The 230686-nt window shown below is 65.4% G+C and carries 209 protein-coding genes, 3 tRNA genes, 1 other RNA gene, 6 pseudogenes and 1 riboswitch (2 of these 220 cut by a window edge); of the genes and pseudogenes, 109 read left to right on the top strand and 110 right to left on the bottom strand.

Features of this window, described 5'->3' with window-relative positions; translation table 11 throughout:
* Together DB459_RS05590 and DB459_RS05595 are read right to left on the bottom strand one after the other, a co-directional pair.
* Positions 1 to 245, bottom strand: the 5' end (the start) of a protein-coding gene (locus tag DB459_RS05590; RefSeq protein WP_253711930.1) for a 3-oxoacid CoA-transferase subunit B. Its footprint begins 460 nt before the window's first position; 245 of the gene's 705 nt are visible here — the first part of the coding sequence; it begins with the start codon at positions 243 to 245; the stop codon falls past the left edge of the window.
* Complete coding sequence (locus tag DB459_RS05595) at positions 242 to 955, bottom strand: 3-oxoacid CoA-transferase subunit A (protein ID WP_371926958.1); 714 nt, start codon at positions 953 to 955, stop codon at positions 242 to 244. Before DB459_RS05595 ends, DB459_RS05590 begins: the two co-directional genes overlap by 4 nt.
* An 85-nt stretch (positions 956 to 1040) precedes the next feature.
* On the opposite strand from DB459_RS05595, the gene DB459_RS05600 reads away from it, so the two are divergent.
* The 5 genes from DB459_RS05600 (at position 1041) to DB459_RS05620 (ending at position 5840) form a co-directional block, all read left to right on the top strand.
* Positions 1041 to 1181: a hypothetical protein gene (locus tag DB459_RS05600; protein ID WP_253711932.1), complete on the top strand. Its 141-nt coding sequence runs from the start codon at positions 1041 to 1043 to the stop codon at positions 1179 to 1181.
* Between the two features lie 87 nt (positions 1182 to 1268).
* Complete coding sequence (locus DB459_RS05605; RefSeq protein ID WP_253711933.1) at positions 1269 to 1754, top strand: (2Fe-2S)-binding protein; 486 nt, start codon at positions 1269 to 1271, stop codon at positions 1752 to 1754.
* Between the two features lie 119 nt (positions 1755 to 1873).
* The gene (locus DB459_RS05610) at positions 1874 to 4228 is read left to right on the top strand and encodes a xanthine dehydrogenase family protein molybdopterin-binding subunit (protein ID WP_253711934.1); all 2355 of its coding nucleotides are present in this window, start codon (positions 1874 to 1876) and stop codon (positions 4226 to 4228) included.
* 13 nt (positions 4229 to 4241) lie between these two features.
* A complete protein-coding gene (locus tag DB459_RS05615; RefSeq protein WP_253711935.1) occupies positions 4242 to 5042 on the top strand; it encodes a xanthine dehydrogenase family protein subunit M in 801 nt (266 codons plus the stop codon).
* 195 nt (positions 5043 to 5237) lie between these two features.
* Positions 5238 to 5840, top strand: a complete 603-nt coding sequence (locus DB459_RS05620) for a DUF938 domain-containing protein (protein ID WP_253711936.1) — start codon at positions 5238 to 5240, stop codon at positions 5838 to 5840.
* Positions 5841 to 5878: 38 nt separating this feature from the next.
* Here the strand turns inward: DB459_RS05620 and hppD are convergent, their stop codons facing one another.
* Positions 5879 to 7003 carry a 4-hydroxyphenylpyruvate dioxygenase gene (gene hppD, locus DB459_RS05625; protein ID WP_253711937.1) on the bottom strand — a complete coding sequence of 375 codons (1125 nt, stop codon included), beginning with the start codon at positions 7001 to 7003 and terminating at the stop codon, positions 5879 to 5881.
* A 128-nt stretch (positions 7004 to 7131) separates the two neighbouring features.
* Between hppD and DB459_RS05630 the strand changes: the two genes are divergently transcribed.
* The 5 genes from DB459_RS05630 to DB459_RS05650 all read left to right on the top strand — a co-directional run bounded on the left by DB459_RS05630 (position 7132) and on the right by DB459_RS05650 (position 13559).
* Entirely contained in the window at positions 7132 to 7605 is a 474-nt protein-coding gene (locus tag DB459_RS05630; protein ID WP_253711938.1) for an Lrp/AsnC family transcriptional regulator, read from the top strand.
* A 645-nt stretch (positions 7606 to 8250) separates the two neighbouring features.
* Positions 8251 to 8479, top strand: a riboswitch (cobalamin riboswitch).
* Between the two features lie 103 nt (positions 8480 to 8582).
* The gene (locus DB459_RS05635; RefSeq protein WP_253711939.1) at positions 8583 to 10718 is read left to right on the top strand and encodes a TonB-dependent receptor; all 2136 of its coding nucleotides are present in this window, start codon (positions 8583 to 8585) and stop codon (positions 10716 to 10718) included.
* A gap of 182 nt (positions 10719 to 10900) precedes the next feature.
* Positions 10901 to 11914, top strand: coding sequence for an iron ABC transporter permease (locus DB459_RS05640; RefSeq protein ID WP_253711940.1), 1014 nt, complete (start codon positions 10901 to 10903; stop codon positions 11912 to 11914).
* On the top strand, positions 11911 to 12708 hold the full coding sequence (locus tag DB459_RS05645; protein ID WP_253711941.1) for an ABC transporter ATP-binding protein: 798 nt from the start codon (positions 11911 to 11913) through the stop codon (positions 12706 to 12708). The genes DB459_RS05640 and DB459_RS05645 overlap by 4 nt, the downstream gene beginning before the upstream one ends.
* On the top strand, positions 12705 to 13559 hold the full coding sequence (locus tag DB459_RS05650) for an ABC transporter substrate-binding protein (RefSeq protein ID WP_253711942.1): 855 nt from the start codon (positions 12705 to 12707) through the stop codon (positions 13557 to 13559). Before DB459_RS05645 ends, DB459_RS05650 begins: the two co-directional genes overlap by 4 nt.
* Positions 13560 to 13644: 85 nt before the next feature.
* Here the strand turns inward: DB459_RS05650 and cobU are convergent, their stop codons facing one another.
* From cobU to cobS, 3 genes are read right to left on the bottom strand one after another with little or no spacing between them, the layout of a single operon-like run.
* Complete coding sequence (gene cobU / locus DB459_RS05655; protein WP_253711943.1) at positions 13645 to 14166, bottom strand: bifunctional adenosylcobinamide kinase/adenosylcobinamide-phosphate guanylyltransferase; 522 nt, start codon at positions 14164 to 14166, stop codon at positions 13645 to 13647.
* Positions 14163 to 14741: a histidine phosphatase family protein gene (locus DB459_RS05660; RefSeq protein WP_253711944.1), complete on the bottom strand. Its 579-nt coding sequence runs from the start codon at positions 14739 to 14741 to the stop codon at positions 14163 to 14165. Before DB459_RS05660 ends, cobU begins: the two co-directional genes overlap by 4 nt.
* A complete protein-coding gene (gene cobS / locus DB459_RS05665; protein ID WP_253711945.1) occupies positions 14738 to 15484 on the bottom strand; it encodes an adenosylcobinamide-GDP ribazoletransferase in 747 nt (248 codons plus the stop codon). The genes DB459_RS05660 and cobS overlap by 4 nt, the downstream gene beginning before the upstream one ends.
* A gap of 59 nt (positions 15485 to 15543) precedes the next feature.
* Between cobS and cobT the strand changes: the two genes are divergently transcribed.
* Positions 15544 to 16557, top strand: coding sequence for a nicotinate-nucleotide--dimethylbenzimidazole phosphoribosyltransferase (cobT, locus tag DB459_RS05670; protein WP_253711946.1), 1014 nt, complete (start codon positions 15544 to 15546; stop codon positions 16555 to 16557).
* Positions 16558 to 16569: 12 nt separating this feature from the next.
* Here cobT and DB459_RS05675 read toward each other — a convergent pair whose 3' ends face one another.
* From DB459_RS05675 to acsA, 5 genes are read right to left on the bottom strand one after another with little or no spacing between them, the layout of a single operon-like run.
* The gene (locus DB459_RS05675) at positions 16570 to 16821 is read right to left on the bottom strand and encodes an acyl carrier protein (RefSeq protein ID WP_253711947.1); all 252 of its coding nucleotides are present in this window, start codon (positions 16819 to 16821) and stop codon (positions 16570 to 16572) included.
* Entirely contained in the window at positions 16818 to 18005 is a 1188-nt protein-coding gene (locus DB459_RS05680; protein ID WP_253711948.1) for a dihydrolipoamide acetyltransferase family protein, read from the bottom strand. Before DB459_RS05680 ends, DB459_RS05675 begins: the two co-directional genes overlap by 4 nt.
* Before the next feature lie 9 nt (positions 18006 to 18014).
* A complete protein-coding gene (locus DB459_RS05685; RefSeq protein ID WP_253711949.1) occupies positions 18015 to 19019 on the bottom strand; it encodes an alpha-ketoacid dehydrogenase subunit beta in 1005 nt (334 codons plus the stop codon).
* Positions 19020 to 19024: 5 nt separating this feature from the next.
* Complete coding sequence (pdhA, locus tag DB459_RS05690) at positions 19025 to 20029, bottom strand: pyruvate dehydrogenase (acetyl-transferring) E1 component subunit alpha (RefSeq protein WP_253711950.1); 1005 nt, start codon at positions 20027 to 20029, stop codon at positions 19025 to 19027.
* The gene (gene acsA, locus DB459_RS05695) at positions 20026 to 21783 is read right to left on the bottom strand and encodes an acetate--CoA ligase (protein ID WP_253711951.1); all 1758 of its coding nucleotides are present in this window, start codon (positions 21781 to 21783) and stop codon (positions 20026 to 20028) included. Before acsA ends, pdhA begins: the two co-directional genes overlap by 4 nt.
* Before the next feature lie 276 nt (positions 21784 to 22059).
* Here acsA and DB459_RS05700 point away from each other — a divergent pair, with 276 nt between their 5' ends.
* From DB459_RS05700 to DB459_RS05735, 8 genes are all read left to right on the top strand, one after another.
* Complete coding sequence (locus tag DB459_RS05700; RefSeq protein ID WP_253711952.1) at positions 22060 to 23874, top strand: adenosylcobalamin-dependent ribonucleoside-diphosphate reductase; 1815 nt, start codon at positions 22060 to 22062, stop codon at positions 23872 to 23874.
* A gap of 7 nt (positions 23875 to 23881) precedes the next feature.
* Entirely contained in the window at positions 23882 to 24472 is a 591-nt protein-coding gene (locus DB459_RS05705; protein ID WP_253711953.1) for a 2'-5' RNA ligase family protein, read from the top strand.
* 124 nt (positions 24473 to 24596) lie between these two features.
* Complete coding sequence (locus DB459_RS05710) at positions 24597 to 25085, top strand: hypothetical protein (RefSeq protein ID WP_253711954.1); 489 nt, start codon at positions 24597 to 24599, stop codon at positions 25083 to 25085.
* A 139-nt stretch (positions 25086 to 25224) separates the two neighbouring features.
* Positions 25225 to 25662 carry a DUF2267 domain-containing protein gene (locus DB459_RS05715; RefSeq protein WP_253711955.1) on the top strand — a complete coding sequence of 146 codons (438 nt, stop codon included), beginning with the start codon at positions 25225 to 25227 and terminating at the stop codon, positions 25660 to 25662.
* Between the two features lie 159 nt (positions 25663 to 25821).
* Positions 25822 to 26250, top strand: a complete 429-nt coding sequence (locus tag DB459_RS05720; RefSeq protein WP_253711956.1) for a DUF2267 domain-containing protein — start codon at positions 25822 to 25824, stop codon at positions 26248 to 26250.
* 120 nt (positions 26251 to 26370) lie between these two features.
* The gene (locus DB459_RS05725) at positions 26371 to 28053 is read left to right on the top strand and encodes a DNA topoisomerase VI subunit B (RefSeq protein WP_253711957.1); all 1683 of its coding nucleotides are present in this window, start codon (positions 26371 to 26373) and stop codon (positions 28051 to 28053) included.
* Positions 28050 to 29186 carry a DNA topoisomerase IV subunit A gene (locus tag DB459_RS05730; protein ID WP_253711958.1) on the top strand — a complete coding sequence of 379 codons (1137 nt, stop codon included), beginning with the start codon at positions 28050 to 28052 and terminating at the stop codon, positions 29184 to 29186. The genes DB459_RS05725 and DB459_RS05730 overlap by 4 nt, the downstream gene beginning before the upstream one ends.
* 284 nt (positions 29187 to 29470) lie before the next feature.
* Positions 29471 to 29752, top strand: coding sequence for a hypothetical protein (locus DB459_RS05735; protein ID WP_253711959.1), 282 nt, complete (start codon positions 29471 to 29473; stop codon positions 29750 to 29752).
* Between the two features lie 299 nt (positions 29753 to 30051).
* Here DB459_RS05735 and DB459_RS05740 read toward each other — a convergent pair.
* From DB459_RS05740 to DB459_RS05750, 3 genes are all read right to left on the bottom strand, one after another.
* Positions 30052 to 31202, bottom strand: a protein-coding gene (locus DB459_RS05740) for an IS630 family transposase (RefSeq protein ID WP_253706721.1) whose coding sequence is annotated in 2 segments (ribosomal slippage) — positions 30052 to 30752 and positions 30752 to 31202 — 1152 coding nt in all. Because the reading frame shifts where the segments join, the coding sequence is not laid out codon by codon here.
* Positions 31203 to 31370: 168 nt separating this feature from the next.
* Positions 31371 to 33248, bottom strand: coding sequence for an ABC transporter ATP-binding protein/permease (locus DB459_RS05745; protein WP_253711960.1), 1878 nt, complete (start codon positions 33246 to 33248; stop codon positions 31371 to 31373).
* Between the two features lie 279 nt (positions 33249 to 33527).
* Positions 33528 to 34271 (bottom strand): alpha/beta fold hydrolase, encoded by a 744-nt coding sequence (locus DB459_RS05750; RefSeq protein WP_253711961.1) that lies wholly within the window; start codon positions 34269 to 34271, stop codon positions 33528 to 33530.
* Positions 34272 to 34373: 102 nt separating this feature from the next.
* Here DB459_RS05750 and DB459_RS27500 point away from each other — a divergent pair, with 102 nt between their 5' ends.
* Together DB459_RS27500 and DB459_RS27505 are read left to right on the top strand one after the other, a co-directional pair.
* Positions 34374 to 34721: a hypothetical protein gene (locus DB459_RS27500; RefSeq protein WP_371926869.1), complete on the top strand. Its 348-nt coding sequence runs from the start codon at positions 34374 to 34376 to the stop codon at positions 34719 to 34721.
* A 32-nt stretch (positions 34722 to 34753) separates the two neighbouring features.
* On the top strand, positions 34754 to 34876 hold the full coding sequence (locus tag DB459_RS27505) for a hypothetical protein (protein WP_371926870.1): 123 nt from the start codon (positions 34754 to 34756) through the stop codon (positions 34874 to 34876).
* A 58-nt stretch (positions 34877 to 34934) separates the two neighbouring features.
* Here the strand turns inward: DB459_RS27505 and DB459_RS27510 are convergent, their stop codons facing one another.
* On the bottom strand, positions 34935 to 35171 hold the full coding sequence (locus DB459_RS27510) for a hypothetical protein (protein ID WP_371926871.1): 237 nt from the start codon (positions 35169 to 35171) through the stop codon (positions 34935 to 34937).
* 535 nt (positions 35172 to 35706) lie between these two features.
* The gene (locus tag DB459_RS05760; protein WP_253711963.1) at positions 35707 to 36291 is read right to left on the bottom strand and encodes a TetR/AcrR family transcriptional regulator; all 585 of its coding nucleotides are present in this window, start codon (positions 36289 to 36291) and stop codon (positions 35707 to 35709) included.
* 133 nt (positions 36292 to 36424) lie between these two features.
* On the opposite strand from DB459_RS05760, the gene DB459_RS05765 reads away from it, so the two are divergent.
* A complete protein-coding gene (locus DB459_RS05765) occupies positions 36425 to 37156 on the top strand; it encodes an SDR family oxidoreductase (protein ID WP_253711964.1) in 732 nt (243 codons plus the stop codon).
* A 338-nt stretch (positions 37157 to 37494) separates the two neighbouring features.
* Here the strand turns inward: DB459_RS05765 and DB459_RS05770 are convergent.
* Both DB459_RS05770 and DB459_RS05775 read right to left on the bottom strand, forming a co-directional pair.
* Positions 37495 to 37571 (bottom strand) — tRNA-Arg (locus DB459_RS05770).
* Positions 37572 to 37970: 399 nt separating this feature from the next.
* Positions 37971 to 39419: a sensor histidine kinase gene (locus DB459_RS05775; protein ID WP_371926873.1), complete on the bottom strand. Its 1449-nt coding sequence runs from the start codon at positions 39417 to 39419 to the stop codon at positions 37971 to 37973.
* Between the two features lie 500 nt (positions 39420 to 39919).
* Between DB459_RS05775 and rpmH the strand changes: the two genes are divergently transcribed.
* The 12 genes from rpmH to DB459_RS05835 all read left to right on the top strand — a co-directional run bounded on the left by rpmH (position 39920) and on the right by DB459_RS05835 (position 50027).
* Positions 39920 to 40054 (top strand): 50S ribosomal protein L34, encoded by a 135-nt coding sequence (rpmH, locus tag DB459_RS05780; RefSeq protein ID WP_006609582.1) that lies wholly within the window; start codon positions 39920 to 39922, stop codon positions 40052 to 40054.
* A gap of 41 nt (positions 40055 to 40095) precedes the next feature.
* Positions 40096 to 40479, top strand: coding sequence for a ribonuclease P protein component (rnpA, locus tag DB459_RS05785; RefSeq protein ID WP_253711966.1), 384 nt, complete (start codon positions 40096 to 40098; stop codon positions 40477 to 40479).
* Between the two features lie 46 nt (positions 40480 to 40525).
* Entirely contained in the window at positions 40526 to 42382 is a 1857-nt protein-coding gene (yidC, locus tag DB459_RS05790) for a membrane protein insertase YidC (protein ID WP_253711967.1), read from the top strand.
* A 198-nt stretch (positions 42383 to 42580) separates the two neighbouring features.
* Entirely contained in the window at positions 42581 to 43234 is a 654-nt protein-coding gene (gene yihA / locus DB459_RS05795) for a ribosome biogenesis GTP-binding protein YihA/YsxC (protein WP_253711968.1), read from the top strand.
* A 288-nt stretch (positions 43235 to 43522) separates the two neighbouring features.
* Complete coding sequence (locus DB459_RS05800; protein ID WP_253711969.1) at positions 43523 to 43900, top strand: DUF423 domain-containing protein; 378 nt, start codon at positions 43523 to 43525, stop codon at positions 43898 to 43900.
* A gap of 39 nt (positions 43901 to 43939) precedes the next feature.
* A complete protein-coding gene (gene argB / locus DB459_RS05805) occupies positions 43940 to 44836 on the top strand; it encodes an acetylglutamate kinase (protein WP_253711970.1) in 897 nt (298 codons plus the stop codon).
* A gap of 182 nt (positions 44837 to 45018) precedes the next feature.
* Complete coding sequence (locus tag DB459_RS05810) at positions 45019 to 46026, top strand: DUF1036 domain-containing protein (RefSeq protein WP_253711971.1); 1008 nt, start codon at positions 45019 to 45021, stop codon at positions 46024 to 46026.
* Positions 46023 to 46739 carry a pyrimidine 5'-nucleotidase gene (locus DB459_RS05815; RefSeq protein ID WP_253711972.1) on the top strand — a complete coding sequence of 239 codons (717 nt, stop codon included), beginning with the start codon at positions 46023 to 46025 and terminating at the stop codon, positions 46737 to 46739. The genes DB459_RS05810 and DB459_RS05815 overlap by 4 nt, the downstream gene beginning before the upstream one ends.
* Before the next feature lie 99 nt (positions 46740 to 46838).
* Positions 46839 to 47684 carry a 2,3,4,5-tetrahydropyridine-2,6-dicarboxylate N-succinyltransferase gene (gene dapD / locus DB459_RS05820; RefSeq protein ID WP_253711973.1) on the top strand — a complete coding sequence of 282 codons (846 nt, stop codon included), beginning with the start codon at positions 46839 to 46841 and terminating at the stop codon, positions 47682 to 47684.
* 171 nt (positions 47685 to 47855) lie between these two features.
* Positions 47856 to 48296, top strand: a complete 441-nt coding sequence (locus DB459_RS05825) for a DUF805 domain-containing protein (protein WP_253711974.1) — start codon at positions 47856 to 47858, stop codon at positions 48294 to 48296.
* The gene (gene dapE, locus DB459_RS05830) at positions 48296 to 49450 is read left to right on the top strand and encodes a succinyl-diaminopimelate desuccinylase (protein ID WP_253711975.1); all 1155 of its coding nucleotides are present in this window, start codon (positions 48296 to 48298) and stop codon (positions 49448 to 49450) included. The genes DB459_RS05825 and dapE overlap by 1 nt, the downstream gene beginning before the upstream one ends.
* Before the next feature lie 10 nt (positions 49451 to 49460).
* Positions 49461 to 50027, top strand: a complete 567-nt coding sequence (locus DB459_RS05835; protein WP_253711976.1) for a 5'-methylthioadenosine nucleosidase — start codon at positions 49461 to 49463, stop codon at positions 50025 to 50027.
* A gap of 97 nt (positions 50028 to 50124) precedes the next feature.
* Here DB459_RS05835 and truA read toward each other — a convergent pair whose 3' ends face one another.
* The 3 genes from truA to def form a co-directional block, all read right to left on the bottom strand.
* Positions 50125 to 50862 carry a tRNA pseudouridine(38-40) synthase TruA gene (truA, locus tag DB459_RS05840; protein ID WP_253711977.1) on the bottom strand — a complete coding sequence of 246 codons (738 nt, stop codon included), beginning with the start codon at positions 50860 to 50862 and terminating at the stop codon, positions 50125 to 50127.
* Positions 50863 to 50867: 5 nt separating this feature from the next.
* Entirely contained in the window at positions 50868 to 51797 is a 930-nt protein-coding gene (gene fmt, locus DB459_RS05845) for a methionyl-tRNA formyltransferase (RefSeq protein ID WP_253711978.1), read from the bottom strand.
* A gap of 171 nt (positions 51798 to 51968) precedes the next feature.
* Positions 51969 to 52487, bottom strand: a complete 519-nt coding sequence (def, locus tag DB459_RS05850; RefSeq protein ID WP_253711979.1) for a peptide deformylase — start codon at positions 52485 to 52487, stop codon at positions 51969 to 51971.
* Positions 52488 to 52774: 287 nt separating this feature from the next.
* On the opposite strand from def, the gene DB459_RS05855 reads away from it, so the two are divergent.
* Positions 52775 to 53965, top strand: a complete 1191-nt coding sequence (locus DB459_RS05855) for a DNA recombination protein RmuC (protein ID WP_253711980.1) — start codon at positions 52775 to 52777, stop codon at positions 53963 to 53965.
* Between the two features lie 103 nt (positions 53966 to 54068).
* The gene (locus DB459_RS05860) at positions 54069 to 55442 is read left to right on the top strand and encodes an MFS transporter (protein ID WP_253711981.1); all 1374 of its coding nucleotides are present in this window, start codon (positions 54069 to 54071) and stop codon (positions 55440 to 55442) included.
* A 10-nt stretch (positions 55443 to 55452) separates the two neighbouring features.
* On the opposite strand, the gene DB459_RS05865 is transcribed toward DB459_RS05860, so the two are convergent.
* The 5 genes from DB459_RS05865 to ffs all read right to left on the bottom strand — a co-directional run bounded on the left by DB459_RS05865 (position 55453) and on the right by ffs (position 59028).
* Complete coding sequence (locus DB459_RS05865; protein WP_253711982.1) at positions 55453 to 55863, bottom strand: hypothetical protein; 411 nt, start codon at positions 55861 to 55863, stop codon at positions 55453 to 55455.
* 20 nt (positions 55864 to 55883) lie between these two features.
* Positions 55884 to 56489 carry a recombination mediator RecR gene (gene recR, locus DB459_RS05870; RefSeq protein WP_253711983.1) on the bottom strand — a complete coding sequence of 202 codons (606 nt, stop codon included), beginning with the start codon at positions 56487 to 56489 and terminating at the stop codon, positions 55884 to 55886.
* A 34-nt stretch (positions 56490 to 56523) separates the two neighbouring features.
* Positions 56524 to 56844: a YbaB/EbfC family nucleoid-associated protein gene (locus tag DB459_RS05875; protein ID WP_253711984.1), complete on the bottom strand. Its 321-nt coding sequence runs from the start codon at positions 56842 to 56844 to the stop codon at positions 56524 to 56526.
* A gap of 86 nt (positions 56845 to 56930) precedes the next feature.
* Complete coding sequence (locus tag DB459_RS05880; RefSeq protein WP_253711985.1) at positions 56931 to 58802, bottom strand: DNA polymerase III subunit gamma/tau; 1872 nt, start codon at positions 58800 to 58802, stop codon at positions 56931 to 56933.
* Between the two features lie 129 nt (positions 58803 to 58931).
* An RNA gene (ffs, locus tag DB459_RS05885) (signal recognition particle sRNA small type) lies at positions 58932 to 59028 on the bottom strand.
* A gap of 106 nt (positions 59029 to 59134) precedes the next feature.
* Between ffs and DB459_RS05890 the strand changes: the two genes are divergently transcribed.
* The 6 genes from DB459_RS05890 to DB459_RS05910 all read left to right on the top strand — a co-directional run bounded on the left by DB459_RS05890 (position 59135) and on the right by DB459_RS05910 (position 62250).
* Positions 59135 to 59551, top strand: a complete 417-nt coding sequence (locus DB459_RS05890) for an HIT domain-containing protein (RefSeq protein WP_253711986.1) — start codon at positions 59135 to 59137, stop codon at positions 59549 to 59551.
* A gap of 7 nt (positions 59552 to 59558) precedes the next feature.
* The gene (nudC, locus tag DB459_RS05895; protein WP_253711987.1) at positions 59559 to 60500 is read left to right on the top strand and encodes an NAD(+) diphosphatase; all 942 of its coding nucleotides are present in this window, start codon (positions 59559 to 59561) and stop codon (positions 60498 to 60500) included.
* Positions 60497 to 60709: a hypothetical protein gene (locus DB459_RS27515; RefSeq protein ID WP_371926875.1), complete on the top strand. Its 213-nt coding sequence runs from the start codon at positions 60497 to 60499 to the stop codon at positions 60707 to 60709. The genes nudC and DB459_RS27515 overlap by 4 nt, the downstream gene beginning before the upstream one ends.
* A 313-nt stretch (positions 60710 to 61022) precedes the next feature.
* The gene (locus tag DB459_RS27520; protein WP_371926876.1) at positions 61023 to 61214 is read left to right on the top strand and encodes a PfkB family carbohydrate kinase; all 192 of its coding nucleotides are present in this window, start codon (positions 61023 to 61025) and stop codon (positions 61212 to 61214) included.
* A gap of 99 nt (positions 61215 to 61313) precedes the next feature.
* A complete protein-coding gene (locus DB459_RS05905; protein WP_253711988.1) occupies positions 61314 to 61823 on the top strand; it encodes an Lrp/AsnC family transcriptional regulator in 510 nt (169 codons plus the stop codon).
* A 25-nt stretch (positions 61824 to 61848) separates the two neighbouring features.
* Positions 61849 to 62250 carry a DUF2809 domain-containing protein gene (locus DB459_RS05910; protein WP_253711989.1) on the top strand — a complete coding sequence of 134 codons (402 nt, stop codon included), beginning with the start codon at positions 61849 to 61851 and terminating at the stop codon, positions 62248 to 62250.
* A 183-nt stretch (positions 62251 to 62433) separates the two neighbouring features.
* Here DB459_RS05910 and DB459_RS05915 read toward each other — a convergent pair whose 3' ends face one another.
* The 3 genes from DB459_RS05915 to hrpB form a co-directional block, all read right to left on the bottom strand.
* Positions 62434 to 63933, bottom strand: coding sequence for a phosphomannomutase/phosphoglucomutase (locus DB459_RS05915; RefSeq protein WP_253711990.1), 1500 nt, complete (start codon positions 63931 to 63933; stop codon positions 62434 to 62436).
* A gap of 138 nt (positions 63934 to 64071) precedes the next feature.
* Positions 64072 to 64572 carry a TIGR02281 family clan AA aspartic protease gene (locus tag DB459_RS05920; RefSeq protein WP_253711991.1) on the bottom strand — a complete coding sequence of 167 codons (501 nt, stop codon included), beginning with the start codon at positions 64570 to 64572 and terminating at the stop codon, positions 64072 to 64074.
* Positions 64573 to 64799: 227 nt separating this feature from the next.
* A complete protein-coding gene (gene hrpB / locus DB459_RS05925; protein ID WP_253711992.1) occupies positions 64800 to 67274 on the bottom strand; it encodes an ATP-dependent helicase HrpB in 2475 nt (824 codons plus the stop codon).
* A 146-nt stretch (positions 67275 to 67420) separates the two neighbouring features.
* Between hrpB and DB459_RS05930 the strand changes: the two genes are divergently transcribed.
* Complete coding sequence (locus tag DB459_RS05930; RefSeq protein WP_371926959.1) at positions 67421 to 68491, top strand: acyltransferase family protein; 1071 nt, start codon at positions 67421 to 67423, stop codon at positions 68489 to 68491.
* Positions 68492 to 68499: 8 nt separating this feature from the next.
* Here DB459_RS05930 and DB459_RS05935 read toward each other — a convergent pair whose 3' ends face one another.
* Entirely contained in the window at positions 68500 to 69471 is a 972-nt protein-coding gene (locus DB459_RS05935) for a quinone oxidoreductase (RefSeq protein WP_253711994.1), read from the bottom strand.
* Positions 69472 to 69575: 104 nt separating this feature from the next.
* Between DB459_RS05935 and DB459_RS05940 the strand changes: the two genes are divergently transcribed.
* Complete coding sequence (locus tag DB459_RS05940; protein ID WP_253711995.1) at positions 69576 to 70466, top strand: LysR family transcriptional regulator; 891 nt, start codon at positions 69576 to 69578, stop codon at positions 70464 to 70466.
* A 44-nt stretch (positions 70467 to 70510) separates the two neighbouring features.
* On the top strand, positions 70511 to 73528 hold the full coding sequence (polA, locus tag DB459_RS05945) for a DNA polymerase I (RefSeq protein ID WP_253711996.1): 3018 nt from the start codon (positions 70511 to 70513) through the stop codon (positions 73526 to 73528).
* A gap of 238 nt (positions 73529 to 73766) precedes the next feature.
* Here the strand turns inward: polA and DB459_RS05950 are convergent, their stop codons facing one another.
* Entirely contained in the window at positions 73767 to 74714 is a 948-nt protein-coding gene (locus tag DB459_RS05950; RefSeq protein WP_253711186.1) for an IS630 family transposase, read from the bottom strand.
* 238 nt (positions 74715 to 74952) lie between these two features.
* On the bottom strand, positions 74953 to 75615 hold the full coding sequence (locus DB459_RS05955) for an outer membrane protein (RefSeq protein ID WP_253711997.1): 663 nt from the start codon (positions 75613 to 75615) through the stop codon (positions 74953 to 74955).
* A gap of 307 nt (positions 75616 to 75922) precedes the next feature.
* Between DB459_RS05955 and DB459_RS05960 the strand changes: the two genes are divergently transcribed.
* Positions 75923 to 76525 (top strand): TetR/AcrR family transcriptional regulator, encoded by a 603-nt coding sequence (locus tag DB459_RS05960; RefSeq protein ID WP_253711998.1) that lies wholly within the window; start codon positions 75923 to 75925, stop codon positions 76523 to 76525.
* 167 nt (positions 76526 to 76692) lie between these two features.
* Here the strand turns inward: DB459_RS05960 and DB459_RS05965 are convergent, their stop codons facing one another.
* The 4 genes from DB459_RS05965 to DB459_RS05980 form a co-directional block, all read right to left on the bottom strand.
* Complete coding sequence (locus DB459_RS05965; protein WP_253711999.1) at positions 76693 to 77133, bottom strand: hypothetical protein; 441 nt, start codon at positions 77131 to 77133, stop codon at positions 76693 to 76695.
* Positions 77130 to 77450 carry a hypothetical protein gene (locus tag DB459_RS05970; RefSeq protein ID WP_253712000.1) on the bottom strand — a complete coding sequence of 107 codons (321 nt, stop codon included), beginning with the start codon at positions 77448 to 77450 and terminating at the stop codon, positions 77130 to 77132. Before DB459_RS05970 ends, DB459_RS05965 begins: the two co-directional genes overlap by 4 nt.
* A 428-nt stretch (positions 77451 to 77878) precedes the next feature.
* A complete protein-coding gene (locus DB459_RS05975; protein ID WP_253712001.1) occupies positions 77879 to 78160 on the bottom strand; it encodes a hypothetical protein in 282 nt (93 codons plus the stop codon).
* 174 nt (positions 78161 to 78334) lie between these two features.
* Positions 78335 to 79231 carry an FkbM family methyltransferase gene (locus tag DB459_RS05980; RefSeq protein ID WP_253712002.1) on the bottom strand — a complete coding sequence of 299 codons (897 nt, stop codon included), beginning with the start codon at positions 79229 to 79231 and terminating at the stop codon, positions 78335 to 78337.
* Positions 79232 to 79634: 403 nt separating this feature from the next.
* On the opposite strand from DB459_RS05980, the pseudogene DB459_RS05985 reads away from it, so the two are divergent.
* Positions 79635 to 80009: pseudogene (locus DB459_RS05985) on the top strand (transposase); the annotation flags it as partial.
* A gap of 1121 nt (positions 80010 to 81130) precedes the next feature.
* On the opposite strand, the gene DB459_RS05990 reads toward DB459_RS05985, so the two are convergent.
* The 24 genes and pseudogenes from DB459_RS05990 to gspD all read right to left on the bottom strand — a co-directional run bounded on the left by DB459_RS05990 (position 81131) and on the right by gspD (position 108451).
* Positions 81131 to 82201 (bottom strand): IS110 family transposase, encoded by a 1071-nt coding sequence (locus DB459_RS05990; RefSeq protein ID WP_253712003.1) that lies wholly within the window; start codon positions 82199 to 82201, stop codon positions 81131 to 81133.
* Between the two features lie 143 nt (positions 82202 to 82344).
* Positions 82345 to 82884 (bottom strand): Imm21 family immunity protein, encoded by a 540-nt coding sequence (locus DB459_RS05995; RefSeq protein WP_253712004.1) that lies wholly within the window; start codon positions 82882 to 82884, stop codon positions 82345 to 82347.
* A 14-nt stretch (positions 82885 to 82898) separates the two neighbouring features.
* Positions 82899 to 84167, bottom strand: coding sequence for an RHS repeat-associated core domain-containing protein (locus tag DB459_RS06000; protein ID WP_253712005.1), 1269 nt, complete (start codon positions 84165 to 84167; stop codon positions 82899 to 82901).
* Positions 84168 to 85047: 880 nt separating this feature from the next.
* On the bottom strand, positions 85048 to 86118 hold the full coding sequence (locus DB459_RS06005) for an IS110 family transposase (RefSeq protein WP_253712006.1): 1071 nt from the start codon (positions 86116 to 86118) through the stop codon (positions 85048 to 85050).
* A 100-nt stretch (positions 86119 to 86218) separates the two neighbouring features.
* Entirely contained in the window at positions 86219 to 86746 is a 528-nt protein-coding gene (locus DB459_RS06010) for a hypothetical protein (RefSeq protein WP_253712007.1), read from the bottom strand.
* A gap of 4 nt (positions 86747 to 86750) precedes the next feature.
* Entirely contained in the window at positions 86751 to 88622 is a 1872-nt protein-coding gene (locus DB459_RS06015; protein ID WP_253712008.1) for an RHS repeat-associated core domain-containing protein, read from the bottom strand.
* A gap of 478 nt (positions 88623 to 89100) precedes the next feature.
* Positions 89101 to 89703 (bottom strand): annotated as a pseudogene (locus DB459_RS06020) (IS110 family transposase); the annotation flags it as partial.
* Between the two features lie 141 nt (positions 89704 to 89844).
* Positions 89845 to 90249: a hypothetical protein gene (locus tag DB459_RS06025; protein ID WP_253712009.1), complete on the bottom strand. Its 405-nt coding sequence runs from the start codon at positions 90247 to 90249 to the stop codon at positions 89845 to 89847.
* A pseudogene (locus DB459_RS06030) lies at positions 90246 to 90941 on the bottom strand (RHS repeat-associated core domain-containing protein); the annotation flags it as partial. The pseudogene DB459_RS06030 and the gene DB459_RS06025, both read right to left, overlap by 4 nt.
* 48 nt (positions 90942 to 90989) lie before the next feature.
* On the bottom strand, positions 90990 to 92513 hold the full coding sequence (locus tag DB459_RS06035; protein WP_253707052.1) for an IS66 family transposase: 1524 nt from the start codon (positions 92511 to 92513) through the stop codon (positions 90990 to 90992).
* A 77-nt stretch (positions 92514 to 92590) separates the two neighbouring features.
* Complete coding sequence (tnpB, locus tag DB459_RS06040) at positions 92591 to 92947, bottom strand: IS66 family insertion sequence element accessory protein TnpB (RefSeq protein ID WP_253707050.1); 357 nt, start codon at positions 92945 to 92947, stop codon at positions 92591 to 92593.
* Positions 92944 to 93336: a transposase gene (locus tag DB459_RS06045; RefSeq protein ID WP_253707048.1), complete on the bottom strand. Its 393-nt coding sequence runs from the start codon at positions 93334 to 93336 to the stop codon at positions 92944 to 92946. Before DB459_RS06045 ends, tnpB begins: the two co-directional genes overlap by 4 nt.
* Before the next feature lie 96 nt (positions 93337 to 93432).
* Positions 93433 to 93594, bottom strand: a complete 162-nt coding sequence (locus tag DB459_RS06050) for a hypothetical protein (protein WP_253712010.1) — start codon at positions 93592 to 93594, stop codon at positions 93433 to 93435.
* 110 nt (positions 93595 to 93704) lie between these two features.
* Positions 93705 to 94160 (bottom strand): hypothetical protein, encoded by a 456-nt coding sequence (locus DB459_RS06055; protein ID WP_253712011.1) that lies wholly within the window; start codon positions 94158 to 94160, stop codon positions 93705 to 93707.
* Between the two features lie 51 nt (positions 94161 to 94211).
* Positions 94212 to 100034 (bottom strand): RHS repeat-associated core domain-containing protein, encoded by a 5823-nt coding sequence (locus DB459_RS06060; RefSeq protein WP_253712012.1) that lies wholly within the window; start codon positions 100032 to 100034, stop codon positions 94212 to 94214.
* Positions 100035 to 100134: 100 nt separating this feature from the next.
* The gene (locus DB459_RS06065; protein ID WP_253712013.1) at positions 100135 to 100536 is read right to left on the bottom strand and encodes a hypothetical protein; all 402 of its coding nucleotides are present in this window, start codon (positions 100534 to 100536) and stop codon (positions 100135 to 100137) included.
* Between the two features lie 265 nt (positions 100537 to 100801).
* Positions 100802 to 101302, bottom strand: coding sequence for an A24 family peptidase (locus tag DB459_RS06070; RefSeq protein WP_253712014.1), 501 nt, complete (start codon positions 101300 to 101302; stop codon positions 100802 to 100804).
* Positions 101299 to 101943, bottom strand: coding sequence for a prepilin-type N-terminal cleavage/methylation domain-containing protein (locus DB459_RS06075; RefSeq protein ID WP_253712015.1), 645 nt, complete (start codon positions 101941 to 101943; stop codon positions 101299 to 101301). Before DB459_RS06075 ends, DB459_RS06070 begins: the two co-directional genes overlap by 4 nt.
* Positions 101940 to 102365, bottom strand: coding sequence for a prepilin-type N-terminal cleavage/methylation domain-containing protein (locus DB459_RS06080; RefSeq protein WP_253712016.1), 426 nt, complete (start codon positions 102363 to 102365; stop codon positions 101940 to 101942). The genes DB459_RS06075 and DB459_RS06080 overlap by 4 nt, the downstream gene beginning before the upstream one ends.
* On the bottom strand, positions 102362 to 102835 hold the full coding sequence (locus DB459_RS06085) for a GspH/FimT family pseudopilin (protein WP_371926877.1): 474 nt from the start codon (positions 102833 to 102835) through the stop codon (positions 102362 to 102364). Before DB459_RS06085 ends, DB459_RS06080 begins: the two co-directional genes overlap by 4 nt.
* Positions 102832 to 104064 carry a type II secretion system F family protein gene (locus DB459_RS06090; protein WP_256519308.1) on the bottom strand — a complete coding sequence of 411 codons (1233 nt, stop codon included), beginning with the start codon at positions 104062 to 104064 and terminating at the stop codon, positions 102832 to 102834. Before DB459_RS06090 ends, DB459_RS06085 begins: the two co-directional genes overlap by 4 nt.
* Positions 104064 to 105629: a GspE/PulE family protein gene (locus DB459_RS06095; RefSeq protein WP_253712018.1), complete on the bottom strand. Its 1566-nt coding sequence runs from the start codon at positions 105627 to 105629 to the stop codon at positions 104064 to 104066. The genes DB459_RS06090 and DB459_RS06095 overlap by 1 nt, the downstream gene beginning before the upstream one ends.
* A 199-nt stretch (positions 105630 to 105828) precedes the next feature.
* On the bottom strand, positions 105829 to 106293 hold the full coding sequence (gene gspG, locus DB459_RS06100) for a type II secretion system major pseudopilin GspG (protein ID WP_253712019.1): 465 nt from the start codon (positions 106291 to 106293) through the stop codon (positions 105829 to 105831).
* Between the two features lie 139 nt (positions 106294 to 106432).
* Positions 106433 to 108451 (bottom strand): type II secretion system secretin GspD, encoded by a 2019-nt coding sequence (gene gspD, locus DB459_RS06105; RefSeq protein ID WP_253712020.1) that lies wholly within the window; start codon positions 108449 to 108451, stop codon positions 106433 to 106435.
* 538 nt (positions 108452 to 108989) lie between these two features.
* Between gspD and DB459_RS06110 the strand changes: the two are divergent.
* The 11 genes and pseudogenes from DB459_RS06110 to DB459_RS06155 form a co-directional block, all read left to right on the top strand.
* Positions 108990 to 109142: pseudogene (locus DB459_RS06110) on the top strand (IS256 family transposase); the annotation flags it as partial.
* A gap of 252 nt (positions 109143 to 109394) precedes the next feature.
* The gene (locus DB459_RS06115) at positions 109395 to 109616 is read left to right on the top strand and encodes an RHS repeat domain-containing protein (protein ID WP_253712021.1); all 222 of its coding nucleotides are present in this window, start codon (positions 109395 to 109397) and stop codon (positions 109614 to 109616) included.
* Between the two features lie 95 nt (positions 109617 to 109711).
* A complete protein-coding gene (locus DB459_RS06120; protein WP_253712022.1) occupies positions 109712 to 110584 on the top strand; it encodes a general secretion pathway protein GspK in 873 nt (290 codons plus the stop codon).
* 119 nt (positions 110585 to 110703) lie between these two features.
* Positions 110704 to 111876, top strand: a complete 1173-nt coding sequence (locus DB459_RS06125) for a PilN domain-containing protein (protein ID WP_253712023.1) — start codon at positions 110704 to 110706, stop codon at positions 111874 to 111876.
* 333 nt (positions 111877 to 112209) lie between these two features.
* Complete coding sequence (gspM, locus tag DB459_RS06130) at positions 112210 to 112794, top strand: type II secretion system protein GspM (RefSeq protein ID WP_253713437.1); 585 nt, start codon at positions 112210 to 112212, stop codon at positions 112792 to 112794.
* The gene (locus DB459_RS06135) at positions 112778 to 113329 is read left to right on the top strand and encodes a hypothetical protein (protein WP_253712024.1); all 552 of its coding nucleotides are present in this window, start codon (positions 112778 to 112780) and stop codon (positions 113327 to 113329) included. Before gspM ends, DB459_RS06135 begins: the two co-directional genes overlap by 17 nt.
* Positions 113330 to 113726: 397 nt before the next feature.
* Positions 113727 to 113846 (top strand): annotated as a pseudogene (locus tag DB459_RS27525) (TetR/AcrR family transcriptional regulator); the annotation flags it as partial.
* A 151-nt stretch (positions 113847 to 113997) separates the two neighbouring features.
* Positions 113998 to 114258: a hypothetical protein gene (locus tag DB459_RS27530; protein ID WP_371926878.1), complete on the top strand. Its 261-nt coding sequence runs from the start codon at positions 113998 to 114000 to the stop codon at positions 114256 to 114258.
* Positions 114259 to 114508: 250 nt separating this feature from the next.
* Complete coding sequence (locus tag DB459_RS06145) at positions 114509 to 115171, top strand: DUF3313 domain-containing protein (protein ID WP_253712025.1); 663 nt, start codon at positions 114509 to 114511, stop codon at positions 115169 to 115171.
* Between the two features lie 4 nt (positions 115172 to 115175).
* Complete coding sequence (locus DB459_RS06150; RefSeq protein ID WP_253712026.1) at positions 115176 to 115772, top strand: DUF2147 domain-containing protein; 597 nt, start codon at positions 115176 to 115178, stop codon at positions 115770 to 115772.
* A gap of 421 nt (positions 115773 to 116193) precedes the next feature.
* Complete coding sequence (locus DB459_RS06155) at positions 116194 to 116379, top strand: Flp family type IVb pilin (RefSeq protein WP_253712027.1); 186 nt, start codon at positions 116194 to 116196, stop codon at positions 116377 to 116379.
* Positions 116380 to 116454: 75 nt separating this feature from the next.
* On the opposite strand, the gene DB459_RS06160 is transcribed toward DB459_RS06155, so the two are convergent.
* The gene (locus DB459_RS06160) at positions 116455 to 117366 is read right to left on the bottom strand and encodes a LysR family transcriptional regulator (RefSeq protein ID WP_253712028.1); all 912 of its coding nucleotides are present in this window, start codon (positions 117364 to 117366) and stop codon (positions 116455 to 116457) included.
* A gap of 75 nt (positions 117367 to 117441) precedes the next feature.
* Here DB459_RS06160 and DB459_RS06165 point away from each other — a divergent pair, with 75 nt between their 5' ends.
* The 9 genes and pseudogenes from DB459_RS06165 (at position 117442) to DB459_RS06205 (ending at position 133491) form a co-directional block, all read left to right on the top strand.
* Complete coding sequence (locus DB459_RS06165; protein ID WP_253712029.1) at positions 117442 to 118005, top strand: chromate transporter; 564 nt, start codon at positions 117442 to 117444, stop codon at positions 118003 to 118005.
* Positions 118002 to 118529, top strand: coding sequence for a chromate transporter (locus DB459_RS06170; RefSeq protein ID WP_253712030.1), 528 nt, complete (start codon positions 118002 to 118004; stop codon positions 118527 to 118529). Before DB459_RS06165 ends, DB459_RS06170 begins: the two co-directional genes overlap by 4 nt.
* Positions 118530 to 118642: 113 nt before the next feature.
* Positions 118643 to 119206 (top strand): orotate phosphoribosyltransferase, encoded by a 564-nt coding sequence (gene pyrE, locus DB459_RS06175; protein ID WP_253712031.1) that lies wholly within the window; start codon positions 118643 to 118645, stop codon positions 119204 to 119206.
* Between the two features lie 26 nt (positions 119207 to 119232).
* The gene (locus tag DB459_RS06180) at positions 119233 to 120645 is read left to right on the top strand and encodes a sodium:proton antiporter (protein ID WP_253712032.1); all 1413 of its coding nucleotides are present in this window, start codon (positions 119233 to 119235) and stop codon (positions 120643 to 120645) included.
* A gap of 80 nt (positions 120646 to 120725) precedes the next feature.
* On the top strand, positions 120726 to 122060 hold the full coding sequence (locus DB459_RS06185) for an SLC13 family permease (protein WP_253712033.1): 1335 nt from the start codon (positions 120726 to 120728) through the stop codon (positions 122058 to 122060).
* A gap of 104 nt (positions 122061 to 122164) precedes the next feature.
* On the top strand, positions 122165 to 122920 hold the full coding sequence (locus DB459_RS06190; protein WP_253712034.1) for a DUF2865 domain-containing protein: 756 nt from the start codon (positions 122165 to 122167) through the stop codon (positions 122918 to 122920).
* A gap of 332 nt (positions 122921 to 123252) precedes the next feature.
* Positions 123253 to 124010 (top strand): annotated as a pseudogene (locus tag DB459_RS06195) (IS5 family transposase).
* Between the two features lie 192 nt (positions 124011 to 124202).
* Entirely contained in the window at positions 124203 to 126980 is a 2778-nt protein-coding gene (gene ligD / locus DB459_RS06200) for a DNA ligase D (RefSeq protein WP_253712035.1), read from the top strand.
* 622 nt (positions 126981 to 127602) lie between these two features.
* Complete coding sequence (locus DB459_RS06205; protein WP_253712036.1) at positions 127603 to 133491, top strand: PAS domain S-box protein; 5889 nt, start codon at positions 127603 to 127605, stop codon at positions 133489 to 133491.
* Between the two features lie 120 nt (positions 133492 to 133611).
* Here DB459_RS06205 and bla read toward each other — a convergent pair whose 3' ends face one another.
* On the bottom strand, positions 133612 to 134517 hold the full coding sequence (bla, locus tag DB459_RS06210; protein ID WP_371926879.1) for a class A beta-lactamase: 906 nt from the start codon (positions 134515 to 134517) through the stop codon (positions 133612 to 133614).
* A 103-nt stretch (positions 134518 to 134620) separates the two neighbouring features.
* On the opposite strand from bla, the gene DB459_RS06215 reads away from it, so the two are divergent.
* Positions 134621 to 135502, top strand: coding sequence for a LysR family transcriptional regulator (locus DB459_RS06215; protein ID WP_253712038.1), 882 nt, complete (start codon positions 134621 to 134623; stop codon positions 135500 to 135502).
* A 213-nt stretch (positions 135503 to 135715) separates the two neighbouring features.
* Here DB459_RS06215 and DB459_RS06220 read toward each other — a convergent pair whose 3' ends face one another.
* Entirely contained in the window at positions 135716 to 137329 is a 1614-nt protein-coding gene (locus DB459_RS06220; RefSeq protein ID WP_253712039.1) for a phosphoenolpyruvate carboxykinase, read from the bottom strand.
* Between the two features lie 415 nt (positions 137330 to 137744).
* Here DB459_RS06220 and DB459_RS06225 point away from each other — a divergent pair, with 415 nt between their 5' ends.
* From DB459_RS06225 to DB459_RS06235, 3 genes are all read left to right on the top strand, one after another.
* The gene (locus DB459_RS06225; protein WP_253712040.1) at positions 137745 to 137993 is read left to right on the top strand and encodes a hypothetical protein; all 249 of its coding nucleotides are present in this window, start codon (positions 137745 to 137747) and stop codon (positions 137991 to 137993) included.
* A gap of 381 nt (positions 137994 to 138374) precedes the next feature.
* Positions 138375 to 138623, top strand: coding sequence for a hypothetical protein (locus DB459_RS06230; protein WP_253712041.1), 249 nt, complete (start codon positions 138375 to 138377; stop codon positions 138621 to 138623).
* A gap of 281 nt (positions 138624 to 138904) precedes the next feature.
* Complete coding sequence (locus DB459_RS06235) at positions 138905 to 139174, top strand: hypothetical protein (RefSeq protein WP_253712042.1); 270 nt, start codon at positions 138905 to 138907, stop codon at positions 139172 to 139174.
* 529 nt (positions 139175 to 139703) lie between these two features.
* Here the strand turns inward: DB459_RS06235 and DB459_RS06240 are convergent.
* Positions 139704 to 140444 carry a HugZ family protein gene (locus DB459_RS06240; RefSeq protein WP_253712043.1) on the bottom strand — a complete coding sequence of 247 codons (741 nt, stop codon included), beginning with the start codon at positions 140442 to 140444 and terminating at the stop codon, positions 139704 to 139706.
* Positions 140445 to 140695: 251 nt separating this feature from the next.
* Between DB459_RS06240 and DB459_RS06245 the strand changes: the two genes are divergently transcribed.
* The 5 genes from DB459_RS06245 (at position 140696) to DB459_RS06265 (ending at position 144913) form a co-directional block, all read left to right on the top strand.
* Complete coding sequence (locus DB459_RS06245) at positions 140696 to 141397, top strand: response regulator transcription factor (protein WP_253712044.1); 702 nt, start codon at positions 140696 to 140698, stop codon at positions 141395 to 141397.
* Positions 141398 to 141663: 266 nt separating this feature from the next.
* On the top strand, positions 141664 to 143517 hold the full coding sequence (locus tag DB459_RS06250; RefSeq protein WP_371926880.1) for a stimulus-sensing domain-containing protein: 1854 nt from the start codon (positions 141664 to 141666) through the stop codon (positions 143515 to 143517).
* Positions 143517 to 144002 (top strand): HPr kinase/phosphorylase, encoded by a 486-nt coding sequence (locus DB459_RS06255; protein WP_253712045.1) that lies wholly within the window; start codon positions 143517 to 143519, stop codon positions 144000 to 144002. The genes DB459_RS06250 and DB459_RS06255 overlap by 1 nt, the downstream gene beginning before the upstream one ends.
* Positions 144003 to 144191: 189 nt before the next feature.
* Positions 144192 to 144593: a PTS sugar transporter subunit IIA gene (locus DB459_RS06260; RefSeq protein WP_253712046.1), complete on the top strand. Its 402-nt coding sequence runs from the start codon at positions 144192 to 144194 to the stop codon at positions 144591 to 144593.
* Between the two features lie 5 nt (positions 144594 to 144598).
* A complete protein-coding gene (locus DB459_RS06265) occupies positions 144599 to 144913 on the top strand; it encodes an HPr family phosphocarrier protein (RefSeq protein ID WP_253712047.1) in 315 nt (104 codons plus the stop codon).
* Positions 144914 to 144920: 7 nt separating this feature from the next.
* Here DB459_RS06265 and DB459_RS06270 read toward each other — a convergent pair whose 3' ends face one another.
* The gene (locus DB459_RS06270; protein WP_253712048.1) at positions 144921 to 146552 is read right to left on the bottom strand and encodes a glycosyltransferase family 39 protein; all 1632 of its coding nucleotides are present in this window, start codon (positions 146550 to 146552) and stop codon (positions 144921 to 144923) included.
* Between the two features lie 197 nt (positions 146553 to 146749).
* On the opposite strand from DB459_RS06270, the gene lepA reads away from it, so the two are divergent.
* The gene (lepA, locus tag DB459_RS06275; protein ID WP_253712049.1) at positions 146750 to 148555 is read left to right on the top strand and encodes a translation elongation factor 4; all 1806 of its coding nucleotides are present in this window, start codon (positions 146750 to 146752) and stop codon (positions 148553 to 148555) included.
* A gap of 125 nt (positions 148556 to 148680) precedes the next feature.
* Here the strand turns inward: lepA and DB459_RS06280 are convergent, their stop codons facing one another.
* Complete coding sequence (locus DB459_RS06280) at positions 148681 to 150915, bottom strand: bifunctional diguanylate cyclase/phosphodiesterase (protein WP_253712050.1); 2235 nt, start codon at positions 150913 to 150915, stop codon at positions 148681 to 148683.
* A gap of 377 nt (positions 150916 to 151292) precedes the next feature.
* Between DB459_RS06280 and mepA the strand changes: the two genes are divergently transcribed.
* Positions 151293 to 152240, top strand: a complete 948-nt coding sequence (gene mepA / locus DB459_RS06285; RefSeq protein ID WP_253712051.1) for a penicillin-insensitive murein endopeptidase — start codon at positions 151293 to 151295, stop codon at positions 152238 to 152240.
* Here mepA and DB459_RS06290 read toward each other — a convergent pair.
* From DB459_RS06290 to DB459_RS06300, 3 genes are all read right to left on the bottom strand, one after another.
* Positions 152223 to 153914, bottom strand: a complete 1692-nt coding sequence (locus DB459_RS06290) for a methyl-accepting chemotaxis protein (RefSeq protein WP_253712052.1) — start codon at positions 153912 to 153914, stop codon at positions 152223 to 152225. The genes mepA and DB459_RS06290 overlap by 18 nt on opposite strands.
* Positions 153915 to 154030: 116 nt before the next feature.
* Positions 154031 to 156049: a bifunctional diguanylate cyclase/phosphodiesterase gene (locus DB459_RS06295; RefSeq protein ID WP_253712053.1), complete on the bottom strand. Its 2019-nt coding sequence runs from the start codon at positions 156047 to 156049 to the stop codon at positions 154031 to 154033.
* 178 nt (positions 156050 to 156227) lie between these two features.
* Positions 156228 to 156980 carry a GntR family transcriptional regulator gene (locus tag DB459_RS06300; protein WP_253712054.1) on the bottom strand — a complete coding sequence of 251 codons (753 nt, stop codon included), beginning with the start codon at positions 156978 to 156980 and terminating at the stop codon, positions 156228 to 156230.
* Positions 156981 to 157233: 253 nt separating this feature from the next.
* Between DB459_RS06300 and DB459_RS06305 the strand changes: the two genes are divergently transcribed.
* From DB459_RS06305 to DB459_RS06325, 5 genes are read left to right on the top strand one after another with little or no spacing between them, the layout of a single operon-like run.
* A complete protein-coding gene (locus DB459_RS06305) occupies positions 157234 to 158382 on the top strand; it encodes an ABC transporter ATP-binding protein (protein WP_253712055.1) in 1149 nt (382 codons plus the stop codon).
* Positions 158375 to 159325, top strand: coding sequence for a carbohydrate ABC transporter permease (locus DB459_RS06310; RefSeq protein WP_253712056.1), 951 nt, complete (start codon positions 158375 to 158377; stop codon positions 159323 to 159325). The genes DB459_RS06305 and DB459_RS06310 overlap by 8 nt, the downstream gene beginning before the upstream one ends.
* On the top strand, positions 159322 to 160182 hold the full coding sequence (locus DB459_RS06315) for a carbohydrate ABC transporter permease (protein WP_253712057.1): 861 nt from the start codon (positions 159322 to 159324) through the stop codon (positions 160180 to 160182). Before DB459_RS06310 ends, DB459_RS06315 begins: the two co-directional genes overlap by 4 nt.
* Before the next feature lie 37 nt (positions 160183 to 160219).
* Positions 160220 to 161476, top strand: a complete 1257-nt coding sequence (locus DB459_RS06320) for an ABC transporter substrate-binding protein (protein ID WP_253712058.1) — start codon at positions 160220 to 160222, stop codon at positions 161474 to 161476.
* Positions 161477 to 161517: 41 nt separating this feature from the next.
* A complete protein-coding gene (locus tag DB459_RS06325) occupies positions 161518 to 162621 on the top strand; it encodes a TauD/TfdA family dioxygenase (protein ID WP_253712059.1) in 1104 nt (367 codons plus the stop codon).
* A gap of 211 nt (positions 162622 to 162832) precedes the next feature.
* Here the strand turns inward: DB459_RS06325 and DB459_RS06330 are convergent, their stop codons facing one another.
* Positions 162833 to 164275 carry an ATP-binding protein gene (locus tag DB459_RS06330; protein WP_253712060.1) on the bottom strand — a complete coding sequence of 481 codons (1443 nt, stop codon included), beginning with the start codon at positions 164273 to 164275 and terminating at the stop codon, positions 162833 to 162835.
* Positions 164276 to 164401: 126 nt separating this feature from the next.
* Between DB459_RS06330 and DB459_RS06335 the strand changes: the two genes are divergently transcribed.
* Complete coding sequence (locus tag DB459_RS06335; protein WP_253712061.1) at positions 164402 to 165034, top strand: response regulator transcription factor; 633 nt, start codon at positions 164402 to 164404, stop codon at positions 165032 to 165034.
* Between the two features lie 21 nt (positions 165035 to 165055).
* Here DB459_RS06335 and DB459_RS06340 read toward each other — a convergent pair whose 3' ends face one another.
* The 16 genes from DB459_RS06340 to DB459_RS06415 all read right to left on the bottom strand — a co-directional run bounded on the left by DB459_RS06340 (position 165056) and on the right by DB459_RS06415 (position 179312).
* Positions 165056 to 165562: a hypothetical protein gene (locus tag DB459_RS06340; RefSeq protein WP_253712062.1), complete on the bottom strand. Its 507-nt coding sequence runs from the start codon at positions 165560 to 165562 to the stop codon at positions 165056 to 165058.
* Between the two features lie 9 nt (positions 165563 to 165571).
* Positions 165572 to 166096 carry an SRPBCC family protein gene (locus DB459_RS06345; RefSeq protein WP_253712063.1) on the bottom strand — a complete coding sequence of 175 codons (525 nt, stop codon included), beginning with the start codon at positions 166094 to 166096 and terminating at the stop codon, positions 165572 to 165574.
* Positions 166093 to 167091: a vWA domain-containing protein gene (locus tag DB459_RS06350; RefSeq protein ID WP_253712064.1), complete on the bottom strand. Its 999-nt coding sequence runs from the start codon at positions 167089 to 167091 to the stop codon at positions 166093 to 166095. The genes DB459_RS06345 and DB459_RS06350 overlap by 4 nt, the downstream gene beginning before the upstream one ends.
* Positions 167091 to 167684 carry an MxaK protein gene (locus DB459_RS06355; RefSeq protein ID WP_253712065.1) on the bottom strand — a complete coding sequence of 198 codons (594 nt, stop codon included), beginning with the start codon at positions 167682 to 167684 and terminating at the stop codon, positions 167091 to 167093. Before DB459_RS06355 ends, DB459_RS06350 begins: the two co-directional genes overlap by 1 nt.
* A complete protein-coding gene (locus tag DB459_RS06360; RefSeq protein ID WP_253712066.1) occupies positions 167681 to 168682 on the bottom strand; it encodes a vWA domain-containing protein in 1002 nt (333 codons plus the stop codon). The genes DB459_RS06355 and DB459_RS06360 overlap by 4 nt, the downstream gene beginning before the upstream one ends.
* Positions 168679 to 169587 (bottom strand): nonribosomal peptide synthetase MxaA, encoded by a 909-nt coding sequence (locus DB459_RS06365; RefSeq protein WP_253712067.1) that lies wholly within the window; start codon positions 169585 to 169587, stop codon positions 168679 to 168681. The genes DB459_RS06360 and DB459_RS06365 overlap by 4 nt, the downstream gene beginning before the upstream one ends.
* A gap of 8 nt (positions 169588 to 169595) precedes the next feature.
* Positions 169596 to 170441 carry a DUF58 domain-containing protein gene (locus DB459_RS06370; protein WP_253712068.1) on the bottom strand — a complete coding sequence of 282 codons (846 nt, stop codon included), beginning with the start codon at positions 170439 to 170441 and terminating at the stop codon, positions 169596 to 169598.
* Complete coding sequence (locus tag DB459_RS06375; protein ID WP_253712069.1) at positions 170438 to 171469, bottom strand: MoxR family ATPase; 1032 nt, start codon at positions 171467 to 171469, stop codon at positions 170438 to 170440. The genes DB459_RS06370 and DB459_RS06375 overlap by 4 nt, the downstream gene beginning before the upstream one ends.
* A 454-nt stretch (positions 171470 to 171923) precedes the next feature.
* Positions 171924 to 172184 carry a methanol dehydrogenase [cytochrome c] subunit gene (locus tag DB459_RS06380; protein WP_253713439.1) on the bottom strand — a complete coding sequence of 87 codons (261 nt, stop codon included), beginning with the start codon at positions 172182 to 172184 and terminating at the stop codon, positions 171924 to 171926.
* Positions 172185 to 172293: 109 nt separating this feature from the next.
* Positions 172294 to 172875 carry a cytochrome c(L), periplasmic gene (gene moxG / locus DB459_RS06385; protein ID WP_253712070.1) on the bottom strand — a complete coding sequence of 194 codons (582 nt, stop codon included), beginning with the start codon at positions 172873 to 172875 and terminating at the stop codon, positions 172294 to 172296.
* Between the two features lie 15 nt (positions 172876 to 172890).
* Entirely contained in the window at positions 172891 to 173811 is a 921-nt protein-coding gene (moxJ, locus tag DB459_RS06390) for a methanol oxidation system protein MoxJ (RefSeq protein ID WP_253712071.1), read from the bottom strand.
* A gap of 138 nt (positions 173812 to 173949) precedes the next feature.
* Entirely contained in the window at positions 173950 to 175818 is a 1869-nt protein-coding gene (locus DB459_RS06395; RefSeq protein WP_253712072.1) for a methanol/ethanol family PQQ-dependent dehydrogenase, read from the bottom strand.
* 721 nt (positions 175819 to 176539) lie between these two features.
* The gene (locus DB459_RS06400; RefSeq protein ID WP_253712073.1) at positions 176540 to 176857 is read right to left on the bottom strand and encodes a DUF1476 domain-containing protein; all 318 of its coding nucleotides are present in this window, start codon (positions 176855 to 176857) and stop codon (positions 176540 to 176542) included.
* A 33-nt stretch (positions 176858 to 176890) separates the two neighbouring features.
* Positions 176891 to 177310 (bottom strand): F0F1 ATP synthase subunit epsilon, encoded by a 420-nt coding sequence (locus DB459_RS06405; RefSeq protein ID WP_253712074.1) that lies wholly within the window; start codon positions 177308 to 177310, stop codon positions 176891 to 176893.
* 286 nt (positions 177311 to 177596) lie between these two features.
* Entirely contained in the window at positions 177597 to 178730 is a 1134-nt protein-coding gene (locus DB459_RS06410; RefSeq protein ID WP_371926881.1) for a hypothetical protein, read from the bottom strand.
* 264 nt (positions 178731 to 178994) lie between these two features.
* A complete protein-coding gene (locus tag DB459_RS06415) occupies positions 178995 to 179312 on the bottom strand; it encodes a chorismate mutase (RefSeq protein WP_253712075.1) in 318 nt (105 codons plus the stop codon).
* A gap of 999 nt (positions 179313 to 180311) precedes the next feature.
* Here DB459_RS06415 and DB459_RS06420 point away from each other — a divergent pair.
* The 6 genes from DB459_RS06420 (at position 180312) to DB459_RS06445 (ending at position 187861) form a co-directional block, all read left to right on the top strand.
* A complete protein-coding gene (locus tag DB459_RS06420; protein ID WP_253712076.1) occupies positions 180312 to 181277 on the top strand; it encodes a MurR/RpiR family transcriptional regulator in 966 nt (321 codons plus the stop codon).
* Positions 181274 to 183193 carry a dipeptide ABC transporter ATP-binding protein gene (locus tag DB459_RS06425; RefSeq protein WP_253713441.1) on the top strand — a complete coding sequence of 640 codons (1920 nt, stop codon included), beginning with the start codon at positions 181274 to 181276 and terminating at the stop codon, positions 183191 to 183193. Before DB459_RS06420 ends, DB459_RS06425 begins: the two co-directional genes overlap by 4 nt.
* A 25-nt stretch (positions 183194 to 183218) precedes the next feature.
* Complete coding sequence (gene gsiB, locus DB459_RS06430) at positions 183219 to 184754, top strand: glutathione ABC transporter substrate-binding protein GsiB (RefSeq protein ID WP_253712077.1); 1536 nt, start codon at positions 183219 to 183221, stop codon at positions 184752 to 184754.
* Positions 184755 to 184835: 81 nt separating this feature from the next.
* Positions 184836 to 185756, top strand: coding sequence for a glutathione ABC transporter permease GsiC (gene gsiC / locus DB459_RS06435; RefSeq protein WP_253712078.1), 921 nt, complete (start codon positions 184836 to 184838; stop codon positions 185754 to 185756).
* A 7-nt stretch (positions 185757 to 185763) separates the two neighbouring features.
* Positions 185764 to 186675: a glutathione ABC transporter permease GsiD gene (gsiD, locus tag DB459_RS06440; RefSeq protein WP_253712079.1), complete on the top strand. Its 912-nt coding sequence runs from the start codon at positions 185764 to 185766 to the stop codon at positions 186673 to 186675.
* A 142-nt stretch (positions 186676 to 186817) separates the two neighbouring features.
* Positions 186818 to 187861 (top strand): isoaspartyl peptidase/L-asparaginase family protein, encoded by a 1044-nt coding sequence (locus DB459_RS06445; RefSeq protein WP_256519310.1) that lies wholly within the window; start codon positions 186818 to 186820, stop codon positions 187859 to 187861.
* A gap of 63 nt (positions 187862 to 187924) precedes the next feature.
* Here the strand turns inward: DB459_RS06445 and DB459_RS06450 are convergent.
* From DB459_RS06450 to hisD, 6 genes are all read right to left on the bottom strand, one after another.
* Positions 187925 to 188000 (bottom strand) — tRNA-Phe (locus DB459_RS06450).
* A gap of 498 nt (positions 188001 to 188498) precedes the next feature.
* Entirely contained in the window at positions 188499 to 188687 is a 189-nt protein-coding gene (gene yacG, locus DB459_RS06455; protein ID WP_253712080.1) for a DNA gyrase inhibitor YacG, read from the bottom strand.
* A gap of 17 nt (positions 188688 to 188704) precedes the next feature.
* Complete coding sequence (locus tag DB459_RS06460; protein ID WP_253712081.1) at positions 188705 to 189328, bottom strand: Maf-like protein; 624 nt, start codon at positions 189326 to 189328, stop codon at positions 188705 to 188707.
* A gap of 105 nt (positions 189329 to 189433) precedes the next feature.
* Positions 189434 to 189895 (bottom strand): arsenate reductase ArsC, encoded by a 462-nt coding sequence (locus tag DB459_RS06465; RefSeq protein ID WP_253712082.1) that lies wholly within the window; start codon positions 189893 to 189895, stop codon positions 189434 to 189436.
* A gap of 8 nt (positions 189896 to 189903) precedes the next feature.
* Positions 189904 to 190398, bottom strand: coding sequence for a UPF0262 family protein (locus DB459_RS06470; RefSeq protein ID WP_253712083.1), 495 nt, complete (start codon positions 190396 to 190398; stop codon positions 189904 to 189906).
* Positions 190398 to 191693: a histidinol dehydrogenase gene (gene hisD / locus DB459_RS06475; protein ID WP_253712084.1), complete on the bottom strand. Its 1296-nt coding sequence runs from the start codon at positions 191691 to 191693 to the stop codon at positions 190398 to 190400. The genes DB459_RS06470 and hisD overlap by 1 nt, the downstream gene beginning before the upstream one ends.
* A 145-nt stretch (positions 191694 to 191838) precedes the next feature.
* On the opposite strand from hisD, the gene DB459_RS06480 reads away from it, so the two are divergent.
* Complete coding sequence (locus DB459_RS06480) at positions 191839 to 192072, top strand: hypothetical protein (RefSeq protein ID WP_253712085.1); 234 nt, start codon at positions 191839 to 191841, stop codon at positions 192070 to 192072.
* 39 nt (positions 192073 to 192111) lie between these two features.
* Here DB459_RS06480 and DB459_RS06485 read toward each other — a convergent pair whose 3' ends face one another.
* From DB459_RS06485 to DB459_RS06495, 3 genes are all read right to left on the bottom strand, one after another.
* The gene (locus tag DB459_RS06485) at positions 192112 to 192600 is read right to left on the bottom strand and encodes a DUF2948 family protein (protein ID WP_253712086.1); all 489 of its coding nucleotides are present in this window, start codon (positions 192598 to 192600) and stop codon (positions 192112 to 192114) included.
* Between the two features lie 15 nt (positions 192601 to 192615).
* The gene (gene murA, locus DB459_RS06490; protein ID WP_253712087.1) at positions 192616 to 193905 is read right to left on the bottom strand and encodes a UDP-N-acetylglucosamine 1-carboxyvinyltransferase; all 1290 of its coding nucleotides are present in this window, start codon (positions 193903 to 193905) and stop codon (positions 192616 to 192618) included.
* A gap of 253 nt (positions 193906 to 194158) precedes the next feature.
* Complete coding sequence (locus DB459_RS06495; RefSeq protein ID WP_253712088.1) at positions 194159 to 194341, bottom strand: hypothetical protein; 183 nt, start codon at positions 194339 to 194341, stop codon at positions 194159 to 194161.
* Positions 194342 to 194447: 106 nt separating this feature from the next.
* On the opposite strand from DB459_RS06495, the gene DB459_RS06500 reads away from it, so the two are divergent.
* From DB459_RS06500 to queC, 8 genes are all read left to right on the top strand, one after another.
* Positions 194448 to 194891 carry a nuclear transport factor 2 family protein gene (locus DB459_RS06500; RefSeq protein WP_253712089.1) on the top strand — a complete coding sequence of 148 codons (444 nt, stop codon included), beginning with the start codon at positions 194448 to 194450 and terminating at the stop codon, positions 194889 to 194891.
* 160 nt (positions 194892 to 195051) lie between these two features.
* Positions 195052 to 195126, top strand: a tRNA-Thr gene (locus DB459_RS06505).
* 501 nt (positions 195127 to 195627) lie between these two features.
* Positions 195628 to 196275, top strand: a complete 648-nt coding sequence (locus tag DB459_RS06510) for a recombinase family protein (protein ID WP_256519388.1) — start codon at positions 195628 to 195630, stop codon at positions 196273 to 196275.
* Between the two features lie 184 nt (positions 196276 to 196459).
* Entirely contained in the window at positions 196460 to 198523 is a 2064-nt protein-coding gene (locus tag DB459_RS06515; RefSeq protein WP_253712091.1) for an ATP-binding protein, read from the top strand.
* An 87-nt stretch (positions 198524 to 198610) separates the two neighbouring features.
* Positions 198611 to 199756 carry a YaaA family protein gene (locus tag DB459_RS06520; protein ID WP_253712092.1) on the top strand — a complete coding sequence of 382 codons (1146 nt, stop codon included), beginning with the start codon at positions 198611 to 198613 and terminating at the stop codon, positions 199754 to 199756.
* 14 nt (positions 199757 to 199770) lie between these two features.
* Positions 199771 to 201465 (top strand): SIR2 family protein, encoded by a 1695-nt coding sequence (locus tag DB459_RS06525; protein WP_253712093.1) that lies wholly within the window; start codon positions 199771 to 199773, stop codon positions 201463 to 201465.
* Positions 201462 to 201911: a nucleoside 2-deoxyribosyltransferase gene (locus DB459_RS06530; protein ID WP_253712094.1), complete on the top strand. Its 450-nt coding sequence runs from the start codon at positions 201462 to 201464 to the stop codon at positions 201909 to 201911. The genes DB459_RS06525 and DB459_RS06530 overlap by 4 nt, the downstream gene beginning before the upstream one ends.
* A complete protein-coding gene (queC, locus tag DB459_RS06535) occupies positions 201908 to 202606 on the top strand; it encodes a 7-cyano-7-deazaguanine synthase QueC (RefSeq protein ID WP_253712095.1) in 699 nt (232 codons plus the stop codon). Before DB459_RS06530 ends, queC begins: the two co-directional genes overlap by 4 nt.
* Positions 202607 to 202794: 188 nt before the next feature.
* Here queC and DB459_RS06540 read toward each other — a convergent pair whose 3' ends face one another.
* From DB459_RS06540 to DB459_RS06555, 4 genes are all read right to left on the bottom strand, one after another.
* Positions 202795 to 203583: an SDR family NAD(P)-dependent oxidoreductase gene (locus DB459_RS06540; protein ID WP_253712096.1), complete on the bottom strand. Its 789-nt coding sequence runs from the start codon at positions 203581 to 203583 to the stop codon at positions 202795 to 202797.
* 161 nt (positions 203584 to 203744) lie between these two features.
* Entirely contained in the window at positions 203745 to 204500 is a 756-nt protein-coding gene (locus DB459_RS06545; protein ID WP_253712097.1) for a thermonuclease family protein, read from the bottom strand.
* 625 nt (positions 204501 to 205125) lie between these two features.
* Positions 205126 to 205875: a glucose 1-dehydrogenase gene (locus tag DB459_RS06550; RefSeq protein WP_253712098.1), complete on the bottom strand. Its 750-nt coding sequence runs from the start codon at positions 205873 to 205875 to the stop codon at positions 205126 to 205128.
* A gap of 30 nt (positions 205876 to 205905) precedes the next feature.
* Entirely contained in the window at positions 205906 to 207366 is a 1461-nt protein-coding gene (locus tag DB459_RS06555) for an aldehyde dehydrogenase family protein (RefSeq protein WP_253712099.1), read from the bottom strand.
* Positions 207367 to 207717: 351 nt separating this feature from the next.
* Here DB459_RS06555 and DB459_RS06560 point away from each other — a divergent pair, with 351 nt between their 5' ends.
* The 4 genes from DB459_RS06560 (at position 207718) to DB459_RS06575 (ending at position 216307) form a co-directional block, all read left to right on the top strand.
* The gene (locus DB459_RS06560; protein WP_253712100.1) at positions 207718 to 209883 is read left to right on the top strand and encodes a methyl-accepting chemotaxis protein; all 2166 of its coding nucleotides are present in this window, start codon (positions 207718 to 207720) and stop codon (positions 209881 to 209883) included.
* A gap of 143 nt (positions 209884 to 210026) precedes the next feature.
* Complete coding sequence (locus DB459_RS06565) at positions 210027 to 211085, top strand: MBL fold metallo-hydrolase (RefSeq protein WP_253712101.1); 1059 nt, start codon at positions 210027 to 210029, stop codon at positions 211083 to 211085.
* Positions 211086 to 211387: 302 nt separating this feature from the next.
* Positions 211388 to 212617: a 5-aminolevulinate synthase gene (hemA, locus tag DB459_RS06570; RefSeq protein WP_253712102.1), complete on the top strand. Its 1230-nt coding sequence runs from the start codon at positions 211388 to 211390 to the stop codon at positions 212615 to 212617.
* A 177-nt stretch (positions 212618 to 212794) separates the two neighbouring features.
* Positions 212795 to 216307: a hybrid sensor histidine kinase/response regulator gene (locus DB459_RS06575; protein ID WP_253712103.1), complete on the top strand. Its 3513-nt coding sequence runs from the start codon at positions 212795 to 212797 to the stop codon at positions 216305 to 216307.
* Between the two features lie 485 nt (positions 216308 to 216792).
* Here the strand turns inward: DB459_RS06575 and DB459_RS06580 are convergent, their stop codons facing one another.
* Positions 216793 to 217470: a response regulator transcription factor gene (locus tag DB459_RS06580; protein ID WP_253712104.1), complete on the bottom strand. Its 678-nt coding sequence runs from the start codon at positions 217468 to 217470 to the stop codon at positions 216793 to 216795.
* Positions 217471 to 217805: 335 nt separating this feature from the next.
* Here DB459_RS06580 and DB459_RS06585 point away from each other — a divergent pair, with 335 nt between their 5' ends.
* Positions 217806 to 219470, top strand: a complete 1665-nt coding sequence (locus tag DB459_RS06585; protein WP_253712105.1) for an MFS transporter — start codon at positions 217806 to 217808, stop codon at positions 219468 to 219470.
* Positions 219471 to 219554: 84 nt separating this feature from the next.
* On the opposite strand, the gene DB459_RS06590 is transcribed toward DB459_RS06585, so the two are convergent.
* Genes DB459_RS06590 through DB459_RS06600 form a run of 3 tightly spaced genes read right to left on the bottom strand, consistent with a single transcriptional unit; the run spans position 219555 to position 221366 of the window.
* Entirely contained in the window at positions 219555 to 220031 is a 477-nt protein-coding gene (locus DB459_RS06590) for a secondary thiamine-phosphate synthase enzyme YjbQ (protein ID WP_253712106.1), read from the bottom strand.
* 41 nt (positions 220032 to 220072) lie between these two features.
* Positions 220073 to 220735, bottom strand: a complete 663-nt coding sequence (locus tag DB459_RS06595) for a hypothetical protein (protein ID WP_253712107.1) — start codon at positions 220733 to 220735, stop codon at positions 220073 to 220075.
* A gap of 7 nt (positions 220736 to 220742) precedes the next feature.
* Positions 220743 to 221366, bottom strand: a complete 624-nt coding sequence (locus DB459_RS06600) for a 2-hydroxychromene-2-carboxylate isomerase (RefSeq protein WP_253712108.1) — start codon at positions 221364 to 221366, stop codon at positions 220743 to 220745.
* A gap of 277 nt (positions 221367 to 221643) precedes the next feature.
* Here DB459_RS06600 and DB459_RS06605 point away from each other — a divergent pair, with 277 nt between their 5' ends.
* The 5 genes from DB459_RS06605 to DB459_RS06625 all read left to right on the top strand — a co-directional run bounded on the left by DB459_RS06605 (position 221644) and on the right by DB459_RS06625 (position 224330).
* Positions 221644 to 222033 carry an AtpZ/AtpI family protein gene (locus DB459_RS06605; RefSeq protein ID WP_253712109.1) on the top strand — a complete coding sequence of 130 codons (390 nt, stop codon included), beginning with the start codon at positions 221644 to 221646 and terminating at the stop codon, positions 222031 to 222033.
* A gap of 121 nt (positions 222034 to 222154) precedes the next feature.
* Positions 222155 to 222904 carry a F0F1 ATP synthase subunit A gene (locus DB459_RS06610; RefSeq protein ID WP_253712110.1) on the top strand — a complete coding sequence of 250 codons (750 nt, stop codon included), beginning with the start codon at positions 222155 to 222157 and terminating at the stop codon, positions 222902 to 222904.
* A gap of 56 nt (positions 222905 to 222960) precedes the next feature.
* Positions 222961 to 223188 (top strand): F0F1 ATP synthase subunit C, encoded by a 228-nt coding sequence (locus DB459_RS06615; RefSeq protein WP_253712111.1) that lies wholly within the window; start codon positions 222961 to 222963, stop codon positions 223186 to 223188.
* A 68-nt stretch (positions 223189 to 223256) separates the two neighbouring features.
* Positions 223257 to 223841: a F0F1 ATP synthase subunit B' gene (locus DB459_RS06620; protein ID WP_253712112.1), complete on the top strand. Its 585-nt coding sequence runs from the start codon at positions 223257 to 223259 to the stop codon at positions 223839 to 223841.
* A 6-nt stretch (positions 223842 to 223847) separates the two neighbouring features.
* The gene (locus DB459_RS06625; protein ID WP_253712113.1) at positions 223848 to 224330 is read left to right on the top strand and encodes an ATP F0F1 synthase subunit B; all 483 of its coding nucleotides are present in this window, start codon (positions 223848 to 223850) and stop codon (positions 224328 to 224330) included.
* 103 nt (positions 224331 to 224433) lie between these two features.
* Here DB459_RS06625 and DB459_RS06630 read toward each other — a convergent pair whose 3' ends face one another.
* From DB459_RS06630 to DB459_RS06660, 7 genes are all read right to left on the bottom strand, one after another.
* Positions 224434 to 225138, bottom strand: coding sequence for a hypothetical protein (locus tag DB459_RS06630; RefSeq protein ID WP_253712114.1), 705 nt, complete (start codon positions 225136 to 225138; stop codon positions 224434 to 224436).
* Between the two features lie 165 nt (positions 225139 to 225303).
* Complete coding sequence (locus DB459_RS06635) at positions 225304 to 225891, bottom strand: GNAT family N-acetyltransferase (protein WP_253712115.1); 588 nt, start codon at positions 225889 to 225891, stop codon at positions 225304 to 225306.
* A 288-nt stretch (positions 225892 to 226179) separates the two neighbouring features.
* A complete protein-coding gene (locus DB459_RS06640) occupies positions 226180 to 227466 on the bottom strand; it encodes a pitrilysin family protein (RefSeq protein ID WP_253712116.1) in 1287 nt (428 codons plus the stop codon).
* On the bottom strand, positions 227463 to 228881 hold the full coding sequence (thrC, locus tag DB459_RS06645) for a threonine synthase (RefSeq protein ID WP_253712117.1): 1419 nt from the start codon (positions 228879 to 228881) through the stop codon (positions 227463 to 227465). The genes DB459_RS06640 and thrC overlap by 4 nt, the downstream gene beginning before the upstream one ends.
* Positions 228882 to 229067: 186 nt before the next feature.
* Entirely contained in the window at positions 229068 to 229823 is a 756-nt protein-coding gene (locus DB459_RS06650; protein ID WP_253712118.1) for an SURF1 family protein, read from the bottom strand.
* A 1-nt stretch (position 229824) separates the two neighbouring features.
* Positions 229825 to 230202, bottom strand: coding sequence for a DUF983 domain-containing protein (locus tag DB459_RS06655; RefSeq protein ID WP_253712119.1), 378 nt, complete (start codon positions 230200 to 230202; stop codon positions 229825 to 229827).
* Positions 230203 to 230498: 296 nt separating this feature from the next.
* Positions 230499 to 230686: the 3' end of a cytochrome c oxidase subunit 3 gene (locus tag DB459_RS06660; RefSeq protein WP_253712120.1), read on the bottom strand. 670 nt of this gene lie beyond the right edge of the window; the window shows 188 of its 858 coding nt (coding positions 671–858); its start codon lies off the right edge, out of view — the gene reads right to left on this strand; its stop codon occupies positions 230499 to 230501.

Here is a 230686-nt window from a genome sequence, read left to right on the forward strand (position 1 = left end):
CAGCCGCCGGTGACCAGGGTCGTGAGATTCTTGCCGGCATCGATCAGGTATTCGTCCTCCTCGCCGGGGCGGGGCTTGGGGCCGAGGCCGAGCACGCCATTCTCGCTATGGAAGATCACCTCGCGATCGGAAGGGACATAGCTCGCCGTCAGGGTCGGAATGCCGATGCCGAGATTGACATAGGCGCCCTCCTGCAGGTCCTGGGCGGCACGCCAGGCGATCTGGTGACGGGTCAGCGGGATCATGCGGCGGCTCCGGCGAGTTTGGCATACATGGGATGGTTGCGGGGCGGCAGCGGCCCGACCTCGACGAGCCGGTCGACGAAGATTCCCGGCGTCACGATCGCTTCCGGATCGAGGCTGCCGAGCTCGACCATCGCTTCGGTCTCGACGATGGTGACATCGGCGGCCATGGCGCAGACCGGATTGAAGTTGCGCGCCGACTTTCGATAGACGAGGTTGCCCCAGCGATCGGCCCGGGCCGCCTTGACCAGCGCGACGTCGCCGCGCAGCGGCGTTTCGAAGACGTGCAGCCGGCCGTCGATCATCCGGGTTTCCTTGCCCTCGGCAAGCTTCGTCCCGGCCGAGACCGGCGAGAAGAAGCCTCCCAATCCTGCCGCAGCGCAGCGCATGCGCTCGCTGATGGTGCCCTGCGGCACGAGCTCAAGCTCCAGCGTCCTGGCCCGGTACGCATTGAGAAAGGCCTTGTAGTCGCCGGAGCGGGGATAGGAGCAGATCACCTTGCGCACCCGGCCGAGATTGATCAGCCGCGCCAGGCCATGCTCGTCATTGCCGGCGTTGTTGGCGACGATGGTGAGGTCGCGCGCGCCCTGGTCGCACAGCGCTTCGAGCAGGTGATCGGCTATTCCCACCGCGCCGAAACCGGGCACCAGCACCACTGCGCCGTCGCGGATGCCGGCCACCGCCTCCCTGATGTCATCGACTTGTTTATTGATCACGCTGACAAAGCCTCCCGGATGATGACGAGTGCCCCGAGCCGAAGTTCGCCCGATTTTGCCGCACCTTTCAGCGAAGGCGGTCATGTTGCATCGTCATCCCGGCCCGGCAAGTGCGGCGGCCGCGCGGCGGCCTGCGGCGGCGTCATATCTCGCCATGCCTGGCCGCCACGCCGCATTGTGGCCGCAGGTCATGGCCCGCGCCGCCCGCGTGACGCCGCTGTGACCACCCTCGGCAAAATCCTGGTTGCCAAGTCGCTGGCGGCGGGCCTTAATTGGACCAATTCAAAACGAATACTGAGGGAGGATCGGCGTGTCTCAAGTCAAACTGACCGTCAACGGCAAGGCAGTGAGCGCCGAGGTCGAGGACCGCACGCTTCTGGTGCATCTTCTGCGCGACCATCTCGGACTGACCGGCACCCATGTCGGCTGCGATACCAGCCAGTGCGGGGCCTGCGTCGTCCATATCGACGGCCGCTCGGTCAAGTCCTGCACTGTGCTGGCCGCCCAGGCCAGCGGCGCCAACATCACCACCATCGAGGGCCTGTCCCGCGGCGACGAACTGCACCCGATGCAGGCGGCGTTCCGTGACAATCACGGCCTGCAATGCGGCTTCTGCACGCCCGGCATGATCATGACCGCGGTCGACATCGTCAACCGTCACGGCGGCAATCTCGACGAAGAGACGGTGCGCCAGGAGCTCGAAGGCAATATCTGCCGCTGCACCGGCTACCACAACATCGTCAAATCCATTCTCGACGCCGCAACGCGGATGAAGGTGGCTGCCGCGGCCGAATAGGCCGCTGCCGTTGCCGAGCCTGCATCGCGAGGCAGGTCGCGACACCGACCAGCCATTCACCGAATCAAGTGCGAGGCGCGGCCAGCATCGGCCGGACGCCCGCCGACAGGGAGAGCACCATGGGAGTTGACGGAATCGGCGCCAGCGTCGTGCGCAAGGAAGACAGGCGCTTCATCACCGGCAAAGGCCGTTATGTCGACGACATCCGCCTTCACGGCATGACCTATGCGGCCTTCGTCCGCAGTCCCCATGCCCATGCCAAGGTCAAGGGCGTCGACACCTCCGAGGCACTGAAGATGCCCGGCGTGGTCGCGGTGCTGACCGGCCGCGAGCTGGTCGACGACAAGATCGGCAATCTGATCTGCGGCTGGATGATCCATTCGAAGGACGGCTCACCCATGAAGATGGGTGCCTGGCCCGCCATGGCCCCGGAGACCGTGCGCTTTGGCGGTCAGGCGGTGGCGGTGGTGATCGCCGAGACCCGCAACCAGGCCAAGGACGGCGCCGAGGCGGTGCAGGTCACCTACGAGGAACTGCCTGCGGTGGTCGACGTCAAGTCGGCGATCGCCCCGGGCGCGCCGCAGCTTCACCCGGAGGCCCCCGGCAACATCATCTATGACTGGCAGATCGGCGATCAGGCGGCGACCGAGGCAGCGTTCAAGTCGGCGGCGAATATCGTCGGCATGGACCTGATCAACAACCGCCTGGTGCCGAACGCCATGGAGCCCCGGGCGGCGGTCGCCGATTACGACGCGGCGGAGGACCACTACACCCTCTACACCACGTCGCAGAATCCGCATGTGGCGCGTCTCGTGCTCTCGGCCTTCTACAACATCGCACCGGAGCACAAGCTGCGGGTGATCGCACCCGACGTCGGCGGCGGCTTCGGCTCGAAGATCTACATCTATCCCGAGGAGATGGTGGCGCTGTGGGCGTCCAAGAAAGTCGGCAGGCCGGTGAAATGGACCGCTGACCGCACCGAATCTTTCCTCACTGACGCCCATGGCCGCGACCACGTCAGCCATGCGGAAATGGCCTTCGACAAGGATAACAGGATCACCGGCCTGCGGGTGACGACCCACGCCAATCTCGGCGCCTATATGTCGCTGTTCTCGTCCTCGGTGCCGACTTATCTCTATGCGACGCTGCTGTCAGGCCAGTATGTCATCCCGAGCATCTATGCCGAGGTGATCACGGTCTACACCAACACCACCCCGGTGGACGCCTATCGCGGCGCCGGTCGGCCGGAGGCGAGCTTCCTGCTCGAACGGATGATGGAAACGGCGGCGCGCCAGCTCAAGGTCGACCCCGCCGAGCTGCGGCGCAAGAACTTCATCACCCAGTTCCCCTACCAGACGCCAGTGATCATGGCCTATGACACCGGCGACTTTAACGCCTCGCTCGACGCGGCGATGCGGGCGATCGACTACGCCGGCTTCCCCGCGCGCAAGGAGAAGGCGCGCCAGGCAGGCAAGCTGCGCGGCATCGGCATCTCCTGCTACATCGAGGCCTGCGGCATCGCTCCGTCCAAGGCGGTAGGCAGTCTCGGCGCCGGCGTCGGCCTGTGGGAATCCGCCGAGGTGCGCGTCAACCCGGTCGGCACCATCGAGATCCTGACCGGCTCGCACAGCCACGGCCAGGGGCACGAGACCACCTTCGCCCAGGTGGTGGCCGACCGCCTCGGCATCGGCATCGACCAGGTGTCGATCGTCCACGGCGACACCGACAAGGTGCAGTTCGGCATGGGGACCTACGGCTCGCGCTCCGGCGCGGTCGGGCTTTCTGCCATCGTCAAGGCCATGGAAAAGGTCGAGGCCAAGGCCAAGAAGATCGCCGCCCATCAGCTCGAGGCGTCCGAGGGCGACATCGTCATCGAGGGCGGCCAGTTCAAGGTCGCCGGCACCGACAAGGCGCTGGCGCTGCCGATGGTGGCGCTCGCGGCCTACACTGCCCACAACCTGCCGGACGGCATGGAGCCGGGATTGAAGGAGAGCGCCTTCTACGATCCCACCAACTTCACCTTCCCGGCCGGCGCCTATATCTGCGAACTCGAGGTCGATCCTGCGACCGGCCGAACGACGTTCGTCAACTTCGTCGCCGCCGACGACTTCGGCCGCCTGATCAACCCGATGATCGTCGAGGGCCAGGTTCACGGCGGCCTCGCCCAGGGCATCGGCCAGGCGCTGCTCGAAGGCACGGTCTACGACAAGAACGGCCAGCTCATGACCGCGTCGTTCATGGACTACACCATGCCGCGCGCCGACGATCTGCCGTCCTTCAAGCTGTCGCACACCACAACGCTGTGCCCGGGCAACCCGCTCGGCATCAAGGGCTGCGGCGAGGCCGGCGCCATCGGCTCCTCCGCGGCGGTGATCAACGCCATCACCGACGCAATCGGCAACAACCGCCTGGAAATGCCGGCGACCCCAGACCGGGTCTGGCACGCCGCGCATCAGCAGCAAGCCGCAGAGTAAGGGAGCACGCGCCATGTATCAGACGACCTATCACCGCGCGGGAAGCATCGACGAAGCCGCCGGCCTGTTCGCCAAGGGATCGGAGGCCCGCTATCTTGCCGGCGGCCACACCCTGCTCCCCGTCATGAAGCAGCGCCTCGCCGCGCCTTCGGACGTCATCGATATCGCCAGGATCAAGGATCTCGTCGGCATCGAGGTCTCGGCGGACACGCTCACCATCCGGGCAGCGACCACCCATTACGACGTGGCGCAGAGCGCGGACGTGCGCAAGGCGATCCCGGCGCTGGCCGACCTCGCGTCCATGATCGGCGATCCGGCGGTGCGCCATCGCGGCACGATCGGGGGCTCGCTCGCCAACAATGATCCTGCCGCGGACTACCCCGCGGCGGTGCTGGGGCTCGGCGCGACGATCAGGACCAACAAGCGGACGATCGCGGCGGACGACTTCTTCCAGGGGTTGTTCACCACGGCGCTGGACGAAGGCGAGCTGATCACGGCGATCGCCTTCCCGATCCCGGCCAAGGCGGCCTATGCCAAGTTCCGCCACCCGGCGTCGCGCTTCGCCCTCACCGGCGTCTTGGTCGCCAAGACCAGATCGGGCGATGTCCGCGTCGCGGTCACCGGCGCCTCGCAAAGCGGTGTGACGCGCCTGCCCGACATGGAGGCCGCGCTCAAGGCCAACTGGTCGGCGACGGCGCTCGATTCCATCACCGTCTCGCCCGGCGGGCTGATGGGCGACATCCACGGCTCGGCCGATTATCGCGCCAACCTCGTCAAGGTGATGGCACAGCGCGCGGTGACGGCGGCCGGGTGAACCGCACCACCCCGGAGCCCCATGCGGCAAGGGCCGGCGCCTGGCGCCGACCCTTGTGCATCCGACTTATGCGTCATCCCGCGGTGTGCGCCGCCCGACCTGGGGGATCCGAGCCTCGAAGACGCACCTCACCATGGCGGCGGAAGCGGTTATACTTGCGCTCCTACTTGGCCGAAACGCTCCGGAGCTCCGACCATGACCGATGCCCGCCGTTCGGCGCCGGCCGCCCTGCGCAACCGTGGCCCGATCCTCGACGTCCTGCGCGAGGAACTTCCCGCGCGGGGGCTCGTGCTGGAAATCGCAAGCGGCACCGGCGAACACGTCACGCATTTTGCCGCCAACCTGCCGGCCCTCACCTTTCAACCCTCGGACATGGATGCAGGGGCCCGCGCCAGCGTCGCGGCGTGGACGGCCGACCTCGGCCTCGCCAACGTGCGCCCGCCGCTGACGCTCGATGCCGCGGCCGAGAGCTGGCCGATCACAGCTGCCGACGCCATCATCTGCATCAACATGATCCACATCTCGCCGTGGACTTCGACGCAGGGGCTGATGCGGGGCGCCGCACGCATCCTGCCGCAGGGCGCGCCGCTCTGCCTATATGGCCCCTACCGACGTGATGGCGTCGCCACCGCAGCGAGCAACGAGGAATTCGATGCGAGCCTAAAGGCGCGCCACCCGGCCTGGGGCCTTCGCCGCCTGGAGGACGTCGCCGCGCTCGCCGCCACCCATGGCCTTTCCCTCACCCGTGTCGCCGAAATGCCGGCCAACAACCTGACCGTGGTGTTTCGAAAGCGGTGAGCGACAAGGGCAGAGACAGCGGCCGACGGCCCATCGCCTCACGCCGCGCTGCGACCGTCGACGTGAAGAACGCCGCGGCGGATCTGGTCCTCTTCGATCGATTCGAACAGCGCCTTGAAATTGCCTTCGCCGAAGCCCTCGTCACCCTTACGCTGGATGAACTCGAAGAAGATCGGGCCGATGGCGTTGGCCGAGAAAATCTGCAGCAGCACCCTGGTATGGCCGCCGTCGACCACGCCTTCGCCGTCGATCAGGATGCCGTTCTTTTGCAGCCGTGCGAGATCCTCGCCATGGCCGGGCAGCCGGGCGTCGATGCGTTCGAAATAGGTGTCGGGCGGCGAGGGCATGAAGGACAGGCCCTCAGCACGCAGCCGCTCAATGGTGCCATAGATGTCGCCCACGCCGCAGGCGATGTGCTGGATACCTTCGCCGCGATAAAGGCTGAGATATTCCTCGATCTGGCCGGAATCGCCGGCGTCCTCGTTGATCGGAATCCGGATCTTGCCGTCAGGACTGGTCAGCGCCCGGGAGAACAGGCCCGAGGCGCGGCCCTCGATATCGAAGAAGCGGATCTGGCGGAAGTTGAACAGCTTCGCATAGAAATCGGTCCACACATCCATGCGGCCGCGATGGACGTTATGGGTGAGGTGATCGATGTAATAGAGCCCGGCGCCCTCGGGCCGCGGATCCGCCGCGCCGAGCCATTCGAATTCAGCCGCGTAAGGTGACCCCTTGGCGCCGTAACGATCGACGAAATACAACAGGCTGCCGCCGATCCCCTTGATCGCCGGCACGTCCAGCGCCTTCTGGGCCGCGCTCGCCTCCGCCGGCTCGGCGCCGAGCTTGATGGCCCGCTCATAGGCCTTCTGCGCGTCGGCCACGCGGAACGCCATCGACGGCGCGCACGGACCATGCTCGGCGACGAACCGCCCGGCATGGCTGCCCGGCTCGGCATTGACGAGATAATTGACGTCGCCCTGCCGATAAAGCGTGATCGCCTTGCAGCGATGTCTCGCCACCGCGACAAAGCCCATCAGCTTGAACAGCGCATGGAGCTGTGCAGGCTCAGGATGTGCGAACTCGACGAATTCAAAGCCGTCGGCGCCCATGGGATTGGATTCGGAAATCACCGCGGCTGGCGCGTCGTGCGGAAACGGACCCATGGTCTCTCCCTGGGCTGTGGCGATCATTGCAGCAAATGATTGCGCGAGACCGCCGCAATGTTCATGCAAAATGAGGCTCAATATGCCATTCTTATGCACGTTTCGTGCATGAACAGGACCTCGTACGCATGATCCATCTCGACAGCTTCGACCTGAAGATTCTCGCGGCGCTGCAGGCGGAGGGCCGGCTCACCAACCAGGAGCTCGCCGATGTCGCCAGGCTGTCGGCATCGCAATGCTCGCGGCGACGCGCCCGCCTCGAGGAGGAGAAGATCATCCAGGGTTATTACGCCGATCTCTCCGCCGATGCGCTGGGCTTCAACGTCATCGCCCTGGTGCAGATCACCCTCGCCACCCACTCGCCCAACAACGCCAAGCGCTTCCGCGACCTGGTGCGGCGGGTCGATGCGATCCAGGAGGCCTATGCCCTGACCGGCGACGCCGACTATCTGCTCAAGATCGCCCTGCGCGATCTCAAGAGCCTGTCCGACATCGTCAACAACGTGCTGATGCCGCACGAGAGCGTCGCCCATGTGCGCTCCTCGATCGTGCTCGACTGCCTCAAGACGACGCGCCGGCTGCCGATCGGCAAAGCCGGATGAGGACACGCTCGCGCGTTAACCTGTTGTGCGATCGCCGGCCGAGTTGCCGAACCCATTTTGTGTCTCGCGACGGGTGCGGGCACCACATCGAGCATGACTCAACGAACGCGAATCACTTCTCGCCGATTCGTCCCTGCTTCGTTCCTCGACTGTTCGAAAGATTAACGCGACACGGAACATGCGTCGCATTGTGGGACGATGCCGGTAACGCCCATTCATCACAGGCGGACGAGGCACGCGTTAACCACTGATGAGCGCCACGCGATCAGGCGCCGCTGCCATCTTGTGCTTCTCTCTCGGTGTACGCACCACATCGAGCATGCTGCGCGCTGCGCGAATCGCATTTCGCTGATTCGGACCCGCTTCGTTCCACCGGTGTTCGAGAAGTTAACGGCACGACGACCGACGTCCTCCGCTGGCACAGTGGTGTTAACGCGTCTCACAACACAGATCACACGCCTCATCGCCATCTTGTGTCTGTCTCGCACAGGCAGCACCACATGGCGCACGGCTTCGCCTGCGCGAATCGCTGTTCGCCGATTCGGGCCCGGTTCGTTCCACCCGCGTTCTGATCGTTAACGGAGCGAGCACGAACGTCGCATTCCGGCACAACAGGCCGTCGCCTTGACTCCCGTCGTTAACAAACCCTAACGTCGATTCGACGGTTCCCTTCGGGGATCAAAAGGGAATGCGGTGGGGACACCACCAGACAAGCTCGCCGCAGGCGAGGTCAGGGTGTCCGATTCCGCAGCTGCCCCCGCAACTGTCAGCGACGAGCCTGCTGTCCAGCGCCACTGGGAAATTCGGTCCCGGGAAGGCGACATCAGGTGATGACCCGCGAGCCAGGAGACCTGCCGTCGATCGTGGTCACACGCGGCAATGTCGGTCGGGGAGTACAGGCATTGGTTTCATCGACGCATCCTGCGTCATGAACCTCGGTCGCGGTGACGTGCCACCGACGTCAACCGAGGCCATTCATGCCCGCCGTCTTTGTTTCCGCAGGGACTCGCCGCACCCGCTGGCTCGCCACCAGCTGTCTTGTGTCCTGTCTTGCATCCTGCCCTGCAATCCCCGTTCTCATCGCCACCGCGGCCGACGCCCAGCAGGCCACCCCACTGCCGGCGATCACGGTCGCCGCAAGCCGGCTCGACAGCGCCACCAACACCATCGTCGGCGCCTCGAGCACGGTCATCTCCGCCGCCGAGATCGCACGCTCGCCGGCGCAGTCGCTGCAGGACATCATCGCCCAGACCCCCGGCGTGCAGGTGCAGTCCACCTTCGGCATCGCCAACGGCGCCTACACCGCGGTCGACCTGCGTGGCTTCGGCGCCTTCGCCAGCGCCAACACCCTGGTCCTGATCAACGGCCGCCGCGTCAACGACCTCGACCTCATGGGGGTCGACTTCTCGACCATCCCGCGCGATTCCATCGAACGCATCGAGATCACCCGCGGCAATTCCGGCGCGGTGCTCTATGGCGACAACGCCGTCGGCGGCGTCATCAACATCGTCACCAAGACCGCCGTCGATGGTCCGCCGGCGAGCATGAAGGCGGAAGCCGGCACCGGCTCCTTCAACCAGCGCCAGGGCGTGGTCTCCGCCGCCGTCAATCAGGGGCCGTGGTCCTCGTCGGCCTTTGGCAATGTCTTTTCATCGGGCGGCTGGCGCACCAACAACGCCATCAACCAGGTCAACGGCGTCGGCGACCTCCGCTACACGACGCCGGACTTCACCGCCTTCCTGAACCTCGCCGGCGACAACCAGCACATCGGCTTTCCCGGCGGACGCCGGGTCGATCCCACCACCGGAGCCAGCCAGATCGCGACCGATCCGCGCGGCTCCTCGACACCGTTCGACCATGGCGACAAGCAGGGCATCAATGCCACCGCCGGATTCACCACGACCTTGCGGGACGGCGTCGACCTGATCGTCGACGGCGGTGTCCGCGTCAAGAAACAGCAATCCGCCTTCTTCGGCGACGTGCCGCTGTCGAGCTTCAACGCGAGCTTCAGCGACAGTCACCTCAGCACCTGGTCGTTGACACCTCGGCTGTCGATCAAATCGGTCCTGTTCGGCCTGCCCTCCACCGTTCTGACCGGGGTCGACTTCCACGACGCGACCTACCATTCCAGCCGCTCGCAATATCGCAGCTCCGCACCGGTCCACGTCTATGATCTCGGCCAGCAGACCCTCGCGGCCTATTACCAGCAGACCGTGAGTGTTCTGCCGACCACCGACCTGACTTTGGGTGGCCGCATCCAGCGCACCCTGGTGACCGCGCGCGACACGCTCGATCCGACCGCGCCGAATTACTTCGGTGACGCCCAGCAACTGCCGCTCGATCAGGCGCAGACCAACACCGCCGTCCTCGGCGGCCTCGAACATCGCTTCAACGAGGTGTTCACCGGCTTCGCCCGCGCTGCCAGCGCCTTCCGCACGCCCAATGTCGACGAGCGGGTCAGTTCCGGGCCGATGTTCGACGCCTTCTTCAACCCGGTGGCCAACAATTTCGACATCAAGACCCAGACCTCGTATGACGTCGAGACCGGCCTGCGCGTCAACGCCGGTCGCTTCGAGATGCAATCCAGCGTCTACGACATGGAGCTGACCAACGAGATCCATTACAATCCGGTCAGCTTCTACAACTACAACCTCGACCCGACCCGCCGTTACGGCAGCGAGACCAGCGCCAGCTATCGCATCAATGACAGCCTGCAACTACGCGGCGGCTTCACCTATACCCGCGCCGTGTTCCGCGAAGGCCAATATGCCGGCAGCGACGTGCCGCTGGTGTCGCGCTATTCCGGCAGCGCCGGCGTCAGCTGGGACATCTTCGACAAGTATCTGGTGTTCGACGCCACGTTGCGGGCCTGGTCGAGCCGCCGCATGGACAACGATCAGCAGAACCTCCAGCCGAAGATCCCGGCCAATGCCACCGTGGACGTCAAGCTGAGCGGGGCCTATGAGCGCTACTTCTGGTCGGCCGGCATCAACAATCTGTTCAACGTCGCCTATTACGACTACGCCATCGCCAGCGCGACGACCCGGGGCGTGTTCAACGCCTATCCGCTTCCGGGCCGCACCTATATGGTGAAGGCCGGGGCGACATTCTGAAGGAGGCAAGGCAATTTGGCCGAATTCCTGGCTCAGTCTCTGCATCACGCACATCGTCGTGGCCGGGCATGTCCCGGCCATCGACGTCCTGCCTTGATCAATCGCTGCAAAGGCATCGATGCCCGGCATCAGGCCGGACATGACGAAAGTGGTCTAAAGATCACCTTGGCCCCCACCCTCCCATGACCACCCGCCTCTCGCCGCTCACCGCCAGCCTCCTGCTCGCCACGCTCGCGACCACCCTTGCGATCGTCTCGCTTGGCATCGGTCCGGTGCGGCTATCGCCGGAGGCCGTTCTCGCCGGGCTGCTCGGCGACGGCAGCGACATCAAGGCGATCATCGTCCGCGAGATCCGCCTGCCGCGCACCATCCTCGCGCTCGCCATCGGCGGCATGCTCGGCCTCGCCGGCGCGGCGCTGCAGGGCCTGCTGCGCAATCCGCTGGCCTCGCCCTCGCTGTTCGGCGCACCGCAATCGGCGGCTTTCGGCGCCGTGCTGATGATCGCGCTCGGCCTTGCCGACGTGCGCTCCTTCACGCTGCCGCTCGCCGCCATTGCCATGGCCTTCGTCTCGGTCTTCGTGCTGCTGGCGATCGCCGGCCGCAATGCCGGCCTCCTGCTCCTGATCCTTGCCGGGCTGGCGATCTCGAGCTTCGCCGGCGCCCTCACCGCGCTGGTGATGAACCTGTCGCCGAATCCCTTCGCCGCGCTGGAGATCGCCTTCTGGCTGCTCGGCTCGCTCGACGACCGCAGCTTCCAGCATGTCGCCATGGCGCTGCCGTTCATGGTGGCCGGCAGCATCGTGCTGATGCGCCGGCGCCATGCCTATCGGGTGCTGAGCCTCGGCGAGGAGGCGGCGCAGTCGCTCGGCATCGACGTGGCGCGGCTGCGGCTCGAGACGATCATCGGCGTCGCCCTAGGCGTCGGCGGCGCCGTGGCGGTCGCCGGCACCATCGGCTTTGTCGGGCTTGTCGCCCCGCATCTGGTGCGGCCGCTGATCGGCGCAGATCCAGGACGCCTGATGCTGCCTTCGGCGCTCGCCGGCGCCTGCCTGCTCGTCGCCTCCGACATCGCCGTGCGGCTGATTCCCGCGACCAGCGATCTCAAGGTCGGGGTGCTGACCGCGATCATCGGCGTACCGTTCTTCCTCTGGCTGATCGTACGCGAACGCCGCGCCCTGTCCGGGAGCGCCGCATGACCGACGCCTTTCTCGTCGTCGAGCATCTTTGCATCGCGCTCGCCGGCCGGCCGGTGCTCGACGACATCTCCTTCGCACTGCCGCAGCGCGGTCTCGTCGCCCTCGTCGGCCCCAACGGCGCCGGCAAGACGACCCTGCTCCGCGCCCTCGCCCGGCTTCTGACGCCGCGCGACGAGATGCGCGGCGCGATCCGGTTCGACGGCCGCGATCTTGCCGCCATGCCGCTCGCCGAGCGGGCGCTTCGCATCGCCTACCTGCCCCAGGGGCACCAGGTCCACTGGCCGCTGCCGGCGCGCGACGTGGTGGCGCTCGGCCGCACGCCCCACGGCGCCACTGATCCGTCGCGGCTCGTCAAGGCCGATGCCGCAGCGGTGGACCGCGCCATCGCCGCGGCCGAGGTCGCGGCCTTTGCCGACCGGCCGGTGACCGAACTCTCGGGCGGCGAGCGCAGCCGCGTGGCGCTCGCCCGCGTGCTGGCGGCCGAAGCCGGGGTGATCCTCGCCGACGAGCCGATCGCCTCGCTCGACCCGCGCTGGCAGATCGAGGTGATGAGCGTGCTGGCGCGCGTCGCCCGCGTCGATAGTCTCGTGGTGGTGGTGACGCACGATCTCGGCCTTGCCGCGCGCTTCGCCGATCGCGTGCTGGTGCTCGATCACGGCCGGCTCGCCGCCAGCGGCCCGGCCGAAACTGCGCTCAATGACGCGACGCTGCGCCAGGTGTTCAACATCGAGGTGTTTCGTGGCGCGCGCGACGGCGCTGCGGTCATCGTGCCCTGGGCGGGATCGAAGCCGTGAGGACGGCCTGGCGCGCAACCCTTGGCTCCGTCCTTGTGCTGGCCGCGCTCATCGCGCCATCCACTGCGGCGGAGGCGCCTCGCCGCGTCGTCTCGATCAATCTATGCACCGACCAGCTTTTGCTGGCGCTCGCCGATCCGTCCCAGATCGCCGGGCTCGGCCCCTATGCGCGCGATCCCGAACGCTCGTTCTTTGCCGCGCGCGCAATGCCCTTTCCGTCGCTGTCGGGCAAGGCCGAAGACGTGCTGGTGCGGCATCCCGATCTCGTGCTCGCCGGGCGTTTCACCAGGCGCGAGACGCGCGACCTCCTTGCCGCCAAGGGACTGACACTGATGACCCTGGCGCCGGCGCGCTCCATCGCCGAGACCGAGGCGCATATCCGCATGATCGGCGACGCCCTTGGTCATCCCGAGCGGGCGGCGGCCGAGATCGCGCACATCGAGGCGGCGCTGGCCCGCGCCCGCGCTGCCGCGGCCAAGCGGCCATTGCGCGTGCTCGGCGTCTCGCGCCGCGGCTGGATCAGCGGCACCGACAGCCTCAGCGCTTCGCTGCTATCGGCGGTCGGCCTCGCCAACGCGGCGCGCGATCTCGGCATCGGCACCGGCGGTTTCGCTTCGCTGGAGCAGATCGTCGCGGCCGGGCCCGATCTGCTGCTGATGGAGGAACACACCACCGCGGCGGAGGACCAGGGCCAGGCCTTCCTGCTGCATCCGGCCTTGATGCGGCTCTATCCGCCGGACAAGCGCATCCTGCTGCCGGAGCGGCTGATCACCTGCGGCGGCCCGATGCTGGCCGAGGCGATCGACCGGCTGACGACAGAACTGAAGCGGGTGGAAGGGCAGGAGAAATAGGGTCTTTCGTCATCCTGAGGCGCGAGCGAAGCCAGCCTCGAAGGATGGCGCGGGGACAGCTTTCACTGCCGGCCACCACACGCTCCTACATCACCCCGCCCTTCAGCCATAGCGGCAGGCCGGCGGCGATGAAGGCGACGCGGACCGCCACCTCGGCGACGGCCTGGTTGAGCCGGCCCTGGGCGTCGCGGAAGGCGCGCCCGAGCGACGTTTCGGGCACGAGGCCAAGACCGACCTCGTTGGAGACCAGCACGATGTCGCCGGGCGCCTGGCGCAGCACCGCAACCAGCCGCGCCGTCTCGTCGTCGACCTCCCTGCCGGCGTGCATCAGATTCGACAGCCACAGCGTAAGACAATCGACCAGCAGCGCGCTGTCGGCAGCGGCATTGTGTGCGACGGTCTCGCCCAGCGCCAGCGGTGCCTCGATCGTCTGCCAAACGGCTGGGCGCCGCGCCCGATGATGGGCGATGCGTTCCGCCATTTCGGTATCGCCCGCCGTCGCGGTGGCGAGATAGATCCGCCGCGTCGCGGTGCTCTCGGCGATCAGTCTTTCGGCGAAATTCGACTTGCCCGAACGGGCGCCGCCGAGCACGAGCGTAACCGTCATGTTGGCGCTCCCACGCGCTGATTGACCCCACTGATCCGCCAGTTGCCGGCGAGGCGGTCGATGCGCGTCAGTGACAAGGGATCGACGACAAAACGCAGCGCCGCGGCGGGATCGAGATCGAGCGCCACCGCGAGCGCGGCCCGCACGGTGCCCGAATGCACCACCAGCACGACGTCGCCGATCGGCACCGCACCGAGCCCGGCGCGCACCCGGGCGATCTGGCCGACGAAACTTTCGCCGCCGGGCGGCGCATTGGTGGCGGCGGCCGCCCAGAACGCGCGATAGGTTTCGCCGCCCTCCGCCTCCAGATCACGATGGCGTCGCCCGGTCCAGGCGCCGAAATCCTGTTCGCGAAAGGCCGGTTCGGGGATCGCCGCGAGTCCGAGCGCCGCGGCCGTATCGCGGGTGCGCCGGGCCGGGCTGGCGAAGCTCGGCGCGCCGGCCGGCAGCATGGCGGCCAGCGCCGCGAACGCAGCCATGTCACTGACGTCGGCCGGTGCATCCGGCGCGTGGATGATGCCGCGGCCGCCGGCTACCGGAGCATGACGGATCAGCCACAAGCGACTCTCGCTCATGACAGCCTCGCCGCCACGACCAGCAGCACCAGGATCTCCGCCACCTGTTCAGCGCCGCCGAGCACGTCGCCGGTGACGCCGCCGATCTGCCATCTGGCGACGGCGCCCATGACCGCAACGCCGAGGCCCGCGACGATGACGGCCAGCAAGGCTGTGGCGAACGGCAGCATGAGCAGCGCGATGACGACGCCGAACAGCGCGGCGAGCGCGACGCTGCCTTGACCGGGCCGGCCGGCGGTCGCGGCAAGGCCATCCTGGCGTGCCGAAGGCAGCGCCAGGGCGAGGGCCGGAATCGCGGCCCGCCCCAGTGCGTGGGCGGCGACCAGAGCGCCGATCAACGCGCCCGACGGCAGCGCCGCCAGCACCGCTGCCCTGGCGCCGAAACTCGTGAGCAGGGCAAGGCCGCCATAGGTGCCGAGCCGGCTGTCGCGCATGATGGCGAGCTTGGCCTCGCGGTCGCGGCCGCCGCCGAAGCCGTCGCAGACGTCGGCGAAGCCGTCCTCATGCAGGGCACCGGTGAGCAGAGCGGTGGCGCCGAGGGCCAGCACGGCGCTGGCGAGCGGCGGCACCGAGAGCCGCAACAAGGCGAGTTGCACCAGCGCGGCAACAAGGCCGATGGCGGCGCCGACTACAGGCAGCACCCGCATCGCCCTCGCCATGTTGACAGCCTGCGCCGAATGCGGAATGGGCAGACGGGTCGCAAAGGTGATGGCGGTCCAGAGATCGTCGAGCCAGGCGGTCATGCCGAACCATTCGCCCAAATCGGCGCCGCGCGCCAGTCGTGATTTTCAGGATCCTGGACATGGAATTCGACAGCCTCGATGCCATTCGCGCGGTTTGCCGCGACCTGCCGCAGGGTAACGCCAAGGCGCAGGCCGCCGCCGAAATGCGCGAGGGCCAGCTCACCAAGCCGCCGGGCAGTCTCGGCGAACTGGAAGCCCTCGCCGCCTGGCTGGCGCTGTGGCAGGGCCGCGCGGAGCCCCGCCTCGACAACGTCACCATCGCGGTCTTCGCCGGCAATCACGGCGTCGCCGCGCGCGGCGTCTCGGCCTTTCCAGCCGACGTGACCGCGCAGATGGTGCAGAATTTTGCCCATGGCGGCGCCGCCATCAACCAGTTGGCCAAAGCCGCCGGCGCCGAGCTGAAGGTGACGCCGCTGTCGCTCGAGACATCGACCGCGGACTTCACCGCCGAGCCCGCCATGAGCGAGGGCGACTTCCTCTCCTGCGTCAACCAGGGCGCCGCAACCGTCGCGCTCGCCTGCGACCTGCTGGTGGTCGGCGAAATGGGCATCGGCAATACCTGCGTCGCCGCAGCGCTGTGCGCGGCGCTGCTCGGCGGCGGTGCGGCGCACTGGACCGGCCGGGGCACCGGCGTCGACGACGCCGGGCTGGCGCGCAAGCAGACGGCGATCGAGCTGGGCCTGGCCCGCCATCGCGACGTCCTTGCCGATCCCTTGAGCGTCGCCCGCGCCCTCGGCGGCCGCGAGCTCGCCGCCATTTTCGGCGCAGTTCTGGCCGCGCGGCTGCGCCGCGTCCCGGTTCTGCTCGACGGTTTCGTCACCGCCGCGGCGGTGCTGCCGCTGGCGAAGCTGGCGCCGGACGCCCTCGGCCATTGCCGCGCTGGCCATGTCTCAGCCGAAGCCGGCCACCGCCTGCTGCTGCGGGAATTGGGATTGAAGCCGCTGCTCGATCTCGGCCTGCGGCTCGGCGAAGCCTCCGGCGCGGCGCTGGCGATCCCGCTGCTCCGCGGCGCCCTCGCCTGCCACGCCGGCATGGCGACGTTCGCCGAGGCCGGGGTCAGCGACAAGAACTGACACCCGCACTTCCTACTTGGCGACGAGCTTCGCGGCCAGATAGGCGGCGGCGCGATCGAGCGTGACGAGCTTGGGATAGTCGATCTCGGGGATGTCGATGCCGAGGCGACGGGTGAGCGCGGTGACGAAATTGAGAAAATCGATCGAATCGATGTCAAGTGCATCACGCAGGTCGGCACCGGCATCGATCGATGCCGGATCGGCCTCCGGCGCGATCTTGCCGAGCTCTTCGATCACCAGCTTGCGAATTTCAAGGTCGTTCATAATCGCTCCGGCTGTTGCAGCAGCTTGCCGATCTCGCTCAGGAACAGAGCCCCGCCATGGCCGTCGCTCACCCTGTGATCGGCTGACAGGGTGATGGTGACGATCGAGCGCGGTCCGACGGACCCGTCGACGACCCACGGTCGCGCCACAACCTTGCCGAAGCCGATGATGGCGACCTGCGGCGGATAGATGACGCCGTAGAGGACCTCGACGCCGCGTTCGCCGAGGCTCGAGACCGTGATCGTCGGATCGGAAATCTCCGAGCTGCGGATCCGCCCCAGCCGGGTCCGCTGCACGAGGTCACGCATGCGGCTCATCAGCGCATCGACCGGCAATTGGTCGACGTCATGCAGCGCGGGCGCCGCGAGACCGCCGCCGCGAATCGCGATCGCCACGCCGACGTGGATGCTCGGCGACGGTTCGTAACGGCCGTCGCGATAGAACCCGTTGAAGGCGGGGAAGCGCCGCGCGGCGATGGCCGTCGCCTTGAGCGCCAGAGCGCCCAGCAGCAGCCGGCGGTCGGGCGGCAGCGTCGCGTTCTGCTGCGCCAGCCATGCCTCGCAGCCGGTGACGTCGACCTCATGGGCGAGATAGTAATGCGGAATCTCCCGCTTGGACCTCGCCATCGCCGCGGCGATGGCGAGGCGCATGGCGTCGAGATCGATGCCCGGGGCCCGCTTCATCTCCGGAGCTGGACCGACGGCAAGACTCCGCTCGACATCGGCATGGGTGATCGCCCCCTCCGGACCGCTGCCGGCCACGGCGGCGAGATCGAGCCCGTGCTCCGCGGCGAGCTTCCGCGCCGCCGGCGAGGCCCGTACGCGCGCCGCACCGGCAGGGACCATGATCGACGGCGCCGCGACGATTTTTGCCGGTACAACAGGCGGAGCCGCGGCCGGCGGCGCAGGCGGCTGCGGCACGGCCTCCCCGGCGCCGGGCTTGGCCTCGTCCGCAGTCCGGATCCGCGCCAGCACGGTGCCGACGGGCACCTTGGTCTTCACATCGATCAGGATCCGTTCGATCTCGCCCGCCTGGAACGTCTCGATCTCGATGGCGCCCTTCTGGGTTTCGACGATGGCGACAATATCGCCGTGCTTGACCCGGTCGCCCGGCTTGACGAGCCATTCCACCAGTGTGCCCGCTTCCATGTCAGCGCCGAGCGAGGGCATGCGGAAGTCGGCCACGGCGCCCCCCTATTCACGGCCAAGCGCGGCCTTGGCGGCCGCGACAATGCGGGGCACCTGCGGAATTGCCGCCTCCTCGAGATGGCGCGGATAAGGAATCGGTACTTCCGCGCTGCAGACCCGGCGGATCGGCGCGTCGAGCTCCCAGAACGCCTGCTCGACGATCCGCATCCCGATTTCCGCCGACAGGCTGCCGCTCCGCCAACCTTCGTCGACGATGACCGCCCGGCGCGTCTTGGCCACCGAAGCCATGATGGCCGCATCGTCGAGCGGGCGCAGGCTGCGCAGATCGATCACCTCGGCCTCGATCTTGTCGCCGGCAAGCGCGGCCGCGGCCTCGAGCGTCTTCCACAACGAGCCGCCATAGGTGATGAGGGAGATGTCGCGCCCGGCACGCCGCACTGCCGCCTTGTCGATCTCGACCGCTCCGGCATCGGCGGCGAGTCTACCCGTCATGTTGTAGAGCATGACATTTTCGAAGATCAGCACCGGGTCGGGCTGCTCCAGCGCCGTCCACAGCATGCCGCGAGCATCCTCGAGGGTCGCCGGCGCCAGCACCTTGATGCCTGGAATATGCGCGTACCAGCCCTCGAGGCTGTGCGAGTGCTGGGCCGCGACCTGGCGGCCAGCCCCGGTCGCCATGCGAATGACCAGCGGCACACCGAACTGATTGCCCGACATGTGGCGGATCGTTGCCGCGGTGTTGAGGATCTGGTCGAGCGCCAACAGGCTGAAATTCACCGTCATCAATTCGACGATCGGACGCATGCCGGCCATCGCCGCGCCGATGCCGGCGCCGGTGAAGCCGGATTCCGATAGCGGCGTGTCGCGGATCCGGTCGGGACCGAATTCGGCCAAAAGGCCCTTGCTCACCGCATAACAGCCGCCATAGCGCCCGACGTCCTCGCCCATCAAAAATACGGCCGGGTCGCGGTGCAGCGCCTCCCGGATCGCCTCGCGCACGGCATCGCGGTAGGTGGTCTCGACGGTCCCGGGCTGCGAAGGTTGCGACATCGATCTCACCTATTGGCTGTCGCGACCGGCTCGGCATAGGTGAAGCGCGTCAACTGCCCGATCGGCTCCCAGCTTGCAGCCTCGGCGAATGCGACCGCATCGGCAATCTCGGCCGCCACGCCCGCCTCGATGCGGGCAAGCTCATCCGCATGGATCAGGTGGTTGGACTCGAGCCAGGTCGTCAAGCGCAGGATCGGATCTTTCTGCCGCCATGTCTCGACCTCGGCCTTGTCGCGATAGAGCTGGGCGTCGAACATCGAATGCGCGCGCAGCCGGTAGGTGCGGCATTCGAGGAAATAGGGCTTGCCGGTCTCACGAACCTGATGCACCGCGCGGCGGGCGGCCGCCTCGACGGCGACCACATCCATGCCGTCGACCGCTTCGGCGGCGATGCGGTAGCACGCCGCCTTGCGCTGGAGATCGGTCTCCGATTCCGACAGTGCCAGCGCCGTTCCCATGGCGTAGAGATTATTCTCGCAGACGAACAGGACGGGCAGGCCCCACAGCGCGGCCAGATTCAGGCTTTCGTGGAATTCGCCTTCGGCGACGGCGCCGTCGCCGAAGAAGCAGGCGGTGACGATGCCGGCGCCGCGCATGTGGTCGGCAAGGGCAAGGCCGACCGCCAGCGGCAGTCCGCCGCCGACGATGGCATTGCCGCCGTAGAAATTCTTTGCGCGGTCGAACAGGTGCATGGAGCCGCCGCGGCCGTGGCTGCAGCCTTCCTGCTTGCCGAACATCTCGGCCAGCGCCGCGGTCATCGGCACGCCGCGGACCAGCGCCTGGCCGTGCTCGCGATAGGTGGCGACGATCCGGTCGCGGCTTTCCAGCACCGGGATGACCCCGACGGCAACTGCCTCCTCGCCGTCATAGAGGTGCAGGAAGCCCCGGATCTTCTCCTGCGTGTAGAGTTCGGCGCATTTGTCCTCGAAGCGGCGGATCCGGATCATCTGCCGCAAGAGTTCCAGCATGTGCTCGCGCGACAGGCGCGGCTTGTCGGCGGCGATAGTCATCGCTCCTCGCTTTCCAGCGTCGAGATGTCGCCCTCCGGCAGGCCGAGCTCACGCGCCTTGAGCAGGCGGCGCATGATCTTGCCGCTGCGGGTCTTCGGCAGATTCTGCCGGAACGCGATGTCCTTCGGCGCCACCGCCGGACCGAGCCGCCGCCGGGCGTGGCCGAGCAGCTCCTTGCGCAGCGCCTCGCTCGCCTCGAATCCGTTCTTGAGTGCAACATAGGCCTTCACGAGCTCGCCGACGGTCGGCTCGGGAATGCCGATCACGCCGGCCTCGGCAACGGAGGGATGCTCCATCAAGGCGCTCTCCACCTCGAACGGACCGATGAGATGGCCGGCGCTCTTGATGACGTCGTCGCTGCGGCCGACGAACCAATAATAGCCCTCGTCGTCGCGCAACGCGAGATCGCCGGTGAGATACCAGCCGCCGGCGAAGCACTTGCGGTAGCGTTCCTCCTCGTTGAGATAGGCCCGCATCATCGACGGCCAGCCGGGACGCAGCGCCAGTTCGCCCATGGCCATCGGCTTGTCGACCTCACGCACCGCGCCGCCCTCGAGGCGCTCGACAATGCCGGCGACGATGCCCGGCAGCGGCCGGCCCATGGAGCCCGGCTTGACGTCCATGGCGCGGTAATTGGAGATCATGATGCCGCCGGTTTCGGTCTGCCACCAGTTGTCGTGGAACGGCTTGCCGAAGGCGGAAGCGCCCCACGCCACGGCCTCCGGGTTGAGGGGCTCGCCGACGCTCGCCATCAGCCGCAGGGCGGAGAGATCGAAGCGCCTGGTGATCTCGGCGCCAGCCTTCATCAGCATGCGGATGGCGGTCGGTGCGGTGTACCAGACCGTGACCTTCTGATCCTGCAGGATGCGGTACCAGCGCTCGACCTCGAATTCGGCGTGGTCGACGATCATGGCGGCGCCGTTGGTCAGCGGCGAGATGATGCCGTACGAGGTGCCCGTCACCCAGCCGGGATCGGCGGTGCACCAGAACACGTCGTCCGGGCGAAGATCGAGCGCGAGGCGCCCGGTGATGTGATGGGCGACGACGGCGTCGTGGACATGGACGGCGCCCTTCGGGCGTCCGGTGGTGCCGCTGGTGAAATGCAGCAGCGCCGTATCCTCCGCTCCGGTCCATACCGTCTCGAACCTGTCCGGCACGTCCGCCAGCGCCGCGGCGAGATCGATGGTGTCCGGCGGCGGCGTCGATGACGCATCGATCAGGAAGACATGTTTGAGACCGGCGAGTTCCTTTCGCCACGGCTCGACCTTGCGCCGATAGAACGCTTCCGTGGTGATCAGCGCGCTGGCTCCGCCGATGGTCATGCGCGCCTTGATCGGCTCCGGTCCGAAGGCCGAGAACAGCGGCGAGAACACGCTGCCGTTCTTCAGCGTGCCGAGCGCGGCAATATAGAGCTCCGGCACGCGGCCGAGCAGCGAGAAGACGCGATCGCCCTTGACCACCCCTCGCCGGGCGAGCACGCCGGCGAAGCGGTTGGCCGCGGCGCCGAGCGCGGCGTAGCTATAGTCGCGAATCTCGCCGTCGCGCCCGATCCAGCGCAGCGCCAGCCTCTCGCCGCGTCCGGCGAGGACATGACGATCGACCGCCTCATGAGCGATGTTGAGCCCGTCGCCCGGCAGGCCGTCAAGCAGCGCGCGCGCCTGGGCCCAGGAAAAGGTCCGCGCGGCCTCGTCGTAGTCGGGAAGATTGGCGCCGAGACGATCCTCGGGGCGCTTGCGGATACGCTCCCACTCCATCGCCGACCTCATGGCTCCACGTCGGCGACACGGTACCGGCGAAGGCTCAGACAAACTTGACGTGGGTCAACTTCGCGCCCTGCCGGCACGCTGCACCGCAGCGCAATCAGCCGGGACACGGTCGCCCGGTGCGTTCAGCGCCATTTGTTTCGACCCGCGACCCGCATTGGGGCCGCATCGGCGCGGCACCTTGGAGCTTGATCAAGATCAGACCCGATCGCCGCGACTGCGGGAAGCTTGTGCTTGTTCCGCAGCCCTGCAGCAAGCGAGGGGGGAATGGAACAGTCCCTGGCCAACGTCTCCCGCCGCGTCTGGGAGATGAAATATCGCTACACCGACGACAAGGCCGACGAGGCCACGATCGCCGACAGCTGGCGGCGCATCGGCCGCGCCCTCGCCGCTGTCGAGACCGCCGATGCGCCGAGCTGGCAGGCGCGCTTCGAGGGCATTCTGCAGGATTTCAGGTTTCTTCCCGGCGGGAGGATCCAGGCCGGCGCCGGCGTGCGACGCGACGTGACGCTGTTCAATTGCTTCGTCATGGGGCCGATCGAAGACTCCATTCCCGGCATCTTCCGCGCGCTGGAGGAGGCCGCAGTCACGATGCAGAAGGGCGGCGGCATCGGCATCGACTTTTCGACGCTGCGTCCGCGCGGCACGCGCGCCCGCGACACCGGCACCGTCGCCTCGGGCCCTCTTCCCTTCATGCAGATCTGGGACGCCATGTGCGGCACCATTCTGTCCACCGGCGCCCGCCGCGGCGCCATGATGGCAACGCTGCGATGCGACCATCCGGACATCGGCGAATTCGTCGACGCCAAACGGCAGGCCGGCCAGCTGCGGCGCTTCAATCTGTCGGTCCTGGTGTCCGACGCCTTCATGGCGGCGGTGCGCGGCGACGCCGAATGGCTGCTGGTGTTTCCGGCCACAGCCTTCGCGGGCAGCGGCGAGACGCTGGACCGCCAATGGTCCGGCGCCAGGGAGCCGGTGCCGTGCCGCGTGGTCCGGCGCGTTGCGGCCCGCGACCTGTGGCGGGCCATCCTGCGCGCCGCCTATGACGTCGCCGAGCCGGGCGTGCTGTTCATCGACCGCATCAACCGCGCCAACAATCTCAATTACCGGGAGGAGATCAGCGCCACCAATCCCTGCGGTGAAATTCCCCTGCCGGCCTATGGCGCCTGCGATCTCGGTTCGATCAATCTGACACGCTTGGTGCGCGCGCCCTTCACGCCGCAGGCCCGGATCGATGCGCAGAAACTCGCCGAGACGGCAACGCTCGCGGTGCGGCTGCTGGACAACGTGATCGATGCCTCGCGCTTCCCCCTGCCGCAGCAGGCGGAGCGCGCCCGCGGCTCGCGCCGCATCGGCCTCGGCATCACCGGTCTCGCCGACGCCCTGGTAATGCTCGGATTGACCTATGGAGACGATGTTGCGCTGGAATTCGCAAGGGATTTGATGCGCACGATCTGTCACAGCGCCTATCGCGCCTCCATCGCGCTGGCCCGGGAAAAAGGGAGTTTTCCTCAATTCGAGCGCGACAGATATCTTCAGGGCGAATTCATCCGGAGCCTGCCCGGCGACATCCGCGACGGCATCGCCCGGCACGGCATCCGCAACAGCCACCTGCTGGCCATCGCGCCGACCGACACCATCAGCCTGCTGGCGGGAAATGTCTCGAGCGGGCTGGAACCGATCTTCGCCCCGTCCTACCGGCGCCAGCTGCTCGAAGCCGACGGGAGGTTGACCGAATACGAGCTGACCGATTATGCGCTGACCTTGTGGCGCGCCACCGCCGGTACCGAAACTGGGCAACCGGATCATTTCGTCACGACCGGCGGCCTCAGCCCGCGCGCGCATCTCGACACCCAGGCCGCGCTGCAGCCTTTCGTCGACAACTCCATCTCCAAGACCATCAACATTCCCGAAAGCTGCCCTTTCGCGGACTTCGAGACCGTTTACGACCTCGCCTATGACCTGAAGCTGAAGGGCTGCACCACCTTCCGTCCCAATCCTGTCACCGGCAGCGTCCTGAGCGAGACGGGCGCCGGTGACAACGCGCCGCATTGTTGCGTGCTCGAACGCGAGGCGGACTGAGGCGGCGATGACGGAGAGCAACGACAGTGCGCCTGACCTATCGCGCGACGAGGCTCCGTCGGTCCGCGTCTTTGTCGCGCTGAAAATCCATGAAGCCATCGCGCGCGATCTCGCCGTCGTCGCCCGGGAACTCGACGATCCCGCCGTTCGCCGCATTGCCATCGAGGACATTCACCTCACTCTGGTGCCGCCCTGGGCGGAACCGGCGCCGGCCAAGGCGATCGAGACTCTGGCGAGCGTCGCCGGCCGCTTCGGTCCCTTCCCGCTCGCCATCGAACACGTCGGCTACGGCCCCCAGCGCCGCGAGCCGAGGCTGCTCTGGGCCGACTGCGCCGACACCGAAGCGCTGGCATCGCTGCGGGCGGCGCTGCTCGCCGCCTTCGGCGGGAGTGACGACAGACCGTTCCGGCCGCACATCACCCTGGTGCGCATCCGCGGCAACGGCCGCGCCGTCGCGAAGCGCCATCCGCTCGACCGACGGCTGGCGCTGACGCAACAGATCAATTCGGTCGAACTGTTTCAGTCGCCTGCTCCTGGAGCGCACGGCTACAAGGTGCTGGCATCAGCGGCCTTGAGCAGTCAGGCCTTGCGGCTGTAGGCTCGCGCAGGAGCGAAGTCAGCCGTCCTTCGAGCTTTTGATCGGCATCAAGGCCCGCGACCGGTCCATACGAAAAATGGAACCGAGGCACATAGCCGGGACGCCGCTCCGGAGGACGTCAGCCATGGAACGCTATCCTGTCGATCTTGATCCCGGACAGGTCGTTCGCTGGATCAAGGCCGAATGCGAGGCCACACCTCTGGCCTTCCGCACGAGCGTGCGCTGCATGCGGGAAATGCGAACGCTGAACGGCAACGACGGCGTCGCACTGGACGACGAGGACCGCGGGGATCTCAGCGAGGTCGCCACCATCATCACACTCGAGATCGCGCCCGTGCACGCGAGAGACGGCTGGACGCTCAGCGTCGTTGTCGAGGACGAGCTCGGTCATCACTCGCTCGGCACCGGCACCATTGGCGAGGAAGTCCAGCTCGATCCGGACTATTTCTACCGCATGTTCATCCGGCGCGGCCGGGGCAACGCCATCGTCTCCGCCGAGGTCGACGATCCCTCGGCCCGGCAGCGGCTGAACTGGCTGTTGCACCTGATCGAGACCGACCACCATGCGCCCGACGGCCATGCGCCGCCCACGCGCAAGCGGAAGGCCGGATGAAGGTTCTGACGGAGAATTCGCCGGCGAATGGCCCCCGGCCAGCGTCCGATCGATTGCTATCGATCTGCCCGATTATCAGACCCCAAGCGAAACACGCGCGGAGAGTGAAGTTGTCCGCAGAAGTCGATAGGAGCCAGTCGTGAGTATAACCAGCGTCACCGCGCTCGATCACACCATTCAGAAAACCAATGTCTGGCTGCGTGATATCTCCGAGGAACTAAGCCTGGAGGACCGCCACCGCGCCTACGAGGCCTTGCGCGCCGTGCTCCACGCGATGCGCGACCGGCTGCCCCCGGACGTCGCGGTGCATTTCGGCGCCCAGCTCCCCATTCTGGTGCGCGGCATCTATTACGAAGGCTGGCACATGGCCGGAACGCCGACGAGGGAGCGCACCGTCCAGCACTTCGTTGACCGCGTGATCGCCAGCCTGCCTCCTGCCTTTCCGCTCGATCCGCTCGCCGTGACCCGCGGGGTATTCGAGGTGCTTTGGGAGCGGCTCGATCCGGACGCCTTCGACAAGCTGATGGAACATCTGCCGGAGCCGATCAGGACTTTGCGCACCGGCCCTCGCGCCTGACCGCCCAACTCCCTCCAACCTGCCGCAGATTGTCGATGCTTGATCGGGATCAACACGGGCGTTTCGCTTCTGTCTTGAAATAATAGTCGGTCGCGCCGAGGCGACGTGTGTCGCGCTCCGGTTCCGTCCGGCGATCGACATGGACAGATGGAGGCGACGATGAGCGCAACCGGCGTCACTGCCCTGGATCACAGCATTCAGCAAACCAATGTCTGGCTCAAGAGCGTCTGCGACGAACTCGACCTCGAGGATCGGCATGACGCCTACAGCGCGCTGCGCGCCGTGCTCCATGTGCTACGCGACCGCCTGCCGCCGGAGGTCGCGACCCATTTCGGCGCCCAGCTGCCGATGGTGCTGCGCGGGCTCTTTTACGAAGGCTGGCATATGGCGGGAACGCCGACGAGGGAGCGCACCGTCGCGCAGTTCGCCGACCGCGTGCTGGCGCAGCTGCCGGCCGGCTTCCCGCTCGATCCGGTGACCGTGACCAGCGGGGTTTTCGAGATCCTGTGGCAACGGCTCGATCCCGGCGCCTTCAGCAAACTCATCGAGCTCCTGCCCGAGGAGATCCGGACGATGGCGGGGCGATGAGGCCGCCATCAGCGGCCCTTCCGGCTTGATCCTCGTCAAGCGCGCGGTCGTTCGTCTCGGCCACAATTCTTGATCGAGCGGCAATGAGGGAGGCGCCACGGTCGGCGCGGCGGTTCAATCGTGTCTGACAGGCCATCACCGCCCGCCACCGCGCTACAGATGGCGGGCCGCCAGCGCGACATCTCCGTGTCCGAGTTCTTTCTCAAGAACCGGCATCTGCTCGGCTTCGACACTCCGGCCAAGGCCCTCGTCACCGCCGTCAAGGAGGCGGTGGACAATGCGCTCGATGCCTGCGAGGAGGCCGGCATCCTACCCGAGATCCGCGTCGAAGTCAGCGAACGGGGCGGCCATGCCCGCGTCGCCGTCGAGGACAACGGCCCCGGCATTGTCGAAAACCAGATCGCCCGGATCTTCGGCAAGCTGCTCTACGGCTCGAAATTCCACAAGCTCAGCCAGTCGCGCGGCCAGCAGGGCATGGGCATCTCGGCCGCTGGCATGTACGGCCAGCTCACCCTTGGCAAGCCGCTGCACATCATCAGCCGCGTCAAGGGCGACAAGCTCGCCTCCGAGATGACGGTGTCGATCGACACCGCCCGGAACCAGCCCGACATCCACAGGAAGGCGCACCGGACGTGGGACCGGCCCCACGGCACACGGGTCGAGATGGAGATGGAAGGCCACCATCAGCTGGGGCCGCATTCGGTCGAGGTCTATCTCAAGGAGACCGCCATCGCCAATCCGCACCTCGCCATCACCTATCGTGACCCGCGGGGCGCAGAGATCCGCTTCGAGCGCAGCACGAAGACGCTGCCGCCGCGTCCGGCGGAGATCAAGCCACACCCCTACGGCATCGAACTCGGCCGCCTGATCCAGATGCTTGAGAATTCGAAGAGCCGCACGCTGCTGCGCTTCCTCGTCGACGAGTTCTCCTGCGTCGGCAAGACGACCGCGGGCAGGATCATCGCCCTCGCCGCCAGGATGTCGGATCGCAGGCTCAGCGACCGTTCGCACCCCAGACACATCGCCCATGTCCAGGCGACGGCGCTGCACAAGGCGATCCAGAAAACCAAGATCCTGGCGCCGCGCACCGACTGCATCGTTCCGATCGGCGAGCAGCAACTGCTCGACGGACTGCACAAGGAAATCGCTGCGAAATTCTACACCGTCACGACGCGGCCGGCCGCGGCCTATCGCGGCAATCCGTTCCAGGTGGAAGTCGCCATCGCCTATGGCCGCCCCGACGACAACACCGTCGAAGTCGACGCCACCGGCCGCCTGCACAGGACGCAAAATGCCGAGCCGCATGCGGCGGAGAACCTGATCGCGCCCAAGGATGAGCCGGTGCGGCTGTTGCGCTTCGCCAACCGCGTGCCATTGCTCTATCAGCAATCGAGTTGCGCCATCACCAAGGCGATGATCCAGACCAACTGGCGCGGCTATGGCCTGCACCAGCCGAAAGGCGCCCTGCCGGTCGCCCCGATGGCAATCCTGGTCCACGTCGCTTCGGTGTGGGTGCCCTACACCTCGGAATCCAAGGAGGCGATCGAGCCCTATCCGGAGATCCTGAAGGAAATCAGGCTTGGCCTGCAGCACTGCGCCCGCCAGCTCGCGCACTATCTGCGCCACGAGAGCCAGCTCACGGCAGAATTCGACCGCCGGACCTATATCGAGACCTATCTGCCGCATATCGGCGCCGCCCTGCAGGAGATCCTCGGCTTGAGTGACGCCGAACGCGACACCACCCTGCACCGGCTCGACGACGTGCTTCACGTCAGCCGCAGACCGCTACGGGCCGCCTCATGAGCGCGAACGATGCCGACAAGCCGCGCGAAGCGCTCGCCAGCAAGACCATCGCCCTGATCGAATCGATCGCGCGTGCGGTGCGCGCCCGGATCGACAACGGCGAGCTGCCGCAGATTGAATTTCCGGTCCGCGGCCTCGACAATGTCACCTATGATGCCGGCAAAGGCTGGTTCGAGCTCGGCGACGCGAGGAAGCTGCGCACCTTGACGGTGACCGCGGCGCGCTCCTTCGCCCAGACTTTGCGCATGATGGCGACCTCGCGCACCATGGTCGCCCACGACGACTTCGCCACCAAGCGCGAGGTCTACTACATCAGCAAGAACTGGGGCGCCTGCCGCTTCGAGGAGCAGACCGAATCCGATGCCATCATGGACGACATCGAGGCCCTTGCCTCGATGCACGGCCTCTCCCGCGAGCAGTTGCGCTTCTATCCGGAATCCCACGGCGGCGCAGTCGCCGGCCGGCTTACCGTAATCGACAGAAATCCAGCAACCGGAGAAACCATCGAAATCGACTGCACCAGGCTCGGCAGCGGCGCCTACAGCATTCCAAGGTCAGCCGAACATCTCGCCTTCCGCACCGATGCGAAGTTCATCCTCGCCATCGAGACCGGCGGCATGTTCCAGCGCCTCAATCACCACCGTTTCTGGGACAAGGCGAGCTGCATCATCGTCGAGATGGGCGGGGTGCCGACCCGCGCCACGCGGCGCTTCGTCCGCCTCCTCGCGGATCACAAGGAGCTGCCGGTCTACTGCTTCGTCGATTGCGACCCTTACGGTTTCACCAACATCTATCGCACGCTGAAGGTGGGCTCCGGCAACGCCGCCCACGTCAACCGCTTCCTCTGCGTGCCGCAGGCGCGCTTTCTCGGCGTCACGCCGCAGGACATCGTCGATTTCGGCCTCGAGGACGCCACCCACAAGCTGACCGAGACCGACATCAAGCGCGCCGAGGACGCGCTCAAGAACGACCCCTTCATCTCGGCCCACCCGCAATGGATCGCCGCGATCCGGCAGCAGCTGGCCATGGGCGTGCGGGCCGAACAGCAGGCCCTGGCGAAATGGGGGCTCAACTACGTCATCGACGAATACCTGCCGAAGAAGCTGGCGAAGCCGGAGAGCTTTTTGCCGTAGGGCCGCGCTGCTCGCCTCAACCGCCGTGCTGGCACAATCCTCCGGCGGCGGGAGCGGCGGAACCAGCGGCGCCGCCGCGGGACCGCGCTGTCACCCAAGGCTCTGCCAACAGCGATACGGCCGCGAACCAGGCCGACGAAACCGTCAGGACGGAGGAGCGGCGGCTCGACGCCAAGGTCAAGAACATCTGCCGGGGCTGCTGAAGGGCCGCCGGCCTGCGATCGTCGTCTTGATGCCCGGACGCCGCCGGCGGAACTTGCCCGCGGGGGCAGCGTTGAGGCACCATGAGGATGACCGCCATGGACCAGGACCGCATTCAAGACGCCATTCACGATCTCGACGCTCGGCCCGAGCACCTGCTCGCCCATGCCCGCGAGGTCACCAAGGAGGCGCGGCACATGCCGCGCGGCGCGCGCCGCGACCAGATGCGCCGCGTAGCCCGGGTCTATCACCTGCTCGCCCGCCAGAGCGGCTGGATCAGCCCGTTGGAATATTGGGAGGATTACCGCATCGCCCGCCGCGCCGAATTGCAGCTCAAGGCCAACCGCGATCACTGGCAGGGCTGAACCGCCGCCGAGCCTGCTCCACCGGACTGACGAGAGACGCCGCGCTAGTGTGGCGTCTCGCAATTGCCTACCGCCTTCGCGGCAACCCTCTCGTAGGCAATTGCGAGACATAAGCCACACTAGCACTTTGATTTTGCTAGTGTCCTTATGTCTCCGAATGACCGTGCGAGCATGAGGCAAAGGGAGCGGTCATTCGGAGACAGGACACTAGTGTGGCGTCTCGCAATTGCCTGCCGCCTTTGCGGCCAGTCTCTCGTAGGCAATTGCGAGACATAAGCCACACTAGTCGCCCGATTCATTCAGATTGAAGGGTAAAGGTGCTTGAGTTTGATGCGAGCATTGGGAGTTGTGAAGTGCCAGTTTGCCTTGGTGTGGTTGGCATTGCGGTCTTTCTCCCAGGCGGCGATTTCCTCGGCGAGGGTCTGTTTGTCGGGAATCCGTCGATCGAGGCATTGGGACGATAGGACGCCGAGTTCGGACTCGGCGAGATCAAGCCAACTGCCGTGCTTTGGTGTGTAATGCCATTCAAAGCGCTCGACCAGCCGCCTGGCCTCAGGGGCCGGAAAGGCTTCATAGAGTGACGCCTTGCTGTGGATGTTGAGATTGTCCTGGATCAGAACGATGGTCTTGGCGCCGGCGAAGTGGACATCGGCCAAGTCCTTCAGGACGTGAGCATAATCCACGGCGGTATGGCGATCGGTGACTTTGACATGGCGCCAGCCTTCGAGCGGAGCAAACATCATGAAGAGATTGGCGGTGCCGTTGCGTTTGTACTCGTAATCGCAACGAGCCGGGCGCCCACGCTTCATCGGAATCGGCATGCGCGTCTCGGCGAGGAGTTGCTTTGAGCTCTCGTCCAGGCAAACCAGCGGGTAGTCGGGATCGCGTGGCCGGGTGTAGACGGCCAGCACGTCCTCCATGGCGGCTACGAACGCACTATTGGCTTTCGGCGGGATGACCCAGCACTGTCGGCGATGGGGCTGGAGAGTGTTTTTTTTAGTGCCCGCCCGATCGTCGAGTCGCTGGCACGATCAACAATATGGAGTTCTACGACTTTTTGCTCCAGTAGCCGCAGGGTCCAGCGTGTGCGTCCCTTGGGAGGTTTGGAACAAGCCAGGGCAATCAGTTTGGCTTCCTTCTCACCGTCAAAAATCCGCGCAACCCCCGGTGTTGCGCGCTGCTTACGGCTCAATACCGCCTCGAAGCCTTCTTCCACCAGTTGCTTCCGCACTCGGTAAACCATGGAAACGCTTGTATCGAACGCCTTAATGATCCGGCTGTCACTCCAACCTTCGCCGGCTTCCGAGACATCGGCCTTCAACAATATTCGCGCCTTCAGCAGTTTTTGAGCTGCGCTCTTGCCCTTCCGTATCAGCGTTTCAAGCTGTTCGCGTTCCTCGCCGCTCAGCCGCACAACATACTTCTTTACCGAAATTTCCGTCGCAGCCATGATCCTCTCCGGCGCTCGCGTCGAGACGATCGAATCGAATCACAAATTCTCCATCCTTTCAAATTATTTGAAGCGAGCGACTAGCACTTTGATTTTGCTAGTGTCCCTATGTCTCCGAATGACCGTGCGAGCATGAGGCAAAGGGAGCGGTCATTCGGAGACAGGACACTAGGAACGGGCAAGAGCGCCGCGAAGGCGCTTGCGCCGCCGTGCCGGCAGGTTCTTCCGAAGCCACGACGTCAGGTCGATCTCCCGCACCAGCCGGGCGCCGCCCGGCCGCGACTCCATCACCAGTTCGCGATCGTGAAAGGCCTCGAGCTCCGGCCGATGGCCGATACTGATCAGAGTCGTCCTGGGCAGTCGCTCGGTAACCAGTTTCATCATCTGCGCCTGGCTCGCCTGGTCGAGCGCGGAGGTCGCCTCGTCGAGCACGGCGATGGATGGACGATGAATCAGCAGGCGCACAAAGGAGAGGCGCTGCTTCTCACCGCCCGAAAGGACGTGGTCCCAGGCGAACTCCGTTTCGTCGAGGCGGCTGCGCAGCTGGCCGAGCCCCACGGCTTCGAGCAATTCCTGCAGTACACCGCTGTCCACCGAATCCGGCGGAGCTGGATATGTCGCGGCGCGACGCAGGGTGCCGAGCGGGATGTAGGGATGCTGCGGCAGCAGAAACATTTTCCCGACAGGCCCGAAAAGAATCTCGCCCTGTCCCCACGGCCACAATCCGGCGATGGCGCGGACCAACGTGCTCTTGCCGGTGCCGGATTCGCCGACCACCAGCACCTTCTCGCCGGGCGCAATGGTGACGTCGGTGTCGTTGACGACCGAGGTGCCGTCGTCGGTGGTGACCGAGAGGTCGCGCAGCCGCAGAGCCGCCTCCTCGGTCACGCCGCGGCTGATGTGTCCGACGCCGGTCTGCTCGGCGGCGGCCAGCACATCCAGCGACGTCATGAGCGAAGCGACGCGATGAGCCGATGCGGTCCACTCGGCGAACTGCGGATAGTTGTCGACGATCCACCCGAACGCCTTCTGCACGATGACGAAGGCCGAGGCCGCCTGCATCACCTCGCCGAGCGTGATGGAGCCATCGAGATATTTCGGCGCCGCCAGAAGCACAGGCGCCGTCCAGACGACGAGACCGCTCGCATGGGATACGGCCGCCGTCCGCATGTTCTGAAAGCACAGTTCTCGCCACTGCCGGATGACCTCCACGAACGAGAGATCGAGACCGGCGCGCTCCTCCTTCTCGCCGCCCAGCAGGGCGATGCTCTCGCCGTTCTCCCGAAGCCGCTGCAGGATGGCGCGGTATTCAGCCTCCAGCTGGTTCTTTCGCTCGGAGACCGCGATGAAGCGGCGGCCCACCAGCACCATCGCTCCGCTTCCCGCAACGGAATAGACAAGTGCGCCGATGACCAGGAAACCGGGTATGGTGATGTTGGCGCCGAACAGCGAGAAGGTGAGCGAACCGCCGATCCTCCACAGCACGATGATGAATGCCAGGGCGGACACCACCGCAATGACGAGCCCGACGGCAAAATCGATGGGCGCCAGCGTCGCGATCCGCAAGTCCTCGGCGATCCGGAACTCGGGATTCTGGTGGGCGCCACGCACGAGGTTGAGCTGGTAATAGCGATCGTGCGCCAGCCATTGATCGAGCAGCCGATCGTTCATCCACGCACGCCATCGGCGCTGGAGCGTCATCCGCAGATAGACCCCGGAGACGCCCATGAGGACGCTTCCGGTCGCGATCGGCACAAAAAATGCAGCCTGTTTGACCACCTCATTGAGGTCTTTGCGCTCGAGCGCATCGAAGAACCATCTGTTCCAGCGATTGAACACCAGGTCGACGCCGAGATTGGCAATGACGAGGAGGCCGATCGCCAGCGTCAGCCCCCACGCCACCCTTGGTCCACCGCGGCCCCAGAAGCCGGAAGCGCTCATCCAGAACCGGCGCGTCAGGCTGCGACGACGGTCGGCGAGCTGAAGTTCCGGCTCGCCCGAACCGTCGTCGCGAACCGTGCCGCCTTGATGATCGATCGCGCTCATGAGCTTCTCCGCGATAGCGAGCTTTGACGAGCTGGTTCGGCGTCGACGAAGTGGGGTCAGGGTCGATGCCGCCCGCTGCGAAACAATCTGTGACCGAGCGGGCGTCACCTCCCTGATCTTGATCAAGGGAGGCGAAAGAGAGCAAGGCTGGCGAAAGACGGCCACCAGGGGCTTGCAACCAGACGGGGACCCGCCCGGCGGTGCGCGCAGGGCGGTCGGGACCGGGGGACGTTCACCTTTGACAGGCTACCAGCCACCGCCGGCGGTGCTAAGACGGGCTCAGTGGCCACCCGCCTCCAGCAGCAGGTCTGCTGTTCGTTGAGGCTCAACCACCATCATCGCGTGGCCGCAGGCGATCTCGCGATAGCACCATTCGCCGCCCTGCCTGGCCCGTTCGCCATGAAGCGGATAGCCCATGACGGCCGTCGGCGGCCTGGTCGCAAGAACATAGGTCTTGGCGATCCCCTGATGACCCTTGCCGCGGAAATGAATGGGATCGAGCCAGCTGCGGAGCGGATGCGGGGTCGAAAGCCGATTGATCCAGGCGATGTCCTGCGGGTCGCTGACGCCGGCCCGTTCGGCGGGAAACGGCGGCAGCCAGAGGCCATCGGGCGACATGGCTCGAAACGTATCCCGCCGCCGCTCGATCTCGGCCGGCGTCAGCCCTGGAATCTGCGAAGCGAAATCGTCGCCATCGTCAGGAACGGCGGCGTCCAGATAGACGAGCCTTGAAATTCGGCTTTTGATCCGATCGGCAACGCCGGTGATCACCATGCCCGCATAGGAGTGTCCGACCAGGACGACACGCTCGCGGTTCTCCGCCTCGATCACGCGCACCACATCATCGATGTGCGTATCGAGACCAGGCACCGGGCTCACGGCACCGGCGCGCTCGCCCAAGCCACTCAGGGTTGGTGTGACGACGCGCGCACCGGCGACTTCCAAACCGGCCCGTACCCGCGCCCATATCCAGCCGCCGAGCGAGGCGCCGTGGACCAGCACGTAGCAAATCTTCGCTGTCATGATTGGATCGCGCGCCATTCAGAAATAAATCGCACCCACACGTTATTGAAGTTTGATGTGTTCCGGCGAGAGCAAGCGTCTGCCGACGAACGAGGAAATCGGTTGGCTGCTGCCCATTTGACAGCTCGCCGGACGAGCCGCGGCAAGCCGTGCATCAGGGGAGTCGGATCGTTCAGCGTGTCGGATACAGACGAGTGGAAGGCCTACGCGTTCGCCAATCGAAAGTATGTCGGTATCGATCTGGAAACAAGCGATAGGGACGACTTGCCGAATATACGTCGTCGGCTCGGCCACATCGTGGTTGGCGAAGACAATGTCGAGGTCGACTTTCTCACCAGGTGGGTCGTCAAGGAGGCCTGCCTGAAGGCGCTGGGCCTCGGGGTATGGCCATGGATCCGCAAGGTCCGGCTGTTATCCCGGCAGGGGCCCGAGGGACGCAACCCGGCGTAACGGCGTTCGAAACGTCGATTGCTCGGATCCGAATGCGCGCGGTGACCATGGAGGTCGGGCCATGCCTGCTCGGAATTGCCTTTACAAGCAGCATCGAGCTCGCCGCGATTCGACTGCATCACGATGGCGCGGTCGCCGTCATCGAAAGCGTGTAGCTGTGCGGCAGCTCCTGAGCCGGACTGATGAAATCGCATCAGGGAGGCGCAGTCGTGATCAGGTCTTCTTGCCTCGATGTTGCAGCGCCGGCAGCTCCGCCTTGGGGGATCGCCGCGGTTTTTCCCGCAAGGGACCACCGGCAGGCGCAGGCCGCGGCGCTGAGCCTGCGCCTCCGGATTGCGATAGCAGTTCTTCGAGGCGCCTGGCTTCAGCCTGCAAGGACGGGACCAGGATGCGCTGTCGCGCGTCGTCCAGCCGCTGCTCCACCGCGGCGAGCGACAGGGCGCCGACCACATGCCCGTCGCCATCCCTGACTGGAACCCCAATTCCCCCGATCCCTGCATGAGCAGGCCGGGGTTGAGCGCGTAGCTGCGCTTTCGGGTTTGCTCAATCAGACTACGCAGCAGGCGGGACGAGAAGTTCGGATATTGCTCGGCAATGAGGCTGGCGTTCGCGCGGAGGATGGTGTCGATTTCATCGTCGTCGAGTGCAGACAGCAAGGCGAGGCTGCCGGCGCCCAACGGATGGCGGTCGCCGACCTTGAACCCGTCAGAAACTGAAGCGCTGTCCTCCGCAGGCACGCTCGGATTCAGTCACCGGTCTTTGAAAGATCCGATAGCGGAAGGCAGCACCGCGGCTTTCGGCCCGGGGGATACTGATCACATTCGCCATGGCGCACCGCGCCGGGTGATGATGAGAACTATGTCTACGCTGTAGCCCTCACTTTGGGTCGAATGTAACGCCCGCGCAATCGATCGCGTCGGAAGCCGGCGCGGCCACCCGCTGGGGTGTTGTGCAAATGGCGGCGACTCGATTGAATACGTAAACGTCATGCCCTTTCGGGAGACGCTCTGACGGCTTCGAGATAAGCTTTGCACATCATGACAAGCTGACCTTGGACGGCACGGTCGCCGGCCTTGGTCAGATTGCGCTCGAAGACGTTGCGGACAGTGCCGAAGATCGTTGCAAGCAGCGTCAGGGTGACGGTCGGCAGTTCCGCGAATGTTGCGTCTGACGCGCTTGCCAACATGGCGGCCGTCGCCGCGTCGACACGCGCGGCGAACGCCTCGATCAGAGCCTCGTTGTCGAGTTCGACGACCGACCGGTAGAGGGCTCGCGTGATATCGGGACGCTCCGTCTTGGCGTCCCAATAGGTCGTCACCAGCGCCTCGATCATCTGGCTGATGGGGGCTCCTGTCTGCGACCGGCAGGCGGCCTCGATTTTCCGCGCCAACGTGTCGAGGTAGCGATCGTTCAGCGCGTAGAACAGCGCCTGCTTGTGTGGGAAATACTGGTACATGGTGCCAACCGAGACGCCTGCTCGTTCCGCGACGCGCGTCGTCGTCAGCCGATGGGGTCCATCGGTCACCAAAACCTGAATGGTTGCCTCGAACACGGCGGCCAGCGTTGCCATCGCACGCGCCTGACGCGGGATTTTGCGCGGTTTTAGATGGGCTGGCTCCCCCGAAGTCATACGCGAATCCCCAAACTGAATGATTCGTCATATCTCAAGGCGCCGCAGAAGCGAACCCCTGGAGAATATCGATATGACCGACATCACCCGCATCGCCCTCATCACCGGCGCCAACAAGGGCATAGGCCTGGAGATTGCCCGCCAGCTCGCTCAGGCCGGTGTCTCCGTTATCATTGGTGCCCGCCATGCCGATCGCGCCAGTGCCGCCGTGACGGGGCTTTCGGCCGCAGGATTGCAGGTAACATCAGTGAAGATTGATCTGAACGACCACACCAGCATTGCAGCGGCGGCCGAGAGCATCCGCGCCCGCCACGGGCGGCTCGATATTCTCGTCAACAATGCCGGGATCGTCGATGCTGAGGACGGGCCACCGTCTGCAGGTTCTCCCGAAGCCGCCCGGCGCATTATGGACACCAATTTCGTCGGCACGCTTGCGGTGACGCGGGCCATGCTGCCCCTCCTGCGAAAATCCGCCGCCGCCCGCATCGTCAATCTGTCCAGCTCGCTCGGTTCGCTGACGCTGAATGGCGATCCCGGCTCGCCCTACTACGCGGCTCGCCTGATCGGCTACAATGCATCCAAGGCCGCGCTGAACATGCTGACGGTGCAGCTTGCCGAGGAGCTGCGCGGCACGCCACATGTCGTCAACTCGGTCAGCCCCGGCTTCGTAAAAACCGACCTGACCGGCCAGGCCGGCTTCATGACGCCGGAGGAAGGGGCGAGGCTGCCGGTCCGATACGCGCTGCTGGGTGACGAAGCCGTATCCGGCAGGTTCGTGGAAGCAAGCGGCGAGACGCCGTGGTAAACATGTTCAACGCGGCCTGCCACGTCATCATCGGCTCTGCTTGTTGGTTTCCGCCGAGAACTGACCCGGGATTTCCACTGAGAATTCTCGATGGAAGTATCCCGACCAAACGGGTCAGTTCTCAGTGGAACTCAACACCGAACAGCAGCACATAACTGCCATTCGAAAGCCGACGCCTGCGTAGGATCAAAATTGACCAATCGACCGTAAGCGATTTGAACTTTTTCACTGCCAAACGCCGCCGTTTCTACACTTCTTCACGCACAGGCAATCTCCCGCTCTTCGCACGGGCGTGGTTTCGCGGCTATAGCGTACTATGGATGGCAATCGGCAGTATTTGGCGCGCCCGAAAGGATTCGAACCTCTGACCCCCAGATTCGTAGTCTGGTGCTCTATCCAGCTGAGCTACGGGCGCGTTTGTCGCGAACGCTGCATGATCACCGGCTTTAAAGCCGGGGTGAGCGCGCGAAGCCGGCGGCGGAAGGCCGCCGAAAGCGCGCCATAGCTACCGGTTCGGGGAGCGCTTTGCAAGCGCGCAAGCGAGAGGAATTGGGGGAGATTTCGCGGCGCTGGGCCGGGTTCGGGGCGGGGCTTGGCCGATTCGGCCCCGTTTGCGCGGTTTTGGCGAAAATGTCCGGTCGGCCCAATGGCCGATCGGGGTGCTCCGGCCGAGCCTCGGGCGCCAAAAACGTGTCCGTGGCGCTCCCGAACACCTGCCGGCGATGCGCCTGAACCACCGGCAGGCAGGCGGCGGCCTGGCCGTCGATCCTTGGCGGCCGCAGTCTGGGGCCAGCCGCTCAGGGGGGGGGGGGCGTCACGCCCGCTTTGCGCTCCGCACGGTCTGCAGCTCCACCGGCCGGTCGGGGATGGAGACGCGGAAGGTGGCGCCGATGGTGCCTTCGACGAGCTTGAGCTCACCGTCATGGGCGCGGATGAGTTCGCTGGCGATCGCCAGGCCGAGCCCGGTGCCGCCGTCGCGCGAGACGCCCTGGAACGGCTCGAACAGGTGCTCGCGGGCCTTGGCCGGCAGGCCGGGGCCGGTGTCGGAGACCTCGATGATGGCCACCGCGCCCTCGCGCCGGCCGGTAATGCGGATCTGGCCGCCACCACCATCCTCGCTGCGCAGCGCCTGGGCGGCGTTGCGCACGAGATTGAGCAGCACGCGGAAGAGCTGGTCCGGATCGGCGTCGATCAACAGGCCGCGGTCGATGGCAGTGACCCAGGCAATGGCCGGATCGTCGGCGAGGTTGGCGGAATCGCGCACCTCGGTGACAATCGGCTCGACCGCCACCACCCGCCGCTCCGGCGGCGCCTCCTGGGCGCGGCCATAGGACAAGGTCGACTGGCACAGCGCGATGGCGCGCTCGAGCGAGCGCATCAGTTTCGGCGCGAAACGCTGTACCCGCGGGTCCGGCACATGGGCGAGCTGGTCGGAGATCAGCTGCGAGGAAGCCAGCAGGTTGCGCAGATCGTGGTTAATCTTGGAGACCGCGAGGCCAAGCGCCGCGAGCCGGCTCTTCTGATGCAGCATCGAGACAAGGTCACGCTGCAGGTCGGAGAGTTCGCGCTCGGCGACGCCGATCTCGTCGCCGCGGTCGGACGGCACGATCACGCGTGACGGGCTCTCCGGATCGGCATGAAAGGCGACGAGGCTCGCAGTCAGCCGCCGCATCGGTCGCACGAAGAGATAATGCAAGGCGGCATAGACCAGCGCCGTGGTCAGGATGGCGATCACCAGCGAGACCAGCACAAGATTGCGCGAAAAGCGCACCATGGCGAGGCGCAGCGGCTTTTCGTCCACCACCACTTCGAGGAACTGGCCGCGATTGCGGGGGGCCGGACCGACGATGCGGATCACCTGGTTGCCGGTGGAGAACATGGTGGTGAAGGCGCCGGTGATCGCCTCCCAATAGGTCATGTCCCGCATGTCGACGTCTTCGTCGATGGCCGGCGGCATGTCGGCGATGGCCAGCAGACGGCGCTGCTGGCCCGTCTTGATGGCCACGGCGCGGGCGCCGATCGAGGACAGGATCTCGCGCGCAAGCGAATCCGGCACCATGCCCGAGGGCGCGGCGTTGAGCACCAGCGCCGCGGTGTTGGCGGCAGCCAGACGGTCGTTGAGGCGGTTGACGCGGTAATTGGCGATCGAAGGCACATAGATCGCGACTTCCGCGATCAGCACCAGCGGAAGGGTGAGCAGCAGCAGCTTGGCCGACAGGCCAAAGCGCGGCGGAACGAGCCGCCGGCGAAGCCGGTCCGTCACGAGGTCCTGTCCCTGCGCCATTCCCCAGTCACTTATTGTCTGGCGTGGTTCATTGTGGCTTGGACGCCTGCCCTCCGGGCCCGAGCCGGCCAAAGCAGAGAGCTGCCATGGAGATGCCGGTTCCAGCCCGCCGCACACTATACACCCGCAGCGGCCGGCGGCTCCTGAAGAAATGGTAAGGTTGGGGGTGCGCGGGGCGGCCCTCTCGTGGCCGGACTCGTCCCAGCCCGGCTTGTTCTTACGGATCGAGAAGCGCGGGCATGACCAATCCAGCGCGCGGCCCCAATTGACGAAACGGGGCCTGTCCCGTATAAGCCGCGCCAACTGTCTCCGGGGTGCGGCTTCGCGCCCGGGCGGGTCATTGTGGGGCCCAAACGGCGCCTTTCTGACCCTTTCGGAGGCATTTTAACCTGAATTTTCACGTCATGCCCGGCTTTCCGCCGGTTCTGGCGATGCCAACGCGGGCGGCTCAAGACCGGCCCGCAAGCGGAGAATGAACCGTGAAACGGACCTATCAACCCTCGAAGCTGGTGCGCAAGCGCCGTCACGGTTTCCGTGCCCGTCTGGCCACCACCGGCGGCCGCAAGGTTCTCGCCGCCCGTCGTGCCCGTGGCCGCAAGCGCCTGAGCGCCTGACACCCTTTCAGTTCCAGCCCGCCATGAACCGGTAAGATCCTATGGACCGGTTGCGGCAGCGGGCCGATTTCCTCGCCGCGGCCAAGGGGCCGCGGGCGCCCTCGGTTGCCTTCGTGGTGCAGAGCCGGACGCGCGACGACGAGGGCTCCCCCCGGATCGGCTTTACCGTCTCGCGCAAGGTCGGCAGCGCCACCGAGCGCAATCGCGTCCGCCGCAGGCTTCGCGAAGCGGTGAAACACGTCGACGGCACTTTGTTGCGACGGGGACGTGATTATGTGCTAGTCGGCCGGCGCGCGGCGCTGAGCCGCGATTTCCAGGCTTTGCTCGACGATCTGCGCGCCGCGCTAAGGCGGCTCGAGCGCCGGCCGGCACCAGAAAACTCCCGCGAGAATTCGTCACCGAATTCCCGACAAGACTCCCGATAACGCGACACCTTCCGCCAACCGATCGAACGGCGAGACCCAAGAGCCGATGACCGACAATCGCAACACCATCATCGCCGTGATCCTGTCCGGGCTCGTGCTGCTCGGCTGGCAGTACTTCTTCAACATTCCGCAGATGGAGAAGCAGCGCGCCGCCCAGCAGGCGCAGCAACAGACCCATCAGGCCACGCCGGGCCAGGGCAGCGCGCCGGCGCAGCCCTCTTCCTCGGCGACGCCCTCCGCCACCCCCTCGACGACCCCGGGTGCGGCGCCGGCCGCCACGACACAGAGCCGCGAGGCGGTCCTGGCCGCGGGTCCACGCATCAAGATCGATACCCCGCAGGTCGCGGGCAGCATCGCGCTCAAGGGCGGCCGCATCGACGACGTCGCGCTGGTGAAGTACCGCGAGACGGTGGACCCGAATTCGCCGGCGGTGGTGCTGTTCTCGCCGTCGGGCACGCCCGATCCCTATTACGCCGAATTCGGCTGGGTGGGCGCCAGCGGCACCACGGCGAAGCTGCCCGATGCCAACACCGTGTGGACGCAGGTCGGCAGCAATGCGCTGACACCCTCGACGCCGGTGACCCTGACCTGGGACAATGGTGGCGGACTGAGCTTCAAGCGCACCATCTCGGTCGACGAGCACTATCTCTTCTCGCTCAAGGACGACGTGACCAACGGCGGCGGCGCGCCGGTCACCCTCTATCCTTACGCGCTGATCTCGCGCCACGGCACGCCCCAAGTCGCGGGCTACTACATCCTGCATGAAGGCCTGATCGGCGTGCTCGGCGACCAGGGCCTGCAGGAGTTCAACTACAAGAAGATCGACGAGGAGAAGAAGAAGGAATTCAAGGTCACCAACGCCTGGCTCGGCATCACCGACAAATACTGGGCGGCGACGCTGCTGCCGCCGACCGACGCCCAGGTCCAGGCGCGCTTCGCGTCCAACGATGTGGGAGGCGTAAAGACCTATCAGACCGACTACCTGATGGACCCGCAGACCATCGCCGCGAACGCCACCGGCACGGCGCAGGCGCGTCTGTTCGCCGGCGCCAAGGAGAGCAAGCTGGTCGACGCCTATGACAAGGCGCTGCATCTCAACCGCTTCGAACTCCTGATCGACTGGGGCTGGTTCTACTTCATCACCAAGCCGATGTTCTGGGTGATCGACTTCCTGTTCCGCCTGGTCGGCAATTTCGGCGTCGCCATCCTGCTCGTCACCGTGCTGGTGAAGGCGATCTTCTTCCCGCTCGCCAACAAATCCTATGCGTCGATGGCGAAGATGAAGGCGCTGCAGCCCAAGCTCGCCGAGCTCAAGGAGCGCTATCCCGACGACAAGATGAAGCAGCAGCAGGAGATGATGGAGCTCTACAAGAAGGAGAAGATCAATCCTCTTGCGGGCTGCCTGCCAATCGCCATCCAGATCCCGGTGTTCTTCTCGCTCTACAAGGTGCTGTTTGTCACCATCGAGATGCGCCACGCGCCGTTCTTCGGCTGGATCAGGGATCTCTCGGCGCCGGACCCGACCAACCTGTTCACCCTGTTCGGGCTGTTCGCCTTCGATCCGACCCAGCTGCCGCTGTTCGGGCATTACCTCCATCTCGGCATCTGGCCCATCATCATGGGCATCACCATGTGGTTCCAGATGAAGCTGAACCCGACGCCGCCGGATCCGACCCAGAAGATGATCTTCGACTGGATGCCGCTGATCTTCACCTTCATGCTGGCCGGCTTCCCGGCAGGCCTCGTGATCTACTGGGCCTGGAACAATACCCTGTCGGTCATCCAGCAGAGCGTGATCATGCGGCGACATGGCGCCGAGTTCCACCTGTTCGACAACATCAAGTCGACCTTCAGCGGCAAGAAGGACAAGTCCGACAGCGCCAAGGCCGGGACCAAGGCCTGACAGGACCTCGGAGCAACGTCGTGCCCCATGCAGCGTCACGGCGCAGTGGATCGCCCGGTCAAGCTGGGCGACGACAACGAAACCCTGGCTGCGAGAGGCCGCCCCTCACATTCTGCTGTCATCGCCCGCCAAAGCGGGCGATGACAGTACTCCGAGCCGTCGACGCAATTGGCGACGCCGAGCTCTTGAAAGCCCCCCATGCCCGCCGCTGACGACGCCGAACTGATCGAAGCCGGACGAAAGGCCTTCGCCGGCGACTGGGGCTTCATCTGGGCCGCGAGTTCGGTCGAGACGCTGCCGCCAATGAAGGGCGTCGAGGTCGCCTTCGCCGGCCGCTCAAATGTCGGCAAATCGAGCCTGATCAACGCGCTCACCAATCGTAACGGCCTGGCGCGCACCTCGCATACTCCGGGGCGCACCCAGGAGCTGATCTTCTTCGAGGGGCCCGCCCATCTCGGCCTCCGCCTCGTCGACATGCCGGGCTACGGCTACGCCGCCGCGGCCAAGAGCAAGGTCGCCGCCTGGACCAGCCTGATCAACGATTTCCTGCTTGGCCGCACCAGCCTCGCGCGGGTCTATGTTCTGATCGACGCCCGCCACGGGCTCAAGGATGTGGACCACGAGATCCTCACTCAGCTCGATCGCAGTGCCGTGAGCTATCAGATCGTGCTGACCAAGACCGACCAGGTGAAGCCGGCTGAGCTTGAGGCGCGCATCGCTGCAATCGGGGATGCGCTCAAGACCCGCCCTGCCGCCTTCCCGGAGGTGCTCGTCACCTCTTCGCGCGACGGCGCCGGCATGGCGCAGTTGCGCGCCGCCATCATTCGCGTCGCGCGCGAGCGCGGCGCGTAAGGCAAATGGGGCGGTCATTCGCTTAACATTCGCTGGAGCGGTGGATCTGACGCTCGTATGACGAATTCGCTGCAATACTGATACGAGCGTCAGATCCACCGCACTAGTGTCCTGTCTCCGAATTACCGCTTCGTTTGCCTCACCCTCGCACGGCAATTCGGAGACATAAGGACACTAGCAAAATCAAAGTGCTAGTGTGGCTTATGTCTCGCAATTGCCTACGAGAGGCTTGCCGCAAAGGCGGTAGGCAATTGCGAGACGCCACACTAGCGCCAGCCCAGAGGACCCATGCCGCTGTTGCCCCGCCTCCTCATCGTAACCGCGGCTCTGATGGGTGCGGCGGGCGTGACGCTCGCGGCCCTGGCGGCCCACGGCGCGGATGCCGGCCGGCTCACCCCGGCCTCGTCCATGCTGCTGATCCACGCGCCCGCCCTGCTCGCGGCACTGCTGCTCGCCGAGCGCGGCCTCGTCGCGGCGACGCTCGGCCGTCTCGCCGCGTTCGCGCTCGGCCTCGGCGCCGTCCTGTTCGCCACCGATCTCACGTTGCGGCATTTCGCCGGCCACGCCGTGTTTCCGATGGCGGCGCCGACCGGGGGCACAGTGATGATTCTCGGCTGGCTCGCGCTCGGCGTGGCCGCGCTGGCAAGGGGCCCGCGGATCGGCTAAACCAGCGCCGCCCGACGCATGAACAGAGAAGATCGCACGATGACGGACGCCGCCAGCATCCCCCCGAGCGAACAGGCCCGGATCCTGTCCGAAGCGCTGCCGCACATGCAGAAATATGACGATGAGACCATCGTCATCAAATACGGCGGTCATGCCATGGGCGAGGAGGAGCTCGCCCGTCAGTTCGCCCGCGACATCGTGCTGCTCGAACAGACTGCGATCAATCCGGTGGTGGTCCATGGAGGCGGCCCGCAGATCGCGGCCATGCTCAAGCGCCTCGGCATCGTCTCGGAATTCGCAGCGGGGCTGCGCATCACCGACGCGCCGACGATCGAGATCGTCGAGATGGTGCTGGCCGGCTCGATCAACAAGCAGATCGTGAGCTACATCAACGAGGCCGGCGGCAAGGCCGTAGGCCTGTGTGGCAAGGACGGCAACATGGTGCTGGCGACGAAGGCCACCCGCACCGTGATGGACCCGGACAGTCAGATCGAGAAGGTCGTCGATCTCGGCTTTGTCGGCGAGCCGGAGAAGGTCGATCTCACGCTGCTCAACCAGCTCATCGGCTATGAATTGATCCCGGTGCTGGCGCCGCTGGCCGCCAGCCGCAGCGGCCAAACCTTCAACGTCAATGCCGATACCTTCGCTGGCGCTGTCGCCGGCGCGCTCAAGGCCAAGCGCCTGCTGCTACTCACCGACGTGCCGGGCGTGCTCGACAAGTCGAAGAAGCTCATCTCGGAGCTGTCGATCAAGGACGCCCGCAAGCTGATCGCCGACGGCACCATTTCCGGCGGCATGATTCCCAAGGTCGAGACCTGCATCTACGCGCTGGAACAGGGCGTCGAGGGCGTCGTCATCATCGACGGCAAGACGCCGCATGCCGTGCTGCTCGAACTCTTCACCGACCACGGCATCGGCACGCTGATTCACAAGTGAGAAGGGCGGAGGGCATCGTTAGCGCTGATGGTGTTGGACCGGCCTGCTCCAAGTTCTGTCGTCATGCCCGGCCTACGCAGTCTGCCTCGCGCAGACTGCGTAGGCTTGTCTGCCTTGCCCGGCACCTACGCCTTCACCGATTCACCTTCAGGTAAGACGAAGATGGCGGGACAAGCCCGACCATGACGAAGAAGAAGGCGCTATTCAGCCGTGGTCTGACCGCCCTCCTCGCCACGCTCGCTTTCGTCACCCCGGTCCACGCCGATCTCAAGCTTTGCAACCGTATGAGCTACGTGATCGAGGCCGCGATCGGCGTCGACGACAAGGGCACCACCGCGACCCGCGGCTGGTTCCGGCTCGATCCCGCGCAGTGCCGCGTGGTGGTGCAGGGCAATCTCAGCGCCGAACGGCTGCTGCTGCACGCGCGGGCGCTGCCGCTTTACGGTGCCTCGCCCGTCCAGAGCAGCCAGGACATGCTGTGCGTAGCCGCCGACAACTTCACCATTGCCGCCGCGCGCGACTGCCGCGCCGGCCAGAGCACTGCGCCCTTCACCGAGATCAAGCCGACCATGACCGAAGACGGCAACCAGGTCGCCTATCTCGCCGAGGACAGCGAATATGACGACGAGCAGGCCCGGTTCGCGGGCATTCAGCGGCTGCTCGTCGTGGCCGGCTACGACGCAGCGCCGATCGACGGCACTGAGGGGCCAAAGACTCGGGGCGCGCTCGCGACTTTTCTCAAGAGCCAGAACCTGCCCACTGACGCCGCAAACGGCTCCGACTTCTTCGCCACCATGATCGCTCGGATCCAGGCGCCTTCGGCCACCGGCCTGACCTGGTGCAACGACACCCGCTATAAGGTGATGGGTGCGATCGCCACCGACGACGGCAAGGCGGTGACGAGCCGCGGCTGGTATCGCATCGAGCCGGGCAAATGCCTGCATCCGGACATCACCGGTGCGCCGAAACGCGTCTTCAGCTATGGCGAGGCGCTCGACGACAGTGGCCGGGCGGTGCGCGTCAAGGACAAGCCGCTGACCTGGGGCGGCAGCACCATGCTCTGCACCCGCGAGAGCAAGTTCGAAATCGCCGACCAGGGCGAGTGCTCCGCGCGCGGTCTCAACGCCACCGGCTTTGCCCTGGTCGACGGCGCCGCCGGCCGCACCTTACGCTTCGGAACGCCGCAATGACCGCCTTGAGCCGTACTCCCCGTGCTTTCGCCGCGGTCGACACCTGGGTCTTCGACCTCGACAACACGCTCTATCCGCATCACGTCAATCTCTGGCAGCAGGTCGACGCCCGGATCCGCGACTTCGTCGCCAATCATCTCCAGGTGTCGCCGGAGGAAGCCTTCCGCATCCAGAAGGACTATTACCGCCGCTACGGCACCACGATGCGCGGCATGATGACCGAGCACGGCGTCGTTGCCGACGATTTCCTCGCCTATGTCCACGAGATCGACCATTCGCCACTGCAGCCCAATCCGGAGATGGGCGCGGCGATCGCCCGCCTCCCCGGCCGCAAGCTGATCCTGACCAACGGCTCGCGCGACCACGCCGCCAGCGTGCTGGCGCGGCTCGGCATTGGTCATCACTTCGAGGCGGTATTCGACATCATCGCCGCCGACCTCGAACCCAAACCGGCCGAAGCGACCTATGCCCGCTTCCTCAAGCTCCACGGCGTCGATCCGGCCCGCGCCGCGATGTTCGAGGACCTCGCCCGCAACCTCGTGGTACCGCACCGCCTCGGCATGACCACGGTGCTGGTGACCCCGGACGGCACCACCGAAGTGGTGCGCGAGGACTGGGAGCTGGAGGGTCGCGACGCCGCTCACGTCGACCATGTTACCGACAACCTCACCGGCTTTCTGACCCGCCTCGCCGAGGACCTGCGGCCGGCTTGACTTGACCGCGGCAAATCCCGACAAAAGCCGGCTGCAACCAGCCTCCGCGCCCGCGGTCGACCGCCCCAAATCGCCATACGGATCAACAAGGAGACCGCGATGTCCCTCTCCGCCCTCGAAACCACCATCAATGCCGCCTTCGAGGCCCGCGACAGCGTCAATGCCTCCTCCAAGGGCGAGGTGCGCGACGCCGTGGAAGCCGCCCTCGATCTGCTCGACAAGGGCGAGGCGCGGGTTGCCGAGCGCACGGCCGACGGCGCGTGGCAGGTCAACCAATGGCTGAAGAAGGCGGTGCTGCTGTCGTTCCGCCTCAACGACATGAGCCCGATCCCGGGCGGCCCGGGCGGCGCGACCTGGTGGGACAAGGTACCGTCGAAATTCGCCGGCTGGGGCGAGAACCGCTTCCGCGCCGCGGGCTTCCGCGCCGTGCCCGGCGCCATCGTCCGCCGCTCGGCCTTCATCGCCAGGAACGTCGTCCTGATGCCGTCGTTCGTCAATCTCGGCGCCTATGTCGACGAGGCCACCATGGTCGACACCTGGTCGACGGTCGGCTCCTGCGCCCAGATCGGCAAGAATGTGCACATTTCCGGCGGCGTCGGCATCGGCGGCGTGCTCGAGCCGCTGCAGGCCGGCCCGGTGATCATCGAGGACGACTGCTTCATCGGCGCCCGTTCGGAAGTGGCGGAAGGCGTCATCGTCCGCCGCGGCGCGGTGCTCTCCATGGGAGTCTTCCTCGGCGCCTCCACCAAGATCGTCGACCGCGAGACCGGCGAGGTCTTCATCGGCGAGGTGCCGGCCTATTCGGTCGTGGTGCCCGGCAGCCTGCCCGGCAAGCCGCTCAAGAACGGCTCGCCGGGGCCCTCGCTCGCCTGCGCGGTCATCGTCAAGCGCGTCGACGAGAAGACCCGGTCGAAGACCAGCATCAACGACCTGTTGCGGGATTGAGCGTCGCCGCTGCCGAAGCATACCAGGTCGGGCTGTGTCGCCCGAGACACACCCGCCCTGGGACCGACTGTGGCCGGCGAGACAGCGAGATTGTAACATCGTCATGGCCGGGCTTGCTCCGGCCATCCGCGTCGTTGCAGCAAGAACAGGAGACGTTTCGTGGATTGGCAGATGTTCCTATTCAGCACCGACGGCCGGATCAACCGCGGCAAGTACTGGCTCGCCGCCGTGCTCTATGTGGTGGTGAGCTTCGTCGCGGTGCTGCTCGGCCTTTTCATCGTCACCGGCGCCGGCTCGGACGCCGCTGCGGTGGTGCTCTATGTCGGCGGCGGGTTGTTGTTCCTGTCGATCTATTTTTCCGGCATCACGGTCGCGATCAAGCGCCTGCATGACCGCGACAAGACCGGCTGGTGGTGCGTGGTTTTCCTGGTGCTGCCCGGCCTGTTGCAGGGGGCCAGCACCGGCATCGTCTCGGAGATGACCGGCCTTGTGCTGACGCTGATCGCCGGACTGCTCGGCATCTGGGGCTTCGTCGAACTCGGCTGTCTGCGCGGCACCATGGGGCCGAACCGCTTCGGCCCCGATCCGCTCGCCGTGGAAGGAGCCGCCTGATGGCCGACCCCGTCGCCATTGCCCGCGAATTGTTGCGCTGCCCCTCGGTGACCCCGGCGGAAGCCGGCGTGCTCTCCGTGATGGAGAAGATGCTATCGCAGGCCGGCTTCACCGTGCACCGCGTCACCTTCTCCGAACCCGGCTGGCCGGACGTGGAGAATCTCTATGCGCGCATCGGCAGCGAGGGGCCGCATCTGACTTTCGCCGGCCATACCGACGTGGTGCCGGCCGGCGACGAGACCGCCTGGCGCCACGGCGCTTTCTCCGGCGACGTCGCCGATGGCGAACTGTTCGGCCGCGGCGCCGTCGACATGAAAGGCGCCATCGCCTGCGCCATCGCCGCCGCGCTCGATCATCTTCAGGTCAGCGGCGGCACGCCGAAGGGCTCGATCTCTTTCCTGATCACCGGCGATGAGGAAGGCCCCGCGGTCAACGGCACGGTCAAGCTGCTGGAATGGCTCGCCGCCCGCGGCGAGAAGATCGATCATTGCGTGCTCGGCGAGCCGAGCAATGTCGAGATGCTGGGCGACACCATCAAAGTCGGCCGCCGCGGCTCGCTGTCCGGCACCCTCACCGTCGACGGCAAACAGGGCCACGTCGCCTACCCGCATCGCGCCGCCAATCCGGTGCCGGATATCGCGCGCCTGATCAACGCGCTGATTTCCGAGCCGCTCGACCACGGCAGCGCCCAGTTCCAGGCGTCCAACCTCGAATTCGTCTCGGTCGATGTCGGCAATCCGGCCTGGAACGTGATCCCAGGCGAGGCCCGGGCGCGCTTCAACATCCGCTACAACGACTGCCACACCGAAGCGTCTCTGAAGGAGCTGGTGGAGGGGCGCGTGCGCGAGGCCTGCGGCAACCGCATCAAGGCGCATATCGCCTGGGAGCCGTCGAATGCCGGCGTCTTCGTCGCCAAACCTGGACCGTTCACCGACATGGTGGTCAATGCGATCGAGGAAATCACCGGCCGCCGCCCGGAGCTGTCGACCTCAGGCGGCACCTCGGACGCTCGCTTCATCACCAGATATTGCGAGGTGCTGGAATTCGGCCTGGTCGGCCAGACCATGCACCAGGTCGACGAGCGCGCGCCGCTCACCGACATCGAACGCCTGACCGGGATCTATCGCCGCGTCCTCGACCGCTACTTCGCGTGAGACATTGCCCATGACCCAGGTTCTCGTCCTCACCGCGCTGCAGAGCGAATTGCAAGCCGAGCGGGCGCCGGACGGCGTTGCCGTCCGCTATTGCGGCGTCGGCAAGATCAACACCGCGATCGCCACCACACTGGCGCTCAATGAACTGAAGCCGCGGCTCGTCGTCAATTACGGCACCTGCGGCAAGATCAGTGACGGGCTCACCGGCCTGCTCGAGGTCGCCCATGTGGTCCAGCGCGACATGATGGCGATGCCGCTGGCGCCACGCGGCGTGACGCCGCTGATGTCGGACGAAGCTGTGCTGGCCTCCGGCTTTGGCGGGGTGATCTGCGGCACCGGCGACAGTTTCGTCACCGCCGCCGACCCGTGGCTGATCGAGAACAAGGTCGATGTCGTCGACATGGAATTGTTCGCCGTCGCCCATGCCTGCGCCCGCTTCGGCGTGCCGTGGCGCGCATTCAAATTCATTACCGACGACGCCAACGACGTCGCCCACGAGCACTGGACGGCCAATGTCGCCAATGGCGAGGACCTGTTCTGGGACCTGCTGCGCAGCGAGATTTTGAAGGCGGGCTGACAACGTCCGGCCAGGTTCCAGGCGCCGATCATTCACTCTGCTGGCCATGCCCGGCTTTGGGCTACAAGCACCGGGCATGGCGAGTGCGATTGCCGCTCTAATAATCCACCCGCACCAGATAGAGCCCTTCCGGCGGCGCGACGACGCCGCAGGCGGCGCGGCTGCGCGCAGCCAGCGCGGCGGACAGGTCATCGGCGCTCCAGCGGCCCTCGCCCACCCACACCAGCGAGCCGACCATGGAGCGCACCTGGCTGTGCAGGAAGGAGCGCGCCGACGTCGTCACGGTGATCTCGTCGCCATGCCGCGCAACATCGAGGACATCGAGGGTCTTCTCCGGCGAGCGCGCCTGGCATTCGGTGTCGCGGAAGGTTGTGAAGTCGTGCCTGCCGACGAGGCGCTGGGCGGCGGCATGCATCGCCCCAGCATCGAGCCGCCGGGCCACACGCCAGGCATGGCCGAGATCAAGGGCGAGGTCGGCGCGGCGGTTGACGATGCGGTAGCGGTAATGGCGCTTCACCGCCGAGAAGCGGGCGTCGAAATCGTCCGCAACCGGTTCGGCGGCGAGCACCGCGATCGGCTGCGGCCGCAGATGGGCGTTGAAGGCGTCGCGGACGCGGTCGGCACGGTAGGGCTTGGGCAGATCGACATGGGCGACCTGACCGAGAGCGTGGACGCCGGCATCGGTGCGGCCGGCACCGTTGACCCTCACGGCCTCGCCGCACAGCGCCCTGGCTGCGATCTCGAGCGCGCCCTGGATTGAAGGGCCGTTCTCCTGCACCTGCCAACCGCAGAACGGCCGGCCGTCATATTCGATCGTAAGCTTGTAGCGCGGCATATAATTCAGCTGAGCCGCAGCGGCGGCGCGAGCCGGGTGCCGCGCAGGAAGACCTCGGCGGCCATCGGCTGCTTGCCGGCGCGCTGCAGTCCGAGGATGCGGACGGCACCGGAACCGCAGGCGACCGTGAGGCGGTCGTCGAGCAGCGCGCCCGGTTCGCCCGCGCCCTCGGCAAATTCACAGCGCAGGATCTTCAGCCGCACCGTCTCGCCCTCGATCACCGCCTCGCACCAGGCGCCGGGAAATGGCGAGAGGCCATGGCAATGACGCAGCACCTCGCGCGCCGGCCGCGTCCAGTCGATCTTCGCTTCCGCCTTGTCGATCTTGGCGGCGTAGGTGACGCCGTCGTCACCCTGCGGCCTGAGCTGCAGCGTGCCGCGCTCCAGCGCGCCCATGGCGCGGCCCATCAGGTCGGCGCCAAGCCGGGCGAGGCGGTCGTGCAAGTCGCTCGCGGTCATGCCATCGGTGATCGCGATGCGCTCGGCCATGGCGACATCGCCGGTGTCGAGACCGACATCCATCTTCATCACCATGACGCCGCTCTCGGCATCGCCGGCCATGATGGCGCGATTGATCGGCGCTGCGCCGCGCCAGCGTGGCAACAGCGAGGCGTGGAGGTTGAAGCAGCCGAGCGGCACTGCTTCGAGAATGGGCAGGGGCAGGATCAGGCCGTAGGCCACCACGACGGCGGCGTCAGCGCCGTGGGCACGAAACTGGGCCTCCGCCTCGCCGTTGCGCAGGCTCTTCGGCGTCAGCACCTCGATGCCGAGGCGCTGCGCCTCGCGATGAACGGGGGTGACCTGTTCCTTCATGCCGCGGCCGGCGGGTTTCGGCGCCCGTGTATAGACGGCGACGATGTCGTGCGCCTGGGCCAGTTCGAGCAGGGTCGGCACCGCGAAATCGGGCGTGCCCATGAAGATCAGACGCAGCGCCATCGCGGGCCGGCTCCTTAAGGACTGGCTCAAGAAGCCGCCGGCAAGATCGGCCGCTTCTCAGGTCGTCATGCCCGCGCTTGTCGCAGGCATCCACGCCTTTGCAGGAACAAGCCTCGCCATGACATGAAAATTCTCAGCTCAACAACAATCCAGGTGGACGAGAATGGGCCATCAGACCACCGCGCGCTTGGCGGCCTTGGTGAACTTCTTCATCACCCGGTCGCGCTTGAGCTTCGAGAGATAATCAACGAACAGCACGCCGTTCAGGTGGTCGATCTCATGCTGGATGCAGGTGGCGTAGAGACCGATCGCCTCGTCCTCGCGCAGCTTGCCGTCGATGTCGAGATAGCGCACCCGCACGCTCGCCGGCCGCTCGACCTCCTCGTAATATTCAGGGATCGACAGGCAGCCTTCCTCGTAGACGCTCGTCTCCTCGGATGACCAGGTGATCTCCGGATTGATGAAGACGCGCGGCTCCTTCTGCTCGCCCTCCTTCTTGGAGATGTCCATGGTGATCAGCCGCACCGGCTGGGCGACCTGGATCGCCGCCAGCCCGATGCCGGGCGCGTCGTACATGGTCTCGAGCATGTCGTCGGCGAGCTTGCGCACCTCCGCCGTGACCGTTTCGATCGGGCTGGAGATCAGGCGAAGCTGCCTGTCAGGGAGAATAATGATGTCGCGAATGGCCATTGGCGCGATGTAATGCGCGAGGGCAGTCCGGTCAATCAGCCGGGGGGCAGCGGCTCAACAACTATCGTCATGGCCGGGCTCGTCCCGGCCATCTACGTCTTTTCTTATCCGATGCCGACAAGACGTGGATGCCCGGCCAAGGCCGGCATGACGAACGACGCCAAGCCCCGCCCTCACCCGCCGCGACCCGAATTTACCTCCCGTAAACCACGTTTCTTCAGGCTCTGTTTACCCTTGACGTTCTCTCTTCGTTCGCTTCCGGCCACCGAATCGGGGTAGAAGAGCCCATGAACGAGATCCTGTTCGCCATTGACGGCACCCCGATCCGCCTCGGCGCGGTGCTGCTGACCCTTGCCGCCCTGACGGTTGTGCTGCTCGCCGCGATCGCCGTGGTTATCGCCCGCTCGTCCGGCCGCAACCAGACCGCAACGCTCGCCCAGGCGATGCGCGCCGACGAACTGGAAGAACGGGTCGCCGACCTGCTCAAGGCCCAGACCGAGGCCCATGGCCGGATCGACGCCATGGGCCAGGCCCTGGCGAACCGTCAGGCGGAGATGGCCCGCGCGGTCAGCGAGCGGCTTGATGCGGTCGGCCACCGCGTCGGCCAGTCGATGGAGCAGACCACGCGTCACACCGCCGAGAGCCTGCGGGCGCTGCATGAGCGACTCGGCATCATCGACAACGCCCACAAGAACCTCACCGAACTCACCACCCAGGTGACCACCCTGCGCGACGTGCTCGCCAACAAGCAGGCGCGCGGCGCCTTCGGCCAGGCGCGCATGGAGGCGATCGTCCAGGACGGACTGCCCAAGGGCTCGTTCGAATTCCAGTTCACTTTGAGCAACGGCAAGCGGCCGGACTGTGTGGTCTTCCTGCCCGACCAGCGGCCGCTCTGCATCGATGCCAAATTCCCGCTGGAGTCCGTCACCGCGCTGCGCGAGGCGAAGAGCGACGAGGAGCGCAAGGGCGCGGCGCAGCGCCTGCGCCAGGACGTCACCCGGCATATCGGCGACATCGCCGAGAAATACCTGGTCGCAGGCGAGACCCAGGACACCGCGCTGATGTTCGTGCCCTCGGAATCGGTCTATGCCGAGATCCACGAGGGTTTCGATGACGTGGTGCAAAAAGCCTATCGCGCCCGCGTCGTGCTGGTGTCGCCGTCGCTGCTGATGCTGGCGATCCAGGTGATGCAGCAGATCCTCAAGGACGCGCGGATGCGGGACGCCGCCGACCAGATCCGCACCGAGGTGATCAACATGATGGCCGATGTCGAGCGGCTGCGCGATCGCGTCTCCAAGCTCGGCAGCCACTTCGACCAGGTCGGCGAGGATGTCCGCCAGGTGCTGATCTCGGTCACCAAGATCGGCAAGCGCGCCGCGCGGATTGAGGAACTCGATTTCAGCCCATCAGAGGATACGGCCGCGCCCGCGCCGGAGCTGTTCGTGGCGCCGACGCGGAAGATCCAGGCGGGGGAATAGGCCACCAGCAGAATGAACGTCTCGTACCCGGCCTTGTGCCGGGCATCCTATGTGGACGGCCCCCGGCCACCTTATCCGTCCGAATCTATGCTATCCCCCCGCCATGTCAGCCACCCCAGATCTTCCCGCCGCCGTCGCGGCTTCGCCTGAAGCGGCCCGCCCGACCTGGCGGGAAACCATGGCGGTTTATCTGCAGCCGCGGGTGCTGGTCGTCATGTTCCTCGGCTTCTCGTCCGGCCTGCCGCTGGCGCTGTCCGGCTCGACGCTGCAGATCTGGATGCGGGAGGCCGGGATTGATCTCGCGGCCATCGGACTGCTCGCGCTGGTCGGCACGCCCTATACCCTGAAATTCTTCTGGGCGCCGCTGGTCGACGCCCTCGACGTGCCGCTGCTGACGCGCTGGCTCGGCCGCCGCCGCGGCTGGCTGGTGTTCTCGCAGCTGCTGCTGATCGTGGCAATCCTGCTGCTGGCGATCACCGATGCCGGCAAGGCGCCGCTCCTCGCCGCCGTCGCGGCGCTCCTCGTCGCCACCGCCTCGGCGACCCAGGACATCGTCGTCGACGCCTTCCGGGTCGAGAGCTTGCCCGAGCCGGAGCAGGCCGCCGGAATGGCCGCCTATGTCGCGGCCTATCGCATCGGCATGCTGGTCTCGACCGCGGGTCTTCTGATCCTGGTCAGCTACATCCAATCCACCGGCATGGGCAAGGACCTATCCTGGACCTGGGGCTACGTCATCATGGCCGCCATGGTGCTGATCGGCACCATCACTGCTCTCGCCGCGACCGAGCCGGCCCAGTCGAAGCGCGCCGAAGCGGCGATGGGTGGCAAGAGCGCTGTCCTGCGGATCATGGAGGCGGCCGCCGGCGCCTTCGGCGAATTCCTCACCCGCACCGATGCGCTCGCCATCCTTGCCTTCGTGGTGCTGTTCAAGTTCACCGACGCCTTTTCCGGCACGATGACGGCACCCTTCGTCATCGATCTCGGCTTCAGCAAGGCCGACTACGCGGCGATCGTGAAGGGCGTCGGCCTCGCCGCCACGCTGCTCGGAGGCTTCGCCGGCGGCTTCGTCGCCCGCGCCTTTTCGCTACCAGCGAGCCTGTGGATCGGCGGCGTGCTGCAGGCGCTCGCCAATCTCTCCTTCTCCTGGCTCGCTCTGGTCGGTGTCAATCAATATGCCCTGGCGCTCGCCATCACCGCCGAGAATTTCACCAGCGCCATCGGCACGGTGATTTTTGTCGCTTACCTCTCGGCGCTGTGCAAAAGCCCGCTTCACACCGCCACGCAATATGCGCTGCTGACCGCGCTCGCCGCCGTTGGCCGCACCTACCTGTCCTCGGGCGCCGGCTTCATCGCCAAGGCCACCGGCTGGCCGCTGTTCTTCGCCATCTGCGTCGTCGTGGCGATTCCTTCCCTACTGCTGCTCGTCCATCTGCAGAGACGCCGCCATTTCGATACGTTGGGGAAGGTGGAAGCTTGAGGGCTTCACCTCAGTGGGCGGTGACCAGTGCCCATTTGATGACGATGGCGTCGCTCATCTGACCGGCGAGCTCGGCGCATGACACCTGGTCGGCCCTGATCGACACCTGCTTGCCGATATACGACTTGAGCTGCTTCGCCTCGGCTTCGCTCGACGTGACGAGCTGGAACGTCTCCGGCCCGGTCTCGAGATTGCACAGTCCGTCCGGTCCGGGCAGCTTGCGCGGCTCGCTGACCAGCTGGAAGCTGTCGACGCGCTTGCCGTCTGGTCCGCGGGCGCGCATCGCCTGCAATTCGCCGGACAGAACGCCGCCCTTGGCGATCACCTGCTGGGCCTGGGCCAGATCCGCGACCAGCCCGGCGGCGGCAATCACGGCGGCAAGCAGGAGGCGGAGGCTGGCGTGGGGCAGAATCGGAGTCATGGTTTCTTCGCGTGCGAGGTTCAGAACAGGGTGCGCTGGCGCATTGCCGCCGACAGCGTGCCCTCGTCGAGATAGTCGAGTTCGCCGCCGACCGGCACGCCATGGGCGAGCCGGGTGATTCGGACATTCGCCTCCTGCAGGAGATCGGTGATGTAATGCGCCGTGGTCTGGCCGTCCACAGTGGCGTTGAGCGCCAGCACCACTTCGCTCACCTGCGGCTCATGAGCCCGCTTGACCAGGGCGTCGATGGTGAGGTCCCGCGGACCGACGCCGTCGAGCGGCGACAGCGTGCCGCCGAGCACGTGATAACGCCCCTGCGTCGCATGGGCCCGTTCCAGCGCCCACAGGTCGGCGACATCGGCGACCACGACGATCAGGGCGCCGTCCCGCCGCTGATCGGTGCAGACCGCGCAGGGATTCTGGGTGTCGATGTTGCCGCAGGTCTTGCAGACCTGGATGCGGTCCATCGCCACCTGCAGCGCCGACGTCAGCGGCGCCATCAGGGCCTCGCGCTTCTTGATCAGATGCAGCGCGGCGCGACGCGCCGAGCGCGGGCCGAGCCCCGGCAGCCGCGCCAGAAGCTGGATCAGGCGTTCGATTTCGGGACCGGCGACGGCAGTCGACATGGAGGGGGACTCGATTGGCGAAAAAAACGCGAACTCAGCCGAGCCCGAGTCCGGGCGGCAACGACAGTCCGCCGGTCAAATCCTTCATCTTCTCCTGCATCGCGGCCTCGGCCTTGCGGCGAGCATCGCCATGGGCGGCGACCAGCAGGTCTTCGAGGATCTCGCGTTCCTCCGGCTTGATCAGCGACGGATCGATCTTGACCGCCTTGACCTCGCTCTTGGCGGTCATGCGCACGCTGACGAGACCGCCGCCGGCCAGTCCCTCGACCTCGACGTGATCGAGCTCCTCCTGTAGCGCCTTCATCTTGGATTGGAGCTGCGCGGCCTGTTTCATCATGCCGAGAAAATCAACCATCGTGTCCTCTATTCTCGTCATGGCCGGCGGGCGACACGGCCAGGCATGACGGCTGCTGTTGCTGGCCCTCAGCTCGAACCCAGAATCTAGTCGTCGCCGTCGAAACCGTCCATGTCGTCGTCGAAGGCGGTGCCGTCGTCGCTCATCGTGACCTTGGCCGGCTGCACCGCGGGCGTGTGACGGACCTCGACGATGCGGGCACCCGGAAAGTGCGCCATCACCTCCTGCACCCGCGGATCGGCCTCGGCGGCGCGCTCGCGGGCGCTGCGCAACATCTCGCGCTGCGCGCGCAGCGGTCGCTCGCCTTCGGCCTGCGAGACTGCCACCATCCAGCGCCGGCCGGTCCATTGTTCCAGCTTGCGCTGCAATTCGTTGGGCAGGCCGCGCGGCGCGCTCGGCTCCAGCGCGATCTCCAGCTTGGCGTCATCGAGCCGCACGAAGCGCACGTCGCGCTCCATCGTCTTCTGCAGCAGGATATCGCGCTTGCCGATAAAGGTAACGATCTCCGCGTAGGAGCGCAGTTCCACGCCGGGCGCGGCCTGCCGCGCCGTTGCCGGCGCGGCAGTGCTCAGGCGTGCCGAGGCCTCGGCGCCGCCGCCACGCGCCACGGCCATGGTCCGCGGCGCCGGCGCTTCGCTGCGCAAAGGCGCGCTTGCCGCCGGTCCTGCCGCCCCGCCGCGCGAAGCCGGACCACCACCACCCGCGGTCGCACTGCCGCCGCCCTGCTCGATCATGCGGATCGCCTCGTCGGGCGTCGGCAGATCAGCGATATAGGCAATCCGCACCAGCACCATTTCGGCGGCGGCCTGCGGCCGCGTCGCCGACTGGACCTCGGCGATGCCCTTGAGCAGCATCTGCCACATGCGCGACAGCACCCGCATCGACAGCTTGCCGGCGAATTCGCGGCCGCGCACGCGCTCGGTCTCGCCCAGCGCGACATTGTCCGCGATCGCCGGCACCACCTTGATGCGGGTGACGAAATTGACGAATTCGGCGAGGTCGCTTAGCACCACGACCGGGTCGGCGCCGGTGTCGTACTGGTCGCGGAATTCTTTGAAGGCACTCGCGATGTCGCCGCGGGCAAGCGCCTCGAACAGATCGATGACGCGGGTGCGGTCGGCGAGGCCCAGCATCTGGCGCACGTCTTCGGCGCGTACGATGCCGGAGGCATGGGCGATGGCCTGGTCGAGCAGCGACAGCGAATCGCGCACCGAGCCTTCGGCCGCGCGGGCGATTGCGGCCAGCGCCTCTGGCTCAACCTCGACCTCTTCCTTGTTCGCGATGTTGCCGAGGTGGGCCATCAGCACGTCGGCATCGACGCGGCGCAAATCGAAGCGCTGGCAGCGCGACAGCACCGTCACCGGCACTTTGCGGATCTCGGTGGTGGCGAAGACGAACTTGGCGTGCTCCGGCGGCTCCTCCAGCGTCTTGAGGAAGGCGTTGAACGCCTTCTCCGACAGCATGTGAACCTCGTCGATGATGTACACCTTGTAGCGCGCGCTGGAGGGAGCGTAGCGCACACCATCGGTGATCTGGCGAACATCGTCGATGCCGGTATGGGAGGCGGCGTCCATTTCCAGGACGTCGATGTGCCGGCTCTCCATGATCGCCTGGCAGTGCAGTCCGGTCACCGGCATGTGGATGGTCGGTCCCTTGACCGAACCATCGGGCAGTTCATAGTTCAGCGCCCGGGCGAGGATGCGCGCCGTGGTCGTCTTGCCGACGCCGCGCACGCCGGTCAGGATCCAGGCCTGCGGAATCCGGCCCGTCTCAAAGGCGTTGGATAGCGTCCGCACCATCGGCTCTTGACCGATCAGGTCAGCGAAATTGGTCGGGCGATATTTGCGGGCGAGGACGCGATAACCACGGGAAGGCGCCGGAACTGCCGCTTCGGACCGATGGGCCCCCGACGGATCGGCTCCGGACCCTGCCGCTCCGGAATGTCCAGCATCAGCCATCAAACGATCCGCGAGGGTCCAACTTTGCCGGGACGGAACATCCGTGGGCGAATTTCGACAAGAAGCCGGACCTTGGTTCCGGTGGGATCGGGAACCCGCGCGATCCCGAACAGAGGGCGACGGGCTGAAGTGGGAGACTGACGAGCGACCCGATCCGGACCTCGTTAGGGCTGCTTCCTTCCGGACCTGACCCGGTTGGCGAGTGGCTCGTCCACCGCCAATCTCCCGGGACCTATTTGGCGCCAAAGCGAGCGGAAAGCAAGCGCGGCGCGGCATGATCTGTTAGTCTGTGGCGGACGAAAATCAGCCTTGAAATCATTGGCGAAAATCCGATGCCCCCCGCCTGGTCGCTGCACTCCCAACTCGATAAAGACACCATTAATGTGGGCGACCTGCCGCTCTGCCGCGTGGTGGTGATCAAGGACGCCAATTACCCATGGCTGCTGCTGGTGCCGCGCCGCCCGGAGGTGGTCGAGATCATCGATCTCGACGAGGTCGAGCAGGCCCAATTGATGACCGAAGTGAGCCGCGTCGCCCGGGTGCTCAAGGACATCACCAAATGCGACAAGCTCAATATCGCCGCCCTCGGCAATGTCGTGCCCCAACTCCATGTCCATGTCATCGCCCGCCGCGCCGGCGATGTCGCCTGGCCACGGCCGGTCTGGGGCGCGGCGCCGCCGTTGCCGCACGATCCGCAGGAAGTCTCCGATTTCATCGCCGCGCTGCGGCGCAAGATCTGGCTGGGCTGATCCGACGATGACCAACAGCATGTTTCCGCTCGGCGCGCCGGGTTTCGCCACGCATCCGATCGAGCGCGCCGCCCATCTGCGCGACGACGTCGACAAGCTGATAGCGCTGGAGGAGCGGACAGATGCCCGCGCCTATGTGGTGCACCGCGATTCTCTCCTGATCCGCAGGAACGGCGGGCGGCCCACGGCGGCGCTGACGCTCCAGGAGGCCCGCGGCTTCGGTGCCAATCCAGGCACCGTCTTTCTTGGTCTGCGCGACGGGACGCCGCTGTTCGGCATGGGCATCGCAGCTACTGCCGCCGAGGCCCTGATCGGCCGCCCCGACGTCGAACTCGGCAATCTACGCGCTGCCATCACCGAAGGCCTGCTACCGGTCGAGGAACTCTCCGCCATCGCCACGGCCAAATCGCTGGTCAGCTGGCACCAGCGCCACGGTTACTGCCCCAATTGCGGCCAGCGCAGCGCCATGGTGAGCGGCGGCTGGCGCCGCGACTGCGCCGCCTGCAAGACCCAGCATTTTCCCCGCACCGATCCGGTCGTGATCATGCTGGTGAGCGACGGCGAGCGCTGCCTGCTGGGCCGACAGGCGCAGTTCCCCGCCGGCATGTGGTCCTGTCTCGCCGGCTTCGTCGAGGTCGCCGAGACCATCGAGGAGGCGGTACGCCGCGAGGTCGCCGAGGAGGCCGGCGTCACCTGCACCGACGTCGCCTATTACAAGGCGCAGCCCTGGCCCTATCCGTCGTCGCTGATGATCGGCTGCACCGCCCGCGCGACCTCCACCGCGATCACCGTGGACCGCAACGAACTCGAAGATGCCCGCTGGTTCGATCGCACCGAGGCAGCTCTCATGCTCGAGCGAGCCCATCCCGACGGCCTCCTTGGTCCCCACCCGGTCGCCATCGCCCATCACCTGGTCGCGCATTGGCTGAACCAGGGCCGCCTGAGGTGAACACGAATCCTGCGCTCCAGAAGCGCAGCCTCTGCGTCGGCATGCCGGTGCGGGACCTCTTGTTCCGGATCGAGACGGTGCCGACCCGCGGCCAGAAGGTCCGCGCCAGCCATTTCGAGGAATTGAGCGGTGGCCATGCGTCGAACGCGGCGGTAGCGATCACCCGCCTCGGCGGCGAGGCGCGGCTCTGCGGATTCCCGGCGCGGTGACGCCGACCTCCAGCATCATGATAGATCCCGGCGGCGAGCGGACCATCGTCACTCATCGCGATCCCGCCCTGTGGCAGGTCATTCTGCCACCGGCCGACCTGCTGCTCGACGACATCGATGCCGTGCTCACCGCCTCGTCCCATGTGATCTCCTCGGCTGATGCCCTGCGGACCAGCACGAGACGCGACGATCTCGCCGCGGCGCTGACCACGCTGGCGCCGCTGACGCCCGCCTATCTTGCCGTGACATCTGGGGCCGACGGCACGTTGTGGCGCGAGACCGGCGGCGCCGTCCGCCACCTGCCGCCTTCGCCGTGGCGCCGGTCGACACCCTGGGTGCCGGCGACGTCTTTCACGGCGCTTTCGCGCTCGCCATTGCCGAGGGCCAGGACCCGCCTGCGGCCTTGCGCCTCGGCGCCGCCGCAGCAGCGCTGAAATGCACCCGCCACGGTGGCGCCTTTGCCGCATCCCAACGCTTTGAAGTTGAAGCACTTTTAGGCGCCTGACCGGCCGACGGACGCCACGGGCGACAATCCGGGCTTGCGGTGGAAGATTTTTCTATATATCAGGATACTCTACATTCATTTTGGAAAATCATTCTCCCCATGTCTGATGTCGCCGTACCCGCCAACGAAGGCGTCCGCCGCCTCGATGCCATCGACCGCAAGATCCTGACCGTCCTGCAGGAGGACGCTTCGCTGTCCGTCGCCGAGATCGGCGACCGGGTCGGATTGTCCTCGACGCCGTGCTGGAAGCGCATCCAGCGGCTCGAGGCCGAAGGGATCATCCTGCGCCGGGTGGCGCTCGTCGATCAGAACAAGATTGGACTTGGCATCACCGTCTTCGTCTCGATCGAGAGCGCCGACCATTCCGACGCCTGGCTGCGGAAATTCGCCGAGGCGGTCAGCGCCATGCCGGAAGTGATGGAATTCTACCGGATGGCCGGCGACGTTGATTACATGCTGCGCGTCGTCGTCGCCGACATGCAGAGCTACGACGTGTTCTACAAGAAACTGATCAGCGCGGTACCGCTCAAGAACGTCACCTCGCGTTTCGCCATGGAAAAGATCAAATCGGTGACCGCGCTGCCGGTACCACCGCTCAGCGCGGCGTGAGGGCCGTGAGCGCGAGCCGACCTGCGTGTCCACCCGCCGCATTTTCATCTGCGCTCTCGTCATCGTCACCGGGCTGGCGCTGCGTGGCCTCGGCCCACACCTCGGCATTCCGATGGGCCTCGTCAAATACGGCGGCTCGGCGCTATGGGGCGCGATGGTGTTCTTCCTCGTCGCCATCGCCGCACCGGAGGCAGGCAGGCCGGCGCTCGCGGCGGGCGCGATCCTGATCGCCATCGCCGTCGAATTCAGCCGGCTTTATCATACGCCCTGGCTCGACGCCTTCCGCCTGACGCTGGCCGGCGCGCTGCTGCTCGGCCGCATCTTCTCGCTATGGAACATCGGCGCTTATGCGCTCGGCATCGCCGTGGCCATGCTCATCGACGCCCGGCAAGCCCGGATCGCAAAGGCCGCTGCAGCAGGCCGATGAACGGGCCTCGTGGTTCGAGACGACTTGCCATCGCACGCGTTCGCGGACGCGCCGCGCACCGAGCCGGCGCCTCACGATGAGGAGGCCGGCGCCACCGTTGCGCCGTTCGCCGACGACGCAACCACGCGCCGCCAGATCAGGCGCGCCGGCCGCCTCGAACCATGAGGCCGATGCGCTGCGCCTTCAGATCTTCTGGTTGTATTCGCCGACTTCGGGATGGGTGCGCAGCACCTTGTCCATGGCCTCGAACATGTCTCGCATGCGCTGCTCGGACACCGGACTTTCCACCACCACGACGAGCTCCGGCTTGTTGGAGGAGGCGCGCACCAGGCCCCAGCTGCCGTCTTCCACGGTAACGCGAACGCCGTTGACGGTGACGAGGTCGCGGATCGCCTGGCCGGCGACCTTGTCGCCCTTGGCCTGCGCCGCCTCGAAATGCTTCACCACCGCGTCGACGACGCCGTATTTGGTCTCGTCGGCGCAATGGGGCGACATGGTCGGCGACGACCAGGTCTTGGGCAGGGCATCCTTGAGGTCCGACATCTTCTTGCCCGGCGCGTGATCGAGCATGTCGCAGATCGCGATCGCCGAGACGAGGCCGTCGTCGTAGCCGCGGCCATAGGGCGCGTTGAAGAAGAAGTGGCCCGACTTCTCGAAGCCGGCCAGCGCGCCGAGCTCATGGGTGCGGCGCTTCATGTAGGAATGGCCGGTCTTCCAATACGTTGTCCTGGCGCCTTGCTGCAACAGCACCGGATCGGTGACGAACAGGCCGGTGGATTTCACGTCGACCACGAACTGGGCGTCCTTGTGCTGCGCCGACATGTCTCGGGCGAGCAGCACCCCGACCTTGTCGGCGAAGATTTCCTCGCCGGTGTCGTCGACCACGCCGCAGCGATCGCCGTCGCCGTCGAAGCCGAGACCGACATCCGCCTTGTGCGACAGCACCGCATCGCGGATGGCGTGCAGCATCTCCATGTCTTCCGGATTGGGATTGTATTTCGGGAAGGTGTAGTCGAGCTCGACGTCGAGCGGGATCACCTCGCAGCCGATCGCCTCCATCACCTGCGGCGCGAAGGCTCCGGCTGTGCCGTTGCCGCAGGCCACCACCACCTTGAGCTTGCGCTTGAGCTTCGGCCGCTTCGTCAGGTCGGCAATGTAGCGGTCGGGGAATTTCTCATGGAACTGGTAGAGACCGCCGGCCTTGAGCTCGAAATCGGCATTGAGCACGATCTCCTTGAGCCGCGTCATCTCGTCGGGGCCGAAGGTCAGCGGCCGGTTGGCGCCCATTTTCACGCCGGTCCAACCGTTGTCGTTATGCGAGGCGGTGACCATGGCGACGCAGGGCACGTCGAGCTCGAACTGGGCGAAATAGGCCATCGGCGTCACGGCGAGACCGATGTCGTGGACCTTGCAGCCCGCCGCCATCAGGCCGGAGATGAGCGCGTATTTGATCGAGGCCGAATAGCCGCGGAAGTCGTGACCGGTGACGATCTCCTGCTTCTGGCCGAGCTCGGTGAGCAGGGTGCCGAGCCCCATGCCCAGCGCCTGCACGCCCATCAGGTTGATTTCCTTGCTGAACAGCCAGCGTGCGTCGTATTCGCGAAACCCGGTGGCCTTCACCATGGGCTCGGATTCATAGGCATAGGTGTTCGGGACCAGCGCGGGCTTCGGCTTCGGGAACATCAAGGGCCTCATGGCGGAGAAATCATGACAAGGAAGCCTTAGCGGAGGGCGCGCCTCCTGAAAAGGCATGGGCAGGCAGGACTATCGGCTTGTAGGAAAGGATTGCGGCGCAATCGCAGCAGGCAACGGTTCGGCGGTCTATTCCAACATCATCTTGCCGCCGGCATATTCGAAGCGCTTGAGCTTCGAAAGGTAGGACAGGCCGAGCAGATTCTCGCTGAGCACGTCGTCGGGCAGCACAATGGCGTCGACGTCGCGAACGACGAGGCCGCCGACATCGAGGCTGGCGAGATGCACCCGCGCCGCCTTGGTCTTGCCGTTGGCGGTCGTGACCATCGCCGTGTAATCGGAGCGCGACGGTCGCAGGCCGATCCGCGCGGCGTCGGTCTCGGTCAGCGCCACGATCGAGGCGCCGGTGTCGACCATGAAGCTCAGTCGCTGGCCGTCGATGCGACCGTCGGTCTGGAAATGGCCGCGGCGGTCGCGCGGGATCACCACGGTGCGGCCGGCGGGCGCGGCGGCGACCGTGATCGGCGCGGGCGAGGCCTGCGCCGGCTGGGCCGACATGCGGTCGGCGAGCTGGGCCATGTAGGTGCCCGCCACGATCATGACGACGGCGAAAATGACGAGATTACGCATCACGCTCACATCACGCTGCGGGCCGTGCCCGAGCGTCCCGGTTCTAACGTTCGTATACCCCTTGCAGCGAGCACCGATACGAACGTTAGAACCAAAGGGACACAGTCCACCGCACTAGGCACTGATTCAATCACGCTTGCGGGCAAGGCAAGAGGTCTGCGCGCAAGACGTGCATCCTGTTTCGGCGAAAAGGGTGAGCGAAGCGTTAACCGTGCCGCAAAGTGGGATCAGGTGCCGCGCGGCTTGGCCCGCCGGGTCGGCGCCGCGCCGACCGGATCGTCCGGCCAGGGATGGCGCGGATAGCGCCCGCGCAGGTCGGCGCGCACGGCGGCGTAGCTGCCGCGCCAGAATCCCGGCAGGTCGCGCGTGACCTGAACCGGCCGGTGCGCCGGCGACAACAGTTCGACCACCAGCGGCACCCGCCCCTGCGCCACCGCCGGGTGGCGATCGAGCCCGAACAACTCCTGCAACCGGACCGAGATCTTGGCGCCCTCCGGCGCCTCGTAGTCGATCGGCAGCATCGTCCCGGTCGGCGCCTCGAAATGGGTCGGCGCCTCGCGGTCGAGCCGCGCCCGCAGATCCCAGGGCAGCAGCGCCATCATGGCGTCGGACAGCTCACCGGCGGAGAACTGGGCGAGCGAGGTCTTGTCCGCGAGCGCCGGCAGCAGCCAGTCCTCGCGCCGGGCGGCGAGTGCCGCATCGGATAGATCCGGCCAGTCCGCCGGGGCCGCAGCGCGCAGAAACATCACCCGATCGCGCCATTGCCGCAGCGCCTTGGACCACGGCAGGCGATCGATGCCCACCGCCAGAATGCCGTCTGCCAGCACCTGCGCGCTCTCCAGCGACGGCGCGATCGGCCGCGGCTGCTCGGCCAACGTGATCGCATGCAGTCGCCGCCGGCGACGGGCGCGCAGCGCCAGGGCGTCGCGATCGAAGCTGATCTCGTCCTCGCTGGTGATGTGCGTAGCGAAGTGACTGTCGATCTCCGCCGCCGTGAGCGGCGCGGCGAGCAGGATGCGGCCCTGCGCCGCGGTTCCGGTAAGCTCCGCCACGGCGATGAAGGGCGAACGCGCCAACGCCGCCGCCGGATCGAGCATGGCGCCGCGGCCGTTGGCCAGCACGAAGCTGGCATGACCGCGGTTGCGGGCGACGCGGTCGGGAAAGGCGAAAGCCAGCATCAGTCCGATCGACGGCGGCGCCTCGCTGCTGGCCGCCTCGCCTTGCCGCGCCACCTGCGCCGCCCAGCGCTCGGCGAGCTGGCGCGCCGCCGTGGCGCGCGGACTGCGCTCGCGGCGGAAATTCGCCAGGCGCGTTTCGAGATCGACACTGTCGCCGCCAAGGCCGCGCTCGGTCAGCACGGCCGCGATCTGCGCGGCCTCCAGGGCGCCGCCCAGTCTCGCGGCGTCGACGATCATGCGCGACAGCCGCGGCGGCAGCGCCAGCGCCCGCAACCGCCGGCCCTCATCGGTGAGACGGCCGTCGCCATCGAGCGCATCGAGCTCGGTGAGCAGCGCCCGCGCCTCGGCGAGCGCCGGCCGGGGCGGCGGATCGAGAAAGGCAAGGCTCGACGGATCGCTCACCCCCCAGGCGGCGAGGTCGAGCACCAGGGAGGACAGATCGCTGGCGAGGATTTCCGGCCGCGTATAGGGCTCGAGCGCCGCGGTCTGCGGCTCGTCCCACAACCGATAGCAGATGCCCGGTTCGGTGCGGCCGGCGCGGCCGCGACGCTGGTCGACCGCGGCGCGCGACGCTCGCACCGTCTCGAGGCGGGTCAGGCCGATATCCGGCTCATAGCGCGGCACCCGTGCCAGTCCGCTGTCGACGACGATGCGTACGCCCTCGATGGTGAGCGAGGTCTCGGCGATCGAGGTCGCCAGCACCACCTTGCGGCGGCCCTTGGCCACCGGCTGAATGGCCTTGTCCTGGACCGCGGCCTCAAGCGCGCCGAACAGCGGCACGATCTCCACCATGGGATCCTGGACGCGCTCGGCGAGCAGGGTTTCGGTGCGGCGGATCTCGGCCGCGCCGGGCAGGAACGCCAATACCGAGCCGGTCTCGCCGCGCAGCGCCGTGGCGATGGCGTCGGCCATCTGCCGCTCGATGGTGAGATCGGGCCGGCGGCCGAGATAGCGGGTCTCCACCGGGAAGGCCCGGCCCTCGCTTTCGATCACCGCCGCATGGCCGAGCAGCGCCGCGACCCGGGCACCATCCAGCGTCGCCGACATCACCAGGATGCGCAGATCCTCGCGCAGCCCCTGCTGGGCGTCGCGGGCCAGCGCGAGGCCGAGATCGGCGTCGAGCGAGCGTTCGTGAAATTCGTCGAACAGCACGGCGGCGACACCGGTGAGTTCGGGATCATCGAGCAACTGGCGGGTGAAGATTCCTTCCGTGACCACTTCGATGCGGGTGCGGCGGGAGATTTTCGAGCCGAAGCGCACGCGATAGCCGACCGTCTCGCCCGCCGCCTCGCCGAGGCTCCGCGCCATGCGTTCGGCGCTGGCCCGCGCCGCGATCCGTCGCGGCTCCAGCACGATGATCTTGCGGCCCGCCACCCAGGGCTCGTCGAAGAGCGCCAGCGGCACCCGCGTGGTCTTGCCGGCGCCCGGCGGCGCCACCAGCACGGCGGTGGTCTGCGCCGCCAGGGTGGTGGCGAGTTCGGGCAGGACAGCGTCGATGGGCAGCGGAGTATCGAAGGCGCGCAAGGGGGGGCCCGGTTCCGGCGATCTGTTAAGGATGAACGTGGGGCCCGCTGTAGCAGAGCGATCCGGCGCTGACGAGCGCGGCGATCGGCACGGCTCTTGTACCGGTTGAAGCGCAAGCAATCCCTCCCAGCGAGACTGGTACAATGCTGTCACGAAACGAGACGCCGGCGCGCCGCCGCGATACAGCCGTGGCCGCCGCCGCCGGGCGGCTCGACTGGGTCGACTACGCCAAGGGCATCTGCATCGTCATGGTGGTGACGATGCATTCGACGCTGGGGGTCGAGGCCGCCGCCGGACGCGACGGCTTCATGCATCTCGTGGTGGCCTTCGCCAAGCCGTTCCGGATGCCGGACTTCTTCCTGATCTCCGGACTGTTTCTCGCCCGGGTGATCGGCCGCGACTGGCGCACTTATCTCGACCGCAAGGTGGTGCATTTCGCCTACTTCTACCTCTTGTGGGTCACCATCCAGTTCGCGGTCAAGGCGCCGGCCATGGCCGGCGAGATCGGCTGGGCGCGGCTCGGCGGAACGTATCTGCAATCCTTCATCGAGCCGTTCGGCACGCTGTGGTTCATCTATCTTCTGCCGGTGTTCTTCGTCGTCGCCCGCCTCGTCCGGCCGCTGCCGGCGGTGGCGGTGTGGGCCGCGGCCGCGGCGCTGGAGATGCTCCATGTCTCCACCGGCTGGACGGTGATCGATGAATTCGCCGCGCGCTTCGTCTATTTCTATTCGGGGTATCTGTTCGCGACCGAGGTGTTCGCCTTGTCGAGCGCAGCGCGCCGGCGCCCCGGCCTGGCGCTCGCCGGCCTCGGCATCTGGGCGCTGGCGGACGCAGCCATGGTCGGCGCCGGGTTGTCCGATTGGCCGCTGATCTCGCTGCTGCTCGGCTTTGCCGGCGCCGGCGCCGTTGTCGTCATCGGCACGCTGCTGGCCCGCGCCGATCTGCTCGATGCCGTGCGCTATTGCGGCGAGCATTCCATCGTCATCTATCTCGCCTTCTTCCTGCCGATGGCCGCGACCCGCACGGTGCTGCTCGGGAGCGGGCTCGTCGGCGATATCGGTCTCGTCTCGCTGATCGTCACCGCGGCCGGCGTGCTCGGCGCCCTTGCCCTGTGGCGGGCGGCGCGGTCGACGCCGCTGAACGCGTTGTTCGAACGGCCGGACCGCTTCCATATCGCACCTCGCCGCTGCCCGCTCGCTCTTCGGCCAGCGGACTAAACCATCATTCACGGCACCAGATAAAGCGCGCCGCTGGTTTTCCCCGACTCCAGATCGCCATGAGCCCGTGCGGCTTCGGCCAGCGGATAGGCCCGTCCGGCGCCGCCGAGCACACCTGCCGCCAGCGCGGCCAGCACCACGCCCGCCGCGCGGTGATAGTCCTCGGCATTATTGACGAAACCCATCACGCTCGGCCGCGCCAGCATCAGGCTGCGCCGCGGTCCGAGTTCAGTGACGTCGAGCGGCGGGATCGGCCCGCCGGCCTGACCGATGCTGGCGACGACGCCGAACGGTCGCACGCAGTCGAGCGTCCGGCGCAAGGTCTCCCCGCCGACGCCGTCATAGGCGACATCCGCCTTGCGGCCGCCCGACCAGGCGACGAGTTCGCCGGCGAAATCCGCATCGCGGCCGACGATGACGTGATGCGCCCCGGCGGCGCGCGCCACCTCGGCCTTGACCTCGGACCCGACCGTGCCGACCACGGTGGCGCCGCGCTCGGCCGCCCAGCGGGTCAACAGCCGGCCGAGACCGCCGGCGGCACTGTGCACCAGCACGAGCGTGCCCGCCGCCACCGGATGGACGCGCGACAGCAGCATCTGCGCGGTGATGCCCTTGAGGAAGGTCGAGGCCACCGCGGCATCGTCGAGCCCGCCGGGCAGACGCACCGCGCGCCAGGCCGGCAGGTTGCGCTCGCCGGCATAGGCCCCGACCGGCGCGCCGGCATAGACGATGCGATCGCCGGGCTTGATGCCATCGACCCCGGCGCCGGTCGCCACCACGGTGCCGACCGCCTCGACCCCGGGAATTGCCGACGGCTCCAGCGGATAGAGACCCATGCGCTGATAGACGTCGAGGAAATTGACGCCGATGGCGCTGTGCCGCACCCGGATCTCGCCGGCAGCCGGCGCCGCCAGCTCGATCCGCGTTCGTTGAAGTTGCTCCGGTCCGCCCGGAGCCCTGAGCCGAATGGCCTCGATCATCGTTGCAGTTCCTGAACTGGTATGTGGACCTGCGACGCACTATGCGAGCCGGTCCCGATCTGCGAAATTGCCCATGTTCGCATCGTTATTGTGAGGATCTGCACATGGGCGACGTCCCCCGGATCGACTGGAGCGACCTGCGTCATTTCCTCGCCCTGGCGCGCGAGGGCACGCTGAGCGCGGCGGCGCGCCGGCTCGGCGTCGACCACGCCACCGTCGGCCGCCGCATCGCGGCGCTGGAGGCCTGCCTCGAGCTCAAGCTGCTCGACCGCCGCAGCCGCGCGGTCGCCCTGACCGATGACGGCCTGCGGATCGCGGCGGCGGCCGCGCCGATGGAGGACGCCGGCTTCGCCGTCGAGCGGGCGGTGCAGGCGGCCAAGCCCGAGATCGGCGGCGAGGTCACGGTCAGTGCCCCGCCCTCGCTCGCCAACCGCCTGATCGCGCCGCGCCTCGCCGAGCTCTTCGAGCGGCATCCGCGCCTGCGGCTCAAGCTGATCGGCGAGACCCGCAGCGCGTCCCTGAGCCGGCGCGAGGCCGATGTCGCCCTGCGGCTCAGCCGCCCCGCCGAGAGCGGCCTCGTCGGCCGCAAGCTCGGCGGCTTCGGCTTCAGTCTCTACGGCGCGCCGGCCTACCTGCGCCGGACACCGCCGCAGGCCCACGCCTTCATCGCCTATGACAGCACCATGGACGAGGCGCCGCAGCAGCGATGGCTGATGGCGATCGCCGGCGAGCGCGACGTCGTATTGCGCACCAACGACCTAACGAACCAGGCCGCGGCGGCTCGCGGCGGGCTCGGCCTTGCCGTGCTTCCCCATTTTCTCGGCGACGGCGACCCCCTGCTCGTCCGCTGCGAGGCGCCCCGCCCGCCGGTCCGCCGCGACATCTGGCTGGTGGTCCATCGCGATCTGCGCCGCGTGCCGGCGATCCGCGCGGTGATGGAATTCCTCGCCGCCTGCGCCGCCGCGGCGGACGCGCAGAATCCGGTGCGCAGCTGACCGGACCCGGTGCCAAGCCGGGAAAAAATCCCTACATTGCCGCCATGGCCCAAACCTCCGGTTCCACCACCGCGGCGCCCGCGGCGCCCGCCGCTCCCGCCGCCGTCACGACGCCTGCCGTCAAGAAGGGCGACCATGTCTTTCTGGTCGACGGTTCGTCCTTCATCTTCCGCGCCTACCACGCGCTGCCGCCGCTCAACCGCAAGTCCGACGGCCTGCAGGTCAACGCGGTGCTCGGCTTCTGCAACATGCTCTGGAAGCTGTTGCGCGAGATGCCGCCGGACAACCGGCCGACCCACCTCGCCATCGTTTTCGACAAGTCCGAGATCACCTTCCGCAACAAGCTCTATCCCGACTACAAGGCGCACCGGCCGCCGGCGCCGGAGGAACTGGTGCCGCAATTCGCGCTGATCCGCGAGGCGGTGAAGGCGTTCGAGCTGCCCTGCCTCGAGCAGAGCGGCTTCGAGGCCGACGACCTGATCGCCACCTATGTGCGGCAAGCCCGCGAGCAGGGCGCCACCGCCACCATCGTGTCGTCGGACAAGGACCTGATGCAGCTCGTCAACGACGGCGTCGTCATGTACGACACCATGAAGGATCGCCGTATCGGCATCGCCGAGGTGGTGGAGAAATTCGGCGTTCCGCCGGAGAAGGTGGTGGAAGTCCAGGCGCTGGCGGGCGATTCCGTCGACAACGTGCCCGGCGTGCCGGGCATCGGGGTGAAGACCGCGGCGCAGCTCATCAACGAATATGGCGATCTCGAAGGCCTGCTCGCCCGCGCCGGCGAAATCAAGCAGCCGAAACGGCGCGAGGCGCTGCAGGACAACGCCGATAAGGCGCGAATCTCCCGGGCGCTCGTCAAGCTCGACGACCACGTCGCCGTCGAGGTGCCGCTCGCCGATCTCGCCGTGCACGAGCCCGACGCGCGCCAGCTGATCGCCTTCCTCAAGGCGATGGAATTCACCACCCTGACGCGGCGCGTCGCCGACCACGCCGAAATCGATCCGTCCGACGTCGCCGCCGACGCGCGGCTGCGCAGCAGCGCCGCGCTGCCGCCGGCGGCGGCGCTCGACGCCGCCCCGCCGGTCGCGACCGCCGCGCCCGGCAAGCCACAATCCACGGTATCGAAAGCGGCGCTCGCGCCATCGGGCGCGCTGACGCCGCAGGCGCTCGCCGCGGCACGGGCCGAGGCGGCGCGGCAGGCGAAGTTCGACCGCAGCAAATATCAGACGATCCGCACCGCGGACGAGCTGCGCCGCTGGATGGCGCGCGCCAAGGACCAGGGCCATGTCGCGGTCGATACCGAGACCACCGGCCTCGATCCGATGCAGGCCGAACTGTGCGGCGTGGCGCTGGCGCTGGCGCCGAACGAAGCCGCCTATCTGCCGCTGATCCACAAGCAGGGCGGCGAAGGCGCCGGCCTGTTCGCCGGCGGCCTCGCCCCCGACCAGCTCGATACCCGGGAGGCGCTGGCGATCCTCAGGCCGGTGCTCGAGGACGACGGCGTCCTCAAGATCGGCCAGAACCTGAAATTCGACGCCCTGGTGTTCGCCCAGCACGGCATCGCCCTGCGCGCGATCGACGACACCATGCTGATGTCCTACGTGCTCGACGCCGGGCGCGGCAGCCACGGCATGGATTCCCTGTCCGAACGCTGGTTCGGCCATCAGCCGATCGCCTTCAGCGACGTCGCCGGCAGCGGCAAGGCCCGGATCACCTTCGACCAGGTGGCGATCGAGAAGGCGACGGAATATTCCGCCGAGGACGCCGATGTCACGCTGCGGCTGTGGCAGCTTCTCAAGCCGCGTCTCGTCGCCGAGCGCATGGTGACGATCTACGAGACGCTGGAGCGGCCGATGGTCGGCGTGCTGGCGCGCATGGAGCAGCGCGGCATCTCGATCGATCGCCAGGAGCTGGCGCGCCTGTCCGGCGAATTCAGCCAGACCGCGGCGCGGCTCGAGGCCGAGATCCGCGACCTCGCCGGCGAGCCGATCAACCCCGGCAGCCCCAAGCAGCTCGGCGACATCATGTTCGGCAAGATGAACCTGCCGGGCGGCGCCAAGACCAAGACCGGCGCCTGGTCGACCTCGGCCTCGGTGCTCGACGACCTCGCCGAGCAGGGCTTCGCGTTTCCGCGCAAGATCCTCGACTGGCGCCAGGTCGCCAAACTGAAATCGACCTATACCGACCTGCTGCCGAGCTTCGTCCATCCGCAGACCCGCCGTATCCACACCTCGTACTCGCTGGCCGCCACCACCACCGGGCGGCTGTCGTCGTCGGAGCCGAACCTGCAGAACATCCCGGTGCGCACCGAGGACGGCCGCAAGATCCGCCGCGCCTTCGTCGCCACGCCGGGGCACAAGCTGGTGTCGGCCGACTACTCCCAGATCGAACTGCGCCTGCTCGCCGAGATCGCCGACATCGCGGTGCTCAAGCAGGCGTTCCAGGACGGCCTCGACATCCACGCCATGACCGCGTCGGAAATGTTCGGGGTGCCGATCAAGGACATGCCCGCCGAGGTGCGCCGCCGCGCCAAGGCGATCAATTTCGGCATCATCTACGGCATTTCGGCCTTCGGCCTCGCCAATCAGCTCGGCATCGCCCGCGAGGAGGCCGGCGCCTACATCAAGAAGTATTTCGAGCGCTTCCCCGGCATCCGCGCCTATATGGACGAGACCCGCGACTTCTGCCGCGCCAACGGCTATGTCACGACCCTGTTCGGCCGCAAGTGCCACTACCCGGACATCAAGGCGTCGAACGCCTCGATGCGCGCCTTCAACGAGCGCGCCGCCATCAATGCCCGCCTGCAGGGCACGGCGGCCGACATCATCCGCCGCGCCATGATCCGCATGGAGGGAGCGCTCACTGACGCCAGGCTGTCGGCGCAGATGCTGCTGCAGGTGCACGACGAACTGATCTTCGAAGTGCCCGACGGCGAGGTCGAGGCGACCCTGCCGGTGGTGCGGCACGTGATGCAGACGGCGCCGTTCCCCGCGGTGAACATCTCGGTGCCGCTGCAGGTCGACGCCCGCGCCGCCAGCAATTGGGACGACGCGCACTGAGATCGCCCCCCGCTCCTTTCGCCGGGTCGAACCCGGACGCGCCAACTTCAAGGCAACGGGAGAACGGCCCTCCTGGTGTGGCGTCTCGCAATTGCCTACCCCCTTCGCGGCAACCCTCTCGTAGGCAATTGCGAGACATAAGCCACACTAGCTTTTTGATTTTGCTAGTGTCCCTTTGGTTCCAACGTTCGTATGAGCGCCTGCTGCAATGGGATGCGAACGTTAGAGCAGACTCCGATCAAGGTGGATCATATCCGCATGCGGCGAAGTAGTTTGCGCATTGGGCGGGCTTAAAGATGTCGGCGCAGGTTTCGAGGGCGCGCATCAGGGCGGCGACGGTCCGCTCGGCGATTTTGCGCAAATGCGCTTTCAGCTTGGAAAACGCCTTCTCGATCGGGTTCATGTCGGGGCTATAGGGCGGGAGGTAGAGCAGCTCGGCGCCCGCGGCCTCGATCAACTCCTTGACCCGCGGCCCCTTGTGGGCGGACAGATTGTCCATGACGACAACGTCGCCTTTCGTGAGGGTAGGAACGAGGCAGTGTTCCACCCAGTCCTCGAACAGGGCGGCGGTGATCGGACGATCATAGGTCTTCGCCGCCACGAGCCCGCGAAGGCGGATGCCGGCGACGAGCGTGACCGTCTTGTAATGGCCGTGCGGCACGCCGACGCGCAGCCGCCGCCCACGCCGGCAACGCCCGCCTTTGCGCGCCAAATTGGTCGAGGCGCCCGTTTCGTCGATGAAGACGAGCTTCTCGAGATCGAGATCGAGCTGTCGCTCGAACCATTCGAGGCGTTGCTTCAGGACGTCCGGCCGCTGCTGCTCCGAGGCGTGTGCGGTCTTTTTTTTAAACGTGACGCCATGACGGTCGAAGAAGCGCCACAGCACGGAACTCGAAAAATGCTCGCCGCAATTCCTGATCAGACGTTCCTGGATCTCCAGCAGGGTGACGTCCGGCGTGCGCCGGATCAGCCCCATCAGGTAGCCGTGATGGGCTTCGATGCGGCCGGAGCGGCGATCGCCTCCAGTAGGCTTCGGCGACATTTCTCCCGTCGTCTCGAATTGCTTGACCCAGCGCACGGCGCTCGCAATGCTGACTTCGAAACGCTTCGCCGCCGCATTGCGCGACAGCCCGCCCGAGACGACAGCCTCCACCACTCGTTTGCGAAGATCGTCGGAAAGCGCCATTCCAGCCGCCTCCATTCTGCGGCAGGAATCATGAATCAGATGTCAGCCGATTCGGGAATCCCGATTCGATTCACATCGCTCGGAGCCTGCTCTAGAACCGGGACACTGGAGTCGCCGCAATCCTGTCTGACCGGCGCGCTGTCGGCTTTCGCGCCGCAGCTGCCGCGGCCGGGACTCCTGCCCTCCCGGTCGGCCGGTGAGCGGCCGCCCGGGAGGCGATGCCTCGTTCATCAAACGATCAGCGCAGCAGGTCGAAATGGTAGTTCACGCCGAGGCGCACGGTGTGAAACCTGGCGGCGTTCCAGTCCGGCAGATCGTCGTGCTTGAAGTCGATGTAGAGGTACTCCATCTTTGCCGACCATTTCGGCAAGAAGGCCCATTCGACGCCGCCGCCCGCAGTCCACCCCGTCTTCACCTTGCTGAGCGGCCCGTCCTTCAGGCCACCCGCCGCCAGGCCGGCGGTTCCGAACAGCAGCAGGCGGGAATCCATGAGCGCGACACCCGCGCGTGCCCGGCCGGTCGTCAGCCAGGGAACGCTCGCTTCGAGACCGTTCGGCGCATCCTTGTTCTTGAGGTCCGTGGCTTCGAGGTCGTTTTCGATGCCGACGACGAGCATCGGCGACAATTGGTAATTGTAGCCGATCTGCAGACCTCCCAGCGCCCCGCGAACCTTGCCGCCGTCCGCACCCGGCAAGTTGCCGAGCGCATCGTTGCCGCTGGTGCCGCCTCCGACGTTCAACCCGGCATATGGACCGGTCCACGAAAATACAGCTTGCTGGGGCGTATAGGCGGGCGCGGCATAGCGCGTCGAAAGATCGGCGGCGCAGGTCGCGCTGGAGGCGAACGTCGCGGCCAGAGCGATGAGGCGTATCGCGCGGCAGGTCGCGGTATTGGCAGACATGGTTTGAATTCCCCACTTGGCGGCTCCGGGTGAGCCGGATGAACCCGACTAGATTACAGACCAACTAGTCGGTTTGTGAATAGGCGCGATCGAAATACCGCGACGAATTCGAATGACCGCGACTCGCGCGGGCCGATTGCCGCGGCGATTTCCGGTCGTCTTCGGGAGGGGATGCACCGGCGCCGGTGTCGATTGAGCGGCCGAGCCGGGGCGAGGCTCTTCACAAGGTGTTTTCGATTATATACGCCTTGCCAACGCGCCGCGCCTGCCGGACGCGCCGGCGCCGCACGAGAGCAAGAGTAGAGAGATGGACAACGCCACACGATCGGAACGCTCGCGCAACGCCGCGCTTCAGGCCGCCCTCGCCATCATCGCTCGCGATGGCCCTGGCCGGCTGACGCTCGATGCCATCGCGCGCGAGAGCGGCATGAGCAAGGGCGGCCTGATGCACCAGTTCCGGACCAAGAACGCGGTGCTGGAGGCGCTGCTCGACTACCAGACCGAGCAGTTCGAGGCATTCTCGGGCAGCTACATGGCGAAGACGACGTCGGCGCAGCCGGAACTCGCCGCCCAGATCGCCACCTTGCACGAGATCACCGCCAAGCCAAATTCGGTCACCTTCGCCATGCTGGCGGCGCTGGCCGACGATCCGAGCCTGCTCGCCGGCCCCCGCAACCTCGACGCCAAGAAGGTGAAGGCCATCAAGGCCGAAGCCGCCGATCCGCAGCTCGCGCTGCTGCGCTGGGCGGCGGCGCGCGGGCTCGCAATCACCGCCATGCTCGGCATGTGCCCGCTGAGCGAAAAGGAACGCAGCCAGCTCTTCGAGCGGCTGCTCGACGATGCGCAATGGACCGGCTTCGCCAAGCCTCGACCTCAGAACGCAGCGTCACGCCGAACGCGTGCGGGCTGACGCTCGTTAAGCCGTGCAGGCGTATTTCTCGGTGACCTCGCCCGAGGCATTGGCCAGCGCGATCACCGATCCCAGCGCATCGTAGCTGTAGCCGGCGATCCGGATACCTGACGACACCGAGCCGTTGTAGATGCCGGTCAGCCGGTTGAGCTGATCGTCGCTCCTGTCTAGGGAAGTTCGTTGCGTGCAGCCAACTTATTTAGCCTCTGTTGCAGCAACATCAGGGATATAAACATTGTCAATGTGAAGAATACGAACAAAAGAGTGTTCGCCGTCTGCGGTGGTAAAGTCATGACGGAGCGCAATCTACTGTTTATAATCACCACGATCACGAGCTCAAGAGCAAACAATATCACTGCTAGAGGAATATCAGTGGTGATCATCACCTCACGTGCGGGGAACGCCGGGGGAACGAAAATTATCAGTGCCAGCAATGTGAGATGGACGGCGACGCCGACCAGAAGAGCAATCGACAGCGCAGTCGAACCGCCCTGTCGACCTGCAACCGCATCCGCATCACGCACCGTCAATACAAGCCACACGACGGCAAACAGTCCGCCTGTGACCAAGACAAGCCCATACATAATCCACGCGGAACGCGTCCTCATTCGTCAGGCCCACCCAAGGGGGCAATCAGAACGAACTCAGCCAATTGCGCAAGGACGGTCGCGAGATCGACGAGACCTCGTAGATCGTCAAAGTGCGTCTGCCGAACCGTTCCGTTGATCTCCCCTACGGCAAGTTCAGCCTCACCCGACTCCCAGACCAACAGGTCGGCCTCGCGGCTATTAAGCCGGAGATTCAGGCCGCAGGAAGGATTCAGCCTTCCGGGCGGTGAACGCCCGAACTGGGTTAATACTCCAACTGCTTCAAACGCTGTATGCAGCGAGCGCCACCATACCTCCATGATATCTAAAACGTTCAATTTTCGGGCCCTCCGATCACACGACAGAACCATGTCTGGGCCATGGATATCAGATGCTCGAAACTTTCCCCAACCGTTTGCCAAGCCGCTTCCACCATCGCGGCCGCGTCCCGCTTCGTTCTCATGGTAATCTTATTCATGGGCGTTGCTTTCCTCGTGGATTCGACACCCCGAGCCTACCGGCTCAAGGCGAGCAACGCCGCCCTTTCTATTTCAACAGAGGTCGGGACATTCCCGGTTCGCCAGTGTTGGTCGCGTTTGAACCGGCGCGAAGTCCGTTAGTCTCGATCAACGAAGCATACTTGCTGAAGGTGTAGTGGAACGCTGCATCGGCCAGAGGCGCGGCTTCTTCTGCGGCAGCGCGTCATTTAAACGGATCACCTCCATGTAGCAGGATGACTAAAGGGATGGAATATCTGATGCCGGCCCTATAGTTCCGGGGGGAGCGGCGGTTTTGGAGGATTCAGCATCTTGGATAGCTCTCCAGATGCAACCGCGAAGATCGCGGTAACTATTCCCGCTCCAATGCAAATGCGGACCAGTAACGTGTCGAAGCGCGCATCTTGCGGTGTGATGTAGACAACAATGCCCTTGGTCGCATGCGGGACGACTTGGCCGAATTGGGGGAGCGGAATCCGCGAGAAACTTACATAGTTCATCTCGCGGAGGCTCCACCACCACCACGAAGCGGCCAATACGATGGCGGCCAACTGGCCTATCCGGTAGAAAATTCTTTGCTGTGTCATGGTGTCGTGGGTGCAGATCGACCGGGAGATACCCGAGTTGCTTGCGGATATCGCCAGCCAAGTGCCACCGCGTTCACGGCCCGCCCCGGAGTTCTATTCAGCCCGCATTGCATTGAACGATGTCGGCGGCGAGAGCTTTCATTTGAACAACTGACCAATCGCTCGCACGGGAGCCGTAATCCGCCAGGATGTCGAGCGGTAGACCGCGGCCAGTTCGGCCCGTGCACTCCACTCCGCCGGAGGAGGCTCGGCACGCCAGGGTGCGTGGCCGATCAGTTCGGCAAGCGGCGGCACCGTGCAACCATGCCGCGGCCGCAAAACGAGATCGTCGACGCACCCCCGACGGACCATGTTCTCAGGCAGGAATGCGTGACCATCGAGCACAGGTGAGAATGTCCCGTCAGACTCGACACGGCGCACGTCGAACGCGCGCGTCAACCCGCAGGCAAAGGCCAGGGAATTGGCGCCGCACGCAGTGAGGCAAAGACTGTTGAATTCCATCCAGATCGGCAGCTCCGGCCGCAATTGGCCGGTCAGCCCGGTCAGCACCCACGGCTCGTATCCTTCGGTATCGATCTTGAGGAAGTCGAAACGAACGCCATTCTGAACACAAAAGTCGTCCAGCGACAGCGCCGGCACCTCGATTCCGCCTTCGCTGACCACGCGTGAGCCCGCGCTAAACACTTCCGCGTGGTTGAAGCGCACGGTGCCCTTGGCGTCGCCGAGCGCAGCCTCGACCACAGTCACATTCCGCAGACCGTTCAATTCAATGTTTTGCCTGAGGAAAGCTGCCGTCTCGGGTGAGGGTTCAAACGCAAAGACCCGGCCACGCGGCACCAGGCGCGCGAAGATGATTGCGGTTAGCCCGATGTTCGCTCCGATGTCCGCGATCAAAGCGTCCGGCGCCAGGTTCTCTCGCACGAATTTCGCCAAGGCATCGAGGCCCGCGGCGTGAGTCTGTATCTGCTGAAAATATTCGTCACCCGCTGCACCTATGATGTCCGCTGTATCGCCCGCGAGCGTGACCTGCACCATTGATTATCTACCTCCAGCCGATACTGACTTGTCCCGTCCCCGGCCGGCCTGCTCCAGGCCGGGGACGGGACGGCTTCGCACATCGAAAGATCTCACGCCGCCTGCGCCGGCGTCGCTCAGGCTGCCCGCTGCGGAATCAGGTCAAATTGTTGGCCACAACCTTGTTCGTACCCGTGCCGTCATCCACCACACCACCGCTGGCATTTCCGCGGACGCGGTTGTTTGTGAGGATGGCCCGCGCGGCTCTGCTGTCATGCCAGGCAATCCACTTCTCATGGTCTGTTGCCTGGCAGCGCACCAAACGAGCTATCGCCCAAAAGTCGGCGACGGCGGGACTGGCAACGGCGGCATATCGTGGGGGGAGCTTGACGCCTCCACTTCTCCACCGAAGGCGCGATATGCCGTGCCCAAAGATAGCATTCTCATGCTCATGCTCATGCTCATGCAGTCAGGAAACGTCGACGATCAACCGGCCGAAATCTTGCACAAGCGGGCACACATCTTGTTGGCTCAGGCGGTCGAGGCCGAAGTCGCGGACTTTGTCGGCAAGCATGCCGATTTGAAGACCGGGGACGGCCGCCAGCGCGTGGTCCGCCACGGTCACCTGCCGGAGCGAGAGGTAATGACCGGTATCGGTCCGGTCGCCGTCCGCCAGCCGCGTGTGCGCGATCGCGAGGCGGACGCCACCGATCCCGAGCGCATCCGGTTCTCGCCGTCGATCCTGCCACCCTATATGCGCCGGTCAAAGTCGATCGAGACGCTGCTGCCGATCTTTTGGCGGATATGGTCCTCCTTAATTGGAGTAGCGACTTTCCATCTCCTCCGGCCGCTTGAAATCCCTCGTCAGCTCTTCGAGAAGTTCAGGGGAAACCTTCATCTGCATGCTCCAGACGGCTCTCGCCTCTCGGGGGATTATGCAGCGACACAGTTCAGTTTACAGTCTCTCGTCTCGCCACCCTTTCGCAAAAGCAGTGACTGCTCTGTCGTCCTGCTCCGTCACAAGGAAGCCATCGAGGGCTAGCCCAAACTTGAATAGCACGGTGAACCCAACGTTCTGCTTCGGCGCGCCATCCGCCGCGCACAGATCGCGATAGACGGTCGAGCCGTCACGGTCGAAGAGTTTGACGCCACTTACTTCAGCTTGCGACTGCTCTTTTCCAAAACCGACCTCCATTACCGTTCCATCGGCACCGGAAGAAATCACAGTCAGGTCTTCCTTATCCCATGAATCGATAATTTTCGGCCCAAAACGACTCTTCCTGGAATAGTCTGGCGGACCCAAGAGAGCATGCAGGTCCGCACGCGCCATGCCAAAATTAATGGGACCAACGCTTACATACGGATCAATTACAAAAGGAGTAATCATATTTATCCCATCGGAAGGAGATTATTTCTCTCAAGACATTTAAAGTACTCCAACATTGCCTCATTGTACTTCCGGGGATTTCCAATAGCCTTCGAAATTTCCAGAATATCCTGAATTTCGATTGCCATAGCCTCTCGCCATTTTCCGTCTTTTAACAGCGGAATTACGTTGACAGTGCACTTAACCACTTAACTGAATCGTTCCGCGCCTTCGATCGTCACTCGGCTGAGACCACGACTTCGCCGATATAATGCACTGTCATGTGTGGACGGCGCCGTTTTGGCAAGAGGAAACGACGATACCGATGCGGCGTAGTCGGGTGCGGTCATGTGTCCGGCCTGTTGATGCAGGACACTTGCCTGCTGGCCCTGATGTTGTCCGCTGATCTGGTCCCTATCACCGTATCGCGCTTCGATGGCGCCGACAGTAACATCGGGGTGTCCTGATCACCGGCTCGACCCGGTCGCATCAATTCGCAGCACCTTCCGCCAAACTCTGTTGATCTTCGATCGAAGCGGCGCGCAGTTCCGCCCTCAGGCGACCTGCACTTGCCTCGCCATGGGGGTGCGCGCCTCGCTCCGATAGACCCCGCCTCGCATTAGCAGCGCCCACACGATGCGCGCCGTCTTGTTGGCAAGCGCTACCGCAACGACCTTGAAGGGCTTCTTCGCCAACAATCCCTGCGCCCACAGCTTCGATGCCGCGCCGCCGTCCTTCACATGGCGCAGCACCGCCGTGGCACCCACCACCAGCAGCTTGCGCAGGTAACGATCACCCATCTTGGAGATGCGACCCAGCCGCTCCTTGCCGCCGCTCGACGACTGTCTCGGGACCAGGCCGAGAAACGCCGCGAAGTCACGACCCGAGGCAAACATCGAGGGATCGGTGATGCTCGCCGTCAGTGCCGAGGCCGTGACCGGGCCGATGCCGGGAATCGTGGCCAGCCGCCGGCTCGCCGCGTCGGCGCGGTGAGCCGTCAGAATCTGCCGATCGAAGTCGGCGATGGCGGCCTCGATACTTCGCAACTGGATCATCAGCGGCGCCAACGCGGCACGCACCGCGACCGGCAGCCGGGGGTCGTCGGGATCTTCGATGAGTGCCAACAGACCTGGCAGGTGCCGCACACCCTGCGCAGCCACGACACCGAACTCGGCGAGGTGTCCGCGCAATGCGTTGATCAGCCCGACCCGCTGGCCGACCAGCAGTTCGCGACCTCGGTGCAGCAGCAGAAGCGCTTGCTGCTCACGGCTCTTGATCGGTACGAAGCGCATCGATGGCCGGCTGACCGCCTCGCAGATCGCCGCGGCGTCGGCTGCGTCGTTCTTCTGCCGACGCACATAGGCTTTCACATAGGCCGGCGGGATCAGTCTCACCTCGTGGCCGATCTCAGTGAAGCAGCGCGCCCAGAAATGCGACGTGGCGCAAGCCTCCATGCCGATCAGACATTTCTGAAGGCGCCCCACAACTGCAAGCAAGTCCTTGCGTCTCACGGCCCGCCGCAGCACCACTTTGCCGGCGGCATCGACCCCGTGCAACTGAAAGACATTCTTGGCGAGATCGATGCCAAGTGTGACGACGGCCCCGTTTGCTGTAGACTTCTCCATGGACGGCGCTCCCTTGATGAATCGCTTCGACAACGACACATCATGGCACAACAAATGCCGAGGGTGGCGCCGTCCACCCCATCACCGTAATTCCGCCAGTCTCCCGGCGCACCTGTCACCGTAATTTCGTAATCAAAGTCCCCTCATCTCGGGCCATTTCTGACCATCGGCAAGGGTGCCGACAAGACCCGCTCAAAATCGTGCATGATGATACGCGTTTCCTCATCTTCAAAATTATATGTTTTTATCATATAAGATCCAGCTAAAATTGGGATCATCAAAAACTCGGCTTCGCCCGCCTGCATATCCGTTGCGGCATCAAATACGTAAAGTGTCTCTGAATTTGAAATAAATTCACATGATTCTACTTCTGTCAGGCTGGCGTTTTCCAAAATTGTTGGGATCGATCGATAATCGAAATTTTCTGGAGCATACATATATCTGTATATGACTGGCGATCCATCTGGCTTCAAAAAGAATGATGTGGGCATGGGCATGTCACCTAGGACTAACACCCAATCACTTTCCAATGGTATTATACCTGCATAATCTTTAACAGCACATGCTCTGGCGTAATCTGAGTCGGCAGAGAGCGTGTTCAACGAACTGCCGCCAATCCCCCGCCATTTTTCACTCAGGCAGGCCTCCATCACGACAAGAGGCCCACCAGTGGACGTGACCATTCTTTCTGGCTCTATTACCATCTTTTGCTCGAAATAGTTTGAAACGACTGACTCTCAGGGCCAGATTGCAGTCCCCTAAGTCTTCCTCCTTGTGTCTGACTGCAAGAGAGACATTGTGGATAGTAATCTTGCGCGCCTCCAGGGGAATTAATCGACGTTGGAGGCTGATGATCCCCCACCCAATTTCCGGACTTGGTGCCGGGATCATTCGTGCCGCAAGTGTGGCAGCCGAAGGTCCCGCCCAAGTCGTTAATGTCCTTCCGTTGTTCCGCGGTTGGGCGTGGACTTGGACCGGCTGGGATTGATCCGCCAGCATACGGTCCTACACCCACGTTGGGCGGAACGTCGGCTGAGTTATTGAAGACTCCGTTGATTGCTTTGCCAGCATAGTACGCCGTTCCGACGGCCAACGCCGCAACGGCTCCGCTGCAAGCGGGAATTGCCGCGCACGCGACTGCTCCCTCGACAACGCATGCGTCAACACAGAATCCGCTCGGATCCGTTTTATTGACGGGATCATTGCCCGTGTAGGCATAGAGATTGATGTTGTCCTTTATCCCGATCGGATCGGTCTGCAGGAACCGGCCCAGCGTCGGCGAGTAGGCCCTCGCCCGGTAGAAGTAGAGCCCGGTCTCCGGATCGAAGCGCCGTCCGGTGAAGCGATACGCCGCCGTGCCGGCGCCGCTGGTGACGGTCTGGCCGTAGGCCGTGTAGGCGTATTTCTCGGTGACCTGGCCCGATGCGTTGGCGAGCGCGATCACCGATCCCAGCGCATCCTGGAACTGATAGGTCGAGGCCCCGCCCGGCGCCACCGACAGCACCGGCTCGTCGAGGCCGGCGCCGTAGGCGAACATCCGGGAGAAATACACCGTGCCGGTCCCGGTATATTCCGCCAGCTCCTGGTCGCCGTAGGACAGCCAGGCGGTGGTGGTGCCGTTGACCGTCTTGAGGTAGCGGCGGCCGAGCGCGTCATAGCTGTAGGACACGGTCGTGCCGCTCCTGCTCGCCGAGACCAGCCGGTTCTCGGTGTCGTAGCCGTAGGTCCAGACGCCGTCCGAGGTCAGGTTGCCGCGCTTGTCGTAGCTGTAGGTCGCGGCCCCGCCGCCGGTGAGGCTGGCATACTGGTTCAGCGTGTTGGCGGTGTAGGTGGTGGTCGCCGCCGCGAGGCCCGACGGCAGGTAGCTGGCATCGGACGCGGTCAGGCTCGCGCGCTGGTGATCCTGGTTGTAGGTCAGCCCCAGGGTCAGCGACGAGCCGTTCCAGCTGTGGGCGAGCGAGGCCACGAGCCCGGCCGGGGTATAGCCCAGCGTGGTGGAGGCGACCGCCGCGCCGGCCGGGCCGTAGGAGACGCCGGTGCGCTGCGACAGCGCATCGTAGCTGTAGCCGGCGATCCGGATGCCCGAGCCTATCGCTACAGCAGGTACACCTTCGGACTCGATTCACCCACGGGGAGCTCTATCGCGAAGCATCATAGCCTTGTGGAAACCAAATCCCGCGAACCTCCGGGTTGCCAAGGTTTGGCTGAACATGGTTTCGCTCTAGCGCTGACAATTCGACGTCTTCTGCCAATTGCACGATATTCGGGGGGCCATTTGGCCCGAATACAAATTCTCTTAGCAACTTGACAGCATCATCATAATCGTACGCGGTAACCCCACAACCAAGATTCAGAGCAGTCGGCATGGGGAGCCTTTCGAACTCAAACCAGAATCTCCTGAGCTTTCCTTTCATGGGAACGCCTGTGGTTCGAAGCGGATCACCGGCCCGATGTTCGGATTTCCGACCCCGGGGTAATTCGGTGACAGTGCATTGTATCGGCGAAGTCGTGGTCTCAGCCGAGTGACGATCGAAGGCGCGGAACGATTCAGTTAAGTGGTTAAGTGCACTGTCATGTGTGGACGGCGCCGTTTTGGCAAGAGGAAACGACGATACCGATGCGGCGTAGTCGGGTGCGGTCATGTGTCCGGCCTGTTGATGCAGGACACTTGCCTGCTGGCCCTGATGTTGTCCGCTGATCTGGTCCCTATCACCGTATCGCGCTTCGATGGCGCCGACAGTAACATCGGGGTGTCCTGATCACCGGCTCGACCCGGTCGCATCAATTCGCAGCACCTTCCGCCAAACTCTGTTGATCTTCGATCGAAGCGGCGCGCAGTTCCGCCCTCAGGCGACCTGCACTTGCCTCGCCATGGGGGTGCGCGCCTCGCTCCGATAGACCCCGCCTCGCATTAGCAGCGCCCACACGATGCGCGCCGTCTTGTTGGCAAGCGCTACCGCAACGACCTTGAAGGGCTTCTTCGCCAACAATCCCTGCGCCCACAGCTTCCATGCCGCGCCGCCGTCCTTCACATGGCGCAGCACCGCCGTGGCACCCACCACCAGCAGCTTGCGCAGGTAACGATCACCCATCTTGGAGATGCGACCCAGCCGCTCCTTGCCGCCGCTCGACGACTGTCTCGGGACCAGGCCGAGAAACGCCGCGAAGTCACGACCCGAGGCAAACATCGAGGGATCGGTGATGCTCGCCGTCAGTGCCGAGGCCGTGACCGGGCCGATGCCGGGAATCGTGGCCAGCCGCCGGCTCGCCGCGTCGGCGCGGTGAGCCGTCAGAATCTGCCGATCGAAGTCGGCGATGGCGGCCTCGATACTTCGCAACTGGATCATCAGCGGCGCCAACGCGGCACGCACCGCGACCGGCAGCCGGGGGTCGTCGGGATCTTCGATGAGTGCCAACAGACCTGGCAGGTGCCGCACACCCTGCGCAGCCACGACACCGAACTCGGCGAGGTGTCCGCGCAATGCGTTGATCAGCCCGACCCGCTGGCCGACCAGCAGTTCGCGACCTCGGTGCAGCAGCAGAAGCGCTTGCTGCTCACGGCTCTTGATCGGTACGAAGCGCATCGATGGCCGGCTGACCGCCTCGCAGATCGCCGCGGCGTCGGCTGCGTCGTTCTTCTGCCGACGCACATAGGCTTTCACATAGGCCGGCGGGATCAGTCTCACCTCGTGGCCGATCTCAGTGAAGCAGCGCGCCCAGAAATGCGACGTGGCGCAAGCCTCCATGCCGATCAGACATTTCTGAAGGCGCCCCACAACTGCAAGCAAGTCCTTGCGTCTCACGGCCCGCCGCAGCACCACTTTGCCGGCGGCATCGACCCCGTGCAGCTGAAAGACATTCTTGGCGAGATCGATGCCAAGTGTGACGACGGCCCCGTTTGCTGTAGACTTCTCCATGGACGGCGCTCCCTTGATGAATCGCTTCGACAACGACACATCATGGCACAACAAATGCCGAGGGGGGCGCCGTCCACCCCATCACCGTAATTCTGGTTCCCTACCACGGTCGATAGTCCAGCACTGTCAGTGGCAATATGCTGCTAAATACGCCTGACTGAGCCGACTGAGGTCCACGCAAATAGGAGTAGCCGCTTGCCCTTATTGCTTCGTAGTCAGCGGTCGGCAAGAACGGTGTCATAGTCAATCCAACGTGGAATATGCTTCTGACCGCAATCAAAAGCTTACCTCCTACTGCGACACCAAAAAGCAGATTTAGAGTCTCGCTACTCATCGCGATTGGTTCATGGCCAGCAACCGCACCTCCGCGCGAAAACTTCTTGGCGAGACGTTTACTGACGCGACTGCACTTCTCAAGCCACACTGCGGTATGACCGGTATCGGTCAACCAAATCTCGATACGAATCTTGTCGAGATCATCTGGCTCAAACACCGCCTCATAAACCACCCGATAGTCATCGCCAGAACCAAGAGGAGCGTTGCTCGACTCGGCAAACCTTATGCCGGCTGCACCAAGCCGCTTCTGGTTCCAGCTTGCGAACACTGATTTTATTTCTTCAACGTCCATCTATTTACTTTGTCGTATTTGAAGCTGGAGAGACCCACAAATTTGGACTGTCACTCGTTGCTGTTCCTGAGACTGCCGCTGCCGCTGCCGCTGCCGCTGCTCCAGATGCAAATCCATCACCAATCGGGTTTGCGACGACAACAAGCCCCCGCGAGGACAGTGAGATAGCTGAGTCATAGTGGCCACTGCCAATGCGCGCACTAAGGACTTCCGCATCCTTTGCCGCATTGTAGCTCCATCCAATCCTCCAATTTCCGGTATTCGCCCATCCCGGCGACTGAGTGTAGCCCGCATCCGCAGCCCTGGCACCACCCCGACCTAAGAGCCACCCACTAGGCGTGAGACCGGATAGTCCCGCGCCTACCACAGCAGATACACCAACGCTGGTCCAGTTTACCTGACTAAAGTTCCCCCCGTTGAAGGCAAGTTGAATCGCAAGATCTACCCCTCCACCGGTCAATGCCCCCACCGCCGCAGCGACGCACCATGGGCAATTGCCGCTCGGATCCGTTTTGTTGACGGGATCATTGCCCGTGTAGGCATAGAGATTGATATTGTCCTTGGTCCCGATCGGATCGGTCTGCAGGAACCGGCCCAGCGTCGGCGAGTAGGCCCTCGCCCGGTAGAAGTAGAGCCCGGTCTCCGGATCGAAGCGCCGTCCGGTGAAGCGATACGCCGCCGTGCCGGCGCCGCTGGTGACGGTCTGGCCGTAGGCCGTGTAGGCGTATTTCTCGGTGACCTGGCCCGATGCGTTGGCGAGCGCGATCACCGATCCCAGCGCATCCTGGAACTGATAGGTCGAGGCCCCGCCCGGCGCCACCGACAGCACCGGCTCGTCGAGGCCGGCGCCGTAGGCGAACATCCGGGAGAAATACACCGTGCCGGTCCCGGTATATTCCGCCAGCTCCTGGTCGCCGTAGGACAGCCAGGCGGTGGTGGTGCCGTTGACCGTCTTGAGGTAGCGGCGGCCGAGCGCGTCATAGCTGTAGGACACGGTCGTGCCGCTCCTGCTCGCCGAGACCAGCCGGTTCTCGGTGTCGTAGCCGTAGGTCCAGACGCCGTCCGAGGTCAGGTTGCCGCGCTTGTCGTAGCTGTAGGTCGCGGCCCCGCCGCCGGTGAGGCTGGCATACTGGTTCAGCGTGTTGGCGATGTAGGTGGTGGTCGCCGCCGCGAGGCCCGACGGCAGGTAGCTGGCGTCGGACGCGGTCAGGCTCGCGCGCTGGTGATCCTGGTTGTAGGTCAGCCCCAGGGTCAGCGACGAGCCGTTCCAGTTGTGGGCGAGCGAGGCCACGAGCCCGGCCGGGGTATAGCCCAGCGTGCTGGAGGCGACCGCCGCGCCGGCCGGACCGTAGGAGACGCCGGTGCGCTGCGACAGCGCATCGTAGCTGTAGCCGGCGATCCGGATGCCCGACGACACCGAGCCGTTGTAGATGCCGATCAGCCGGCCGAGCTGATCGTAGCTGGAGCTCACGGTGACGCCGACCGAGGGCGGATAGACCAGCGCGGTCCGGTTGCCGTTGGCGTCGAGCGTCGTCGTGACCGCGCCGAACAGCGGCGTGGTCTCGCTGATCTTGCGTCCGGCGGTGTCGTAGCCGATCGTGGTCGGCGCGCTGTCGCCGTTGGCCTGCGCGGTCAAAAGATTGCCGCTGTAGTCGTAGCCGAGCGTGATCGTCGGCTGGTTCGACGGCGCCTTGCTGACCCGGCGGTTCAGCGCATCGTAGCTGTTCCGGATGACGGTGCCGTCGCGCCGCTGGAATGCAACCTCGTTGCCGGCGGCATCGAGGGCGCGGATCTCGTAGTCCGGGGCGCTCGCCGTGCTGTCCGGGTGTCGTTTCCTCTTTTGCCAAAACGGCGCCGTCCACACATGACAGTGCATTATATCGGCGAAGTCGTGGTCTCAGCCGAGTGACGATCGAAGGCGCGGAACGATTCAGTTAAGTGGTTAAGTGCACTGTCACCGGAATTCTGAACATGGTTTCGCTCTAGCGCTGACAATTCGACGTCTTCTGCCAATTGCACGATATTCGGGGGGCCATTTGGCCCGAATACAAATTCTCTTAGCAACTTGACAGCATCATCATAATCGTACGCGGTAACCCCACAACCAAGATTCAGAGCAGTCGGCATGGGGAGCCTTTCGAACTCAAACCAGAATCTCCTGAGCTTTCCTTTCATGGGAACGCCTGTGGTTCGAAGCGGATCACCGGCCCGATGTTCGGATTTCCGACCCCGGGGTAATTCGGTGACAGTGCATTGTATCGGCGAAGTCGTGGTCTCAGCCGAGTGACGATCGAAGGCGCGGAACGATTCAGTTAAGTGGTTAAGCGCACTGTCACCGTAATTCACCGTAATTCGATGGCGGCCTCGATACTTCGCAACTGGATCATCAGCGGCGCCAACGCGGCACGCACCGCGACCGGCAGCCGGGGGTCGTCGGGATCTTCGATGAGTGCCAACAGACCTGGCAGGTGCCGCACACCCTGCGCAGCCACGACACCGAACTCGGCGAGGTGTCCGCGCAATGCGTTGATCAGCCCGACCCGCTGGCCGACCAGCAGTTCGCGACCTCGGTGCAGCAGCAGAAGCGCTTGCTGCTCACGGCTCTTGATCGGTACGAAGCGCATCGATGGCCGGCTGACCGCCTCGCAGATCGCCGCGGCGTCGGCTGCGTCGTTCTTCTGCCGACGCACATAGGCTTTCACATAGGCCGGCGGGATCAGTCTCACCTCGTGGCCGATCTCAGTGAAGCAGCGCGCCCAGAAATGCGACGTGGCGCAAGCCTCCATGCCGATCAGACATTTCTGAAGGCGCCCCACAACTGCAAGCAAATCCTTGCGTCTCACGGCCCGCTGCAGAACCACTTTGCCGGCGGCATCGACCCCGTGCAGCTGAAAGACATTCTTGGCGAGATCGATGCCAAGTGTGACGACGGCCCCGTTTGCTGTAGACTTCTCCATGGACGGCGCTCCCTTGATGAATCGCTTCGACAACGACACATCATGGCACAACAAATGCCGAGGGTGGCGCCGTCCACCCCATCACCGTAATTCGTAAAGGTTTTGACGCCGATCGTAGGAACGGGCGGCCATCATCCCCTTTCATTTTGACCCTGATGATGGGTTGACTGGCGCTCCCTCGCCAAGGCGGATTAACAACTCATCGCAGAAACCGCCAGGGTCCTTGGGCGTAATCAGGACGAACGTTAGCATCCCACGCTTCTCTATCAGGATGGCTTTAGACGTGAAGCGGTTGCCAATGCGAATTGCCCGAAAAGGATTTACTGCCACGCCCGACACGGAAAAAGCATTGACTGCCCTCACGCTGCGAATATCGCCGAATGGAATTTTGTATATTGCAATACTTCTGAATAGAACAACCTCCACAGCGGCAGATGTCAGGCGAAAATCATAGATGTACGGGAGCATGAAGAAGATGCACAAGAATATGCCTGCAAGTGACGCCACAGCGCCAACGACTGCGATCAATTTCCCGAGCGTTGTCACTTTCCCGAACCCGATCCACTAGAGGGCACAGTAGCCGGCAACACGGTTAAATTCGAGGATGACGGGGCAGTTGAGAACAAGGTCGTGCCGGAACTGGTCGTCGTCGTATATATGCTGGCGCTTACGCCAAGCCCCTCACCCAGCAGTGGCGGCGAAAAGGAAGCCGACCACGTTCCACCGGAACTCGTGGAAACCTGAACACCACCCTGCAAGGGACCAATGCCAAGATTGGCGGATAGTGTCTGCGATTGGCCCGCCAAATCAGACGCTGTTTCCGCGTTAGTTATGCCAAATGAGAATCCACCGCTCGCCGATGCGCCCACAATCGCCGAATTCTTATCGACACTGAACGCGCCAGCCGTCCCGCCGGTTGTCGTATTGGTAACAACTGACAGGTTCCAGTTCTTATCGACCAGAATGGCGACTGTTCCGGACGCCTGTCCGCCCGCCTGCGCAAATATCGAACCTAGGCCAGCCTCAGCTAGGACGCCGAAGGAAGCCGTAATACCCCACAACCCGTATGGATCGACTACATTCAGCGGATCATTTCTAACATAAGCATAGAGATTGATATTGTCCTTTGTCCCGATCGGATCGGTCTGCAGGAACCGGCCCAGCGTCGGCGAGTAGGCCCTCGCCCGGTAGAAGTAGAGCCCGGTCTCCGCATCGAAGCGCCGTCCGGTGTAACGATACGCCGCCGTGCCGGCACCGGTGGCGACGGTCTGGCGTAAGCGTCGTTCTCAGGCCACGGCTCTGAGGTCTTGCTTTCGGTAGGCCCACGGCAATAGCGCGTCGATATCGCGATTGGGATGACCGTTGACGATCCTGGTGAGGACATCCGTGAGATAGCCGAGTGGATCCATGTCGTTGAGTTTGCAGGTCTCGATCAGTGTTGCGATGGTGGCCCAGTGCTCAGCGCCTCCGTCAGAGCCAGCGAACAAAGCATTCTTCCGGTTCAGCGTAATCGGGCGGATGGAACGCTCGACGGTGTTGTTGTCGAGCTCGATGCGGCCATCGTCGAGGAAGCGGGTCAGTCCCTCCCAGCGCGACAGGGCGTAGTTGATCGCCTCGGCGAGTTTGCCCTTTTGGCTGATCAGACCGAGTTTTGTGCGCAGCCACGGCTCCAATGCGTCGATCAGCGGCCGGCTTTTCTGCTGCCTGGCCAGGCGATGCTCCTCGGCGCTGCGGCCACGGATGTCCTTCTCAATCGCATACAGCGCAGCAATACGCTGAAGCGCTTCGCTGGCAATCGGCGCAGGTCCGGCCGTGGCGAGTTTGTAGAAGTTGCGCCGGACATGGACCCAGCAGAACGCAAGCTGCACGTCGCCGCGCTCGGCCAACCTGCGGTAGCCGGCATAGCCGTCGACCTGCAAGATGCCCTTGAAGCCGTCGAGATGGATGATCGGCCGCTCGGCTTTGCGGTCCGGGGCATAGACATAGGCCACGCCCGGCGGATCGGATCCGCCCCATGGCCGGTCATCGGCGGCATAGGCCCACAACTGGCCGGTCTTGGTGCGGCCGCGGCCGGGATCCAGCACCGGCAACGTCGTCTCATCGGCGAACAGTTTTGGCCGCTGCTTGAGCTTGTCGAGCAGGCGTTGGTGCAGCGGACGCAGGTGCCAGGCGGCATGCCCCACCCAGTCTGCCAGCGTCGAGCGGTCGAGGTCGACGCCTTGCCGGGCATAGATCTGGGCCTGGCGGTACAGCGGCAGATGGTCGGCATATTTGGAGACCAGCACCTGGGCAATGGTGGCTTCCGTTGGCATCCCGCCCTCGATCAGCCGCGCCGGCGCCGGGGCCTGCACGACGCCGTCCTCGCATTGGCGGCAAGCGTATCTCGGTCGGATCGTGACCAGCACCCGGAACTGCGCCGGCACGATATCCAGCCGCTCGCTCTTGTCTTCGCCGATCCGGTGCAACACGCCCTGGCAGCAGCGGCAAGTCCTGTCGTCGATGTCGATGGTCGTCTCAATCCGCGGCAGATGCGCCGGCAGCGCGCCGCGGTTGGCTCGCCGCTTTGCTGCTCCGGCCTGTCGCGCGGCCGGTGTCGCCTGCTCGGCGCCCGCTGCGTCACACGCCGCCGCCTGCTCGACGTCTTCCAGGCCCAGCAGCATCTGCTCCTCGGGCAGCGTCTCCGCCCGGCGGCCAAACTGGTGGCGCTGCAGGTCCCTGATGATCTGACGCAGCCGTTCGTTCTGCACCCGCTCGGCGAGTAGCATCGCTTTCAGGGTCTCGAAATCGTCAGGCAATCCATCGCTCGGCATGATCAAATCAGATCATATTTTCCCGCACTTTGCGACGATTCCAACGATGCTGATTCACTTCGTCGCAGAGCCAAGTATCAGCCCGGCTGCGCCGGCGTCACCGTCTCGCGCAAGGCATGGACACGCCGCCAATCCAGCCCTTCGAGCAGCGCCGACAATTGCGCAGCCGACAGATGTATCACGCCGTCTTCGATCTTCGGCCAGCGGAAGATGCCATCCTCAAGACGCTTGGCGAACAGGCACAACCCCGTGCCGTCCCAGAACACCAGTTTGATCCGATCCGCACGTTTGGCGCGGAACACGTAGATCGCGCCTGAGAACGGATCCGCCGCCAAACTCTCGCGCACCAGGGCCGCCAATCCATCCGCGCCCTTGCGGAAGTCCACAGGCTTGGTCGCCACCATCACCCGCACCGCGCCGGTCGGGCCGATCACGCGCCGGCTTTCAACGCCCGCAACACCGCGGCGATCGTCTCCGCCGAAGCACCGGGGCCGATGCGCACCATCACGCCGTCGATCGCAACCTCGATCGTTCCGGCGAGCGGTTCGTCCTGGTGCCGACCCGTGGCCTTGCGCTGCCGGGGGCCGGCGGCGCCGCGCGGTGCCGCATCGACCACCGCCGGAACGAACCGCAGCTCCTCATCCCTGGAAGCGACCGTCTGAGCTTCTCTGACTTGCCGGCGCCAGCCGAACAATTGCTGCGGCGACAATCCATGCCGCCGAGCCACGCCGGAAACAGAATCGCCGCCGGTCTCGATCTCCGCGACCACCCGAGCTTTGTCCTCGTCGCTCCACGTCCGCCGGCGACCCGCGCCGGTGAACACCTCAAGCCGTCGAACCGGCCTGGTGATAGCACTATCCACTGTGTCCATTCTAAGCCTAACGGTCAAAGCCAAGCCGCAGACTCGCAGATCCGGACATCAGCCGGAAGGTGGCGCCGGAACGACGCTTACGGTCTGGCCGTAGGCCGTGTAGGCGTATTTCTCGGTGACCTGGCCCGATGCGTTGGCGAGCGCGATCACCGATCCCAGCGCGTCCTGGAACTGATAGGTCGACGCCCCGCCCGGCGCCACCGACAGCACCGGCTCGTCGAGGCGTTACGGTGACAGTGCAGTATATCGGCGAAGTCGCGGTCTCAGCCGAGTGAGGGTCGAAGGCACGAAACGATTCAGTTAATTGGTTAAGTGCACCGTCACCGTAATTCCAGACGTCTAATCAATAGAAAAACACCGCCGGCCAAGACGCCAAAAAGCCATGCCAGCGAAACGGTCGGCCCAATAAAAAAGATCAAAAAAATGATGTCGAACAGCCGCACAACGGCGGATGCGCCTGTTGACCACTGCAGCTGATTGACGGCGTTAACAAAGCGCTGCGGTTCAAGTGAACTAAAGTAAACGATATATGCAAAGGCAGCAGCTGGATAGCAAAGCGCGGCACTAATCGGTATTGCCCAGAACGACCTTTCAAGGCTGCCGCGCAGCGCAGCGCTCATTAGAATGACAAAGAAAATAAGAAACAAGGTGAGGACGCCAGCATACCATTCATGTAACAGTTTTTCTGCGGGATGACCTGCGCCTATGAGAGTAGCCCCAACGAAAGCGACGAGGCTACTCAATAGACAAAGTGTGAAGCGATGGATAATGGGCATTTGATGACTACATTGCCTCTGCGAACCACCAAAATAATGACTGCGGCGGGTCTATTTGCTCGGCTTGCTTACTTGCGGCATCCCAGAATTAGTTGTCGCCAAATTCAGAGAGTTCGTTGATGCGTTCGCTCCCGGCAAATTCTTGACCTGATTCTCCAAGTTGCCCGGAAGTAACGACCCCACGTTTTGAAATGGTCCGATCCCGCTCAATGCGCTGGAAGTTGAGGCTGCGCAGAAGCAAGGTATAGCGCCTCCTAGATTTTCGATTCGATTGGCGATGTCACCTTCTTGTGCGGGTGTCGTCGAGAAACGATAGGTGTTAACTGTTGATCCTAAGGAGTTCTGATAGCCGATATATGGAGCTAAAGCGGCATCACTTCCATAAAGTGCGTCTCCGCTACCGCGAGTAGCTGCGCGAAAGCTTCCGGCAGGATCGTACAGAACAGGATTGCCGCCGTTGTCGATACGTACGGCAGCGTGACTTCCATATGTTAGAAGTCCGAACGTGTACGGAACAGGATCACGCGTGATTATCACGACAGTGTCGAGGCCGCTCGGATCCGTTTTATTGACGGGATCATTGCCCGTGTAGGCATAGAGATTGATGTTGTCCTTTGTCCCGATCGGATCGGTCTGCAGGAAGCGCCCGAGCGTCGGCGAATAGGCCCTCGCCCGGTAGAAGTAGAGCCCGGTCTCCGCATCGAAGCGCCGTCCGGTGTAGCGATACGCCGCCGTGCCGGCGCCGCTGGCGACGGTCTGGCCGTAGGCCGTGTAGGCGTATTTCTCGGTGACCTGGCCCGATGCGTTGGCGAGCGCGATCACCGATCCCAGCGCATCCTGGAACTGATAGGTCGAGGCCCCGCCCGGCGCCACCGACAGCACCGGCTCGTCGAGGCCGGCGCCGTAGGCGAACATCCGGGAGAAATACACCGTGCCGGTCCCGGTATATTCCGCCAGCTCCTGGTCGCCGTAGGACAGCCAGGCGGTGGTGGTGCCGTTGACCGTCTTGAGGTAGCGGCGGCCGAGCGCGTCGTAGCTGTAGGACACGGTCGTGCCGCTCCTGCTCGCCGAGACCAGCCGGTTCTCGGTGTCGTAGCCGTAGGTCCAGACGCCGTCCGAGGTCAGGTTGCCGCGCTTGTCGTAGCTGTAGGTCGCGGCCCCGCCGCCGGTGAGGCTGGCATACTGGTTCAGCGTGTTGGCGGTGTAGGTGGTGGTCGCCGCCGCGAGGCCCGACGGCAGGTAGCTGGCATCGGACGCGGTCAGGCTCGCGCGCTGATGATCCTGGTTGTAGGTCAGCCCCAGGGTCAGCGACGAGCCGTTCCAGCTGTGGGCGAGCGAGGCCACGAGCCCGGCCGGGGTATAGCCCAGCGTGCTGGAGGCGACCGCCGCGCCGGCCGGGCCGTAGGAGACGCCGGTGCGCTGCGACAGCGCATCGTAGCTGTAGCCGGCGATCCGGATGCCCGACGACACCGAGCCGTTGTAGATGCCGGTCAGCCGGCCGAGCTGATCGTAGCTGGAGCTCACGGTGACGCCGACCGAGGGCGGATAGACCAGCGCGGTCCGGTTGCCGTTGGCGTCGAGCGTCGTCGTGACCGCGCCGAACAGCGGCGTGGTCTCGCTGATCTTGCGTCCGGCGGTGTCGTAGCCGATCGTGGTCGGCGCGCTGTCGCCGTTGGCCTGCGCGGTCAAAAGATTGCCGCTGTAGTCGTAGCCGAGCGTGATCGTCGGCTGGTTCGACGGCGCCTTGCTGACCCGGCGGTTCAGCGCATCGTAGCTGTTCCGGATGACGGTGCCGTCGCGCCGCTGGAACGCGACCTCGTTGCCGGCGGCATCGAGGGCATGGATCTCGTAGTCCGGGGCGCTCGCCGTGCTGTCCGGGTAGCTGATCTGCTTCGCCCGCCCGAAGCCGTCATAGTTGTAGGTCAGGGCGTTGCCCTTGCCGTCGGCGAGGGTGGCGAGCAGGCCGCCGGTGCCGGCATAATAGGTCCGTCTCTCGCGCGTCACGGTGCCGCTGTTGACCGAGATCGACGGGTCGAGCGTGCCGGACACCGCATCCTGAACGGTCAGGACACGCGAGGCCGCGTCATAGGTGGTGATCGCCTGCCGGCCCGACGACGAGGTCACGCTCGACACCCGGTTGTTGAGGTCGTAGGCCGTGGTCGAGGTGGTGCCGTCCGGATTGGTGATCGTCACCGGCTTGTTGGCGGCATTGTAGCTCGTGGTCGTGGTTCGCCATGCCGGGCTCGCGGTCCCCGTCGCCTGGGCGACGCTGGTCCTGTTGCCGTTGGCGTCGTAGACGTAACTGGTGACGTTGGCGGCAAACGGCGCCGGCGGCGTGATCCGGGTCAACTGCCGCCTGGCGTCGTAGGCATAGGTCGTGACATTGCCCTTCGCGTCGGTCGCGGTCACCTTGTTGCCGACAGCGTCATAGGTGGCCGACGTCGTCAGGTTGAGCCGCCCCGCCCCGGCATCCTTGACGACCGTCAGAAGATCAAACGTCGTCGCCGCATAGCTGTAGGTGGTGAGCCGGCCATCGGCGTCGGTCGAGGTCGCGGGCAGGCCGTGGCTGCCGTAGGTCGCGGAGATCACCGGCGACACCGTGCCGCTGACGCCGGGCTTGGCGACCGCCGGCAGGGTGGTGGAGGTCAGATTGCCGGCGGCGTCGTAACCATAGGTCGTGACATTGCCCCGCGGATCGGTGTGGGTGGCGGGCTTCGATCGCGCGGTGTAGGTCCAGCTCTCCACGATCGGCGACGCCGGATTGCCGGTCAGCGGGTCGATCGCGCCCGTAAGCGGCGTCGTCGTCTTGCTCAGGATATTGCTCCTGGCATCGTAACTATTGGTCGTCACAACCCCGAGCGGACTGCGGGTCTGGACCAGCCGACCCGCCCCGTCATAGGCCATCACGGTCCGGTCGCCGGTCTGGCTGACGTCGACGGTCTGGTTGCCGTTGGCGTCATGATAGAGCACATGCGCGTTGCCGTAGGGATCGATCTCCATCGATCGCGCGCCATTGGCGAACCCATAGGTCCATACGTGATTGAAGGTATCGGCCTGGGTCAGGATGCGCCCGAACTGATCATAGGTGTTGGTCATCACGGGCGTGCCCGCAAACGCCGGCCACGTCATTTGCGTCAGCAGGCTGCTTCCGGACGCGTAGGTCATTTTGGTCGTGGCGCTCGCCGCATCGACGAACGTGCTGAGATTGCCGCTGGCGTCATAGGTATAGGAGACCGAACGCGTGCCGTCGGAGACCTGGCTGAGATTCGTTCCGCTGTAGGTGAAGGTCAGGGTGCGGCCCATGCCGTTGGACACGGCGCTCAACAGCTTGGCGGCGCCGCTGCCGCTATAGGTAAACGTCACCGTGTTGCCGTTGGTGTCGACCCACGAGGCGATGTTGCCGTCGGCATCGAAATTGCTGACGACACCGGTCTTGTCGGTGATCGTCACCGCGTTGCCCGCGCCCAGCGTCGCCACCGCGCCGTCTCCCGGCGGCGGCACATAGGTCGCGCCTCCCGCCGCCGTCGGGATCTTCGCGAACCGCCTGGTGCCGCCGCTCAGCGTGACGGTGACGGCGTTGTTGACCAGCGCGTCCATCAGCCAGCTGGCCGACAATGTCGAGACCACGATGTTGGCCAGCGCCGGCGCCGCGATCGTGTTGAGGTCCTTCATGACATAGAAGGCGACCACGGTCGGCACGGCGGCCAGCGGATTGGACTGGCCGAACCCGGCATAGCTGTCGCTGTCGATCCTGGCCGACATCATGAAGTTGTGCCGCCAACCATAGCCCAGCGCTGTCCTGGTCGACACGCTGCCGGAGTTGTAGCTGCGCTTCAGCGCCAGGCCGAACGGGAAGTCGGCCGAACCGACCTTGATGTCCTCGTTGTCGAAGAGATAGTTGCCGCTCAGCAGGTCGATCGGTTCCTCGCTCTGTTGCGGCGGAAATTGCGTATTATACGTCGTCGGAAACTGCGCCGCTGCCGGCACGGTCGGGTAATATTGATTCCAGGCGCCGTATCCGCCCTTGTAGCCGCCGGAAATCAGGTACTGCGCGCCCAGGAGCCCATTGCTGTTGACCAATTGGTAGTAGCCCGCGCCGGTCCAGTTGACGACGGTGCGCGAACCGTTTTGCGGCAGCATCACCTGACCGCCCGCATTGGCGCCGAGAAACGCGCCCATGGCATCGAGATCCGTCGCGTTCCAGCCGGTCAGCAGCGGCCTCACGCTGCTCCAGTTGGCGGGGGTGGCGACGATGAAGCCGGTGCCGTCCTGATTGGCGTAGTCGAACATCCGCACGGTGGAGACCGCCTCGGTGCCCTGCATCTGGGCAACGGCGGTGGATTCGAGGCTCGAGTGAAACTCGGCCGCCGCGATCGCAAAGCCGGCGACGTCAGTGTCGGTGACAGTGGTCGCGGCCTTGCTGATGCTGCCGAGCTGCGCCGGATAATCGACATAGGCGCCCTTGCCGGGCGATGTGCCGGCGATCCCCATGGACACATGGTTGGCCGTCACGATGCCGATCAGGCCGCTATACAGACGCCCCGCCTCGCTGGACTGGCTGAGATAGGTATATCCGATACTGGCCAGCGACGCGTTGGTCACCGCCTGGGTCGTCGTTCCACCGGCGGCCTTGATCTGGCGGGACAGCTCGGCCTGCTGGCGCGTCAGCGTGTCGCGCCCGAGATCGCCCGGAGCCAGCATCACGGCGTAGCTGCCCCCGACCAGGACCTTGGGGCGAACCGTATATGTCCCGAACGGGGCCGCATAAGGCAATTGCACGGTCATCGACACGAACTGGCTGGCGCCGGCGGTCGCCGCCGCGCCGGTCGCGAGCACCGTTCCATCCAGTGTCAGGACCGGCTGACTGGAGCCGTTATAGGTCAGCGCCAGATTGCGGCTGCCGACCTGGCTGCCATAGAGCGTGGTCGAGATCGTCGGGCTCGAGCCGTCGGCGTTGTTGGAGACGGTGATGGTGAAGGCGGTCTCGAACGAGGCCGGAAGGCTGGTGTAAAGCGTGCCCGCGGCCGGCAGGGTCAGGCCGTAATTGGCATTGCTGATGTCGCGACCGCCAAACAATTGCCTGGTCGAGCTGGCGGGGCTGTTGGCCGTGATGTAGCCGGCCAGATTCTGTGCATAAGTGTTCAGCTGCGTCTTGAGATTGGCCTTGTTCAGATTGCGGATCGAGGTCACCCCGGCCGGCATCCCGCTGATCGGCGACGAGCCCGACTGCACCGCGCTCAGGAAACCGCTCTGGGTGTAGCCCATGGCGGACGCGACATTGATCGACGCATAGTTCGTGTAGGACTTGAGCGAGGGATCGAGCTGGTAGGTCTTGGAGCCGATCGTCACTTCGGTCCAGACCATGCCGATCGCGACATCGGTGGCCGGACCGCTTCCCGAGGTGACACAGGCGCCGCCGCTGGTCTGCTGGATGCAGCCGGGAATGCCGCCATTGCCCATGGCGAAGGAGAACAGCTGGACATCGTTCTGGATGCCGAGCAGATTGGCGACCGTCGCCGCGGGGAACGAAATCGCGCCATAACGGTAGTTGGCCGTGATGCAGGACTGGCGCAGCAGCGTGACGAACAGCACGTTCTGATCGAAGTTGCTGCCGCGCCGATCCAGATAGGTCGCCAACGCGCCCTTCTTGGAGCCGAAGGTCGGCGCGTAGTCGACGTTGTAGTAGACGTATTCGTAGATCAGGTTGAGATCGTAGTTCAGCGCCCGCGCGAGGCTCCTGATCTCGGGGTCGGCGGCCGGCGGGGTGCATGTCAGTGGCGTCAAGCCGACCTGGGCATGCCCCTCGCGCGGCGCCAGCGCAACACCGACGAACAGTCCGACAAAAAGAACCAGAGCAATCCTGAAACCGCGCATAAGCCTGCCCCTGCTGCCGCAGTCGAATCGACGACCAAGTTGGTTGAGTGATGTGATGTGAAGGATGCGCCGAAGACCGTCCGGCGCGGAACGATGATCCCTACCGCCTCCCGATCAGCGGCGGCTGCTGCTGTATCGTGACGCTGCTCGGCGAGCGCGACGACACCGCGGCGGCTCCGCCGACAGCCTCCTGCTTCTTGTCCGAGGCGGGTTTCGACTGGGCAAAGTCCGCCCGGCCAAAGCCCGCCGGAGCAGTCGCATCGGTGGGAAGCTCGTGACCAAGAACCGGCTCGATGTCGAGGGCGGCCGGCGCCTCGCCCGCGGACTGCGGGGTGACGGTCGCCGGCATGTCGCTCGGCGGCACAACCCGTGCCGCGAGAAATGCCGTGGCCTGATCCGGCGTCACCAGCGGCATCTGCAGCGCGCCGACCGGCAGCTGCGCGCCGACCTGACCGCTTCCCGGCGCCAGATTCTGCGCCGAAGCCGTAACCGCGAACGACATCACAACGGCAGGAACAACAACGGAAGAAACAACAAACCCAAGCTTGCTCACGATCCATCCCACAATCACGAAGCAAAATTTTAAAACATTCGAATCTCCACTACCGCTTGCACGATCGCCAGGCGAGCGATTGTGACGCAGAACTCTTGTCCTGGGCCGCCCAAAGTTCGGTCTCGCTGGACGAACGTTTCGTGCACGTCACCGCACCAACCACTTACAGTTGCGACCAAAGCCAAAGAGGGACGAGCTCCGTTCGGAAACCGCATCAAAGACGATAGACAAGATCGAAGATCGGGCTCCCGGCAAAGAGCCGCGCGGCGACGACCAGGAGAAGTCCGGCACCGAGAAACGGTGCGAACGGCACGCGATCGCGGGTCGTGATCGGTCGTCCGAGAAGCCAGCGACACGCGAGATAGGCGAGCGCGGTGCAGGATGCCATCGCCAGCATGGCCGGCAAATCCTCGGCGCCGGTCCATAGCCCTCCCGCCGCGGTGAACTTGACATCGCCGAGACCGAGACCCTCGACCCCCCTGAGGCGGAAATGAGCCCAGCGCAATGCGAGCAGAAGCGCGCCACCCAGCGCGCCGCCCAGCAGCGAAAGACCAAGCTCGCCCGAGGGCAGGAATCCTGCGGCGAACAGCCCGGCGACTGCGATCAGGAGAGCCACGCCGTCCGGAATGATCATCCGTCGGATGTCGCTGACGGCGCCGATCAGCGTCAGGACGCAGAGCAATCCGTACTGGAGCACGAGCATGGGCAACGTCACTGCTGTTGCGCCAAGTGCAGAGGGATCGGCACGGACAGGTGCCGGATGCGATCCTTCAAGACGATATCCATGTCGATCAGCACCAGTTGCGGCAACTGCAGCTGCGCCTTCCAGGCCGCCAGCCACTGCGGAGGCTTGCCGGGTTCGACCGAACCAAAATAGCGGATCGACAGCCCCCGGACATGCCTGACCAGCACGACCGGATCCGCCTCTCTGATCCGAGACGGATCGGTGCGGAAGACCGCTGTCGTCACGACAACATCACCGACCTGGTCCGGTCCGGCGGCGCCATCGGGCCATGAGAGACGGACCAACATCGGCCCGCCGCGGAAGGCGGTCGCCTCGCTCGATGTCACGAAAGTCAGCGCGTGGCTGTCGCCATCGAACAACAGGCGCGCGAGATGGGTCGTTTCGTCCACCACCGTGACCGGCATGCCGCGGGATAACAGCGTGCGCAACCGTGCCAACCCGGCATCGACTTCGGCGGGCAGCTCTCGATCGCGACTTGCCGTCCAGCCTCGGCGGGTGAGATCGAGCCCGGCGATGACGAACACGGCAATCATCGCCGTCATCGCGAGGGTGACGAGCAGCTCGACGAGCGTGAAGCCCGCCTGGCTCGCGTTGGGGGGGCTTCTGATCACGGCCTGGCGACGCGAACGAGTTTATAGGCCGCCAATGCAACCATCGGTCGACCGCGCGTGTCGCCCGCGGCCGTAACCGTGATGTCCGCCCATGCGCCGGCAACCGGCATGTTCGCGGCGACCGATGTCGGAACGATCCGCAAGCGCCAGGCCAGTCCGTTGCCGAACTGCCCCGTGCTTTCGCCGGCCACGATCGGATCGATAATGCCGAGGCCGTCAAGTTTGCCTTGCGCGAGCCGGACGGCCTCGCGCAGCGTCTCCGCCCGATGACCGCCGTTGAGCATGCGCGTCATGCCGCCGAACACCACCGTCAGGATAGAAGCCAAAATCGCGAACGCGACGAGCGTTTCGACCAGGGTGAAGCCGGATTGAGAATGCCGTCGGGGCCTGGTGCTCATCCTGGCGCTCATCCTGGCGCTCATGATGATTTGCCTCCGGAGAGATCGATCCGGGCTTCGCCGGTCAGCCAGTTTACCGCAATTCGCGCCTCCCGCCGCCCGATGCGAAGGATGATGTCTCCACCACTCGACATGCCGTCCGGAAAGAAGCGGATCGCTCCGGCCGTAGCGCTCTGCCGTTCCGGCACGGCGAGCTTCATCTCGATCGACACGTCGTCATCGAGATGAAGGACTGTGCCCCCGGCCTGCAGGGTGCGTTGCCCCGCATCGAGAACCAGCGTCGCATCGGCATTGCGAGCGATCGCTTCCGCTCGGGAGGCCCGCAGAGCGGCGGCCAATGTGCGCGCGGCGGCCTCGAGGCGCAAACTCTCCGGGGGGCGCCGCAACAGTGGGACGGACACCGATGCCACGAGGGCGATGATCGAGAGCACGACGAGCATCTCGATCAACGTAAAGCCGAGGCATGCAAAACGTCGCGAACGGTGCCCGGTCATCGCGCCGCGAGCTCATTGATGGACAGGATGGCATTCATGACCGTGAAGATCAGCAAGCCGATCAGGCCGGCGATGCCAACCGTCAACGCGGGCGTCAGCATGGTCATCAGGCGTTCGATCCTCCGTTGACTCTGCTGTTCGAACAGAAGTGCGATGCGGATCAGCATGTGGCCCAATCTGGCGGTTTCCTCACCGACCGCGATCATCCGCAGCGCCACCGGGGGGATGCCGTCGCGCCCGGACAGCGCGCGGCCGAGATTCTGGCCGTCGCGAATCTGCTCGAGCGATGCTTCAAGACCGCTCGCAATATGTGCGTTCTGCACCACCGCTCGCGCCGACGCGAACGCCGCCAGCATCGGCACCCCTGCGCGCAGCAGGGATCCCAGCGTCCGGGCGAAGCGCGCCAGGTTCTGCTCGACGCTGACAACGCCCGCGAGAGGCAGTTTCAGCAGGAGACGGTGGGCGGCAAGGCGCGCGTTGGTCGATCGCTTCACATAACCGCGGGCCGCTGAACTTGCGGCGACCATCAGCGCCACAATTGCCGCCAGCCAGGGCCAGCCCTGCTGAACCCAGAGAATGAAGGCGATCATACCCGGCAGAGGGCGACCGCTCTCTGCAAAGATCGGCGCCAGACTGGGCACCAGAACGGCCATTACGATCGTGATTGAAACCAATGCCATGACGATCAGAATGCAGGGGTAGACCAGCGCCGAGGTCGTCTTGGCAACGAGCTGCTGGCGCCTCTCCAGAAGATCCGCCAGTTCGGTGAGCACGCGAACCAGATCGCCGCTGATTTCGCCGGCCCGCACCATGCTGATCGTATCGTTTTGAAAGCTCTCGCGGTGCCGCGCCATCGCGTCGGAGAGGTGCGCGCCGTCCAGAACCGATTGCAGCAGGCCGGTGACGACGGGCCGCATCCGGACCTGGCCGGAATGATCGACCATGATCCGCAAGGTGTCGTCCAGGGGGACCCCCGCCTCGATCAAGGTCGCCAACTCCCGAACAAATGCCGCGATGTCCCGTGCCGATGGTTTGCGGGGCGCCAGCAGCGTGCCGCGCGACCATCGCCGGCTCGCAGATCGCTGGTCATCATGGGTCTCGAAGGGCGTCAGTCCGCGCTCCCAGAGAACGTCATGAACCTGCTCGACGGTCTCCGCCTCGATCCGCCCCTCGGTCAGGACGCCGGCCTGGGTATAGGCGAGATAACGGAAGGAGCGCGTGTCGCCCATCAACGGTCCATCCTTGTGGCCCGCAGGACCTCCTCGATGGTGGTATGGCCCATTCCGACCTTATGCAAACCATCCTCGTACATGGTTCGCATGCCGCCCCGGCGCGCGACATTCTCGAGCTGTGCGTCGGAGGAGCGGGACAGGATACAATCACGCGCCTCCTTGTCGATCTTCATCAGCTCCGCGATCGCGATCCGCCCCGAAAACCCCGAGCCGCCGCAGGCGTCGCATCCGGCGGGCTGTAGAATTCTGAGATCGCGCCCGGCGTCGCCGCCGCCGATTTCCCGCACGATCCGCGGCCGCCAGACGTCCGCGCTCACGTGAGGCGCGGCGCAATGCGGGCAAAGCCGACGGACCAGTCGCTGCGCCAATATGCCGTTGACGGTGGACGCCAGCAGATAGTTCTCGACGCCCATGTCGATCAGACGCGAGATCGTCGCCGCGGCGCTGTTGGTGTGCAGGGTCGAGAAGACCAGATGCCCGGTCAGCGATGCCTGGATGGCAATGCGCGCCGTCTCCAAATCACGAATTTCCCCGATCATGACAATGTCGGGATCCTGCCGCAGGATCGACCGTAGCGAATGGGGGAAATCCAGGCCGATCGCGGTGTGCACCTGAACCTGATTGATACCCGCGATCTGATATTCGACGGGATCTTCAACCGTGAACACCTTGACGTTGGGCCGGTTGAGCTGGGTCAATGCGGTATACAGCGTCGTGGTCTTCCCCGATCCCGTAGGTCCGGTCACAAGGACGATGCCGTTCGGCAGGTTCATCAAGTCGTCCAGCAATCGTATCCGGTCCGCATCGAAGCCCAGTTTGACGAAGTCGAGCTCCACCCTCGAGCGGTCAAGAATGCGCATGACGACGCTTTCGCCGTAGACGGTCGGAATCGTCGAGACACGAAAGTCGATATCGATCCCGCGCACTGGAATCTTGATACGACCGTCCTGCGGCATGCGCCGCTCGGCAATATCGAGTTTCGCCATGATCTTGATGCGGGACGTGACCGCCGCGCGCAATCCGCTCGACAGCATCCTGGCCTGCAGCAAATGGCCGTCGACACGATAGCGAACAGCAACGCCGTCAATGCCGGGCTCGATATGAACGTCGGATGCCTTGGCATCCACGGCCGCCGAAATGAATTCGTTCACCAGCCGGATGACCGGTGCTTCATTGGCGATGTCGCGCAACCGTTGGACGTCGGTCTCGCTGGCTTCATCGATCCGCGCGTCGGCCTGGGACGCGTCCTCCGCCTTCTTGTCGCCATAGAGCAGACGGACGGATCGCTGAAACTGGTCGGCCGAGACCAGACACGCCCTGATCCGCAATCCGGTCAGATAGGCGAGCGCACGGAGCGGCTCGTCATCGAGCGGATCGACCACCGCGACCGTGAGTTGCTCCGGATCGCTTGCAATCGGAAGAACCTTCCGGGCGCGAATGAAGTCAGGACGGATGATCGTGGGCAGGACGGCTTCAGGCGGAATATCGCGAGCTGTCGCGATCTCGATCCGAAGGTGGCGCGCCAACGCTTCGATCAACAGGTTTTCGGGCAGCAGCCCCAATTTGGCGAGGACGTGGTCGAAACGTTCGCCGGTCGATGTCGCCGCGCGGCGCGCCCGGTCGATGTTTTGCGGATCCAGCACGTTCTCATGGGCGAGATGCCGCCCAAAGCTCTCGGCGAAATCGTCGCCCTGGACGGCGGGCGATGCCGCGGAAGGATTTCGATCGCGCGCATTCATGGCGGCAGATCCGCTACGCCGATCACGATTGCCCATTTCGGATGGCGTCGGCGCCGCCCTCCTGTCCGTCCGGACCGCCGGACATGATATCAAACGGGCTGCGCTGGCCGGGCGAGCGATAGATGTACGGCCGCCCCCACGGATCCGCGGGCACCGTGTTCGATTTGAGATACGGTCCGTTCCACCGCTCTGCAGCGGTCGGACGTTCGACAAGAGCCTTCAGGCCCTCCGCCGAATTGGGGTACCTGCCGTTGTCGAGAAAATAGAGATCGAGCGCACCGGACAGGGCTTGAATCTGGAGTTGTGCGGTCTTGATCTTCGAGTCCGACAGATAGGCCAGGACCCGCGGGCCGACGAGACCCATGATCAGCCCGATGATGGTGATCACCACCAGAACCTCGATCAACGTAAACCCGGCCTGGCGCGCAAGTCTGGACTGACATCCTCTATTGCCAGACGCACTTGAAGCTGCCGGGATTTTGCGCATCGTATTGCCTCCTCGGTTCGTACTTCGACGCCGAATGTTCGGCCACCGACATATTCGTTTCAAAATTTGCGGCGGCGATGGCTCGCTCATCGCCGGCGACATTGTGTGTGTGCGCTCGGGACGAGTTGCGCGGGATCGCTCATTCAAAGGTTCGCTCGATGGTGTTGGAGATCGAGCGCTGCGGGCCGCGGCGATGCGGCATCGACACATCGATGCCGCGGCGGTATTCGTCGGTGATACGGCGGGCATCGTCGGCGTTTCGAACCACATGCGGCGTGAGGATGACGATCAATTCGGTCTTTCCGACGCTGCTGCCCTTTTCCCCCAGAGCATTGCCGAAAATGGGAAGATCGCCCACGATCGGGATCTGGTTGCGCGTCTTCGCGGCCTGATCCTGGATCAGGCCGCCGAGCGCCACCGCCTCGCCATCGTTGACGGCGACCGTCGTTTTCACCTTGCGTTGCTTGATGGTCGGCGAGTCGATGCCGGAAGAGGTGGTGTTCGCGACGTTGGACACCTCCTGCTCGATATTGAGCATCACGCGTCCATTCTCACTGATCCGGGGTTTGATCGACAGAATAACGCCCGTATCGCGATAGGCGACGGAGTTCACGATGGGGGCCGTCGCAGCAACAACACCGACCGCGGACTGGGTGACGATCGGCACCTGATCACCGATCTGCAAAACCGCCTGCTGGTTGTCGATGACCATGAGCGTGGGTGACGACACGACATTCACCTGCGTGATGTCGTTGAGCGCGTTAAGGGTGACCTGGACGTTGGCGGCGACGCGCGCCCACGAGAAGCCCGGGTAGACCGAACTGAAGACATTGGCCGCGGCGTCGGTCAGACCGAAGCCGTCGTTTTTCTTCTGAAAATACCAACGCATGCCGAATTTCAGATCATCGTTCAGCGTGACTTCGGCGATCGTCGCCTCGATCAGAACCTGCTTGGGCTGAATGTCGAGACTTTGAATGATCCGAAGGACCCGCTGATAGTCAGGCCTCGAGGCAAAGATCAGCAGTGCATTGTTGGTTTCATCCGCGGTCACCCGAACGCGCGCGGAATCGCCGCCGCCTGGGTCGACTGCGGGATCAGGGCCCGATTGGGACAGTGCGGGGTCTGCTGTTCCCGTGATTTGTCCCGGCGTTCCATTTGATGTCTGACCCGACAGGTTGATGCCGCCGCCAACACGAGACGCTCCGAAACCGGGTGTCGTGCCCGCTCCCCCCTCGCGCGCCACTTCCTGGGAACGCGGCGCGATGTTGTCTCCGGTCTGCAGCCCGGTGCGGGATGTCCCGAGCAGGGATTCGATGATCGCCACAAGCGACTTTGCCGGACGATTTTGCACATTGTAGGTGAATATCTGCTTGTCGATGCCTTGCGCCCTCGCATCAAGCCGTCGGATCCACATTTCGGCGCGACCCAGATATTTGGGCTGCGACGAGATCACGAGAATCGATTTGAGGCGCCGGTTGGGAATGAAGCGGACCATGCCGCCCACGGGCCCGCCTTTACCCGATCCGAACACCGTGCGCACGTCATCCGCGATCGCGTCCGGCTGCGCCGTGCTGACGGGGACGATTGCGACCGACATTCCGCGCATCACGTCGATGTCGAAGATGGCGACCATCTCAAGGATGCTGGAGATCTCACCGCCCGTGCCGGCGAGCGTCATCGTGTTGCGGGAATCGTCGATCGCGAGAATGGCCCCCTTCGGAACGATAGGCTCCAGAATTCGCTGCATTTCGGATGCAGAGATGTACTTGAGTTGGATGATCCGGTTCGAGCCGCCGAGTTCCGCGGTCGAATCCTTCGTCGGTCCCACCCGTAGTCCACTGAGCGCTCGGGTGGAGGCGTCCAACGGGACGATCTGATAGATATCGCCGTTCTTGCTGACCGCAGCGCCACTGGATTGCAGGGCGTTCTGAAACAGGTCGATCAGGTCGGAGCGGGAAACCGGCGTGGATGTCTGGATCGTGATCTTTCCGTCGACCCGTGAACTGACCGAGTAGTTGAGCTTGAGAATGTCGCCCAGGATCGTCTTGGCGGCTTCCGCGATCGACGTATTGACGAGGTTCAGGGTCACACCGTCCTGGGCGCTCGGCGTCGTCTGGCGCGGGTCGCGCTGCGCGCCCAGAAATTCTCCGGTGCCCATGTAGGTGTCCGACGGCGCGGCGAACGCAGGAGCGGTTTGAGGCGGGGCGTTTCCGCGACGCTGAGCGAACCGATTGGTCTCCATCTCCGCGTGCGCCATCGGGACTGAACCCCAATCATTGAGTGAGACACCGGTTGAGGCCGCATTCTGCGTTGCCTGGCACCCGGACAAAGCAAGGCCGAGAGCGCCGATGAGAAGTACTTTTCGCCCATGGCCTCTGTGAATTGGCAGCAAGAACCGGCTCCTATACGCACTAGGGTCTATCGGAATTTATCAGGAGGCTATTACGGCCGCGGCCAGATCGATCATGGTGCTCGGCCTCGCCGGCGCGCATGGCGACGCGTCTGAACTCCTCGAGCTTGCCGAACACGTCTCGATGAGATGCCGCCGTTTGTACATCTCCTCGTCGATGGCGAGAGGCTTTGCACGACGGGGAGAGAGCTATCGCCCAAAAGTCGGCGACGGCGGGACTCGCAATGGCGGCATATCGTGGGGGGAGCTTGACGCCTCCACTTCTACACCGAAGGCGCGATATGCCGTGCCCAAAGATAGCATTCTCATGCTCATGCAGCCAGGCAACGTCGACGATCAACCGGCCGAAATCTTGCACAATACGGCACACATCTTGTTGGCTCAGGCGATCGAGGCCGAAGTCGCGGACTTTCTTGACAAGCACGCCGGTTTGACGACCGTCTGCAATGGCGGCATCAACCACGGCGCATTCCGTCCGGTGCCCGGTTGGAATCGTTCGCAAGCTATGTTACATATTTGGCGGTTGTACTTTTGACGTCTCTCGCCGCAATCGACACGTGTCATGCGAGGACGTTGCATCGGACGCTCTCAATGCATAGGACACTTTCAAAGAGGGTTCTATATTCAGGGCAACGCAATCGGGTTTTCATTTCGATGATCGAGGCCAACAGACAATGATGAGCAAAAGACAATGATGAGATTGCCACAGCTTATTGCTGGCGGACTGCTGGTTGCGATTGCGGCTTCCGTTGCAATGCTTGTCCCGCCGCATAAAGCCGAAGCCGATACGCCAGGAACCGCGACCTACAAGTATGACAGCCTCGGCCGCGTTGTTCAGGATATCTATCCTGCCAATTCACGCGCCTACAGCTATGACGCTGCCGGCAATCGTGTGAGCGATTTCACCAACTGAGCCGGGCAGCTTCAACAGGACCTCTACGCGGAGGCCGAGGGCAACACGGCTTCGCCCTGATCCTGGTGCTGTGGGGGATAGGGCTGATCTCGCTGATGGCCTCGGCGGTCGTCATCGCCGAGCGATTTCGGATCAAGGCCGCTGGCAATATCGTCGAGAATGCCAGAGCCGAATCACTGGCTGAGGCAGGCATCAATCGTGTTCGGCTCCAACTCGTGCAGGCCGTGTTGCGCGGATCGACCGAGAGCCCGCAGATCAGAGGGGACGGACAGCCGCTGATCTGCGCAATGCCAGGGCGCGCATTGGCTGCGCTCGCCATCGACGATGAGGGCGGGAAGGTCGACCTCAATGCGGCGCCGCTCGCGTTGCTATCGCGGCTGTTGCGGGGATTTGGTGCGAACGCTGCCGAGGCCGATGCCCTGGCCCAGGCGATTGCCGACTTCACTCACCCGGCGGGCAATGCCGTGCTCGACGACGTCTTGCTCCATGATTATGAGCGCGATGGGAGGCCCTACGGCCCCAAAAGGACCCTTTTCGACACTGTCTTCGAATTGGATCAAGTCAAGGGAATGCGGACAGATTTGCTGCGCCGCCTGATCCCCTACGTCACGGTGCACTCCCATAAACCGGGAGTGGATCCGGTGAAAGCCGCTCCGGTGTTGCTGGCAGCACTCGGGGGCAGAAGTCCGTTCGCGGTCGTTGCGAACGAAGACCTTACGAGCCGTCGACGTGAAGCGCTGGCGCATGATGTGCCAGCGTTTTTTTGGGTCCAGAGTTCAGGTCGCAGCTTTCTGGTTCATGCGGAGGTCCGTACGGCTGACGGAGGCCGCGCTGTGCGTGAAGCGATCATTGACCTGACCCTTGGTGATCCGCCCGACGTGATGAGGGAATGGCGTAGCGGCGCGTCGAGATTCCAGGCGCTACTGGACTCGGCCGCTGGACGAAGCGATGGGGTGCCCCCCTGTTGAGTGCAGGGCTATCGCATTTGGCTCGCGTCTAACGTTCGGATCCCTTTGCAGCGAGCACTTATACGAAGGTTGGAGCCGACGGGACACCGAGACAACGCGCTGGCTCGAAAACTCGCCTCTTGCTCGTTCAGAAGGCTTCATCGATCGCCATGAACTCGTGGACTGACATTCTTTTCAAGGACTTTTCCGTCAGCGAACTGAGGCTTCGCGCTCAGTCGTCGTTCGGCCGTTTTGCAACATGGTGGATTGGCGAGTTTTACGATCTCCTACCGGAGAATTGGATCGACCGCCTTCAGCGCCACATCAGTCCCGAGCTTCATATCAGCGCGACAGGAACGGGCGTGCAATTCGACGTGGCGGGAGCGCGGGGGCAACTGTTGGAAAGTGGCCATATCGACTGGCCACAATTCTCGATGCCGGCCCTCGATCAACGCCTTGCCGACCTCGGATTCAAGCGATCGGGACTGACGATCGGACTGATCTTACCGGAGTCCGATTTCTTCTGCCGTTCCTACAACATGCCCTCCCGCGCACGGCCGCGCCTCGACGTCGTCGCGCCGCAGGATCTGGAACGGCGAACGCCATTTCGACTGGATGATGTTCACGTTTCCACGACGATCGACGAAGAACGCAGCAATTCGGAAACGCTGCTCGTTCGACAGACGATCGTTCGGCGCGATCTCGTTTCGGCCGCAGCTCACCGGACGGGTTTTCCGGTCGACGAACTCTCCTTTGTCGCCGCGAAGACGCCGACCGGCTCCGACTTAACCAGACGAATCCTGCTGCATCCAGAAAGGGCTTCAACGACTTCGCGGATGGGTCGGGTGATTCAGGCGCTTGTCGTCACGGCGATTCTTATCGGCCTCGCCGATCTCGGCGTCGTGTGGTGGACACGTGAAGCCACCATTGCGGACCTGGATGCGCAAACGATCTCATTTCGCGCCAAGGCGCTGGCAGTGGTGGCGCTTGAGGATCAGATTTCGAAGATGCAGTCTTCCCAGCAGACCCTGGCTCGGAAACGGGCCAAGTCAACCACGGTCGAGCTCTGGCGAGAGACCAGCAGGATTCTTCCCGAGAACAGCTGGCTGACGGAATGGAAGCTGCAGGATGACGCAATGGCGATCGCCGGCCTCTCTGCCGCGGCGACAAACCTCGTTGGTATATTCGACAAATCAACATTGTTCGCCAATGCCAGCCTGAACGCGCCAATCACGACCGATCCCGTCGAGGCGCGTGAACGCTTTTCCCTGATATTTCATATTCGAGATACAGCGAACGTGAAGGGGAACTAGTGTGGCGTCTCGCAATTGCCTACCGCCTTTGCGGCCAGTCTCTCGTAGGCAATTGCGAGACATAAGCCACACTAGTGTCCTGTTTCCAACGTTCGTATCCCATTGCAGCAGACGCTCATACGAACGTTGGAAACAAGGGGACACTAGCATCATTATGATTCTAGTGTGGTTTTGGATCTGACGCTCGTTCGAAGAACTCGCTGCAATACTGAAACGAGCGTCAGATCCACCACACTAGCGCTTTGATTTTGCTAGTGTCCTTTATGTCTCCGAATTACCGTGCGAGGGTGAGGCAAATGAAGCGGTAATTCGGAGACAGGACACTAGGACGTGATGATGCCTGAAATCCCGCGCGCGATCAGACGGCGATGGAAATTCTTCGCTGCGACGATCACGATGCTTGTCGCGCTCTATCTGATCGTCGTTTCGCCCCTGGCGGCACTGTTCGGCCGGCAATCGCTTCGGCTCGATCAGGCGCGAGCATCACTCAATCGCTACGCGACGACCGCAGCGAAGGAACCGGAAGTTCGAAAATTTGCCGCGCTGGCAAACGAAGTCATTCCCGATTCAACATTTCTGGAGGGAGGAAGCGATGGCGCCCGCAGCGCCAGTCTGCAAGCACGCCTGAAAGAGATCGGAGGTCTGGCCGGCGTTCGCATTCAGTCAGTGCGCTCGCTTGAACCGTTCAATGATTCCGGCCTGCGATATCTCGGCGCGCACCTTGAACTCTCCGGAACCGTCTCCGCCGTCCATGCGGCGCTGGCTGCCATCGAAGAGAACGAGCAGCTTCTTTTTGTCAAGAACGCCCTGCTCCGCATGTCGGCAGGCGCGTTGAGCACATCCACCACGCAAGAACCCGCGATTGAAGCGCAGATCGATGTCTATGGATTGGTCAAGGAAAATGCCGGCGTTCCCTGAACGGCCCTCGCTGCAGGCAGCCATCGCGACCGCGCTCGTCTGCGTCAATGCTGCGCTGCTCGGTTTGGGATGGGTCATGTCGGAGCGCGGCGCATCTCGGGATTCGTTCGAATCCGGGGCCGCGCCGAGCCGGATGGCTACCGGCATTACCCCCTCAGCGCCCGTCAAACGTTCGCTGAGCGTCCAGGAGGACCCAATCCTGATGCGTCCGATTTTCTTCCCATCCCGCAAGCCGTTCGAGCCGCCCGTGATGGCGAAGCCGCCGGCCCCGGCTCCCGTCGCAAGCGCACCGCCGGCGAAGCCGCAATTCATCCTCGATGGCGTGGTGCTGGCCGGCAACCTCCGGCATGCACATGTGCGCAAACCGAGCGATGGCGCCGGTGGACGGTGGCTCGATGTGGGAAAATCCTATGACGAGTGGACGCTTGTCGACGTCCTTCCGCATGAGGCGCGATTTGAACGCAATGGCCTGCGCGCCGCGCTACGCCTTTATCCAAGCCAAACGAATTTGCAGACGCTCGAGCAGCAGAGATAGCCCTCGACATTCAATTGCGGTTCGCTACGCGCCGTCGCGAGACGCTCGCCGCGACCCTGACGCCATCGTCTCCGGACCGCCTGCCCTTCTCTGATCGTCAATCGCGGCTCACGCACGATCGCCCGCAAGCTGTCGGCGGGCTGGCGCCGGTCGCGCCCCTTTCGAGAAAACCAGCCTGAGGCGAATCGCCTCTTTACAAACCGTACGGTCGGTTTAATACGCCGCCCGGGCCATGCAATCGACCTCGGGGCGAGGCAACAGGCGCGCGCGGATGACGAGATGGTTCATCCGTGGCGGACGAGCGCCACCAACCGGCCGAATCATCCGTGTCGACAAGCGGCCGGCCCGTCTTCAACGAGAATCGCGCAGGCCCGCCCCTCGCGCAGCAAGGCAGTTGATGAACAACGCCAACCGCTCGGAACGTTCCCGCAAGGCCGCGCTGCGGGCGGCTCTCGCAATCCTGGCCCGCGACGGCCCCGGCCGGCTGACGCTCCAGGCCATCGCGCGCGAGAGCGGCATGAGCAAGGGCGGCGTGACGCATCAGTTCCGAACCAAAAATGCGGTGCTGAGGGCTCTGCTCGATCACCAGACGGACCACTTCGAGGCGTTCTCGCGCAGCTACATGGCGCGCACGGCGTCGACGCAGCCCGAATTCGGTCGCCTTTGCCTTGCTCGCGGCGCTCGCCGACGATCCCGGCCTGCTCGCCGGCTCCCGCCGCGTCGATGCAGCGAAGGTCGAGGACATCAAGGCCGAAGCCGACGATCCGGAACTCGCATTGCTGCGCTGGGCCGCGGCCCGCGGACTGGCGCTGGCCGCCTTGTTCGGCCCATGCTCGCTCTCCGACGACGAACGCGGCGAACTGTTCGAGCGCCTGCTCGACGACGCGCAATGGACCGCGCGCCACCACCTGGCGCCCGCAATGACCTGACCGTCCTAGTGTGGTGGATCTGACGCTCGTTTCAGTATTGCAGCGAGTTCTTCGAACGCGCGTCAGATCCAAAACCACACTAGAATCATAATGATGCTAGTGTCCCGGTTCTAACGTTCGCATTCCCTTGCAACCAAAGGCGCAATGCCGCCGCAACCCACTTGCAAACCGTCTAGTCGGTTTTATAATGGACGCCAGGTCTTCAAGCCGCGTCACGGGCGCGGGCTCGACGGAAAACAGGAAACAGTAAATGCTTATCCTCACCCGCGCGGATCGCCTGGCGGTCCTGGTGCTGTGCATGGCCATGGCCGGATGCACCGGCGTCCAGCCGGTCGCCTATTCCGAAGTCGCTTCGTCGTCCTATCTCGCGCCGAACCCATCCGACCGCTCCGGACGGATGCCCTATCGCTATTCGACCCAGGTCGACTGGCGCGCCTACAACAAGGTCATCCTCGAGCCGGTAGTCATCTATCGCGGCGCCGACCAGCAGTTCGGCGACATGTCCGAACAGGACAAGGCCGCCCTCGCCAGTTACATGCAGGCGAAGTTCGCGGACAAGCTCCGCAGCCGCTTTGCCTTCGTCAGCCAGCGAGGGCCGAACACCCTGCGCGTGCGGCTGACGCTGACGGGCGCCGTCGCCAACACGCCGGTGCTCGGCACCCTGTCGCGCTTCGACATCGGCGGCGCCGTCTACAACGGCGTGCAGACCATGCGCGACGGCGAGGGGTCGATGACCGGCTCCGTCATCTACACCGTCGAGATCTTCGACGCGGCCAATGCCCGCCTGCTCGGCGCATTCGTCTCCAAGCAGTTTCCCAGCCCGTACAACATCAAGGCGAGCGTCGGCCCGCTCGCCGCGGCGGAGGCCGGCATCGACAAGGGCGCCGACGCGCTGATGGCGCAGTTGAGGTGACGCCATGAAGCCGATCTTATCGCTCTTATCGCTTCGACGACTGACGCTGCGCGTCGCGGTCGCGGCCTCGCTGGCCGGCTTCGCGCCGTTGGCGGGCGCCGTCGAACCCGCCGATCCGAGCGGCACCTGGCTGACCGAAGACGGCCGGGCGCGCATTCGCGTCGAGCGCTGCGGCGCCAATCTCGATCAGGCCTGCGGCTATATCGTCTGGATGAAGAATCCGGTCGACGCCAGGGGCGAGCCCTACAAAGACCACTACAATCCCGATCCCGCCAAGCGCTTGCGTCCGATCCTCGGCCACCAGCTCATCATGGGGCTGATGCCGCGCGCCGTGGGGCGTTTCGACGGCGAGATCTATAACGCCGAGAACGGCAAATCGTACCAGATCTCGCTGTGGCGCGAGGCTCCCGACCGGCTGAAGATCAAGGGCTGCATGCTCTCGCTGCTCTGCGCCACCGAGACCTGGAACCGGACCGCCGACGTCCTCCCTGGCCAATTGGTCGGCATGACCGGCGATCCCAATGGGCCGCGCGCCGACAAGGAATGGGCGCAGGTCAGCCAGGTCAAGCCGTCAACGCCGTCCAAGGCGGCCAAGCGATGACCGCGGAACGAGGTCTCGGCGCGGTGGATTTGGCGCTCGCAAATAGGCGCAAACGTTTCGCCGACTTGGTCATGCCCGGCCACGACGAAAGATCTGACCGACGCGAGGCGGGCCACTCCCTCGGCCGTCATCGCCGGCTTCAAGCAGGCGAACCAATACGCCGGATCGCCGATCGTGGAGGACGACGGCGCGTGGTCGAGGGCCGGCGTCTTGCGCCAATCCGCCGCTGGTGTTGCCGGCGCCAGACAGGCACAGCGATAGAGATTCGCGGCCGCACAACCGATGGTCGCATCACGTGGACATTTTGTCGCAGATCCGTCGACTTCAGTCGATTTTCGCCCTGCAGATTCACCACGCCGTTTCACGCAACTTTAGGTTCTTTCGGACACATTGCCGGCATTGCAACCAGCGGGCGAGCCCCATGAAGAAACTCATCAAGACCTTTCTCACCGACGAATCCGGCGCCACCGCCATCGAATACGGCCTGATCGCGGCCGGCATCAGCCTCGCCATCATCGCCGCCGTGAACACCCTCGGCACCTCGCTCAGCTCCACATTCACCGCGGTGAAGACCGCGCTGGTCGGCACGCCGCCCGCGACGCCGTAAGGTCAGAGCCAAGGCAGCAAGGCCCGGAATCGGACAACCGATCCCGGGCTTTTTCTTTGACCTGCCGCTGCGACGTCAGAGCGTCCCCTCGCGCACCATCTGCCGCACCTGCTCCAGCAGGCGCGCGACCGGGCCGGACACCGCTGCGGCGCGATAGGCGAGATGCAGCGGCGCGAGCAGCTGCGGCGCATCGGCCAGGGCGCGATAGGCCAGTCCCTCGGTGTCGAGCCGGCTGATGGACTGCGGGATGATCGACACCCCGAGCCCGGCGGAGACGAGACTCAAGGTCGACAACAGCCGCGGCGCCTCCTGGCCGATGTGCGGGGCAAAACCCGCGGCATGGCAGGCGGCGATGATCGCGTCGTAGAGGCCGGGGCCGGTCGGCCGGCGATAGAGAATGAAGGTCTCCTCGGCGAGTTCGGCGAGCGCCAGCGCCGTGGCCGGCCGCTGCGCCAGCGGATGCTGGGCCGGCAGCACCACCAGCATTCTCTCGCGCAACAGCGGCGCGATGACGAGGCCGGCGGTATCGCCGACCGGGGTGCGGACGAAGGCGGCATCGAGCCGTTCGCGGCGCAGCGCCTCGATGAGTTCGCCGGTCGAACTCTCCTCCAGCTCGAGCGCGACCGCCGGCGCGGCCTGGCGAAAGGCGCGCACCACCGCCGGGATCAGCGGATGAAAGGCGGTCGAGCTGGTATAGCCGATGGCGAGCCGCCCCTGCTCGCCCCGCGCGCTGCGCCGCGCCGCCTCCACCGCCCGCTCGACCTGCTCAAGCGCCGCCCGCGCCTCGGCCAGGAAGGCCTTGCCGGCCTCGGTGAGGTCGACGCCGCGCGGATGCCGGGTCAGCAGCGGCACGCCGACCTCGGCCTCGAGCGCGCGGATCTGCTGGCTGAGCGGCGGCTGCTGGATGCCGAGCCGGGCGGCGGCGCGGGTGATGTGGCCCTGCTCGGCGACGGCGAGGAAATAGCGCAGGTGACGAAGCTCGATCATTCCATATCTATTACATATGCATCTTCTATTTTCGATATATTAGACACCAGGCTGAGGCGGGCCTAAGCAGGGGGCATGACCGCCGAATCCCCGACCATCGCCATCGCCGAACGCCCCGGCCCTGGCGCCCTGTTCAAAGGCTTTCTCGGCCTCGGCATGATGGGTTTCGGCGGCGTGCTGCCGCTGGCCCGGCGCATGCTGGTGGAAGAACGGCGCTGGCTCGACCCGGCGGAATTCACCGAGCTGCTTGGCCTGTGTCAGTTCCTGCCCGGCGGCAACGTCATCAATCTCTCCGTCGCCGTGGGGCTGCGGTTCGGCGGCGTGCCGGGGGCATTCGCTTCCCTGCTCGGGCTGATCGCGGCGCCGACCGCCATCCTGATCGTGCTCGGCGCGGTGTACGACCGTTTCAGCGACGATCCGCATGTCCGCCACCTGTTCGCCGGCCTCGCCGCCGCCGCGGCCGGCCTCCTCGTCGCCATGGCGGCACGGATCGCCTGGCCGATCCGGCGCGACGCCGGCGCAATCGCCGTTGCCGGCTTGTGCTTCGTGGCGATCGCCGTGCTGCGGCTGCCGCTGCTGCCGACCATGGTGGTCATGGCCTCGCTCGGCGCCCTCCTTGCATCGTGGAGGCTGCGGTGAGCGTGCTGGTCGCACTGGCGCTGATCTTCGCCCAGCTCTCGCTGCTGGCTTTCGGCGGCGGCAATACCATCCTGCCGGAAATGCAGCGGCAGATCGTCGACGTCCATCACTGGATGAGCGCCCGCGATTTCAGCGCCATGTTCGCCCTGGCCCAGGCCGCGCCGGGTCCGAACATGATGGTGGTGACGCTGATCGGCTGGCATGTCGCCGGATGGCCGGGCGTGGTGGTGGCCTCGATCGCCAAATTCGGCCCCTGCTCGCTGTTGACCGGCCTGGTGCTGCAGGTCTGGGACCGCTTCAAGGATCACCGCTGGCGCCGCATCGTCCAGGCCGGGCTGATACCGGTGACCATCGGCCTCGTCGCCGCCAGCGCCGCGCTGATCACCGCCGCCTCCGATCACGAATGGATCCTTGCCGCGATCACCGCGGCGAGCGCCGCGGTGATGATCGCGACGCGGCTGCATCCGCTCTGGGTGCTGGCCGCCGGCGCCCTGATCGGGCTCACCGGGGTCGGACTGCCGTAGATCGGGCCCCGCGTGGAGGCTGTTGACCGCGCGGTCGCAGGACTCGCCTTGGCCGGCCACTGCCGTTAAGACTGCGGCCGTCCGCCCTGTTTGAAGAGATCGCGAGTCTGCCCGTGTCCAAATCCGCCGCCCGTGCCCGCCTCGCCGACATCATCGCCACCCGGTCCTTCGGCCGCGGCGAAATCACCCTGGCCTCGGGCCGCAAGAGCGACTTCTACTTCAACCTGAAGCCGACGATGCTCGATCCGGAAGGCGCCGCGCTGCTGGCGGATCTCACCTACGAGGCGCTGAAGGACGATCATTTCGACTATGTCGGCGGCCTCGAAATGGGCGCGGTGCCGCTCGCCGGCGCCATTGCCCAGCTGTCCTGGATGAAGGGCCATCCGATCGCGGCGTTCTTCGTCCGCAAGAAGCCGAAGGAGCACGGCGCCCGGCTTGCCATCGAGGGCCTCGCCAAGGGCGAGAGCCTCAAGGGCAAGCGCATCGTCATCGTCGAGGACGTCACCACGACCGGCGGCTCGGCGGTCAAGGCGCTGGACGCGGTGCGCGAAGCCGGCGGCGAGGTGGCGCTGGTGTTCACCATGGTGGACCGCGAGGAAGGCGCCACCGAAACCTTCCGTGACGCCGGGGTTCCCTTCCGCTCGCTCTACAAGGCCTCGGAATTCCTGGCCCGCTGAGGGCCCTCGACGCCAAGGATCCCCCCATGCCGCCGCGGCTCTTCATTCTCCTGACCGCAATCTGCTGCGGGGGGATGGCGACGCCTGCGCGGGCCGCGGCCGATCACGGCCTCGACGGCCGCCACCTCGGCTGGTTCTGGGCGGTGCCGTTCGTCGGCATTCTGCTGACCATCGCGACCGGGCCGCTGCTGTTCCGCAAGCTCTGGCACCGCCACTACGGCAAGCTGGCGACGGCCTGGAGCGCGGCGGTGCTGGTGCCGATCGCGCTGATCCATGGCCCGGTTCCGGCCGTCGCGGCGCTGCTTCACGCCGCGCTCGGCGAATATCTCAGCTTCATCGCCCTGATCTTCGCGCTTTACGTCGTCGCCGGCGGCATCCTGGTCACCGGCAACCTGCGCGGCACGCCGCTCGTCAATTGCATCATCCTGGCCTTCGGCACCGCGATCGCCAGCGTCGTCGGCACCACCGGCGCGGCCATGATCCTGATCCGGCCGCTGTTGCGCGCCAACGAGAACCGGCCGGTCAATGCCCATGTGGTGGTGTTCTTCATCTTTCTCGTCTGCAATATCGGCGGCGCCCTGTCGCCGCTCGGCGATCCACCGCTGTTCATCGGTTATCTCAACGGCGTCGACTTCTTCTGGACGGCCAAGCGGCTCTGGCCCCACACCTTGCTGGTCGCCGGGCTGGTGCTTGCGGTGTTCGCGGCGCTCGACCTCCTGATGTGGCTGCGCGAGCCGCATCCGAAGGTGCCGGAGCCGAAGCTGGCCGTGAAAGTTCACGGCCTCGTCAACCTCGCCCTGATCGCGCTGATCGTCGCCGCCATCCTGGTGTCGGCGCTCTGGCACCCCGGCGTCTCGTTCGACGTCTTCGGCACCGAACTGGCGCTGCAGAACGTCGCCCGCGACGTCTCGCTGTTCGCGCTCGCCGGCCTGTCGCTGTGGCTGACGCCCGACGAGCACCGCGCCGCCAACGAGTTCAGCTTCGAGCCGATCCGCGAGGTCGCGGTGCTGTTCGCGGCGATCTTCATCTGCATCGTGCCGGTGCTGGCGATGCTCGGGGCCGGCGCCAGCGGGCCCTTCGCCGGCCTGCTGGCGCTGGTGACCTCGGCCTCCGGCGCACCGCGCGACGTGGTCTATTTCTGGCTGACCGGCGCGCTGTCGGGCTTCCTCGACAACGCCCCGACCTACCTCGTGTTCTTCGGCCTCGCCGGCGGCGACGCCGGCCAGCTCATGACCACCTATGCCTCGACCCTCGCCGCGATCTCGATGGGCGCAGTCTACATGGGCGCCCTGACCTATATCGGTAACGCCCCGAACTTCATGGTCTACGCCATCGCCAGCGAGCGCGGCATCGAAATGCCCGGCTTCTTCGGCTACATGCTGTGGTCGGGCGCGGTGCTGCTGCCGGTCTTCGCCCTGCTGTCCGCCATCGCCATTTGACTTAGGCCCCTCGATTGGAGAGCTTGCGCCGGCAATCACGTCGATCGCGGACATCGGCGAGCAGATCCGGGGGAACGGGCATGGGGCACACGGCCACGCAGGTGTATTTCGGTCTCAATCCGATGTGGATTTCGACCGCCGTCCTGCTGATCACCTACGCGCTGATCATGACCGAACAGGTCAACCGCGCCATCGTCGCCCTGCTCGGCGCCGGGCTGATGGTGGTGGTCGGCGTGCTCGATCAGGCCGAGGCGCTGCGCGGCGTCGACTGGAACACCCTCGGGCTGCTCACCGGCATGATGATTCTGGTGTCGATCTCGCGGCGCTCGGGCGTGTTCCAGTATCTCGCCGTGCGCGCGGCGCAGCTGGCGCGGGCCCATCCGGCCGGCATCCTCCTGCTGCTGCAGGTCACCACGGCGGCGCTGTCGGCGCTGCTCGACAACGTCACGACTGTCCTGCTGGTCGTGCCGATCACCCTGGCGATCGCCCGCCAGCTCGAGGTCGCGCCCTACCCGTTCCTGTTCGCCGAGATCTTCGCCTCGAACATCGGCGGCACCGCGACCCTGATCGGCGATCCGCCCAACATCCTGATCGGCTCGCAGGCGGGGCTCACCTTCAACGACTTCGTCGTGCACCTGACGCCGATCATCCTGCTGATCATGGCGGTGCAGGCCCTGATCATTCATCTGCTCTGGGGACGCGGCATGCGCGCCAAGGCCGATGCCGAGGCCCGGGTGATGGCCATGGTCGCGGCCGACACCATCGAGGACCGCAAGCTGCTCAAGCAGTCGGTGGTGATCATCGCCGCCGTGATGCTCGGCTTCATCTTCGCCCACCAGCTCCATCTCGAGCCGGCCACCATCGCCATGGTCGGCGCCGCGGCCCTGATGCTGCTCGACAACTGGGCGCATCATTCCGAGAAGGCCTCGCACAACATCCATCAGACCTTCAGCGATGTCGAATGGATCACGATCTTCTTCTTCATCGGCCTGTTCATCGTCGTCCACGGCGTCGAGATCGGCGGGCTGTTGACGCTGTTCGCCAACCAGCTGGTGGCGGTCACCGGCGGCCGGCTCGCCACCACCGGCTACGCGATCCTGTGGGCATCGGCGGTGCTGTCGGCCTTCGTCGACAATATTCCGTTCGTCGCCACCATGATCCCGCTGATCAAGACCATGGCGCCGGCCTTCGGCGGCGTCGACCACATCCAGCCGCTGTGGTGGAGCCTGTCGCTCGGCGCCTGCCTCGGCGGCAACGGCACCCTGATCGGCGCCTCCGCCAATCTGACGGTCGCCGGCCTCGGCGACCGCAACGGCGTGCCCTTCCGGTTCCTGACCTACAGCCTCTACGCCTTCCCGATGATGCTGCTGTCGGTCGCGATCTGCCACGTCTATCTGTGGTGGCGCTATTTCTGAAGCTTAAGGGGCCGATTCCGCCATGGTGACGTCTCGTTTACCATGTTGGCTTAGCGTCGCGGCGCCGGGATGCCCCCGGCGCGAATCGGCGCGGAACGCAGGCCTTGGAACGGGGATCGTCGACAGGAGAGGTTCGGGATTTCGGCCGTCGGCGCCGCCCGGCGGCGCACGGCGCCGCCATTGTGCTGTCGGCGCTGCTGCTCGGCACGCCGGCCGCCCATGCCGGCTTCTTTGATTTCCTGTTCGGTTCCGGCGGCCCGCAGCCGATCTTCGGCAACGAGACGCCGCCGGCCGCGACCGCCCCGACGCCGCGCGCCGAGGTCGGGCGCAGCAGCGGCTACTGCGTGCGCGGCTGCGACGGCCGCTATTTCCAGATTCAGGCGCGCGGCGGCGCGACGCCGGCGCAGATGTGCCAGGCCTTCTGCCCCGCCTCCCCCACGACCGTCTATTACGGCAGCACCATCGACGGCGCGGTCGCGGCCGGCGGCGCACGTTATGCCGACAGCGAGAACGCCTTTCTCTACCGCAAGACCCTCAAGCCCGATTGCACCTGCAACGGCCATGACCCGGCCGGGCTGGCGCCGGTCGATATCTCGCTCGACACCACGTTGCGGCCCGGCGACATCCTCGCCACGTCCAACGGGCTCGTTGCCTATTCCGGCATTCGCGTCGGCAACAGCCAGACCGCCGAATTCACCCCGGTGGCAAACTATCCGGGATTGACCGCCGAGGTTCGGGCGAAGCTCGGCGAGGTCAAGGTGAGGCCGGTCGGCGCCGAGCCTTATGACGGCGGCCCTGCGGTCAGGGGCAGCGTCGCGCCATCCGCCGCCGGCCACGGCAGGCAGACCGATCTCGACTAGTGTGGCGTCTCGCAATTGCCTACCGCCTTTGCGGCAAGCCTCTCGTAGGCAATTGCGAGACATAAGCCACACTAGCACTTTGATTTTGCTAGTGTCCCTATGTCTCCGAATGACCGTGCGAGTGCGAGGCAAACGTAGCGGTAATTCGGAGACGGGACACTAGTGTGGTGGATCTGACGCTCGTATCAGCATTGCAGCGAACTCATCGTACGAGCGTCAGATCCAAAACCGCACTAGAATCATAGCTATACTAGAGCCTGTCCTCAATTAGAGGATTCCCAAGCAGATTATCGCATGATTCATAGGCGGTCAGCTGATTCGGAGCTGACCAAATGCGCCGCTACGCCCTTCGGGACGATCAATGGGATAGGATCAAGGATATTTTGCCCGGACGTGAAGGGCATGTAGGGGTCACGGCCAAAGACAATCGGCTGTTTGTAGAAGCGGTGATCTACCGCTATCGAGCCGGGATCCCTTGGCGAGATTTGCCCGAACGCTTCGGCGATCCGATCAAGATACATACGCGTTTTTCGCGCTGGACGAAGAGCGGGGTGTGGAAGAAGCTGTTTAAGATGCTGGCGAGCGATGCCGACAATGAGTACGCGATGATCGACAGCACGATCGTGCGGGCGCATCAGCACAGTGCCGGCGCACAAAAAAAGACGGCGAAAACCAAGCTATCGGGCGCAGCAAAGGCGGGCTGAGCACCAAGATCCATGCGCTTGTCGATGCCCTGGGCAATCCGCTGGACTTCATCCTGACGCCCGGCCAAGCCCATGATCTGGAGGGCGCCGATGCACTGCTGCCCGACATGGCGGCCGACGCCTTATTGGCAGACAAGGCCTTCGACGCCGACGAACGGGTGATTGCCCCGTTGCTGGCACGGGGAAAGTCGGTCGTGATCCCGCCCAGGCGCCACCGGCAGCTCCAGCGCGATTTCGACAAGCACGCCTATAAGGCACGCCATCTCATCGAGAATTTCTTCTGCAAGCTCAAGCAATACCGCGCCATCGCTACCCGCTACGACAAAACCGCCAGAAATTTCCTCGCCGCAATCAACCTCGCGGCGGTTATCATCTGGCTCAATTGAGGACAGGCCTTAGTGTCCTGATGTCTCCGAATGACCGTGCGAGGGTGAGGCAAATGAAGCGGTAATTCGGAGACAGGACACTAGATCAGGAGCCTCGGCGCCGCGCTGCCGGAACCGCCGGCGGGCTGCCGGGTTCTCGCTGGATCGGACGCCGCCATGGCCCGGCGGCCCTGAGGAAAAGGACGCCCCGCGGTGGCCCGGCGATCGGCCAAAAAATCTCCCCGAAAAGCGGCGAAGAAAGCGGCCGGCAGCCGCAAGCGCGGCGCCGGCGAGCTCGGCGCCTACCGCGCGAAGCGCGATTTCAGCAAGACCGCCGAGCCGAGCGGCGAGCTCGCCATCGCCGGTGCCCCGCAATTGCGCTACGTCATCCAGAAGCACGACGCCACCCGCCTGCACTACGACCTGCGCCTCGAACTCGACGGCGTCTTCAAATCCTGGGCGGTGACCAAGGGGCCCTCGCTCGACCCTTATGACAGGCGGCTCGCCGTCGAGGTCGAGGACCATCCGCTCGACTATGGCGATTTCGAAGGCACCATTCCCAAGGGCCAGTACGGCGGCGGCACCGTGATGATCTGGGACCGCGGCTATTGGCTGGCCGAGGCCGCCGAGAAGGGCCTCGCCAAGGGCGACCTGAAATTCGCCCTCGACGGCGAAAAGCTTCACGGCGAATGGGTGCTGGTGCGCATGAAGAACGACCGCGCCGGCGGCAAGCGCACCAACTGGCTGCTGATCAAGCATCGCGACGCCTACGCCCGCGAGGGCGGCGACAACGACATTCTCGACCAGGACCGCTCGGCGGCCTCCGGACGCTCGATGGACGACATCGCCGCCGGCCGCGGCCGCAAGCCGAAGCCCTTCATGCTCGCCAAGGCGGTGATGGCGGCCGATGCGGTGTGGGATTCGCGTACCAGCCTCGCCGCCGGGCAACGCACCGCCCAAAGGCGCCCGGCGGCGCCGACCACGACGAAAGCCACGGGCAAGACCAAGACCAAGACCAAGGCCGAGACCGAGACCGAGACCAAGGCCAGGGCCGCGACGATGCCGGATTTCGTCGCGCCGCAGCTGTGCAGGCTGGTCGAGCTGCCGCCGTCGACCGAGGGCTGGGTTCACGAAATCAAGTTCGACGGCTACCGCATGCAGCTGCGGGTCGAGGATCACGTCGCGGCGCTGAAGACCCGCAAGGGCCTCGACTGGACCGGCAAGTTTCCGGCGCTGGCGGCGCATGCCGCAAAGCTCGGGGACTGCCTGATCGACGGCGAGGTGGTGGCGCTCGATGCTGCCGGCCATCCCGACTTTGCCGCGCTGCAGGCGGCGCTGTCCGACCGCCGCGACGACAAGCTGATCTTCTATGCCTTCGACCTGCTGTTCGCCGGCGGCGACGATCTGCGCGATGAGCCCCTCGGCACGCGCAAGGCGCGGTTGAAGGCGTTTCTCGGCAGGCTCGGCAGCAGCGGCCGGGGCACCATCCGCTATGTCGAGCACTTCGAGGCCGACGGCCTCACCGTGATGGAATCGGCAAGGCAGAGCGGGCTCGAGGGCATCGTCTCAAAACAGCTCGCCGCGCCCTATCGCTCCGGGCGCATCGGCAGCTGGGTCAAGGCCAAGTGCCGGCTCGGCCACGAGGTGGTGATCGGCGGCTGGAAGACCACCGGCGGCAAGTTTCGCTCGCTGATGGTCGGCGTGCATCACGGCAAGGACCTCGTCTACACCGGCATCGTCGGCACCGGCTATGGCCGGGACACGGTCAGGCGGCTGATGCCGGCGCTCAAGGCCGCCGCCGCCGACAACAGCCCGTTCAGCGGCAACGGCGCGCCCAAGGGCGGCCGGGAGGTGCATTGGCTCCGGCCCGAACTCCTCGCCGAGATCGAATTCGCCGGCTGGACCAGCGACGGCATGGTGCGTCAGGCCGCCTTCAAGGCCCTGCGCACCGACAAGCCGGCCGAGGAGGTCGTGGCCGAAGCGCCGGTCCGGGCAACAACGCCGCCGCTCGAGCAGCCGGCATCCCGCTGGGCGGGAGCGCCGCGTGCTGCCCCGCTGCGCCAGGGCGCGCCGACCATCGCCTCGCCGCGCGGCGCCGCCGCCGTGCTCGGCATTGCGATCTCCAGGCCGGACAAGGCGCTGTGGCCCGATGCGCTGGACGGCGAGCCCGTCACCAAGCGCGACCTCGCCGACTATTACGCCGCGATCGGCGACTGGATGCTGCCGCATATCGCCGGGCGTCCCTGTTCGGTGGTGCGCGCGCCCGACGGCATCGGCGGCGAAACCTTCTTTCAGCGCCACGCCATGGCCGGGATGTCGGAGTTCCTGACCGCGACGCGGGTTTCCGGCGATCGCAAGCCCTATCTGCAGATCGACCGGGTCGAAGGGCTGATCGCGGTGGCGCAGACCAGCGGCGTCGAGTTGCATCCCTGGAATTGCGCCCCGGGCGATCCGGCCATCGCGGGCCGGCTGGTGTTCGACCTCGATCCCGGGCCGGACGTCGCCTTCGACGAGGTCATCACCGCCGCCAGGGAGATGAAGCGACGGCTCGCGGCGCTGGGGCTGGAAAGCTTCTGCAAGACCACCGGCGGCAAGGGCCTGCACGTCGTCACGCCGCTCAAGACCGGCGCCCGCGACGCGGTCCGCTGGCCCGAGGCCAAGGCCTTCGCCCAGGAGGTGTGCCGCCAGATGGCGACCGACCAACCCGACCGCTATCTCCTCAACATGGCCAAGCGGCTGCGCAAGGGAAAGATCTTCCTCGATTATCTGCGCAACGACACGATGGCGACCGCAGTGGCGCCGCTGTCGCCGCGGGCGCGGCCGGGCGCCACCGTATCGATGCCGCTGAGCTGGGCGCAGGTGAAGCCGGGGCTCGAGCCGCGACGCTATACCGTGCGCACGGCACCGAAGCTGATCGCGGCGAGCCGGGCCTGGCAGGGCTATGACGCCGCCGCCGCCTCGCTCAAGGCGGCGATCGCCAGGCTGGCTTGACCTGATCTTCCAAGCGCCGATCAGCGCGGCCGCGGCACGTCCGACCGGGGCGATCACGCCATTCTGGCCGTCGAGGTCGACGCTGGCCGCCGTCAGATAGACCGGCACGACGACCGGGGCGCGCTGCGACGGCCCGACGATCGCAATCGCGTTGGCGGTACCGCATTGCCCGTGCCGATCTTGTCGCCGATGCGCCAGGAGGCCGGCACGCAGGTGTTCTTCGAGTTTGCATCCTCAACGGATGGTCAGTGGTGTTAGATTATTGTTACTACCTAGTGTGGCGTATGCCCTTCGCGGCAACCCTCTCGTAGGCAATTGCGAGACATAAGCCACACTAGCACTTTGATTTTGCTAGTGTCCCTATGTCTCCGAATGACCGTGCGAGTGCGAGGCAATCGTAGCGGTAATTCGGAGACAGGACACTAGTGTCCCGTTTCCAACGTTCGTGTCCCATTGCAGCAGGCGACTCATACGAACGCCGGAAACAAAAGGACGCCAGCATCATTATGATTCTGGCGCGGTTTTGGATCTGACGCGCGTTTGAAGAACTCGCTGCAATACTGAAACGAGCGTCAGATCCACCGCACTTGCGGCGCGGATCGTGGATCGACAGGATTTACCGATGGAGCGAGGCGAAATCATCGTTGCTGGATATACGCTCGTTTCCGTCATCGGCGAGGAAGGATATTTCACGATATACCGGGCGCGCTCGCCGGACCATGAGCAGGTCCTGCTGAAGACGCCCAATTCCTCACCCCCTCCGGCCGCGGCGATTGCTCAACTGGAGCACGAATACCAAACGGCACGCGAGCTGAACCCGATCTTCGCGGTGAAGCCTTTGCGGATCGAGTGGCAGGCAGGCACGGCGGCGTTGGTTCTCGCGGATTTCGCCTGCCATGCGCTTGCCGACGAGATCACGGCTCCTCTGAATCTGAACCGGTTTTTCAGGATCGCGGCCGGCGTCTGTGACGCGTTGGCGGCGCTTCACCGGCAGGGTGTGGTACACAGGGACATCAAGCCCGAAAACATATTCCTCGCCGACGGCGATCCCGACCTCGCCGTCCAAGCAAGGCTGACAGGATTCGGCCTGGCCTCAAGGCTGTCACGCGAGCGCCAGGCTATCGAGCCGCCCGAGACCATCGCCGGAACGCTCGCCTACATGGCGCCCGAGCAAACGGGCCGCATGAACCGGTCCATCGACTCCCGCAGCGACCTTTATGCGCTGGGCGTCACGTTTTACCGGATGCTCACCGGGCGGTTGCCGTTCACCGCGTCCGACCCCATGGAATGGGTCCATTGCCACATCGCGCTCCAACCTCCGCCGCCAAGCAGGCATAGGACCGAGATTCCGGCGCCGCTGTCGGATATCGTCATGAAGCTGCTGGCGAAAGACGCCGAGGACCGGTACCAGACCGCCGAGGGGCTCAAGGCCGACCTGGAGCGGTGCGCTGCCGAATGGCGAGAACACGAGAATGTCGCACCGTTTCCGCTCGGCTGCTGCGACCTTCCCGATCGTTTTCTGATCCCTGAGAAGCTATATGGGCGCGAGCAGGAAGTCGAAACGCTGCTTGCCGCTTTCGACCGCGTCGCGGCCGGCGGCGAGCCGGAGCTTGTGCTCGTCTCCGGCGATCCCGGCGTCGGCAAATCCGCCCTGGTGAACGAACTCCACAGAGCGCTCGTACCGCCACGCGCCCTCTTCGCCTCAGGCAAGTTCGACCAGTACAAGCGCGGCATTCCCTATGCCACCTTGGCGGAAGCTTTCGAGAAGCTCATCCGCCCGCTTCTGGGCAAAGGCGAAGCCGAACTCGAGGGCTGGCGGCATTCCCTCCAGGAGGCGTTGGGCCCGAACGGAAAGCTCATCGCCGACCTCTTTCCGGACCTGAAGCTCATCATCGGAGAACAGCCTCCCGTTCCCGAGCTCGATCCGCAGCAGGCCAAGGCGCGCTTTCAGCTGGTGTTCCGCCGCTTCATAGGTGTTTTTGCGCGCCCCGAGCATCCGCTGGCGCTCTTCATCGACGATCTGCAATGGCTCGATGCGGCGACGCTTGATGTCATCGAGGACATTCTAACCCAGCGGGATGTGCGGCATCTGCTCCTGATCGGCGCCTACCGCGACAATGAAGTAAGCTCAACCCACCCGCTTATGCGCAAGCTCGACACAATCCGCAAAATGAACGCGCCGGTGCAGGAGATCAAACTTGCGCCTCTCGGCCTCGTCGATTTGACGCACCTGGTCGCCGATACCCTGCATTGCGAGCCCGATCGTGCAGAGCCACTCGCGCAACTCGTGCAGGCGAAAACGGCGGGCAATCCGTTTTTCGTCACTCAGTTCTTGTCCGCGCTTGTCCAGGAGGGATTGGTTGCCTTCGATCACGGCGAGGGCCGGTGGTCCTGGGATCTGAACCGTATCCACGCCAAGGGCTACACCGACAATGTGGCGGACCTCATGGCCGGGAGGCTCACTCGCCTGGCTGCCAGAACCCGAAACGCCCTGCAGCAACTCGCCTGCCTCGGAACCGTTGCGGAAACCTCGACACTTTCACAGGTTCTGGAAATTCCGGCGGAGCAGGTGCATGCCGATCTGCAGGAGGCACTCCGCTTCGAACTCGTCCAGAGGCTCGACGGCGCGTACAGGTTCATCCACGACCGCATTCACGAGGCCGCCTACGCGCTGATCCCGGAGACGCAGCGCGCCGAGGCTCATCTCAAGATCGGAAGGCTCCTCCTGGCGCACACGCCTGCGGAGAAGCGGGAGGAGGCAGTCTTCGAGATCGTCAGCCAGCTCAACCGCGGCGCGGCCCTGATCGTCTCGCGGGACGAACGCGAGGAACTGGCGCGGCTCAATCTCGTCGCCGGCAAGCGCGCCAAGGCTTCCACGGCTTACGCAGCGGCGCTCAATTACCTCAGCACCGGCGCCGCGCTTCTGGCGGACGATATCTGGGAGCGTCAGCGTGAGCTTGCCTTCACATTGGAGATGGGCCGGGCGGAGTGCGAGTTCCTCACCGGAGACCTCGCCGCCACGGAAGCGCGGCTGGCAGCACTGTCGGGCCGGACGGCGAGCATGGTCGAGCAGGCTGCCGTCACGTGCCTGCAGATCGATTTGTACACGACCCTCGGTCAGAGCGGCCGCGCCATCGAGGTCGGCCTCGGCTACCTCGGACAAGCGGGCGTCGAATGGCGACCGCATCCGCCAAAGGAGGACGCCCAGCGCGAATACAGGCGGATTCAAGCCGCACTCGGCGGCCGCACGATCGAGGAGCTTCTCGATCAGCCCCTGATGCGCGATCCGGCATCGCTTGCCACCCTGGATGTTCTGACCAAGCTCGGCCCGCCCGCAGTCTTTACCGACGAAAATCTGTTTTGCCTCACGGTATGCAGGGCGGTCGCCTTGAGCCTCGAGCGGGGAGTTTGCGACGGCTCCTGCTTTGCCTTCGTGACCCTTGGCATGATTGCCGGACCGCATTTCGACGATTACGAGGCCGGGTACAAGTTCGGACGCCTCGGCTATGAACTGGTCGAACGGCGTGGGCTGAAACGCTTTCAGCCGCTGGTCTACATGGTCTTCGGGCACATGGTCATGCCGTGGACGCAACACGTCCGGGCTGGTCGGAAATTCCTACACCTGACGTTCGAAATCGCGAACAAGATCGGCGATCTCACCTTTGCCGCATACAGCCGCGACAATCTGATCGCCAACCTCCTGATGGCTGGAGATCCGCTTGCCGAGGTGCAGCGCGAGGCCGCGTTCAGCTTGGCGTTTGCCCAGAAGGTCCGGTTTGCGTTCGTCGCCGATACCGTTACCGGCCAGATTGCGCTCGTTCGAACGCTTCGCGGACTGACGCGGACATTCGGTTCTTTCGACGATGAGCAATTTGACGAGCGCGCGTTCGAGCAGCATTTTTCCGACAAGCCGGATTTGGCGCTGCCGGCATGCCGGTATTGGATCCGGAAGCTGACGGCGCGCTTCTTTGCAGGCGATCTCGCCGATGCCGCCGATGCGTCGGAGAAAGCCAAAAAGCTGATCTGGACGACGGCCTCGTTTACGGATGAGGCAGAATATCACTTCTATGCGGCTCTTTGCCATGCCGCATGCTGCGACGGGGCGGAGCCGGCGCGGCGGCAGCAGCATCTCGAAGCCCTTGCCGCGCACCTCAGGCAGCTCGAAACCTGGGCAAAGCATTGCCCGGAGAATTTCGAGAACCGCGCGGCTCTCGTGCGCGCGGAGATCGCCCGTCTTGAAGACCGGCCGCTCGATGCCATGCGCCATTATGAACAGGCGATCCAATCCTCCCGCGCCAGCGGTTTCGTGCACAACGAGGCGCTGGCTCATGAGCTGGCTGGCCGCTTTTTTCGCGGCCGCGGGCTGACGAGCATCGGCCGCGTCGAGCTCGGCATGGCGCGTGCCTGCTACGTCCTCTGGGGCGCCGACGGCAAGGTCAAGCAACTGGACCGGCAGTATCCGGAGTTGGCCGCGCAGCGAACCCTCTTCAGCCCCGAGACGGCTGCTCCGCAGATCGACGTGGCGACGGTGACGAAGGCCTCGCTGGCCGTGTCGGGAATCATCGAGCTGCCGAAGCTGATCGAAACGCTGATGAGGATTGCGCTCGAAAATGCCGGGGCGGACCGCGGCCTCCTCATTTTGCCACGCGACGGCGGCTTCGAGGTCGCGGTGGAAGCCAAAGCCGGAACTTCGGGAATCGAGGGCGAGCTGACGCACCTCGCAATCAAGGAGGCCGGGTGTGCCGAGACCATCGTCAACACCGTGATCCGCACGCAGAAGAGTGTCATCCTGAACGACGTCTCACATCCCGGCGAGTTCTCCGAAGACGTCCATGTGCGCCGGGGAGCAGCGAAATCGGTGTTTTGCCTGCCCCTCCTGACGCGAGGCAAACTGAGCGGGGTGCTGTATCTCGAGAACACCCGGGCATCCGGCGCCTTCTCGTCGGAGCGGGTCGCAGTGCTGGATGTGCTGGCGGCGCAGGCCGCGATCTCGCTGGAAAACGCTCGATCCTACCAAGCGCTGCGGGAAAGCGAGGAACGATACAGCCTGATCGTGAACACCGCCGCCGAAGGAATCTGGGTTCTCGGGCCCGACAATGTGACGACGTTCGTCAACGGCCGAATGACCGAAATGCTCGGCTACACAGCCGGGGAACTGCTCGGGCATGAGGTGACGGACTTCATGTTCGAGGAAGACGCGCCCGATCACCTGCTGAGGATGGAAAGGCGCCATCCGGGAATATCGGAACACTACGAACGGCGCTTCCGGCACAAGGACGGCCGTACGATATGGACCCAGGTTTCCGCGACCCCGATCTTCGACGATCAGCGCCGTTTCAAGGGCGCTTTTGCCATGCACACCGACATCACCGCGCGCAAGCTTGCCGAGCAGCAGATATTCCTGCTGAACTTCGCCGTGAACAACGTGCGCGAAGCAGCCTTCCTGATCGATCAGGACGCGCATTTCCGCTATGTCAACGATGAAGCCTGCCGTATCCTCGGCTACGATCGGGACGAGCTGCTGGGCCTCGGCGTTCAGGACGTCGACCCCGACTTTCCCACCGAGCGTTGGCCTCGCCACTGGCACGATCTCAAAGAACGGCATTTTCTGATCTTCGAGGGACGTCATAAGACGAAGCAAGGCAACATTGTGCTCGTCGAGGTCAACGCCAGTTACTTCGAATACGACAAGGTCGGCTATAACCTCGCCCTGGTGCGGGATATCTCCGAGCGCAAAATTGCTGAGGAGAAGATCTTGCGGCTGACGGCCGAGCTGGAAGACCGCGTGGCCCAGCGCACCGCCGCGCTCCAACAGGCCAACCAGGAGCTCGAATCCTTCAACTATACAGTGTCTCATGACCTCCGCGCGCCGTTGCGGGCCATCAGCGGCTATTCCTCGATACTGCTCGAGGACTACAAGAGTGCGCTCGACAGCGAAGGTCAGCGCTATCTCGGCCAGCTCCAGCAAGGCACCGCCCGCATGGGCCGCCTGATCGATGATCTGCTCGCGTTTTCCCGAACCTCGCGGACCGAGATGAAGCGAGAGGCAGTGGACATGTCGGACTTGGCACGAGACGTCTATGCCGAACTTGCTGCGACGGTTCCCGACCGGAACATCCGATTCAGCCTGGGTCGGTTGCCGTCCGCCCAATGCGACCGCCCGACGATGCGTCAGGTGTGGAGCAATCTGCTGGGCAACGCCATCAAGTACACCAGGCCACGGACCGAAGCCGTGATCGAGGTTTCCGGAACTTCGGGCGAGGCCGAGACTATCTATTGCGTGCGGGACAATGGCGTCGGCTTCGATATGCAGTATGTCGACAAGCTTTTCGGCGTGTTCCGGCGGCTGCATGCCGCTGACGAATTCGAAGGCACGGGCATCGGACTTGCCATCGTCAAGCGGATCGTCGAGCGGCACGGCGGACGGGTATGGGCGGAGGGCAAGGTGAATGAAGGCGCCGCGTTCTATTTCACCTTGCCCATCGTGAAGCCGGAGGCGGCGGGGGTGTGATCAGGCCTGGAGATTTTATCCGGATCATACCGTCTTCGCTCCATGGTCCTGGCTTTGCGACACAGTATTTTTCCCGGAGCCCGTTCGTCACCAGCATTCGCCCCCATGGCGGGGCCCGCCCTAAACGCCGATCAGCGCAGCCGCGGCGCGTCCGACCGAGGCGATCACGGCATTCTGGCCGTCGAGATTGACGCTGGCCCCCGTCAGATAGACCGAGACGATGACCGGGGCGCGCTGCGGCGGCCAGACGATCGCAATATCGTTCGCGGTGCCGTGACTGCCCGTGCCGGTCTTGTCGCCGAGACGCCAGGAGGCCGGCAGGCCGGCACGCAGGCGCGTGTCGCCGGTCTTGTTGCCGACCAGCCAGGCGGTCAGCGTGTCGCGCGATGGCTGCGAGAGGACATTGCCGAGCACCAGCGCCTGCAGGTTCGCCGCCATGGATTTCGGCGCGGTGGTGTCGCGCTCGTCGCCGGGTCGGCCGAGGTTGAGGCCGGGCTCGATCCGATCGAGCCGGGTGACCTTGTCGCCGAGGCGCCGCGCGAAGGCCGTGACCTTGGCCGGGCCGCCCAGCCGCGCCACCAGGAGATTGGCGGCGGTGTTGTCGCTGCGCGTCATCGCCGCTTCGCACAATTCGTCGATCCGCATGCCGTCGCCGCCGGCGCGATCCTTGGTCACCGGCGAATAGGCGACGAGATCGCGGCCCTTGAAGACGATCCGGTGCGACAGGTCGTCCTTGCCGGCATCGGCGCGCGCCAGAATGGCGGCGGTCGCCAGCAGCTTGAAGGTGCTGCACATGGCGAAGCGTTCGTCCATGCGCTGGCCGACGACCGCGCCGGTTCCGGTATCGAGCACCGCGACGCCGAGCCGGCCGCCGCTCTCGATCTCCAGGCGCTTCAATTCCGCTGCGAATGTCTCGGGCGCGCCGGCGGCCGCCCGCGCCGCAATCGATCCGCCCAATCCTCCGCGCACCGCCAGCATTGCCGCAGCAGCCGCCGTCGCGAACCGGCGTCTTGTCATCACCATCATATCGATTCGTCCCTTTTCGTTGCGGCGACAAGGTGTCCGCGACAGCACGCCTTGACAAACGATCAATCGTCGGAGGAGACATTAGAAAAATTTGGGTCACGAGATGAGATCATCGCACCTGCCGCTCAACGCGCTGCGCGCCTTCGAGGCTTCCGCCCGGCAGCTGTCCTTCACGAGAGCCGGCCTCGAGCTGCGAGTTACCCAGGCCGCGGTCAGTCACCAGGTGAAGAGCCTGGAAGAGTTGCTCGGCGTGCAGTTGTTTCGCCGCCTGCCGCGCGGCCTCGCGCTGACCGACGAGGGACAGGCGCTGCTGCCGGCGATCGCCGATGCCTTCGATCGCATCCGCGCCACCCTCGATCGCTTCGAGGGCGGCTACTTTCGCGACGTCGTCACCGTCGGCGTCGTGGGAACCTTCGCGACCGGATGGCTGCTGCCCCGCCTTGCGGCTTTCGAGAAGGCCCATCCCCACGTCGACCTTCGGCTGCTGACCAACAACAACCGCGTCGACCTCGCCGGCGAGGGTCTCGACTTCGCCATTCGCTTCGGCGACGGCTCCTGGCACGGCACCGAAGCGATCCGGCTGTTCGCGGCGCCGCTGACCCCTCTCTGCGCGCCCAAGGTGGCGAGGCGGCTGCGACGGCCCTCCGACCTCAAGCGGGAAGTTTTGCTGCGATCCTACCGGCCCGACGAATGGCCGCAGTGGTTCGCCGCGGCCGGCCTCGTCAGCCCGACGATCAAGGGCGCGATGTTCGATTCATCGATCATCATGGCCGAAGTGGCGGCGCGCGGCGCCGGCGTCGCGCTGCTCCCGGCCAGCATGTTCGAGGATCAGCTGCAGCAGCAACGGCTGGCGCGGCCGTTCAAGATCGACATTCACACCGGCGACTATTGGCTGACGGCGCTGCGGTCGAAACGCGCCTCGCCGGCAACGCTGGCGTTCAGGAGCTGGCTGCTCGACACCGTTGCAGCGCAGCGCCGCGCCTGAAAGACCGCCCTATCCGCCGCACACTCCGACGGTCATCCGGAGACGTAGTCATCCGAAGACGTAAGGGAGTGGCGCGCCCGGCGGCGCCACTCCCGCAGCCGTCGTCCCCGCGAACGCGCCGACCCGGCATGCCGTGTCGGCGAGAGGGCACCGACACGCCCGCCGGCCACATCGCCAGCGTCCGTCCTCCCGCAGAACCCGATCGATCGCGCGCTATTCCGCCGCCAGCCGGATCTCTGGCGCCGCCGCCCGCACCTCCGGATCCACCTTGCCTTCGAACCTCGCGAAGTTCTTCTGGAACATGGCTACGAGGCGGCGCGCGGTCTGGTCGAAATCCGCCTTGTCGCTCCAGGTATTCACCGGGTCGAGAATCTCGTCAGGCACGCCGGGCACCGCGGTCGGCACCGCGAAACCGAAATACGGGTCGGCCCGGAAAGCAACGTTGCGGAGCGAGCCGTTGAGCGCCCCGGTCAGCAGCGTGCGGGTCACCCTGATCGGCATGCGGCTGCCGACGCCGTATTTGCCGCCGGTCCAGCCGGTATTGACGAGCCAGCAATCGACCTCGTGCCGGGCGATCAGCTGGCGCAGCAGGTTGCCGTATTCCGACGGATCGCGCGGCAGGAACGGCGCACCGAAGCAGGTGGAGAATTCAGGCAGCGGCTCGGTGACGCCGCGTTCGGTGCCGGCCACCTTGGCCGTGTAGCCCGACAGGAAGTGATACATCGCCTGGGCGGGCGTCAGCCTGGCGATCGGCGGCAATACACCGAAGGCGTCGGCCGCGAGCATGACGAGGTTCCTCGGCTGTCCGGCGCGGCCGGTCGGCGACGCATTGGGGATGAAATCCAGCGGATAGGCCGACCTCGTATTCTCGGTCCTGGAGCCGTCGTCGAAATCGACCTCGCGGCTATGCGGATCGAACACCACATTCTCCAGCACGGTGCCGAAGCGCCTGCTGGCCGCATAGATCGCCGGCTCGGCCTCCGCCGACAGCTTGATGCATTTGGCGTAGCAGCCGCCCTCGAAGTTGAAGATGCCGTTGTCGCCCCAGCCGTGCTCATCGTCCCCGATCAAGGTGCGGCCCGGGTCGGCCGACAGCGTCGTCTTGCCGGTGCCGGACAGGCCGAAGAAGATGGCGGCATCGCCCTCGGGACCGACATTGGCCGAGCAATGCATCGGCATCACGCCCTGGGCGGGCAGATAGTAGTTCAGCGTCGTGAACACCGACTTCTTGATCTCGCCGGCATATTGCGAGCCGCCGATCAGCACGATCCTGCGAGCGAAATCGATCGCCACGACATTCTCGGAGCGCACGCCGTGGCGTTCCGGATCGGCGCGGAAGCTCGGCAGATCGACGATGGTGAGATCCGGCACGAAATCCGAAAGTTCGCTCATGGCGGGACGGATCAGCAGGGTGCGGATGAACAGCGAGTGCCAGGCGAGTTCGGTATAGACGCGCGTGCGGATGCGGACGGCCGGATCCGCGCCGCCATAGAGATCCTGGGCGAACAGCGTCATGCCCTCGGCATGACGGAGAAAATCCTCGTACAGCGCCTGAAACTGCCCGGAGGTGATGGACTGGTTGCCGCCCCACCACACGGTATTTTCGGTGGTGGCGTCGCGCACCGTGAATTTGTCCTTGGGACTGCGGCCGGTGAAGACGCCGGTCTCGGCGCAGAGCGCTCCGTCGGCGGTGACGGTCGCCTCGCCGTGGCGCAGGGCATATTCGTAGAGCGCCGGCGTGCCGAGATTCCAATTGACCGCGTCGAGATGCTTAAATCCGAACTTGTCGGCGCCGAAGGCACCGTTACGCACGCCCGTTTCCTTCACTGCAGCTCTCCCTGGTTGCGCGGCGGCGTCGTAACCGCCGGAGCCCGGCGTTGATCCGCCGGTGCTCCTCACTGAAACCACGACCTGAACGGCGGGCTCCATCCCTGATCAATAGTGCCGATGCGGCGTTTTTCCAAGGCGATTGCCGGCAATTTGGTTGATTGGATGGCGCGCGCGACGCCACGCGATTCAGTTGATGCGGCGCGGCGGATCGGCCGCATCGCAACATCGCGTCATCACCTTGTCAGACAACCGGTGACCCGGGTTTTGGTCTGACGCTCGCACGAAGGATTCGCGGCACACGCTGCCCGCAAAGCGAAGCGCCCGGCGCCTCGGTTTGACGCATGTCAAGCCGGGCAATGGCGCCGCGCCGCAACATGCAAGCGCAGAATTCATCACGGCTGGAGAATGCGAGATGCTCAAGATATCGCAAGGCGTGCTGGTTGCGACGGCGGTCGTGGCGCTGCTGCAGATGGGCGGCGATGTCTCCTTTGCCAAGGCTCCGACCAAGCGCGTCTGCGTGAATTGGCGCGCGGTGAAAGTGTGCACCCATCGCTATCCGGACTGGGTCGACGAGAAAGGCAGGCATCAAGGAGAATGCCAGGCCTGGGGCTACGACCACGTCTGCACCGAATGGAAAGATGTGCCGGACGACATGAGGTGACGAACCGGCGGCATTCCGGGAAACGGCGAAGGCCGAAAGCCCGGAATCCCAAACCAGGCCCGAGTCACGGATTGCGCTCTCGCGCGCGCCACCCGGATACGATCGGGCCGTCGCTTTCAACGTCGCAGTTCATCATTCCGGCCGAGCAGCGCAATGGGAATGCCATCTCGGCCTTGCAGCGGAACGCCTGACACCTGCAAGGAATCGACCTACGGCTTGCAGGGAGCCGCCGTCGCGGTGCAGCGAATCGTGCTCTTGGCGACTGGAGCGCAAGACACGTTCTTGCCACGCGCCAGTGCCCACGATGCATAGTCGGGACCAGGATCCTTCGCGGCGGCGGCCGACCACGCAACGATTGCGGACTGCTTCGCGGCCCCCTCGTTGTTCCACATGCTCGTCGAGCCGCTCGCAGATACCACCATCCTGAGGCAGGTCTCCGCAGACGCCTCGGGCGCGGCGGCGAGCGAGGCGGTTGCGGCGGCGATGAGCAGGAGTCGTCTGCCGTTTGACATTGTCGATCCTCCATTCCGGTTTGCCGTTCTCGTCTTCAACCCCGGCCGCCCGCTGTGCGGCGTTGATCTGCGTCAGAGAGGCGGAGACGGGGGGCCGCAGGTCGTTCTTTTCCGCTGAGCCGTCCCCCAGTTGCCCTATCCGCCGCCGCTGATGCGCGACATCGAATTCTCCGTTACGGGGGGCGAGAATTCATCAGTCCCTGAACGCCACACGACTCTACCTTCGCGTGCATTCCTGAAACACGGCTCCCGACGGCGGGTGTTGACCTGGGTCAATGCCTCTCCGACGACCATCGTCCATCGGCATCCGAGGGCGCGCGCAACGCGCGCAGCTAAACGGTGTTGCTGCATCGTCAGCGGAGGAGTTCGGTTATGCGCATATCATCCGGTGGACTTCTCGTGGGCGCGGTCGCGATGCTTCTGGCTGTCGGGCCGACGCGGGCGGCGGTGCCGGGATGCTCGAAGACAGGCTTCACGGCCGAAGGATACGATACTGATCAGCAGGGCAAGGCCCTCGGCGCGGCGATCTTCGCCTGGACGAAGCGGGTCGCGGCGTCGTCTCTCGGCGATCGCTTTGCAGACTGGAACCGAGCGCAGCAGAAATCCGTCGACTGCCGAAAGACCGGCATTTACTACACCTGCACCATCTCGGCGCAGCCCTGCCCCTGAGTGCCGCGAGCGGGACGGCTGGTTCCGAAGACGGTCGTTGGACCGGCGATCCCCGGCACGCGCTCCAGCCATCGTATTCACACATCTGATCCGCCGCCGGCTCGCAGATTTCGTCAGAGGCATAAAGCCGCCGTCACCACCGCATTCGTCGCAATTTTTTCGTCGTGGCTGGGCTCGTCCCGGCCACCCCGATGAGGGGATCAGTGCGTTTGCCACCGTGATCATCAGCGTGCCTCCCTCATCGAGGTCCACGGCAACTCGGCGCAGCCGAGTTGCGTCCTTCTTAAATGCCGCAAGTCGGATAAATCCGACTTGAGATGACAAGCCCCGCGACGACGAAGTGGGAGGCGAGGCGCTTGCTGAAGACTGCCGGCGTGGCGCGCACTCAAGGATCTGCTTCGGCAAGCTACGATAGACGCGCTCCAGGGGGAGGATGTCGCGGCCGGAAGAAGGGAGTGGGACTCGTCGGCTCGCCAACGTGACGCCGCTGTAGTTGTCGGCCGCGACGTAACGCGTGCGATCGCGCGCTTCAGGTCCGCAGCTTCTCGGCGGTATCCTTGAGGAACGCGCGCAGCGCGCCGGGCGTTTCGATCCGCTGCGGGAAGGCAAGTCGCAGCACGGCACGAGCGGCCTGCAGGTCGATGCCGTCGGGGTCGCAGCCGGTGCAGATCCAGTCGCCGGCTTCGCCGCCAAGCAGCCGTGTCGCGTAAAGGTTCATCGCCGCGCGGTGATCGGCGTTCATATGGGCCACGATCTCGGGCTCCGCGGCGAGGAGCGCCTCGGCACCGGTGACATCGGTCAGCACCTCGTCGGCGCGCAGGTTGACGATGCGGCCGAAGCCGGCGACGAGATGGACGCTGTCGATCCGGATCGCCGCGAACAGGAAATCGCTGAAGCCGGCGAACGCCTCGGCGGAGGGATGGGCGGCGAGATAGCGGCGACGCCAGGTCGCCAGCGAGACTTCGGGCGCGCCCTCGACGGCCGCTTCCGCCGCGCCGCTGATCATGATCCGGGCGCCCTCCAGCGGATCGCCGGGCCGCCGCTCGTCGAGCATCAGCGAGACGCGGTTGTCGGCGAGAAGATTGCGGGTGTGGATGGCGAGACGGGACACCAGCAGCAGCGGCGCGCCGTCCGGGGCGCTCGCCACGTTGACCAGGGAGCAGTAAGGTGCCCCCGAGCCTGTCATCAGGGTGGCCAGGGCGCCTTGCCGGCTGCGCCGGAGGAGGTCGCGGGCGAGCCTGGCGGGGTCGAATTCGGCGTCAGGGGTCATGGCGGGCCTGATATTAGTTACTGTGGGAGGGTTTTTCCTTGCCAAAATGTCCCTATATAGCCGGGAACCGTCGCTGACCGTGCAGGTTTCCCGGAACTCGTCACATTTCAGCCTCGCTTCCATTGCTCGCTGCCGACGCCACAAGCCGGTTGCCCGGCACGACCGGATGAGCACCGCCGGAGAGCGTCTGGGGACGATGCGCTCGCCATACCACGCCAAAGTAAAAGCAAAACTGATCTGAAAGCAGGCTCATGCCCACAATCGCTTTGGTCGATGACGACCGCAACATCCTGACGTCCGTTTCGATCGCGCTCGAAGCCGAGGGCTATCGGATCATGACCTATACGGATGGCGCCTCGGCGCTGGATGGCTTCCGCACCAGCCCGCCCGACCTCGCCATCCTCGATATCAAGATGCCGCGGATGGACGGCATGGAGACGCTGCGCCGGCTGCGCCAGAAGTCGGACCTGCCGGTGATCTTCCTCACCTCCAAGGACGAGGAGATCGACGAGCTGTTCGGCCTCAAGATGGGCGCCGACGACTTCATTCGCAAACCGTTCTCCCAGCGCCTGCTGGTGGAGCGCGTCAAGGCGGTGCTGCGCCGGGCGATCCCCAAGGACCCGACCGCGGCACCCAAGGAGGCCGATCCCAAGGCGCTCGAGCGCGGCGCGCTGCGCATGGATCCCGAACGCCATACCTGCACCTGGAAGAACGAGCCGGTAACGCTCACGGTCACCGAGTTCCTGATCCTGCAGGCCCTCGCCACCCGTCCGGGCGTCGTCAAGAGCCGCAACGCGCTGATGGACGCGGCCTATGACGACCAGGTCTATGTCGACGACCGCACCATCGACAGCCACATCAAGCGGCTGCGCAAGAAGTTCAAGGTGGTCGACGACGAGTTCGAGATGATCGAAACCCTCTACGGCGTCGGCTACCGCTTCAAGGAAACCTGAGCCTGAAAGTAGGGCCTGCGGCTGGCGCGGCGACGCCTTCGTGCCAGCATCAGATCCCAAACCGCACCAGAACTGTCATCATGCTGGTGTCCATGCGTCTGCGAACGACCGTCGGTGCGTGCGGCAAATGGGGCGGTCGTTCGGCGACGGGAGACGAGTATCCCCTCGGATTCTCGTGTTTTGGATCCGGCGCCCGATTGGGATAGACTGCGGCCGCCGCGGACGCGCAGCCGCAGGTCTCCCGAAACAACCAGGCAGTTTGGCCATTGCTTGATCGACCGCTCGAACAAGACCCGGAGCTGAAGGACGCTGCGCCCTCGCTCGCGCCGGGACCGGACCAATCGCCGGAGGGAGAGACTGACGCCGCCGACGAGGCCGCCGCGTCCCCGCAGGTTCCGGGCTGGCAGCGGCCGCTGTCGCTGCTGCGCCGCGCCGGCCAGTATGTCTTCGCGCTCAGCTTTTCCAGCCTCACCCGCCGCATCGTCTCGCTCAACCTCGCCGGCCTGATCGCCCTGGTCGCGAGCATCCTGTACCTGTCGCAATTCCGCGCCGGCCTGATCGACGCCCGCGCCCAGAGCCTCCTGGTCCAGGCCGAGATCATCGCCGGCGCCATCGCCGCATCGGCGACGGTCGAGACCAACACCATCACCGTCGACCCCGACCGGCTGCTCGAACTCAAGCCGGGCGAGAGCTACGGACCCCAGGACGACGCCGCCTCGGGCCTCGATTTCCCGATCAATCCGGAACGGGTGGCGCCGGTGCTGCGGCGGCTGATCTCGCCGACCAAGACCCGCGCCCGCATCTATGACCGCGACGGCGTGCTGACGCTGGACAGCCGCAACCTGTACGGCCGCGGCGACGTGCTGCGGTTCGACCTCGGGCCGCCTTCGAGCGAAAAGCCCGGCTTTACCGAGCGGGCGATGATCACCGTCCGCACCTGGCTCAACCGCGGCGACCTGCCGCTCTATCGCGAGCTCGGCCCCGAAAACGGCACCGGCTATCCCGAGGTCGCCGACGCGCTCAACGGCCAGAAGGCCAGCATGGTGCGGATCAACGAGCGCGGCGAAGTGATCGTGTCGGTGGCGGTGCCGGTGCAGCGCTTCCGCGCCGTGCACGGCGCGCTGATGCTCTCGACCCAGGGCGACGACATCGACCAGATGGTGACCGCCGAGCGCCTCGCCATTCTCAAGGTGTTCGGGCTCGCCGCCGCGGTGATGATCATGCTGTCGCTGCTGCTCGCCAGCACCATCGCCGGCCCGGTCCGCCGCCTCGCCGACAGCGCCGAGCGCGTCCGCCGCCGCATCAAGACCCGCGTCGAGATCCCCGACTTCACCGGCCGGCGCGACGAGATCGGGCACCTGTCCGGCGCGCTGCGCGACATGACCGAGGCGCTCTACAACCGCATCGAGGGCATCGAACGCTTCGCCGCCGACGTCTCCCACGAACTCAAGAACCCGCTGACCTCGCTGCGCTCGGCGGTCGAAACGCTGCCGCTGGCGCGCACCGACAACAGCCGCAGCCGCCTGCTCCACGTCATCGAGCACGACGTCCGCCGCCTCGACCGGCTGATCTCCGACATCTCCGACGCCAGCCGCCTCGACGCCGAGCTGCAGCGCCAGGACGCCGCCCCGGTCGACATCCGGCGGCTCCTGACCACGCTGGCGTCGGTCGCCAATGAAGCCGGCCGCAACAACAACGTCCAGGTTCATGTCCGCTTCGAGGGCAGCTCGAACGATGCGTTCTCGGTCCCCGGCCACGATTCGCGCCTCGGCCAGGTGGTCGCCAACCTGTTGTCGAACGCGCAGTCATTCTCGGAGAGCACCGGCTCGGTGCGGGTGACGTGTCGACGCACCCGCAATGCCATGGTGGAAATCCTGGTCGACGACGACGGCCCCGGCATCCGGCCCGGCGCCATGGAGAAGATCTTCGAGCGCTTCTATACCGACCGTCCCGAGCAGGGCTTCGGCCAGAATTCAGGGCTTGGCCTGTCGATCTCCAAGCAGATCGTCGAGGCCCACGGCGGCCGGATCTGGGCCGAGAACCGGGCGGGCCGACCGGACTCCAGCGGCGACACGCCGATCGCCGGCGCACGTTTCATCGTGCGCCTGCCGGCCCTGTGATGACAGTCCCCGCCGACACCCCGCCGCCGCAGCCGACCGTGCATGCGTCCGCGGTGCTGGTCGGCGATCGCGCCGTGCTGATCCGCGGCCCCTCCGGAGCCGGCAAGTCGCGCCTCGCCTTCGAGCTGATCCTGGCCGGCCGGGCCGGCGTGATCCCGCCGACCACGCTGGTCGGCGACGACCGGCTCCACCTGCGGGCCCGCAACGGCGCGCTGTTCGCCGCGCCGGCGGGACAGCTCGCCGGCCTGATCGAGATCCGCGGCCTTGGCGTCCGCCGCATGCCCTTCACAGCCGAGGCGGCCGTCGCCGTCGTCGTCGACCTCGCCGCCGCCGATGCCGCCCGGCTGCCCTCCGACGCGAGCCTTTTCACCGAACTAAACGGTATTCAGATGCCTCGAATTCCAGTCGCCACCGGGCAGTCCGGTTATCCCCTGATACTTGCCGCCCTGATCACCGCGCCGGGAGCGACGCCGGATACGACTTAAGGCCCTGATTGTCCAAAGGGGTTTCGTAACCATATAAGTCCAATTATTGCCACCAATCGACCACCTCGCCGCCCGTTCCGCCGCCGTAAAGACGCGGATGGGCAGCGACCCCCTCTTGCCTCGGGGCGCCGGATGGTCAAGATGTGGCCCTTTCGTGCGGTGCACCAAAGCACCCGCGAGGAGTCTTCGATGATAGGTTTAGTTCTAGTCACCCACGGGCGCCTGGCCGACGAATTTCGGGCGGCGCTCGAACACGTGATGGGCCCGCAAAAACAGATCGAGTCGATCACGATCGGGGCCGACGATGATGCCGACCTCTGTCGCAGCGACATCATCGAGGCGGTGAAGCGCGTCGACACCGGCGACGGTGTCGCCATCCTCACCGACATGTTCGGCGGGACGCCGTCCAACCTTGCGATCTCCTGCATGAGCCGGCCCAAGGTCGAAGTTCTGGCCGGTATCAATCTGCCGATGCTGGTCAAGCTCGCCAAGGTCCGCGAAGAGCGGCCGCTGCCGGAAGCGATCGCCGCCGCCCAGGAGGCCGGGCGCAAATACGTCACCATCGCCAGCCGCGTTCTTGCCGGCAAATGACCGTGATGTCGGACGAGGGTCACAACGCTCCAGCGCCCGCGCCGAACGACGGCCTCGTCCGCGAAGTTCCCATCATCAACAAGCGTGGCCTGCACGCCCGCGCCTCGGCCAAGTTCGTTCAGATGGTCGAGCAGTTCGACGCCGAGGTCGCCGTGACCCGCAACGGCGAGACCGTCGGCGGCACCTCGATCATGGGCCTGATGATGCTGGCTGCCGGCATCGGCACCTCGATCGTGATCTCGGCCAAGGGGCCGGAAGCGCGCCAGGCGCTCGATGCCCTGTCGGATCTCGTCACCCGCAAGTTCGGCGAGGACGAGTAGGCGCTCGTCACCGGGCCGCGACGGCCGGCGGCACGAGATAGACCTTCCACACCATCTGCGGCCCCGCCTCGCCATGGAAGAAGCGCCGGGCGCTCACGTCGAGTCGCTCGGCGTTGGCGGCGTTCTGCGCCATCCAGCGCTCGCATTCCGGCAGGCGGCTGTCGGTGGTGTCGCAAATGCCGATAAAGCCGCGCCGCTTCGCCTCGGCGAGCGAGGTCAGCCCCGACGACCAGACCTCCCCGGGGGTGAAGGTCACCGGGTGATCGGGGCTGTAGAAGGTCATCAACGCGCCGACCTCGGTGGTCCCGGCCACCACCGCCCAGCGGGAGTGGAAGCGCTGGTGCCAGGCCTCGGTCAGCCTCGGCGCGAATTGCGAGGTCGGATTGGCCATCGAGCCGACCTCGGGCTCCGGCTTCACCGACATCTCCGCCAGCCAGGGCGAACCCGCCAGGGCGACGAGGGTCAAGGCCAGCCAGATCGCCGCGAGCCGCACCAGCACGATGCGCTGCACGCCGAGGAACGGCACCGCCAGCACCGCGAGCGGCACCAGGAAGAACAGCGGAATCCCCCAGTCGGTCTTGATGTAGATGCCGAGCGCCGCGGCGCCGAGCGGCGGCAGCACCGCGAGGGCGGCCTGGATGGTCCAGACATTGCGCGCCTGGCTGACGTCGACGCTGCCGGCGGCCGGACGCCACAGCACCGCATGCCGCATCATGTCGAGCGGCGTGTCCCGCAGCACATGCCGCAGCGGCCGCCAGCGCAGCGCCACCGCGAGCGCTGCGAGCGGCACGAGCAGCAAGGCGATGTTGTGGCCGAGATAATGCAGGGCGAATTCCGCGCCGGCGAGGCGCGAGGGCAATTCATAGACGTCGCCGGCATAGACCAGCGGCGCGAAATCGACCCGCACCAGCCAGACCAGATGCGGCGCCATGCCGGCGAGGAAAACCGCAACCGCGACCCACGGCGCCGGCGAGCGCAGGAAGGCGAGGCGCGCCGGATGGGCGAGCGCCGCGATGCCGACCGCGCCGATCACGGTGACCGCCCAGTATTTCGTCATCATGCCGGCGACCGCGGCGAGGCCGAGCCAGAAGCCCGAGACGGCGCTGCGCTTCTCGAAGGCGTGGAGATAGGCGAGGACGATCAGCGGCAGGGTGACGAGCTGGAGCAGGTCGGCGTTGTACTTGAAGCCCTTGAAATTGAAGATCGGGTAGATCGCCAGCAACAGCACGGTAACGGCGGCGCGGCGCGCATCGACGACGCGGCGGGCGATCAGCCAGCACACCACGAGGCTGACGCCGAGGATCGCCATGGCCAGCGCATAGGCCGACCAGTCGCGGACCGGGAAGGCCCAGAACCACACCCCGGCGAGCCAGCCCGACAGCGGCGGGTGCTTGCCGTAGCCCAGCAGGAACTGCTGCCCCCAGCCGAACGCCTCGGCGACGTCCATATGGACGTCCTGCGCCGCCTTCTGCGCCACCAGGATCAGCGTCCAGAGCACCGCGTGGGCGGTCGCGAACCACAGCACGGCGGCCGGCGCGGTGCGCGCCGACGTGAAAAGGCGAACGAGGCCGGCCGCGAGCCGGCGCAAACCGCCTGCCCGGCGCGCCGGTCTGATCGTCACCGACTGAACCTGTGTCATGGCCCTCCCGCCCGTCGCGCCGCCCGTCCGCCGCGCCGGGAGAATCCGCCACCGCCGGCCGTTGCGCAACCCGCCGCGTGGCGGACAGAGCGCGTCATTGCGGCCAAATTGCCGCCGTTCCGCCGTCCCCGGCACGACGCTGCGGAATGGCGGCAAGGCGGTTGCCGCATAGCGGCACGGATGCTAATCCCGCCGCCATGGCGCGCACCCCGATCCCCAATATCCGCAACTTCTCCATCGTCGCCCATATCGACCATGGCAAGTCGACCCTGGCCGACCGCCTGATCCAGACCACCGGCGGGCTGGCCGAGCGGGAGATGAAGGAGCAGGTGCTCGATTCCATGGACATCGAGCGCGAGCGCGGCATCACCATCAAGGCGCAGACGGTCCGGCTGAACTACCACGCCAAGGACGGCAAGGATTACGTGTTCAACCTGATGGACACGCCCGGCCATGTCGACTTCGCCTACGAGGTCAGCCGCTCCCTCGCCGCCTGCGAGGGCTCGCTGCTGGTGGTCGATGCCAGCCAGGGGGTCGAGGCCCAGACCCTCGCCAACGTCTATCAGGCGCTCGACAACAACCACGAGATCGTCCCGGTCCTCAACAAGATCGACCTGCCCGCCGCCGAGCCGGACAAGATCAAGCAGCAGATCGAGGACGTCATCGGCATCGACGCCTCCGATGCGGTGATGATCTCGGCCAAGACCGGGCTCGGCATCGGCGACGTGCTGGAAGCCATCGTCAACCGCCTGCCGCCGCCCAAGGGCGACCGCGAGGCGCCGCTGACCGCGCTGCTGGTCGACAGCTGGTACGACGTCTATCTCGGCGTCGTCGTCCTGGTGCGGATCGTCGACGGCGTGCTGCGCAAGGGCCAGCGCATCCGGATGCTCGGCACCAACGCCGCCTACGACGTCGAGCGCGTCGGCTATTTCACTCCGAAGATGACCCAGGTCGAGGAGCTCGGCCCGGGCGAGATCGGCTTCATCACCGCGGCCATCAAGGAAGTGGCGGATACCCGCGTCGGCGACACCATCACCGACGACCGTCGCCCCGTTGCGGAAATGCTGCCGGGCTTCAAGCCGGCGATCCCGGTGGTGTTCTGCGGCCTGTTCCCGGTCGACGCCGACGATTTCGAGACCCTGCGCGCCGCCATGGGCAAGCTGCGGCTCAACGACGCCAGCTTCTCCTTCGAGATGGAGACCTCGGCCGCGCTCGGCTTCGGCTTCCGCTGCGGCTTCCTCGGCCTCCTGCATCTCGAGATCATCCAGGAGCGGCTGCAGCGCGAGTTCAATCTCAACCTGATCGCCACGGCGCCTTCGGTGATCTACAAGATGCGGCTGACCGACGGCAGCGAAATCGAGATCCACAACCCGGTGGACATGCCGGACGTGGTCAAGATCGCCGAGATCCAGGAGCCGTGGATCGAGGCCACCATCCTGACGCCGGACGAGTATCTCGGCAGCGTGCTCAAGCTCTGCCAGGACCGCCGCGGCAACCAGAAGGAGCTGACCTACGTCGGCTCCCGCGCCATGGTGAAATACGAGCTGCCGCTCAACGAAGTGGTGTTCGACTTCTACGACCGGCTGAAATCGGTCTCGAAGGGCTACGCCTCGTTCGACTACCATCTCACCGACTACCAGCCCGCCGATCTCGTCAAGATGCAGATCCTCGTCAACAACGAGCCGGTCGACGCGCTGTCGATGCTGGTGCATCGCACCCGGGCCGAAGGCCGCGGCCGCGCCATGGTCGAGAAGATGAAGGAGCTGATTCCGCCGCACATGTTCCAGATCCCGATCCAGGCGGCGATCGGCGGCAAGGTGATCGCCCGCGAGACGGTGCGCGCGCTGCGCAAGGACGTCACCGCCAAGTGCTATGGCGGCGACATCACGCGCAAGCGCAAGCTGCTGGAGAAGCAGAAGGAAGGCAAGAAGAAGATGCGGCAGTTCGGCAAGGTCGACATCCCGCAGGAAGCCTTCATCGCCGCCCTCAAGGTCGACAGCTGAGGCGGCGGTTTAGGTCGCCGACAACCGAGCGACTCTCAGATTTTCGTCATGGCCGGGCTCGTCCAGGCTCGTCCCGGCCATGACGACGGAGGTGTTGCGAGCGTCGACTGCGGTTGGCGAAGTCCTCACGCCATCAGGATCGGCCCTGGAGCGGCGATCGGCGCCGGCCGCGCGCCGCGCTGGGCGGCGAGCAGTTCGACGATCTCGTCGTTCGGCCGCGCCCTGCTGAACAGGAAGCCCTGGCCTTCGTGACACCCCTCGCTGCGCAGGCAGGCGAGCTCGGCCTCGGTCTCCACCCCTTCCGCGGTGATGGTGACGCCGAGGCCGCGGCCGAGACTGATGATCGAGCGGACGATTGCCTGGGCGTCGCGATTGCCGCCGAGGTCACGGACGAAGGACTGGTCGATCTTGATCTTGTCGAAGGGAAAGCTGCGCAGATAGCTCAGCGACGAGTAGCCGGTGCCGAAATCATCCATCGAGATGCGCACCCCGAGCGCGCGCAGCGCATGGAGCGTCGAGATCACGTCGTCGCTTTTCTCCAGCAGCAGCGTCTCGGTGATTTCCAGCTCCAGCCGCTTCGGCGACAGGCCGGTCTGCTTGAGCGCATCGGTGACGCTGGAAAACAGGTTGCCGATCCGGAACTGGGCCGAAGACAGGTTGACGGCGACGCGCACGTCGTCGGGCCAGGTCGCGGCATCGGTGCAGGCGCGGCGCAGGATCAGCGAGCCGACCGCATTGATCAGGCCGGTTTCCTCGGCCACCGGAATGAACTCTCCCGGCGAGATCATGCCCCGTTCCGGATCAGGCCAGCGCACCAGCGCCTCGAAGCCGGTGATCCGGCCGGAGCGCAGATCGACCAGCGGCTGGTAATAGGGCCGCAGCAGGCCGCGGTCGATCGCCGCCCGCAGCTCGGTCTCGATCCGCCGCCGCGCCTGGGCGCTGGCGTCCATGCCTTTTTCGAAGAAGCTGTAGTTGCCGCGCGACTCCCGCTTGGCGCGCGACAGGGCCATGTCGGCATTCTTCAGCAGCCGCTCGGCGTCGTCGCCGTCGCCCGGCGCCAGCGCGATGCCGACGCTCGCCTGGATCACCACCGACTGCTGCTGCAGCACGTAAGGCTGGCTGACGACGTCGAGCAGGCGCTTGGCCAGCATCACCGCATCCTCGAAGCGCCCGAGCTGCGCCTGCACGATGGCGAATTCGTCGGAGCCGAGGCGGGCGACGACATCCTCATCGCGCAGCGACGAGCGCAGCCGCTTGCTGACATTGCGCAGCAGCTCGTCGCCGATATCGTGGCCGAGCGTATCGTTGATGATCTTGAAGTTGTCGAGGTCGAGAAACAGAACGGCGGTGCGCTCGGCGCCGCGGCGGCCGCGGGTCAGGATCTCGTCGAGCCGCCGGCGCAGCAGGTTGCGGTTGGGCAGGCCGGTGAGGCCGTCGTGCTGGGCAATGAAATTCAGCCGCTCCTCGGCCCGCTTGCGCTCGGTGATGTCGATCAGGGCGAGCAGGACCACCGGCTCGCCGTCGTTGATCAGGTGGCGCGAATAGATCGCGATGTCGATCAGCGTGCCGTCGGCCTTGACGTGCTTCCAGGTCCGGCCGCTGCCGATGTCGGCCTCGTGCCGCTCGAGCCAGGGCAGATCGGTCTCGAAGGCCTGGATCTGCTGCAGCGTCAGCCGCTCGAACTCGGCGCGCTCGTAGCCGTAATGGGCGATGGCCGCGTCGTTGACGCTGAGGATCTTGGCGTCGATCGGATCGCAGACGATCATCGGCACCGGATTGCCCTCGAACAGCAACCGGAACGAGGCTTCGCGCTGCTTCAGCTCGGTGATGTCGACCCGCAGGCCGATGACGCCGCCGTCGCTGGTCAGCCGCTCCTCGATCAGGATGCAGCGGCCGTCGGCGAGGATCTGCTCGTGGCGGCCATCGGGCCGCTCGAGCTTGCGCAGCCGCTCCTGCAGCCATTCCTCTTCGCGGCCCGCCGCCTCGACATAATCGCCGCGCGCCACGCCGACCCGCAAGGTGTCCTCGAGCCTCGCACCGGGGACGAACAGGTCGGCGGTGCGACGATAGATTTCGGCGTATTTCTTGTTCCAGAGGATGTAGCGTCCCTCGCGGTCGAGGAAGACGATGCCCTCGGGCAAAAGGTCGATCGCTTCGCGCAGCCGCTCATGGGCGCGCTGGGCCTCGGCGACCGCGGCGGCGGCTTCCTCGCGCATGCGTGCGACATCGTCGGCCGGCGCGCCACGGTCCGGGGGCCGGAGTTTGGGCGCAGCGCGCAATGTCCGGCGCGCAGCGGCCTGGCCACGTCCGTCCCTGCGCTTGACCTTGCCTTGTTGTTTATGTCGACGCTTCTTCAGCATCCAAGCTCCGCCCGAGAATTCGTCATACTTATGGGGCCAAGTCTCTGAAAAAACGGTATCTTGCCGGAGGTTCCCGGGATGATCCGGCAGTTTGTGCAGAATAGTGCCTCGGCCGGCATGCCCAACGACAAGGCAGAGGCCGCAGCGTCGACAAGTCGAAACTACACGCCTTCGTATAAAATCTAGGCGACAGGATCCACTCCAGCTGCGGTCTGCGGCCTCGTGTCGCCGAAACCACCGCCGGCTGCCCAAGAATCCACCGTCCCTGACACCCGTGATTAGAATTTGCGCCATGACGAGGGATGGTTAACGGTGCCTTGCGTGAGGCTCCGCGTTGGAAACGGGACACGAGCGTCGTGGGCGCTATAATGACCGACATGAATCGGACCCTGATTCTGCTCGGCATCATCGCCGCCGCCCTGGCGCCACGGCCTTCCGCGGCCCAGGACAAGGGCACGCTCGATCCCAGGCCGCTGCCTGCGCTGGTCCATCCTGACGATCCCAAGACGGCGGCGAAGGAGCTGTTCGGCCGCAAGACCGCGCCCGCCGCGCTGCCGCCCCGCCCCATCGGCTTCTACGCCAAGGGATGCCTCGCCGGCGCCGAAGCATTGCCGATCACCGGCCCGAGCTGGCAGGTGATGCGGCTGTCGCGCAACCGCAACTGGGGCGCGCCGCAGCTGGTGACGATGCTGGAGCGGCTGTCGGCGGCGGCGCGCAAGGCGGCGGGCTGGCCCGGCCTGCTGGTCGGCGACATGTCGCAGCCGCGCGGCGGACCGATGCTGACCGGCCATGCCAGCCACCAGATCGGCCTCGACGCCGACATCTGGCTGACGCCGATGCCGAGCCGGCTGCTGTCACGCAACGAGCGCGAGGAGATGTCGGCGACCAATGTGGTGGCGACGAACCGCCTCGATGTCGATCCCAGGGTCTGGACGCCGGGCCATCTCGCCGTGATCCGCGCCGCGGCGGAGGAGCCGCAGGTCGAGCGCATCTTCGTCAATGCCGCGATCAAGAAGGCGCTCTGCCGCGAGGCCAAGGGATTTCGCGGCTGGCTCGCCAAGGTGCGGCCGATGTACGGCCACGACTATCATTTTCATGTCCGGATGAAGTGTCCGGCGGGCGATACCGCATGCACCGCCCAGGACCCGCCGCCCGAAGGCGAGGGCTGCGGCCACGAGCTCGACTACTGGTTCACCGACAAGGTGCTGCATCCCAAGCCGTCGCCGCTGCCGCCCAAACCCAAGCCGCCTTTGACCATGGCGGACCTGCCGAGCACGTGCCGCGAGGTGCTGACGTCACCCTCGGGATCAGGCAGCGCGGACTGAGGCGAGAAAGCCCTCCACCTCGCGCTTGAGACGTGCGCTTTCCACCGACAGGGACTGCGCCGCGGACAGCACCTCCCCCGAGGCGGAGCCGGTTTCGCTCGCGCCCTGCTGCACGTCGACGATGTTGGAGGCGACCTGCTCGGTGCCGCGGGCGGCTTCCTCGACGTTGCGCGCGATCTCCTGGGTGGCGGCGCCCTGCTCCTCGACCGCGGAGGCGATGGTCGCCGAAATTTCCGACATCCGGCCGATGGTCTCGCCGATCGCCTTGATGGCCTCGACCGACTCGTCCGTCGCCCCCTGAATGCCGGCGATCTGCTGGCTGATCTCGCCCGTGGCCCTGGCGGTCTGTTCGGCGAGCGCCTTGACCTCGGTGGCGACCACGGCGAAACCGCGGCCGGCCTCCCCGGCACGCGCCGCCTCGATGGTGGCGTTGAGCGCAAGCAGGTTGGTCTGGCCGGCGATGGTGTTGATCAATTCGACGACGTCGCCGATCCGCGCGGCGGCGCGGGCGAGTTCGGCAACCCGGTCATTGGTCCTGCGCGCCTGCTCCACCGCCTCACCGGCGATGCGCGCCGAGGCCTGCACCTGGCGGCCGATCTCGTCGATCGAGGAGCCCATCTCCTCCGTCGCCGAGGCGACCGACTGCACATTGGCCGAGGCCTGCCCGGAGGCTGCCGCAACCGAGGCGGCGAGCTGCTGGGAATGTTCGGCCGTCGCCGTCAGCGTGCTCGCCGACGACTCGAGCTGGGTCGAGGCCGACGACACCATGTTGACGATCTCACCGACCGCCGCTTCGAACTGCCGGGTGATGGTATCGACCCGATGGCCGCGTTCGATCTTGGCCTCGGCCTCGACCGCAACCCTCTCGTCCGCCGCCTTCTTGGCGATCAGCGCATCCTTGAAGATCTGCAGCGCCCGCGCGATCGAACCGATCTCGGTGTTTTCGCCGCGATGGGGCACGTCCGTCGTCAGGTCGCCGGCGCCGATCGCCTGCATCGGCGCGACGATCGAGGCGATGCCGCGCGAGACGTCGCGCACGAGATAGATCGCCAGCAGGATGCCGCTCAGCGCCGCCGCGGCGATGAGCACCAGCATGGTCGCCAGCCCGGCCGCGTAGCTCGCACCGGCATCGACACCCGCCGTCTCGGCGCCCTTGTCGTTGAGGGCGATGTCCTTGGCCAGCACCGCGTCGGCCTTGGCGCCGATCGGACTGATGGTCTCGCTGCCGAGCTGGTACGCCTCGCGCGCAACCCTGCCCGCCGCCTCGCGGGACAGCTTGAGCACCGGCTCGGCGCCCGCCTTGTAGGCCGTCCACAGCCTGGCCCATTCGTCATAGAGCGCGCGCTCCTCGGGGCTGGTAATCAGCTTCTCGTAGTCGGCCTGGATCTTCACGCCGCGCTCGGCGATGCCGGCCATCATCTTCTCGACCGCGAGCTTGTCCTCGGATGTCTCGGACAGAATGTGCCTCAGCAGCCCGGCGCGATGGCTCAAGGTGGCGGCGCGAAGCTCGCCGAGCACCCGGACGCTGGGCAGCCAGTTGGTCTGGATGTCGACAGTGTTGCCGTTGATGGAGCGCATCTGGTGGACGGCGAACAGGCCGATCGCGAGCACGGCGACCAGCAGGACCAACACCACCCCGGTGATCTTGGCGCGGATGGAAAAGCGAGCAAACATGGCAACCCTCAAAATAACCGGCTAAGCCTTAGGAACAAACGGTAGTTCAACCGGGTAAAATGAGTATGAACGCCGATCGCCGCGGGACTGCATCGGGCGTCTTTCGAGCTCGCGGTTCAGACAATCGCCCCGTGGGCCGCCGCCGCGGCCAGCGCCGATTTCTGCGCCTCCCTCGCCAGATAACCCGCTACCGCATCGGCCGGCATCGGCTTGGCAAAATAATAGCCCTGGATCAGGTCGCAGCCGAGCCGGCGCAGGCTGTCGAGCTGCTCCCTGGTCTCGACGCCCTCGGCGACGCACGTAAGGTCCATGTCGGCGCACAGGCTGGCCAGCGACTTGACGATCTTGTTGCTCACCGCATTGTCGTTGATGTCGGCGACGAAGCTGCGGTCGATCTTGATCTTGTCGAGCGGCAGGCAGTGCACGTGGCTGAGCGATGAATAGCCGGTGCCGAAATCGTCCAGCGAAACGCCGCAGCCGATGGTCTTGAGCGCCGTCACCGCCTGCTGCGCCTGGGCGAAATCGAATGCCACCGCGGTTTCGGTGATCTCGAAGTCGATGCGCCGCGGCGGCACCCCGCTGCCGTGGACCGTCGCGATCAATTGCAGCACGCCGTCCGGCGAGCAGATGTCCTGCGCGGAGAGATTGAACGACATCCGGATGTGGTCCGGCCAGGTCTTCACCGCCGCAAGGGCCTTCTCCAGCAGCACCTGGGTCAGGGAGCCGATCAGGCCGACGCGCTCGGCGGCAGGGATGAAATCCCCCGGCGACACCGGGCCGAGCTTGGGATTGTTCCAGCGCGCCAGCACCTCGAAGGCCTCGGTGCGCTCGGTCGCGGCGTCGACGATCGGCTGAAACGCCAGCGACATCTCCGCCCCGAGATCGGCGGCCTGCAGCAGATGTTCGATGATGCCGCGGCTGCGGATCTGGGCCTCGTGCTCCGCCGAGAAGATCACGGCATGGCCGCGCTGGTGCCGCTTGGCATGGTAGAGCGCGTAATCGGCGCATTCATACAACGCCTCCTCGGTATCGGCTGCCGACGGATAGAGCGCGAAGCCGATCGAACAGGAGATCGCCGCATGGGCGCCGTCGAGCTGATAGGGCAGCCGCACCGGATCGCCGATCGCCCGCCCGAGCGCCAGCAGATCGTCTTCGGTCGGATCGCCGCAGATCACCAGGCCGAATTCGTCGCCGCCCAATCGCGCCAGCAGCACCCGGCAGGCGCAGAAGCCGGCGCAGGCCTCGGCGATCCGGCGCCCCGCCTCGATCAGCACCCGGTCGCCGACGGTGTGGCCATAGGTGTCGTTGACCGGCTTGAAGCCGTCGAGGTCGATGATCCCGACGGCCAGCCGCGTGCCGGCTGTTTCGGCCGCGGTGAAGGCGCCGTGGAGATCGGCGAAGAAGCGGCGCCGGTTCGGCAGTTCGGTCAGCGCATCGCGATTGGCGAGGTGGAAATTCTCGTCCGACAGAGCCTGGGTCTCAGCCTGCTTGGCGATCAGCGTCTTGCGGCTGGCGACGAGATCGGCGAAGTCGCGGTAATAGATGAACAGCACGGTGATCATCGCCGCCGAGACCAGTGCGTGATTGATGGCGACCGCCTTCAACGTCGGTTCGCCCTGAAGAAAGAAGAACACCACATAAGGCACGTTGACGACGAGCGTCACCCCGAGCGCCGCCGAGCGCAGATGCATCAGGCAGAAGATGCAGCCGATCACCGTGAGCGCGACATAGAAGGCCACCTGGCCCTTGGCGAAGGCGTCGCCATAGGGATAGAGGCTGAGCCCCCAGCAGACGAACGACGCCGCCAGCACGACGCCCAGCCGATTGGTCAGCCGCAGATAGCGCAGCACCTCCTCGTCCGAGCGCGGGACATCGCCCTGCTGCAGCCACCACACCATGCGGACGACGCAGAAGGCGCTCAAGGCCACGGGAATGGCGACGGATTGCCAGGCCGGTGCCAGCGGCGCGAAGGTGAAGCAGACCGCCAGCGAATTGGTGACCAGGATAAAGTAGAGCAGCGGCACCTGCTTGACGAACGCCTTGAACTGGGCGCGCATCAGGTCCGGGTTGTCATCGGGGATCCGAAACAACCGGCCCGCGGCGGCGGCTATCGACTTAACATTGGCAAGGCGCATCGAAGTCCCGCGTCCAATCGTGAAGACCCGACGACCCTAACGCCGACAGGTAAAGCCCACGTTAGGCGGGAATTTTCGGCAACGGGAGCGCAATACCGGCCGCGGAAAATTCAATGCGGCAACGGCGCCGCCGGTCATACACCGTTAGCCATGCCGACCGGCGGCGGCCGTCCGCCCGTCACAGCTTCAGCCGCAACTCGGCGACATCGCCGCGAAAACGCGTAATCGAGACCTCGACCGCGTCGCCGCTGTCCGGATCGATATTGACGCTGGTGGCGTAGAGCACCGAGGCGCCGCGCGGAATGCGCAGCATCCGGCAGTCGATGCTGCTGGCGCGGTCGGCGCCGATGATGCTCTCCTGACGCTGCGGCACGATGCCGGTGCGGCTGCGGATCCAGTCCTGGACCGAGCCGCCGGAAAAACCGGCCATGACCGCCCTGACATCGACCCCGAACAGGAGCTGGCGAATCCAGCACACCGGGTCGTCGCCGAGCAGGCGGATCGTGGTGACCTCGCCGGCCGGCCGCTCGGTGACGAGCTTGTCGCAGATCTGGCGGGCCTCGCGCGAGGGCGTCTCGGCCACCGCGACCAGCTGGGTGCGCGGGTCGAGCCCGGCCGCGATCGCCGAGGCGGTGAAGCTCGCATGGATCGCGACACGATGGCTGAGCCGCTTGCGGGTGACGGTCGAGCGGCCGCCCCATCGGGTGGCGATGACGCCGCTGCGGCTGAGCTCCTCCAGCGACCGGCGGATGGTGTTGCGATGGACGCCGAACTCGGCGGCGAGCGTGCGCTCCGACGGCAGGGGATCTCCCGGATCATACTGGTCGCGGATACGCCGCCGCAGCTCCCGTGCGATGTCGAGGTAGAGCGTGCGCTCCTTCGGGCCGGTCGTGGTCTCGTCCGGTTGTCGCTGGATCGATTGTCGCTGCATCATGTGCGCCTTGTCGCGATGGACCTCTGACACAGAGGTCCGGCACGCCATAGCCGCAATCTGCGACAGTCGTATTGCACGAGGCGCGACCGGCTCCGCCTGTGCACAACTGGTCTGTATCAGTTCAGCGGTCCTGGCGACGGCGAGCTCTTGATTTTCAGGTCTTCCGACAATCGTCATCCACTCATTACAAAATAGACACGCCGCTGTCGCCGGCCCCGGCTAACACGCCCGCATCGCATGGGGGTGCCAGGTGTCGCGGCTCGATATTGTCGGAGTATCCAAATCCTTCGGCGCGGCGCCGGTGCTGCGCGGCGTCGACCTGACCATCGCCCGCGGCGAATTCCTGACCCTGCTCGGCCCCTCGGGCTGCGGCAAGACGACGTTGCTGCGGATCATCGCCGGCCTCGTCACCCCGGACAGCGGCGACGTCCTCGCCGACGGCGCCTCGATGCTGCGCACGCCGGCGGAAGACCGCCAGCTCGCCATGGTGTTCCAGAACTACGCGCTCTATCCGCATCTCACCGTCGGCGAGAACATCGCCCTGCCGCTGCAGATGCGGCGAATGACCCGGCTACAGCGCGCCACCGCCCGCCTTCGCCTGTCGCCGCGCCTCAAGGCCGTGCAGCGCCAGATCGACGACGAGGTGCGCGCCATGGCCGCGAGCCTCGACCTTGCCGCCCAGGTGCAGCGCTATCCGGCCGAACTGTCCGGCGGCCAGCGTCAGCGCGTCGCCCTCGGCCGGGCTTTGGTGCGCAGGCCGCGGCTTCTCCTGATGGACGAACCGCTCTCCAGCCTGGACGCCCAGCTGCGCGTCCAGCTGCGCTCCGAATTGACCGCTCTGCACCGCGCCACGGGGGCGACTTTCATCTTCGTCACCCATGATCAGGCCGAGGCGATGACCATGTCCGACCGCATCGCGGTCGTGCTCGAGGGCGCCATCGCCCAGGTCGCCTCGCCCGCCGAGCTCTACGACAATCCCTGTTCGCTGGGCGTCGCCCGCTTCATCGGCACGCCGCGGATCAACACCATCCCTGTGCGCGTCGGCCCGGACGGCTGGCTGCGGATCGGCGGACACAGCCTCGGGCAGCTCGATGCGACGTCGGGCGGACGGGCGCTCACCGCCGCGGTCCGCCCCGAGCATGTCGCCCTCGGCCGCGCCCATGGCCATTTCGCCGGCTGTGTCGTCGAGGTCGAACATCTCGGTTACGAGCGGCTGGTCCATGTCGAGACCGCGCTGGCGCGGATCATCGTGCGGATGACCGCCGACCAGGGCCCGGCGCCGCGCAACGGCGACGAGGTCGGCCTGCGCATCGACGACAGCCGCCTGCTGCTGTTCGACGGCGACGGCCGGCGTATCCAGGCGACGCCGCTGTCGCGTCCGGCGCCGTCCTATGCCTGAGCTCGTCGTCACATCCACGGCGCCGGCCGTCGCCGCGATCCGTAGCCGCCGCGTCGCCGTGCCGCTCGGCGAGAAGCTGCGGCGCATCCAGGGCGCGCTGATGGCCCTGCCGGCGGCCGTGCTGCTGGCGGCCTTCGTCCTCGTGCCGCTCGCGGCGGTGATCGCCATCGCCTTCACCGACTACCAGATGGGCCAGCCGCGCATCGGCTTCGTCGGGCTGCGCAACTTCGCCGAGCTCTTTACCGACCGCCCCTTCCTCGCCGCCGTCGGCAACAGCTTCATCTACGTCGCCATCGTCGTGCCGCTGACCATCGCGCTCGGCCTTTGCGTCGCCCTGCTGGTCGATGGCCTCGGCCACGGCCGCACGTTCTACCGCACCGTCTATTTCCTGCCCTCGATCGTGGCGCTCGCCGCATCGAGCGTCGCCTGGCAGATGATTCTGCACCCGACCAACGGCCTCCTCAACCAGACGCTGGCGCTGGTCGGCATCGCCGGCCCCAACTGGCTGAAAGATCCGGACTGGGCGCTGCCGGCGCTGGCGCTGATCGGCGTCTGGGAACGCCTCGGCTTTACCGCGGTGTTCTATCTCGCTGCGCTCTCCGACATGCCGCCGCAGCTCGGCGAGGCGGCGCGGATCGACGGCGCCGGCCGACCATGGGACCGCTTCTGGCTGGTGGTCTGGCCGCATCTGCGGCCGATGACCCTGTTCCTCACCGTCACCGCCAGCATCCATGCCTTCCAGGCCTTCGAGACGGTCGCGATCCTCACCCAGGGCGGACCGCAACGGTCGACCCAGCTGCTGCTCTACACCATCTATCAGGAGGCCTTCGTCTTCTTCCGCACCAGCTACGCCGCCACCGCGACGCTGGTCCTCCTTTTGATTCTCGTCGCCTTCAGCGCGATGCAGTTCAAATCGCTGCGGCACAGGAGCGGCGCGGCATGACCATGGGCCTCGTTCCGAACGGCGCCGAGGCGGGCGGCCAAAGCCGCCAATGGCTGCGCCACGCCGCGCTCAGCGCCGGCGCCATCATCATCGTCGCCCCGTTCGTCTGGGCGATGGCGATCTCGATCCGGCCGCCCGAGGAGATCTTCACCCGCGGATTGCAGCTCCTGCCGCACAGCCTCGCCATCGCCCGCAACTACGGCAAGGCCCTGACCCAGATGCCGCTGCTGCACTTCCTCGCCAACGGCCTCTTCGTCTGCGCCGCGATCCTGATCGGCCAGCTCGTGGTGCTGCTGCCCTGCTCCTATGCGCTCGCCAAGCTCGACTTCGCCGGCCGCAAGGCGCTGTTCGCCCTCGTCGTCGTCGGCCTGATGGTGCCGGCCACCGCGCTATCGCTGCCGCTGTTCCTGCTGGTCAGCGCCGCCGGCCTGATCGATTCCTATGCCGGCCTGGTGCTGCCCTGGACCATCTCCTGTCTCGGGATCTTCCTGCTGCGCCAGGTCTTCGCGAAAGTTCCCGACGAGATCGTCGAGGCGGCGCGACTCGACGGCCTCGGCGAGATCGAGATCCTGATCCGCATCATGCTGCCGATGGCGCTGCCCGCGGTCGGCGCCTTCAGCATCTTCTCCTTCGTGCGCCACTGGAACGACCTGCTCTGGCCCTCGGTGGTGGTGCGCTCGCTCGACAAGGCGACGCCGCCCTACGGCGTCATGCTGTTCCAGAGCGAGGAGGCCGGCTCCGACTACGGCGCGCTGATGGCCGGCACCGTGATCATCGCCCTGCCGATGATCATCGCCTTCGTCGCCGCCCACAAGCGCTTCATCGATGGCGTCTCGCTCGGAGGCGCCCGCCGGTGATCCCTCACCTTCAAACCCCGACCAGCAAGGATCGACCATGCGCCGACTATTCCTCGGCTTCTGCGCCGCGCTCGCCTTCTCCGCCGCCGCCCGCGCCGCGCCCACCGAGATCAATGTGCTCTACGGCCTGCCCTGGCTGTTCAAGGACGCCCAGGAGACCATCGCCAGCGATTTCATGGCCGAGCACCCCGAGATCAGGATCAATCTGCTGGCGCCGGTCAAATCCTATGAAGAAGTGATGACCGCGGTGCTGCGCGGCGCGGCGGCGGGCACCCTGCCGGACGTCGCCTTCTGCGGCACCAACCTGATGGGCGTCGCGGTCGACCGCAATCTCGCCGTGCCGCTCGACGACTTCATCAAGGCCGATTCCGACTTCGACAAGCAGGGCTACATTCCGGCGATGCTCGCCACCAGCGTGGTGCGGGGCAGGCAATACGGCATGCCGTTCGCGCTGTCGACGCCGATCGCCTATTACAACCTCGACATCGTGCGCCGCGCCGGCGGCGACGCCGACCACCTGCCCACGACCTGGCCCGAGGTGATCGCGCTCAGCGAGAAGATCAACAAGCTCGGCGACGGCAGCCGCAGCGCCTTCATCCACTGGCAGACCACCGGCAACTATCTGTGGCAGGCGCTGCTGTTCACCCACGGTGGCAAGCTGCTCGACGACGCCGGCAGGCGCGTCGCCTTCAATTCGCCGCAGGGCCTCGCCGCCTTGAGCGTCCTGCACGACCTCGGCGCCACGGCGAAGATGCCGAACTTCAGCCGCGAGCAGGCCCGCCAGGATTTCACCGCCGGGCAGCTCGGCGTCCAGTTCTCCTCGTCGGCCGAGCTGACGCTGGTCACCAGGCAGATCGGCGGCAAGTTCGAGCTGCGCACGGCCCCCTTCCCGACGCCGCGGCCGGACGCGCCGATCGTCTCCGGCGGCGCCACCGCCATGATCTTCGCCAGGGACAAGGCGAAGCAGCAGGCGGCCTTCGCCTATCTCAAATTCCTCACCGGCGCCCACGCCCAGGCGATCATCGCCCGCCTCACCGGCTATCTGCCGAGCAACCAGATCGCCATCGATCGTCCCGGCCTACTCGGCGACTATTACGCCGCCAATCCCAATGCCCGTACCAGCCTGAGGCAACTGCCCCGCGCCACCGCCTGGGTCGGCTTTCCGGGCGACAACGCGCTGAAGATCATCGACGTCGTCAATGACGGCGTCGAATCCGTCGTGACCGGCAAGGCCGAGCCCAAGGCCGCGCTCGCCCGCATGGAAGCCGACGCCAATGCGCTGATGCCCAAATGATCCGCTGTCCACTGCCCAACCCCACCGCCGAGGAGATTGCCATGACTGCCGCCAGCGAGGAAAACGAGGTCGCCTACGCCCCCGGACCGATCGGGGGGCCGTTCGCCTGGAAGACCAGGGACCTGATGGCGAGCGAGCGCTGGATCCACCGTCTCGAGGCCGAGGACGTCGCCGAGATCGAGGCGGCGGTCGAGACGACGCGCCAGCGCGGCCTTTCCATCATCGACATCGCCCGCGAGGATTTCCCGCTGCCCGGCCTCGCCGCCAAGGTCCGCGCCATGCGCAAGGACATCCTCGAGCAATTCGGCTTCGCCTATCTGCGCGGCCTGCCGGTGCACAACTACGACCGCGAGACCCTGACCCGGATCTATTGGGGCCTGTCGCAGCAGATCGGCGAGCCGGTGGCGCAGAACCGTAACGGCCATCTGCTCGGCCACGTCATCGACATCGGCACCCCAGTCGACGACTACACCAAGCGCCTGACCCAGACCTCGGCCGGCCTCGCCTATCACTCCGATGCCGCCGACGTGGTCGGCCTCGTCTGCATCAACACCGCCATGGAAGGCGGCGAGAGCGCTCTGGTCAGCGGCATCGCCGTCCATGACGAGATGATGCGCCGCGATCCCGAGCTCTGCCACGCGCTCTATCATCCGCTCACCGTCGACCGCCGCGGCGAGATTCCCGCCGGCAAGCATCCCTGGATGCGGATGCCGGTGTTCAACTGGCATCGCGGCGCCTTCGTCGGCTACGCGCCGCTGCGCAACTATGTCGAATCGGCGCTGCGCTTCGAAGACGCGCCCAAGACCACCGAGTTGCAGTGGCGGGCCTTCCGCATGTTCCTCGAGATCTGCGAGGATCCGGAGTTCTCGATCCGCGTGCCGTTCGAGCCCGGCGACTTCCAGTATCTGCACAACCACGTCGTCTTCCACTCGCGCACCGACTTCCGCGACTGGCCGAACGCGCCGGAGAAGAAGCGCCATCTGATGCGGATCTGGCTGTCGCTGCCGGACGGCTTCGACCTGCCGGAGAGCATCGCCGAGCGCTGGATCAACATTGCCCGCGGCACCCGCCGCGGCGGCGTCAACATCCCCAGCCGCAAGGACCTCACCATCGTGCTCGAGCCGGAGACCCCGGCTTTCGCCTGAGATCGCTCCGAGCTGTCGGCTCCACGTTGACGGCCGAGGAGCCGACACGACCTCCGCCGTCATCGCCCGCTGCGTCATCCTGATACGAGCATCAGATCCACCGCACCAGGCCCCTCCGGACCAGCCGGAGGGTTACAGCAGAATATGCCGATGGCCGATGCCGCGTCATGCCCGCGCTTGTCGCGCGGGACCTGCCGCGCCGGCCGGACCATCACGCTTCGCTGTCTTCCTCCTCCCGCAGCGGCAGCGATACGGCGATCCGCGTTCCGCCCGCCGACCGCGTCTCGATCACCATCGTGCCGCCCAGCGCCTGCACTCGCTCGCTCATGCCGAGCAGGCCGACGCCGGAACTCGGCGCCGCAGCGTCAGGCTCGGCAGAGGCGGGCGCAGACGCCATTTCCGCAACTGGAATTCCGACGCCATTATCGTCGATCGTGATGTTCAATTGCGGCGCCCCGTCGAGCTCCGGGTCGGTGACGCCTGCATTTAAGCCCCATCCGAACTCCAGCCGGACCTCGCCCCACTCGGCATTCGCATGCCGGACGATGTTGGTCACCCCTTCCTGCACGATACGGTAGGCGGTGAAGGCGATCGCTTCGTCGAGAGACGACAGGTCGTGCGGCGACGTCAGCCGCAAGGCGACGTCCGGGTGGCTGAGCTTCCATGAGGCCAAGAGCGACTTCAGCGCCGGTTCAAGGCCGAGCTCGACCAGCCCTTGCGGTCGCAACCGGCCGAGCAATCCTCTGAACAGGGATTGCAGCGCTTCGCTCGCCTTGTCCATGATCGCGCTGATCTGACGAAGCCGGACGATCTGCGGCACAGGCTGGGAGACGACGTCCTGCAGCGCAGTTGCCGCCGCGCGGATCGAGAACAGGCAGGGCCCGGCTTCGTCATGGAGATCGCGGGCGATTTCCCGGCGTTCATTCTCCTGCAACGCGATCAGCTCGTTGACCAGCTTGCGGTTCTCGTCCTTGACGCGGTCAAGCGTGCTGGCGAGCGAGTTCAGCGCGCCCGAAATCTCCCTGAACTCCGAGGCGCCTTGCGGCGGGATCCGAATGCCATGCCGGCCTGCTTCGAGATCCGCCAGACCCGCCCGCAGCGCGCCGAGCGGCGCAAGGGAAAAGCGCACCAGGACCAGCACCAGGGCGAGGATCGCCAGCGCCACGCCGAGACTGACCGACGCCAGCCAGGTCATGTCCGACCAGATCTCCTGAAGTTCATCGAACGGATTGGAGATGATGGCGATGCGGCCATAGGCCCTGTTGCCGACAAGCACCGGAATCGTCGTCACCCGCGGCGAAACGCCGACGAGCCGGACGAACCATTCCGGGACGTCGTGACGCGCGCCATGCCTGATCTCCGACCAGCGGGCCGGCACCTCATGGTCCGCGGAAAGGATGACGATGTCGACGTGGCGAAGGCCGCCGAGACTCGCATAGAGCCGCTGAAGCGTCGGGATCGGATTCTCCGCCTCGGGAAGATTTGCAATTGTCGTCAGGACTAATTCCCGTGTCAGCCGCAGATTGCTTCCCGCCTCCGCGCGCACGCGAGGTCCGGCGCGAACCAGCTGAATCGAGATGTTGATCAACAGGGTCGAGATGAGCACTAGACCGACCAGCCAGCTCAATCTCGCCTTCAGAGACAGATTACCCATGAGGCGCCTTATGATGATTTGCGGCGCTGCGTTCCTGTTCCCGAGCGCGGCGACGGGCGCGGGACGATTGACAAGCGTTGCGGTTGTCTCATCATAAGCTCAAACGTCGATTCAAGCGAAAGCATCATGCGCGTTCTGATCATTGACGACCACCCGATGGTGATCGAGGGATGTCGCGGAATGCTCTCGCTGCAACCTGACATCGAGGTTCTGGAGGCCCATAACGCCGACGAGGCGCTGGACCTGCACGCCTCCGGCCGGCCGGACGTCGTGGTCCTGGACATCAACCTGCCGGGCATCTCGGGCTTCGAACTCCTGCGGCAGCTGCTCAAGCGCAACGCCAACGCCAGGATCATCATCTTCACGATGAATGACGATCCGGTCTTCGCGGCAAAGGCGATCGAACAGGGCGCCCGCGCCTACATCACGAAGGGCGAAGATCCGAAGGTCTTCATCAAGGCGATCCGGGCGGTCGCGGCCGGGGAGCGCTATCTGTCCAACGGCCTGGCGCTGAAGCTGGCGTTTGCCGACCCGAACCTCGGCAAGAGCCCGCTGGACGTGCTCAGCGGCCGCGAGATGGAGATCCTTCGCAATCTCGCTGAGGGCAGGGACATGACCGAGATCGCGCATATCCTGAAGGTCTCCTACAAGACCGTCGCCAACAACTGCCTGCTGCTCAAACGCAAGCTCGGCGCCAGGTCGAAAGCCGATCTGCTGCGCATCGCTGTCGAAAGCAAGGTCGCCATGAAGCTGATCTGAGTGCCGCGCCGAGGGGCGAATTCATCTGAATTCCCGCTGGGACCGGTAGCGCGCGGACAGCGTCCCGAGCACGACGTCACGCTCGACGCCGCTGTGACGCAGGTTGAAATAGTGCTGGCAGATTTCGCCGTAAGCCTGCTTGGTGCCCGCTGCCGCCGCGACATTGGAGAGCGCTCCGAGCAACGCGACATAGCCCTCCGGGCGGCCGTCATCGGCGAGCATCCGGCCGAGCTGCGCCGTCCGATTGGCAAGCATGCGCTCGGATTCGAGAAAGTGGTTGCGCGCCGCCCGCAGCGCCCGGCGCATCTCCTCGACCGCGGGATCCGTCTCCGCCAGCGGCCGGCCACGTTCGCGACCGGCGAGCCAGACGGCGGGATCGATGCGATCCGTGGCACGAAGCCAGGCCCCTGCCGCCGCGTCGACCTGGGGCGCGATGGCCTCGCCCGGGTCGTCGCTGTGCTCCTCTTCGCCGCAACCGGCGAGAAGAAGGCAGCTCGCAAACAGCAGGATCCGAAGTGCGGCGGCCATGGCCGGCGGCTACTTGTCTTCGATCTTTTTCTTCAATCCCTCGAGGCCGGCGCGCAGAAACTTCGACATCGCATTGCGCGCCGCGTCGTCATCGAGCTCCTCCGGCGGCTCATTGCCGGTATCGCCGCGATAAAGACGGGCGCTCCACTTGACGTTGCTGGCGCCGCCCGCCGCAGGCTCGATCGCGAAGGTGATGGAGTAGGAACTGACCGGGAGCGCTTCGAGATCGGGATCGGACATGCGATAGGAGTATTTGAAGGACGCGGCGTCGTATTCGTCGAGCCCCTCCTTCAGGACACCGCCCTTCTTGAGGGTGATCTCGCGCTCGGCGCCCGCGGCGTCCCCGCCCGTCGCCTTCACCGCCTTGACGTCGGGATGCCAGCTGGCAAGCCCGTCGAACTTTCCGGCGACCGCCCATACGACGCCGGGAGCGGCCGCGATCGTCATCGTCTCGTCCACCTTGATCGGCGTGGGGCCGTGCGCCAATGCCGGCGCGGCAAGCAGAATGGCAATGATCGCCCAGAACCTTGTCATGAGGATCTCCCTGTTTGGACGTTGAGACGAACGGTGGCGCGACGGCGACGGCCGCGCGCCGACAGCGGCGTGGCGACGGCGGCGGCAAAGAGGCAGATGCCTGCGGCGACGCCGAGCATCGGGCGCAGATCGAGCGTTGCCTGGCGCGGCCGCGCGGTGGCGACGCCGGCATAGGATTTCAGGAGACGCGCCCCGTCTTCGAGATGGGCATAGGCAAGCCCGGTGGTGTCCGCGAGCGCGCGCAGATACTCCTCCTTTACGGACGACAGATGCTCAGTGCCGACCGCAGCGGCGGCGCCGAACGGCGCATTGCGGGCATCATAGCCCTCCCGCCGCTCCGACCCTCTGGGCGGCCGGCCAAAGCGACTTTCGTGCGGGACCTCGTCGGCGCCGACGAAGCCGATTTCGCGGCCCTTGTCGTCGAACTTCGGAATCGGCGCCAATGCATAGCCCCCGACGCCGACGACGACCCCGCGCACGGCGCCCGGCCGCTCCTCGAATACGGGGCCTCCCGACGCCGGCAGCGGCGGCGCCTCCTGACCGTCCGAGAAGAACAGCAGATCGGCGTTCAATTCAGCCGCCATGTCGATGGCGCGGTAGAGCCCCGCCGAGATCCGGCTGTCGCCGTCCCACGCCATGCGCCAGTCCACGGCCTCGATCGAGGCCGCAAGCGGCCCGAAATCGGCGCAGGCGTCGACCGGCTCGAACAGCAGGAACGGGCGCCGCTCGGAGAAGACACCGAGGCCGACGCGCGACGAACACGGCAGAGCGGCGATCATGTCCCGCAGCGCCGCCTTGGCCGCGTCGAGACGGCTGATCGGCCGGCCGGACGCGGCGCCGTCCCGGACATTCATGCTGCCGGTAATGTCGATGATGGCGAGCAGATCGAAGCCGGCGCGCCGCACCGACATCCTCGGCATGACGAAAGTGGCGAGCAGCAGCAACGCCGCGAGCGCCAGCAGGATCAGCCGGGGATCACGAAAGTCCGGGCGCATCAGGGCAGGCCTTTCGGCTTGCCGGGGATGTCGGTCCACAGCTTCTTCGGCTCGGCGCCGAGTTCGTCGCCGTTGTTTCGCTCGAACTCCGGGAAGTCGCGGACGAGCCGGGCCGCGACGTCGATATTGTACTTGGCGTCCCAGAACTCCGGGAGAAGCTGCAGCGCGCCTCGATACTCCCGTTTGGCGAGATTGACGAAGGGACCGGCGGCTTCCAGCTCCGATCTTTCGATATGCTCGAAGGCCTGGCGCAGCAGGGCGTTGGCCAGGAGGTAGTGGCCACGCGCGCGGATTTCGCTTCTGCCGCGGCGGTCGAGCAACTCCATCAGGACGCGCGCCCGGTCGATCTCGCTCCGCCTGGCGAGATCGGCGATCTGCGCCAGCACGAGCTCGGGACGCGAATTGACGTCGACCTGAGCGTCTCTTCCGCCGCGCAACGCCGCGATCGTGGTGTTGACGTCCACCGCACCTCGCCAGGCGATCGACGCGCCGATCGCGCCTCCGGCGAGCGCCAGGGTCGCGACGATCAGAAGCGACGACCTCGTCTCCCGCCACAGCATCCGCAGACGGTCTCGCAGCCGCGCCAGGGTCATTGCGGCCGGCCTCCTCGCGCCAGATCCACCTCGAACAGCTTGGCGAGCAGGAGCAGCGCCACCGCAGCAAGCGCCAGCGCGAAACAGGCTGCGCCGAGATCCCTGCGCGGCTGCCTTTCGAGATAGCGCATCGGTCGCCGTTCAAGCCGGTCGATCTGTCTCAACGCCTCTTCCGTCGCCTCCGGGCCTTCCGCCTCGAAGGCGCGATAGGGAACGCCGAGCGACTTGAAGAAGAGATCGAGATGACGCTCCGGCGCAGCTTGCGGCGTCTCGTCGTCCGCGCCAAGCGGATCATGGATCCCCTTGCTTCCTTCGGTTCGCAGGTAGAGCCAGTAGAGATTGACGTTCGTCTTGCGAAACTCCGCGCGCAGATCATCCGCGATCTTCGGGTCGATCACGCCGGCGCCGTCGGAGATCAGCAGAATGGCGCGGGACCGGTCGATTTCGCCGGCCGTGAACATCGCGAGAGCCATGGCGAGGCCGCGCGCGATATTGGTGTAATCGAGGCCGGGACGGTCGATGGCGTCGATCGCCGCCTTCGTCGCCGACAGGTGGTCCGACACGGGCATCACCAGCATCGGCGATGTCGAGAAAGCGGCGATGCCGACGAGATCATGCCGACGCCCGTCGACGAAGCGAGCGAGAATGCGCTTCGACGCCGCCGCCTTCGACTCCTCGCCCCCGGTCGGACTCCTGCCGGCAAAGGTTTCGTTCATGCTGCCGCTGCGGTCGATCAACATGATGATCTGCGCACCCTCGGCGATCCGCTCGACCTCCCTTCCGGCCAGATATGGGCTCGCCGCCCCGAGCAGACTCGCCGCCACGGCGATGGCGCCGAGGATCTTCAAACCGGCCCCGATCGCGCGCGACAGCCGATCGTCGGGCGCCGCAAGGAGAGAGGATACCGGCGAGACGCGCAGCGTCGCCCACAGCAACGGCACCAGCGCCAACGGCGCCAGAAACAGGATCCAGCCGTGGTCGACATCGAGGGGGCTCACCCTGCCCTCTCCCGTTCGGCGAGAGCCGCGACGAACTCCACCAGCGCCAGCATGTCGAAGCCGTCGTGCACGTCGGTGGCGTCGCCGAAAAATCTTCGGCTCGAGGCCGCAAAGAAACGCTCCATGGCCGGCTGCAGCACAGCGAACTCCGGCCGCCTGTCGAGGAAGCCCGGCAGGTCCTCCGCAAGCAGACTGGCGCCGTTGACGGCGTCGATGGCGCGATGAACCTCCAGGATGGCCAGGCGGAGGGCTTCGTCGCCGGAGGCGCGCCGGGCGTTTGCGGCAAGCCGGCGCGCCAGCGCGGAGAAGATTCGCGCCGGGCGTCGCTGGAACGGCGGCCAGCCGCGGTCCCGTGCAACGGCGATCAGGGAGAGCGACGCCGCGGCGGCGAGCGCAACCGCGACGGTTCGCGGCCGGGTTTCGTCGACGAGGAGTGCAGGCACGTCAGGCCGCAGATAGTCGTCCGCTCGCTCCTTCCTCTCCGGAACGATCTCGCGCAAGGGCGACACCCCGACCTTCCAGGCGGGAACCTTGACGGTGTCGGCGCCCGCGGGCGTGGTGACCCCCACGGCAAACCCGGGGATCTCGATATTGCGGACGTCCAGCGCAACGTAGAAATTCTGGTAGGTGAGATCGAGATGCCAGATCTTGCCGCCGCCCGCGCTCGCCTCCCTGACGACGACATCCTTGAGATCGAGCGATCCGGTGAGCGGTCCGGGTCGGGGCAACGAGGCCGCCGACAGCGTGGCATCCGCCGCGGCCGAAATGTCGACGCGCACGCGAATGAGGTCACCGACGAAATAGCCGAACGGCCGCGCCGAATGAATGCTGACCGACGCCGCCGCTGCGGATGCGGGCAGCGCGGCGCTCAGCGACAGGGCAAGAGCAAGAGACGCATACCGCATTCCACCCCTCACACCGCCGACAGGCGCAAGCTCAGGTCGACGGGATCGAAGCCGTCCGTCAGAAAGATCGGGGCCCGGGCACGGCCGGCGGAGGATCGCAACAGCTCTCGCCGGCGGTCGCCTTCGCGTTCGGCCCAGCGCTGCCGCAGACCGGGCCTCATCAACAGCGTTCGACGGCGCCCGGTCTCGCTGTCCCGCAATTCGAGCAGCCCCCATTTCGGCGGCGAAATCTCGACCGAATCCGCAAGAACGAGGGGAACGACGTCATGATGCGCCAGCGCCTCGAAGACACGGTCGACAAGACGCCCCGGCCAGCGGAAATCGGAAACCACGAACACGAGCTTTCGTGCGACGCCGAGGAGAGCCGCCGCCGCGACGAAGCCTTCGGCGCCCGGATCGCCCGGCCGCTCACGGCCGATCGCCGCGACGGCGGCAAGGGCCGCAGTCTTCGAGCGCGTCGCCGGAAACGTCGTCTCACGGCGCAGCGCCTCGCCGCAACCGATCAGGCCGAAGCGATCGCCGATCCGCGTCGACGAATAGGCCAACGCGGCGCAGAGTTCGCCGGCGGCGGCAAATCTGTCGGCGGCGCCGCAGAAGCCCATCGATGCGGAGAGGTCGACGAGGACGTAGACGTCGATCGCGCTGCGCTGCTCGAAGCGTCGGACATAGGTTTCACCGAACGGATCGCGCAAGGTCGCCCGGATGTCGATCCGGCGGGCGTCGGGGTAGCGTCGGAACGGCGTCTGGTCGCGAAACACGCCCAGACCACCGACTTCGCTCGACGAATGCGCCCCGACATGGTTCGACCTGAACCTGCCGAAGGGCCGGTACAGAATGTCCGCCGGGCTCGTCATGGCACCGGCGTCGCATCGAACACGGCGTGGCACAGCCGCCTGACCGCCTCGTCGCCGCGCATCGCATGGATCGGATCGACGAAGATCCGGTGCGCCATGACCTCGATGAAGACGTCCCTGATGTCATCGGGAACGAGATGGTCCCGCCCCTCCAGCCAGGCGCGGACCCGCGCCGCGCGCACCAGCGACGCCAGTCCGCGCGGACTGGCACCGCCCTTGACGAGGTTCGTCACGTCGAGATCGGGCAGCGATACCCCGGCGGACGCCGGATCGACCAGCGCCCGCCAGAGACTGAGCACGTAGCGCTCGATCGCGTCGCTTGAGCGCACCGTCGCCTGGATGGCACGGGCGACATCCGCGACGTCGCGATAGTCGAAGGAGCCGGGCGCGACCCTGTCGAGCAGCCCGTCCACATCCTGGAACGCCGGATCGAACACCAGCTTCCGCCGTGCCTCGTCGTCGCCAGGGGCAGCCATGGTGATTTCCATGAAGAACCGGTCGCGGGCCGCCGCCGGCAATTCGAAGGTCTCTTCGCGCTCCACCACGTTGCGGTCGGCGAAGACCTGAAGATAGGGAAAATGATAGACCCGATTGAACGCCGTGGCGCTGCGCTCGGCCATCAGGCGCAGCAGCAGGGAGTGGACCTGCGGCCGGGCACGATTGATCTCGTTGAAGAAGAACACCGGCAGGCTGCCGGCGAGGCGCAGCACCTCCGAGGGTTCGACACGGGGCCGGCCGTCGTCGGCGAGATAGGTGTGATAGAGAATATCGCCGGGCATCATGTCGACCGTGCCCTCCACCCGGGCGAAGTCGCCGCCGAGCGCGCGCGAGACCGAGCGCAGCAGCGTCGTCTTTCCGACGCCGACATCGCCCTCGATCAGGACGTGGCCGCGAGCGAAGACGCAGACCGTCACGAGCCGGATCACCCGCCCCTGGCCGATGACCGCCCTGCCGATCTCGCTCTCGAAATGCAAGGCACGCTCGCGCCATTCGGCGAGATTACGCGTGCTGGTCGAGGTTTCGTTCAAGCGCAGGTCCACCTGGTGCCCGCTTTCCGAAGTTCGTACATCGGTGCCGCATCTCCTTCGACGAACTTCGGAAAGCAAAGGGCACCAGAAAATTTATGATTCGAGTGCGGCTTTGGATCTGGCGCTCGTACGACGAATACGCTGCAAATGCTGATACGAGCGTCAGATCCACCGCACTCGTGCCCGCTTTCCGAGTGCGGCTTTGGATCTGACGCTCATACGACGAATGCGCTGCAATGCTGATACGAGCGTCAGATCCACCGCACTCGTGCCCGCTTTCCGAAGTTCGTACATCGGTGCCGCATCTCCTTCGACGAACTTCGGAAAGCAAAGGGCACTCGGAAGAAAAAGGCGGCCACGATCTCGGGAAGGATCGGGTGCGCTGATGCTGAAACACACCGTTTCCAGATCGTGGCCGCTGAGGTCTATCGCTCGGCTGACGCGACGACGCCCGTCATTGGGCGGGAATCTTGGCGACGTCGTATTCCCACTTGCCGGACTTCTTGAAATACGCAACGCGCTTGCGGTTGCGCTCCTCCATGCCCTCGATCGTCGTCTGCTGCTTGGCGAGCTCCTTGGGATCATGCTTGGGATCGTATTTTGATCCCTGGATCTTTTCCGGGAAGCCCGGCTTCGGCTCCCAGCAGTTGCCGGCGGCCTTGCATTTCGTTCCGTCATAGGCGAATGCGGCCGTGCCCGCCGCTCCGCCGAACATCAATGCCGCGGTCAGGACCGTGGCGAAACGAATCACTCCCATCGCTTCCTCCTGTTGTTCGAGGCGGCCTCGCCTCTCGAGTCGCGCCGCGTTTGACGGCGGCGGAAACCTACTTGCCTTTCGGCCTGCACAGACCGGGCGGATCGTCCGGAAAGCTTTCATGTCCTGGATAGGGCTTGAACTTCTTCTGCTGCTCGGCGGTGAGCCAGGTCGCCTTCTCGGGCGCGTCCTTGTAGAGATGCCTGACCCACGACATCACCTTCAGCATCTCGTCGAGGGTGAGGTTCTGATATTGCGGGCCCATCGCCCCCTGGGCACCGCCGAAGATCGTCGAGAACAGGCCTTCGTCGGTTTCGTTCTGCGGATAGGTCCAGTAGCTGTCGTTGAGACCGGGACCGATCTTGCCTTCGCCGAGATGGCCGTGGCAGCCGGAACAGGCCGACAGGAAGGTCTGCTCGCCCTGCTTGAGGCAGCTCAAGTCCTCGATGTAGGGATTTCGACCCGTTTCCATGAATGTCTTGACGCCCGCCGTGTCGCGATCTTCGGGCAGCGCGTCATTGAAGTTCAGAACTTCCCCGGTGATCGTATTGCGAAAATCGATCGCCGAGACCTGCGCTGCCGCCGCTAGCGCCACGACGCTGCCGATGGCGCCCAGGATGGCCAGGCTGGCGGCTTTCTTGACCTTTGACACGATCGTTCCCGTCCCTCAGTTCTTCAGTCCGGCGCTCTTGGTCGCCGCCGGCAGCAGCGGGACGCCCTCGGCCTTGAGAAGGTCCTCGATCCTGGCTTTGGCCTTGACGAGTGCCGCGTCGATCTCGGCGAGGAGCGCCTTGTCGTCGCGGCGGACGGCGACCGACTGGTCGAAGCGCTGCGGCAGCTTCTCGCCGCGGCCATTCAACGCGTCGTCCTCGATCAGGGTCACGCGCAGCGGTGTCGACGACGCCTTGACATAGCGCGCGACGTCCGGCGCGAAGCCGACGGCGATATCGGCGCCGCCGCTGACGACCTCGCCGACCATGCGCACGGGATCGATCTGCGTGTATTGATTGCGCGGAGAACGGAAATTCACCAGGGAATAGAGATAATTCATGTTGTCGTCGTAGCGGCCGAGCTGCTTGAGCAGAGCCTCCCCGGGAGAGCCGAAAGAGACGACGATGTGGCCGAGCTTCTTCAGCCGCGGATCGGACCAGGATTTGATGTCGAGGTTGCGGTTCGCGCGGCTGATGAAGACGTAGCCCGTGCGATAATAGGGCTTCGACGTGGCGACACGCGGATCGCCGGTGTCGAGGCCGATGACGACGTCGCATACCTTCTTGTCGAGAAAGTCGCGCACGAGATAGATCGCCGGCCGTTCCGACCAGACGAACTCAGCCTTGCGCTTCATCGTCTCGGCCAGCACGACCGCGATCCTGTTTTCGAGACCCGAGCCGTCCTCCAGCGACAGCGGCGGCTGATTTTTCGCGGCGCAGACCCGGAGCTTGGTGGGGTCCGCCGGCGCGGCCGCCGCCGATGGGGCGGCCGGCTGATCGCCCGAGCTGCCGAATGAGGCCGCGGACGCGGCGCCGGACCACAGCAACGCCAGGGCTGCGAAACCTGCTGCAGTTGAGAAGCGCGATTGAGCCGACATGTGCGATGTCCCGTTGAAGTTTGTGGTGTTGCCTGACTGCCTCGTCGAGCATCCCTGACCTCGGATGCCGGCGAGGGATCGATCGTCCGGATGCGACGAACGCACCCGGACAATCGCCTGTCTTCGCCGCCGGCGGCGTCAGTTCGCCTTGTATTCGCCGACGTTGACGTCGTCGTAGGGCCCCTTGCCATCGAGCGAGAACACCATCAGGCCGCCACCCATCTGGGTGTAGTTGGCGAGCTGCTTGAAGGCGCCCACCGCACCGAGGCCGGCGGTCGGATCCTGGAGATCGAAGACGAGGCCGACGCCCGGCCAGCCGCCGACGCCGTACAGGATGGCGACGTACTCGGTCCCCTTGTGCTGGAACACGATCGGATGGCCGATGACGCCGGAGGGCAGCTTGAACTTCCAGAGAAGTTCGCCGGTGTCGCTGTGGCGAGCCTTGATGAAGCCGTCGAGCGTTCCGTAGAACACGACGTTGCCGGCAGTCGCCGCCGTTCCGCCCCACACGGCGAAACGCTCCATCTTCTCCCATTTGAAGTTGCCGGTAATGGCGTTGTAGGCCTTGATCTGGCCGAGGCCCTCGGCCAGCTGCCGGTTGCCCTTGGGCCCGGGATACATGTTCAGCGTCGCGCCGACGAAGAACTGTCCTGCGCGGTAGGGAAGCATGAAGGGCTCCCAGTCCATGCAGATGTGGTTGACGCCGAGGAAGAACAGCTCCTTGGTCGGGTCGTAGGAATCGAGCCCCTGGTTGTGGTAGCCCATCGCCGACGGACAGACGTCCTTGGCGAGATGATCCATGCGCGTGCCGTATTCAGGATCGCGGACCGGGACACCGCTCTTGAGATCGACCTTCTTGAACACGTTGACCGTGTCGTCGATCTTGTTGGCGGAGATCAGCGTGCCGTCGGTACGGTCGAGGGTGTAGACGATGCCGTTGCGGTCGGGATGCGTCAGCAGCTTGCGCGTCTTGCCGTCCTTGTCCTTCTGCTCGCTGAGCATCATGAAGTTGATGCCGGCATAATCCCATTCGTCGTGCGGCGTCTTCTGGTAGCCGAACTTCGCCTCGCCGGTGTCGAGGTCGCGGCCCCAGATCGTCATGGTCCATTTGTTGTCGCCCGGCCGCATGGTCTCGTTCCACGGCGCCGGATTGCCGCTGCCGTAATAGACGAGATTGGTGTCCGGATCGTAGGAGAACCAGCCCCAGTTGGTGCCGCCGCCGATCTTCCAGGCTTCGCCCTCCCAGGTCGAGGTGCCGAGGCCCTTCTGGCCGTAATGCGGATTGGCCTTGTTGAAGCTGTCGCCGATCAGAACATCGGAATCCGGCCCGGTCGCATAGGCGCGCCACTTCTGTTCGCCGGTGCGGACGTCATAAGCGGTCATGTAGCCGCGGACACCGAGTTCGGCGCCGGAGCTGCCGATCAGGACGATATCCTTGTAGACATGGGGCGCCACGGTGAGCGTCGATCCGACCTTGTAGTCCGAATTCTCGATCTTCCAGACCACCGCGCCGGTGTCGGCATTGAGCGCGGCGACGTGGCCGTCCAGCAGCGTCTTGAGGATGAGCGGCGGCGTCTTGCCATCACCCGGCCAGAAGGCAAGACCGCGATTGACGATGTCGCAGCAGGCCACCGCACGGGCCGCGGCGTTCTGCTTCGGCTTGTCCTGCCACAGGATGCGGGTCGGGTCGTCGAGGTCGAGGGCGAAAGTGTTGTTGGGGAAGGATGTATGAATATACATCTTGCCGTTGACGACGAGCGGCGAGCCCTCGTGACCGCTCAACAGGCCGGTCGAGAACGACCAGGCCACTTTCAGATTCTTGACGTTTCCGGCGTTGACCTGGGTCAGGGTGCTGTAGTGATTGGCGCTGTAGTTCTTGCCCTGCATCACCCAGTTGTTTTCGCTCTTCGCGAGCGATTCGAGCTTGTCCTCAGCGTGCGCCATCGTCATGAGCGGCGCCGCCACCAAGACGGACAGCAAGGATACGGAATTCAGATACTTCCTCATCGACGGGTCCTCCTGTGACGCCGTTCGAGCACCTTCGCTCGAGCTTTCACCCGAGCGCCTCGGCGGCCTCTTGAACGGGACGTCTCCTCACAAAGATAGCGGTCCACGATCGTGCCGAAGCCGTCGTGGTTTGTTGGCGATCGCTTCTCTCCGGTGGCGGGCGCTGCGGGTGAGACACGATCTAGCGGTATTTAAGTTTGGCGCCGACGACGTGTCTTCACGATTTATCGGTAATCTCGCGGGAGAAAACTTCGCGGCACGATTCCCGAAATTTCCCGAGGCGGGACACGACGCGCGGCGCCGCCGCCGGATCTGACCATCGCGATCGACTAGTGTGGCGTCTGGCAATTGCCCACCGCCTTCGCGGCAACCCTCTCCTAGGCAATTGCGAGACATCTAGCACTTTGATTTTGCTAGTGTCCCTATGTCTCCGAATGACCGTGCGAGCGTGAGGCAAACGAAGCGGTAATTCGGAGACCGGACACTAGACGCCGGCTGTTGCGGGAGGTTGCGCGAGCAGCGCCACTTCCTCAGCCGTCATCCTGCGTGGCAAGCGGGGGATCCGTTACGCCGAGCGTGTCGTTGTCGGGCGCGGGGCGCGATCTGCACCGGCGCGGCGGACGCTCTGCCCTTCGCCACCGCCACGCCGATCCGGATAGGGGGAGGGCTGCGACAACGGGAGCGAAAAGATGCGCCCTGACCGCGATGTCAAACCGCTCCGCTAATTGCCGGCCTCGATCTGCGCGACGGCGACAAGGAGGAACTCAGCCATCTTCTGTTCGACCTCCTCGCGCGACACGCCCTTCTGCGCGAGGTCTTGTCCCACCCTGTGAAGGGTATCGTCGCTGCCGAAGGTGTCGAGTTCCGATGTGACCAGATTCTTGGCATAGGCCGCCGCCGCCTCACCCGTCAGCCCGAGTCTGTCGGCGGCCCAGGCCCCCAGCATCCGATTGCGGCGAGCGATCGCCTTGAACTTCAGCTCCTCGTCGAAGGCGAACTTGGCTTCGAAGCCCTGTTCACGGCTGTCGAACGTCGTCATGGCGAAGGTCTCCGCTGGTTTGGCCGCCCGCCCTCAGAACGGCGCGACGAGTTGCGACGTCAGATTGTAGTGGATCGACCGGTAGTGATCGAGCCGCGCGATGGCGCCATCGAACGCCTCGCCCGCCGCCGTCTGCGGCAGGCTCGCTTCCAGTTCCTCGATCTGCGCCTTGAAGCCTGAGAGGTCGAAGTCGTCGACGGCCTTGGCCGAGTCGGCGAGGATCGTCAGCAACGTGGTCGACATCTCGGCAAGTCCGCCGAGGATGACGAAACGCGCATTCGTCTTGCCGCCGGCCATGACCGTCACGATGCCCGGTCGGAGCATGGCGACCGTCGGAGCGTGGCCGGCGAGAATGCCGAGATCGCCGGCCACGCCCGGCAGGTCGACCTGATCGACGTCGCCGGAATAGACCAGTTCTTCGGGGGATATCAGCTGGAGCGGAAACGTTGCCATCACACCTCCCAGCAAGCCGCCGCGCGCAGTATAGCGGATTATCGGGTGCGGTGAATGCCCCTGCTGCGGCCGGACCGGCCATCGAAGCCTGACGTCGCCTATTCCTCGCCCGGCGCCGGCCATGCCGCCGTGGATGGCGGGCAGGATCGGATTTCCGATGATCTTCGGCGAGAACGGCTAGTGCGGTTTTGGATCCGACGCTCGTATGAACAGTTCGCTGCAATACTGATACGAGCGTCGGATCCACCGCGCTAGTGTCCCGGTTCTAACGCCGGATCGCACAGGATCAGTTGCGCGCTGGCGCCGGCACCGCCGTGCGGTTGGCCGGCACGGTGACAGCCTGATAGGAGAACACGTCGCGGCTCCTCGGATCGACCGTCACCTTGACCCAGCGCACGTCGTTATTGCCGTTGCCCTGGTTGTCGCCGAAGGTTTCGACCCGCGTGAAATTCTCGAGGCGCTGGCCCTGCGCGTCGAGCAGCGGCTGGTCGATGCGGAAATAGTGCGAATCTCCGTGCACATAGGCGACCGGCCTGCGGAAGGCGGTGACCTCGTCGCGCAGCGCCGACAGGAACGCGGCGTAGCCGTCCGGCTGCTCGTCGATCTCCGCGAGCATCTTCGGATCGCGCAGCGGCGCCCGCGTCGCGTCGGTCTTGTCCCAGCCGGGATTGGCCTGGGTGATCAGCATCACGGCGACCGACCTGTGCTTTTTGGCGGCGGCGAACGTCTCCTGCAGCCAGCGGATGTTGGCGGCGTTGCGCGCGGTGAACTCCGCGGCATCCGGATTGGTGTCGCACAGGTTGTTGCAGGAGCCGGCGACGTTGAGCGTCGCATAGGTGACGCGGCCGACGGTCCAGCGGCGGTTTTCGACGCAGGCCACCATGGTGCCGTTGGCGCCGAGGCAGAGCGCCTCGTTCTGCACCTCCTGGCGGATGCGGTGCTGGCCGAGGGAGTCCGGCGTCGAGAAGAACACCTTGCGCTCATAGTCGAGGCGGTCGCGCGAATTGAAGCCGCCGTTGGCGGGGCGGTCGCAGTCAGTCCAGTCGTTGTCGCCCGGCGTAAACATCGCCGGCGCCTCGAGACTGTTGAAATAGGCCAGCGCCTGGGCATAAAGCCCGGCGTCGCAGAACGAGCCGGAGCCCTGCTTGAGATCGCCGTCATGCGCGGTGAATTTCAGGCGATGGGCATTCATGTCGGCAATCAGGTTGGGCACGCCGACGGTCGCCTGCAGCGTCGAATAGGGCAGATCGCCCCACAGACCGATGGCATAGGCCTCGTCATCGTCGTCATCATCATCGGCGCAGGCCGGTGCCAGGGCCACCATCGACAGCATCGGCACCGCCAGGACCAGCGCCAGCAGCCGGCGCGCCCGCGCCGCCGTGAATGGACGTCGAATCGTTGCGACGGAATCGTCGGACATCAAGCAAGCCCCCAAACGTGCGGTTGGAAATCGTCCGCAACAATGTTCGGGGTTGGTAACGGCGCTATGACGCGCGCTTGACAGTGATCGTTGAAAAATCGGTTGTCAATCCAAGAGCCGTGTGGCGTGTCGCTCTCGAACGATATGAGAGGCTCAATAACGAGAGCACTCGGATCTGTCGCGCGCAATCCTGAAAAATGGAGGCTCTCCGGGACGATGCAGGTTAGCCGCGCCTCACCAACGACTGCGCATTCGACCGCGTCGTCATTGACCAGCGCGATTGTGGCTATCGGCGGCAACCTCGTTATGATGCCGGATCACCTCCTCGATGATGAACTTGAGAAACTTCTCTGCAAACACAGCATCCAAGTTTGCTGCACCAGCCAGCCGCCTCAACCGCGAAATTTGAACCGCTTCCCTGCTGGGATCGGCGGCCGGTAATCCCGAAGCCGCTTTGAGCTCGCCAATCAACCGGGTGCACTTGAAGCGCTCCGCCAACATGTAAACCAATGCAGCATCGATGTTGTCGATGCTCTGACGCAGACTAACGAGAGCCTCCGGCGCTTCTGGTTCATCGCTCATTATCAAGTTCCTACGATGCGAGTTCTGGTTTCGGGATCTAAGCTCGGCCGGCACAAAGCCGTCAACGGAACGAGAGCTTTGATAGTCAACATGACGGCGACAAGGGCATTGCGATCGGCAACGCCATCGACATCGTCGCCTCGAATGTTGTGATGATGCCTGTCATGATCTACATCTTGGCTTCGGCAAGGGTGGGATCACCGCCCGATCATGGCGCTGCTGCAGCTTGTCACCGAGGTCCTTGAGACAAGCAATCTTTTCCTTGCGGCGTCGAGCATTCCTAGTGTCCCGTCTCCGAATTACCGCTTCGTTTGCCTCACCCTCGCACGGTCATTCGGAGACATCGGGACACTGGCAAAATCAAAAAGCTAGTGTGGCTTATGTCTCGCAATTGCCTACAGGGGCTTGCCGCAAAGGGCATAGGCAATTGCGAGACGCCACACTAGTGTCCTGTTTCCAACGTTCGTATCCCATTGCAGCAGGCGCTCATACGAACGTTGGAAACAAGGGGACACTAGCATCATTATGATTCTAGTGTGGTTTTGGATCTGACGCTCGTTCGAAGAACTCGCTGCAATACTGAAACGAGCGTCAGATCCACCACACTAGCGGGCTCTGCTCGATCCTTGGTGACTACGCTTCGGCGCGCATCGCAAAGCATGACGAAGTGCTGAATGGGGCACTCGCGTCCATTCTCTGCGTGGCTTTTGGAGTCTATGCGGGGTCAACGGCACCGGCCGCTCATGGCTGGATGTCCGCTACTTGCCGCCTGGCCCTGCCCTTGCCGGACTCGGCGGCCACCTGCGATCCAGACAAACCGCGCAACTCTGATGATTAAACGAGACGCTGGGGCGGAATGGCGCGCCACTCAGAACAAAGCCACTGCCCAAAGAGCGATCGGGATGGTGGCCCGGCCGACGAAATTTTAGGCTTGTATGACTGAAAAATATCATAGCAACTATATCAGTGATATTATTCACTCAATTGACGGGGGGATGTTTGCCGACCGACAAGAGTTCGATCGTGCAGCGTATCGCCCGCGCCGAGCTGTCGCCGTCGCATCGGCAGATTGCTGACTATGTGCTCGATCGCCCATTGCGCGTGGCCACCATGCGGGTGGAGGATCTCGCCGAAATCGTCGGCGTTTCAGTGCCCACCGTTAACCGTTTCGCCCGCGCGCTCGACTTCGAGGGCTACGCGCAATTCCGCGCGGCGCTCGTGCACGACTTCGAGGCAGCGCTCGCCCCAGTCGAGAAGCTTCGCGCCGCTCCGGACGATACCGGCAACGCCGCCAATGTGTTCGCCGATGCTCTCGCCCAGATTGCGCAGAACACGGAGCGGACCATGCGTATGCTTAGCGAGGAGGAATGCAGGCGCGCTGTCGAGGCGATCCTCACGGCGCGCAGGATCTGTATCATCGGTTTAGGCGCGAGCGCCTGGCTCGGCGGCCTGCTCCAGCATCGGCTCGATTCAATCTGCGACGACATACACTCGCTCGCGAGCGTCGAGGGCGCGGCCTACGCGGCGAAGGCGCTGCGCCGCCTCGGCCCCGGCGACCTCGCGATCGCGATCGCGTTCCCTCGCTACCTCGCCGACACGATTCTACTTGCCAAACGGGCACGCGAGACCGGTGCAGCGATTCTCGTGCTGACCGACAGCCCGCATTCGCCGATTGCGCCGCTTGCCGACATTGCGCTCTACGCTGCGACGGAGAGCCGCTTCTTCGCCAATTGCGAGGCAGCCGTGCTCGCTCTGATAGAAGCGCTGGCGGCAGCGGTCGCCCATGCCTCCGGACGCTCGATCGAGGCCGCCGAACGGCTCGTCGAGGCCGTGCTGCCGTGGCTCCACGACGGCCATTCCACGGCGCTGCGCCCGAGCCTTGCGAAGGCCGTTCCGAAAACCGGCGCCCCGCGCGCGAATGCTGCGACCGACGCTCCGGCGGAATCATCAAAGGACCATCCATGACTACCGCTATCGCGACCGCTCCTGATGCCCCGGCGCAACGGTCTTCCTCCCTGCCAGATGGATGCGTGCTCGCCGTCACAGGCCTCACTATCCGCTTCACGACCTCCGAACGGACGGTCACCGCCGTTGAGGACGTCTCATTTTCGGTGGAGCGCGGCGAGACGCTGGCGATCGTCGGCGAGTCCGGCTCGGGCAAGTCGGTGACCTCGCTTGGGCTGATGCGTCTCGTCGAGCATGGCGGCGGAAAGATCGATGCCGGGCGCATGCTTTTCCGCCGCCGTTCAGGTGCGGTCATCGACCTCGCGACCGCGAGCGGCAAAACCATGCGCGACATCCGCGGCGCGGACATCGCGATGATCTTCCAGGAGCCGATGACCTCGCTCAATCCGGTGTTTAGCGTCGGCGAGCAGATCGCGGAGTCGATCAGGCTGCATCAGGGTCTGTCACGGACGGCGGCACTCGCGGAGGCGCTGCGCATGCTCGACCTCGTGCGCATCCCCGAGGCGCGCAACGTCCTCGATCGTTTCCCGCATCAGCTTTCCGGCGGAATGCGCCAGCGGGTGGTGATAGCGATGGCGCTGTCATGCCGGCCCTCGCTGCTGATCGCCGACGAGCCGACCACCGCGCTCGACGTGACCGTCCAGGCGCAGATCCTCGAACTTATCCGCCAGCTCCAGGCGGAGATGAAGATGGGCGTCTTGTTCATCACGCACGATATGGGCGTCGTCGCCGAGATCGCAGAGCGCGCGCTGGTCATGCGCCGCGGCAGCACGATCGAGGAGGGGGCCACCGAGGCGATTTTTGCGGCGGCACGCCATCCCTATACGCGCGCGCTGCTCTCGGCCGTGCCGCGTCTCGGTGCCATGACCGGAACGGACGCGCCGCGCGCCTTCGAATTTCTGCGTACCGACGACAGCGGCGGCACGGCCGCCGGTGCGGCGCATCCGCCGGTCGCAGTCGGCGCCGCGCCGATCCTCAAAGTCCGCAATCTCGTCACGCGGTTCGCCCTGGCGAGTGGGCTGCTCGGCAGAGTGAGCCGGCGTGTCCACGCCGTCGAGAAGGTCAGTTTTGATCTCTATCCGGGCGAAACCCTGTCGCTTGTCGGCGAATCCGGATGCGGCAAGTCGACGACCGGCCGTTCGTTACTCCGACTGGTAGACAGCGAGAGCGGCATCGTCGAGTTCGGCGGCCGAAATGTGCTCGAGATGCCGGCGAACGGGTTCCGGGAGCTGCGCAGAAACATCCAGTTTGTGTTTCAAGATCCTTTCGCCTCGCTCGATCCGCGCAAGACCGTCGGGTACTCGATCATGGAGCCGCTCATCGTCCACGGCTTGGCGAGCGGTGCGGCGGCGCGCGCGCGGGTGCGTCGGCTGCTCGAACGCGTCGGATTGTCGGCCGGCCACGCCGATCACTATCCACACGAATTCTCCGGCGGCCAGCGCCAGCGCATCGCGATCGCCCGCGCACTCGTGCTTGAGCCAAAAGTGGTCATCGCTGACGAGTCCGTTTCCGCGCTTGATGTCTCGATCCAGGCGCAGATCGTGAACCTGCTGATGGAGCTCCAGCGCGAGCTGGGCGTCGCGTATCTCTTCATCTCCCACGACATGGCGGTCGTCGAACGGATCAGCCATCGCGTTGCTGTCATGTATCTCGGCCAGATCGTCGAGATCGGGCCGCGCCGCGCCATCTTCGAGAACCCTCAGCATCCCTATACGCGCAAGCTGATGGCAGCCGTGCCGGTCGCTGATCCGACGCGGCGTCACGGCCGTCGCGAGCTCGCCGCCGAGGATCTGCCGAGCCCGATCCGGGACGTCGGTGACGATCCGCCGGTCGAGCCGCTCCACGAAGTCGGTCCCGGCCATTTCGTCGCCCGCCACCCGATCGGCGCATTCGACTGCGGATCTTCCTCGTTCTGACCTTCAAAACCGGAGTCTTCCACCAATGAAATGCCCCAGCCTTAAGATCGCCTGCGGCCTCGCCGGGCTCCTTTCGTTCGGTCATACGGCGCTCGCTGCCGGCGGCGTTGTCCTGGCCATCGGCGGCCAGCCGGAGACACTCGATCCGTACAATACCAACACGACCCTGACGACGGCTGTGACCAAGTCGTTCTACCAGGGCCTGTTCGAATTCGACAAAGATCTGAAGGTCCGTCCGGTACTCGTGGAGAGTTACACGGTCTCCGACGACGGCCTCGTCTACACATTCAGGCTCCGCCAGGGCGTCAAGTTTCACGACGGCACCGACTTCAACGCGGCGGCGGTCAAGACGAACTTTGACCGCGTGATGAACCCGGACAACAAGCTCGCCCGGTTCAACCAGTTCAATCGCATAGCGAAAACCGAGGCGACCGCGCCATACACGGTGACGATCACGTTGAAGGAGCCGTTCGGCCCCTTCATCAACTCGCTTGCGCACCCCTCGGCCGCAATGATTTCTCCGGCCGCGCTCGCCAAGTGGGGCAAGGACATCGCCTTCCATCCGGTCGGCACCGGCCCGTTCGTGTTCGAGGACTGGAAGCAGACCGACTACGTCAAGGGCAGGAAGTTCGACGATTACTGGCGAAAGGGCTTCCCCAAGGTCGATTCCATCACCTGGAAGCCAGTACTCGAGAACAATACCCGCGCTGCGATGCTGCAGACCGGCGAAGCCGATTTCGCCTATCCGTTGCCCTACGAGCAGGCGGCCGCGCTCCAGAGCAACGACAAGCTGAAGACCACGATCAGCCCGTCGATCATCCTGCGGTACGTCAGCTTCAACATGCTTCAAAAGCCGTTCAACGACGTGCGCGTGCGCCAGGCGATCAACTACGCGATCAACAAGGAGGCACTCGCCAAGGTCGCCTTCGGAGGTTTCGCGGCGCCGGCCGACAGCTACGTGCCAGAGGGCGTGCTCTACGCTCACAAGATGGCGCCGTGGCCCTACAATCCGGCGAAGGCGAAAGCGCTACTCGCCGAGGCCGGCTACCCAAACGGCTTCGAATCGGCGCTCTGGAGCGCCTACACGACCACAACCGCGCAGAAGACGATCCAGTTCCTGCAGCAGCAGCTCGCCCAGGTCGGCGTCAAGGTCCAGATTCAGGCACTTGAACCCGGCCAGCGTACCGAATGGGTACAGACCGCACCGGATCCACAGGCCGCGAAGGTCCGCATGTACTATGCTGGCTGGTCGTCCTCGACCGGCGAAGCCGACTGGGCGCTGCGCCCGCTGCTTGCGACCGAGGCTTGGCCGCCGAAGCTCAACAACACCGCTTATTACAGCAATCCCGAGGTCGACGCCTTGATCTCCAAGGCGCTGAGGTCTGTCAAGGACGACGAAAGGGCGGCGATCTACAAGGAAGCCCAGGAGAAGATCTATCAGGACGCGCCCTGGGCGCTCCTCGTGATCGAGAAGAACGTCTACGCCACCGCCAAGCGTCTTTCCGGCATCTACGTCATGCCGGACTCGAACATCGATTCCGGTGATATCGCCGTCGAATGATCGCCCGATCGGAGGGTGTCGACATCGTCGCCACCCCTCAATCGTCCATCTCCTGTTTCGCCTAACATCGGTTGTGGGGTCATGCTCGGCTACTTCGTGAAACGGCTCTTGGGGCTCGCGCCGACGCTCGCGATCGTAGCGGTGCTGGTGTTCCTGTTCGTGCATATGCTGCCGGGCGATCCGGCGAGGCTTGCCGCCGGCCAGGACGCCGACGAACAGACGGTCGCGCTGGTGCGCAGCGAGCTCGGGCTTGACAAGCCGCTGCCGCAGCAGTTCGCGACTTATTTCGGCCAGATGCTGCACGGCGATTTAGGCCGCTCGATCCGGACCCACAGGCCGGTCTCGACCGAGATCAGCGAGCGATTCATACCGACGCTGCTGCTCACTCTCGCCAGCATGGTCTGGGCGGTCGCCTCCGGTCTCGCGATCGGCATCGTGTCGGCGGTCTCTCGCAACGGCTGGCCGGATCGGCTCGGCATGACGCTCGCGGTTTCCGGCATCTCGTTCCCGCCGTTCGCGCTAGGCATGCTCCTGATGCAGATATTCGCCGTCGAACTCGGCTGGCTGCCAACGGTCGGCGCCGACAGCTGGCGCCACTATGTGCTGCCGTCGCTGACGCTCGGCGCCGCAGTTGCTGCGATCATGGCCCGCTTTACCCGCGCCTCCTTCGTCGACGTGATCGGCGAGGACTTTGTGCGCACCGCCCGCGCCAAGGGACTTAACGAGCGTGTCGTAATCCTCAAGCATTGTCTGCGCAACGCGTTGATCCCGGTCGTGACCATGATGGGCCTGCAATTCGGCTTCCTGCTCGGCGGCTCGATTGTGGTCGAGGCGGTGTTCAACTGGCCGGGTGTCGGTCGACTGCTCATCGATGCGGTCGCGCAGCGCGATTACCCGGTGATCCAGGGGCTCGTGCTCCTGTTTTCGACCGAATTCATCCTGATCAATCTCGCCGTCGATCTGCTCTATGGCGTGATCAACCCGACAGTCCGCTACGAGTGAGGCAGCCATGATCGAGCCTGTCGCCGCCGGCACCGCCGGCTCCGCAGCCTTAGCGGCGGCTTCCGGTTCTGTCCGGACGCCATGGACTGAATTCTGGCGCAAGTTCCGCCGCCAAAAGGTCGCGCTCGTGGCGCTCGGCTTCATTGCCGTACTGTGCCTTGCGGCCATCGTCGCGCCCGCGATCGCGCCCTACGACGCGGAGAATTTCTTCGACTATGATCAGATCAACGCAGGCCCGTCGTGGGCGCACCTGCTCGGCGTCGATCCGCTCGGCCGGGACATCTTCAGCCGTATCCTGATGGGCGCACGGATCTCGCTTGCGACCGGCTTCCTTTCGGTCGCGCTCGGCAGCATCGTGGGCACCTTGCTCGGTCTGCTCGCGGGCTACTACGAAGGCTGGCGGGACCGCATCGTGATGCGCATCTGCGACGTCTTGTTCGCATTTCCGGGCATCCTGCTCGCACTCGGCATCGTCGCAATTCTCGGTCCGTCGCTCGTCAACGTCGTTGTCGCGGTCTCGGTCTTCTCGGTTCCGGCCTTCGCGCGCCTCGTTCGCGGCTCGACATTGGTGCTCAAGCGGATGACCTACATTGAAGCCGTCAGGAGCATTGGCGCCTCGGATTGGACGATCCTGATCCACCATATCCTGCCTGGCACGATTTCCTCGATCATCGTCTACTTCTCCATGCGGCTCGGAACCTCAATCATCACCGCGGCGAGCTTGTCGTTTCTCGGCCTCGGCGCGCAGCCGCCGACGCCTGAGTGGGGCGCCATGCTCAGCGAGGCGCGCGCCGACATGGTCAACGCGCCTCACGTCGCGCTCTTCCCGAGCCTGGCGATCTTCCTAACCGTGCTCGCCTTCAATCTTCTCGGTGACGGCCTGCGCGACGCGCTCGACCCCAAGATCGACCGCAGATGACGGCCAAGGCAGCGTCCGAGACCCAGCGGCCGCCACGGATCGGTCGCCTCCCGGCCGGCCCACAGGAGGCGATCTCCGACGTCGCGGGTGTCGCGGTTGAGGTGCTGCCTGAACTCTTGTCCCCCGCAGCAAAGGATCTCCCATGAGAGCGCTATCCAAGTCGTCGCATGCAACTAAGGAACAGACGCGCCCCGGCAACGGCGACGACGAGCGTGCCACGAATGAGAGGGGTCCGGTCGCAATCGCGATCCACGGCGGCTGCGGCGTTATGGCGAAGGCGGATCTAACGGATGCGGAATGGGCCGAGGCGCGCGCCGCGCTCGCCGAGGCGCTGCGCGCCGGCTGGAGGATCCTGGCCGCCGGCGGGCGAGCGCTGGATGCGGTCGAGGCCGCCGTCGTCGCGATGGAGGACAGTCCGCACTTCAACGCGGGTCACGGCGCGGCGCTCAACGAGGCCGGCTTCCACGAACTGGATGCCTCGATCATGGACGGCGCAACGCTTTCTGCCGGCGCGGTGACGCTCGTCCGGCACATCCGCAATCCGATCAGGGCCGCCCGTGCCGTGCTCGAGCGAAGCGAGGCGGTCTTTCTCGGCGGCGAGGCGGCCGACGTATTCGCCCGCGCCCAGGGCATGGCGACCGTCGAGCAGAGCTATTTCACCACGGAGCGGCACGTGAAGGCACTCGCGACGATGAAGGCGCGCCAGGCGGCAGGCGAGCAGGCCATGGCTAGCGAAGCGGAGAAGCACGGGACCGTCGGCGCCGTCGCGCTCGACCGGTGCGGACACCTGGCGGCCGCGACCTCGACCGGCGGCTACACCAACAAGCCCGTCGGCAGGATCGGAGACAGTCCAGTGATCGGCGCCGGCACCTACGCTCGCGACGGCATCGTCGCGGTCTCCGGTACCGGCAAGGGCGAGGTTTTCCTTCGCCACGCGGTCGGCCACGAGGTCGCGAGCCGGATCGCTTATTTGGGCGAGACAGTCGCACAGGCGGCGAACAAGGTCGTCCACGGCGACCTGGCGCCACACCGGATCGGCGCTGGCCTCGTTGCAGTCGGCGCAGACGGCTCGATCGCGGCGCCCTACAACACCGACGGCATGTTTCGAGGCTGGGTCGCAACCGATGGCCGCATGTGCATCGCGACCCACGACGAGATTTGGGAGTTCTGCGGCGACCGGCCGTGAATTCGCTTAATCCAAGCTCGGGATGTTCGGAGAGAGCCGTGCGTTCGCAGTTTTGAACCGGTGTGGTGCCCAGGGGCGGAATCGAACCACCGACACTGCGATTTTCAGTCGCATGCTCTACCAACTGAGCTACCTGGGCGTCTTGCCCGGCGAGGCGGGAAGAGCGCCGGTTTATAGGCAGCCAGCGCCGCCCTGTCCAGCCGCCCCAAGCTAAAAAATGGCGGCTGGGGACGGCCGGCCGAGCGCCGGCAAGCCCTTGAGGGATTTAGCGGTTCTTGCGGCGGGGCGGGTGGGCGCGGGCGCGCGGCGGGCCAGGGCGACGGGCGCGGCGCCCGTTCCGACCGGCACGACGTACTGGCTCGCCCGGTCGGAGGCAAGGTCGGGGCCGGGCGATGACGACGGAGGGGAGCGACGCTAGTGTCCTGTCTCCGAATTACCGCTTCATTTGCCTCACCCTCGCACGGTAATTCGGAGACATAAGGACACTAGCAAAATCAAAGCGCTAGTGTGGCTTATGTCTCGCAATTGCCTACGAGAGACTTGCCGCAAAGGCGGTAGGCAATTGCGAGACGCCACACTCGTTGTCCATATCTCCAGCGTCCCGGCGTACTTTAAATGCCAGGCGACGGATGAGCGATTAATCCTGTTCGACGTCGTCGTCGCGCGCCGGAATGCGGTAGGAGCCGGTCAGCCAGTGGCCGAGATCGATCTGCCGGCAGCGATCGGAGCAGAACGGCGCAGCGGCAGCGGTCGCCGGCTTGCCGCAGACCGGGCACGGCTTGCCGGGCGCAGCCGGCGCCGTCTTCTGTTTCTTCTCAGGAGGCATTGGTCTCAGGAATCATCTCAGGAGGCATCGAGCCAGCCGGAACGGATCGGATAGCCCTCGCCGCCGAGCAGGCTCGCCGTCTCGTACAGCGGCAGGCCGACCACGCTGGTGTAGGAGCCGACCAGCTTGACGACGAACGAGCCGGCGATGCCCTGCACCGCGTAGCCGCCGGCCTTGCCGCGCCATTCGCCGGAATCGACATAGCCCGCGATGTCTTCGTCGTTGAGGCGCTTGAAGCGCACCCGCGTCTCGACGAGGCGCTGGCGGAAGGCTTCCTTCGGCGTCACCACGCAGATCGCGCTGTAGACCCGGTGATTGCGCCCGGACAGCAGCCGCAGGCACTGGCTCGCCTCCTCCACCAGCTCCGCCTTGGGCAGGATGCGCCGGCCCACCGCCACCACGGTGTCGGCGGCGATGATGAAGGCGCCGCGCAGTTCGTCGTCGAGCTTGACCGCCTCGAGCGTCGCCTCGGCCTTGGCCCGGGCGAGCCGCGTCGCGCAGGCGCGCGGCAGTTCGCCCTTCCTCGGGGTTTCGTCGACATCGGCTGGGCGCAGCGCATCCGGCTCGATGCCGGCCTGGTTGAGGAGCGCGAGGCGGCGGGGCGAGCCCGAGGCGAGGACGAGTTTTTGGCGGCCGAGCATGCGTTCAGACGAAGGTCGGAGCGAGGATGGCGGGGACGAGGCCCGGCCGGCGATGGCGGCGGAAACTACCGGAAGCGTTCAAGTTCCACAACTGCGGCACAGCCGTCAGTCCGCGCCGCGCGGAACCGAGCCGAAGCGGCGGCGGATGCGCATCAGGAGCCCGTCGCAGACCTCGCGATAGGCGGCGAGCTTCTGCTCGCGGCTGCCTTCGGTGTCGGTCGGGTCCGGCGTCGGCCAGTATTCCACCTCCGCCGCCGAGGTGCGGGTGAGTTCCAGCGCCTTGTGATGGGCCTCCGGCGACAGGGTGATGATGAGGTCGAAATTGAAGCCTTCCCAGTCCTCCAGCTCCTCGAAGGTCTGCGGCTTGTGGCGCGAGATGTCCTGGCCGAGCTCGGCCATCACCGCCACGGCGAAGGGATCGATCTCGCCCTTGCGCACGCCGGCCGAGCGGACATAGAGCGTCGAGGGAAACATGTGGTGCAGCAGGCTCTCGGCCATCGGCGAGCGCACGCTGTTGAGGCCGCAGGCGAACAGCACCGACTGCGGATGGCGCGGGCGCGCATCCATCCGGCAAACTAGCCTTTCCAGTGCAGCACGGAGATCAGCGTGAACAGGCGCCGCGCGGTCTCGAAATCGACCCGCACCTTGCCATCCAGCCGCTCCATCAGCGTGCGCGAGCCTTCGTCATGGATGCCGCGCCGGCCCATGTCGATCGCCTCGATCTTGTCGGGGGTCGCGGTGCGGATCGCATGATAGTAGCTGTCGCAGATCATGAAGTAGTCCTTCACGATCCGGCGGAACGGCGTCAGGGACAACAGGTGCACCACCACCGGGGTCGCATCCTCGCGGCGGATGTCGAACATCAGGCGGTTGCCGGAGATGCCGAGATGCAGCGTATAGGGCCCGCCGGCGTCGCCCGCCGGCGCGAACAGGTTCTGCTCGATCAGGTCGTAGATGGCGATCGCCCGCTCATGCTCGATATCCGGGCCCGAACGACCGATCGATTCCTCGTCGAGGGTCACCGCGACGATGCGGTTGTTGCGGTCGTCCTGTTCGGGCGCGGGGCTCATCATCGCAGGTTGAGGCGCAATCCCACCGAGCGCGCATGGGCGTCCAACCCCTCGGCCTTGCCGAGCGTCATGGCGGCGGGTCCCAGAGCGCGCAGCTGATCCGGGCCGCACCGCAGGATCGACGTTCGCTTCATGAAGTCAAGCACGCCGAGCCCGGAGGAGAAGCGCGCCGAGCGCGCCGTCGGCAGCACGTGGTTGGAGCCGCCGACATAATCGCCGATCGCCTCGGGGGTGTGGCTGCCGAGGAAGATCGCGCCGGCATTGCGGATGCGCCCGGCCAGCGCCTCGGGATCGGCGGTCATGATCTCGAGATGCTCGGCGGCGATGGCGTCGGCGAGCGGCACCGCGTCGTCGAGCCTGCCGACGTGGATGATGGCGCCGAAATCGGTCCAGGAGGCGCGGGCGATCGCCGCGCGCGGCAGGGTGTTCAGCTGCGCCTCGACGGCGCGCTCGACCTGCGCGGCGAGCTCGGCGCTGTCGGTGATCAGGATCGACTGGGCATTGGCGTCGTGCTCGGCCTGGGCGAGCAGATCGGCGGCGATCCAGTCCGGATTGGCCGTGGCGTCGGCGATCACCAGCACCTCGGAGGGACCGGCGATCATGTCGATGCCGACCTGGCCGAACACCAGGCGCTTGGCGGCGGCGACATAGGCGTTGCCGGGGCCGACGATCTTGGCCACCGGCCGGATGGTCGCGGTGCCGTAGGCCAGCGCCGCCACCGCCTGGGCACCGCCGACGCGGTAGATCTCGGTGACGCCGCCGAGCGCGGCGGCGGCCAGCACCAGCGGGTTGAGCCGGCCGTCGGGCGCCGGCACCACCATGACGAGACGATCGACGCCGGCGACCTTGGCCGGCACCGCATTCATCAGCACCGAGGACGGATAGGCGGCGGTGCCGCCGGGCACATAGAGCCCGACCGCGCCGATGGCGGTCCAGCGATGGCCGAGCTCGACTCCGAGCGCGTCGGTGAAGCGGTCGTCCTTCGGCAACTGGCGGCGATGGAACGCCTCGATGCGGTCGCGCGCCAGCTTGAGGGCGTCGAGCGTCGCGCTGTCGCAGAGCTTGACGGCGGCCTCGATCTCCGCCGCGGTCACCCGCAGCGCGGCGGCATCGAGTTCGAGCCGGTCATATTTAGCGGTCGCCTCGATCAGCGCGGCATCGCCGCGCGCCACCACGTCACCGACGATGGTCCGCACGGTCGCCTCGATGTCGCTCGCCGCCTCGCGCTTGGTGGCGAGGAAGGCGCTGAAGCGCTCGGCGAAATCGGCGCTGGCGGAATCGATGCGGATCGGCATGGGAAGCGTCCCGGCTCGGCGAGGAAATGTGCGCTCCGACGTCCCCGTCGGAGGCCCTGCTCAATGGCGCGGCGGCCTGCCGCCGTCAACCCTTGGGACTCCCTCGACAAAGCCCCGCAAGGACGGAGGATCTTTCTGATTCGTCATGCCCGCGCTTGTCACCTGGAAGTCGATGGTTCCGACTTCCGGCATGGCACATCCTTTGCTGTCGTCATGCCCGGCCTTGTGCCGGGCATCCACGACTTTGCAGGCCATCAACGAGAAAGACGTGGATGGTATAGCGATCCGGGCCTTGCCGGATCGCGTTCTTTTTCTCATGCCGGAAGTCGGAAACATCCGACTTCCGGTGACAAGCCCGGCCATGACGAAGGAGAGCTGATTCGTCAGCGGCGGCAATGATCTAACCGCGCAGCGACGGTCAACCCTCGCCGGCCGCCGGGGCTGCCGGCGCCGGGCCGGGCGGCACCGGCTCGCCCTCGCCCTCGTCGGCGCCGAGGTCGTCGGGGCCGAGATCGGCGAGCTCGCATTCCAGGCACTCGACGTCGAGGCGCAGGGCGCCGCCGCCGGCGAACAGCAGCAGCGCGCTGCCGCCGGGGGCTTCCGCCGGGTTGAACTCGATGCCGATCAGGTCGAGCACCGTCTCCGGGGCCGCCATGTCGATATCGCGGGCCTTGCAGGCGAGGACGCGGTCGAAGCGCAGCGCCGAGATCAAGCGGTCGGGCTCGGGGATGCCGTTGAGGGTCTGGTCCCAGTCGACCCGGCGCATGCCGATGACGAGCCGCTTCTCGCGCTGGCGCCAGTGGATGTCGCCGACCGCGACGCGCGCATCCTGGACATGGGCCGAGATGACGCCGAGATCCTCGGGATCGAGCGCCGCCAGCCGCCGCCGTACCGGTGCCCGCGCCATGACCACCCCTTCTGGTTACCCGCTGATACGCTCGATCGTGGCGCCGCAGGCGGACAGCTTGTCCTCGAGACGCTCGAAGCCGCGATCGAGATGATAGACGCGATTGACCATGGTCTCGCCCTCGGCGGCCAGCGCCGCGATCACCAGCGACACCGAGGCGCGCAGGTCGGTGGCCATCACCGGCGCGCCGCGCAGCTTGTCGATGCCCTCGATGGTGGCGGTCTCGCCGTCGAGCTGGATGCGGGCGCCGAAACGCGCCAGCTCCTGGACGTGCATGAAGCGGTTCTCGAAAATGGTCTCGGTGAGGTGCGAGGTGCCCTTGGCGCGGGTCATCAGCGCCATCAGCTGGGCCTGCAGGTCGGTGGGGAAGCCCGGGAACGGCGCGGTCGCCACATCCACCGGGCTGATGCCGGCGCCGTTGCGCGCGACGCGGATGCCCTCGTTGGTCGGGGTGATCGTGGTCCCGGCCTCGATCAACACGTCGAGGGCGGCCTGCAGCAGCTCCGGCCGCGCACCGGTGAGCAGCACGTCGCCGCCGGTCATCGCCACCGCCATGGCATAGGTGCCGGTCTCGATCCGGTCCGGCAGCACCTGGTGGCGGGCGCCGTGCAGCTTCTTGACGCCCTCGATGACGATGCGCGAGGTGCCGGCGCCCGAGATGCGCGCGCCCATCTTGTTGAGGCAGTCGGCGACGTCGGCGATCTCGGGCTCGCGCGCCGCGTTGGTGATCACCGTGGTGCCGCGGGCGAGCGAGGCCGCCATCATCGCCACATGGGTGCCGCTGACCGTGACCTTGGGGAAATCGATCCCGGCGCCGGTCAGGCCGTCCGGCGCGGAGGCGACCACATAGCCGGCATCGATGGCGAGCTTGGCGCCGAGCTTATCCAGCGCCATGATCAGCAGGTCGACCGGCCGCGTGCCGATGGCGCAGCCGCCCGGCAGCGAGACCTTGGCCTCGCGGCAGCGGGCGATCAGCGGCGCGATCACCCAGAAGCTCGCCCGCATCTTCGAGACGAGCTCGTAGGGCGCGGTGGTGTCGATGATGTTGGCGGCGGAAATGTGCAGGGTCTGGCCCTGGTATTCATGATCGCCGGGGCGCTTGCCCGCGCTCATGATGTCGACGCCGTGGTTGCCGAGGATGCGCTGGAGCAGGGCGACGTCGGCGAGCCGCGGCACGTTGTCGAGGATCAGCGTCTCGTCGGTGAGCAGGGCTGCGATCATCAGCGGCAACGCAGCGTTCTTGGCGCCGGAAATCGGGATCACGCCATTGAGCTGGTTCCCGCCGACGATGCGAATCCGATCCATGCCGCCCCCAAAAAGCCCTGTCGCAAACCCGTTCGCGCCGATTTCCCCGGCGAACGGGTTCCCCGCAGACTGCCCGGCGGGGCAGAGCCGCGCCGGTCCCATTACGCGCCCGACACCCCCATTGCAAAAGGTTTCCGTTGCGCCGGCGCGGCTGGACGGGAACAGCTGTGGTCCCAAGCTATTGCGGCGAAAGTCGGGTGCGGCGGCGGTGGCGACGATGCCGGGCACGCGCGGCGGTATCGACGTAGCCGGCTCAGTCCTCGTCCGCCCCCTCGCCGTCCCGCCCTTGCGAATCGTCCGCCCCCGGTTCGGTGCGGCCGCGCGCCTGGGCCTTGCGGCGCTTGAGGTTTTCGCGAAGCGCGGCGCGGAGGCGCTCCTTGCGGCGATCTTTCGGGCCGGCGTCCTTCGACGGCGTGCGGGCGGAAGGTGTGGTCATGGCATCGATCGGCGGTTCCCCCCCGCGACGGGCGAAGGGCTGTGGTCACGGGAATATGGTAATATCTAACATGATCGCCCGTGGTGCTGAACCAGGAGCCTGCCCCGTGAGCCCTTCCTCATCGACCCTGGCCCCCGCCGCGCGCGCCACCCTCGACCGCTGGTACGGCTTCGTCAAAAGCGGCGATGCGGCCGACTTGTCGCCGCTGCTCGCCAAAGACATCGTGTTCCGCTCGCCGTTCGTCCACAACCCGCTGCCGGGCCACGCCGCAGCCCTCCTGACCCTCACCACCGTGTCGAAAATATTCGAGGATTTTCAATACCATCGCGAGTTCGTCGCCGGCCCTCGCGACGCCGCGCTGGAGTTCTCCGGCCACATCGGCGACTGGCAGCTCAAGGGCATCGACCTCGTCCGCTTCAACGACGCCGGCGAGATGGTCGAGTTCGAGGTGATGATTCGCCCGTTCAAGGCGCTGCAGGCGCTCGGCGACGCCATGACCGCGCGGATCGGGCCGCAGCTCGCCGCCTTCAAGGCCGGCGCCAAGGCCTGAAGTTGCCTGCCCGGCCGGGGCGTGGGGGCCAAAGGGTCAAGAAGGTGATTTCTGGTGCCGCGGGCGGCTTGCGCCGCCGGGGCGCTTGTGGCAAGGATCGCCGCGCCGTAGCGGGGCTGCCGGGACTTTGCTCCCGAACGATCCCCCGCCTTTCGGACCTGCTGCCGTAGCTCAGTGGTAGAGCACTCCATTGGTAATGGAGAGGTCGACAGTTCAATCCTGTCTGGCAGCACCATCCCTTTTCTTTGAAAGATCGTAGCCTATTGGAAGGCTTGAGCTTTTCGCGCCGCCCCTGTTACACACGGGCGTTGCACGAAGGTTCGGAGAATGGGCCCGCCCTACGAAGCCCTCCGGCTCCGACAACTGGTATTTCCGAAGGCTCATCCCGGCTGATGTCCAAGCGATCTTGGCGAAGGCTGCCGAAGGCCCAGCGACCACCGCACCGGTACAAAGGCCACACCAGCATCTCGCTCAGAACAGCGGATCGCTCTGTTGCCAAGGCGAGATGTCCCGATATCGCCGCACAGGTCGAGCGCACCATCGCGACGCTCCGCGCTGGCCTTACGCCGCTCAGCGTCAAACAAATCAGCGCACTCACCGGCGAACTCTACATGGGTCATTGCCGAAGCCCTTGAGGGCACGTCTGTCGTAACTGCTGCGCAGTGGTCCCGTGTAGCCGAAGTGAACCAGCAAGTTCGTCGCGGTGAGTACGGTACGGTAGCCAAGCTGGGCATCCATAAGTCCTCACCGGTTCGTATCCGCACCTCTATCGAGCAACGCTTCGGCCCAACAGGAAGCCGTGCGCAACTATCTCAACGGTGGCCAATGGTCGCTCGCGGTAGCGTTCACCGAGGTGGAGAGCGGCAAGAGAGATGAAAACCACCCTCAGCTCGCCAGGGCCCTACAGACGTGCCGCGTCTATGGTGCCAAGCTCCTCATCGCCAAGCTCGACCGGTTGTCTCGCGACGCGCATTTCCTACTCGGGCTGGAGAAGGCTGGCGCAGACTTCGTTGCCGCTGACATGCCGCATGCAAACCGACTCACCGTAGGCATAACGGCAATGGTGGCAGACGAGGAGCGCCGTGCGATCTCAGACCGTACTAAGGCCGCCCTCGCAGCGGCCAAGAGGCGCGGCGTCGAGCTGGGCGGCGATAGGGGTGCCCGGCTCTCGCGTGCCGCACGGAAGGCTGGCCGGGATGCGCAAATGGCTCGTGCTAACAACCGAGCCGCTGACCTCGCGCACATAATTCGGGACTTACAAGCCAGCGGCGTAACCTCGCTCAGCGGCATCGCGAGAACACTCACCGAACGGCGTGTCCCCACGGCTCGCGGCTCAAGTGAGTGGACTGCGGTGCAGGTGGCGCGGACTGTGGCGCGGCTGTAGCGGCCCGCCGAGGGTCGGCCATTGCGGGCGACCCTGCTGGAGGCTCCGTCGCCGCTGCGCATATTCATTTTTATGCGGCTCCATCAGTGTTTTTGTTACCCGGCGCATGGCCCCCCTCTCGCGAAGTTCGTATTTCTTGAAGGGACGACCTTACGTTGCTACAAGCAGAGCCGGGGGATTTGCAATGGTCGTCTTAACTCTCAAGGCCAAGAACGATCATCTACAAAGGGTCGCGAGCACCCGCGACAACATCAAGGCCATTGCAGAATATGTTTGGAACGCGCTGGACGCCGACGCCACCGAGATAAATGTCGAACTCAGCCGCACACCGCTAGGCGGGATTGTCGGTATTGTAGTTCGTGACAACGGATCGGGCATCTCACAGAGCCGCGCCGAACACGACTTCGAGAGCCTTGGCGAATCCTGGAAACTCCATACTCCAAGAACACCCAAACGCGGACGGGCGATACACGGGAAAGAAGGTCAAGGAAGACTGCGCTTCTATTCGCTCGCGCAAAGGGCTCAATGGACGTCAATTTATGAAGCCAAAGAGGGCCATTTCCAGATCAAAATCGAGATAGATGCTAATCATCTACAAAACAGCTCCGTGTCGGAGCCGATCTCCGTTTCGGCCGACGAACCGACAGGCACGGTCGTTGAGCTGTCACCGCTGAAAAACACCTTCGATTGGCTTGGCGGCGATGACGCTCGATCGGAATTTGATTCAACGTTCGCGCCCTACATTCTGCAATACCCCGATGTTAAGATCGTCTACGATCAACATCCAGTTGATCCGACGAAGACCATCGAGCATTCATATCAATTTCCATCCCAGCCGATTATCTGCTCTGGCCGCACAGTTAGGGATCTTACGCTGCGCGTCATCGAGTGGAAGTCGCATGTTGCTGAACGTAAGATCTACTTCGGCGGTGAAGCAGGGGTCGTCCTTGGCTCGTTGCCCGCAAGCGTCACAGCGCCGGACTTCAACTTTTCGGCTTATGCTTATACGCCCTTCTTCAACGAAATCGCGAAGGCTAATCTTCTCGAATTCGACGGCGGGCTCACAGACCCCGCCTTCGCGAGGGTGCTGGAGTACATTCGAGATACTTTGGGCGACTACTTTCGCGCCCGGAAGGCCGAAAAGTCTGGTGAGCTTATCCAAGAACTGAAAGATGCCGGCGTCTATCCTTACGAAGGAGACCCTCGCGATGAAATTGAGCGACATGAACGGCAAGTCTTCGATATCGCTACGCACGCCGCTGTTTCATATTCAAAAGACTTCAAGAAGGCCGACAATCCTCTAAAGAAAATCGCACTCGGCTTATTGAAAGAAGCACTGAAAAATAATCCGGAGTCGGTGACACGAATCCTCAAAGCGGTCTTTAATCTTCCCAAAGTCCGGCAGGACGAGTTCTCTCAGCTGCTAGAGAGAACAGAGCTGGGCAACATCATTTCGGCATCCAGCTTGGTTGCGAACCGGATAGTCGCGCTGGAGGTTCTTCGCGAGATCGTTTTCGAACCAAAGCATCGAAATACGATCAAGGAGCGAGGCGAACTCGATGCGCTCGTTCGAGACAACACGTGGATATTCGGCGAAGGGTTTCACCTAACAATGGCAGAAGCGGGCCTGACCAAAATTATGGACCGTGTGTCGGACGAGCTTGCGTTAAAGCGAAAGCGAGGCGCCAAAGTTCGTAAGCCGGACGGACGAATTGGCCGGATCGATTCATTCTTGGGACGAGTAGTTCCCAGAGAGAACGCCAACCAACATGAGTATCTTCTCATCGAACTGAAGCGCCCGTCTTTGGAAATAGGCCGAAAAGAGGTCGATCAACTTGAGGACTATGTGAACGCAATTCTAGCTCAACCGGATTTCGTCAACACCTCCACTCAGTGGCACTTTTTCCTCGTGACGACGAAGTACGACGACGTGGTCGGGCAGCGCATCACTCAAGAAAACCGTCCGGCGGGACTTTTTATCGACAAACCTAATCACCGAGTATGGATCAAGTCTTGGGCCGAGCTGATTCGCGAGTGCGACGCGCGGCTTAAATTTGTGCAAGAGAAGCTTCGCATTGAGGTTTCGACCGAAGAGATTCAGGAAAGGATTGCTCGGCTCAAGGCCTCGGTCTTGAAATCACCCGATCAATCGCAATTTGATCAGCAGCGAACGGGCGAGCCTTCGTTCGAATTCGACAATACGGCCCCGGTTAGCGGCAATGGTCAGCAACCTCAGCCCAATTCATAGAACTCCGCCCACTCGCCGCTCTCGAACTTATGCATCCAGCCCCGGCCTCGAATGAAACCAACTAGTGCACAAACATTCCTGGCTCGGTTGGCACTCACCAGCTCTGATTCGATACGGCCCGATGCGGCGAGCTTCTTTGCTCTCATCTCTTGCAGCAAGAGCAAGGGCGGTCACAAAGACATTGCGCGGGACATGTACGTATCCCCCCTGTATCGCAAGTCGGTTCAACTTGCCGAGCTTTGGGGCGTGCCATTCTACATTTTGTCGGCGAAGTACGGCCTGCTGCGTCCCGACGAGCTGATAGAGCCTTACGAGCAGACCCTTAAGTCAGCAACCAAGAAGGAAAGGCAGGAGTGGGCTCAGCGAGTAGACAAGCAACTACGCGAGCTTCCGCGCAAGGAGTTTATCGTACTCGCTGGTGACGACTATTTTGCTCCGCTCGTTGAGGCAGGCAGCCGCGATCCATTGAACTATTTCGCGCCGATGCGCTCTTTATCGCTAGGAACACGCCTCGCCTATCTTAATGAGGCACTCAAGATTGAACGGAGGAGCGCTGCGGTCAGAGCAGCGTATGAACTTTTTGAAAAGATGTCAGCATCGCAGATGCCGCCCCGCCTCAGCGACTTACTAACGAGCGACCTTCCGACGCACGGAGTGTACTTCTTCTTCGACGAGTCGGAGACGACTAGATTTTCAACGATCATTCCACGACTTGTTCGCATCGGCACACATGGAATTTCTGCGGGATCGACAGCCACTCTCAGAAACCGACTACGAACTCATTTCGGAACGAGGGCGGGACAGGGCAATCATCGAGCCTCAGTGTTCCGCCTTCACGTTGGCCGCGCCCTCATTGAGCGTGATAACCTCCAAGGTCAATTTCCGGATTGGGGCAAAGGACAATCCGCTCCCCGAGAGATCACCGATCGCGAAGCCGCTCTAGAGGCCAAAGTCTCTCAATACATCGGAAATCTTCGTGTCCTCGCTATTCCGGTTATCGACACGGCCGGCAAGAGCAGCATGCGAGCAACGGTAGAGCGGCAATTCATCGCGATGTTCACCGAACACCTTTGCGCACTTGAATCCGGTAGCCCGAATTGGCTCGGGAAGTTCTCTGACAAGCCGAGCATCAAAGAAACGGGTCTTTGGAATGTTCGGGACGTTGGCGAACAATACGACTTGAAGTTCATGACGTTGCTTGAAGCATATTTGAACAAGAGCAGTCACCGCTAGCAGCAGAGAATCACATGCCTACCGGTTCTCCACTCACAGACGCCATAAAACAACAACCTAAGCTACCACTGTGGCTCACACATCTTTGGCAGCGAGCATCCGAACACCGGCGCCTAGGTCTCATCTTGGGCGCAGGGGTATCGTTCGACGCAAAAGTCCCCTTGTGGGGTAAGCTAGTCAGCCGCTTAGCGGAGGCGGCAGGAATCTCTGCCGAGATTTTGGCTCAGCACCAAAAGGAACGCTTTCCAGAAACGTTCCTTGCCGAGATTCTCTACCGGCATCACCATGCAGATCACCCCAAGTCTGCGGACAATCCTTCCGACCGCTATCACGAGTATCGCGTCAACTCAGCTTGGAAACAGAAGATCCGGGAATGCCTATATCGAGATGTTGGTGACAAGACATTCGAGGAGATTGCCAAGAAGCACCCCTACCTGAAGGGCCTAGCTAACTTGGTCTGCAAATCCGGATTTACCGTCACCCTCAATTTCGACGATATCGTTGACCAAGCGGTGACTGCGCACGTCGAAGAGATTCTGACGGCCGCACCCGAAACCGACATAGCCAATCCTGAAATCATTTATCACCCGAAGGTCGAAACACGGAAGCACGCCCCGGTCATATACCATATCAACGGCAGCCTTCCGCGTGATCAACCGCGACGCAGCAGCGCCCATGTAGTACTCACCGAGGACGCGTTTGCCGACGTAATGTTGTCGCCGAACTCTCACAACGCAGAATACGTAATCAATCAATTCGCGGTGCGCACCTTCGTCTTGCTTGGGCTATCTCTCAATGACAACTCGCTAAAGAATATCCTGAGGTCGAGCGCAAAACGAAATCCGGCCAACCACCATTTCATCATACTTCACGAATTGGACGACAACCCAAGGTCGGCCGCAGTCCGGTCTGACATTTTCGAGGTTAACCTACACGTCTACAACTTGATCACGATATTCTTGACCACGGCCCAGCATGCGCAATTCATCGACGTGCTGAACGCCTCATCAGCTGCGCAGTTTGACGAGATGCTACTCGCACTTGGGGCGCAGAGTACCATTCACAGGAAATACTACATCGTCGGCTCCGTTGCATCCGGAAAGAGTTCGACTGTCGATGCATTGCGCTGCTTTACGACATTCGAAGAATTCAGCGGACGTGTTCCGAAAGAGATGTATCGAGACGATACTGGCCTCACTCAGGATGAGCAGAAGATTGTTGACAACTACCTCTTCCCCCGGCTGATCGAGAAGAACAGGAACATGATGCGCCCTAACTCCGGCGTACGCGTCATGGATCGTGCGTTCCTTGACTTATTCGCCTTCTCTAAGAACGGGGACAAAATCGAAATCAAACGAAAGGCTCTTGAACTAAAGACCCGCATCGAACAATACAAAAAGCCGTTCGAAGATGGACACTTGTTCTTTCTCAGCGCATCTTCCGACGCTCTCGAAGAGCGCTTGTTACAGCGCAGCTCCTCAAAAGAGGCCGATGGTAAATTCGGCTTTGAGTTGGAGACGCTAAAGAAGCAGGACAAAGTTCTCAGGCAAATCTATCGAATTAAAGATGATCAAGTGCTCGATACAAGCCACCTTACGACCGGAGAAGTCGCCAAGGCAATTGCCAGAAAAATCCTGCTGGACGACTATGAAGAGTTTCCGTTTGCGGAACGCCTCGGAGAAATTATTGACGGGGATGGGGCGCTTTGATTTCTAACCGACCTAATATTTATCTCGCTGGTCCGCTGTTTTCTCCTCAAGAACGCCAGTGGAATGTCCTGCTGCGCGATAGCTTGATGGGGTTTGCGGACGTTTATCTACCCCAAGAAGATGGCTCCCTACTCGTCGATCTCGTCGCGAGCGGAATGTCTGTGGAAGAAGCTAAAAGCTCGATTTTCTCTGCGGACATTCGCGCCATCGATCGATGTGATATCCTCATGATCGTCATGGACGGGCGGGTGATCGATGAAGGGGCGTGCTTCGAGCTGGGTTACGCTTACAGTCGCGGAAAGATTTGCCTTGGCGTAAAAACAGACGTTCGGTCTCTGCTTCCTGTCGGCGACAACCCAATGATCGATTGCGCACTCCGTAAGATATTTAGGGACATCGATTCTGCGTGTGATTGGATTCGACGTCGACAATGGGAGCAGCATTGAGCAACTCAGCGGCACTGGTCCTTTTCTCGGGCGGCCAGGATTCCGCGACGGTTCTCGCATGGGCTCTCAAGAACTATGAGCGGGTCGAAACGATCGGCTTTGATTATGGCCAAAAGCACGCTGTAGAGATGAAGCAGCGAGCGATTTTTCGATCTCGCTTAGCTGATGAATTCCCCGATATGGCCACTCGGCTCGGGCCAGACCATGTGGTTGCACTTGACCTTGCCGGTCAGATCGCAGGGAACATCGCTTCGATTGACGTCTCCCGAAGTGAGATGCTCCTTCGGAAGAAATATATCCCCGGACGAAACCTCATAATGATGTCTTTGAGCGCAAGTGTAGCGTTTCGGAGGGGCATTGAGACGCTCGCTTGTGGCGTCAGCGAGACCGAATACTCAGGTTATCCCGATTGTCGGCGTAAGGCCATGAACGCCATAGAAGTAGCGCTGAACGAAGCAACAGGCTTTTCATGGTCCATACAATGCCCCTTGATGGAGCTAGACAAGGCCGGGGTCTGGAGGCTGTCGAGTGCCCTTGGCGGCAGCGCCTTATTAGAACTCATCAGGGAAGAAACGCATAGTTGCTACGAAGGCGTGAGAGAGAGGCGGCAACCCTGGGGATACGGATGCACACAGTGCGACGCCTGCCGACTGCGAGAGAAGGGCTGGCGGGAATTCACTGCGGCCTCGGTGTAGCAATTTAAGCGGATTTCATCCGTAGATATCTGCTCCCGCCACTGATACACACGCACCATTGGCGGGGCGAAAAACCTCAATACTTTCAGTAATGAAGGTGCTCTCGATCACAGTTCAATCCTGTCTGGCAGCACCATCCCTTTTCTTTGAAAGATCGTAGCCCGCGCGATCGGACGGCGCTTCGCGCCCTAGCCGTTGCGCCGCTCGCCGCGCAGGGTCGGCAGGCCGATGCCGGCGGCATCGAAGCCGCCGTCGACCGCCAGGATCTGGCCCGTGATGTAGCTCGAGCGCTCGCAGGCCAGGAAGAAGATCGCCTCCGCCAGCTCCTCCTCGAGGCCGTAGCGGTTGAGCGGAATGGCGTCGTGATAATCGGCCCGGATCGCCGGCGAGTGCACCGCCTTGGCCATGGCGGTGTCGACCGGCCCCGGCGCGACGGCGTTGACGCGAATGCCGAGCGCAGCCAGTTCGACCGCGAGCTGTTTCGTCAGATGGGCGAGGGCGGCCTTGCTGGTGCCGTAGGCCGAACGCAGCGTCGAGGCCCGCACCGCCGAGATCGAGGTGACGTTGACGACCGCGCCGCCACCGTGCTCGCGCATCAATTGGACGGCCGCCTTGGTGCACAGGAACGAGCCGGTGAGATTGACCGCCAGCACGCGATTCCAGTCTTCGTCGGAGGTTTCCAGCAGCGGCGCGAACACGGCGATGCCGGCATTGTTGACCAGCGCATCGAGCCGCCCGAACCGCCTCCTGATCTCGTCGATTGCTGCCGCGACCCCGGCGGCGTCGGACACGTCGCAATGCAGCGCCAGCGTGTCCTCCGGCCGCGCGATTTCCGCCTCCGCACCCGCAAGCAGGTCGCGTTCGATGTCGAGCAGGGCGACCTGCCAGCCTTCCGCCAGGAAGCGCCGCGCGGTGGCGAGGCCGATGCCGCGCGCGGCGCCGGTGACGAGTGCAAGCTTTTTCGGGGAGGACGTCATCGAGACTCCGTTGTCGGCCGCTAGTGTCCCGTCTCCGAATTACCGCTACGTTTGCCTCGCACTCGCACGGTCATTCGGAGACATAGGGACACTGGTTGATCAGGATGGCGGGCATGGGGGCCGTCTTTCCCGCGCCGGCTCTCAAGTCAAACCGCAATCATTCAGCCGGTCTTGCCCGGCCGTGGCCGGCAGTTGTAGGCGCGGCGGAAGCCGGCGGCGCGGGCATCCTCCACCGAGCAGAACCAGCGCTGCGGCCTGGTCACCGTCGGATAGCTGCGGCAGCTGCGCTCGTGATAGATGCCGACATTGCCGGTGAGGCGGGCGCGGACCGAATAGCGGCCCTTGATCGTACAGCCGGCCGGCATCGAGGCCTGCTCCGGGAAGATGACGCGGCGGATCGCCGCGGCGGTTTCCGGTTGGCAGGCCGCGCCGGCGAGCGGCGCATCGACGCGCCATTTGCGGAAATCGATCGGGGCGACGAAGCAGCCCTTCCACAGCCCGAGCCGCTTGTCTTTTGCCTCGGCGACGTCGGCCTTGAAGGCGCTTTTGGCCGGATCGCTTGCAACGGCGAAGCCGCGCCGCGCCAGCTGCTGGTTGAGGCTCGCCGTCTCGCCCTCGACGAAGCACAGGCCGCGGCGACGGCCGCGGAGGAGCGGATCGGCGCCCTTGTCGTCGCAGCGCAGCGCCCGGCCGGCGACCACGGCCGCGAGCTGGTCGCGCGCCGTGACACCGCAGGCCCAGAGATCGGCATGGTCATCGACGCACATCTGGTCGAACTCCGGCGCATCGACGCCGTCGAGCGAAAACACCGTGTCGCCGATCCTGACCGTGTTGCCGTCCTTCACCACCGGGGCGGCGGCGCGGCTCGCGGCGGGCCAGATCAGGATCGTCAGCAACAGCAATATGAAACGTCTCATCGCTCAAAAACCTTCGGCCGAATGGTCCGCAATACGGCCGGCCCCGGCACGCTTTGTCCAGCGCCGGCGGATCGAGGTTCACAGAAATCGACCGGCGCCTGCGCCGCCTTCGTCGTCGGGCGTCGACCAGGCGAGCAGTCATGACGCTGGCATCCGCCTGCAACTTCCGCCGTGCGATTTCCGGTTCCGGCGCCCCTCGCCCGGATCGCTAAAGCGATCCGACCTCTCCCCGCAAATGCGGCTACGAGTTTCACACATCTGGGCGGCGACAACGGAGTGAAAAGATGCGCCCGGACCTTCGTTTTCGTCATGGCCGGGCTTGTCCCGGCCATCCACGACTTGCTTGCTGCAGCGTCGTGAAGACGTGGATGCCCGGCACAAGGCCGGGCATGACGATTGAAAGGCTGAGAGAGTGGCCGTCTCTCTCTGCCGTCGTCGCCCGCTTCAAGCGGGCGATCCAGTACTCCGCGAGGGTGCGAAAGGGCAGGACGGTGCGTCAGCATTCCATCGATGTCACCCTTGAGCACCGCCATCGACGACACGGATTACTGGGTCGCCCGGTCTGCGCCGGGCGACGACGACCTGGGGTGTGGCGGCCGCCCAGATGTGTTTGAAACTCGACCGGTCAGACCGTCCGGCCGCCGTCGACCGGCAGCACCACGCCGGTGAGGAATTCGGCCTCGTCGCTGCCGAGATAGACGCAGGCATTGGCGATGTCCGAGGGCTTCGACATCCGGCCGAGCGGAATGGTGCCGACGAATTTGGCGCGGTTCTCCGGCGTGTCCGGCACCCCCATGAAGGATTCCAGCAGCGCGGTCTCGCCGATCACCGGCGCGACGCAGTTGACGCGGATGCCGTCCGGCGCGAGCTCGACCGCCATCGACTTCGACAGCAGGTTCACCGCGCCCTTGGTGGCGTTGTACCAGGTCAGGCCCGGCCGCGGCCGCGAGCCCGCGGTCGAGCCGATGTTGATGATGCGCCCCTCTTTCTGCCGGCGCATGATCGGCACCACCGCGTTGGTCATCAGGTAGATCGACTTCACGTTGATGGCGAAGACCTTGTCGAACTCGGCCTCGGTGACCTCGAGCATCGGCTTGTTGCGGAAGGTCCAGCCGGCATTGTTGACGACGATGTCGAGGCGGCCGCCGGCGTCGACCGCCTTGCCGACCGCGGCCTCGATATCCGCCTGCCTCGTGACGTCGCCGGCCACCGCGAGCGCGCCGTTGCCGGCTTCCGCCGCGACCCTCGCCGCGCCCTCGCCGTTGAGATCGAGCACCACGACCCGCGCGCCCTCACGCGCATAGGCCTGCACGATCCCGGCGCCGAAGCCCGACGCTCCGCCCGTCACCAGGGCGGTCTTTCCCTTCAATCGCATTCCTCGTTCCTCTCTGATTTGCGATTTCGATCAGCCGTGCTTGACGACCATGGTCTTCATGGCGGCGAGCTCATAGAGCGCCTCGAAGCCCTTCTCGCGGCCGTGGCCGGATTTCTTCATGCCGCCGAACGGCAGCTCGATGCCGCCGCCGGCGCCGTAGCCGTTGACGAAGACCTGGCCGACGCGGACCTTGCGGGCGACGCGGATGGCGCGGGCGCCGTCGCCCGACCACACCCCGGCGACGAGGCCGTAATCGGTGCCGTTGGCGAGCGCGACCGCATCGGCCTCGTCGTCGAACGGCATCGCCACCAGCACCGGGCCGAACACTTCATCGCGGGCGAGTTCGCTGTCGCGCCCGACATTGCGATAGAGCAGCGGCGGCACGAAGAAGCCTTCCGCCGGCACGCCGTCGGCGATGGCGCCGCGCGCCACGACTTCGGCGCCGGCCGCCTCGGCGCGCGCCAGCATGGCCTCGATGCGCTTCTTCTGGCCGGCGCTGATCACCGGGCCGAGATCGAGATCCATCTCCGGGGTGCCGGCGGTGAGTTTTGAAAACCGCGTCGTCAGATCGGCGAGGAAGCGATCCCAGATCCTGCGCTCGACCAGCACGCGCGATCCCGCCGAGCAGGTCTGGCCGGCATTCTGGACGATGGCGGCGCAGACGCTGGTCAGCACGGCGTCGAGATCGGCGTCGGCGAACACGACCTGCGGCGACTTGCCGCCGAGTTCGAGGGTGCAGCCGACATGATTGCGGGCCGCCGCCGTCTGCACCAGCGCGCCGACCTCGGGACTGCCGGTGAAGGAGACGAAGTCGATGCCGGGATGAGCCGACAGCGCGGCGCCGGCCTCCTCGCCGAGACCCGGCACCACATTGATGGCGCCGGCGGGGAAGCCCGCCTCGGCGGCGAGTTCGGCGAGCCGCAGCGGCACGAGGCAGGCTTCCTCGGCCGGCTTGACCACCACGGCGTTGCCCATGGCGAGCGCCGGGCCGAGCGTGCGGCCGAACATCTGCCCGGGATAATTCCAGGGAATGATCTGGGCGGTGACGCCGAGCGGTTCGTAGAGCGTCGTGACGAGATAGCCGTCGAGGAACGGGATGGTGTCGCCATGCACCTTGTCGGCGGCGCCGCCGTAATATTCGAAGTAGCGCGCCACCGCGACGACATCGGCCCTGGCCTGCTTCATCGGCTTGCCGGTGTCGGCGGCCTCGAGCTTCACCAGTTCGTCGGCATGATCCTCGACGAGCCTGCCGAGCCGGCTGAGCAGCCGGCCGCGCTCGGTGGCGGTCAGCCGGCCCCAGGCGCCGTCCAGCGCCCGGCGCGCCGCCTTGACGGCGAGATCGACATCGGCGGCCTCGCCGGCGGCGATGGCGCCGATCACCTGCCCGGTGGCAGGCGCCAGCATGGCGATGGTCCGGCCCGACTGCGACGGCTGCCACTTGTTGTCGATGAACACGCCCTTGGCGGGCGGCAGCTTGACCGTGACATTCATGGCGTATCTCCCTGGGATCAATTCCGACATGCCAAAGCTCCCGCCTCCCGCACCGCGAGCGAGGCCGGCTTTCGACATGTTACCATTGTGGCATGGCGGCGCGCGGAGCGCGAACCCCGCCGCTGCAAGGGTCCTGCGCGGCCGACGAGGGCCTTGAGGGGTCAGGCCGCGGCGGAACGAGGACGGCGGCGGGCCGCAGCGGGCCAACGAGCGACCGTTAACCCTCGCGCGCGCCCGTCGCGGCGAGAGGCGCGGCGCAACCATCCGGACAGGGCTTTCTTAACTCCGCACCCAGATACTTCGCCCCGCAAAACCAAGAACGCAAAGACAAGAATTTCGGGTGGGGGAAATATGGTCGGGTCGATCCTGCGCAAGCTTGCGTCACTGCCGTTGTCGATCGTTCGGTGGCGTCCGAGGCTCTGGCTGCGGTTTGGGCTGCGCGGCAATCTGTTTCTCGCCTTCGCGATCATCGCCGGCATGGCCATCGTCATCAGCGCCGCGGCCGGCATCCTGCTGGGGCGCCTCGGCGGCACCATGGAGTCACTCAGCGGCCGCGACATCCCGCGCCTCGCCGCCAGCCTGGAGCTGTCGGCGCTCAGCGAAAGCCTGTCGTCCAAGGGGCCGGCGCTGCTCGCCGCCAAGGACGAGGCCTCGCGCGACGAACTGACCAGGAGCCTCAAGGACACCCAGGCCGCGGCCATGGCCAAGCTGCGCGAGATCAAGAACCTCGGCGGCGATCCGGCCGTGGTCGGCGCCCTGGAGGAGACCGTCAAGGGCATCGACGACACCATCGGCAGCCTCGCCAACGCCGCCAAGGAGCGCCTCGACATCGTCGCCGACCGCGAGCGGCTCTATGACACGCTGCGCGTCGCCCATTCGCATTTCCTCGAGTCCGCCGGCCCCGAGATGATGGAGACCCAGACCAAGCTGACGGCGCTGCTGGCCTCTCCCGAAGTCGAGGTCGACCTGGTGCGCGACGCCGCCTATGCGGTCGAGCGGCTGTCGACCGTGGTGTCCGACGCCAACAACATGGCCGCCGACATGATGGGGGCGCTGTCCGCCACCACCAGCGGCGACATCGACGCCCTGCAGGAGACGTTCAAGACGACGCGCAAGCATGTCGATCCGCTGCTCAAGTCGCTCGGCGCCGTCAAGAGCGCGGCGCCGCTGCATGCCGAGGCCATGAAGCTGATCGTCATGGGCGAAGGCAAGACCAGCGCGTTCAAGGTCCGGCAGAAGGAGCTCGACGCCGTCGATTTCGGCCAGCTCATTCTCGACGAGACCGGCAAGCTCAACCGCGGCCTCGAAATGAGCGTCCATCAGCTCGTCAAGGACGTCGAGAGCGGAACCAATGCCCGCACCGGCGCCGCCAAGGCGACGGTCGCGACCGCGACGGTAGTGATGCTGGCGCTCGGCGCCCTGACCCTGATCGGCTCGGCGGCGTTCGTCTGGCTCTATGTCGGCCGCAACATCCTGCGCCGCATCGGCAATCTTCAGGCGGTGATGGCGCGCCTCGCCGCCGGCGACCTCGGCGCCGAGGTGGCGAGGAGCCGCCAGCGCGACGAGATCGCGGTGATGGCCGACAGTCTCGAAGTGTTCCGCGACGGCCTGATCCAGGCGCGGGACATGAGCGCCGACCAGGACCGGGACCGCGAGGCCAAGGCCGCCCGCGCCGCCCGCATGGAAGAGCAGATCGCGCGCTTCGAGCACATCATGCGCGGCTCGCTGGAAGGCCTGATGACCTCCGCCGACGCCATGCAGCAGACGGCGCAGAGCATGTCCGCCACCGCCGGCCGTTCCAGCGAACTCGCCACCGCGGTGGCCGCCGCCGCCGAAGAGACCTCGATCAACGTCCAGACCGTGTCGTCCGGCACCGAGGAGCTGTCGTCGTCGATCGCCGAGATCAGCCGACAGGTCGCCGGCTCGACGCAGGTCGCGCACAAGGCGGTGCAGCAGGCCGGCGCCACCGATTCGACGATGCAGGGTCTTGCCGCCAGCGCGGCCCGCATCTCGACGGTGATCGACCTGATCCAGAGCATCGCCTCGCAGACCAACCTGCTGGCGCTCAACGCCACCATCGAGGCGGCCCGCGCCGGCGACTCCGGCCGCGGCTTTGCGGTGGTCGCCTCCGAGGTGAAGAGCCTCGCCACCCAGACGGCGCAGGCGACCGAGGAGATCCGCGCCCAGATCGCGCAGATGCAGCAGGCGACCACCGGCGCGGTCGATGCCATCCGCGACATCGTCGCCACCATCGGCGAGATCAGCGACTACACCGGCTCCATCGCCGCGGCGGTCGAACAGCAGGGCTCGGCGACCCACGAGATGGCGCGCAACATCCAGCAGGCGGCCGGCGGCACCACCGACGTGTCGAGCAACATCGTCGGCGTCAGCGAGGCCTCCACCGAGGCCGGCACGGCGGCCGCCAAGGTGCTGGACGCCTCGGGCGGCCTGCGCCGCGAAGCCGAGGAGCTGCGCGCCAGCATTCACGCCTTCCTGGCCGAGATCCGCGCGGCGTGAGGCGCCGTGCGGCGTCATTTCGCACGGCGGATTTTACCGCGATCGCGGCTTGCCGGTTTCAAACGCGTGCTTGATTTGCCGCCGCACTTTCCGGCTGACAGGGTGGGCCGATCCGGCTAAGCGGGAAGCCGAAAGGTTCCGCCATGCACACCCGAGCCGAATCCGCCGCCAACCAGGCGCTGGTCTATCCGATCGAAACGCCGCCCGCGCCGGGCGAGATGGTCGAATTGCGGCCCGGCGTGCTGTGGGTGCGGCTCGCGCTGCCGTTCCGCCTCAACCACGTCAACATCTACCTGATCGCCGACGACGGCGGCTGGGCGATGATCGACACCGGCATCGGCAACGAGGCGACCATCGAGGCCTGGACACAGCTGTTCGAAGGCCCGCTGCGCCACGTCCACGTCACGAGGCTGATCGTCACCCATGCCCATCCCGACCATGTCGGCCTCGCCGGCTGGATCGTCGAGCGCTTCGGCTGCGCCTTCTCGATGTCCCAGGTGGAATATCTGCAGGCGGCCTATTTCCAGCACCGCGGCGCCGACGAGCGCAAGGCGGCGCAGCGGCTGTTCTTCCGCCGCCACGGCATGGACGAGGCGCTCACCGACGAATTGCTCGGCCGCGGCCAGGATTACCTCAAGCGCGTGTCGGTGCTGCCGGCCTCCTACCACCGCCTGTCCCACGGCGACACCATCGCCATCGGCAGCCGCCGCTTCCGGGTGATCACGGGAGGCGGCCACGCCCTCGACCAGGTGATGCTCCATTGCGCCGAGGACAGCCTGTTCCTGTCGGCCGACCAGGTGCTGAGCAAGATCTCTCCCAATGTCAGCGTCTGGGCGGTGGAGCCAAAAGCCAATTCGCTCGGCGAGTATCTCGCCTCGCTCGCCGCCCTGGAGCGCGACCTGCCCGCCGACCTCCTGGTGCTGCCGGGACACGGCCTGCCGTTCTTCGGTCTCAAGACCCGGGTGCGCCAGCTCGCCGACCATCACGAGGAGCGCTGCGAGCTGATCGCGGAAGCCTGCCGCACGGCGCCGAAGACCTCGGCCGAGCTCGTGCCGGTGGTGTTCAACAAGCACGTGCTCGACGCCCACCAGATGGGCTTTGCCGCGGGCGAACTGATCGCCCACGTCAACTACATGCTGGCCGAGGGCCGGCTCAAGCCGGCGCCGAGCCTCGACGGCGTGCTGCGCTTTTCCGCCGCTTAACCGCGGCTTGACCGCCGCTCAGCGCCGCGCCGGCCATCCGCATGAGCGATCGGCGTAATTTGCTGCTCGACAGCCGTGCTGGAAAAGCTCTAAAAAGCGCCAGCGCACCGCCGCAGCGACGGCACGGAACCCGGGACCGCCGCGAATTGGTCTGAAATCACAGTGATTTAGACCGCAGTGATTTAGACCGCACTGAGGTGTCTGAGGAAGCTTGGCCGGCCTGGCCCGGTTCCCAGCCGGCGCCGGGACATGAAACGGGGAGTAAAGACGCCGGCGCGCGCCCGTTTCGTCCGGGATGCATCATGGATTACAGCCAGTTCTTCAGCGCCGCCCTGAACCGCCTGCACGACGAGCGGCGCTACCGCGTTTTCGCCGACCTGGAACGGATCGCCGGCCGCTTCCCCCATGCGGTGTGGCACTCCCCACGCGGCGAGCGCAACGTGGTGATCTGGTGCTCCAACGACTACCTCGGCATGGGCCAGCACCCGAAGGTCGTCGGCGCCATGGTCGAAAGCGCCACCCGCAGCGGCACCGGTGCCGGCGGCACCCGCAACATCGCCGGCAACAACCACTCCCTGATCCAGCTCGAGCAGGAACTGGCCGATCTCCACGGCAAGGATTCCGCCCTGGTCTTCACCTCGGGCTATGTCTCGAACCAGACCGGCATCTCGACCCTCGCCAAGCTGCTCCCGAACTGCCTGATCCTGTCCGACGCCCTCAACCATAATTCCATGATCGAGGGCATCCGCCAGTCCGGCTGCGAGCGCATCGTCTTCCGCCACAACGACCTCGGCCACCTCGAGGAATTGCTGCGCGCCGCCGACCCCGACCGGCCGAAGCTGATCGTCTGCGAAAGCCTCTATTCCATGGACGGCGACGTCGCGCCGCTCGCCGCGATCTGCGATCTCGCCGAACGCTACGGCGCCTTGACCTATGTCGACGAGGTCCACGCCGTCGGCATGTACGGCCCGCGCGGCGCCGGCATCGCCGAGCGCGACGCCGTGATGGACCGCATCGACGTCATCGAAGGCACGCTCGCCAAGGCCTTCGGCTGCCTCGGCGGCTACATCGCCGCGCGCGCGGACATCATCGACGCGGTGCGCTCCTATGCGCCGGGCTTCATCTTCACCACGGCGCTGCCGCCGTCGATCTGCTCGGCGGCGACCGCCGCGATCCGCCACCTCAAGACCTCGCAGTGGGAGCGTGAGCGCCACCAGGACCGGGCGGCGCGGGTCAAGGCGATCCTCCAGGCCGCCGGCCTGCCGGTGATGGCGAGCGACACCCACATCGTTCCGGTCTTCGTCGGCGAGCCGGAGCGCTGCAAGCGCGCCAGCGACCTGCTGCTGGAAGACCACGGCATCTACATCCAGCCGATCAATTATCCGACCGTGCCCAAGGGCGCGGAGCGGCTGCGCGTCACCCCCTCGCCCTACCACGACGACGTGCTGATCGATCGGCTCGCCGAAGCCATGGTCCAGGTCTGGGAAAAGCTCGGCCTGCCGCTCGGGGCCAAGGCGCTCGCCGCCGAATAAAGGCGGCGAGCGCCGCCGGCCGGCGCCCTGGACCGCGGCGATCGCCGCCCACGGCCGCTCCGATCTGCTATAGTCGATCGACCCATGATGTTCCGGCCATCGGGCGACCGCGGGCCGATGGCAGCAGGTGCGAGGGCAGGTCACGCGTCGAGTGGGTAACGAGTAGAGACGGGCGCCATGCAGAACTGGGGCGTGATCGCGGTCGCGTTCGGCTATATCGGCTTCCTGTTCGTCGTCGCGAGCTATGGCGACCGGCTGACCCAGAACCGCCGCGCCGCCGCCGGCCGGCTGATCTATCCGCTGTCGCTGGCGATCTACTGCACCTCCTGGACCTTCTTCGGCTCGATCGGGCTCGCCAGCCGCAGCGGCATCGAGTTCCTCGCCATCTATGTCGGCCCGGTGCTGATGATCGTCTTCTGCACGCCGCTGCTGCGGCGGGTGATCCACCTCGCCAAGACCCACAACATCACCTCGGTGGCCGACTTCATCGGCGCCCGCTACGGCAAGAGCCAGGCGGTCGCGGCCATGGCGGCGATCATCGCGATCATCGGCTCGGTGCCCTATATCGCGCTGCAGCTCAAGGCGGTGGCGACCTCGCTGGAGACCATTCTCGGCGCCGAACAGACCCGCGAACTCGCCGCCACCCGGATCCCGCTGGTCGGCGACATCGCTCTCGCCGTCACCGTCGCCATGGCGCTGTTCGCCGTGCTGTTCGGAACGCGGCACGCCGACGCCACCGAGCACCAGCACGGGCTGATGCTCGCGGTGGCGACGGAATCGGTGGTCAAGCTGGCGGTGTTCATCACCGCGGGCGCCTTCATCACCTTCTGGATGTTCTCGCCCGCCGAACTGATCGACAGGGCGGCCAAGTCGCTGGAGGGGGCGCGCACGCTCTATCACGTGCCATCGATCGGCAACTTCCTGACCATGACGCTGCTGGCCTTCTTCGCCGTCATGCTGCTGCCGCGGCAGTTTCACGTCAGCGTGGTGGAGAACACCTCCAATGCCGAGGTGGGCCGGGCGCGCTGGATGTTTCCGCTCTATCTCGTTGCGATCAACATCTTCGTGCTGCCGGTGGCCCTCGCCGGCCTGGTGCAATTCCCGTTCGGCGCGGTCGACAGCGACATGTATCTGCTGGCGCTGCCGATGGCGGACGGCGCCGCGTACCTGACCATTGCCGTCTTCATCGGCGGCCTGTCGGCCTCCACCGCCATGGTCATCGTCGAATGCGTCGCGCTGGCGATCATGGTGTCGAACGACATCGTCGTGCCGCTGATGCTGCGGCACAGCCCGCACGGACGCGAGGGCCAGAACTTCGCCGCTTTCCTGCTCAACACGCGGCGGCTGGCGATCTTCGCCATCATGCTGCTCGCCTATTTCTACTACCGCTCGCTCGGCAACGCCCAGCTCGCGGCCATCGGCCTGTTGTCCTTCGCCGCCATCGCCCAGCTCGCGCCGGCGTTCTTCGGCGGCCTGATGTGGCGCAGCGCCACCGCCCGCGGCGCCATGGGCGGCATGGCGGCGGGCTTCGCGGTCTGGGCCTACACCCTCCTCATTCCGAGCCTCGCCGATCTCGGCGCCGAGCAGTCGCACTGGCTCCAGCACGGCCCGTTCGGCATCGAGGCGCTGCGACCGCAGGCGCTGCTCGGCTCCGAACTGCCGCCGCTGCTCCATGGCGTGTTGTGGTCGCTGGCGCTCAACTGCCTGACCTACGTGCTGTTGTCGCTGATGCGCCGGCCGTCCTCGATCGAGCGCGTCCAGGGCGACCTGTTCGTGCCGAACGAACTCGCGCCGATCACGCCGAGCCTGCGGCGCTGGCGCTCGACGGTGACGGTGCAGGATGCCCTCGCCACCGTCGCCCAGTATCTCGGCCCGGACCGCGCCCGCCAGGAATTCGAAAATTTCGCCGCCGCCCAGCGCCTCGTGCTGGAGGACGGCGCGCCGGCGGATTTCCGCCTGCTGCGCCACGCCGAGCACCTGATCGCCTCCTCGATCGGCGCGGCCTCCTCCCGCGTGGTGATGTCGCTGTTGCTGCGCAAGCGCACGGTGTCGGCCAAGGCGGCGCTGAAGCTGCTCGACGACGCCCACGCCGCGCTGCATTTCAACCGCGAAATGCTGCAGACCGCGCTCAACCATGTCCGCCAGGGCATCGCGGTGTTCGACGCCGACCTCCAGCTCGTCTGCTCCAATCGCCAGTTCGGCGAGCTGCTCGACCTGCCGCCCTATGTCATGCAGAACGGCGTCCCGCTGCGCGACATCCTCGAGGCGCTCAGCGGCCGCGATGCGGCGGACGGCGGCGAGGCGCAGATCGAGCGGCGGCTCGCCGCCTACACCACCGAGGGCACGCCTTATCTGGAGCGCCTGCCCGGCCGCAACCTGGTGATCGAGGTGCGCTCCAACCGCATGCCGGGCGGCGCGCTGGTGATCACCTTCTCGGACATCACCCCGAGCGTCGAGGCGGCCGAGGCGCTGGAGCGGGCCAATGCCTCGCTGGAAATGCGGGTGCGTCAGCGCACCGAGGAACTGACGCGGCTGAACTCGGAGCTCGCCCAGGCCAAGAGCGCCGCCGAAGAGGCCAACATCTCCAAGACGCGCTTCCTGGCGGCGGCGAGCCACGACGTGATGCAGCCGCTGAACGCCGCGCGGCTCTACGTCACCAGCCTGATCGAACGCCATGGCGGCGGCGAAACCACGCGCCTCGTCGAGAACATCGACGAGTCGCTCGAAGCCATCGAGGACATCCTCGGCGCGCTGCTCGACATTTCCCGTCTCGACGCCGGCGCCATGGCGCCGTCGATCTCGAGTTTCCGGATCGGCGACCTGCTGCGCTCGCTGGAGATCGAATTCGCCCCGGTCGCGCGCGCCAAGGAGCTCGAATTGACCTTCGTGTCGTGCTCGCTGCCGGTCACCTCCGACCGCGTGCTGCTGCGTCGGCTGCTGCAGAACCTGATCTCGAACGCCATCAAGTATACCCCCCATGGTCGCGTCCTGGTGGGATGCCGCCGGCGCGGCGGCAGGCTTCAGATCGACATCCTCGATACCGGAGTGGGCATCCCGGTGGAGAAGCGCGGCGAGATCTTCAAGGAATTCCACCGCCTCGACCAGGGCGCGCGGATCGCGCGCGGCCTCGGCCTCGGCCTGTCGATCGTCGAGCGCATTGCCCGGGTGCTCGGCCACAGCATCTCGATCGATGCCAACCGCGGCGGCGGATCGCGCTTCTCGCTGACCCTGCCGGTGGCCGACGCCGTCACCTACACCGCCACGGTGACCAGCGCGACGCCGCTGGCGCGGGCGCCGATGAGCGGCACCCGCATCGTCTGCATCGAAAACGATCCGGCGATCCTCGACGGCATGAAGACGCTGCTCACCGGCTGGAACGCCGAGGTGGTCGCCGCGCTCGATCCGGCCGCCGCCATCGAGGCCATTGCCGCCAAGGAGGGCCCGATCACCGGTCTGCTCGTCGACTATCATCTCGACCGCGGCACCGGCATCGCCGCGATCCGCGAGATCCGCCGGCGGTTCGGCAGCGGCATCCCCGCGATCCTGATCACCGCCGACCGCAGCCCGGCGGTGCGCGCCGCCGCCGCCGAGGACAAGATCATCGTGCTCAACAAGCCGGTAAAGCCGGCGGCGCTGCGCGCCCTGCTCGGCCAGTGGCGGACGCAGCAGATGGTCGCCGCGGCGGAATAGACCTCAACAGCGATCTCTATCGTCGTTGCGAGGAGCTCCAGGTCGAGCGGCGACAACGAAGTGAAAAGATGCGCCCTGACCTTCATTCTCGTCATGGCCGGGCTTGTCGCCCGGAAGTCGGATGTTTCCGACTTCCGGCATTAAGGAGAACGCGATCCGGCGCGAGCCGGATCGCTATGCCATCCACGACTTGCTTGCTGCGGCATCGTGAAGACGTGGATGCCCGCGACCGGTCTTCGCCTTCGGCTTCGACCCGGCGCAATGGCTGGGCGCGCCGAAGCTTCTTAGCGAAGGCGGGCAAGCGCGGGCATGACGATTGAAAGGCTGAATGAGTGGCCGCTTTCTCGGCTGCGGATCAGATGTGTGAATACGATAGCCGCTGACGCAAGGCGAGGTCGGCGCGAAGCGCCGGGCGATGACGACAGAATGTCGAGCAGGATCTCGATGCCGATGCGAGCCGACCGTCGACGAGCACGCGACCTATCCTATCCCGCCGGGGCATCGCCCGGGCGCCATTGGCCGCCGGCGATCTTCGCGGCGGCGATCACCGCCTGGGTTCGGCTCTCGACCCCGAGCTTCTGCAGGATGGCGGAGACATGGGCCTTGATGGTGGCCTCGGACACGCCGAGGGCGTAGGCGATCTGCTTGTTGAGCAGTCCCTCGGACAGCATCATCAGCACGCGGACCTGTTGCGGCGTCAGGGTCACCAGGCGATCGCGCAATTGCGCGAGTTCCGGATCGGCGGCGGCGGTCGGGTCGACGTCCGGCGGCAGCCAGACCTCGCCGGCCAGAACCTGGGCGATGGCGGCCCGCAGGGTATCGGCCCCGAAACGCTTGGGAATGAAACCGGAGGCGCCGAATTCCATCGAGCGGCGGATGGTGACGCTGTCGTCGCTGGCCGAGACCACCACCACCGGAATGGCCGGGTATTGGGCGCGCAGGTAGATCAGCCCGGAAAAGCCGCTGATCCCCGGCATGGTCAGGTCGAGCAGGATGAGGTCGACGTCGCCGTCCTGTTCCAGCAGCGCCGTCAACTCCTCGAACGACCCCGCCTCGACGATCGCCACCTCGGACACCACGCCGCGGACCGCCTCGCGCAGGGCGCCGCGGAACAGCGGATGATCGTCGGCGATCACGATGCGGGTTGTGGCGGGTGAAGTCATCGCGTGGAAGTCATCGCGTCCATGGTCAGGCGCCGGTCTGCACCGGCGGGCGTGGCGGGCTGTCGCAGGGCCGGCGTGCGGCCGTCACTGCGGTGCGATTGTCGTCCGCCGCGACGGCAGTTGCAACAGCTTGTGATCAGAAGGACTTGGCCGATGCTCGCTGCGGTTAATCGCGCCTTGTGCGCCGCAACATCATCGTCGCCGTGCGATGGCCGAAAGTCTTATGGGCCGTTGTTCACGGCAATGTTAATTCTGCGCCGGGATTGGCGTGTTCACGCGGCCCACGACCGCACGCACGACAACGAGCTGAAATCAGCCAATCGGGGAAACGTCTCATGAGCACTACGACTATGACATCAGCAAGACCGCGTGGCATGACCGGCGAAGAACGCTTCGTCGTGCTTGCCTCGTCGCTCGGCACTGTCTTCGAATGGTATGACTTCTATCTCTACGGCTCGCTGGCTGCGATCATCGGCGCCCAGTTCTTCAGCGCCTATCCCGAAAGCACGCGCAACATCTTCGCGCTGCTGGCCTTCGCCGCCGGCTTCCTGGTGCGTCCGTTCGGCGCCATCGTGTTCGGCCGCGTCGGCGATATCGTCGGCCGCAAATACACCTTCCTCATCACCATCCTGATCATGGGCCTGTCGACCTTCGTGGTCGGCCTGCTGCCCAACGCCGCGACCATCGGCATCGCCGCCCCGATCATCCTGGTCGGCCTGCGCCTGCTGCAGGGTCTGGCGCTGGGTGGCGAATACGGCGGCGCCGCGACCTATGTCGCCGAGCACTCGCCGTCGAACCGCCGCGGCTACTACACCTCCTTCATCCAGACCACGGCGACGCTCGGCCTGTTCCTGTCGCTGCTGGTGATCCTGTTCACCCGCACCATCATCGGCGAGGCCGAGTTCGCGGTCTGGGGCTGGCGCGTGCCGTTCCTGGTGTCGGTGGTTCTGCTCGGCGTCTCGGTCCTGATCCGCATGCGCCTCAACGAATCGCCGGTGTTCCAGCGCATGAAGGATGAAGGCAAGGGCTCCAAGGCCCCGCTGACCGAAGCCTTCGCCAACTGGGGCAACGGCAAGATCGTCCTGCTCGCCCTTCTCGGCCTGACCATGGGCCAGGGCGTCGTCTGGTACACCGGCCAGTTCTACGCGCTGTTCTTCCTGCAATCGATCCTCAAGGTCGACGGCTATACCTCGAACCTGCTGATCGCATGGTCGCTGGTGTTCGGCACCGGCTTCTTCGTGGTGTTCGGCGCCCTGTCCGACCGCATCGGCCGCAAGCCGATCATCATGGCGGGCTGCCTGATCGCGGCGCTGACCTTCTTCCCGATCTTCAAGATGATCTCGACCAACGCCAATCCGGCGCTGGAAAAGGCCTATGAAAGCGTCAAGGTCCAGGTGGTGGCGGATCCCGCAAGCTGCGGCGACCTGTTCAACCCGGTGGGCACCCGCGTCTTCACCAAGCCCTGCGACACGGCCCGCGCCTTCCTCGCCCAGTCCTCGGTGAAGTACTCGACCGTGCCCGCCGCCGCCGGCTCTGCGGTCAAGATCCTGATCAACGACAAGGAAGTGCCCTACACCGACGCCAAGACCTCCAACCCGGCGATCACCTCGGCCATCTCGGCCGCGGGCTATCCGAAGGCGGGCGATGCCGGCATCGTCAAGATGGCGCATCCGTTCGACATCTTCCGTCCGCAGGTCGCGGCGGTCATCGGGCTGCTGTTCATCCTGGTGGTCTTCGTCACCATGGTCTACGGCCCGATCGCGGCAATGCTGGTCGAACTCTTCCCGACCCGCATCCGCTACACCTCGATGTCGCTGCCCTACCACATCGGCAACGGCTGGTTCGGCGGCCTCCTGCCGGCGACCGCCTTCGCCATCGTGGCCTCGACCGGCGACATCTATTCGGGCCTCTGGTACCCGGTGATCTTCGCGGCACTGACCTTCGTCATCGGCATGCTGTTCGTGCCCGAGACCAAGGACGTGGACATCACCGCCAACTGATGGCGTCGCCGGCGCGCCGGCAAGCTTCCGACGGATCGACGGCCGCGGCACCCGCCGCGGCCGTTTTCATTTTCGCGAGGCCGATCAGTTCTCGCCGGCGCGGGCGCCGACGAACTGCAGCACCACCTCGCGGCGATGGCTGCTCGCGCGATGCTCGATCAGGTAGATGCCCTGCCAGGTGCCGAGGGCGAGCTTCCCGCCGGTCACCGGCACCTGCAGCGAGGTCGCGGTCAGCAGGGTCTTGATGTGGGCCGGCATGTCATCGGGCCCTTCGGCGTCGTGGGTCCAGCCGCCGCTCTGCGGCGCCAGGCGGTCGAGCGCGGTCAGCAGGTCGGCCTGCACGGCGGGATCGGCATTCTCCTGGATCGTCAGCGAGGCCGAGGTGTGACGCACGAACAGCGTCAACACGCCCTCGCCACCGGCGCAGCCGGCCACGAAGCGCCGCGCCTCCGCGGTGAGGTCGGTGAAGCCGGTGCCGCGCGTCGCCACACTCAGGGTCGCGGTCGCGACGATCGTCGCCGGGACCGTGCGGATATCTGAACTGGTGATGGACGTGGCCATGGCGCTCTCCGCTCAAGCTCGGCGATAATGGCAAGCGCCGCTCAGCGCGCGCCGAGATCGCGTTTCATCCGCGCCGCCATGTCGACAAGCTGGTTCCAGGCACGTTCGACGACGCTCTTCCGCCGCTCGAATTCGCGCCCTGCGGCCGCGCTGTCGTCCTCGGCGGCCGGCGCCGCCTTCGATGCCGCCGGCGGGTTCGGCGGCAGGTTCGGCGTCGGCGCGACCGTCGCGGTGGGGGCCGGCTCGCGCCGCGCCAGCTCCTCGCTCAGCCGCGCGGTCTCGCCACGCAGCCGCGTCGTCTCATCGTTCAGGCGCGACAGTTCGGAGTTCAGGCGCGTGGTCTCGTCCTGCAGCCGATGCAGACTGTCCGCCGTGACCGCATCGAGATCCTGCGACGGCACCGCAACAGCAGGGGGCGTCCGGGGCGAACTCAGCCGCGGCGGCAGGGCCGCATAGGCGCGGCGCGGACCGCTGCACGGCACCGCCACGGCATCGCCGGTATCGAGCCTCAGCACGCCGTCGGCACGCGGCAGCAGCATGGTGCAGTCCCGCGCCAGCGCCGCACCGCCGCCAAGCGACACGGCAAGACCGGCCGCGGCGACACCGATCAGAACGCGCCCGATCAGAGCGACGATCGTCCCGGCGACCGTCCTCCCGGCGACAGTGGCGCCCGATTGCGATCGACGCGGCAGCGTGCCGAACATCATTCCCTCATGCGTCGCAGCGATAGGGCCGACGCCCTGAACGCAACGCGTCGGCCAGGAGTTCGATCCGGTCCTGGCCCCAGAACACCTCGCCATCGAGCACATAGACCGGCGAGCCGAACACGTCGGCCGCCACCGCCTCCTCGCGGTTCTTCTCGTAGCGTGCGCCGACCTCCTCCGAGCGCGCCCGCTCCAGCAGCGCCGGCCCCGGCAGCCCGGCCGCATTGACGAGGTCGGTGAGGACCGCGGGATCGCCGAGATCGCGCTCCTGCTGCCAGATCGCCGGGAAGGCGAGGCGCAGATACGGCTCCGGATCGTGGCCGGCCTCGATCATGGCGATCACCAGCTTGTCGGCGAGCGCCGCGTTGAACGGCCAGTGCGCCGGATGCAGGCGAAGATCGAGCCCGCGCTTGTCGCGCCAGCGCTGCAGCTCGACGATCCGATAGCGCTGCCGCACCGGATGGCGCTTGGCGAGCGGCAGTCCGCCGGTCTCCGAGAACAGGTCGACCAGCGTCACCGGCCTGTAATTAATTCTGCAGCCATAATCACTTGCGACCTGCGTGAAGGCGCCATGGCCGATATAGGCCCACGGCGACTGGAGCGAAAAATAGTAATCGATCTGACGCGGCATTCCGGTTTCCAGGCGGTTTCGAACGCGATGCACCGGCCATCCCAACAGACCGCCGCCGTCGCCGCAAGGCGCTTGCCACGTCCATGCCGTTTCCCGCGATGCGGCAATGACCCTCGCGGCAGCGGCGACGTCGCTCATTTAGCCTTGAGTTTCAAGGCGATAACGTGGGATTACGACTTCTTGACTTGCCAGGGAGCCGTCAGTATGGTCCGCGCGGTTTCGTGGGGCGGCGGGGCTTTTTTTCTCAATCGCGCGAGCGCGTCAGGTGTCGGCGGCTATGACGGATGGCACGCGACATGATCGAGGCGACGAGAAGAATAGCGAGCACCCGCCGGCCGATGAGGCTGCGCTTTCCGCAAGGCTGACGCATCTGGACCAACGGCTCGCCGCAGCGCGGCGGGAGCGTGAAAACCAGAGCGCCCGGCAAGGCAGCGAGGGCGAATCCGCATCCTCCAGGGCTTCGGCCATGGCGCGCGGCTTCCGTCTCTCCTCCGAACTGGTCGCAGGCGTCGTGGTCGGTGCGGTCATCGGGTGGGGCTTCGACCGCCTTCTGTCGACGTCGCCCTGGGGTTTCATCGTGTTTCTTCTGCTCGGCTTCGCTGCCGGCGTCGTGAACCTGATGCGGGCTGCAGGCGTCACTCCCGGCGACACATCCGATCGTTCCTGAAGTCGATCGCCTTCAAGCGGTCGATCCTGACCGGGCCGCCGCGCCTTGTCGGGGCTATGAGGCGATAAGTTAAGACTGTTTCAGCCCGGCGCGCGCCGGCAAAGATGAGAGACGAGACCGGATGGCCGATCCGATTCATCAATTCGAGATCCACAAGATCTTCACGCTGGGCCATATCGGCAACCAGGAAATCGCCTTCACCAATTCGTCGGCCTACATGCTCGGCGCCGTGGCGATCGTCGCGCTCCTGATGATCGGCGGCAGCGCCGGCCGGCGGCTGATTCCGACCCGCTTCCAGTCGCTCGCCGAGCTCTCCTACGAATTCGTCAGTAATACGCTACGCAGCAGCGTCGGCGAAGAGGGCATGAAGTTCTTCCCCTTCGTGTTCTCGATCTTCATGTTCGTCCTGGTCGCGAACCTCGTCGGCATCATCCCGTACACCTTCACCGTCACCAGCCACATCATCATCACCCTCGCCCTGGCGTTGATGGTGTTCTTCACGGTGCTGCTCTACGGCCTCTACAAGAACGGCCTCGGCTTCTTCAAGCTGTTCGTGCCGCACGGCATTCCGTTCTACATCCTGCCTCTGATCGTCGTCATCGAGGTGATCTCCTTCCTGTCGCGCCCGGTGTCGCATTCGGTGCGTCTGTTCGCCAACATGCTGGCGGGCCACATCACCCTCAAGGTGTTCGCCGGCTTCGTCTCCTCGCTCTCCGCGCTCGGCGCGCTCGGTATCGCCGGCTCGATTCTACCGCTGGCGATGACCACCGCCCTGACGGCGCTGGAGCTGCTGGTCGCCTTCCTGCAGGCCTACGTCTTCGCGATCCTGACCTGCATTTACCTGAACGACGCGCTTCACCCGGGGCACTGAGCCCCGGAGGAAAGACTTCCACCCCCAAACCAGACGTTTACAGAAGGAGTTTCGTTATGGATCCAGTCGCAGCGAAGTACATCGGCGCCGGCATCGCCTGCCTCGGCATGGGCGGCGCGGGCATCGGCGTCGGCAGCATCTTCAGCCAGTTCCTGAACGGTGCGCTGCGCAATCCGTCCGCGGCCCAGGGCCAGTTCGCGAACCTGATCTTCGGCTTCGCCGTGACCGAAGCGCTCGGCATCTTCTCGCTGCTGATCGCGCTGCTGCTCCTGTTCGCCGTCTGAGCTGAACCGAACCGAACCGGCTGTTGCGGGCGCCTTCGCGCTCGCGACTGACGACAGAGGAGATGTCCGTGGCTGAAAGTCATGGCACCGCAAATCACGGCACCGCAAAGGCCGCCGCACCGGCGACCGGCGCCCACACGGAAGCAGAGGGCCATGGCAAGGGCGGATTTCCGCCCTTCCAGAAGGAAACCTTCGCTTCCCAGCTGGTGTCGTTCGCGATCGCTTTCGTCCTGCTTTATGTGATCGTCTCGAAGTTCGCGCTGCCGCGGGTCGGCGGCCTGATCTCGGCCCGTCAGGGCCTGATCGACAGCGATCTCGCCGAGGCGCAGAAGCTCAAGGACGAGTCGGATGCGGCGCTGAAGGCCTATGAGAGCGAACTCGCCGCGGCGCGTTCGCGGGCGCAGGCCATCGGCAACGAGACCCGCGAGAAGCTCGCCGCGCAATCCGACGCGGAACGCAAGGCGCTGGAACAGCGTCTTGCGGAAAAGCTCGAGGCTGCGGAAGCCTCCATCGCCAAGACCCGCCAGGTGGCGATGGGCAATGTCCGCGGCATCGCCTCCGAGGCCGCCGCCGCCATCGTGCAGCGCCTCAGCGGCACGGTGCCCGACGGCAACAGCGTCGCGGCCGCCGTCGACGCCTCCTTGAAGGGATAAGCCGCGATGCTGCAAGCAGAAGACTGGGTCGCCGTTGCCTTTCTGATCCTGATGGGTGTGTTCGCCTATTTCGGCGTGCACCGCACACTCCTGAAGGCGCTGGACCACCGCCGCGACCGCATCAAGGCCGAACTCGATGACGCCCGGCGGCTCAAGGAAGAAGCCGCCAAGCTCGTTGCCGAGTACCGGGCGCGCCGTGCCAGCGCCGAGCGCGAGGCGGAGGAGATCGTGGCCAACGCCAGGGCGGACGCCGAGCGGATCGCCGCCGAGGCCAGGACCAAGATGGAAGACTTCGTCACCCGCCGCACCAAGAGCGCCGAAAGCAAGATCGCCATGGCCGAGGCTCAGGCTCTCGCCGACGTTCGCGCCGCCGCCGCCGAGGCTGCGGCCAGCGCCGCGGGCGCCATCCTGTCCCAATCGGTCAAGGGCAAGATCAACGAGGATCTCGTCGGAAACAGCATCCAGGACCTGCGCCAGAAGCTGAATTGACCGCCGATCGCGGGATCCCGAATCAAAAAGCCGGAGCGACCAGGTCGCTCCGGCTTTTTGCTGCCTGAAGTTTCTGCGGCCTTCCCGCTCGGACGCTGTCGAATCAGCCCTGCGGCTTCTTCGCCCGGTGGGGCCGCGCCGCCGGCTGGGACTTCATGCCGTTGGGATCGAAGCCGATATAGAAGACGTAGGAGTCGTTGGCGTCGGCTGTCGGCACCGGATAGACCACGTCCTCGGCCACGAAGCTGTAGGCTACATTTTCGCCGGTCACCTGGGTGCTGGTGCGATAGAACTTGGTGAAGACGATCTTGTCCTGGATGCCTTCCTGGACAACGGCGACGCGCAGCGGAATATCCACCGTCGGCGGCGCGCCGGCCGGACCGACGATGACGCGGCCCTCGATGCCGATCCGGGAGGTGATCTGGCCGTTGTTGAGATTGCAGTCCCGCGCAGTGCGGCTGATCGTGAGCTGATAGCGCAGGTCGCTGCCGCTCGCCGGCTTGCCGGGCAGGCCGACCGCCAGGGTCGAGGCGCCGGAGCGGATCGCAACCGGCGGACAGGTGAGCTGGATGTCCTGGGCGTCCTGGGTGACCTGCGTCTTGCTCGAGGTCTCGCCGACGGCCTGGGATGTCGACCCGAACAGCTGGCTGAAGCGCGATCCGATCGAAGACAGCCCGCTCGAGGACGATCCCGAGCCCGATGATCCAAACATGCTGCCGCCGCCGCAGCCGGCAAGTGTCCCTGCCGCCACCATGCAGGCCACGGCACCGATGCTCCGCGTCCAGCGCAACCAATTCTGTTCGCTCATGATTCCCCGGTTCCGACCGTCACAGTGGCGAGGTTATAGCAGGGCAAAGGCGGCAAACCAAAGGCGTCAGTTGGCGCCGGCACAGTTTCCGGCGCTCGTCAGTGGCTTGCCGCCGCTGCGGACGCGATCGGCGGAAACTGGCGCTCGTGGAGCCGATTTGGCGGATCAGCCACGGAAATCGTCGGCCAGCAGCCCGAACAGGTAATGGTCCTGCCAGACGCCGTTGATGCAGAGGTAGCGCCGCGCCTTGCCCTCGCGCACGAAGCCGCATTTCTCCAGCACCCGCACCGAGGCGGTGTTGGTAGGGATGCAGGCGGCCTCGATCCGGTGCAGGTTGAGCTCGCCGAACAGCGATGGCAGCAGCACCTTGAGCGCTGCAGTCATGTAGCCATTGCCGGCGAAGGGGGCGCCGATCCAGTAGCCGATGGTCCCGGCCTGGACGATGCCGCGGCGGACATTGGCGAGGGTCACCCCACCGACCAGCATCTCGTCCCGTTCCCTGAAAATCAGGAAGGGATAGGCGCGATCGGCCGCCAGATCCTCCTCATAGCGCCGCAGCCGGCGGCGAAAGCCCGACCTGGTGAGATCGTCGGACGGCCAGATCGGCTCCCAGGGGGTGAGAAAGGCGCGGCTCATCTCGCGCAGCTGCGACCACTGGGCGAAGTCCGACATCTGCGGCACGCGCAGCGACAGCCCGCTGCCACGCGGCGCCAGCGGCGGCGGAGCGCTCGACGGCAAGCGGAACAGGGCCATGCCTCGATGCCTTTTCCTGCGTGGCGAGATCGGCTCGCCACTCTGAGCTAGTGTCCCGTCTCCGAATTACCGCTTCGTTTGCCTCACCCTCGCACAGTCATTCGGAGACATCGGGACACTAGCATCGTTATGATTCTAGTGTGGTTTTGGATCTGACGCGCGTATGACGAATTCGCTGCAATGCTGAAACGAGCGTCAGATCCACCACACTAGTGCGGTGGTCACTACCTTAGATCATCAATCGCCGGCGTGGGTACCGGTTTTGCGAAGCGCCGCGCCTGCCCGCCGTCAATGATAGGTGCCGGCCTTGGGCCGGCTCAGTCCCTCGGCGAAGGCCACCGCGCTGTCGAGGCCGCGGCCGGTGCCGAGCGCGACCACCGCCGGGCGGCTGCGGGTGAGCAGCGCGCGGCCGGCGTCACGGGTCGAGGCGAGGTCGACCGCCTCGATCCGGCGGATCAACTCCTCGACCGTGAGCGGCCGGCCATAGGCCAGAACGTGGCGGGCGAGTTGTTCGGCGCGCGAACTGCAACTCTCCAGCGCCATCAGCAGACCGGCTTTCATCTGCGCCTTGGCGCGGGCGATCTCCGCCTCCTTCAGCGTCTCGACCGCGTTGTTGATCTCGTCGACGATGACCTCCATCATTTCCGGCGCATCGTTCGGGTCGGTGCCGGTGTACAGCCCGAAAAAGCCCGTATCGGAATACGGCATGTGGAAGGTGGAGATCGTGTAGCAGAGGCCGCGCTTCTCGCGCACCTCCTGGAACAGCCGCGACGACATCCCGCCGCCGAGCAGGTTGACGAAGACATTGAGGCTGAACAGCGCGGGATCGGTCTGCGACAGGCCTTCCAGCGCCAGGGTGAGATGGGCCTGCTCGAGATCGCGCCGCACGACGCGGGTGCCGCCGGCGCCGAAGGCGGCACGCTGCGGCTTCGGTCCGGCGGGGCCGATGAAGCCGGTGAAATGGCGTCCGACATCTTCGACGACGCGGTCATGGTCGACCGCGCCGGCGGCGGCGACCACCATGTCAGGCGCGCGATAATGGGCCGTGAGATAACCGCGCAGCTTGTTGCGGTCGAAGCCGCGCAGCGTCTCCGGTGTGCCGAGCAGCGATCGCCCCATCGCCTGGTCTGGATAGGCGAGTTCGCTCAAGTGTTCGAAGACGACATCGTCCGGCGTATCCTGGGCGGCGCCGATCTCCTGCTCGATCACGCTCTTCTCGCGCTCGAGCTCGTCGGCGTCGAAGGTCGGGCTGGTCAGAATGTCGGAGAGCACATCGAGCGCCAGCGACACGTCGGCCTTCAGCACCCGCGCGTAGTAGGCCGTGGTCTCGGTACTGGTCGCAGCGTTGAGGTCGCCGCCGACCGCCTCGATCTCCTCGGCGATCTGCATGGCGCTGCGCCGCGCCGTGCCCTTGAACGCCATGTGCTCGAGCAGATGCGAGATGCCGTGCTCGTCGGGCTTCTCGTCGCGGCCGCCGACTCCGGACCAGACGCCCAGCGCCGCGGTTTCGAGGTGCGGCATGGTGTCGGTGACGATGGTCAGGCCGGAATCGAGGGTGGTGACTTTGACGCTCATCCGGCGGCTCCCTGGCGCGCAGCGCGACTGACCGAGAGCACGAAACGCTCGATCGACAGCTGGTCATTGGCGACGACTTCGATGTTCTCGCGGCGGCTCATGAGGTCGCCGAGCCAGGCCGGCAGCGGCGGCCGCTGCCCGCAGGCAGCCTCGACCGCATCGGGAAACTTGGCGGCATGGGCCGTCGACAGCACGATGTCGGGCACCGATGTGTCGGCGCCCTCGTGCTCGGCGACGGCGAGCGCCACCGCGGTGTGCGGATCGACCAGCATGCCGGTCTCGCGCCAGACGGTGCGGATCGCCGCTGCAGTCTCGTCCTCATCGGCGCGGCCGGCGTCGAAATCGCGACGGATGACCTCCAGCGCCGCGCCCGGCAGGGTGAAGCGGCCGGATTGGGTCAGCGACGCCATCAGCCCGCGCACGCCGGCGCTGTCGCGGCCGGTCGCCTCGTAGACCAGGCGCTCGAAATTCGACGAGATCTGGATGTCCATGGACGGCGACGTCGTCGCGTGCACGTCCCGCACCTCATAGATGCCGGTGGCGAGCGTGCGGGCAAGAATGTCGTTGACGTTGGCGGCGATCTTCAGCCGGCGCACCGGCAGCCCCATCCGCTTGGCGACGTAGCCGGCGAAGATGTCGCCGAAATTGCCGGTCGGCACCGTGAAGTCGACGCTGCGCGCCGGCGCGCCGAGCGCTACCGCCGAGGTGAAATAGTAAACCACCTGGGCGACGATGCGCGCCCAATTGATCGAATTGACCCCCGACAGCGCCACCGCGTCGCGGAAACGGTGGTTGTTGAACATCGCCTTCACCAGCGCCTGGCAATCGTCGAAGGTGCCTTCGACGGCAAGGGCATGAACATTGGCGGCGCCGGTCGTCGTCATCATCCGCCGCTGCACCTCGGAGATGCGGCCATTGGGAAACAGCACGACGAGATCGACATTGTCGCGGCCCGCGAAGGCCTCGACGGCGGCGCCACCGGTGTCGCCGGAGGTCGCGACCACGATGGTGGTGCGCTGGCTCCGCGCCGCCAGGACGTGATCCATCAGGCGGGCGAGCAGCTGCATCGCCACGTCCTTGAAGGCCAGCGTCGGACCGTGGAACAATTCGAGGATGAACTGGTGCGGACTGATCTGGGTCAGCGGCACCACCGCCGGGTGACGGAACGTGGCGTAGGCCTCCACCGCCATGCGGCCGAGCTCGGCGTCGCCGATCTCGCCGCCGACGAAGGGCCGAATCACCTCGACGGCGACTTCCCAATAGGGCCGGCCGAAGAAACCGGCGATCCGGGCGGGCTCGAGCTGCGGCCAAGCTTGCGGCACGTAAAGACCGCCGTCCCTGGCGAGCCCGGTCAGCATCACATCGCAGAAGCCGAGCGCCGGAGCCTCGCCCCGGGTCGAGATGTAGCGCGTCAAACCGTCCTCCACAGCCTGGGCCTCCGCCCAAACCTTTGAAATCATATATATTTAACGAGAGCGCGGGATTGCACCGGCACCTTAGAGCGCCACCACGCCCGGTTCAATTACGATTGCGCGGATGTCCCGGGCGATGGCGCCACCGGATGGTTTTGCGGGAGGGCGACGGCAACGGCAAGCGCCGAATCAGGCCGGGCTGCGCCGCTGGCTGCGCAGCCAGAAAGCGAAAGCGGCCGCGACCACGACCGCGAGGCCGAACCAGGTGATGGCGTATTGCAGGTGCTGGTCACGGAGATGGACCTCGAGCGCGGCCGGTTTCGGCCAGCCGGTCGGCGGCGCCGGGGATTCGAGGTCGATATAGAACGGCGCGACTTTGCCCCAGCCGAGGTTCGTCGCCATTCCGAGCGGGTCGCGGGCGAACCACAGCCGCTTGACGAGGTCGGGCCGCGGCGTGAATACCCCCGGCGCCTCGGGAAATCGCAGATATCCGATCAACGACAGCGGCGCGTTGTCATCGGCGGCGAATTCGCGCGCCGCGCGCTGGCCATCGGGCAGAAAGCCGCGATCGACGACCACGATCTCATCCGACATCAGCCGGACCGGCGCGAAGACGAAGGCACCGAGGCCGCTGACGTCGCTGCGCAGGGCCGAGCCGGAGGCGAACACACGCGCATCAGGCGCGGCATCCGGCATGTCGAGGCGGCGCGCGGTCAGGGTGACGCGGCGAAACTCGTCATGTTCGGGAGAGAGCCGCGGCCATTGGGCCGGCGGGGGAAGCGGCACCGGCGCGGCGGCGAGACGCTCCTCGAGCGCGGCGATCAGCGCCACCTTTTCCGTCTTGCGCGCGAGCTGCCAGAAACCGAGACCGGCGAGCGCCCCGACCATCACCAGCGTGAACGCCGAAAGGCCGATGACGCGGCCGGTGCGGAGCGAAGACGGCACGTCAGTGCTCGCGATCGACCAGCCGCCCCTCAGCGGCGCGATGGTGGTACTGCAGCGCGGTCAGCAGCGACTTCATGATGCGCAGGGGCAACAGCGTCGTGGCGAGAACGAGCGGCAGCCACAGCGCGGCGTGAACCCAGAGCGGCGGCTGGTACTTGACCTCGACGACGAGCGCGGCGCCGACGACGATGAAGCCGGCGACCATCATGATGAAGATCGCAGGCCCGTCGCCGCTGTCGATGAAGGAATAGTCGAGGCCGCAGGCCTCGCAGCGCGGCGCCAGCTGTAGAAACCCGGCATAAAGCCGGCCCTTGCCGCAGCGCGGACAGCTGCAGGTCAGCCCGGCCTTGTACGGGGATATCGCTGCTTCGCTGGCCATTGGCGCTCCTTGAATGGTGGCTTGCTCCGATCGCTAGTGTGGCGTCTCGCAATTGCCTATGCCCTTTGCGGCAAGCCTCTCATAGGCAATTGCGAGACATAAGCCACACTAGCGCTTTGATTTTGCTAGTGTCCCGATGGCTCCGAATGACCGTGCGAGGGTGAGGCAAACGAAGCGGTAATTCGGAGACAGGACACTAGAATCATAACTCTCGCCCAAGAGATAGGTGCTGGGCGGCGACGGTGCAAAGAGAATGGGCGGCCCAGAGGCCGCCCATCGGATCGTTCACGTTTTCTTTAGTGGGCGCCGTGCGCCATGGTCTCGGCGCCGTGGCCCCAGACATAGATGCAGACGAACAGGAACAGCCAGACCACGTCGACGAAGTGCCAGTACCAGGCGGCGAATTCGAAGCCGAGGTGCTGCTTCGGCGTGAAATGTCCGGCAAACACACGGAACAGGCAGACCAGCAGGAAGATGGTGCCGA

Source organism: Bradyrhizobium sp. WD16, assembly GCF_024181725.1.
Lineage (GTDB): Bacteria > Pseudomonadota > Alphaproteobacteria > Rhizobiales > Xanthobacteraceae > Bradyrhizobium_A.

Coding starts and splice junctions, on each gene's coding strand:
- DB459_RS06330 (WP_253712060.1), bottom strand. CDS start 164,275: ATGGGTAATCTGTCTCTGAAGGCGAGATTGAGCTGGCTGGTCGGTCTA.
- DB459_RS05735 (WP_253711959.1), top strand. CDS start 29,471: ATGAGGATGACCGCCATGGACCAGGACCGCATTCAAGACGCCATTCAC.
- DB459_RS05875 (WP_253711984.1), bottom strand. CDS start 56,844: ATGGTTGATTTTCTCGGCATGATGAAACAGGCCGCGCAGCTCCAATCC.
- polA (WP_253711996.1), top strand. CDS start 70,511: ATGGCCCAAACCTCCGGTTCCACCACCGCGGCGCCCGCGGCGCCCGCC.
- DB459_RS06325 (WP_253712059.1), top strand. CDS start 161,518: ATGACTGCCGCCAGCGAGGAAAACGAGGTCGCCTACGCCCCCGGACCG.
- DB459_RS06310 (WP_253712056.1), top strand. CDS start 158,375: ATGCCTGAGCTCGTCGTCACATCCACGGCGCCGGCCGTCGCCGCGATC.
- DB459_RS06015 (WP_253712008.1), bottom strand. CDS start 88,622: ATGCACTGTCATGTGTGGACGGCGCCGTTTTGGCAAAAGAGGAAACGA.
- DB459_RS06080 (WP_253712016.1), bottom strand. CDS start 102,365: ATGAGCGCCAGGATGAGCGCCAGGATGAGCACCAGGCCCCGACGGCAT.
- acsA (WP_253711951.1), bottom strand. CDS start 21,783: ATGGAGTGGGAGCGTATCCGCAAGCGCCCCGAGGATCGTCTCGGCGCC.
- gsiD (WP_253712079.1), top strand. CDS start 185,764: ATGATCGAGCCTGTCGCCGCCGGCACCGCCGGCTCCGCAGCCTTAGCG.
- DB459_RS06145 (WP_253712025.1), top strand. CDS start 114,509: ATGCTTATCCTCACCCGCGCGGATCGCCTGGCGGTCCTGGTGCTGTGC.
- DB459_RS06315 (WP_253712057.1), top strand. CDS start 159,322: ATGACCATGGGCCTCGTTCCGAACGGCGCCGAGGCGGGCGGCCAAAGC.
- DB459_RS06400 (WP_253712073.1), bottom strand. CDS start 176,857: ATGACGACGTTCGACAGCCGTGAACAGGGCTTCGAAGCCAAGTTCGCC.
- DB459_RS05860 (WP_253711981.1), top strand. CDS start 54,069: ATGTCAGCCACCCCAGATCTTCCCGCCGCCGTCGCGGCTTCGCCTGAA.
- DB459_RS06260 (WP_253712046.1), top strand. CDS start 144,192: ATGATAGGTTTAGTTCTAGTCACCCACGGGCGCCTGGCCGACGAATTT.
- gspD (WP_253712020.1), bottom strand. CDS start 108,451: ATGGGCACCGGAGAATTTCTGGGCGCGCAGCGCGACCCGCGCCAGACG.
- DB459_RS06185 (WP_253712033.1), top strand. CDS start 120,726: ATGGGGCACACGGCCACGCAGGTGTATTTCGGTCTCAATCCGATGTGG.
- DB459_RS05730 (WP_253711958.1), top strand. CDS start 28,050: ATGAGCGCGAACGATGCCGACAAGCCGCGCGAAGCGCTCGCCAGCAAG.
- rnpA (WP_253711966.1), top strand. CDS start 40,096: ATGGACCGGTTGCGGCAGCGGGCCGATTTCCTCGCCGCGGCCAAGGGG.
- DB459_RS05685 (WP_253711949.1), bottom strand. CDS start 19,019: ATGTCGCAACCTTCGCAGCCCGGGACCGTCGAGACCACCTACCGCGAT.
- lepA (WP_253712049.1), top strand. CDS start 146,750: ATGGCGCGCACCCCGATCCCCAATATCCGCAACTTCTCCATCGTCGCC.
- DB459_RS05960 (WP_253711998.1), top strand. CDS start 75,923: ATGGACAACGCCACACGATCGGAACGCTCGCGCAACGCCGCGCTTCAG.
- DB459_RS06155 (WP_253712027.1), top strand. CDS start 116,194: ATGAAGAAACTCATCAAGACCTTTCTCACCGACGAATCCGGCGCCACC.
- DB459_RS05980 (WP_253712002.1), bottom strand. CDS start 79,231: ATGGTGCAGGTCACGCTCGCGGGCGATACAGCGGACATCATAGGTGCA.
- DB459_RS06465 (WP_253712082.1), bottom strand. CDS start 189,895: ATGGATGCGCGCCCGCGCCATCCGCAGTCGGTGCTGTTCGCCTGCGGC.
- DB459_RS05645 (WP_253711941.1), top strand. CDS start 11,911: ATGACCGACGCCTTTCTCGTCGTCGAGCATCTTTGCATCGCGCTCGCC.
- bla (WP_371926879.1), bottom strand. CDS start 134,517: ATGATGGTGATGACAAGACGCCGGTTCGCGACGGCGGCTGCTGCGGCA.
- DB459_RS06625 (WP_253712113.1), top strand. CDS start 223,848: ATGCTGCAAGCAGAAGACTGGGTCGCCGTTGCCTTTCTGATCCTGATG.
- DB459_RS06555 (WP_253712099.1), bottom strand. CDS start 207,366: ATGAATGTCACGGTCAAGCTGCCGCCCGCCAAGGGCGTGTTCATCGAC.
- DB459_RS05710 (WP_253711954.1), top strand. CDS start 24,597: ATGGAACGCTATCCTGTCGATCTTGATCCCGGACAGGTCGTTCGCTGG.
- gsiC (WP_253712078.1), top strand. CDS start 184,836: ATGCTCGGCTACTTCGTGAAACGGCTCTTGGGGCTCGCGCCGACGCTC.
- DB459_RS06265 (WP_253712047.1), top strand. CDS start 144,599: ATGTCGGACGAGGGTCACAACGCTCCAGCGCCCGCGCCGAACGACGGC.
- DB459_RS06585 (WP_253712105.1), top strand. CDS start 217,806: ATGAGCACTACGACTATGACATCAGCAAGACCGCGTGGCATGACCGGC.
- DB459_RS05855 (WP_253711980.1), top strand. CDS start 52,775: ATGAACGAGATCCTGTTCGCCATTGACGGCACCCCGATCCGCCTCGGC.
- DB459_RS06270 (WP_253712048.1), bottom strand. CDS start 146,552: ATGACACAGGTTCAGTCGGTGACGATCAGACCGGCGCGCCGGGCAGGC.
- DB459_RS06615 (WP_253712111.1), top strand. CDS start 222,961: ATGGATCCAGTCGCAGCGAAGTACATCGGCGCCGGCATCGCCTGCCTC.
- nudC (WP_253711987.1), top strand. CDS start 59,559: ATGACCAACAGCATGTTTCCGCTCGGCGCGCCGGGTTTCGCCACGCAT.
- DB459_RS06365 (WP_253712067.1), bottom strand. CDS start 169,587: ATGCGGTATGCGTCTCTTGCTCTTGCCCTGTCGCTGAGCGCCGCGCTG.
- DB459_RS05700 (WP_253711952.1), top strand. CDS start 22,060: ATGGAACAGTCCCTGGCCAACGTCTCCCGCCGCGTCTGGGAGATGAAA.
- DB459_RS06255 (WP_253712045.1), top strand. CDS start 143,517: ATGACAGTCCCCGCCGACACCCCGCCGCCGCAGCCGACCGTGCATGCG.
- DB459_RS05660 (WP_253711944.1), bottom strand. CDS start 14,741: ATGAGCGAGAGTCGCTTGTGGCTGATCCGTCATGCTCCGGTAGCCGGC.
- DB459_RS27505 (WP_371926870.1), top strand. CDS start 34,754: ATGCGCGCGGTGACCATGGAGGTCGGGCCATGCCTGCTCGGAATTGCC.
- DB459_RS06340 (WP_253712062.1), bottom strand. CDS start 165,562: ATGGCCGCCGCACTTCGGATCCTGCTGTTTGCGAGCTGCCTTCTTCTC.
- pdhA (WP_253711950.1), bottom strand. CDS start 20,029: ATGACTATCGCCGCCGACAAGCCGCGCCTGTCGCGCGAGCACATGCTG.
- DB459_RS06595 (WP_253712107.1), bottom strand. CDS start 220,735: ATGTTCGGCACGCTGCCGCGTCGATCGCAATCGGGCGCCACTGTCGCC.
- DB459_RS06150 (WP_253712026.1), top strand. CDS start 115,176: ATGAAGCCGATCTTATCGCTCTTATCGCTTCGACGACTGACGCTGCGC.
- DB459_RS06410 (WP_371926881.1), bottom strand. CDS start 178,730: ATGTCCGACGATTCCGTCGCAACGATTCGACGTCCATTCACGGCGGCG.
- DB459_RS06320 (WP_253712058.1), top strand. CDS start 160,220: ATGCGCCGACTATTCCTCGGCTTCTGCGCCGCGCTCGCCTTCTCCGCC.
- cobU (WP_253711943.1), bottom strand. CDS start 14,166: ATGACGGTTACGCTCGTGCTCGGCGGCGCCCGTTCGGGCAAGTCGAAT.
- dapE (WP_253711975.1), top strand. CDS start 48,296: ATGGCCGACCCCGTCGCCATTGCCCGCGAATTGTTGCGCTGCCCCTCG.
- DB459_RS06380 (WP_253713439.1), bottom strand. CDS start 172,184: ATGTTCGGCGGAGCGGCGGGCACGGCCGCATTCGCCTATGACGGAACG.
- DB459_RS05940 (WP_253711995.1), top strand. CDS start 69,576: ATGGGCGACGTCCCCCGGATCGACTGGAGCGACCTGCGTCATTTCCTC.
- DB459_RS06425 (WP_253713441.1), top strand. CDS start 181,274: ATGACTACCGCTATCGCGACCGCTCCTGATGCCCCGGCGCAACGGTCT.
- DB459_RS06135 (WP_253712024.1), top strand. CDS start 112,778: ATGCCGGCGTTCCCTGAACGGCCCTCGCTGCAGGCAGCCATCGCGACC.
- yidC (WP_253711967.1), top strand. CDS start 40,526: ATGACCGACAATCGCAACACCATCATCGCCGTGATCCTGTCCGGGCTC.
- DB459_RS05635 (WP_253711939.1), top strand. CDS start 8,583: ATGCCCGCCGTCTTTGTTTCCGCAGGGACTCGCCGCACCCGCTGGCTC.
- DB459_RS06335 (WP_253712061.1), top strand. CDS start 164,402: ATGCGCGTTCTGATCATTGACGACCACCCGATGGTGATCGAGGGATGT.
- DB459_RS06280 (WP_253712050.1), bottom strand. CDS start 150,915: ATGCTGAAGAAGCGTCGACATAAACAACAAGGCAAGGTCAAGCGCAGG.
- DB459_RS06640 (WP_253712116.1), bottom strand. CDS start 227,466: ATGAGCGTCAAAGTCACCACCCTCGATTCCGGCCTGACCATCGTCACC.
- DB459_RS06205 (WP_253712036.1), top strand. CDS start 127,603: ATGGAGCGAGGCGAAATCATCGTTGCTGGATATACGCTCGTTTCCGTC.
- DB459_RS06290 (WP_253712052.1), bottom strand. CDS start 153,914: ATGTTTGCTCGCTTTTCCATCCGCGCCAAGATCACCGGGGTGGTGTTG.
- cobT (WP_253711946.1), top strand. CDS start 15,544: ATGGAATTCGACAGCCTCGATGCCATTCGCGCGGTTTGCCGCGACCTG.
- DB459_RS06035 (WP_253707052.1), bottom strand. CDS start 92,513: ATGCCGAGCGATGGATTGCCTGACGATTTCGAGACCCTGAAAGCGATG.
- fmt (WP_253711978.1), bottom strand. CDS start 51,797: ATGGCGCTGCGTCTGATCTTCATGGGCACGCCCGATTTCGCGGTGCCG.
- DB459_RS05615 (WP_253711935.1), top strand. CDS start 4,242: ATGTATCAGACGACCTATCACCGCGCGGGAAGCATCGACGAAGCCGCC.
- DB459_RS06565 (WP_253712101.1), top strand. CDS start 210,027: ATGCACACCCGAGCCGAATCCGCCGCCAACCAGGCGCTGGTCTATCCG.
- DB459_RS06460 (WP_253712081.1), bottom strand. CDS start 189,328: ATGCTCGGCCGCCAAAAACTCGTCCTCGCCTCGGGCTCGCCCCGCCGC.
- DB459_RS06300 (WP_253712054.1), bottom strand. CDS start 156,980: ATGCAGCGACAATCGATCCAGCGACAACCGGACGAGACCACGACCGGC.
- DB459_RS06055 (WP_253712011.1), bottom strand. CDS start 94,160: ATGCCCATTATCCATCGCTTCACACTTTGTCTATTGAGTAGCCTCGTC.
- moxJ (WP_253712071.1), bottom strand. CDS start 173,811: ATGTCGGCTCAATCGCGCTTCTCAACTGCAGCAGGTTTCGCAGCCCTG.
- DB459_RS06395 (WP_253712072.1), bottom strand. CDS start 175,818: ATGAGGAAGTATCTGAATTCCGTATCCTTGCTGTCCGTCTTGGTGGCG.
- DB459_RS05965 (WP_253711999.1), bottom strand. CDS start 77,133: ATGAGGACGCGTTCCGCGTGGATTATGTATGGGCTTGTCTTGGTCACA.
- DB459_RS06525 (WP_253712093.1), top strand. CDS start 199,771: ATGCCTACCGGTTCTCCACTCACAGACGCCATAAAACAACAACCTAAG.
- DB459_RS06590 (WP_253712106.1), bottom strand. CDS start 220,031: ATGGCCACGTCCATCACCAGTTCAGATATCCGCACGGTCCCGGCGACG.
- yihA (WP_253711968.1), top strand. CDS start 42,581: ATGCCCGCCGCTGACGACGCCGAACTGATCGAAGCCGGACGAAAGGCC.
- DB459_RS05810 (WP_253711971.1), top strand. CDS start 45,019: ATGACGAAGAAGAAGGCGCTATTCAGCCGTGGTCTGACCGCCCTCCTC.
- DB459_RS05890 (WP_253711986.1), top strand. CDS start 59,135: ATGCCCCCCGCCTGGTCGCTGCACTCCCAACTCGATAAAGACACCATT.
- DB459_RS06605 (WP_253712109.1), top strand. CDS start 221,644: ATGACGGATGGCACGCGACATGATCGAGGCGACGAGAAGAATAGCGAG.
- DB459_RS06630 (WP_253712114.1), bottom strand. CDS start 225,138: ATGAGCGAACAGAATTGGTTGCGCTGGACGCGGAGCATCGGTGCCGTG.
- cobS (WP_253711945.1), bottom strand. CDS start 15,484: ATGACCGCCTGGCTCGACGATCTCTGGACCGCCATCACCTTTGCGACC.
- DB459_RS05955 (WP_253711997.1), bottom strand. CDS start 75,615: ATGTCTGCCAATACCGCGACCTGCCGCGCGATACGCCTCATCGCTCTG.
- DB459_RS06655 (WP_253712119.1), bottom strand. CDS start 230,202: ATGGCCAGCGAAGCAGCGATATCCCCGTACAAGGCCGGGCTGACCTGC.
- DB459_RS06515 (WP_253712091.1), top strand. CDS start 196,460: ATGGTCGTCTTAACTCTCAAGGCCAAGAACGATCATCTACAAAGGGTC.
- gsiB (WP_253712077.1), top strand. CDS start 183,219: ATGAAATGCCCCAGCCTTAAGATCGCCTGCGGCCTCGCCGGGCTCCTT.
- DB459_RS05880 (WP_253711985.1), bottom strand. CDS start 58,802: ATGGCTGATGCTGGACATTCCGGAGCGGCAGGGTCCGGAGCCGATCCG.
- def (WP_253711979.1), bottom strand. CDS start 52,487: ATGGCCATTCGCGACATCATTATTCTCCCTGACAGGCAGCTTCGCCTG.
- DB459_RS06215 (WP_253712038.1), top strand. CDS start 134,621: ATGAGATCATCGCACCTGCCGCTCAACGCGCTGCGCGCCTTCGAGGCT.
- DB459_RS06115 (WP_253712021.1), top strand. CDS start 109,395: ATGATGAGATTGCCACAGCTTATTGCTGGCGGACTGCTGGTTGCGATT.
- DB459_RS06610 (WP_253712110.1), top strand. CDS start 222,155: ATGGCCGATCCGATTCATCAATTCGAGATCCACAAGATCTTCACGCTG.
- DB459_RS05815 (WP_253711972.1), top strand. CDS start 46,023: ATGACCGCCTTGAGCCGTACTCCCCGTGCTTTCGCCGCGGTCGACACC.
- DB459_RS06560 (WP_253712100.1), top strand. CDS start 207,718: ATGGTCGGGTCGATCCTGCGCAAGCTTGCGTCACTGCCGTTGTCGATC.
- DB459_RS06060 (WP_253712012.1), bottom strand. CDS start 100,034: ATGCGCGGTTTCAGGATTGCTCTGGTTCTTTTTGTCGGACTGTTCGTC.
- DB459_RS05745 (WP_253711960.1), bottom strand. CDS start 33,248: ATGAGCGCGATCGATCATCAAGGCGGCACGGTTCGCGACGACGGTTCG.
- DB459_RS05630 (WP_253711938.1), top strand. CDS start 7,132: ATGATCCATCTCGACAGCTTCGACCTGAAGATTCTCGCGGCGCTGCAG.
- DB459_RS06245 (WP_253712044.1), top strand. CDS start 140,696: ATGCCCACAATCGCTTTGGTCGATGACGACCGCAACATCCTGACGTCC.
- DB459_RS05990 (WP_253712003.1), bottom strand. CDS start 82,201: ATGGAGAAGTCTACAGCAAACGGGGCCGTCGTCACACTTGGCATCGAT.
- DB459_RS06010 (WP_253712007.1), bottom strand. CDS start 86,746: ATGGACGTTGAAGAAATAAAATCAGTGTTCGCAAGCTGGAACCAGAAG.
- DB459_RS06600 (WP_253712108.1), bottom strand. CDS start 221,366: ATGCCGCGTCAGATCGATTACTATTTTTCGCTCCAGTCGCCGTGGGCC.
- truA (WP_253711977.1), bottom strand. CDS start 50,862: ATGCCGCGCTACAAGCTTACGATCGAATATGACGGCCGGCCGTTCTGC.
- mepA (WP_253712051.1), top strand. CDS start 151,293: ATGAATCGGACCCTGATTCTGCTCGGCATCATCGCCGCCGCCCTGGCG.
- DB459_RS06575 (WP_253712103.1), top strand. CDS start 212,795: ATGCAGAACTGGGGCGTGATCGCGGTCGCGTTCGGCTATATCGGCTTC.
- DB459_RS05760 (WP_253711963.1), bottom strand. CDS start 36,291: ATGGCAACGCTGGCCGCCGTGTTCGAGGCAACCATTCAGGTTTTGGTG.
- argB (WP_253711970.1), top strand. CDS start 43,940: ATGACGGACGCCGCCAGCATCCCCCCGAGCGAACAGGCCCGGATCCTG.
- DB459_RS06350 (WP_253712064.1), bottom strand. CDS start 167,091: ATGCGCCCGGACTTTCGTGATCCCCGGCTGATCCTGCTGGCGCTCGCG.
- DB459_RS06445 (WP_256519310.1), top strand. CDS start 186,818: ATGAGAGCGCTATCCAAGTCGTCGCATGCAACTAAGGAACAGACGCGC.
- murA (WP_253712087.1), bottom strand. CDS start 193,905: ATGGATCGGATTCGCATCGTCGGCGGGAACCAGCTCAATGGCGTGATC.
- DB459_RS06120 (WP_253712022.1), top strand. CDS start 109,712: ATGGCCTCGGCGGTCGTCATCGCCGAGCGATTTCGGATCAAGGCCGCT.
- DB459_RS05620 (WP_253711936.1), top strand. CDS start 5,238: ATGACCGATGCCCGCCGTTCGGCGCCGGCCGCCCTGCGCAACCGTGGC.
- DB459_RS06545 (WP_253712097.1), bottom strand. CDS start 204,500: ATGAGACGTTTCATATTGCTGTTGCTGACGATCCTGATCTGGCCCGCC.
- DB459_RS05610 (WP_253711934.1), top strand. CDS start 1,874: ATGGGAGTTGACGGAATCGGCGCCAGCGTCGTGCGCAAGGAAGACAGG.
- DB459_RS06225 (WP_253712040.1), top strand. CDS start 137,745: ATGCTCAAGATATCGCAAGGCGTGCTGGTTGCGACGGCGGTCGTGGCG.
- DB459_RS06005 (WP_253712006.1), bottom strand. CDS start 86,118: ATGGAGAAGTCTACAGCAAACGGGGCCGTCGTCACACTTGGCATCGAT.
- DB459_RS05865 (WP_253711982.1), bottom strand. CDS start 55,863: ATGACTCCGATTCTGCCCCACGCCAGCCTCCGCCTCCTGCTTGCCGCC.
- DB459_RS06065 (WP_253712013.1), bottom strand. CDS start 100,536: ATGTCGTTCGCGGTTACGGCTTCGGCGCAGAATCTGGCGCCGGGAAGC.
- DB459_RS06345 (WP_253712063.1), bottom strand. CDS start 166,096: ATGACAAGGTTCTGGGCGATCATTGCCATTCTGCTTGCCGCGCCGGCA.
- hisD (WP_253712084.1), bottom strand. CDS start 191,693: ATGCCGATCCGCATCGATTCCGCCAGCGCCGATTTCGCCGAGCGCTTC.
- DB459_RS06160 (WP_253712028.1), bottom strand. CDS start 117,366: ATGATCGAGCTTCGTCACCTGCGCTATTTCCTCGCCGTCGCCGAGCAG.
- DB459_RS06180 (WP_253712032.1), top strand. CDS start 119,233: ATGCCGCCGCGGCTCTTCATTCTCCTGACCGCAATCTGCTGCGGGGGG.
- DB459_RS05835 (WP_253711976.1), top strand. CDS start 49,461: ATGACCCAGGTTCTCGTCCTCACCGCGCTGCAGAGCGAATTGCAAGCC.
- DB459_RS06550 (WP_253712098.1), bottom strand. CDS start 205,875: ATGCGATTGAAGGGAAAGACCGCCCTGGTGACGGGCGGAGCGTCGGGC.
- DB459_RS05705 (WP_253711953.1), top strand. CDS start 23,882: ATGACGGAGAGCAACGACAGTGCGCCTGACCTATCGCGCGACGAGGCT.
- DB459_RS06415 (WP_253712075.1), bottom strand. CDS start 179,312: ATGAGCGATGAACCAGAAGCGCCGGAGGCTCTCGTTAGTCTGCGTCAG.
- DB459_RS06090 (WP_256519308.1), bottom strand. CDS start 104,064: ATGGGCGACACGCGCTCCTTCCGTTATCTCGCCTATACCCAGGCCGGC.
- yacG (WP_253712080.1), bottom strand. CDS start 188,687: ATGCCTCCTGAGAAGAAACAGAAGACGGCGCCGGCTGCGCCCGGCAAG.
- DB459_RS06485 (WP_253712086.1), bottom strand. CDS start 192,600: ATGGCGCGGGCACCGGTACGGCGGCGGCTGGCGGCGCTCGATCCCGAG.
- DB459_RS05825 (WP_253711974.1), top strand. CDS start 47,856: ATGTTCCTATTCAGCACCGACGGCCGGATCAACCGCGGCAAGTACTGG.
- DB459_RS06540 (WP_253712096.1), bottom strand. CDS start 203,583: ATGACGTCCTCCCCGAAAAAGCTTGCACTCGTCACCGGCGCCGCGCGC.
- hppD (WP_253711937.1), bottom strand. CDS start 7,003: ATGGGTCCGTTTCCGCACGACGCGCCAGCCGCGGTGATTTCCGAATCC.
- DB459_RS06355 (WP_253712065.1), bottom strand. CDS start 167,684: ATGACCCTGGCGCGGCTGCGAGACCGTCTGCGGATGCTGTGGCGGGAG.
- recR (WP_253711983.1), bottom strand. CDS start 56,489: ATGTCGACTGCCGTCGCCGGTCCCGAAATCGAACGCCTGATCCAGCTT.
- DB459_RS05600 (WP_253711932.1), top strand. CDS start 1,041: ATGTTGCATCGTCATCCCGGCCCGGCAAGTGCGGCGGCCGCGCGGCGG.
- DB459_RS06580 (WP_253712104.1), bottom strand. CDS start 217,470: ATGACTTCACCCGCCACAACCCGCATCGTGATCGCCGACGATCATCCG.
- gspG (WP_253712019.1), bottom strand. CDS start 106,293: ATGCGCAAAATCCCGGCAGCTTCAAGTGCGTCTGGCAATAGAGGATGT.
- DB459_RS05750 (WP_253711961.1), bottom strand. CDS start 34,271: ATGACAGCGAAGATTTGCTACGTGCTGGTCCACGGCGCCTCGCTCGGC.
- DB459_RS05720 (WP_253711956.1), top strand. CDS start 25,822: ATGAGCGCAACCGGCGTCACTGCCCTGGATCACAGCATTCAGCAAACC.
- DB459_RS05935 (WP_253711994.1), bottom strand. CDS start 69,471: ATGATCGAGGCCATTCGGCTCAGGGCTCCGGGCGGACCGGAGCAACTT.
- DB459_RS05995 (WP_253712004.1), bottom strand. CDS start 82,884: ATGGTCACGTCCACTGGTGGGCCTCTTGTCGTGATGGAGGCCTGCCTG.
- DB459_RS05675 (WP_253711947.1), bottom strand. CDS start 16,821: ATGAACGACCTTGAAATTCGCAAGCTGGTGATCGAAGAGCTCGGCAAG.
- DB459_RS06165 (WP_253712029.1), top strand. CDS start 117,442: ATGACCGCCGAATCCCCGACCATCGCCATCGCCGAACGCCCCGGCCCT.
- DB459_RS06480 (WP_253712085.1), top strand. CDS start 191,839: ATGCCCGCGCTTGTCACCTGGAAGTCGATGGTTCCGACTTCCGGCATG.
- DB459_RS06085 (WP_371926877.1), bottom strand. CDS start 102,835: ATGACCGGGCACCGTTCGCGACGTTTTGCATGCCTCGGCTTTACGTTG.
- DB459_RS05920 (WP_253711991.1), bottom strand. CDS start 64,572: ATGCGTAATCTCGTCATTTTCGCCGTCGTCATGATCGTGGCGGGCACC.
- DB459_RS06635 (WP_253712115.1), bottom strand. CDS start 225,891: ATGGCCCTGTTCCGCTTGCCGTCGAGCGCTCCGCCGCCGCTGGCGCCG.
- DB459_RS06370 (WP_253712068.1), bottom strand. CDS start 170,441: ATGACGAGCCCGGCGGACATTCTGTACCGGCCCTTCGGCAGGTTCAGG.
- DB459_RS06470 (WP_253712083.1), bottom strand. CDS start 190,398: ATGAGCCCCGCGCCCGAACAGGACGACCGCAACAACCGCATCGTCGCG.
- DB459_RS05800 (WP_253711969.1), top strand. CDS start 43,523: ATGCCGCTGTTGCCCCGCCTCCTCATCGTAACCGCGGCTCTGATGGGT.
- DB459_RS06295 (WP_253712053.1), bottom strand. CDS start 156,049: ATGCGCCTTGCCAATGTTAAGTCGATAGCCGCCGCCGCGGGCCGGTTG.
- DB459_RS05765 (WP_253711964.1), top strand. CDS start 36,425: ATGACCGACATCACCCGCATCGCCCTCATCACCGGCGCCAACAAGGGC.
- DB459_RS05640 (WP_253711940.1), top strand. CDS start 10,901: ATGACCACCCGCCTCTCGCCGCTCACCGCCAGCCTCCTGCTCGCCACG.
- dapD (WP_253711973.1), top strand. CDS start 46,839: ATGTCCCTCTCCGCCCTCGAAACCACCATCAATGCCGCCTTCGAGGCC.
- DB459_RS06240 (WP_253712043.1), bottom strand. CDS start 140,444: ATGACCCCTGACGCCGAATTCGACCCCGCCAGGCTCGCCCGCGACCTC.
- DB459_RS05950 (WP_253711186.1), bottom strand. CDS start 74,714: ATGGCGCTTTCCGACGATCTTCGCAAACGAGTGGTGGAGGCTGTCGTC.
- hemA (WP_253712102.1), top strand. CDS start 211,388: ATGGATTACAGCCAGTTCTTCAGCGCCGCCCTGAACCGCCTGCACGAC.
- DB459_RS05915 (WP_253711990.1), bottom strand. CDS start 63,933: ATGTTCCCGAAGCCGAAGCCCGCGCTGGTCCCGAACACCTATGCCTAT.
- DB459_RS05905 (WP_253711988.1), top strand. CDS start 61,314: ATGTCTGATGTCGCCGTACCCGCCAACGAAGGCGTCCGCCGCCTCGAT.
- DB459_RS06405 (WP_253712074.1), bottom strand. CDS start 177,310: ATGGCAACGTTTCCGCTCCAGCTGATATCCCCCGAAGAACTGGTCTAT.
- DB459_RS06495 (WP_253712088.1), bottom strand. CDS start 194,341: ATGACCACACCTTCCGCCCGCACGCCGTCGAAGGACGCCGGCCCGAAA.
- gspM (WP_253713437.1), top strand. CDS start 112,210: ATGATGCCTGAAATCCCGCGCGCGATCAGACGGCGATGGAAATTCTTC.